We start from the raw sequence: 230,686 nt of genomic DNA on the forward strand, positions 1-230,686 counted from the left end.
AACTGGGGCTGGTCGCACGCGAACTGCCGGCCTCGCTGCAGGAGTACCGGCGCATCGCCGCGCAGTCGCCGCAGCAGGCCTATCGCGAGCACGTCGTCGCCTACAACCGCTGGTGGGCCGACAACCTGCCGTACCTGGACACACCCGAGGACAATCTCGACAAGACCCTGTTCTACCGCTGGTGGCTGCTGCGCTTCAATTTCGTGGATGCCTCGGTACCCGGCAACGACTACCAGTTCCCGGTGGCGATCGAGGGCGTGCTCGGCTACGACAACGCCATCGTGCTCACCACCGGCATGTTCATCGACGACCTCAAGTACCTGCGCGATCCGCTCTACGCGTACGGCTCCTGGCTCGGTGCCGGCGAGACCGCCGGCGGCGGCAAGTACGTGGACAACCCCGGCGCGCCGGAGAACTGGTCCAATTCCTACGCGCAGTACCTCAGTGCAGCGGCCTGGCGCGCCTACCAGGTGCATGGCGGGCCGCCGGCGATCGCCGGGCAACTGGCGCGCTACGCCAGCGACGACGTGGAGGCGCTGCTGCGCGCCTACGACCGCAACGGCAATGGCCTGATCGAGTACGACTGGGCGGCGATGACCGGCAACGACGCCGACGCGGTCTCCTTCGACTGGGCCAAGCACCATGGCGCGCCGCGCATGGACCGCAGCGAGAGCGCGTACGTGTACGCCAATGCGCTCGCCGCCGCGCAGGCCGCACAGCTGGCCGGCGACGCCGCCACCGCGGTGCGCATGCAGGCGTTGGCGGCGAAGATCCGTCGCGCCGTGCTCGAGGTGCTGTGGCAGGACCACAGCGCGCAGGCCGACGGCATGGGCCTGCACGGCGACCTGCTCAAGCAGCGCCAGGCCGACGGACCGCGGCTGCCGGTGGACTGGAAGGAAACCAACAACTACTACCCCTTCAGCGTCGGCCTGATGCCCAGGCACGGCGATGCCGACGACGATCCCAAGTACGTGCGCGCGCTGCGCCTGTTCGCCGACGCCCGGCAGTTCCCGCTGTTTCCGTTCTACACCGCCAACCAGGCCGACCAGCAGGCGCGCGGCGAGGGCGGCAGCAACAATTTCTCGGTGATCAATTCCACCGTGGCGTTCCGTCTGCTCGGCAGCGTGTTGCGCGATTACCCCAGCCCGTACCTGGACGCGTCCAGCTACCGCAAGCTGCTGTACTGGAACGCGTGGGCGCACTACATCGACGGCGACAACCGCTACCCGGATCAGAACGAATTCTGGGCGCAGGGCAGCGCCGCCGATGGCGGCCGCATCGGCTATCGCTCGTGGATCCACCATACCCAGCTCGGCGCCACCAACTTCACCGTGATCGAGGATGCGATGGGCCTGCGGCCGCGCAGCGATGCCCTGATCGAGCTGTATCCGATCGACATCGGCTGGGACCATTTCGCCGCCGACCGCCTGCGCTATCGCAACCGCGACCTGAGCATCGTCTGGGACCGCGACGGCCACCGCTACGGCGGCGCCGCGCCGAAGGGCTATTCGCTGTACCTGGATGGGCGCCTGGCCTTCACCATCGATCGCCTGGCGCACGTGCTGTACGACCCGGCCAGCGGCCGTGTACAGGCCTTGCCGGACGCGGTCAATGCCGATGCAGCATCACTGCGCGTGCTGGCCGCGCACCGGCTGGCGCTGCAGGCGCCGCAACAGGTGCGCTTTACCGACGAGGCGCGGATCGGGGCGGTCCTCGCCGACGCCGGGCTCGACATCGCGCTGCCGCCCGGCGCGCGCAACCTGGCGCAGGGTGCGGCGGTCAGCGCCAGCTACACGACCGATGGGTTTCCGGCCACGGCGGCGGTCGATGGCAGCACCGCCAACGAGCCATTCTGGGGCACGGCCGGTTCGCACGCCGCCAGCGACTGGCTGGAACTGGATCTGCATCGGCCACAGATCCTCGACGACGTGCGCGTGTACTTCTATCGCAGCTCGTCGCCACCGGGCGAACAGCACGGCTTTGCATCGGGCACGCGCGCCGGCTACGCGCCGCCGTGGCTGTACGTGCTGCAGTATCGCGATGGCAACGTCTGGAAGACCGTGCCGGGCCAGGTGCGCGATGCGCCGATCGCGCAGGGCAACCGCAACCGCATCCGCTTCCCGCCGCTGCGCGCGCAGCACTGGCGGGTGCAGGTGACGCATGCCGGCGCGTTGCGCACCGGGATCAAGGAGATCCAGGCCTATGCCAGCGGTGCCGCGGTGCCGGCCGCGCACGGCAACCAGGCGCCGCAGGTCGAGGCCTGGCAGGAAGACGGCAGTGCCGCGGGCGGCGTGGTGCGCCTGGTCGGTCGGGTCGGCGACGACGCGCTGCCGAACGGCACGCTGGCGCTGCACTGGCGTACGCTGCAGGCGCCGCCGGGCGGCGCGGCGCTGTTCGAGCAGCCGCAGGCGGCCACGACCGAGGTGCGCTTCACTGCGCCCGGTGCCTACACCTTGCAACTGCAGGCCGACGATGGCGCCTTGCAGGGGCACGCCGAGATCGCGGTGGTCGCTGCGCCGACGCCGGCCGGGCAGACGCTGCAGGTGCAAGGCGAGGCCACACCGAGCGCGCAGTTCACGGCCGGCCACCACCGTCTGCAGGCGCTCAACGATGGGCTGCTGCCGGCGCCGGACCAGGTGCCGGCCGCCGACCGCCGCTGGGGCAGCTGGGGCCGCGCGCAGCCTGCCTCGGTCTGGGTGCAGTACCAATGGCCGCAAGCGCAGCGGCTGAGCGCGGCGGCGCTGTATTTCTGGGACGACCAACCGCAGGGCGGGGTGGCGTTGCCGCGCGCGTGGACCTTGCAGTACCTCGATGGTACGCAGTGGCACGACATCGCCGTGCGCGGCGGCTATCCGGTGCATGGCGACGGCGCACCGAGCCGGGTGACATTCGCGCCGGTGGTGACCACGGCCTTGCGTGCGGTGCTGCAGACCGCGGCGCAGGGCGAAGGCCACTACGCGGTCGGCCTGGACGAATGGCAGGTATTCGCCGAGCGCGCGGTGGCGACCGAACCGGTGGACGTGCGCATCGCGCCCGGGCAGGTGCCGGCGTTGCCGGATCGCATTGCCGGCACCTTCGCCGACGGCAGCTGGGCCTGGCTGGGGGTGCGCTGGTCGGCACCGGATGCGGCCGCACTGGCCGGGGAAGGCCGCGTGCAGGTGCAGGGCCTGGCCGATGGCGGCGTGCCGGTGAGCGCCAGCGTCTGGGTCCGCGCGACCGCGCCGGGCCAGCTCACCACGGTGCAGGCGCCGCCGCCGCTGCACGTGCACGTCGGGCAGGCGCCGGCGCTGCCGGAGCGGGTTTCCGTGCAGTACAACGACGGCTCGCGCGAGCGCGTGCCGGTGCGCTGGCCGCCGCTGGCGCCGGCTTCCTATGCGACGCCCGGTCGCACGAGCGTGGTCGGGCAGGCGCAGGGCCGCGATGGCACCGGAACGCTGCCGGTGCGGTTGGAACTGGTGATCGAGGCGGAGGCAGCGCCATGAGCGGGCAGCCCGTACGCATTGCAGTCGCTTGGCTGCTTGCGGCATGCGCCGCGTGCATCGGCCTTGCCGCGGCCGCCGCGCCGGCGGTGCCGTGGTCGCGGCAGGTGCATGCGCCTGGCAATCCGATCCTGGCCGATGGCCGCGACTATTCGGCCGATCCCGCGCCGCTGGTCGCCGACGGCAAGCTCTACATCATCGCCGGCCGCGACGATGCTGCGCCGGAGCAAAACGACTTCGTGATCGACCGCTGGCAACTGCTGGTCACCGACGACGTCGGCCGCGGCAACTGGACCCATTACCCGACGCTGCTGCGCCCGCAGCAGGTGTTCGCCTGGGCGGCGCCCGGCCACGCCTATGCCGCGCAGATCGTGCTAGGGCCGGATAAACGCTACTACCTGTATGCGCCGGTGCAGGAGGCGCACTCGCGCAATGCCGATCCGTTCGCGATCGGCGTGGCGGTGGCCGACAGCCCGCTGGGGCCGTGGCGCGACGCGCATCCGCAGGGGCCGATCCTGTCGCAATCGCTGCCGGTGCCCAATGCGATCCAGAACATCGACCCGACCGTGCTGGTCGACGACGACGGCCGCGTGTATCTGTACTGGGGCACCTTCGGCAAGCTGTTCGGCATCGAGCTGGAGCGCGACATGGTCACGCCGAAGGGTCAGGCGGTGGCGGTGACCACGCTGGACGGCTATTTCGAGGCGCCCTGGCTGTTCAAGCGCGGCGATACCTACTACATGGCCTACGCCGGCAACCGCGCCGGGCCCGATTCGGACTGCACGCCGACGCTGTACCACGCCTGCATCGCCTACGGCAGCGCGCCGTCGCCGCTGGGCCCGTGGACCTACCGCGGGGTACTCCTGCCGCCGGTGTCCTCGACCACCTCGCACCCGGGCATCGTCGAATTCAAGGGTCGGTGGTATCTGGTCTACCACACCGCCGATGCGAAGGGCGGCGGGCATTTCCGCCGCAGCGTGGCGATCGACCGATTGCAGTGGGACGACACCCGGCAGCCGGCGCGGATCCTGCCGGTGGTGGCCACGCGGCGGCCGCAGCCGCCGTTGCCGCCGCAGCGCAACGTCGCCCGCTATGCGCAGGCCAGCGCGTCCAACGGCCCGGACATCCCGCACCAGTACTGGATCGCCGCGCTCAACGACGGTCGGGTCAAGCGCAATCCCTTGCCGCCGCAGCTATGGGGTAGCTGGACCGCGCACAACCCGCCGCAGCAGTGGCTGCAATACAGCTGGGCGCAACCGGTGACGCTGCAGCGCAGCCGCATCCTGTTCTGGGCCGATCATCCGCCGGGCGCGGACACCGGCGTGGCGCCGCCGGCGCGCTGGCGGCTGGAATATCGCCGCGATGGGCGCTGGTGGCCGCTGGCGCAGAGCACGCACACGCCTGTTGCCGGCCATTGGCAGACACTGCGCTTCGCGCCGGTGACCACGCGCTGCGTGCGCGCGGTGCTGGATGCTTCCGGCGGTGGCGAGCGCTACGCCGCGTTAGCTGTGCAGGAGTGGGAAATGCTGGCGCCGCAGCCGCAGCGTCTGCCGCAGGCCGGCACCGCCGATGCGCAGCATTGCGATGCACATTGAGGCGAGGCGCGCATGCTGACCGAGCCAACCTCGCAGAGCTTCGCACGCGTTGCAGTTGCAACACCTGCCGCTGACCTCGGCCGGTTGCCGGCCGCATCATGTTCCTGTCGTGACGATCGTTTGATTTTCGGACTCTGTGCGGAATTATCCCGCTTCCATGAAGAGAACCGTCGGGTGCATTGCGTTTTACTGGACTAGTCTGGCGACGCGTCGCCGATGCGCGCGTGGCTGACGCGCCGGATGTTGTCGGGGTTCCGCCGGAAGCGTTCTTGTACCGGCATGCCGTCGGGGTGGCGGCATGCATCCACCACCAGGGCTGTTGCGGCGGATCGCGCGTCGATCGTCCTATCCATCCAATGTCGTCGGACAAGAGGAGTGTAGAGCCGTGAAAATTGCTGCTTCTCGATTCATGCGTATGGTCTCCACGGTGTGCCTGTCGGCCATTCTGGTGCTGGCTGCGCAGCATGCGCATGCGGCGGCTGCGGCCGTCTGCACCGCCGGCCAATGGATCGCCAATCCCGACGACACCGACATGCCGGCGGTCCGCTACGAAACCCAACACTTCGCTTTCCGCTGGAAGGACGGACAAACCGTTTCGCAGGACGACGTGACCTCGGCAGCCAAGGAACTTGAGCTGATCTGGGATGACTACATGGGGCGCGTCGGGTTTCCCGAGCCTTACTGCAATACGGGAAAGAAGTACAAGGTCAGCGTCTACCTGGACCACGACTTCGCCCTGAACGGCGGTACCTCCGCCAGCGGCGGCATGGGCATGTGGATCAATCCGGATCAGTTGGGGTATCACTGGGGCCTGGCGCATGAACTCACCCATGGGTTGCAGGGCAGTACCGGCGGCTTGCGTGACTCGCCTTACGTGGGCTGGATCTGGGAATCCCATGCCAACTGGATGGCGCATCAGTATTTCCACGACGATGTGCAATGCTCGGAAATGCTGGTGAACTACCCGCATCTCTACCTTGGCTCGACGCGCGACCGCTACTGCAACTGGCAGTTCATGGAGTACCTCAAGGATCGCTTCGGCTACGCGATCGTCAACGATCTGTGGAGCAAGGCGCCCAAGGCCGGCGATGCTGGCCAGGCCGATGCCGACCCGTTCACGATCCTCCGCGACAACATGGGCTGGAGCCAGTCGCAGCTCAACGACGTGTTCGGCGACTGGGCCATGCACAACGTGCAGTGGGACTACATCGACCCCGATGGTCGCGACCATGGCGCCGTGATGCGCCAGCAATACGGCAGCAATACCGCGTTCGATCCGGAAAACCCATCCGACGAGACCAATCGCGATCGTGCATTGCGCCTGACCCAACTGGATCCGGTGCAGGGCCAGGCCGGCGGCTACCAGGTACCGTTCGACTGGGCGCCGCAGCGGTGGGGGTACAACCTGGTCCGGCTGGTTCCCGCCCAGGGTGCGGATGCGGTCGTGGTGAGGTTCCATGGCAACGTGCAGCAGACGTCGGCGGTCGACACGTTGCCGGGCCTGGCGAACGATCCGGAGACGCTCGGCGCACCGGACTCGGATTGGCGTTGGGGTCTGGTCGCGATCGATGCGAACGGCAAGCCGCGCTACAGCGCGTTGCAGCGTGGCGCCGATGCCGCGCTGTCGTTCCAGGTGCGCAGCGATGACAGCGACCTGTATCTGGTGGTCATGGGCACGCCGAGCAAGATGCAGAAGATCAAGTGGGATCAGTCCTACTATTCGGTCTACCGCTATCCGTGGCGCGTCACCCTGGAGAACGCCTATCCGTCAGGCCACCAGCCCGGTGCGCCGACGCCGACGCGCGTCGGCAGCCGCCACCCCAACGGCGGTGGCTGGGTCGCGCAGAATGCGTATGTCGCGTCGACGGCCTATGTCGGCCCGCAGGCGCGGGTGCTTGGCGGCAAGGTGCTGGGCGATGCGCGGATCGAGGATCACGCGACGATCTTGGGCGGGCAGGTGCAGGACGGTGCCGTGGTTGGCGGCTTGAGCCTGCTGCAGGACGGGGTGACGGTGAAGGATCGCGCCCAGCTGCAGTCGGTGTTCAAGCCGGCAGGGGCATTCGGTGGGTTCACGCTGTCCGGCGCCGCACAGATGCGTGGCGACGTCGAGCAGCGCGGCGCGTCGGCGAGCAAGGGCGTGTTCTACGGTTACGTGGATGCGGACACGGTGACCAATCCCGACTATGGCGCCGACCTGACCGACGCGGTGCCAGAGGTCACGGCGCGGCCACGCTGATCGACCGGCAATGACTGGCCGGCGGCGTCGCGGCGGATGCCTGTGCATTCGCCGCGACACCGTCGCAGTTTCCTGATGCCTGCATGACGCGACGTGTCGCGTAGGTGGCTCATGAGACGCAGGGCACTGGTGTGTCGGCCGCGTTCGCCTGCGGCGTGCGCAGTGCTTGGTCGCCTGCGGCCGGCCGATGCGGCGATTCGGCAGAAATCCGCATCTGCACGCATCAGTGGGGACAAGACGCGCTGTCACCCGGATGACACAGTGGCCATGGATCCGCTGGTCGTTGCCCTGCGGAGTCGGCGTCCCGACATCTCACACAGGAGCAGTCCATGCCTCGATGCGTTTCTTTCCCGCATGCCGCGTCGCACGCGGGAAGCCGGCCATGAGCGGGCAGGGCATGCATCGGCATGGCGCCGCGTGCGCGCATGTCACCGGGGAGGCGGCCGGCGCCGCACTGGATCCCTCGCGGCGCCGCTTCCTGCAGTGGAGCGCGCTGGCGGTGGCGGCCGGGATGCTGCGGTTCCCGCTCGACGCCGCCGCGTCCACGCCCGGGCGGGTGCAGGCGCTGCCCTTGCAGCAGGTCACGCTGAAGCCGTCGCTGTTCCTGGATTCGCTGCAGACCAACCGTCGCTACCTGCTGGAACTGGAGCCGGACCGTCTGCTGCACAACTTCCTGCAGAACGCCGGCCTGCCGCCGAAGGGCGCGGTCTACGGCGGCTGGGAGGGCGACACCATCGCCGGCCACACGCTGGGCCACTACCTCAGCGCGCTGGCGAAGATGCATGCGCAGACGCGCAATCCCGTGCTGCGCGAGCGCATCGACTACATCGTCGCCGAACTGGCGCGCGCGCAGGCCAAGGACGCGGACGGGTACGTCGGCGGGCTCACCCGCAAGAACGACAAAGGCGCCATCGACAGCGGCAAGGTGGTGTTCGAGGAAGTGCGCCGCGGCGTCATCAAGGGCAGCAAGTTCAATCTCAACGGCAGCTGGTCGCCGCTGTACACGGTGCACAAACTGTTCGCCGGCTTGCTCGACGCGCACGCACTGGCCGGCAACGCACAAGCGCTACAGGTGCTGCTGCCGCTGGCCGGCTATCTGGGCGGCGTGTTCGACGCGCTCGACCATGCGCAGATGCAGACCCTGCTGGACACCGAGTTCGGCGGCCTCAACGAGTCCTACATCGAGCTGGGCGCGCGTACCGGCGATGCGCGCTGGATCGCCATCGGCAAGCGCCTGCGCCACGAGAAGGTGATCGACCCGGCCGCGGCCGGGCGCGACGCGCTGCCGCACATCCACGCCAACACCCAGGTGCCCAAGTTCATCGGCGAGGCGCGCCAGTTCGAGGTCGCCGGCGACGCCGATGCGGCCGCGGCGGCGCGCTTCTTCTGGGAGACGGTGACCGCGCACTACAGCTACGTGATCGGCGGCAACGCCGACCGCGAGTATTTCCAGGAGCCGGACACGATCGCCGCGTTCCTCACCGAGCAGACCTGCGAGCATTGCAACAGCTACAACATGCTCAAGCTGACCCGGCACCTGTACCAGTGGACGCCGCAGGCGCGCTACTTCGACTACTACGAGCGCACGCTGCACAACCACACCATGGCCGCGCAGCATCCGGCCACCGGCATGTTCACCTACATGACGCCGATGATCAGCGGCGGCGAACGCGGTTTCTCCGACAAGTTCGATTCGTTCTGGTGCTGCGTCGGCAGCGGCATGGAAGCGCATGCGCAGTTCGGCGATGCGATCTATTGGCAGGACGCCACGTCGCTGTACGTGAATCTCTACATCCCCTCGCGGCTGGACTGGAGCGAGCGCGACCTGGCGCTGGAACTGGACAGCGGCGTGCCCGACAACGGCAAGGTGCGCCTGCAGGTGCTGCGCGCCGGCGCACGCGCGCCGCGGCGGCTGCTGTTGCGGGTGCCGGCCTGGTGCCAGGGCTGCTACGCCCTGCGCGTCAACGGCAAGCCCGCACGCGCGGCGCTGGCCGACGGCTACCTGACGCTGGAGCGCGACTGGCGCGCCGGCGACGTCATCGACCTGGACCTGGCGACACCGCTGCGGCTGGAGCACGCGGCCGGCGATGCGGACACGGTGGTGGTGATGCGCGGGCCGCTGGCGCTGGCCGCCGACCTGGGCCCGGTGAGCACGCCCTACGACGCGCCGGATCCGGCGCTGGTGGCCGCGGCCGATCCACTGCGCGGCTTCGCCGAGCTGCCGCAGCCCGGCCATTTCCTGGCCAGCAGCACGCAGCCGACTGGCCTGACCTTCGTGCCGTTCTATGCGCAGTACGAGCGGCGCAGCGCGCTGTACTTCAAGCGCATGGGGCCGGCTCAGTGGGCGCAGGAAGCGCAGCGACGGGCGCGCCGCCAGGCCGAGCAGGACAGCCTGCGTGCGACCGCGGTGGACATGATCCAGTTCGGCGATGAAGCCTCCGAGCAGGCCCACCAGTTGCGTAGCGACACGTCCTTCGGCGGCGCCTACCGCCGCCAGCAGTGCCGCGACGTGCGCGGCAAGGGCTTCGTCGAGTTCCGCATGCGCGGTAGCGCGCAGCCGCTGGCGCTGCGCCTGCGCTTCTGGGGCAGCGACAAGGGCCGCTTCAACATCCTGGTCAATGGCAAGCTGGCCGTGGAAGTGGCGGTGGAGCGCGGCCAGGTGATCGATTTCGTCGACCGCGACTACCCGCTGCCGCCCGCCTTGACCCGCGACGCGCAGCCGCTGACCGTGCGCATCGAGCCGCAGCACGGCGACACCGCCGGCCCGCTGTTCGGCGGCTGGCTGATTCCGGTGTGATGCGGCCCGGCACGAACATCGGCATCGCCTCGTGCGACCGATTGCAGCGTGTGCCTGTCGTGGCGGCGTCTGCGCGACACGGCGCCATGCCGCAGCATGGCCGTCGCGCACAGGCGCCGACTCGCACCCGACCATGCATGATTCCGCACGTGAAACCGCGAATCGCGACAAGACGCGGGCATGCATCCACGGCACAGTGTGACCGCGTGATGAAATTCTGATCGCATCGTCGTACCGGCCGTGGCGCCGGCGCGCGCCACCGGAGCGCCGCCGTCGTCGTCGGACGTCATCGCAGTAGCGGGGAGCCGCGCACCGGCCGTGCGCGCAGGACATCGCCATCCCCGCGGTGCGCCAGGCCGTCAAGGCCGGGCGCAGGCATGCCATCGCAGGCGCCGCGCAGGCGCCACCGTCCAGCAGGTCCGTCCGTCGGCATGGCGCCGGCATGGCGTCGTTCGGCCTGCGTTTCTCACTGTCCCGTCTCGTCATCACTCCTGGAGCTCGCCCATGTCGTTTTCGCCGCCACGCCCCTCCTTCCGTCATGCCGCGACGCCGCTGGCGCTGGCGGTCGCCACCGCCTTGTCGCTGGGCAGCGCGGGGACGGCGCAGGCGCAGGAGGCGAGCGCCGACAGCGCTCCCCAGACCCTGGACAGCATCGTGGTCACCGGCTCGCGCCTGCGCCGCGTCGACACCGAGACCGCCAACCCGGTCGTGACCATCAGCCGCGCGCAGATCGAGGCCACCGGCAAGGCCACGCTCGGCGATCTGGTGCAGGAGCTGCCGTCGATCGCCGGCAACGCCACCAATCCGAACACCAACAACGGCGGCGGCACCGGCGCCTCGGTGATCTCGCTGCGCGGCCTCGGCGACAAGCGCACCCTGGTCCTGGTCAACGGCACGCGCCTGGCCAGCAACGACGTCAACGCGATCCCGGCGACCATGATCGAGCGGGTGGAAGTGCTCAGCGACGGCGCCTCGGCGGTGTACGGCTCGGACGCGATCGGCGGCGTGGTCAACTTCATCCTGCGCAAGGGTTTCGACGGCATCGAGGCCAGCGCCGACTTCGGCACCAGCTCGCGCAGCGACGGCAACCGCCGCAACTTCTCGCTGACCGCCGGCAAGACCAGCGAGCGCGGCAGCATCGTCGCCGGCCTGTCCTACCACGACATCGATCCGGTCTCGGCCGGCGAGCGCGCCTATTCCAAGGATGCGCTGTCGCTGATCGACGGCGTCGGGGTGAAGCAGGGCTCCTCGGCCACCCCGACCGGCAGCATCAGCTTCAACGACGGCTCGGCCGCGGCCAAGGCGCTGGCGGCGAGCAACGGCTGTTCGCGGGTCACCTTCAACGGCGGCAGCAGCAGCCCGACCAACGCCAGCCAGTACCACTGCTACGTCGCCTCGACCGATTCCTACAACTACCAGCCCTACAACCTGCTGCAGACTCCGCAGGAACGCACCAACGCCTTCGTGCTCGGCAGCTACCGTTTCAACGACCACCTGGAAGGCTACGTCAACACCTACTTCAGCAAGACCACCTCGTCCTCGATCATCGCGCCGATCCCGATCTTCGCCAACGGCGACAACTTCCTGGTCTCCTCCGCAAGCTACTACAACCCGTTCGGGGTCAACTTCGGCACCGACCGCAGCACCGGCACCTCGTACAACAACTTCAACACGCGCGCCACGGTGCTCGGCAACCGGCAATACCAGTACGACACCTACAATTTCCAGATCAATCCGGGCCTGCGCGGCAGCTTCGGCGACAGTTCCTGGCAGTGGGATGCCAGCCTCAACTACGGCAAGGTCAAGCAGAAGTCGATCAACCAGGGCTTCCTCGACTACGCCGGCTTCAACGCCGCGGTGGGGCCGTCGTTCCTCGCCGCCGACGGCACGGTCAAGTGCGGCAGCGCCGGCGCGGTGATCGCCGGCTGCACCCCGATCGACGTGTTCAACCTCAACGCCGCCAGCAACAAGGCCGCGCTTGAGGCGCTGGTGGTCAACCCGATCGTCACCAACGTCTACACGGTCAAGCAGTTCGAGGCCAATGCCAACGGCGAGCTGTTCGCGCTGCCGGCCGGCACCGTCAGCCTGGCCGCCGGCGTGTCCTACCGCAAGGAAAGCACCAGCACCGCCGCCGATCCGCTGTGGACCGGCGACGAGAACGGCATGTGTGGGGTGCTGGAGTACTGCGCGTCGGTGCTCGGCGGCAGCTTCAGCGTCAAGGAAGCCTATGCCGAAGCGCTGTTCCCGCTGCTGGCGGGGCTGCCCGGCGTGCACTCGCTCAACCTGACCGTGGGCACCCGCTTCTCCGACTACGACACCGTCGGCAGCAAGACCAACAGCAAGGTCTCGCTGGAGTACCGCCCGATCGAGAACCTGTTGCTGCGCGGCACCGCCTCGCAGGTGTTCCGTGCGCCCAACATCAACGAACTGTATGCGGGCGTGGCCGGCGACTCGCCGTCGGTCACCGACCCGTGCAACGGCTACACCGGCGGCCATGCCGCGGCCTGCGCCAACGTGCCCACCGACGGCAGCTACCAGCAGGCCGACAACCAGGTCGGCGCCAAGGCCTCCGGCGCGGCCGTGGCCGGCTACCAGCTCAAGCCGGAGACCGGCATGTCCTACGACTTCGGCGTGGTCTACGACCCGGGTTGGGTCGAGGGCCTGTCGATGAGCGCGGACCTGTGGAAGATCAACCTCAAGGACACCATCACCCAGGTCTCGGCGCAGACGGTGCTCAACCAGTGCTATGCCAACGACGCCAGCGCGTTCTGCGCGCTGATCCACCGCAACGACAACGGCACCGTCAACTACATCGCCGAGCCCACCGTGAACCTGGGCAAGCTGTGGGCCAGCGGCGCGGACTTCAGCCTCAACTACCGCCTGCCCGACACCGCCTGGGGCAGCTTCAGCGCCGGCCTCAACGGCACCTACGTGATCCGTTACGACATCAACCCCGACACCACCGACCCCAGCACCGTCACCATCCACAACGCCGGCAAGTACACCTACGCCTACGGCAACTTCCCGCGCTGGCGCGCGCTGGGCACGCTGAACTGGAACCTGGGCGACTGGAGCGCGTCGTGGCGCGTCCGCTACATCGGCCGCACCGAGATCGGCAGCGCCGACACGCGGCAGAGCCTGTCGGCCGACGCCGATCAGCCGGCCGTGGTCCGCGACATCGGTGCCTACGTCTACCACAGCGTACAGGTGGGCTATCAGGTCAAGCCGTGGAACACGCGCTTCGAAGTGGGCGTGGACAACCTGGCCGACCGCCAGCCGCCGCTGTACTACGCCAACAACGTCACCAACGCCAACACCGACGTGGCCACCTACGATCTGCTTGGCCGCTACTACTGGGCGCGCGCGACGGTGAAGTTCTGAGCCGAATGCTGTTTGCACAGGCGAGCAGGGTGCCGGTGCCGTGGCGGGTGCAGCCCGCCGCGGTGCGATCGGCCGGTGCGCTTCCGCACCGGTGGCGTCGAGCCGTCACGGCGTGCGGATTGCGGGTTGGCTGCCGCATCTGGCGCGGCGCATCGCACGATTGCGCCGCGTACCTGGCGATGACGGAAGGCCACTCGTAGGAACGGCTTCAGCCGCGACAGGCATCACCGGTAACGCCGCGTCGCGGCTGAAGCCGCTCCTACACGACGACGCCATGTCCCGCTGAGCTACGGCAAAGCGGGCTATTAGCGGCGCTCCTCAATCGAGCAGGGCCAGCAGATCCTGATGTAAGGCCTGTGGAATCCGCACGCCTTCGCTGCGGCTGCGTGCCCGCGCCTGGTAGCGGCGTTGCGACGGCAGGCGCGCCCCGGTGGCCTCGTAGGCGGCAAAGAAGGCTTCCGCGCGGGCCAAGTGCGTTGCGCGGTCGGCGCCGAGGAAGCGCGCCGGATCCAGCGCCAGGATCAGTTCGCCGTGGTAGGGCGCCGCGCCGGCACCGGCGTCGTGGGCTAGCGATTCGGCGCTGGTGAGGTCGCCGATCAAGGGGCCGGCGATCAGTTCGATCATTACCGACAGCGCCGAGCCCTTGTGGCCGCCGAAGGTCAGCATCGCGCCGCCGTCGGCGACCGCGGCCGGGTCGGTGGTCGGCGCGCCTGTCGCATCCACGCCCCAGCCTTCGGGAATCGGCTGGCCGGCGCGGCGGCGCAGCTCGATCTCGCCGCGTGCCACCGCGCTGGTGGCGAAATCGAACACGAAGGGCGGCGCGTCCACGCGCGGCCAGCCGAACGCCAACGGATTGGTGCCCAGCAGCGGCGTGCGACCGCCGGCCGGCGTGACCCAGGCATGGCTGGGGTTGCAGATCAGCGTGACCAGACCGGCCTCTGTGAGCCGTTCCACCTCCGGCCATAGCGCGGAGAAGTGCACGCAATGGTTGATCGCCAGCGCCGCCAGGCCATTGCCGCGCGCCTTTTCGATCAACAACGGCAGGCCGCGCTCGAACGCCAGCAACGAGAACCCGCCGCACGCATCGACCCGGACGATGCCGGGCGCATGGTCGTGCACGACCGGCTCGGCGTCGCCCACCACCTTGCCGTTGCGCAGCGTCGCCACGCAGCCCAGCGTCCGGTACAGCCCGTGCGAGGCGCAGCCGTCGCGTTCGCCGGCAACGATGGTGTGGGTGAGGGCGTGCACATGCGCGGGGCTGAAGCCGGCACGGGAGAGGATGCGCTCGATCAGGTTGGTGGCCTGGTCCAGGGACAGGGGGATCGTGTCGCTGGTGTTCATCGAGAAAGGCGGGCGGGGGAGTGCTCTGGATTCTGGCCCGAGCCGTGCTTCGTGAGAACCCTCTGGGTGCCGGGTCGCATTGGGCGGCTGTCCTGACGTGAGATCCGTCGTGGCCAGAGCACGGCAACTGGAAACCCCCCAGCCCGTTGCATGTCTGACGGCGGGCCCAGAAACAACGAAGCCGGCAGGTCGCCGGCTTCGTTCTTGCCACCGTTTGGGCCTGGCAAGGCCTACACCGACAACTCCAACAACAGCTTGTTGAGCCGCCGCACATACGCCGCCGGATCCTTGAGGCTGTCGCCGGCCGCCAGGGCGGCCTGGTCGAACAGTACCTTCGCCAGATCGCCGAAGCGCTCGCCGTCGGCCTCCGCGTCCAGCTTCTCGATCAGCGGGTGCGCCGGGTTGAACTCGAACACTGGCTTGCTCTCCGGCAACTTCTGGCCGCTGGCTTCCAGGATCTGCCGCATCTGCAGGCCCAGGTCGCCCTGGCCGATGGCCAGGATCGCCGGGGAGTCGGTCAGGCGGTGCGAGACGCGCACTTCGGAGACCTCGTCCTTCAGCACGTTCTGGATGCGCTCGACCAGGCCCTGCTTGGCCTTGGCGGCCTCTTCCTTGGCCTGCTTCTCCTCCTCGCTGTCGAGCTTGCCCAGGTCCAGGTCGCCGCGCGCCACGTCGACGAAGGACTTGCCATCGAACTCGGTGAGGTAGCTCATCAGCCACTCGTCGATGCGGTCGGTGAGCAGCAGCACCTCGATGCCCTTCTTGCGGAACACCTCCAGGTGCGGGCTGTCCTTGATCTGCGCGTAGCTCTCGCCGGTCAGGTAGTACAGCTTGTCCTGGCCTTCCTGCATCCGCGCCACGTAGTCGGCCAGCGACACGTTTTGCGTGCCGTCGCTGCCGTGGGTGGAGGCGAAGCGCAGCAGGCCGGCGATCTTCTCGCGGTTGCCGAAGTCCTCGGCCGGGCCTTCCTTCAGCACCTGGCCGAAGTTCTTCCACACGCCCTGGTAACGCTCGGCGTCGTCCTTGGCCAGCTTCTCCAGCATGTCCAGGGCGCGCTTGGTCAGCGCCGACTTCATCGAGTCGATCACCGGGCCGGACTGCAGGATCTCGCGCGAGACATTCAGCGGCAGGTCGCTGGAATCGACGATGCCCTTGATGAAGCGCAGGTACAGCGGCAGGAACTGCTCGGCCTGGTCCATGATGAAGACGCGCTGCACGTACAGCTTGAGTCCGCGCGAGGCGTCGCGCTGGTACAGGTCGAACGGGGCGCGGCCGGGCACGTACAGCAGCGAGGTGTACTCCAGCTTGCCTTCGACCTTGTTGTGGCTCCACGCCACCGGGTTCTCGTGGTCGTGGGCGATGTGCTTGTACAGCTCCTGGTATTCCTCGTCCTTGATCTCGTTGCGCGGGCGCGTCCACAGCGCGCTGGCGCGGTTGACGGTTTCCCACTCGGGTGTTTCCGGCTTGTCCTTGTCCTCGCCGTGGTGTTCCTTGGGCAGTTCGATCGGCAGGGCGATGTGGTCGGAGTACTTGCGCACGATGCCGCGCAGCTTCCAGCCGTCGGCAAAGTCCTTCTCGTCGTCCTTCAGGTGCAGCACGATGCGGGTGCCGCGCTCGGCCTTCTCGACCGTGGCGACCTCGAACTCGCCTTCGCCGCGCGAGGACCAGTGCACGCCTTCGCTGGCCGGCAGCCCGGCGCGGCGGCTGTACACGTCGACCTGGTCGGCGACGATGAAGGCGCTGTAGAAGCCCACGCCGAACTGGCCGATCAGGTGCGAATCCTTCTTCTGGTCGCCGGACAGGTGCTTGAGGAACTCGGAGGTGCCGGACTTGGCGATGGTGCCCAGGTGCGCCACGATCTCCTCGCGGCTCATGCCGATGCCGTTGTCGTCGATGGTGACGGTGCCGGCGTCCTTGTCGAAGCCGATGCGGATGCGCAACTGCGCGTCGCCGTCCAGCAGTTCCGGCTTGACCAGCGCCTCGAAGCGCAGCTTGTCGGCGGCGTCGGAGGCATTGGAGATCAGCTCGCGCAGGAAGATCTCCTTGTTGGAATACAGCGAATGGATCATCAGCTGCAGCAGCTGCTTGACCTCGGTCTGAAAGCCCAGGGTTTCTTTTTGGGTTTCCACGCTCATCGGTAGGTGCTCCATGAAGGATGGGCGGCCGCGCGGAGGAGGGCACGGCTCTGCCGGCCGACATGGTGGCGGCCGCGGCCGGCTTCAAGCACCGGGCCGCGCAGACGCCGGTCGGCGCGCTGGTCTATGATCCGGACCCCGTTCCGCCGCCCGTCGCCGATGCCGTCCTTGCGTTTCATGTCCTGCCTGTCCAGGCCCCTGCGGGGCCGCCGATGAGCCGTCCCGGCGGCGGGCAGGTGCGAATCATCGGCGGGCGCTGGCGCAACACGCGGCTGCCGGTGCCGGACCTGGCCGGGCTGCGCCCGACCTCCGACCGGGTCCGCGAGACCCTGTTCAACTGGCTGCAACCGGTGCTGCCCGGGGCGCGCGTGCTGGACCTGTTCGCCGGCAGCGGCGCGCTGGGGCTGGAAGCGGTGTCGCGCGGCGCGGCCGGCGCAGTGCTGGTCGAACGCGACCCGGGCCAGGTGGTACAGCTGCGCGCCACGGTCACGCGGCTGCAGGCCCAGGACCAGGTGCAGGTGGTGCAGGGCGATGCGTTGCGCTGGCTGGCCGAGGCTACAGCCGATGCCCCGGCCGATATCGCCTTCGTCGACCCGCCGTTTGCCGCCGGGCTGTGGGACGCGGTGTTGCAACGCCTGCCGGCGCGGCTGGCGGCCGACGCCTGGCTGTACCTGGAGTCGCCGGCCGGACAGGGACCGGCGCCGCCCGCGCCCTGGGCGCTGTACCGCGAGGGCGGCAGCCGCGAGGTGCGTGCTGCCCTGTACCGGCGCACCGCTGCTACACTTCCCGGCGACCTTCACGCGGTACCCGACGCATGACCGTGGCCCATAGCCGCATCGCCGTCTATCCCGGCACCTTCGATCCGATCACCAACGGCCATATCGACCTGGTCAACCGTGCGGCGCCGCTGTTCGAGCAGGTGATCGTGGGCGTGGCGCAGAGCCCGTCCAAGGGGCCGACCCTGCCGTTGGACCTGCGCGTGTCGCTGGCCCGCGAGGCGCTGGCCGGGCACCGCAATGTGGAAGTGCTGGGCTTTGACACCTTGCTGGCGCATTTCGTGCGCTCGGTCGGCGGCGGCGTGCTGCTGCGCGGCCTGCGCGCGGTGTCCGATTTCGAATACGAGTTCCAGATGGCGAGCATGAACCGGCATCTGATCCCGGAGGTGGAGACGCTGTTCCTCACCCCGGCCGAGCAACACAGCTTCATTTCGTCCTCGTTGGTGCGCGAGATCGCGCGCCTGGGCGGGGACGTCTCCGGCTTCGTGCCGCCGTCGGTGGTGCAGGCGCTGGTCCAGGCCCGCCAGGCCGCCGCGCAGCGCTGAGCCGTCCACCATTCACTGACGACACAGAGGGAGCCGTTCCATGAACACCACCGCACGCGCGTTGCTGATCGCTTCGCTGGCCCTGGGCTTCACCGCCTGCAAGAAGGAAGAGGCCGCCAAGCCGGCCGCCGACGCGCAGCCCGCGCTGACCGCGCCCGCCAAGGACGACGACGCTGGCTGGAAGAAGTACCTGCAGGAAGTGGCGATCCAGAACATGGGCAACGTCACCAACAGCCCGTTCCTGTACTACCTGCCGCCGGAATCGGATCCGGAGTTCCAGGCCAAGTACGACCGCCAGGTCGAGAGCGCCACCACCGCCATCGGCCGCGGCATCCAGCCGGGCAACATGCTGGCGTTCGGCTCCTCGGCCTCGGCCAAGATGGCCGACCTGATCACCGCGGCCTTCGCCAAGGTCGAGCCGAACACCATGAAGGGCGTGCGCGTGGTCTACATCGGCGCTCCGGCCGACAGCGCCCGCGTCGAAGCCGTGGTCAAGCCCACGGGCGCCGACTACATCTTCGTCGAAGCCAAGTAAGCCCGCAGGGCCGGCGCGCCGATGCGCGCCGGTCCCGCCATGTCGCGCCGCACGGCGCGAACACAGTCTCTCCGCCACAGCGGAGAAGGGCCTGGCCCTCGAGACCAGGCGTGCCATCTTTCGATGCAGCGATGCCAGGCGCCGTGTGTCCGGCGTCGATCGCGGGGCAGACGCGCTCCTTCACGACGAGGCGATGGCGATACAGCGTTCCGCGCCATGGCGCCGCCTTCGCGGGGCCGTCCCGTCCCGATCCGGTAAACTGCCCGGGTCAGTGCCGAAGTGCGCCCCATGTCCCTCAAGATCAACGAGCTCTGCGTCAACTGTGACGTCTGCGAGCCGGCCTGCCCGAACCAGGCCATCGCCATGGGCGAGACGATCTACGTGATCGATCCGGCCCGCTGTACCGAATGCGTCGGCCATTTCGACGAGCCGCAGTGCGTGGTGGTGTGCCCGGTGGAATGCATCGACCCGGACCCGGCCATTCCGGAGACGCACGCGCAATTGCTGGCCAAGCTGCAGCGCCTGCAGCGCGACCACCCCGAGTTGTACCCACAGGAGCCCCCCGCCGCATGAGAAGCCTCGTCCGCCGTGTCCTGCTGCTCGCCCTGGTCCTGACGCCGTCGGCGTGGGCCGAGGCACCGGTCGCCGAAGCGACTGCCACCGCCCCGGCCGCGCATCCGCCCGGTGCCGCGATCGCCAGCGGCCACCGTCTGGCCACCGAGGCCGGCCTGCAGATCCTGCGTGAGGGCGGCAATGCCTTCGACGCCGCAGTGGCGGTGTCCTCGACGCTGTCGGTGGTCGAGCCGATCAGCTCGGGCCTGGGCGGCGGCGGCTTCTTCCTGCTGCACGACGCCAAGACCGGCAAGGACGTGATGCTGGACGCGCGCGAGACCGCGCCGGAATCGGCGACGCCGGCCGCGTTCCTGGATGCCAAGGGCGAGCTGGACCGCGACCGCTCGATCAACGGTCCGTGGTCGGCCGGCATCCCCGGGCTGCCGGCGGCGCTGGTGGAGCTTGCGACCAAGCACGGCCGGCTGCCGCTGCGGCAGTCGCTGGCGCCGGCGATCCGCATCGCCCGCGAAGGCTTCCCGGTGTACGCGCGCATGGCCGAGGGCTACCAGTCGCGGCGCAAGGTGATGGAGCGCTATCCCGGCACGCGCGAGGTCTACCTGCGCAACGGCCGGCCGATCGCCGAGGGCGACGTGTTCAAGCAGCCGGAACTGGCCAACACGCTGGAGTTGCTGGCCGACAAGGGCTTCGACGGCTTCTACCGCGGCGCCACCGCCAAGAAGCTGCTGGCCGGGGTCAAGCAGGCCGGCGGCCGCTGGACCGCGCAGGAACTGGCCGGCTACACGGTCAAGGAACGCACGCCGATCCGCTTCGACTACAAGGGCTGGACGATCACCACCGCGCCGCCGCCGTCCTCCGGCGGCATCGCCCTGGCCAGCATGCTGCAGATCCTGGAAGGCTACGACCTCAAGACCATGGACCCGGTGCACCGCGTGCACCTGACCGTGGAAGCGATGCGCCGCGCCTACCGCGACCGCACCTTCTTCCTGGGCGACCCGGATTTCACCCATGTGCCGCAGCGCATCCTGCTCAGCAAGGACTACGCCGTGGGCCTGCGCTCGACGATCAACCCGGACAAGGCCACGCCCAGCGACCTGCTGTCGGGCCAGCCGACCCCGCTGGAAGACGACGAGACCACGCATTTCTCCATCATCGACGGCGAAGGCAACCGCGTCGGCGCGACCCAGACGGTCAACCTGCTGTACGGCTCCGGGTTGATCCCCAAGGGCACCGGCGTGCTGCTCAACAACGAGATGGACGATTTCGCACTACGTCCGGGCACGCCGAATGCCTTCGGCGTGATGGGCTACGCGGCCAACGCGCCCAAGCCGGGCAAGCGCCCGCTCAGCTCGATGTCGCCGACCTTCATGGAGAACGCGGACAAGGCCATCGTGCTCGGCACCCCGGGCGGCAGCCGCATCATCACCATGGTGCTGCTCGGCATCCTCGGCTACGACGACGGCCTCAGCGCGCAGCAGGTCGCCGCGTTGCCGCGCTACCACCACCAGTGGCTGCCGGACGTGATCGAGGCCGAGACCGGCACCTTCGACGCGGCCACGGCGAAGGGCCTGGAAGCGATGGGGCATGCGCTGAAGCTGCCCGGCGACAGCGCCGAGGACGGCCACGGGTCCAGCCACGTCTGGGGCAACCTGCAGACGGTGGAATGGGACAAGCGCCGTAACGTGCTCAGCGGCGGCAGCGACCCGCGCAACGAGGTCGGCAGCGCCGAAGTGCTACAGACCGCGCCGGCGCGCTGAGCCGCGCGACGCCCGCTTTTGCGAATCCCCACTCCCCAATCCCGAATCCCCGCTCATGAAGCTCTGGTCCATCCAAGGCAACTCGCAGAAACTCGACGGTGGCGCGATGTTCGGCAACGCGCCCAAGGCGATGTGGCAACAGTGGGCCGCGCCCGACGACGGCAACCGCATCGCGCTGGCCTGCCGCGCCTTGCTGGCCAGCCCGCTGGCCGGCAAGACGGTGTTGTTCGAGACCGGCATCGGCGCGTTCTTCCCGCCGACGCTGCGCGAGCGCTACGGCGTGCAGGAGGCGCGGCACGTGCTGCTGGATTCGCTGCAGGAAGCCGGCTTCGCCCACACCGACATCGACGTGGTGGTGCTGAGCCATCTGCACTTCGATCACGCCGGCGGCCTGCTGGCGCCGTACCGCGAAGGCGCCGCGCCGGAGTTGCTGTTCCCCAACGCGCAGTTCCTGGTCGGTGCGGCGCACTGGCAGCGCGCGCTGCACCCGCATCCGCGCGACCGCGCGAGCTTCATCCCGGAACTGCCCGGGCTGCTCGAGGCCAGCGGCCGCCTGGAACTGGTCGAGGGCTCGCATTCGCGCGCCCTCGGCGAGGCGGTGCGATTCCGTTTCAGCGACGGCCACACGCCGGGGCTGATGCTGGCCGAGATCGTCGGCCCCCACTACGGCGAGGACGGCCAGGCGCACGGCGGGGTGGCGTTCTGCGCCGACCTGATCCCGGGCCGGTCGTGGGTGCACGTGCCGATCACCATGGGCTACGACCGCAACGCCGAGCTGCTGATCGACGAGAAGCGTACGTTCCTGGAGGACGCGCTGGCGCGCGACGTGCGCCTGTTCTTCACCCACGACCCGGACTGCGCGCTGGCGCAGGTGCAGCGCGATCCGAAGGGCCGCTTCGTCACCGCGCACGAAGTGCCGGCGCTGCAGGCGCGCGCGCTCGCCGCCTGAGCGCGGCGTTCCGGCGCTACCAGCGCAAGTCGGCGTGCGGGAGCGCGCCGGCAGTGGCGCCGTCCAGCGCCACCGAAAAGCCGATGGTGGTGATGCCGTCGCGGTGCTGCGCGAACACGCGCCCGCCGTGCATGGTCGCCACCGCCTTGACGATCGCCAGGCCCAGGCCGTGGCTTTCGCGGCTGTTGGCGCGGGCAGCGTCGCCGCGGTAGAAGCGGTCGAACAGGCGCTCCAGATGTTCCGGCGCCAGCGCCACGCTGGGATTGGAGAAGGCGATCAACGCCTGCCCGCCGCGCTGCACGATCTCCACCACGATCGGCGCGGTGCCCGCCGAATGCTGGATCGCGTTGTGCAGCAGGTTGGACAGCGCGCGCCGCAGCAGCGACTTCTCGACCTGGGCGACCGCATCGCCGCGCAACTCCACGCGCAAGCCGGCCTCGTCCAGCAGCACGTCGAAAAACTCGACGGTCTTGCCGACTTCCTCGGCCAGCGATGCGTCCTCGCACTGGCGCGCGCGCTGGCCCTGCTCGGCGCGCGCCAGGAACAGCATGTCGGCGACGATCGCGCGCAGCCGCTCCAGTTCCTCCAGGTTCGACTGCAACACCTGGCGCAACTGCTCGGCATCGCGGTGGCGGGTCAGCGCCACCTGGGTCTGGCCGATCAGGCTGGCCAGCGGCGTGCGCAGTTCGTGGGCGACGTCGGCATTGAAGCTTTCCTGCTGCGCGTAGGCGGCGTCGAGTCGATCGAACGCCGCGTTCAACGACGCGCCCAGGTCCTCCAGTTCGCGCGGCAACCGCGGCAGGTCCAGGCGCCGCCGGTCGTGCGGACCGATGCGCTGGGCATCGGCCGACAGCCGTTGCACCGGGCGCAGGCCGAGCTTGGCGGTCCAATAGCCCAACGCGCCGACCAGCGCGGTGCCGGCCAGCGTGACCAGCGCCAGGGCGATGTCGAAGCGGCGCCGGGTCAGCGCGAACGGCGCGCTGTCCATCGCCGCGATCAGTTGCACCGGCGGGCGCACCGGCGTGGCCGGCAGCGTCTGGCCGATGGCCTGCCACGATTGCGGATGCGCATCGGCGATGCCCAGCGCCTGCGGATCGCCGATGCGCACCAGGCCGCTGCGCCCGCGCGTGGCCGCCGCCATGGCCTCGGCGCCACGCCCGTAGCGGAACGCCGGGTCCTCGCTCCACAGCCAGAAGCGCAGGTCCGGTGCGCTGGAGACGCTGGCCAGCCGCGTGCGCGCATGCGCGGCCAGGTCCGGCGAGCGGCTGTTGACCAGCATGTACTGCACCGCGTCCATGCGCGAGCGCAGTTCCTCGCGCTGGTGGCGACGCAACTCGTGTTCCAGCACCTGGTGCAACACCAGCCCGATCAGGGCGAAGCCGAGCAGCGCGGTGGCCGCGAACAGGCCGGCCAGGCGCAGCGCGATCGAGGGCCGCGCCGGCGCGCTCACCCGGCCGCGTCCTCGCGTTCTTCCAGCACGTAGCCCATGCCGCGCACGGTGTGCAGCAGCGGGGCGTCGAACGGCACGTCGATCTTGGCGCGCAGGCGCTTGATCGCCACTTCCACCACGTTGATGTTGCTGTCGAAGTTCATGTCCCAGACCATTTCCGCAATCGCGGTCTTGGACAGGATCTCGCCCTGGTGCCGGGCCAGCGTCGCCAGCAGCGCGAACTCCTTGGCGGTCAGGTCCAGCCGCTGCCGGCCGCGCACGGCCTTGCGGCTGATCATGTCGATCTGCAGGTCGCCCACGCGCAGCAGGGTGCTTTCCTGGGCGCGGCCGCGGCGCGCCAGCACCTGCAGCCGCGCCAGCAGTTCGATGAAGGAGAAGGGCTTGATCAGGTAGTCGTCGGCGCCCTCGCGCAGGCCCTTGACCCGGTCCTCCACGCTGTCGCGCGCGGTGAGCATGATCACCGGCGTGCTCTTCACCGAACGCAGCGAGCGCAGGATGGCGAAGCCGTCCAGGCCCGGCAGCATCGCGTCGAGCACGATCACGTCGAAGTCGTAGTGCAGGGCCAGGTGCTGGCCGTCGATGCCGTCGTAGGCCACGTCGACCGTGCAGCCCTGTTCGCTCAGCCCCTGCTGCAGGTAGTCGGCGGTCTTGCGCTCGTCCTCGACGATCAGCACCTTCATGGCTGCAGCGCCTCCGGCGCGGCGGTGCGTGCGCGGCGTGCCTGGCGCCGCTGCATGTACCAGCCGTGCAGGCGGTCCAGGTACAGGTACACGATCGGCGTGCTGAACAGGGTCAGCAGCTGCGACAGCAGCAGCCCGCCGACCATCGCATAGCCCAGCGGCCGGCGCAGTTCCGAACCGGCACCGTGGCTGAGCATCAGCGGCAGGCCGCCGAGCAGTGCGCACAGGGTGGTCATCATGATCGGCCGGAAGCGCATCAGGCACGCCTCGTAGATCGCATCGCGCGAGGACAGCCCGCGTTCGCGTTCGGCATGCAGGGCGAAGTCCACCATCATGATCCCGTTCTTCTTGACGATGCCGATCAGCAGGATGATGCCGATCATCGCGATCACGCTCAAGTCGTAGCCGCCGGCCATCAGGATCAGCAGCGCGCCGACGCCGGCCGAGGGCAGGGTGGAGAGGATGGTCAGCGGGTGGATGTAGCTCTCGTAGAGCAGGCCGAGCACGATGTAGACCGCGATCAGCGCCGCCAGGATCAAATACGGCTGGGTGCGCAGCGAGGCGCTGAACGCCTGCGCCGTGCCCTGGAAGCTGCCGCTGAGCGTGGCCGGCACCCGCAGCTGCGCCTGCGCCTGCTGGATCGCGTCCACCGCATCGCCCAGCGCCGCGCCCGGCGCCAGGTTGAAGGAGATGGTCACCGCCGGGAACTGGCCCTGGTGGCTCACCGACAGGTAGCCGGTCTTGCCGGTGTCGAGCGTGGCGAAGGTGGACAGTGGCACCTGCTTGCCGTTCAACGGCGAGGTCAGGTACAGCCGCTGGAACAGCGACGGATCGCCCTGCAGCGCCGGCGTCACTTCCAGCACCACGTGGTAGCTGTTGAGCTGGGTGAAGTACTGCGCGACCTGGCGCTGGCCGATGGCATCGTTGATGGTCGCGTCGATCTGCTGCGGGGTGATGCCGAAGCTGGCCGCGCGCTGGCGGTCGATGGTCAGGCTGGCGATCGGCGCGGCGTTCTGCTGGTCGGAGGCGACGTCGGTCAGTTGCGGCAAGGCCCGGAACGCCTTCAGCAGCTTCGGCGCCCAGGTGTTGAGTTCGTCCAGGTTGGCGTCGGTGAGGGTGTACTGGTACTGGGTGCGGGCCATGCGGCCGCCGACGTTGATGTCCTGCCCGGCCTGCATGAACAGGGTGACGCCCTGCACGTGCGCCAGGCGCTTGCGCAGCCGCGCGATCACTTGGTCGGCGCTGGCGGTACGGCCGTCGTCCTTGGGCTTGAGCGCGATCGAGAAGGTGCCGGAGTTGAAGGTGCTGGCGCCGCTCTGCATGCCGAAGGACAGCACGTCCGGATCGCGGCGGATGATGTCGGCCAGTTGCAGCATGCGCGTGCGCATCGCCGCCGAGGACGAATCCTGTGCCGAATCGGCGGTGCCGGAGATGAAGCCGGTGTCCTGCTGCGGGAAGAACCCCTTGGGCATCACCACGAACAGCGCCACGCTGGTGGCCACGGTCAGCAGAAAGCTGGCCAGGGTCAGCCGCGGGTGCCGCAGCACCGTCTCCAGGCCGCGCCGGTACGCCGCCAGCATCGCCTCGAAGCCGCGCTCGAACGCGCGCGCCAGACGCCCCTGCGCCTGCTCGGCGTGCGGCTTGAGCAGGCGCGCGCACAGCATCGGGGTCAGGGTCAGCGACACCAGCAGCGACACCAGGATGGTCAGGCTCACCGTCACCGCGAACTCGCGGAACAGGCGGCCGACGATGCCGCCCATCAGCAGCAGCGGGATGAACACCGCCACCAGCGACACCGAGATCGAGACCAGGGTGAAGCCGATCTCGGCCGCGCCCTGCAGTGCCGCCTGCAGCGGCGCCATGCCGTCCTCGATGTGCCGGTAGATGTTCTCCAGCATCACGATGGCGTCGTCGACCACGAAGCCGACGGCGATGGTCAGGCCCATCAGTGACAGGTTGTCCAGGCTGTAGCCGAGCACGTACATCAGCGCCGCGGTGCCGAGGATCGCCAGCGGCACGGTCAGGCTCGGGATCAGGGTGACCACCGCGCTGCGCAGGAACACGAAGATCACCGCCACCACCAGCACGATCGACAGCAGCAGGGTGAATTCCACGTCGCGGACCGAGGCGCGGATGTTCTGCGTGCGGTCGGCGAGGATCTTGACGCTGACGCTGGGCGGAATCGACGCCATCAGCTTGGGCAGCGCCGCCTTGACCTGTTCCACCGTGTCGATGACGTTGGCGCCGGGCTGCTTGGTGATGGCGATCATGATCGCGCGGCCGTTGACGATGCCGCTGTCGGCTGGCGCGGCGGCGCCGGCGAAGCCCCAGGCGGCGATCTTGGCGTTTTCCGGCCCGTCCACCGCGGTACCGACGTCGCGCACGCGGATCGGCGCGCCGTTGCGCCAGGCCAGCACGGCGTCGTTCCAGGCCTGGCTCTGCAGCAACTGGTCGTTGGTGGAGACGGTGAAGGCCTGGCGCGCGCCGTCGATCGAGCCGGTGGCCGCGTTCACCGTGGTGGTGGCGATCACCGCGCGGATGTCCTCCAGGCTCAGCCCCAGCGCCGCCAGCTTGGCCGGATCCACCTGCACGCGGACCGCCGGCTTCTGCGCGCCGTACAGGTTGACCAGGCCCACGCCGGAGATGCGCGAGATCTGCTGCGCCAGCACGTTGTCGGCGTAGTCGTTGACCTGGGTCAGCGGCAGCACCCGCGACTGCACCGCCAGGATCAGCGCCGGCGATTCGGCCGGATTGATCTTGCGGAAGCTCGGCGCGCTCGGCAGCGCACTCGGCAACTGCCCGGACGCGGCGTTGATCGCGGTCTGCACATCGAGCGCGGCGGCGTCGATGTTGCGGTCCAGGTCGAACTGCAGCGTCACCTGGGTCGAGCCGAGCGCGCTGGTCGAGGTCATCTGGCTCAGGCCCGGGATCAGCGACAACTGCCGCTCCAGCGGCTGCGCCACGTTCGAGGCCATGGTCTGCGGGCTGGCGCCGGGCAGGCTGGCCGAGACCTGGATGGTGGGGAAATCGACCTGCGGCAGCGGCGCCACCGGCAGCAGCGGCCAGGCCACCAGGCCCAGCAACAGCAGCGCCATGGCCAGCAGCGAGGTGCCGATGGGGCGTTTGATGAAGGCGGCCGAGACGCTCACGCGTGCGCTCCCGCCGCGGCGGGCCTGGCGTGCTTGGCCGGCTTGGCTTCCACCACCTTCGCCCCCGGATGCAGCCGGTACTGCCCATCCACCACCACCCGCTGGCCGGCCTGCATGCCCTGGCCGATCACCGTCTCGCCGTTGGCATCGTCCACGACCTGCACCGGCTGGTCGCGCACGCTGCCGTCGCTGCCGACCACGTACACGAACTCGCCGTCCTGGCTGCGCTGCACGGCCGCGCTCGGCACCACCAGCGCGCCGGCGCGCATGCCCAGGGTGATGCGCGCATCCACCGTCTGTCCCGGCCACAGCGTGTGCCCGGGATTGGGGAAGTGCGCCTTCATCGCGATGGTGCCGGTGCTGGTGTCGATCTGGTTGTTGAGCAGGGCCAGCGTGCCGTGCGCCAGCACCTGTCCGCTGCCGTGGTCGACCGCGTCCACGCCCACGCTGGCCGGCGCGGCATGCAGCGCGCGGTTGATCTGCTGGAACGCGCTTTCCGGCAGGGTGAACTGCACCGCGATCGGGTCGATCTGGTTCAGCACCACCAGGCCGCCGGCGTCGCTGGCGTGGACGATGTTGCCTGGATCGACCAGGCGCGCCCCGGCACGGCCGTCGATCGGCGCGCGGATGGTGGTGAAGTCCAGTTGCACCCGCGCGCTGTCGATCGCCGCCTGGTCGCTCTGCAGGGTGGCGCGCAGTTGCGTCACCAGCGCCTTCTGCGTGTCCAGGGTCTGGCGGGTGGTGGCGTTGTCCTGCAGCAGTTGCGTGTAGCGCTGCAGGTCGGCCTGCGCATTGCCCAACTGCGCCTTGTCCTTGGCCAGTTGCGCGGTGGCCGCGGCCAGTTGCGCCTGGTAGGTGCGCGGATCCAGCCGCGCCAGCACCTGCCCGGCCCTGACGTCCTGGCCCTCGCCGAAGCCCACGTCGATCAGCTGCCCGTCGATGCGCGAGTGCACGGTTACGGAAGCGATCGGCAGCACGGTGCCGATCCCGGTCTGGCGGATCGGCACGTCCTTGCGCAGCACCGGCGCGCTGGTCACCGGCACCGGCGGCGTGGCGGCGGCGGGCGCGTGGCGGGGGCGCAGCCATAGCACCAGCAGCAGCGCGACCAGCAACGCGGCGACGACGAACGGCCAGCGTCGCCGCGGCACGGCATGGCGCGCTGGCGGATCAGCGGGGCGGGTGGGAGCGGCGATGGACATGGGTTACTCCGGGACGACAGGAGCCGGCGTGGCGCCCGGCGAGGCGCCGCGCACGGCGGGGAGACGGGCGCTGTCCCAGTCGCCGCCCAGCGCGACCAGCAGCGCGACCTGGGCACCGAACTGGCGCGATTGCACCTGCAGCAGGGTGCGTTGCGCGTCCAGCGCGTTGGCCTGGGCGGTGATCACCGCGCTGTACAGCGTGGTGCCGGCGCGGTACTGGTCCATCAGCACGCGTTCGGCCTGCTGCGCGGCATCTGCAGCGCTGCGCTGTTGCTGCGCCTCGCGCGCCAGTTCGCGCGTGGCGGCCAGTTGGTCCTCCACGCCCTGGAACGCGCTCAACACGGTTTGCCGGTAGCTGGCCGCGGCCGCATCGAAGCTGGCTTGCGCCTGCGCGCGTTGCGCGTGACGGGCGCCGCCGTCGAACAGCGTGCCGGCCAGCGCCGCGCCCACCGCCCAGACCCGGTTCGGCACGCTCAGCAGCGAGGCCAGCCCGGTGCCGTCGTAGCCTCCACTCGCGCTCAGCGACAGGGTCGGGAACCACGCCGCCACGGCCATGCCGATGCCGGCGTTGGCCGCGGCCATGCGCCGTTCGGCGCCGGCGATGTCCGGGCGCCGTTGCAGCAGCACCGAGGGCAGGGCGTCCGGCGTCGGTGGTAGCGCCGGCAGCGGCGCGTCGCTGGCCGCCAGCGAGAACTCGGCGGGGGTATGGCCCAGCAGCACGGCCAGCGCGTGGTCCAGTTGCCGCCGCGACAGCGCCAGATCGGTCGACGCGGCTTCGGCGCTGTGCAGGGTGGCCTCGGCCGCGGCCACATCGGCGGCGCTGGCGACCCCGGCGCGGACCCGCGCCTGGGTCAGCTGCAGCGCATCGCGATAGCCGGCCAGGGTGCGCTGGTACAGCGCCAGGGTCTGGTCGTCGAAGCGCAGCTGCAGGTAATCCGCCACGACCGCGGCCTGGAGCGACAGCCGCGCCTGCGCCAGGTCGGCGGCGCTTGCCTGGGCGCTGTCGCCGGCCTGTTCGACGCTGCGTCGGATCCGGCCCCAGAAGTCCGGTTCCCAACTGGCGCTCAGTCCCAGCGTATCGGTGGTGCGCAGGCCGGGTTTGGGAGTCGCCGTGCGTTCGCGCGTGGTCGCGGCCTGCACGCCCAGCGTCGGCGCTTCGGCCGCACGCGCGCTGCCGACCAGCGCCTGCGCCTGCCGATAGCGTGCTTCGGCCTGGCGCAGGGTCTGGTTGGCGCGATCGGCCTGCTCGACCAAGGCATTCAGCTGCGGATCGCCATAGCGGGTCCACCACGCCACCGCCGGGTCGGCCGCAGCCGGTGCGGCGGGCGCCCAGTGGCCGTCGGCCTCGGCGAACGGCTGCTGTGCGCCCGCCGGCGGTGCCGGGCGCACGTAGTCCGGGCCGGCCATGCAGCCGCCGAGCAGCAGCACACTCAGCAGCGGTGCGAGCGGCGCCAGGCGGCGGGAAACGGGCGGTGGGGGCAGGGCGGTCACGGGGTCGGTGCCGGCAGCGGGAACAGGTCTTCACCGTAGGCGCCGCATGGCGACCCCACGCTGACGCCTCGCTGACGGCGCTGTCAGGAACGCCGCATGCGGCCGTCCCGCGCCGCGTCCTGGGCCGCCCCCGGCGCGTCCGCAACGTGGCGCTTGCAGCCGTCATCATGGCCCGCCAGTATCGGCGCATGAAGCTGCCCCATGCCCTGTCCTGCCTGTTCCTCGCCTGCCTGCTGCTGGGCGGCTGCACCTCGCATGCCGACACCGCCATGCCATCGCCGATCCGCCTGAACCAGGTCGGCTTCCTGCCTGCCGCGAGCAAGCTGGCGGTGGTGCCGGACGGCCACGGCGACGCGTTCTCGATCGCGCGCGCCGACAGCGACGAGGTGGTGCTGCGCGGCACCCTCGGCGCCGCCGCGGCGTGGCCGCCGGCGCAGCAGACCGTGCGCATCGCCGATTTCTCCGCGCTGCGCACGCCGGGCCGCTATCGCCTGCAGGTCGACGGCCTGCCGCCGTCGGACAGCTTCGCCATCGGCGAGGACGCCTACAACGCGCTGTCGCGCGCCGCGCTCAAGGCCTACTACTACAACCGCGCCAGCACCGCGCTGGACGGCGACTACGCCGGCCGCCACGCGCGCGCCGCCGGCCATCCCGACGACCACGTGCTGGTGCATGCCTCGGCGGCGTCGCCGGAGCGCCCGGCCGGCACCGTGATCGCCGCGCCCAAGGGCTGGTACGACGCCGGCGACTACAACAAGTACGTGGTCAGTTCCGGCATCACCGTCTACACCCTGCTGGCCGCCTACGAGCAGTTCCCCGCCTACTTCGCCAAGCATCCCGAAGGCATTCCGAACAGCGGCGGCGACGTGCCGGACATACTGCGCGAGGTCGACTGGAACCTGCAGTGGCTGCTGGCGATGCAGGACCCGCACGACGGTGGCGTGTACCACAAGCTGACCAACCTGGACTTCGCCGGCATGCAGATGCCGGACCAGGCGCGCGCGCCGCGCTACGTGGTGCAGAAGAGCACCGCGGCCACGCTCGACTTCGCCGCGGTGATGGCCCAGGCCAGCCGCATCTACGCACCGTACGACGCGCAGTTCGGCGGCATCTCCACGCGCATGCTGGAAGCCTCGCGGCGCGCCTGGGCCTGGGCGCAGGCGCATCCGGACGTGGCCTACAAGCAACCGGCCGACGTGCATACCGGCGCCTACGAGGACACCCAGTTCGACGACGAGTTCGCCTGGGCCGCGACCGAGCTGTACCTGGCCACCGCCGACGACGCGTTCTACGAGGCGGCGATGGCGCGCAAGGTGCCGGCCAGCGTGCCCGACTGGCGTCAGGTCGGCGGGCTGGCGTGGATGTCGCTGGCGCAGCACCGCGCGCGGCTGACCCCGCGCGCCGACCAGGCGCGCATCGCCGAAGAGATCGAGGGCCTGGCCGATCATCTGGTGCAGGTGTGGCAGGGCTCGGCCTGGCGGGTGACGATGCGCGAGGCCGACTTCCACTGGGGCAGCAACGCCACGGCGATGAACCAGGCGATGATGCTGCTGCAGGCCTACCAGCTGCAGCACAAGCCCGAATACCTGCAGGCCGCGCAGTCGCAGCTGGACTACGTGCTCGGCCGCAACCCGCTGGGCATGTCCTTCGTCACCGGCATCGGCGTGCGCTCGCCGATGCACATCCACCATCGCATCTCCATCGCCGACGGCGTGGCCACGCCGGTGCCGGGATGGCTGGTCGGCGGCCCGCAGCCGGGGCAGCAGGACGCCGATGCGTGCAAGCACGCCTACACATCGACATTGCCGGCGCTGTCCTACCTGGACAAGGAGTGCAGCTACGCCACCAACGAAGTGGCGATCAACTGGAATGCGCCGCTGGTATACGTGAGCGCCGCGCTGCAGGTGCTGCAGCGCTGATCCGCGGCCGCGGCGCGATGGCGGCGCCGCTTAGGGCGTGTCACCCATTCCCGAGTATGCCGCGCGCCTGCCAGGCCCAACCCGAAGGGCCGCGGTTGCGCGCGCCCGCTGCTGCGTCATCGCTCGGGCGTGGACGCACGTCCACTTCCTCGTTCTTCCTTGCCACAGGCACGCGCAACCGCGGCGCGGCATGCTCGGGGATTGATGACACGCCCTAGCCCAGGCGGGTGCCGAAGATGCGGTCGCCGGCGTCGCCCAGGCCCGGCAGGATGTAGCCCTTCTCGTTGAGATGGTCGTCGATGGCGGCGGTGTACACCTCCACGTCCGGATGCGCCGCTTCCAGCGCCTGCAGGCCTTCCGGCGCGGCGACCAGGAAGATGCCCTTGATCCGCCGCGCGCCGGCGCGCTTGAGCATGTCCACGGTGGCGATGAGGGTGCCGCCGGTGGCCAGCATCGGGTCCAGGATCAGCGCATCGCGCTCCTCCAGGCGGCCGGTGAGGCGTTCGAAGTAGGGCACCGGTTGCAGCGTTTCCTCGTCGCGCTGCAGGCCGACCACACTGACCCGCGCCGCGGGAATCAGCGCCAGCACGCCGGGCAGCATGCCCAGCCCGGCGCGCAGGATCGGCACCAGGGTGATCTTGGCGCCGGCGATGCGCTGCACCTGGGTCGGGCCGGCCCAGCCGGCCATGGTGTGGGTCTCGGTCTCCAGATTGGCGGTGGCCTCGTAGCCGAGCAGGGTGCCCAGTTCGGTGACCAGCTCGCGGAAGCCCTTGGTGCTCAGCGCCGCGTCGCGCAACAGGCCGATCTTGTGCTGTACCAGCGGGTGGCGGACTTCGACGATCTTCATGGGCGCGCTCGCAAGGGGGAGGCGCACAGTGTGCCGCAGCCGGCTCCGACGCCGCCAGGTGTCGGCGCCGTGCTGCTGGCGGCCGCGCTCAGTCGGGCGTCATCCCGATCGTGTGCAGCCAGGTGTCCACCAGCGCCGGCCAGCGGGTGATCGCGAACTTGGTCGGGCGCAGTCCGAACGCGTGTCCGCCGTCGGGATACAGATGCATTTCCACCGGCACCCCGGCGTCCTTCAGGGCGATGTAGTAGACCAGCGCCTGGTTGATGCCATCGACGTGATCGTCCTGCGCCTGCAGCAGGAAGGTCGGCGGGGTGTGCTTGCTGACCGGCACGTCCGGATTGAGTTCGAACTTGTCGTCGTCGATCCACAGGTGCCCCGGATACAGCGCCACGGCGAAATCCGGCCGGCAGCTCTGGGCATCCGCGGCGTCGACGGCGGGATACAGCCGTCGCTCGAAATGCGTGCTGATCGCCGCCACCAGGTGGCCGCCCGCCGAGAAGCCCAGCACACCGATCTTGTGCGGATCGATCTGCCACTGCGCGGCGTGTTGCCGCACCAGGCCGACGGTGCGCTGGGCGTCCTGCAGCGCCATCGGCGATTTCGGATAGGGGCCCGATTGCGGCTGCTGCCGATCGCCCGGCACGCGGTACTTCAACAGCACGCAGGTGATGCCGCGCGCGGTGAGCCAGTCGCACACCTCGGTCCCTTCGAGGTCCATCGCCAGCACCCAGTAGCCGCCACCGGGGAACACCACCACCGCCGCACCGGTGTTGTGCCCCCTGGGGGGATACACGGTCATCGTCTGCTGGGAGACCCGCTCCACGGACAACCAGGGGCGGCCGCCGACCGCGGGCCGCGTGGTCGTCGTCTCGGGACCGGACAGCGCCACTGCATCGGGTGGCTCGCCTGGCCAGATCGGTACCTGGGTGTGCCCCGGCGTCGGTTGCCAGGTGGCAGCCGACGCGTGCGGTGCCACGACAGCGGCCAGTGCGGCGAAGACCAGGGCGAGCGGGCGCATGCGCATTCCTTGTGAGCGACGGCTTGCGCCGGGGCGCTCAGCATAGTTGCAGCGGTGCGTCTTCGTGCCGCCATCGGCAGTGGCGTCGGAGGTCGGGGCGCGGCCGATCAGCCGACCAGGTCCGGCCATTGCGAACGGGAGCACCGCGGCAGGTGTCGCGATCATCCGGCAAGGGACGGCTAACGACGGACAGTAAAAAAGCGCGCGACCTCAGCCGCGGTCGTCGCGGGTCCACAGGCCGCCGTGTTCGGCCTTCACCGGAAACTTCGGTACCGGACCGTAGGCCGGCGCGCACAGGGCGCGGCCATCGCGCACGTCGAAGCGGGCGCCATGCAGCACGCACTCGATGCTGCCGGCGGCGGGGTCGAAGGTGCCCGGCGACAGTTCGTAGTCCTCATGGCTGCAGCGGTCTTCCAGCGCATAGAACTGGCCATCGAAGTTGAACACCACGATCGGCGTGTCGGTCACTTCGTCCCACACCGTCTTCATTTCGCCCGGCAGCAGTTCGCCATCGGCGCAGACGAAGGTCCAGGTCTCGCTCATGCGGCACCGCCCAGCGGTTTTTCCAGGACCTCGAAGCGCAGGTCGTCGCGGCGGGGCTGGCCGAAGCGCGCATCGCCGTAGGGAAACGGCTTCTTGATCCCGGTGCGGCGGTAGCCGCGGCGCTCGTAGAAGGCGATGAGTTCCTCGCGCAGGTCGATCACCGTCATCCGCATCAGCGGCAACCGCCATTCCTGCCAGGCGATGCGCTCGGCCTCGGCCAACACGGTCTTGCCCAGGCCGCTGCCCTGCGCCTGCGGCTGCACCGAGAACATGCCGAAATAGCCGGCGCCGTCGTCGTCGGCGACGTGCGCACAGGCGATCAGCTCGCCGTCGCGCTCGGCCAGCAGCACCAGGCTGCGCGGGCGCAGGATGTCGGCGCGCAGCACCTCGCGATCGATGCGGTTGCCGTCGAGCAGGTCGGCTTCGGTGGTCCAGCCGACGCGGCTGCTGTCGCCCCGATAGGCCGAGGTGACCAGGGCGGCGATGGCGTCGAGATCGTCGACGGTGGCTGTGCGGAAGGTGAGGGTGTGCATGGGGCGATTATGCCGGAGGCGGGGATTCGGGAGTGGGGAGTGGGGATTCGTCAAAGCGGCGCTTTTACCAATCCCCAATCCCGAATGCCCAATCCCGGCGCTTCAGCCCAACAGCTTGCGCACTTTCAGTAGCGCCGCCACGAACCGCTCGATTTCCTCGTGCGTGTTGTAGAACGCCAGCGAGGCGCGGCAGGTGGCGGCGACGCCGTAGAACTGCAGCAGCGGATGTGCGCAGTGCTGGCCGGAACGCACCGCCATGCCTTCCAGGTCGAGCAGGGTGGCCAGGTCGTGGGCGTGGGCGCCCTCGATCAGGAACGAGACCACCGCGGCCTTGCCCGGCGCGGTGCCGAACAGGCGCAGGCCATCGATCCGCTGCAACTCCTCGGTGAGATGCGTGAGCAATTCGGTCTCGCGCGCTTCCACGTGCTGCAGCCCGAGTGTCTGCAGATAGTCCACCGCCGCGCCGAGGCCGACGAAGCCGGCGATGTTGGGGGTGCCGGCCTCGAACTTGTGCGGCGGGTCGTTGAACACGGTGCCGTCGAAGCTGACTTCCTTGATCATCTCGCCGCCGGCCAGGAACGGCGGCATCGCCTGCAGATGCTCGCGCCGCGCCCACAGCGCGCCGGTGCCGGTCGGGCCACACATCTTGTGGCCGGTGATGGCGTAGAAGTCGCAGCCGATCGCGGCCACGTCCAGTGGCCGATGCGGCGCGGCCTGTGAGCCGTCGATGACGCTGACGATGTCGCGCTTGCGCGCTTCGCGGCAGATCTCGCGCACCGGGTTGACCGTGCCCAGCACGTTGGAGACATGCGCAAGGGCCAGCAGCTTGACGTCGGGGGTCATCGCCGCGCGCAGCGCGTCCAGGTCGAGCGCACCATCGGCGGTGATCTCGGCGACCTTGACCTTGGCACCGGTACGCTCCGCGACGAGTTGCCAGGGCACGATGTTGGCGTGGTGCTCCATGCGCGACACCAGGATGGTGTCGCCGGCACGCAGTCGCGGCAGCGCCCACGAGTACGCCACCAGGTTCAGCGCGAAAGTGGCGCCGCTGCACAGCACCAGTTCGTCGGCGCGCACGTTGAGGAAGCGGGCGAGCCGGGTTCGCGCACCTTCGTAGGCCTCGGTGGCCTCGCTGCCGAGCGCGTGCACCGCGCGGCTGACGTTGGCGTTGTGGCGGCGGTAGAAGGCGTCGGTCGCTGCGATCACCTGCAGCGGCTTCTGCCCGGTGTTGGCGTTGTCGAAGTACACCAGCGGCTTGCCGTGCACTTCCCGCATCAGCAGCGGAAAGTCGCGGCGGACCGCGTCCCAGTCCGGCGCCTGCGGCGTGGCGGTGTGCGCGGCGGGCCCGTTCATGCCACGCCTGCGGCGCTGAGCGCCCGCTCCAGCCGCGCCAACAGGAACTCGCCCAGCGCCGGGTCCAGCACGCGCAGCGGCTCGCGGCAGAACGCGGCGGTCAGCAGTTGCTGTGCGCGTTCCTGCGGCAGCCCGCGCGAGCGCAGGTAGAACAGCGCATTGGTATCGAGCTGGCCGACGGTGGCGCCGTGCGCGGCCTTGACCTCGTCGGCATCGATCACCAGCACCGGCTGGGTATCGATCTCGGCATCGGCGGAGAGCAGCAGGTTCTTGTTCGACAGCGCCGCGTCGGTGCCATCGGCGCCGTGGCGGATCTGGATGCCGCCATGGAACGCCACGCGGCTGCGCCCGGTGGCGACACCGCGCCACAGCAGTTCGCAGGCGGTGTCACGGGCGATGTGCTCGATGCCCAGGCGGGTATCGAGCTGGCGCCGGCCGTTGCCGAGCAGCACGCCGTTGGCGACCAGCCGGGCGTTGTCGCCCTCCAGGCGCACGTTGAGTTCGTGCCGGGCCAGCGCGCCGCCCAGTTCCAGGTCCACGCGCCGGTACTGCGCATCGCGCGCCAGCACCGCATCGGTGCGCAGCAGCGCGGTGACGCCGGCCGCCTCGTCCTGTACGCGCGCGTGGCTCAGCTGCGCGCCGGCGGCCAGGTGCACGTGCGCCAGACTGTTGCTCAGGTGCGCGGCATCGCCGGCGTGCAGATGATGCTCGACCAGCGCCAGTGCGGCGTCCTGGCGCAGTTCGATCAGGTGCCGATGGTGCCAGGCCAGGTCGGCCTCGGCGGCGGTGGAGACGAACACCAAGTGCAGCGGTTGTTCCACGCGCACGCCGGCGTCCACCCGCAGCACGCAGCCTTCGTCGGCGAGGGCAGCGTTGAGCTGCGCGAACACCTCGTCGCTACGTTCGAAGCGGCGGCCGAGGAAGCGCATCGCATCGTCGCCGCTGCGCAGGATCGTCGACAGGCGCTGCAATTCCACCCCGGCCGGCAGGCCGGTCAGGTCCGACAGCGCGTCGCTGGCGCGACCGTTGACGAACACCAGGCGCGGCGCCGGGATGCCGTCGAGCAGCGCGGCGTCCACCGCCGGTGCGGTCTGCGGCGCGGGGGCGAAGCTGCGCCGTTCCAGCGCGCGCAGCGAGGTGTACTTCCAGGCTTCGCTACGCGTGCCGGGCAGGCCGTCGCGCAGCGCTTGCTCCAATGGCACGCGGCGCGCGCCATCGCCGTGGAATGCGGCGGCCAGCGAGTCGAGCAGGGCGCTCATTGCACTGCCGCCTCGGGCGCCACGCGCTCGTTCAACCAGGCATAGCCGTGCGCTTCCAGCTCCAGCGCCAGTTCCGGGCCGCCGGTCTGCACGATGCGGCCGTCGGCCAGCACATGCACCACGTCCGGCTTGATGTAGTCGAGCAGGCGCTGGTAGTGGGTGATCACCACGAACGCGCGCTCGGGCGAACGCAGCGCGTTGACGCCTTCGGCCACGGTCTTGAGCGCATCGATGTCCAGGCCGCTGTCGGTCTCGTCGAGGATCGCCAGCTTCGGCTCCAGCACCGCCAGCTGGAAGATCTCGTTGCGCTTCTTCTCGCCGCCGGAGAAGCCCTCGTTGACGCCGCGATGCAGCAGTTCGTCCTTCAGGTGCAGCACCGCCAGCTTCTGCCGGACCAGCTTGAGGAATTGCATCGAATCCAGCTCGGCCTCGCCGCGCGCCTTGCGCTGCGCATTGAGCGCGGCGCGCAGGAAGTAGGTGTTGTTCACGCCGGGGATTTCCACCGGGTACTGGAAGGCCAGGAACAGGCCGGCGGCGGCGCGCTCCTCCGGTTCCAGTTCGAGCAGGTCGGCGCCGTCGAAGCGCACGCTGCCGTCGGTCACGGCGTAGCCGTCGCGGCCGGCCAGCACATTGCCCAGGGTGGACTTGCCGGCACCGTTGGGGCCCATGATGGCGTGCACTTCGCCGGGCTTCACCTGCAGCGACAGGCCCTTGAGGATGTCCTTGCCGGCGACGGAGGCGTGGAGGTTTTCTATGGTGAGCATGGGGTAGTCCATCAGAATTCTTGATTAGCCCATCTCCCACCGGGAGAGGGGTTGGGGTGAGGGTGCGGTGCGAAGCGCCTGGTGGAATCAGGTGCACGAGGCTGCGCCCGTACCCTCATCCGGCGCTTTGCGCCACCTTCCCCCGAAAAGGGGGCCGAGGTCCCGAGGGGAGAAGGGAAGGGCGCTAGCCCACTGAGCCTTCCAGCGACACTTCCAGCAGCTTCTTGGCTTCCACCGCGAACTCCATCGGCAGTTCGCGGAACACCTGCTTGCAGAAGCCGTCGACGATCATCGACACCGCGTTCTCCTGATCGATGCCGCGCGCGCGGCAATAGAACAGCTGGTCGTCGCTGATCTTGGAGGTGGTGGCCTCGTGCTCGACGGTCGCGGTCGGGTGCTTGACCTCGATGTACGGGAAGGTGTGCGCGCCGCACTGCTTGCCGATCAGCAGCGAGTCGCACTGGGTGTAGTTGCGCGCGCCTTCGGCGCTGCGCTCCACCTTGACCAGGCCGCGATAGGTGTTCTGCCCGCGGCCGGCGCTGATGCCCTTGCTGACGATCTTGCTCTTGGTGCGCTTGCCGACGTGGATCATCTTGGTGCCGGTGTCGGCCTGCTGGCGGTGATGGGTCAGCGCCACCGAGTGGAACTCGCCCACCGAGTCGTCGCCCAGCAGCACGCACGAGGGGTACTTCCAAGTGATCGCCGAGCCGGTCTCGACCTGGGTCCAGGTGATCTTGCTGCGCGCGCCGCGGCACTCGCCGCGCTTGGTCACGAAGTTGTAGATGCCGCCGCGGCCTTCCTCGTCGCCCGGGTACCAGTTCTGCACGGTGGAGTACTTGATCTCCGCGTCTTCCAGCGCCACCAGTTCGACCACCGCCGCGTGCAGCTGGTTCTCGTCGCGCATCGGCGCGGTGCAGCCTTCCAGATAGGACACGTAGGCCTTGTCCTCGCACACGATCAGGGTGCGCTCGAACTGGCCGGTGTGGCCGGCGTTGATGCGGAAATAGGTGCTCAGTTCCATCGGGCAGCGCACGCCCTTGGGGATGAACACGAAGCTGCCGTCGGAGAACACCGCCGAGTTGAGCGCAGCGAAGAAGTTGTCGCCTACCGGCACCACGCTGCCCAGATACTGCTTGACCAGCTCCGGATGTTCCTTGATCGCCTCGGACATCGAGCAGAAAATCACGCCCTTCTCGGCCAGTTCCTTGCGGAAGGTGGTGCCGACCGAAACCGAGTCGAACACCGCGTCCACCGCCACGCCGGCCAGCTTGGCGCGCTCGTGCAGCGGCACGCCGAGCTTGTCGTAGGTGTCCAGCAGCTCCTTCGGCACCTCGTCCAGCGAGGCGTACTTCGGGCCCTTGGGCGCGGAGTAGTAGCTCAGCGCCTGGAAGTCGATCGGCGCGATGTCCAGCTTGGCCCAGTGCGGCATCGGCATCTTCAGCCAGTGCCGGTAGGCGGCCAGGCGCCATTCGGTCATCCATTCCGGCTCGTCCTTCTTCACGGACAGGGCGCGCACGACGTCCTCGTTCAGGCCGGGCAGGAACGAATCGGATTCGATGTCGGTGACGAAGCCGGCGTCGTAGCGACGTCCCAGCCGTTCCAGGATTTCAGCGTTTTCGGTGGCCATGGGGCTGCCTACAGGTCAGGTGGTCGCGAACCGCACGGCGATGGGACGCCGTTTCGGATCGCCGGAGGGGGGGAGGGGGTGGAGCATCTGCGCCAGGGTCACGCCGCGCAGCGCATCGGCGACCACGTCGTTGATCAGTCGCCAGTTGGAGCGCACGCCACAGGTCTGGGCGATGCTGCACTGGCTGCCGTGGTGGCTGCATTCGGTGATCGCCAGCGGGCCTTCCATCGCCTCGACGATCTGGATCAGGGTGATGGCATCGGCCGGCCGCGCCAGCCGGTAGCCGCCACGCACGCCGCGCAGGCCTTCGACCAGGCCGGCCTGGGCCAGCGGCTTGAGCAGCTTGCTGACCGTCGGCGGCTCCAGCCCGGCCTGTTCGGCCAGTTCGGTGGCGCTCAGCACTTCGTTCGGACGCGCGGCGAGCACGGTCAGCACGACGGTGGCGTAATCGGTGAGCTTGGTGACGCGGAGCATGGCGACACAGTGGTTTTTCAATGCGGACCGAAATTGTACTCTTTTGCGCCGCGGGGTCCAACCGCGCCATTCATCTTTTATTTCGATCGCCGCGATCGGGGATTGCGCCGGCCGCGGTCGCTGCGCCGGACGGCGCGGGCTTGGGATCGCGGGCGATGTGCGCCAGAATCTAGGCTTTCCTGTCCGGATCGCCGCATGCCCCGCAAGATCGCCGCCCGCAAGTCCCGCATCCATGGCAACGGCGTGTTCGCCGTGCTGCCGCTCAAGAAAGGCGAGCGGGTCATCGAGTACAAGGGCCGCCGCCGCACCCACGCCGAGGTCGACCGCGACGAGGCCGGCGATGTCGAGACCGGGCACACCTTCCTGTTCACCCTCAGCGACGACTACGTGATCGACGCCAACTACGAGGGCAACGACGCGCGCTGGATCAACCACAGCTGCGCGCCGAACTGCGAAGCGGTGATCGTCGAGGCCGAGGGCGAGGACCGTCGCAAGGACAAGGTGGTGATCGAGGCGCTGCGCGACATCAAGCCCGGCGAGGAGCTTACCTACAACTACGGCATCACCCTGGGCGAGCGGCACACGCCGCGGTTGAAGAAGATCTGGGAATGCCGTTGCGGCGCCAAGAACTGCACCGGCACCATGCTGCAGCCCAAACGCTAGGGCGTGTCATCCATCCCCGAGCATGCCGCGCCGCGGTTGCGCGCGCCTGTGGCCGCGTCATCGCTCGGGCGTGGACGGACGTCCACTTCCTCACTCTTCCTTGCCACAGGCGCGCGCAATCGCGGCCCTTCGGGTTGGGCCTGGCAGGCGCGCTGCCGGCGCCGCGCGGCTTGACCTGACGGCCAGTCAGGCGCTGCGCCACGCAACGCCGGCCGCGCGCCTGCCAGACCCAACGCGGCATACTCGGGAATGGGTGACACGCCCTAGCGTGCAGGCCGTGCACGCCGCGCCGACACGCGGTTCACGGCCCTGCCACCGACGCGTTTCTACGGTGGGACTCCCCCTACTCGAGGAGTGACCCCATGAGCGCAATGCCTTCCCTTGCCGGCAAGCAGGTGGCTGTCCTGGCCACCGACGGTTTCGAACAGTCGGAACTGCAGGAACCCAAGCGCCTGCTCGAATCCTGGGGCGCGCAGGTGCACGTGATCGCACCGGGCGACGCCGGCAGCATCCGCGGCTGGAACAAAAAGGACTGGGGCGACAGCGTGCCAGTGGACAAGCGTCTGCAGCAGGCCCAGGCCGGCGACTACGACGCGCTGGTGCTGCCGGGCGGGGTGATCAATCCGGACAGTCTGCGCACGGAGCCGACCGCGATCGCCTTCATCCAGTCCTTCGCCAGCGCCGGCAAGCCGGTGGCGGCGATCTGCCATGGTCCCTGGCTGCTGGCCGAAAGCGGGCTGGTGCGCGATCGCCAGGTGACTTCGTGGCCGTCGTTGAAGACCGACCTGTCCAATGCCGGAGGACGTTGGGAGGATCAGGAAGTGGTGGTGGACGGCAATCTGATCACCAGCCGCAAGCCGGACGATATCCCGGCGTTCGCGCAGGCGGTGGCCAAGGCGCTGGGCTGAGTCGGCTGCGATTCGCCTGCGCCGCCGCGACGTCGGCGCAGGCGAAAGACGACAGGGCAAAAGTAGAAACGGCGGCCTCGGCCGCCGTTTCTCTGTGCGCGTCGCCTAGTGACGGCGGATGCCGCACGCTGGCTGGCGCATGGGTTACTGCGCCGGGAGCATGCCCGCCGGCACCAGCTTGCCGATGTCCTGGTTGAAACGCACCACCAGGGTGCCGTTCTCCACGCCGGCCGACTGGATCTGCACGTCGCCCAGCATCGCGGTCAGACGCGGATCCAGCTTGTAGATCGGCTCCTTGCGCGCATAGTCCTCCAGCCAGGCATTGAGCAGCTCGCGGGTATTGGCGTCGAGCTTGCCGCCATTGGCGGCCGGGCGGAAATCGTCGATGGTCGGGGATTGCAGGTGGAAGCTCTGGCTCTGCTGGTCGTAGCGCAGGGCGCTGGTCAGCAGCACCTGGCCCAGTGGCGTCGCCGCACCGCCGCCGGTGGCCATGCTCAGGTCGAACTGCATCTTCAGGCGATCGCCCGGCGGCAGGCTCAGCTTCGGGTCGCGCACGGTCATCTTGATCAGCCCGCCCAGCGCCTTGTGCGTCTGCGGGAAGCTGCCGTCGAGGTAGTGCTGCACGTCGGCGGCGCCGACGCTGACCTGATGGCCCTGGATCGTCGGCTCGGCCTGGACCTGGGCGGCAGTGGCAAGCAGCAGCAACGCTGCGGTGCGCAGGGTGAGCTGGCGGAAGGTCATCGAGCGGGCCTTGGCAACGAAGAGGGTTTCACCATAACCGTGGGCGGTGAATGCGCGATTAGCGGAATCGCTGCATTCCCCGCCCCGATACTTACGCGGCAGGCGCAGGCGCCAGCCGGGCCAGCAGGGCGTCCAGCGCCGGCTGCAACGGCGCCAGCAGTGCGCGCGCCTCACTGTCGCTGCGCTCGCCCAGGCTGCGCAGCAATTGCGCGCCGACGATCAGTGCGGCCCGTTCGTCGCCGCGCAGTCCGGGTTGGCGCTGTGCTGCTTCGAGCAGGCGCATCCAGTCCTGCCGGCAGCGCGCCTCCAGTTCGATGGTGCAGCGGCCCTGGCAGGGCAGGCCGTCGTCCTGGATCGGGGTGACGGTGACGCGGTAGCGTTGGGAGGCGGTCATGGCAGTGGCGCACGCGGGGTGTGCGTCCAAGATAGGCGCGGCCGGCCGCCGCCACGAGCCTGCTGCCCGCGACGCTCTGTTCCAGTGCTTCCGTTCAGGGTGCGGCGCGCAGCAACGGCAATGGGTCGTAGGCGCCGCCCTCGGCATAGATGCCGTAATGCAGATGTGGCGGGGTGCCGCGCGCGTTGCCGCTGTCGCCGACCGCGCCGAGCAGGTCGCCGGGCTGTACCAGGTCGCCGACCTGCAGCCCCGGCACCCATGTTTCCAGGTGTGCGTAGTAATGCCGCTGCCGGGCCGGGCCCAGCACCCAGACCTGGCGGCCGCCGAGGCCGCGGTCGGCGATGGCGACGACGATGCCGCGTGTCGCCGACACCACCGGCGTGCCGCGCTTGGCGAAGATGTCCACGCCGGCATGCTGGCGGTCGCGCCCGCGTGGCGCACCGAAGGTGGCGGCGACGCGCCGCGGATCCACGCCTTCGACCGGCATGTGCAGCGCCGTCGGCGCCGGTGCCCGCGCCAACTCCCAGCCGACGCGCAGGCGCTGCGCCCACGGATGCTGCCAGGCCCAGGCCGCGGTCACCGCCAGCCCGGCCAGCAGCGCCAGGCGCAGCAGCCCGCGACGCAGGCGCTGCGCTGGCGACGGCGTGGGCGCGGCGGCCACTCGCTCAGTCCGCGTGCAGGGAGGCCGCCTGTTCCTGCAGGCGCTGCTTCAGGGCGTCGTCGATGCCGAGTTGCCGTGCCAGTTCGTCCAGGTAACTGCGCTCCATGAAGCCCTGTTCGTCGGCGGCCAGGAGGCTGGCCAGGTACATTTCCGCGGCCATCTCGGGACTGGTCGATGCGCGCGCCACCTCGGCCGGATCCAGCGGCTTTTCCAGTTCCGCATGCAGCCATTGCTGCACGTCGGCGTCGTTGCCGTGGAGGCGGGCGAACTCGCCTTCGATCAGGCTGCGTTCGTGCTCGTCCAGATGACCATCGGCCTTGGCCGCGCCGACCAGTGCGCGCAGCACCGCCTGGCTGTGCTGCTCCACTTCCAGCGGCGGCAGGCGGTCCAGCGTCTGCGGTTCGGGTGCGGCGGCACCGAGTTGCTGGCGGCGGTAGTCGCCATAGGCGCGATAGGCCATCAGCCCCAGCGCGGCCAGGCCGCCGTAGGTTGCCAGCTTGCGCGTGGTGCGGTGCTTGCCGAGCAACAGGCCCAGCGCGCCGCCGCTGAGGGCTCCCTTGCCGAAGTCGGCGTTGAGCAGGCCGCCCAGGCCGCCGGCGGTCTGCGCCGGTGCGGCGGGAGCGGACGTGCCGGTCTTGCCCATGGCCTGGCCGGCGGCGCCCTGCGCCGATTGCAGCAGTTGGTCGAGAAAGCCCTGTAGTTTCATGCAGGTGATCCTGTCGAAGGGAATCACCGGTATAGCGGCCGCCGCCTTAGCGGGCCGTCAACCCGGTTGCGCAGGCGGCCCCAAAAAAAACGAGACGGCCGGGGCCGTCTCGTCGGTGTGCTTGCCTGGATCAGGCGACGCTGCTCAGAGCGCGGCGTCCTTGAGCTTCTTCAGCGGGCGCACCTTGAGCTTGGTGGTGGCCGGCTTGGCAGCGAACCACTGCTCTTCCTTGGTGAACGGGTTGATGCCCTTGCGCTTCGGCTTGGCCGGCACGCTGACGGCGGTGATCTTCAGCAGGCCCGGCAGAGTGAACGAGCCAGCGCCCTTCTTGCTGACCGAACCGGCCACGGCGTGCTCCAGCGAGGCCATCACGGCGCGCACGTCCTTGGCGATCACGCCGCTGGTCTCGGCGATGTGCGCCACGAGCGCGGACTTGCTCAGCACGTCCTTGATCGGCTTGGGAGCGGCCGGCTTGGCGGCAGCCTTGGTCGCTACCTTCTTCACTGCCTTCTTCGGGGCAGCCTTTTTTGCGGTCTTTGCCATGATGTCCTGATTCCGTATTTGGTGGTTTGGGTCGCGCCGACCCCGTCGGCATGGCGAAATGTAGGGCATGTGCTACGCCGCGCCAATAGGCCGGAAGCAAAAAAGCGCGAATATCCGCCGCAACCACGGCCTTTTTTGCTGGCGGCCGGCGCCGGCGCCGGCAAATCCGCGGGATGCCGCAGGTCTTTTGCCGCTGCGCGCGCGGCGAACGCGCCGGCCACACAGCAGCACACGTGCGTAACGCCGCCTGTCCTAAGGTCCGCGCTCCACTCACCGACAGGAGCCTCGCATGGGCATTTCGCGTCACGCCACCGCGCATTGGGAAGGCGATCTCAAGACCGGCCAGGGCCGGTTGAACACGCCGCAGAGCGGCCTGCTGGAAAACACCCGCTATGCGTTCAACAGCCGTTTCGGCGACGAGAAGGGCACCAACCCCGAGGAATTGATCGCCGCCGCGCATGCAGGCTGCTTCACCATGGCGCTGTCGGCCAAGCTGACCGAAGCCGGCTTCCCGCCGACGGCGCTGGACACCCGCGCTGATGTCGACCTGTCGATGGAAGGCGGTCCGCAGTTGTCGCAGATCCGCCTGAAGGTCAAGGCCGTGGTGCCGAACATCGAGGCCGCGCGCTTCCGCGAACTGGCCGACGACGCCAAGCAGAACTGCCCGGTGTCCAAGGCGTTGAGCGCGGTGCCGATCAGCCTGGAAGCCGAACTGGGCTGAACCTTGCGCGGCCCGGTGGCATGCCGGGCCGCGCGTGGGTGCAGCGCACCCGCGGCGCCGCCGCAGCGCAGTCCAGCGTGGGTCTCGCACCGGCCCGCATGGTTTGATTGCCCGATAGCTGTCGCGCCACTAAATGTGCGCGCCACAGCCGTCCCTATTCAGTCTGGTTTCACCGCCTCGGATCGAGCATGCAATCGCGCGATCCACGCGCTTGGAACCATCGCCATGAACAAGCTCTCGACCCGTCTGTTGACCGCTGCGCTCGCTGTCGGCGTCATCGGCTCCGCCGCCGCGCAGGACTACGGTTACACCCGTTACGACGACTACCGCGACCGCGGCTACGCGTCCGGCACCTACGAATATGCGCGCGTGGTACGCGCCGATCCGATCATGGTGCAGGTCAACGGCCCGCGCGAGACCACCGAGCGCTGTTACGACCGTCCGGCTTCGGGCAGCTACGCCAGCGACTACGGCTACCGCGGCACCGACGGCGGCCGCACTGCCTCGTCGGTGGTCGGCGGCATCGCAGGCGCCGTGCTGGGCAGCCGCGTGGGCGGCGGCAGCGGTCGCTTCGTCGGCACCGCGGTCGGCACCATGCTTGGCAGCCTGGCCGGTCGCTCGATCTACGACACCAACACCCGCGCCTATGGCGGCGGCTACGGTGGCGGCGTGGTCCGCGAATGCGACCCGGTGTCGTATCGGACCGAACGCTACGACCGCGTCGACGGCTACGACGTGACCTACGAGTACGGCGGTCGCTACTACCACACCCGCACCGCCTCGCCTCCGGGCGACCGCATCCGCGTCCGCGTCGACGTATTGCCCGACTGACCTGCAGGGCGCCTCCTTCGAGGCGCCCTTTCTTTTTGCACGTTCGTTCGCGCCCGCGGCGCAGAACAGCAGACGCAGGCGATCAGGGCCAGTCGATGCGGCCTTCGATCACCGTCTGCACCTGGCCGCCCGACCACACCTCGCCAGCCTCGTCCACGCGCAGGGTCAGCAGCGCATCGTGGCCGACTTCGCGGCCCTGGCTGGCGACGTAGCGGCCGCCGTGGCCGGGCAGGGCCTTGCTGTGATCCAGCCATGCCGCCAGCACCGCGTTGGCCGCGCCGGAGGCGGCGTCCTCGAAGCGCCGGCCATTGCCGACGAACGCGCGCACGGCCAGCGCGTAAGCCGGTTCGCTGGCCCGCGCGTAGGCGAACACGCCCATGCTGGCGGTGCTTTCGGCCAGGGCGGCGATCGCGTCCCAGTCCGGTGCCAGCGCACGCAGCGTGGCTTCGTCGGCCACTTCGACCAGCCACCAGCAGCGGCCGCCGTCCATGCGGACCGGCGGCAGCGCGCCGAGCGTCCAGCCGCGCAGCGCCGACTGCAGGCGCGGATCCGCGGCATCGGCGATCTCGGCCACTTGCGCGCGCGGCGTGCGGATGGCAATGCTGCGCACTCCGGCATCCACATCGACCCGCAACGGCAGCAGGCCGGCGATGCCGTCCTGGGTCAGCACGCCATCGCGCGGCGTGGCGATGCCCGCTTCCAGCGCGACATGCGCGGTGCCGACGCTGGGGTGGCCGGCGAACGGCACCTCCTTCTGCGGGCTGAACATGCGCAGGCCGTAGCTCGCGTCCGACCGCGTCGGCGCGAACACGAAGGTGGTTTCCGGCAGGCGCGTCCAGCGCGCGATGGCCTGCATCGTGGCGGCGTCCAAGCCATCGGCATCGAGCACCACGGCCAACGGATTGCCGTTGCCGGCGTGGGCGGAGAAGACATCGACCTGGAAGAAACGGCGTGCGGCCATGGCGGGAAACTCCGGACTGCGGTGGGGGAGGCCGGAGCTTACCAAGCGATCTTGTCAGCGATCACCGCGTGCGCCAGTCCGCCGATCCACACCTCCTCACCGTCGACCAGCAGCTCGACGTGGCCGTCGCGCCCGAGTTCGCGTCCCTGGCTGGCGACGTAGCGCCGAGCGGATTGCCCAGTCCCGGGCTGGCGGAAAAGACGTCCAGTTGCAGGTGGCAACACTCGCTCATCGGCGCTCGGTTGGCAGTAGAATCGGGGGTTGCGCCCGCGCATGCCGGCGTTTTCCCCACATTCCAGACACCCCCACTCCATGTCAGCTTCCTCTCCTGCCGATCGTTGGATCGTCCTCAAGTTCGGCGGCACTTCGGTGTCGCGTCGTCATCGCTGGGACACGATTGGACGGCTGGCGAAAAAACGCGCGGACGAGACCGGCGCGCGGGTGCTGGTGGTGGTGTCGGCCTTGTCCGGGGTCACCAACGAACTGACCGCGATCGCCGACGGCAGCGCCGACAGCGCGCAACGCGTCGCCGCGCTGGAGCAGCGCCACCGCGAGTTCCTGGGCGAACTGGAGCTGGATGCCGAGGCGGTGCTGGGCGAACGCCTGGCGGCGTTGCGCGGCCTGCTCGCCGATCCGCGCGCGGCCGAGCGCACGCTGGACTGGCAGGCCGAGGTGCTGGGGCAGGGCGAACTGCTGTCCTCGACCCTGGGCGCGGCCTATCTGCGCGCCAACGGCCTGGACATGGGCTGGATGGATGCGCGGCAATGGCTGGACGCGCTGCCGCCGCAGCCGAACCAGAGCGCCTGGTCGCGGCGCCTGTCGGTGTCGTGCCAGTGGCAGTCCGATCCGCAGTGGCGCGCGCGCTTCGTCGCCCAGCCCACACGCATGCTGATCACCCAGGGCTTCATCGCCCGACACGAGGACGGCGGCACCGCCATCCTCGGCCGCGGTGGCTCGGATACCTCGGCGGCGTACTTCGGCGCGCTGCTCGGCGCCAGTCGGGTGGAGATCTGGACCGACGTGCCGGGCATGTTCAGCGCCAATCCGCGCGAGGTGCCGGATGCGCGCCTGCTGACCCGCCTGGACTACTACGAGGCGCAGGAAATCGCCACCACCGGCGCCAAGGTGCTGCACCCGCGCTCGATCAAGCCGTGCCGCGACGGCGGCGTGCCGATGGCGATCCTGGACACCGAGCGCCCGGAGCTGCCCGGCACCAGCATCGACGGCAACGCCCGCACCGTGCCCGGGGTCAAGGCGATCAGCCGCCGCAACGGCATCGTGCTGGTGTCGATGGAAGGCATCGGCATGTGGCAGCAGGTCGGCTTCCTGGCCGATGTGTTCACGCTGTTCAAGAAGCACGGGTTGTCGGTGGACCTGATCGGCTCGGCCGAGACCAACGTCACCGTGTCGCTGGACCCGAGCGAGAACCTGGTCAACACCGACGTGCTGGCGGCGCTGTCGGCCGACCTGGCGGAGATCTGCCGGGTCAAGATCATCGTGCCGTGCGCGGCGATCACCCTGGTCGGGCGCGGCATGCGCTCGCTGCTGCACAAGCTCTCGGACGTGTGGGCCACGTTCGGCAAGGAGCGCGTGCACATGATCTCGCAGTCGTCCAACGACCTGAACCTGACCTTCGTCATCGACGAGACCGATGCCGACGGGCTGCTGCCGATCCTGCACGCCGAGCTGATCGACAGCGGCGCGATGCCGGTGGAAGAGACCGAGGTGTTCGGCCCGCGCTGGCGCGAGATCGCCGGCACGGTGCGGCCGCGGCCGGTGCCGTGGTGGCAGGGCGAGCGCGCGCATCTGCTGCGCCTGGCCGAGGCCGGCACGCCGCGCTACATCTATCACCTGCCGACCCTGCGCGAACGCGCGCGCGCGCTCAAGGCGATCGCGGCGGTGGATCAGCGCTACTACGCGATCAAGGCCAATGCGCATCCGGCGATCCTGCAGACCCTGGTCGAGGAGGGCTTCGGCCTGGAGTGCGTGTCGCACGGCGAACTGCGCCGGGTGTTCGAGAGCGTGCCGGAGCTGTCGCCGCGCCGCGTGCTGTTCACCCCCAGCTTCGCGCCCCGGGCCGAGTACGAAGCCGCGTTCGCGCTGGGCGTGACCGTGACCGTGGACAACGTCGAGGCGCTGCAGCGCTGGCCGGAGCTGTTCCGCGGCCGCAGCCTGTGGCTGCGCATCGACCTGGGGCACGGCGACGGCCACCACGAGAAGGTCAACACCGGCGGCAAGGCTTCCAAGTTCGGCCTGTCGGCGACCCGCGTCGACGAGTTCGTCGAGGCCGCGCGCGCGCTGGACATCCGCATCGTCGGCCTGCACGCGCACCTGGGCAGCGGCGTGGAGACGGCGCAGCACTGGCGGCGCATGTGCGATGAACTGGCCGGCTTCGCCCGGCGCATCGGCAGTGTCGAGGTCATCGACATCGGCGGCGGCCTGCCGATCCCGTACAGCGCCGACGACGAACCGTTCGACCTGGACACCTTCGCGCAGGGCCTGGCCGAGGCCAAGGCGGTGCATCCGGCATTCCGCCTGGCGATCGAGCCGGGCCGCTACCTGGTCGCCGAATGCGGCGTGCTGCTGGCCCGCGCCACCCAGGTGATCGAGAAGGACGGCATCCGCCGGGTCGGCCTGGATGCCGGCATGAACACGCTGATCCGCCCGGCGCTGTACGACGCCTGGCACGACGTGGCGAACCTGAGCCGGTTCGAGCAGCCGGCCGAGACCGTGTTCGACGTGGTCGGGCCGATCTGCGAATCCAGCGACGTGTTCGGCAAGCGCCGGCGCCTGCCGGCAGGCACAGCCCCCGACGATGTGATGCTGATCGCCGACGCCGGCGCCTATGGCTACAGCATGGCCAGCACCTACAACCAGCGCGAGTTGCCCCGCGAGGAGGCGATCGATGGGCGCGCGGACTGAGTTCGTCGCGGGCAGCGCCGCGGCCGGTGCGGTGGCGATGGCGGCGGCCACCGCGCTGGACCAGTCCGGCACGTCGCTGCCGTGGACCGACAGCCTCAAGTGGGCGTTGCCGGCGCTGGCCGCGGCGGCGGCTGGCGCGTGGCTGGCATTGCGCTGGACGCGCCGCGTGCCCGTTGCCAGCGCCGGCGCGCTGGCCGTGCGCACCTTGCTGCTGGCCGTGTTGGCCTACCTGCCGGCGCTGGCGCTGTATGTGCTGGTGGCCGTCCTGGCCTCCGCCGCGTCGGTGCCGGCCGGACAGCATTGGCAACTGCTGCTGATGGCCTTCGTGTTCGGCTGCCTGCCGCTGCTGTGGGCGGCCTTGCCGTTTTCGATGATCGAATTTCTTCTGTGTCGCCGCTATCTGCGGCACACCCGTGTGCTTGCAGGACGTCCATGACCGCTTTCGACAAACAGCAGATCGCCACCTTCCGCTTCGTGCGCTGCGGCTTCGATGCCGACAGCGGCGTGGCGCGCCTGGTCTATGCGTTCGACGACGGCCCGGAGCTGGTGGAGACCATCACCGTGCCCGGCGCGCCGTTCGCGCTCGACCCGGCGCGCGCGCAGGCGGCGCAGCGCGCCCTGCGCCTGCTGCACCTGATCGCCGGCGTCAGCTACTACAAGGCGGCGGTGCCGCCGCGCATCGTCATCGACGATTACGCCATCGATGCCGAGACCGCCGCGCTGCTGGACAGCGTGTACCTGCATGGCCTGGGCGAGTTCGCCTATCGCAACGGCCTAGACCTGCGCGGACGCATCCGCTTCCCGGCCGGGGAGGCCGGTGCCGCCGAAGCGGCGGCGCTGGGGCTGCGCGACCAGGCCCTGGTGGCGATCGGCGGCGGCAAGGATTCGCTGGTCAGCATCGAGGCCCTGCGCGCGGCTGGCGTGGCGCAGACGGTGACCTGGATCGGCGGATCGCAGTTGATCCGCGCCTGCGCCGAGCGCACCGGGCTGCCGACCTTGAACATCGGCCGCACGCTCGCGCCTGAACTGTTCGAGCTGAACCGGCAGGGCGCGTGGAACGGGCATATCCCGGTGACCGCGGTGAACTCGGCGATCCTGGTGTTCGCCGCGGTGCTGCACGATGCCGGCCAGGTGGTGTTCTCCAACGAACATTCGGCCAGCTACGGCAGCCAGATCGCCGGCACCGGCGAGGTCAATCACCAGTGGTCCAAGGGCTGGGCCTTCGAGCAGGCGTTCGGTACCCAGGTGCAGCGCTACGTGGCCGCGGATCTGCGCTACTACTCGCTGCTGCGCCCGCTGTCGGAGCTGGCGGTGGCGCGGCAGTTCGCCAAGACCGACCACTACGACGCGCATTTCTCCAGCTGCAACCGCAATTTCCACATCCTCGGCGAGCGTCCGGCGCACCGCTGGTGCGGGGTCTGTCCGAAGTGCCACTTCGTGTTTCTGGCGCTGGCGCCGTTCATGCCCAAGACGCGGCTGGTGCGGATCTTCGGCCGCAACCTGCTCGACGATGCCGGCCAGGCCGGTGGCTTCGATGCGCTGCTGGAGTTCCAGGACCACAAGCCGTTCGAGTGCGTGGGCGAGGGCCGCGAGTCGCGGGCGGCGATGGCGGCGCTGGCGGCGCGTGCGGAATGGAAGGAGGACGCGCTGGTGGCGCGCTTCATCCACGAGATCCAGCCGCAGCTCGACCCCGTCGACCTGCGCGTGGAGCCGCTGCTGGAACTGGACACGCAGCACCGCATCCCGGCCGACCTGTGGGAACGCGTGCGTGCGAATTTCGCAGCTTGAGTCGCAGCGCGTCGCGCTGTGGGGTTGGGGCCGCGAAGGCCGTGCGGCCTACCGCGCGCTGCGCGATAGCCGGGACCCGGGACCCGGGACCCGGAACGCGGCGTCCACGCCGCTGACCCTGTTCTGCACGTCGGCCGAAGCCGAGGAGGTCGCAATGCTTGGCGATCCTGCGCTGCGGGTGGAGACCGAGGCCAGCGCCGAGCGCCTGGCCGCGTTCGATGTCGTGATCAAGTCGCCCGGGATCAGTCCGTACCGGCCCGAGGCGCAGGCCGCGGCGGCGCGCGGCACGCGTTTCGTCGGCGGCACCGCGCTGTGGTTCGCCGAACACGCCGGCGCGGACGGCGTGGTGCCCGGCAGCGTCTGCGTCACCGGCACCAAGGGCAAGAGCACCACCACCGCGCTGCTGGCGCACCTGCTGCGTGCCGGCGGCCATCGCACCGGCCTGGTCGGCAACATCGGCGTGCCGCTGCTGGAAGTGCTGGCGCCGATGCCGGCGCCGCAATACTGGGCGATCGAACTGTCCAGCTACCAGACCGGCGATGTCGCCCGCAGCGGCGCGCGACCGCAGCTGGCGCTGGTGCTGAACCTGTTTCCCGAGCACCTGGACTGGCATGGCAGCCAGGCGCGCTACATCGCCGACAAGCTCGAACTGGTCACCCATGCGCGGCCGCGCATCGCCCTGCTCAATGCCGCCGATCCGCAGCTGGCGGCCCTGCAATTGCCCGACAGTGAGGTGCGCTGGTTCAACCGCGAGGACGGCTGGCACATGCGCGACGAGGTGGTCTACCGCGGCGACACTGCGGTGTACGACAGCGCGCAGGCGCCGCTGCCGGGCCGGCACAACCGCGGCAACCTGTGTGCGGTGCTGGCGGCGATCGAGGCGCTGGGGCTGGATGCGGCGGCGCTGGCGCCGGCGGCCGATCGCTTCCGACCGCTGCCGAACCGGCTGCAGACCCTGGGCACGCGCGGCGGCGTGACCTATGTGAACGACTCGATCAGCACCACGCCGCACGCCAGCCTCGCGGCGCTGGAGTGCTTCCGCGGGCGGCGCATCGCGCTGCTGGTCGGCGGCCACGACCGCGGCCTGGACTGGCAGGACTTCGCCGAGCAGATGCGCCACGGCGCACCGCTGGAGATCGTCACCATGGGCGCCAATGGCCCGCGCATCCATGCGCTGCTGGCGCCGCTGGCCGCCGAGGCCGGCTTCGGCCTGCATGCCGCGGCCGACCTGGCGGAGGCGGTGGCGCTGGCGCGCGCGGCGCTGGGCGAGCAGGGCGGCGTGGTGCTGCTGTCGCCCGGTGCGCCCAGCTTCGGCGCCTATCGCGACTACGTGGCCCGCGGCCGCCATTTCGCCGCGCTGGCCGGGTTCGACCCGGACGCGATCAGCGCCATTCCGGGGCTGGGCATCGCCTGAGCCGCGTCGCGTGGGCGCACACATCGCGCTGGCGGCGCCTTGCGTACACTCCCGCGCTGGTTCCCACGGGAGAAGGGCGATGCGCACACGTTCGATGATGCGGTGGACCGGTCTGCTCGGCCTGGCCTTGGCGCTGCCGTTGCAGGCCTGGGCGGCGATGCAGGCCAAGCCGGTGGAGTGGCAGGTCGGCAAGGACAGTTTCAGCGGCGTGCTGGTCTACGACGATGCCGACCACGACAAGCGCCCCGGCCTGGTGATGGTGCCGAACTGGCGCGGCGTGAACGACTCCGCGGTGGAAAAGGCCAAGCACCTGGCCGGCGACGACTACGTGGTGCTGGTGGCCGACGTCTACGGCAAGGGCAGGCGACCGGCCAACGATACCGAGGCCGGACAGTTCGCCGGCGCGTTGAAGAAGGATCCGGCCACGCTGCGCGCGCGGGCGTTGGCGGCGGTGGCGGTGCTGAAGGCGCAGGCCGGCAAGGCGCCGCTGGATCCGACCCGGATCGGCGCGGTCGGCTTCTGCTTTGGTGGGACCACGGTGCTGGAACTGGTCCGTGCGGGGGCGCCGCTGGCCGGCATCGTGAGTCTGCACGGTGGCCTGGCGACCGCGGCCCCGGCGGCCGCAGGCAGTGCCAAGGCGCCGGTGCTGGTGCTCAACGGCGCCGACGACAAGAGCGTGAGCCGCGACGATATTGTCGCCTTCGAGCAGGAGATGAACCGCGCCGGCGCCGACTGGCAGTTCGTCAACTTCAGCGGTGCCGTGCATTGCTTCGCCGAAGCCGACGCCAACAGCCCGCCGGGCTGCCAGTACAACCCGCGCGCAGCCAAGCGCGCCTACCGGATGCTCGAGGATTTCTTCGAGGAGCGCTTTGGGCGGGATTAGGGAGGTGCCTCGCGCTGCGCGCTTGGCGGGATTGGGGATTGGCAAAAGCGGTGGATCGCGCTTTGCCAATTCCGCTGCGTAACCAGACCTAAAGCGTGTGCGCTGCTGACTTTGCAGCGTGAGCCGGTAACGTGCCAGGCCTCAGCCAACCGGCTTTAACGAATCCCCATTCCCGATTCCCCAGTCTCTCCGGCGCGCACAGCGCGCCGGGATTTGGGAGGTGCCTCGCGCTGCGCGCTTGGCGGGATTGGGGATTGGCAAAAGCGGTCCGTCGGCGCCGCCTAACTGACCGGTTGGTGTGGCAAGCCTCGCAGCGCTTCAGGCGTCAGCCAAGCCGCCGTTGCGAATCCCCAATCCCGACTCCCCATTCCCAATCCGGCGCGCCCAGCGCGCCGGATCAATGCTTCCGCGAGACCGCGTAGCGGGCCAGACCGCGCAGCGCGGCCACGGCCTCGTTCTCCGGCAGACCGTCCAGGGCGCGCTCGGCGGCGGCGGCGTAGTCGGCCGCGCGGCGGCGGCTGTAGTCGATGCCGCCGCTGGCCTCGATCGCCGCCAGCACCTCGGGCATCGCGCTGGCGTCGCCTTGTTCGACGATCTGGCGCAGGCGCGCGCGAGTGGCGTCGTCCGCGTGCGCCATCGCGTGGATCAGCGGCAGCGTGGCCTTGCCCTCGGCCAGGTCGTCGCCCAGGTTCTTGCCCAGGTCGGCCGCATCGGCGGTGTAGTCGAGCACGTCGTCGGCGATCTGGAACGCATAGCCCAGTTGCATGCCGTAGTCGTACAGGCGCTCCTGCACCGCCTCGCTGGCGCCGGAGGCCAGCGCGCCCAGGCGGGTGCCGGCGGCGAACAGCACCGCGGTCTTGCGCTCGATCACGCGCAGGTACGCGGCTTCGTCGGTGTCGGGGTTGTGCACGTGCAGCAGCTGCAGCACCTCGCCCTCGGCGATGCGGTTGGTGGTGTCAGCCAGCAGGCGCATCACCGCCATGCTGTCCAGCTCCACCATCAGCTGGAAACTGCGCGAATACAGGAAGTCGCCGACCAGCACGCTGGGCGCGTTGCCCCACAGCGCGTTGGCGGTGCTGCGGCCGCGGCGCAGGTCCGACTCGTCGACCACGTCGTCGTGCAGCAGGGTCGAGGTGTGGATGAATTCGATGATCGCCGCCAACTGGTGCTGCATCGGCCCGCCGGCGCCGCAGGCGCGGCCGGCCAGCACCACCAGCATCGGCCGCAGGCGCTTGCCGCCGGCGGAGACGATGTGGTCGGCGATCTGGTTGATCAGCACGACGTCCGAGGCCAGGCGGCGGCGGATCAGGGCGTCCACCTCGGCCATGTCCGGCGCGGCGAGCATCTGGATCTGGGGCAGGCCCAGGGCGGTGCTGGGGGATTCGGCGATGCTCATGCGGACAGGACTGGAAACGTGCGCAAAGTATAGGCTGCGCGGCCACATCCGTCCCGTCGTGAGGCGGGGACAGGGCCGGAGGGCTTGCCGTGCCTGGGTCCGGAGCGCCCTGCGGGCATCGCCCCGGCAGGATTCCGACAGGCCGATGCGGCGTTTTCCGGCATGCCCGCGGGCGCCTGGCGCAGGCCGGCCCATCCCGGCGATGTTAGGATTGCTCCCCGAAATCTTCTTTACCGCTCTGCGTGCCCCCGGCCGCGGAGACCCCAGACGGAAGCAGCTCATGGCCCGCGGCATCAACAAAGTCATCCTCGTCGGCAACCTCGGCAACGATCCCGACACCAAGTACACCCAGGCCGGCATGGCCATCACCCGGATCAGCCTGGCCACCACCAGCGTGCGCAAGGACAAGGACGGCAACCAGCAGGAACGCACCGAGTGGCATCGCGTGGTGTTTTTCGGAAAGCTCGGTGAGATCGCCGGCGAGTACCTGCGCAAGGGCAGTTCGGTCTACGTCGAAGGCTCGATCCGCTACGACAAGTACACCGGCCAGGACGGCGTGGAGAAGTACTCCACCGACATCGTCGCCGACGAGATGCAGATGCTCGGCGGCCGCGGCGAGGGCGGTGGTGGCGGCATGGGCGGCGGCGACCGTCCGCAGCGCTCGGCGCCGCCGCGCCAGGAGCGCTCCGGCATGGGCGGCGGTGGCGGTGGTGGCGGGCAGGATTACGCGCCGCGCCGGCAGCAGCCGGCCCCGCAGCAGTCCGCGCCGATGGACGACTTCGCGGACGACGATATCCCGTTCTGATTTTTCGTAGTTCCTGCGGTGCAAATCGACCCCGGTAAGCCAGTGCGCTTACCGGGGTTTTTCTTTTATGCGGGTGTTTCCCTCGCTGACGGCATGACATCTGTCTTCTGTCTGTAGCGGACGTACACGATAGGCGAGGGGCACCGGGGTGCGCGAAAGCTCGCGTACCGATGCGGCCTTTGCGCCCCGCGAATCCGAAGTCGTGCCTGCCGAAGGGCGGCTCGTACTGGAATGCCGCGTACATCGCGTCGGCGGGCTGGCATCGCGATGCCGACGTCGGGCGGGCGGTGCGGACGTGAATTGCGTTCGAAGACGATGAGGGCGATCTGTTCGCTGCGGCAGCCGGCAGTGTCGATCGCAAATCCCGTTTCGACCGTGTCGTGATCGGGCAAGTTGGTGCGCAAGATCTCGATTCACGCGTCTTCGGTTGCACTGCCATGCGCGCCAATGTGATCGATTGGCTGACAGGCGAGCCGAAGCTTCAGCGCGCCGCGCGAATTCCATCACGTTGATGCGGCCATCGGCGCCACAGGCGTTGTGCCCTGCAGCATGGGTCGTCGTGCAGTGCGTCTTGCAAAACAGCGATTCCCTCCTCTATGGTGCAATCGATTGAATCGCGGCGATTCATCAGCGTTTGACACCGGTTGGGAGGCCGGAAGGTGGATGTCTATCCATTCGAACGGACCGGCGCCGGCCTCGGGGTTCACGCGGCGAGACGCGCTGCGCATGGCGGTCGCCGGGAGCCTTGGCCTTGGGGCGGCGGGCATGCTGCCGGCACGTGCGGCTGCCACGCCGCTCAAGGGCAACCTGAAGCAGTCCGTCGCCCGCTGGACGTTTCCGCAGCTGTCGACCGCACAGCTATGCCAGGTGGTGAAGGGCATGGGGTTCGCCGCCATCGATCTGGTGGGCCCGGCGGATTGGCCCACGCTGAAGGCGCATGGCGTGTACAGCGCGATGTGCAACGGTGCGGAACTCGGCCTGGACAAGGGCTTTGCCGGCAGCCAGTTCCACGATGAGCTGGTCGAGCGCTACACGCGGCACATCGACCTGGTGGCCGATGCCGGCTATCGCAACCTCATCTGTTTTTCCGGCAACCGCAATGGCATGGATCCGCAGGACGGCATGGCCCACGCCGAAGTCGGACTCAAGCGCATCCTCGGCCATGCCGAGAAGCGCGGCGTCGTGCTGGTGATGGAGCTGCTGAACTCCAAGGTCGATCACCCCGACTACCTGTGCGACCACTCTGCCTGGGGTGTCGAGCTGTGCCGGCGGATCGGCTCGGACCATTTCGGCCTGCTGTACGACATCTACCACATGCAGATCATGGAGGGCGACATCATCGCCACCATCGGCAAGCATCACGCGTGCTTCAAGCATTACCACACCGCCGGCGTACCGGGCCGGCACGAGATCGGGGACGCTCAGGAGCTCCACTATCCCGCCATCTGTCGCGCGATTCGCGATACCGGTTTCGATGGCTATCTGGCGCAGGAATTCGTTCCTACGGCGCCGGATCCCGTCGGCTCGCTGCGCGAGGCGATCCGCCTCTGCGACGTCTGAAACGCTATCCACCCAGGTGAAGTAGAACCCATGGCAGACAATCATTACGACGCCATCGTCGTTGGCTCGGGAATCAGTGGCGGTTGGGCGGCGAAGGAGCTGACCGAGAAGGGGCTCAAGGTCCTGATGCTGGAACGCGGCCGCAATATCGAGCACGTCAAGGACTACGTCAACGCGATGAAGGAGGCGTGGGATTTCCCGCACCGCAACCGCCCGACCCAGGCGATGAAGGCCGCTTATCCGGTGCTCATGCGCGACTACGCCCTGGTCGAGAACCTGCAGGGCATGTGGGCCAACGAACAGGAATCGCCCTACACCGAGATCAAGCGATTCGACTGGTTCCGTGGCTATCACGTGGGCGGTCGCTCGCTGATGTGGGGACGGCAGAGCTATCGCCTGTCGGACCTGGATTTCGAGGCGAACCTCAAGGACGGCATCGCCACCGATTGGCCGATCCGTTACGCCGACATTGCGCCGTGGTACGACCACGTGGAGAAGTTCGCCGGCATCGCCGGCACGCGCGAGGGACTGGACGTGTTGCCGGACGGCGAGTTCCTGCCGCCGATCCCGTTGAACATCGTCGAGAAGGACGTTGCCACGCGGATCAAGAAGGCCTTTGGCGGCACCAGGCACCTGATCCACTCGCGCACCGCGAACATCACCCAGCCCAAGGTCGAGCAGGGCCGGGTCAACTGCCAGTATCGCAACAAGTGCATCCTGGGCTGTCCCTTCGGCGCCTATTTCTCGACCCAGGCGGCAACGCTGCCGGCGGCGATGAAGACGGGCAACCTGACCTTGCGGCCGTTCTCGATCGTCAAGGAGGTGCTCTACGACAAGGACCGCAAGCGTGCGCGCGGCGTGGAGATCATCGACGCCGAGAGCGGGCAGACCTACCAGTACACGGCCAATGTCATCTTCCTCAACGCGTCCTCCTTCAATTCGACCTGGCTGCTGATGAACTCGGCCACCGACGTCTGGGACGGCGGCCTGGGGTCCTCGTCCGGCGAACTCGGGCACAACGTGATGGACCATCATTTCGGCGCCGGCGCCTCCGGCCGGGTCGAAGGCTACGACGACAAGTACTACTTCGGCCGTCGTCCCTGCGGCTTCTACATCCCCCGGTTCCGTAACGTCGCCGGAGACAAGCGCGGCTACCTGCGCGGCTTCGGCTACCAGGGCGGCGCCAGCCGCACCGGCTGGTCGCGCGAGATCGCCGAGCTGAACATCGGCGCCGATCTGAAGGAGGCGCTGACCGTGCCGGGCGACTGGCGCATCGGCATGACCGGCTTCGGCGAAATGCTGCCGCACCACGACAACGCGATTCGCCTGGACCCGCAACGCAAGGACAAATGGGGGCTGCCGGTGCTGGCGATGGACGTTGCCATGCGCGAGAACGAAAAGGCCATGCGCAAGGACATGGCCGCCGACGCCGCCGAGATGCTGGAGGCGGCCGGCGTCAAGGAGGTGAAGATGCACGATGCCGACTATGCGCCGGGCAAGGGCATCCACGAGATGGGCACCGCGCGCATGGGCCGGGACCGCAAGAACTCCGTGCTGAACCAGTACAACCAGGTGTGGGACGCGCCGAACGTCTACGTGACCGACGGCGCCTGCATGACTTCCAGTGCTTGCGTGAATCCCTCGCTGACCTACATGGCGCTGACCGCGCGTGCCGCCGATCATGCCGTGCGCGAACTGAAAGCGGGGAACCTGTGATGGAACGTCGCGAACTGCTGAAGATGATCTTCGCCGCCACGGGCGCGGCCATGGTCGGCCTGCCCGCGCTCGCCTCTGCACAGGCGCCGGCCGCCGGGGCGAAGGACCTGTTTTCCGCCGTCGATATCGGCATGCTGGACGAGATCGCCGAGACCATCCTGCCGCGGACCAAGACGCCGGGGGCCAAGGACGCCGGCGCCGGCGCGTTCATGGCGAAATTCGTCACCGACTGCTACACCCCCCGGCAGCAGTCGACGTTCCGCGCCGGCCTGGCCGAGATCGACAAACGTGCCGGCGGTCGATTCGTGTCGCTCACGCCACAGGCCCGTACCGAGTTGCTGCGCGCCCTGGATGCGGAAGCCAGGACACACGTCGTCGACGTGACCGACATCGGCACCGCCGAAGTGGCGGACGCGATGCCGCATCCCTTCACGATGCTCAAGCAGCTGACCATCTTCGGCTTCTTCACCTCCAAGGTCGGCGCGACCGAAGTGCTGCGCTACGTCGCCGTGCCGGGCCGCTTCGAAGAGGTGACCTATGTTCCCGGCACGCCGGCCTGGGCAACCAGCTGATGGAACGCCTCGCTTCGCCATTCCTTCCTTTCCTGGAAACACGATGACCAGACCCTTGCTGATGGCGGCCTGCCTGCTGGCCGCGGCGCCTGCGTTCGCGCAGGCCGACGGCGACCCCGCACGCGATCCGACCAAGACCGAAGTGTGGAAGCCGGTGCCCGCGGTCGTGGCCACGCCCCCGGGCAGCGCGCCCTCGGATGCGATCGTGCTGTTCGACGGCAAGGATCTGTCGGCCTGGGAGTCGGAGCAGGGCGGACGCGCGCCCTGGCTCGTCGCCGACGGCGCGATGACCGTGGTGCCGGGCAGCAAGGGCATCCGCACCAAACAGCGCTTCTGCGACATCCAGTTGCACGTCGAGTGGCGCACGCCCACCGCGACCCGCGGATTCGAAGGCCAGCAGCGGGGCAACAGCGGCATCTTCCTGCAGGAACGGTACGAGTTGCAGGTGCTCGACAGCTACAACAACCCCACCTATGCCAACGGCCAGGCCGGTGCGATCTACAAGCAGGCCATTCCGCTGGTGAATGCCTCGCGTGCGCCGGGCCAGTGGCAGGCGTACGACATCATCTGGAAGGCGCCCCGCTTCTCGCAGGGCGGCGGACTCACGTCGCCCGCCCGCATCACCGTCCTGCACAACGGCGTCCTGGTGCAGGACGACACCGTGCTGTCGGGCAAGACCGAGTACATCGGCGCGCCGTCGTACGCGCCGCATGCATGCGCGCCGCTCCTCCTGCAGGAGCACGACTCCAAGGTCAGCTACCGCAACATCTGGGTGCGCGAGCTGTAGCGCCGGCGCGCCGTCGGCGCCGGTCGCCTATTGCGCCAGGAAGCTGGCGAGGTCGTCGACTTCCTGTTGGGACAGCTGCGAAAAGGGGGGCATCAAGCCGCCGCCCTTGCGGATCTTCTCCTTGATCTGCGCAGGCTGCAGGCGCTTGCCCACGTCGGTCAGTGCGGGGAACGTGGGCGGGACGCCTGCGCGATTGGCGCCGTGGCATGCCGTGCAGTGGGTAGCGTAGAGCTGCGCGCCGGCCGTCGGGTCGTCCTTGGACCATGCCGTGGGCGCAAGCGTCGTCCCCAGCAGCACCACGGCCATCGTCAGGATCGTTTTCAAGCGGGCCTCCTTTGTGGACTAGCGCGGCGTGGCGGCGGGCAGGTGTTCGCGCAGGTACGCCGCCCCGGTCTTGACGACGGTGGCCGGATCGCGCGGTTGGTCGTGCTCGATGATGTACCACTGCACGCCGCTCGCCGCCGCGGCAGGCAGGATCGCGCTCCAGTCCAGCACGCCCTGGCCGACGGCGGCGAAGCCCCCTTCGTCTTCGGCCTGGCCTTTCGGTGCATTGTCCTTGGCGTGGACCGCGAACATGCGGCCCTTGAACTTGCCCAGCATCGTCGCCGGGTCGTAGCCCGCGCGCGCGACCCAGGCCAGGTCCAGCTCGGTCTGCAGATCGGGGCCGGCCGCGGCGAACAGCAGTTCCAGGCCGGTCTTGCCATCGAAGTCGACCAGTTCGAAGTCGTGGTTGTGATAGGCCAGGCGCATGCCCTTGGCGCGCGCCTTTTTCGCGATCTGGCCCAGTTCCTTGCCCAATGCCGTCCAGCCTGCGGCATCGGTGGGCCGATCCTTCTGGTCCAGGTAAGGCACCACCAGCGTCGTGTTGCCGATCGACCGGTTGAAGGCCACCGCGCCGTCCAGGTCCTTGCGCAGATCGGCCAGTTGCACGTGCGAGGAGATCGCCTTAATCGCATACTTGTCCAGCAACTGCTTGAGTTCCACCGCGCTGACGTTCTGCGTACCGACCGTTTCCACCGCGCCCACGCCCGCGTCATGGACGATCTTCAACTGTTGGTCGAGCGAGCCGGCGTTGCGCAGCGTGTACATCTGCACCGCGATGGGTTTCTGCGGGCCGGCGGCGTCGCGTGCGAAGGCGGGCAGGGCAGCCAGGAGCAGCAGTGCGAGGGTTGCGGTTCTGCGTGTCGGTGTGTTCATCAGGAAGTCCTCCCGGGAATCAATCGATGGATGTCCAGCCGCGTGTCCTGGCCGATGTGATGACGCGATCGACGATCAGCGCCGAACGCAGCCCGTCGTCGAAGGTGGGCAGGCCTTCCGGCCGCTCGCCGTCGATGGCGCGGTAGGTGTCGGCGACGAACGCCTCGAAGCAATCGCCGTAGCCCTGCGCGTGCCCGGCCGGCAGCGTCGCCAGCCGGCGTTGTTCGGCGCTGCCGGCGCCCGGCCCGCGCACGAACACTTCCTCGCGCTGGTCCGGCCGGCCGATCCACAGCCGTTCGGCGTCCTCCTGGTCGAACGCCACGCTGGCCCTGGCGCCATCGATCTCGAACCAGAGGCGATTGCGGCGTCCCGCCGAGACCTGGCTGACCGTCAACGAGGCCAGCGTGCCCGCGCCGGTTCGGAGCATCGCCATGGCCACGTCTTCGCTGGAGACCGCCTGCATCGCGCCGCCCGCCGCCGGCGTGGTGAAGCTCTGCCCGGTGTTGGTGCCGCGCTCGGCGATCACGGTCGCGAACGCCGCGCTGACCTCGGCGAAGCGCTCGCCGCTGACCCATTCCACCAGGTCGCACCAGTGCGAGCCGATGTCGGCGAACACCCGCGACGCGCCGCCCAGCGTCGGGTCCACGCGCCAGTTGTTGCTGGCCGGGTCCAGCAGCCAGTCCTGCAGGTAGCTGCCGTGGATCAGGCGCAGCGGCCCCAGTTCGCCCTGGGCGATGCGGGCGCGCGCCTCGCGGATCACCGGGTGGTAGCGGTAGACGAAGGGCACCGTGGCGACCAGTCCGGTCGAGCGGGCCAAGGCCGCCAACGCCCGGGCGTCGTCCAGCGTCGTGGCCAGCGGCTTCTCGCAGATCACGTGCTTGCCGGCGTCCAGCGCCGCCTGCGCCATGGCACGGTGCAGATGGTTGGGCGTGCAGACGTGCACGACCTGCACCTGCGGATCGGCGACCACCTCCTCGAGATCGCGATAGGCGCGCGGGACGTCCCATGACTGCGCCACGTCGCGCGCGCGCTGCGGGGAGGAGGCGGCGACGCCGCGGACCGCGGCACCGGCAAGCAGGGCCGCGCGACGGTGCACGGCGCCGATCATGCCGGTGCCGACGATGGCGATTCCAAGCTTGGGCATCGGGGGGGTCCTCAAGGCGCGGAAGGTGCGGCCGCGACGGCGGGCCGGTCGCGGAACAGCAGCAGGAAGGCGATCAGCACGAGCAGCGCGACACCGGCCGGGAACAGCCAGATCCGCTGCCAGTCCGGGCCTGCCGCGGTGGTGTAGTGCTCCACCACCGCGCCGGACAGGAACGTACCGATCAGCATGCCCACCCCGTAGGTGGCCAGGGTGATGAAGCCCTGCGCACTGCTGCGCGCGGCGGGGCCGGCATGCGCATCGGTGTAGATCTGGCCGGTGACGAAGAAGAAGTCGTAGCAGATGCCGTGCAGCACGATGCCGATCACCAGCAGGGAAAAGCCGCCGCCCGCATCGCCGAAGGCGAACATCGCGTAGCGCACCACCCACGCCGCCATGCCCACCGCGAGCATCGTCTTGACGCCCAGCCGCACGAACAGGAACGGCATGGCCAGCATCAGCAGGACTTCGGACACCTGGCCCAGCGATTGCAGGCCGGCCGCACCGCGCACGCCCAGATCGTTGAGGTAGGGGTTGGTGAAGTTGTAGTAGAACGCCAGCGGAATGCAGATGGCGATGGACGCCAGGAAGAACACCAGATAGGAGCGCGACTTGAGCAGCCGCAGCGCGTCCAGCCCCAGGATCTGCCCCAGCCCTGCATCGCGCTGTTGCGCCAGTGGCGGAGTGTGCGGCAGGGTGAAGGCATACAGGCCCAAGGCCAGCGACGCCATCGCCGCCATCCGGAACGTCAGCTCGAGCTGATGCGCCTGTTCCCAGCCCAGCCAGCCGATCAGCACGCCGGCCACGATCCAGCCGACGCTGCCGGCGACCCGCACCGGCGGAAACTGCTTTTCAGGCGATTGCATGTGCCGCATCGCCACGCTGTTGGCCAGTGCCAGCGTCGGCATGAACAGCAGCATGTAGCCCATGACGCAGGCGAAGAACACGCTGAAGGTCGTCGCCGTGGACGCCAGCCACATGAGCACCGCACCGGCGAGGTGCAGCAGTGCGAGGATGCGCTGCGCCGCGAAGTAGCGATCGGCGATCAGGCCGACCAGGAACGGGGCGACGATGGCGCCGATGGACTGGCTGAGGAACGCCGTCGCCACCTGGCTCGCGCTGGCCTGCAGGGGGCCTTGCACCAGGTACGTGCCCAGGGTCACGAACCATGCCCCCCAGATGAAGAACTGCAGAAACATCATCGCGCCCAAGCGCGACATGGTGTGCGTCATGGCGTCCCCTCCCAGGGCGGCAATGGCTCAGGTTCCCAGCATGCGCCGCAGCGAGTCCGGATCGGCGCCGCTGCCGGCGAAGTCGTCGAAGGCGCGTTCGGTCACGCGGATGATGTGCTCGCGAATGAACGCGGCACCCTCCCGTGCCCCATCTTCCGGGTGCTTCAGGCAGCACTCCCACTCCAGCACCGCCCAGCCCGGGAAGTCGTATTGGGCGAACTTGGAGAAGATCGCCTTGAAATCGATCTGGCCATCCCCGAGCGAACGGAACCGCCCCGGACGCTCGATCCAGTCCTGGTAACCGCCGTACACGCCGCTGCGCGCGCTGGCGCGATACTCCGCGTCCTTGACGTGGAAGATGCCGATGCGCGCGTGGTAGCGATCGATGAACCCCAGGTAGTCCATCTGCTGCAGCAGCAGGTGGCTGGGGTCGTACAGGATCTTGGCGCGGGGGTGGTGGTCGACCATGTCGAGGAAGCGCTCGAAGGTCGCGCCGTCGTGCAGGTCCTCGCCCGGGTGGATCTCGAAGCACAGGTCCACGCCACAGGCGTCGAAGGCATCCAGGAGGGGGCGCCAGCGCCGACCGAGTTCGGCGAAGGCTTCTTCCACCAGCCCGGGCGGGCGTTGCGGCCAGGGATAGAAGTAAGGCCAGGCCAGCGCGCCGGAGAACGTGGCATGCGCGGTCAGCCCCAGGCGCTGGCTGGCCTTGGCGGCCAGACGCAGCTGCTCCACCGCCCAGGCCTGGCGGGCGGCGGGGTTGCCGCGCTTGTCCGGGGGTGCGAAGCCGTCGAACAGGCTGTCGTAGGCGGGGTGGACGGCGACCAGCTGTCCCTGCAGGTGGGTGGACAGCTCGGTGATCTGCAGGCCGTGCCCGGCCAGCATGCCGGCGAGGTCGTCGCAGTACGCCTGGCTGTGCGCGGCCTGGGCCAGATCGAACAGGTGGGGCGCGCTGGTGGGGACTTGTAGGCCAGAATAGCCCAGGCCCGCGGCCCATTCGGCCAGCGTGTCCAAGCGATTGAAGGGAGGTGTGTCGGCGATGAACTGTGCCAAGAACAGCGCTGGACCCTTGAGCGTCTTCAACGTGATTCGCCCTCATGCAATCGATTGAATCATCCTAGCATGGGCCTCCCGCAAGACCCGTTGTGCACTGCACAGCAGCAACAAGAGCTCAGTTCATGGCGACCACCATCTACGACATCGCAAAGCACGTCGGCGTCACCGCGGGCACGGTGTCGCGGGCGCTCTCCCGGCCGGAAAAAGTCCTGCCCGCCACGCGCGCGCGCATCGAGCAGGCCGCCGCCGCGCTGGGCTATGTCCCCAACACGGTGGCACGGACGCTCAAGACCCAGCGCAGCGGCAAGCTCCTGGTCACCGTCCCGGACATCGCCAATCCCTTCTTCGCCCAGATCCTGCAGGGCGCGGAGGACGCCGCGCAGGCGGTCGGCTACGCCGTGCTGCTGGGCGATACCCAGCACCAGCCCGACCGCGAGGAGCGCTACGCGCAGATGCTCCCACGCAACGAGGCGGACGGCCTGATCGTGCTGGGACATCGCCTGCCGCCGACGGCGCGTGAGATCGTCAAGCAGCAGGGCGCCGCCGCGCCAGTGGTCAACGGCTGCGAGTTCGACCCGGCGCTGGGGATTCCGAGCGTCCATATCGACAACGCCGCCGCCGCACGCGCGGTGATGGAACACCTGTATGGACTGGGGCACGCGCGGATCGCCGTGGTGGGTGGCCCGCCCGATAATCCCCTGCATCAGCAGCGACTGGAAGGGGTCCGCGCTTCCGCCAAGGCACGCGGCCGTCTGCGCAACCTGACCGTCGTGCCGGGCGACTTCTCCGTCGAATCCGGCCATGCGGCGGCGATGGCGCTATTGGGCCGTACACCCGCGCCGACCGCGATCTTCTGTTTCAGCGATCAGATGGCACTGGGTGCCCTGGCGGCCTGCCGCGACCTGGGTATCCGCGTGCCGGACGACCTGTCCATCGTCGGCTTCGACGACCTGGCCTCGTCCAGTTACCTCACGCCGCCATTGACGACCATCCGGCAGCCCATGCGCGAAATCGGCGTCCGCGCGGTCAACCTGCTGCTCGCGATCATCGAAAAGGTGGACGTGCCGTTGCAGCAGACGCTGGATTTCAGCTTGATGGTGCGCGGGTCGACCGGTGCGCCGAGGGGGTAAATGACGGCGGGGATATGGGGCGATGCGCTTGATCGGTGCGCGCCGCCATTTCCGTGGCAGATGAGGGCATGGGGCTTCAGGCTGCATGCCCTTTTGGGTTTCCAGCCCCGAGGTTGCCGGAGGTCGGCGCCCAGGTTCCGGTACGCCATCGGACAAGCGCCTGGATTAAACTTCACGCGAACGTCACGCCAACAGGAACAGGGGAACAGGGAATGAAAAGGGGACTGCGCGCAGTCGCGTTGTTGTGTCTGCTGGGAGCGGGGAATGCATGGGCGCAGGTGGATCTGGCGCCTTATCTCAAGAAGGAACAGGTTGGCGAGTTGAAGCTGTCGCCCACCGGTGAGTATTACGCCGCGACCGTGCCGCTGGCCGACCGCACTGCGCTGGCGGTGATGCGCCGCTCCGACAGCAAGATCGTCGGCAGTTTTTCGATGGACAAGAACAGCCACGTCAACGAATTCGAGTGGGTCAACGACACCCGCGTGGTGTTCAGCATGGCCGAAAAGATAGGGTCGCTGGACGCGCCGAGGGGAACCGGAGAACTGTTTGCGATCAATGCCGATGGCAGTGCCGCCGAATTGCTGGTGGGTCAGCGGGTGACCGGCAACGGTCCCGGCACCTTGATCCAGACCAAGAAGGTCGAGGACGTCATCGCCGACATGGTCGGTCCGCTGCCTGGCGATGACCGCAACGTCATCATCCAGGTCCGCCCGTTCAGCGTCAGCAAGGACCCTTACAGCCGCGCCGAGATCATGGATGTGTACACGGGTCGCCGCCGCACGCTGGCCGGTTCGCCGAAGGTGCGCGGTGCCGAGTTCTACAGCGACGAGCAAGGCAAGGTGCGCTTCGCCTCGGGCGCCGACGCCGACAATGCCAGGAAGCTGTTCTACCGCGATCCGCAGGGCAGCGACTGGAAGTTGATCAACGACGAGAACGTCAGTCAGCACGTAGAGACGCCGCTCGGATTCTCCGAGGATGGGCGGATCGCCTATCTGCAGGTTCAGCAGGCCAAGGGCAGCGACGCGATCGAGTCATGGAATGCGGACAGCGGCGAGCGCAAGGTCGTGGCGCACGATGCGCTGGCCGATCCCTACCGGATCATGTACCGCCACGGCACCCGTGTCCCGGTCGGGGTCGAGGTGCTGGGCGACAAGCCGCGCAGCCTGTTCTTCGACGCGAACTCGCCGGAAGCCAAGACCCAGCGCTCGCTGGAAGCGGCCTTCCCGGGGCAGGCGGTCTACGTCACCTCGAGCACCCGCGATGGCCGGCTCAACCTGGTGCAGGTGCAGTCCGGGCGCAATCCGGGCGAGTTCTATCTGTTCGATACGGTGGCCAAGAAGGCAGAGTTCGTCTTTGCGCGTCGCGCTGCCTTGCAGCCGCCCAAACTGGGCGAGGTGCGGCCGATCGCGCTGCAGGCACGCGATGGCCTGACCTTGCACGGCTTCGTGACGCTGCCCACGTCGGCCGCCACGGGCAAGGTGCCGATGGTGGTGATGCCGCATGGTGGCCCCTTCGGGATCTTCAACAACGGCCTGTTCGACGAGGATGCCCAGCTCCTGGCCAGTGCCGGCTATGCGGTGTTGCAGGTCAATTATCGCGGTTCCGGCAACTACGGCCGCTCGTTCAAGCAGGCGGGCGCCGGCCAGTGGGGTGGCAAGATGCAGGACGACGTCACCGATGCCACGCGCTGGGCGATCGCCCAGGGCATCGCTGATCCGCAGCGCATCTGCATGTTCGGCGCCAGCTATGGTGCCTACGCGTCGTTGATGGGGGTCGCCAAGGAGCCGTCGCTGTACCGCTGTGCGGCCGGCTATGTCGGTGTCTACGACCTGCCGCTGATGTACGCGAAGGGCGATATCCAGCAACGCGACGCGGGCCAGACCTATTTGCGGGAGTGGTTGGGGCCGAGCAGCGAACTGGCTGCGGTCTCGCCGGTCAACCTGGCCGACAGGATCAAGGTGCCGGTATTTCTGGCGGCTGGCGGCGAGGACGAGCGCGCCCCTATCCTGCACTCCAAGAAGATGGAAGCCGCGCTGAAGAAGGCCGGGGTGCCGGTGGAAACGCTGTATGTCCCGACCGAGGGACATGGCTTCTATACCGAGGAACACCGTCGCGAGTTCTACACTCGGCTGCTGGCGTTTCTGAGCAAGTCGCTGGGCGGCGCGCAGGCGGCGCCGGCAGCGACGAAACCGTAAGTGGTTTTCGCCTGGCGATACGTGTGAGGCGCATGCGCCACAGCTGTGCGGCATCAGTGCGGTCCGGTGCTTCCGGGCCGCACTGATGACGGTTGGGCTCCATAGTTCAGCGTGACCAACTGGCACTTCGGGGTCTTGCCGAATTGGTCACCTGCTTCCATGGCTGGTCGATCTTGCTGCTCTGGCCGTCCGGCGCCTCGATCGTAGGCTGAGAACGCGACGTCCGCGCCTGCCGCATGGGATTGTCAGGCAAACTGCCGGACGAAGCGCTCCAGCCAAAGGAACGAGATCAACGGCGCCGTCAGCGGACGTGCGCGCGTCGCCACCAATTCGTCCAGAAGTTGCAGTACGGCGTCGCGGTTGACCAGGCCCAAGTCGGCAAGGGCGCATTCGCTCAGCTGCATGGCGATCGTCTTGGCGTGATGTGCGATCAGCTCAGGCAGGACATGGGCGAACGTTTCCTTGCAATAATCCCGTGGAAATATGTCGCCTACGTTGGCCTGCAAATATCGCCACATCGTTTCTCGATCTTTCCGGCTCTCGAGCGGCAGGCGCCGACAAAAAGCAACCAGATGTGGATCGCTTAGCGGATTGACCGGCCAAAGGCCTCGCCGCAGCAGATGCGGAGCCTGGCACATGCTCGAGGCCAACACCGAGGCAGATAAAGGTCCGGCGGGCGCATCGAATCCATTGAGCGAACGCGATGCATTGAGCGCTCGGGGCGTCAACAATAGGTCCGCGCGCCGCTTGGCTTCTGCGGCCACAATGCCATTGCGGCTGCCGGTGGAGTGTTCCTCGTTCCGATACGTCGGGAACAACTGGTCTCCGCCAATGCCGGTGAAAAGCCGATCGCTCCCCTGCGCTTGAGCACTATCCCACACGCTTTCGAACGCTTCGAGGTAGAACTCGGCAAGGGGATAGTCCGGTCGGCTCGCACTCGGTTGTAGATCGAGCGTCGGCGGGAACGCGTCGATATTGACCGCCGTGTCGCGAAGACCCAGCGTTTCGACAAGCAGGCGGCGACGTTCGACCTGGTTCTGACTGGATCCCGCATCGAGCAAGATTCCCAGGCTAAGGATGTTGTGCTGCGATCGCGTCAGCGCGCATGCAACAGTCGCCGAGTCCATGCCCCCGCTCAACTCGACGGCCACCTGTTTCGACGCGGGTCGAATCGAAACCGCGCGATGCAATAGTTGGCCGAATCGCTTCATGCCGTAGTCGCTCAATGCGTCATCGGAAGGCGCTACGGTTTCTGCAGGCGAGGGGTAGACGTAACGGACCTTGCCCGGCTCCGCGTAAAGCGTGGCGCGTTCCGTCAGCATCAGAACGCCCGAAAACAACTGCCTGGCGGAATAATCCGCGCCGAGTGCGAGACGCCGGCTGGCCATCTCCAAATCAATGGTGGTGGATCGGGAAAAAAAGTCGGCCAGATCGTAGGAGATTTCTACTGCGTCATCGGAGACCCGGCAGTAGACTGGCGCCGATCCGAGCAGGCCGGCGCGCAGCTTCAATCGGCATCCGGCCTGGGCCACTTCGATCATGAGATAATCGAGCGGCCATAGCAAAGCCTCTTTGTAGAGCTGGTCGAATCGATCGGCATCGACCAGAATGCCCGTATCGTCTTTTTTCCATTCGATTTCCGTGCAACGTTCGCGCACCGTGGCGAACCACTGTCCCTGCGTGCGGACTACAACGGTTTCCACAGCGGGGTGATGGTAGGCGACGATCTGGCTTTTCCCGAGGTACAGGGTGTCGTTCTGCCACAGCGGCGATTGCTCGAGGTCGGAAAAGGCAATGGTGGCCTTGATCATGGAGATCGGCTGCCTGAGAGCGGTGTCGTGTGGTGACCGCGTTTTCGAACAAAAGAACGCCGCCTGATGGCGGCGTTCTTCATCGCGACGTATCGATCGAATCGCCGTCGTTTTAGCCGCCCGGCTGCGTGGAGTACCAGCGAGAATCGTCGCCGAGATAGGGCTTCATCTCGCAGACGCCGGGCGCTGCGATATTTTGCATGGGTTCGTCGAGCTGGACAGCGAAAGGATTGGAGAGGGACTCTTGTTTCTCAAGCTTGCCATCTTGGATTTTCATCACAAAACTCCTTTTTTTAGATGTCGTCGTCATGCGGCGACGAACAGAACCTATCACTGCGCCTACGGCAAAACAAGTTTGCCGAATTTCATGGTTTCACATGAAACTTGTTAAATCAGGTGTTTTAATAAAGAAAACTGCCTTTATGTGCTTACTGTGTCGCCCATGTATCGTTAATGGGCGGCAAAGGTCCGTTGCTGTCTCGCGATGTGGCAATTTATGTCCGTTTGTATCATGTGCCGCTGATCGATGTGAAAAGGCGACGCCAGTAACGCGGTAGCGGCCAGACTTATCTGTGCGAACGGTTGGGGCCTGGAAGTGAGCGGGGCCCGGTTGGATTTTTTTTTGGCTCAATGCGACTCGCGGTCTTATCGTCGTAGTCGGCACTGACCACGCCAGATGCGTGCGCGTCGAGATCTGAGCCGGCTGCGTCGCCGCTCAGGCGACGCAGCCGCTCAGCGCACTCCGTGCATCATCCGCCGCAGCAGCGGCGCGGCCAGGAAGGCGAGCACCGCGCAGCCCACGCCGATCCACAGCAGCAGCCAGAACAGATGTGCGTACTTGGCCGCGGCGTCGGCGACGTTGAGGGTCTGGCCGTCCGGCACCTCGATCGCGGCGAGCTTGCCGAATAGCGCCGCCAGCGCTTCGGAGAAGGCGGTGGCCAGGAACCAGGTGCCCATCATCAGGCTGACCACGCGCGGCACCGCGAGCTGGGTCACCGCCGACAGGCCGACCGGCGACAGGCACATTTCGCCGGCCTCCAGCACGAAATAGGCGAGCACCAGCCACCACACGCTCGCCATCTGTCCGGTCGCGCCGACCTGTTGCGCGGCCAGCGCCAGCGGCACGAAGGACAGGCCGGCCAGCAACAGCCCCATTGCCGACTTGGCGGGCTTGGACGGCTCGCGTCCGCGCCGCGCCAGCCACGCCCACAGCGCGGCGAACAGCGGCGCCAGCAGCACCAGGAACAGCGCGCCCAGGTAGGTCAGCGAGCCGGCGGTCTGCGGCAGCACCAGGCAGTCGCGGATCAGGAACAGCAGCATCAGCGCGCTGACCGCGACGAACAGCCGCCGCGGCGCGGACGAGCCGGGGCGGCGGTCGGACAGCGAGGCCGCCAGCACGAAGCCCAGCGGCGCCAGCAGCAGCGAGGCGATCGACCAGGGCAGGGGCGTGCCGCCGCGGATCACCAGCGACGGCACGATGTCCTTGGTCATCAGCCGGTCGGTGAAAGTGACCCACGAGCCGTAGGTCTGCTCGTACAGGGTGAAGTACACCAGCGCCATCGCGATCAGCACCATCAGCGCGATCATCTGCTGGCGCTGCACCGGTGTGCACTGGGTGCCGGTGAACCAGGCGAACCACAGCAGCACCGCGCCGAGCACCAGCAGCATCAGCAGCAGGGCCAGGGAGATTTCCCCGCCCAGGCTGAAGGCGCCGTTGGCCGCGGCCCACATCAAGGCGGCCACCGGCAGCACGCCCAGCACGGCGCACAGGTAGATCGCCCATTCGCGCGGGACGCCGAGCACGCGCTCGCGCAGCAGCGCCGGTTGCGCCGGTTCGGCGTGGCCGTGCAGGTACTTCTGGCCCCACAGGAACATGCCCAGGCCGAGCAGCATGCCGATGCCGGCCGCCCCGAAGCCGTAGCGCCAGCCGTAGGCTTCGCCGAGGAAGCCGCAGACCAGGGAGGCGAACAGGGCGCCGAGGTTGATGCCGGCGTAGAACAGCGAGAAGCCGGCGTCGCGGCGCGGGTCGTCGGCCGGATACAGCTTGCCGACAATGGTGGAGATGTTGGGCTTGAGGAAGCCCACGCCCATGATGATCAGCGCCAGCGACAGGTAGGTCACGCCCAGGGATGCGGTGTCGCGCACCACCTCGCCGTTGATTCGGGTGGCGGCGTGACCCTCGAAGGCCATGCCGATGTGGCCGAGCACCAGCAGCAGGCCGCCGAACACCACCGCCTTGCGCATGCCCAGCCAGCGATCGGCGAGCAGCCCGCCGAGCACGGGCACGCAGTACACCAGGCCGCCGTAGGCGCCGAGCAGGTCGAGTCCCGCGTCGTCGCCGAACAGGTGGTACTTGGTCAGGTACAGCAACAGCAGCGCCTTCATGCCGTAGAAGGAGAAGCGCTCCCACATCTCGGTGAAGAAGCAGACGTACACGCCCTTGGGATGGCCGAGGAAATCGTCGCGCGCGTCGCGCAACGGCAGGGAGGACACGGACACGGCGACTCTCGGCGCAGGAGGCAGGCGGCGGAGTATAGGGGGGCCGGCGCTCGCTCGAATGGCGGTCCGCGGCACGTGCGGTGTCGCGCGAGGTCGGACCCTCACCCCAACCCCTCTCCCGGTGGGAGAGGGGCTGCTGCTGTTCCTTCTCCCGTCGGGAGAAGGTGCCCCGCAGGGGCGGATGAGGGTCAGGCAGGGCAGGCAAGGATTGGTGCGCTGCGCGTTGCCGTACCCTCACCCCAACCCCTCTCCCGGTGGGAGAGGGGCAACCATGTGCCGCTGAGTACTGCTGCTTCTACGAATCCCCAATCCCCAATCCCCAATCCCCAATCCCCAATCCCCAATCCCCAATCCCCAATCCCCAATCCCCAATCCCCAATCCCAGCCTCCCAGGCATGTGCCACAAGCTGGGCACCAGGAAGCTGGACTTGCCCCGCCCCAGACGCTAGCGTGCAAAGCGTTTTTGTCGTTTCAGGGGTAACCATGAACAACGCTGCCGCGCCGCGCCAGCTCACGTTCCGTGCCGTGGTGCTGGCGATCGTGCTGGCCGTGGTGCTGTCCGCCGCCAATGCCTATCTCGGTCTGTTCGCCGGCCTGACCATCGCCACCGCGATTCCGGCGGCAGTGGTGTCGATGGGGGTGCTGCGCCTGCTGGGCGGCGGCTCCATCCTCGAGAACAACATCGTGCAGACCGGCGCCTCGGCCGGTTCCTCGATCGCGGCCGGGGTGATCTTCACCATCCCGGCGCTGGTGATCATGGGCTACTGGCCGGACTTCAAGTACTGGTGGGTGCTCGGCATCGCCGGCATGGGCGGACTGCTCGGGGTGCTGTTCTCGGTGCCGTTGCGGCGTTCGATGATCGTCGAGGATCCGCTGCCGTTCCCGGAAGGCAAGGCCGCCGCGGAAGTGCTCAAGGCCGGCGAGAACCCCGGGCCGGGGCTGAAGATCCTGGGCCTGTCGGCGGCCATCGGCGGGCTGGTCAAGCTCGGTGCGGCCAGCGGCCTGAAGGTGATCCCGGATACCTGGGCGCAGGCCGCGTACATCGGCAGCAGCAAGATGGTCGGCTACGTCGGCACCAACCTGTCGCCGGCGCTGCTGGGCGTGGGCTACATCGTCGGGCTCAACGTCGGCATCGTGGTGCTGTCCGGTTCGATCCTGTCCTGGCATCTGGCCATCCCGCTGTACCAGCAGTTCTTCATGAACTCCGATCCGGCGCTGGCGCAGAGCCTGGCCAATGCGCCGGCGGCCGAGGCCGCGTTCGGGATCTGGGCGGCCAAGGTGCGCTACCTGGGCGTGGGCGCGATGCTGATCGGCGGCGTGTGGACGCTGTTCTCGCTGCGCAAGTCGCTGCTGTCGGGCGTCAAGAGCGGCTTCGCTGCGGCGCGCAAGAGCACCGGTGGCGCCGCGGTGGCCGAGACCGATCGCGACCTGCCGATGAAGTGGATGCTGGTGGCGCTGCTGTTGTGCACGCTGCCGCTGCTGGGCCTGTACCAGGCCATCGTCGGCCAGTGGCACGTCAGCGTGCCGATGACCATCATCATGATCGTCGCCGGCTTCCTGTTCGTCTCGGTGTCCGGCTACCTGGCCGGGCTGATCGGCTCGTCGAACAACCCGGTCTCCGGCATCACCATCTCCACCATCCTGTTCGCCTCGGCGGTGCTGGTGCTGCTGCTCGGGCGCGATTCGCCGATCGGCGCGGTCGCCGCGATCATGATCGGCGCGGTGGTGTGCTGCGCCGCCGCAGTGGGCGGCGACAATCTGCAGGATCTGAAGGCCGGCTACCTGGTCGGCGCCACGCCATGGAAGCAGCAGTTGATGCTGGCGATCGGCGCGTTCTCCTGTGCGCTGATCATGGCGCCGGTGCTGAACCTGCTGGCCCAGGCCTATGGCATCGGCGCGGCCACGCCGCAGCATCCCAACGCGCTGGCGGCGCCGCAGGCCACGCTGATGGCGTCGGTGGCCAAGGGCCTGTTCGGTGGCGAGCTGCCGTGGACCATGATCGGCATCGGCGCCGGCGTCGGCGCGGCGATCATCGCCCTGGACGAGTGGCTGAAGAAGACCGGCAAGCGCTTCCGCGTGCCGGTGCTGGCCGCGGCGATCGGCATCTACCTGCCGCTGGAACTGATGGTGCCGATCTTCCTCGGCGGCCTGCTGACCCATCTGGTCGAGCGCTTCCACAAGATCCGTGCCGACGACGAAGAGGGGCGCGACCGCGTGCACCGTCCGGGCACGCTGTTCGCCGCGGGCCTGATCACCGGCGAGGCGCTGATGGGCATCGCCATCGCGGTGCCGATCGTGGCCTCGGGCCACGCCGACGTGCTGGCGCTGCCGGAAGCGTTCCACCTCAACCAGTGGTACGGCCTGGCGCTGCTGGCCTTCGTCGGCTGGCTGCTGTACCGCACCGGCCGCAAGGGCGAGGCCGCGGCTGCGCCGCGCGCGTAAGCGGCGCAACGGCCTCCCGCAACGCAACATCCGAAGCCCGGCCCCGCGCCGGGCTTCGCTTTTGCGGCCGCATCAGCGCACCGCGCGTGCCGTCCCATCAGCGTCTCGCTGGCTGCCCGCGCCGCGTGCATCGCGTGGACCCAACACCGCATCGCACCAGCCGCGCGCTTGCCGCTGTCCGTCTCACCACCAACGCCAACGCCGGCATCGGCCTCCTGCACGTCACGGGCCAGCGCCTCGCGCTTGCCAATCCCCAATCCCGATTCCCCAATCCCGGCTCTTCCATGACTTCAGTCCTTTGCGCCGCGCCCACCACGGCCCCTACCATCGACGTTTTGCCGTGTTCCGGAGACGCCCGATGACCCTGCGCTACGCCTTGCTGCCCCTGGCCCTGCTGACCGCGCTGCCTGCGCTGGCCGCCACCCGCGGTTTCGATGTCCGCGACATGGTCGCGCTGGACCGGGTGTCCTCGCCGCTGCTGACGCCCGATGGCGGTACGGTGATCTTCGCCAAGCGGCAGATGGACAAGGCGCTGGAGAAGTCCAGCACCAGCCTGTGGCTGCGCGATCTGCGCACCCGCGATGCGGCGCCGCCGAAGCGGCTGACCCCGGAAGGCTGGAATGTCAATTCGCCGGAGCTGTCGGCCGATGGCAAGACCGTGTACTTCCTCAGCGCCAAGTCCGGCCGCCAGCAGCTATACGCGCTGCCGCTGGCCGGCGGCGCGCCGCGCCAGCTCACCGATTTCGCGCTGGACGTGGACAGCTACCACGTCGCCCCGCAGGGCGACCGCGTGGCCTTCAGCGCCGGCGTGTTCCAGGACTGCGGTTCGGACCTGGCCTGCACGCAGAAGCGCCTGGATGCCAAGAAGCAGTCCAAGGCCACCGGCGTGGTGTTCGACCAGTTGTTCGTGCGCCACTGGGACACCTGGAACGACGGCCGCCGCAACAGCCTGTTCGTCGCGCCATTGCCGGCCGGCGCCAAGGCCAAGCCGGTGGCCGGTGCCTCGGCGGTCAGCGTGACCCTGGCCGGCGACATCCCTTCCAAGCCGTTCGGCGGCAGCGAGGACTACACCTGGGCGCCGGACGGGCAGTCGCTGGTCGCCAGTGTGCGCGTGGCCGGCCGCGAAGAGCCGTGGTCGACCAACTTCGACCTGTACCGGCTGGATGCCGCCGGCAAGGCTGCGCCGGTCAACCTGACCGCGGCCAACCCGGCCTGGGACGCCGGCCCGGTGTTCTCCGCCGACGGCAAGACCCTGTACTACCGCGCCATGAAGCGTCCCGGTTTCGAAGCCGACCGCTTCGGCCTGATGGCGATGGACGTGGCCAGCGGCAAGACCCGCGAGATCGCCCCGCAGTGGGACCGTTCCGCCGGCGACATCGTGCTGTCGGCCGACGGCACCACCGTGTACACCACCGCCGACGACATGGGCCAGCACCCGCTGTTCGCGGTCGACGTGGCCAGCGGCAAGGTGCGCACCGTGGCCGCCGACGGCAGCGTCGGCGCGCCGGTGCTGGCCGGCAATACGCTGGCCTTCACCCGCAACAGCCTCAAGAGCGGCGACCAGATCATGGTCGCCGACGCCAACGGCCAGCAGCCGCGCGCCATCACCCCCAGCGCCGGCGAGATGCTGCCGGACGTGAAGTTCGGCGACTACGAGCAGTTCTCGTTCAAGGGCTGGAACAACGACACCGTGCACGGCTACGTGGTCAAGCCGTACAACTACCAGGAAGGCAAGACCTATCCGGTCGCGTTCCTGATCCACGGCGGCCCGCAAGGCAGTTTCGGCAACGGCTGGAGCTATCGCTGGAACCCGCAGACCTACGCGGGGCAGGGCTACGCGGTGGTGATGATCGACTTCCACGGTTCCACCGGCTACGGCCAGGCCTTCACCGATGCGATCAGCCAGCACTGGGGCGACCGCCCGCTGGAAGACCTGCAGAAGGGCTGGGACGCGGCGCAGAAGCAGTACGGCTTCCTCAACGGCGACAAGGCCTGCGCGCTGGGCGCCAGCTACGGCGGCTACATGGTCTACTGGATGGCCGGCAACTGGAACAAGCCATGGAAGTGCCTGGTCGACCACGACGGCGTGTTCGACAACCGCATGATGGGTTACGCCACCGAGGAACTGTGGTTCAGCGAGTGGGAGAACGGCGGCACGCCGTGGCAGAACCCGGCCGGCTACGAGAAGTTCAACCCGATCCTGCACGTGGACAAGTGGAAGGTGCCGATGCTGGTGATCCATGGCCAGCAGGATTTCCGCATCCCGATGGAGCAGGGCCTGGCCGCGTTCGGCGCGCTGCAGCGCAAGGGCATCGAGTCCAAGTTCCTGTACTTCCCGGACGAGAACCACTGGGTGCTGAAGCCGCAGAACAGCCTGTTGTGGCACGACACGGTCAACGGCTGGCTGAAGCAGCATATCGGGCAGTGAGGGGACCTGGGGCTCGGGTTTACCGGGCCCCGTTCTGGGTCATGGCCCAGGTCCCGGGATTGGGGATTGGGGATTGGGGATTGGGGATTGGGGATTGGGGATTGGGGATTCGGGATTCGGGATTCGGGATTTTTCCCTGCGCTCCCAGCGATCCGTTAGCCGTTGTGGGAGGGGCTTCAGCCCCGACGCTTCATTGGTAAAGCGTCGGGGCTGAAGCCCCTCCCACAAAAAGCAGGCTGCTTGCGGCGCTCCCATGCGGCGAACTCAACCTGCTGCTTTCTTTCGATCCCTGTTTTCATCTCCAACCTCCAACCTCCAACCTCCAACCTCCAACCTCCAATCCCCAATCCCCAATCCCCAATCCCCAATCCCTGCCCCATCGCCCGATGCCCTCGACGCCCCTGATCACCAACGACATCGTCATCTTCGGCCTGATCGCCGCCACGCTGGGCGCGGTGTTCTGGACCGCGGCGCGGCCGTCGGGATTCTGGAAGCGCTTCTACGGCATCGTGCCGGCACTGCTGCTGTGCTACCTGATCCCGGGCATCTACAACACCGTCGGGTTGATCGACGGGCAACACAATTCGCTCTACAACCCGGTCGCGCGCGACGTGCTGCTGCCGGCGGCACTGGTGCTGCTCACCCTCACCGTCGACCTCAAGGGCATCCTGCGGCTGGGGCCGAAGCTGGTGGCGATGTACCTGGGCGCGTCCTTCAGCATCATGCTCGGCGCGGTGGTGGCGTTCCAGATCATGAAGTGGCTGCACCCGGTCACCGTGGCCGGCGACACCTGGGCCGGCATGGCGGCGTTGGCCGGCAGCTGGATCGGGGGTGGCGCCAACATGCTGGCGATGCGCGAAGTGTTCCAGGTCGACGCCACCACCTTCGGCCAGTTCGCCGTGGTCGACGTCGGCGTCGGCTACGTGTGGATGGCGCTGCTGATCTTTCTTGCACAGCGTGCGCCGGCCATCGACGCGCGCAGCGGCGCCGACACCCGCGGTATCGACGACCTCAAGCAACGCATCGCGCACTTCCAGGCCCAGCACGAACGCGTGGCCAGCCTCACCGACCTGATGCTGATCGTCGGCGTGGCGTTCGGCGCGGTCGGCCTGGCGCATGCGATCGCCACGCCGGCGGCGGCCTGGTTCGACGCCAACGTCAGCTGGGCCAAGCAGTTCAGCCTCGGCTCCCCGTTCGTGTGGGTGGTGGTGCTGGCGACCACCTTCGGCCTGCTGCTCAGCTTCACCCGCGCGCGCACCCTCGAAGGCGCCGGCGCCTCGCGTATCGGCACGCTGTTGTTGTACTTCCTGATCGCCTGCATCGGCATGCAGATGGACCTGCTGGCGCTGTTCGACCGGCCGTGGATCTTCGCGCTCGGCCTGATCTGGCTGATCGTGCACGTCCTGCTGCTGCTGGCGCTGGGCAAGCTGCTGCGGGTGCCGTTCTTCTACTTCGCGATCGGCTCGCAGAGCAACGTCGGCGGTCCGGCCTCGGCGCCGGTGGTGGCCGCCGCGTTCCATCCGGCGCTGGCGCCGGTCGGCGTGCTGCTGGGCACGATGGGCTACGCCACCGGCACCTATCTGGCCTACGTGGTGGGCATCGTGCTGCGCGCGATGGCCGGCGCCGGCTGAGCCGCGGCGGCGTGACGGTCGGCCGCCGCTTGCTGCGGCGGCGACTGCGGCCGGTGTGAGGTTTCGCCCGCTGGCGCGTATCACCTCGACAACCTTCCCATCGGCACCGTCATGTCGCCCCGCGCCGCCTCCGATTTCACCGACCTGCTGCGCGCGCACCGCGGCATCGTCTACAAGATTGCCGCCAGCTATGGCCTGGGCTACCACGACCGCGAGGATCTGGCCCAGGAGATCGCTGCCGCGCTGTGGCGCGCGTGGCCGTCCTACGATCCGGCGCGGCCGTTTTCCACCTGGATGTACCGCGTCGCGCTGAACGTGGCGATCTCGCACCAGCGGCGCAGCCGCCATCGCGATCGTGAAGTGGCAGCCGAGTACGCACCGGACGCGATGGGGGCGCAGGACGTCGATATCGAAGCGCGCCAGCGCGTGGCGCTGCTGCAGCAGGCGATCCGCCTGTTGTCCCCCGTCAATCGCGCGCTGCTGTTGCTGCAGTTGGACGGATGCAGCCAGCGCGAATGCGCCGAGGTGCTGGGCACGAGCGAGGGCAACGTGGCGACCCGCCTGGGCCGCATCAAGGATCAACTGCGCCGCACCACCGGCGGCAACCGAGGAGACGGCAATGGAACTCGATGAACTCAAGGCGGCCTGGATCGACTATGGCCGGCAACTGGAACGGCAGACGGCGCGGAGCGATGCGCTGCAGCGCGTGCGCGGGCTGCACGGCATCGGCCGGCGCGTGCGGTTGCTCGCCGGCGCGCAGTGGCTGCAGTTGGCGATCGGCCTGTTGTTCAGTCTGTGGGGCGGGGCGGCCTGGACCGACCATTGGGGGAGTTGGCATCTCGTCGCCTACGGCCTCGCCTTGCACGGCTACGGCCTGGCGCTGCTGTTGACCGCGGCCGTGCAGCTGCGGCGCATCGGCGCGATCGACTACGCTGGCCCGATCGCCGACAGCCAGCAGGCGATCGTGCGCTTGCGCCGCACGCGGCTGCGCAGCGATCGCATCCTGTTCGCGTGCGGCGGCGTCATGTGGGTGCCGGCACTGGGCTTGCTGCTGCACACCGCGGGCGTGGATCTGTGGGTGCTGCGCCCGGCGGTGGTGCTGGCGAACCTGCTGGCAGGGCTGGCGATCTCGGTTGCCCTGGTGGTGGCATCGCTGCGCTGGCCGGCCTGGTTCGAGCGCTCTGCGCAGCATCGGCGCCTGGCCGAGATCGAACGCGATCTGCGTGGCCTGGACGAGGAGAGTCCGGACGATGATGGGCGGACACGCCGCGGCGCATGACACGCACGCCGCCGACCTTGCGCAATCGCCTCGCGGGGATGGCGCGTCTTCGGTGCACCTCGAATGACGCGCTTTGCTTTCGCTCGGCGGGACGCGCCATTGCCCGTGTAGGAGCGGCTTCAGCCGCGACAGGCATTCCTGGTCAAGCCTGTCGCGGCTGAAGCCGCTCCTACAGGCAGCGTCCGTAGTTAGTAGAAGCTCCCTTCAGCGGGGGGGGCGCATCCGGCGACGCATGCGTCATCCGGCTCATGCCGGCGAGTGGGGCAGGGCCAGCACCGTGCAGGCAGGGGCCCTTAGTCGGCCGCCGCGGCAGGCGTCTCCGTGGACGCCTGCCGCGATGCGGCCCACTGCTAGCGACTACTGCATCGCCACGCTGCGCTGTCGTTCTTCCTGCTGTTGCGGTGGCGCCTGCAGGTTCTGCTGCTGCAACTGACCGACGTTGGCCTGCGACGACTCGTGGGCCGCGGCCGCGGTCTGCACCTGGCTGCGCAGGTGCGCCGGGTTCTCCGGCTGCCCCTGGACCGCGAACAGGCGGTCGCCGTCGCGGCTTGGCAGGACCTGGTCGATGCGCTGCAGGCCGTCCTGGCCGGCGCGCGCGGCGACGCTGGCGGCGGTGTTGAGGAAGGCCGCGTCGTCGTGCAGGCCGAGCCGCTCGCGCTGCCCGTCCAACTGCACCACCGCGTCGTTGAACAGGCGGCTGCCGGTCGACAGCGTGCCCGATTCCGCCTGACGCTGGCTCTGGTTCTGCGCCAGGTCCTCGGCCTTCATCACCGAGTCGATGCCGTGCAGGTCCAGGCGGTGCTTGAGCATCATGCCGGGAATCAGGCGCTGGCCGAACGACAGCGGGTCCGGTTCCGGCAACTGGATCTGGCGGCCGGCGGCGTCGGGCATCAGCCCACGGGTGAGCAGGTTGTCTTCCTGCAGGTAGGTCAGCAGTTCGTTCTTGACGTGATAGCCGCGGATCAGCCCGTCGGCGGCGTAGGCCTTGGCGGCCTCGGCGTCCAGCCCCTCGCGTTCCAGGGTCTTGTTGTTGACGCCGGCGGCATTGAAGGTCACCGCCGGCACGTCGTTGACCATCGAGGACGCCGCGGCCAGGCCGCCGCCCAGCGAGTGCCCGGAGATCAGCAGGTTCTCGCCGAAGGCCTGCTTGGCCTGGCTGCCGAGCTGGATCGCCGAGGCGTATTGCGCGTCGGAGAAGCCCAGGCCCTGGCCGAGGTTGTGTTTCCAGTCCTTCAGTTCGTCGGTGCCGCAAAACCCCAGCACCACGTTGCCCTGCGGGTTGCGGTAGAACGCGGCATCGAAGCCGCTCTTGGCGTCGTGCTGCAGGCTCGGGTCGATGCCGGCGCGCTGCAGCGCGGCGTCGTCCATGCGTGACCAGCCATCGGGCAGCGCGGCGAAGGTCTCGGCGCCGCCGGCACGGCGCTCGGCCGCGGTGTGGTAGAGGTCCTGCAGCAGCGGCGGCAGTTGCCGGTCCACGGCCTGTGGCTGTTGGCCGCGGACGGCCTCGGAGAACGAGGTGGACGGATCGGACGGGGAAAGATCGCTCTGGTTCATGCGCGGCTCCGTGCGAAGAGGGTGACCGACCGCATCAGCGGGTCGCTTCCAAGGGGATGGCGTGGGCGTTCAGCCAGGCGCGCACGTCGTTGCGGGTCTGCTGCGCGTTGGCGTTGAGCAGGCGCTCGGGCGTGTTGAAGAAGTAGGCCTGGAAGGTCTTGCCCTGCGCGTTGCGCAGGGTCGGATCGACACCGGCCTGCAGCAGCTTGGGCACCCACGGGTTGCCGGCGCTGCTCTGCGCGGCCAGGTGCAGCAACGAGTTGCCGGTGGCGTCGACCCGCTTCGGATCGGCGCCGGCCTTGAGCAGCATCTCGATCTGCGCGTCGCGCTTGCTCTGCACGGCGCGGAACAGCGGCGTCCAGTGCGCGCGCGCGCTCACCGGGTCGACCGGGGCGCCGTGCTGCAGCAGCACTTGCAGGTACTGCGGGTCCTTGGCCATGGCCGCCATGTGCACCACGGTTTCCTGGTCCATGCCCGGCAGCGACGGGTCGGCACCGGCGTCGAGCAGCGCCGCCAGTGCGCGCGGCTGTTCGTTCCAGATGGCCCATTCGAGCAGGGTGACGTTCTGGTCGCCGTGCGCGGACAGATCCGTGCTGGGCGCCAGGGCGGCGATGCGGGCGACATCGCCGCGCGCGATGGCGGCGACGATGTCGGCGAGTGCGGGGTCGCGAAAGGCGACCGAATGATCCTGCAGCGAAGCTGACATGGCGGAATGCTCCTTGGCGCCGGACTGTGCGGCGCAACTGACCGAGAAGAACAGCGAGGTCGCGAGTGCGATCAGGGCGGGGACGGGCGTACGCATGCAAGGCTCCTTTCCTGTTCGCGGTCCTGGATGACGGCGCAGATCCTGGCGCCGCTCCCGATGCTAGCAGCCGATCGCGGCGGTGTTGCGCCAGTTTTGTGACGCTGTCTGCGGATCTCGGGTGGCGTCCCACCAGCTGGATGGTGGTTTAACCGGAAACAAACGTCCGTCAGTCGGGATGCGCCGCGATGTGGTGAGGCGGCGAACAGGCAGGGCATACAGGCAGCGCCGCGTGCGCCTCCTGCATGCACGCGCTGCCGCGGCTGCAGATGCCGCACAGGCGAGGGACATGTGCGCAGCGGCATAATGACGTTTTCCCAAAGGAGCGCGCGATGACGGCGACCCCCTTCGACCTGTTGATCAGCGATTGCGACGGCGTGCTCGTCGACAGCGAAGTGCTGGCCGACCGAGTGATGCTCGACGCGCTGGGCGCCTATGTGCCGCGGGCCGAACTGGAACGCTTTCTCGCCGGCAGCTTCGGCCTCACCGCGCAGGAGATCGTGCAGCGCGTGCAACGGCAGTACGCGCTGACGTTGCCGCCGGGCCTGTATCAGGAGATCCGCGCGCGCTCCGAAGCGCTGATCGCGGCCGAAGTGCAGCCGATCGACGGCGTGCGCGAGGCCTTGCTGGCGTTGCCGCTGCCGCTGGCCGTCGCCTCCAACAGCATGCGCGAGAGCGTGGTCGCCTCGGTGGCGCGTGCCGGCCTGCACGAGCGCGTCGGCGAGCGCATCTTCAGCGCCGACATGGTGGCGCGGCCCAAGCCCGCGCCGGACGTGTATCAGCTGGCGGCGCGCACATTGAACGTGGCGCCGGAGCGCTGCCTGGTGATCGAGGACAGCGCCACCGGCGCCAGTGCCGCGCTGGCCGCGGGCATGACCGTGATCGGCTTCACCGGCGCCGCGCATATTCCTGCCGGGCATGCGGCGACCCTTCGCCAACTCGGCGTGGCCGCGGTGATGGAACACATGCGCGAGCTGCCGCAGACCTATGCGGAACTGGTGCGGGCCGCGGCGGCCTGAAGAGCCGGGATTCGGGAATGGGGATTCGGGAATGGGAGGTTTCCGCGAGTGCCTGGCATCGCGGAATGTCGCTCTGTTCGTAGGAGCGGCTTCAGCCGCGACGCGCTATCGGTAAGGCCTCGCGGCTGAAGCCGCTCCTACAACAGCGCCGCGGCGATGCCTGTCGCCAGGCATTGCCGCGTCAGAACGAGAGCCGCCGTGTGATCCGGTCGAATCGCCAAACGCCGTCAGGCGTCCCACCAATCCCCAATCCCGACTCCCTAATCCCAGCCCCTCAACAACAGCGGAATCCGCTCTTGCCGCCATACCTTGCCTCCTGGCGCTCGCGGAAGAAGGTCTTGTAGTCCATCGGCTCGCGGTCCGGGTGCTTCTCGAGCATGTGCCGCACGTAGTTGTCGTAGTCGGGGATGCCGCAGCACAGCCGCGCGGTCTGCACCAGGCGCCGCCACAGCCGGCGGTGCGCCTGGTACTGGCCGACCGGAACCAGTGCGCCGCTCATTACAGGTCCGCCATCTGGTGCGGCTGCAAGGCCACGTACGGGGTTTCCCTGTCGCTGCGCTGCGGGGTGCGGCGGGCGGCGAGGATGGTCTTCACCGCGTAGATCAGCACGGAGAACACCACGAACAGGAACAGGGCGGTCAGCCCGGTGTTGACGTAGGCGTTGGTCACGATCTGCTGCATCTGCGCCACCGTCTTGGCCGGCGCGGTGATCGTGCCGCTGGCGATCGCGTCCTGGAACTTGTGCGCCTGCGCCAGGAAGCCCTGCGCTGGGTTCGGGTCGAAGATCTTGATCAGCCCCGCGTAGGTGGTGCAGATCAGCAGCCACAGCGCCGGCACGATGGTGACCCAGGCGTAGCGGTCACGCTTCAGCTTGAACAGCACCACGGTGCCAAGCATCAGCGCGATGCCGGCGAGCATCTGGTTGGAGATGCCGAACAGCGGCCAGAGCGTGCGGATGCCGCCGTACGGATCCTTGACCCCGGTGTAGAGCAGATAGCCCCACAGCGCCACACAGCCGCCGGTGGCGACGATGTTGGCGGCCCACGATTCGGTCCGCTTCAGCGCCGGCACGAAATTGCCCAGCAGGTCCTGCAGCATGAAGCGCCCGGCGCGGGTGCCGGCATCGACCGCGGTGAGGATGAACAGCGCCTCGAACAGGATCGCGAAGTGGTACCAGAACGCCATCATGTCCTCGCCCGGCAGCAGTTGGTGCAAGATCTGCGCGATACCGACCGCCAGGGTCGGGGCGCCGCCGGCGCGGGCCAGGATGGTGGTCTCGCCGATGTCGCGGGCGGTGGCTTCGAGCACCTCGGGGGTGATCGCAAATCCCCATTCGCTGACCTTGGCCGCGACCGCGACGACGTCGTTGCCGACCATCGACGCCGGCGCATTCATCGCGAAGTACACGCCCGGCTCGATGATCGAGGCGGCGACCAGCGCCATCACCGCGACGAACGATTCCATCAGCATGCCGCCGTAGCCGATGTAGCGCATATGGCCTTCGTTGGCGAGCAGCTTGGGCGTGGTGCCGGAGGAGATCAGTGCGTGGAAGCCGGACACCGCGCCGCAGGCGATGGTGATGAACAGGAACGGGAAGATGCCGCCAGTCCACACCGGGCCCATGCCGTTGTGTGCGTATTGCGTCAGCGCCGGCATCTTCAGGTCGGGCATGACCACCAGGATGCCGATGGCCAGGGCGATGATGGTGCCGATCTTGAGGAAGGTGGACAGGTAGTCGCGCGGCGCCAGCAGCAGCCACACCGGCAGCACCGAGGCGACGAAGCCGTAGCCGATCAGCATCCAGGTGATCTGCACGTCGGTGAAGGTGAAGGCCGGGCCCCAGGTGGGATCGGCGGCGACCTTGCCGCCGAACCAGATCGCCGCCAGCAGCAGGATCAGGCCGACGATCGAGATCTCGCCGATCTTGCCGGGGCGGATGTAGCGCATGTACACGCCCATCAGGATCGCGATGGGCATGGTCGCGATCACCGTGAACATGCCCCATGGGCTTTCCGCCAGCGCCTTGACCACCACCATCGCCAGCACCGCCAGGATGATGATCATGATCAGGAAGGCGCCGAACAGGGCGATGGTGCCGGGGACCTGGCCCATCTCCTCGCGCACCAGGTCGCCGAGCGAACGCCCATTGCGGCGGCTGGAGAGGAACAGCACCACGAAGTCCTGCACCGCGCCGGCGAACACCACGCCGACCACCAGCCACAGCAGCCCGGGCAGGTAGCCCATCTGCGCGGCGAGTACCGGCCCGACCAGCGGTCCGGCGCCGGCGATGGCGGCGAAGTGGTGGCCGAACAAGACGTGCTTGTTGGTCGGCACGTAGTCCAGGCCGTCGTTGTTGAGTACCGCGGGCGTGGCCCGGGTGGGGTCGAGCTGCATCACCTTGTTGGCGATGAACAGGCTGTAGAAGCGGTAGGCGATCAGGTAGATCGAGACCGCGGCCACCACGATCCACAGCGCATTGATGTGTTCGCCGCGGCGCAGGGCGATGGTGCCCAGGCAGAACGCCGCCAGGATGGCGAGTGCGGCCCAGGCCAGCTTGGAAAACCCTTTCATGCAGAACGCTCCCCCAGAGATTGCCGCAAGGGTCGCCCCGATGGCCTGGGGGGTCAATGGCGGGGGCGGTCAGGGGCCTAGTACTTTGGTCGTAGACAGCCCTTGTGACGCGATTGGAGAGAGTGAGGGTTCGCGCGTCGCAACGCTTCAGCCCCTCTCCCCCCGGGAGAGGGGTTGGGGTGAGGGTACGGAGCGAAGCCCTCGCGAAACCAGTTCGCGCCATGGGGCAGTGCACGAGGCTGCGCCCGCACCCTCATCCGCCCCTGCGGGGCACCTTCTCCCGGAGGGAGAAGGGATTCATGGCTGCGACGGCACAAGGGGCGCGGCTGCTTGCGCCCCTCTCCCCTCGGGAGAGTGGTTGGGGTGAGGGTAGGTGCGAAGCCCGCGCGAACTCAGCTTGCACCATGGGGCGGTGCGCGAGGTTGCGCCCGCACCCTCATCCGCCCCTGCGGGGGCACCTTCTCCCGGCGGGAGAAGGGATTCATGGCTGCGACGGCACAAGGGGCGCGGCTGCTTGCGCCCCTCTCCCCTCGGGAGAGGGGTTGGGGTGAGGGTAGGGGCGAAGCCCGCGCGAACTCAGCTTGCACCATGGGGCGGTGCGCGAGGTTGCGCCCGGACCCTCATCCGCCCCTGCGGGGCACCTTCTCCCGGCGGGAGAAGGGATTCATGGCCGCGACGGCACAAGGGGCGCGGCCGCTTGCGCCCCTCTCCCCTCGGGAGAGGGGTTGGGGTGAGGGTAGGGGCAAAGCCCGCGCGAACTCAGTCTGCACCATGGGGCAGTGCGCGAGGTTGCGCCCGGACCCGTATCCGCCCCTGCGGGGCACCTTCTCCCGGAGGGAGAAGGGAGTTCATGGTCTCGACAGGACAAGGGAGCGGCCCCACCACACCGGATGGAACGATGGGTTGCGCCGGTCGCGGTTGGGCGCGGTGGCGGCGGCACCCATGGTGGGGATCTCATCAGGAGATCGTCCACCATGACCGCGTCCACCACCGTCGCCCCCGCGCGCATCCTGCGCGCCATCCGCGGCCACGCCACCGCCGACGGCGATGGGGTCAAGCTGACCCGCGTCATCGGCGGCGCTGCGTTGCCCGAGCTGGATCCGTTCCTGCTGCTCGACGAGTTCGGCACCGACCGGGCCGAGGACTGCGTCGGCGGCTTCCCCAGCCATCCGCACCGCGGCTTCGAGACCGTCACCTACATGCTCGACGGACGCATGCGGCACAAGGACAACCACGGCAACGAGGGTCTGCTGACCCCAGGCAGCGTGCAGTGGATGACTGCCGGCCGCGGCCTGGTGCATTCGGAGATGCCGGAGCAGGAGGAAGGGCGCATGCGCGGCTTCCAGCTATGGGTGAACCTGCCGGCGCGCGACAAGATGAGCGCGCCGCGCTATCAGGAGTTCGCGCCCGAACGCATTCCGGTGGCGCAGCCGGCGCCGGGGGTGACGGTCAAGGTGATCGCCGGCCAGGTCGGCGAGGTGCACGGCCCGATCGCGCAGCCGGCCACCGATCCGCTGTATCTGGACATTGCGCTGCACGCAGGCGCGTCCTGGGCGTTCGAACTGCCGTCCGGGCACAACGCCTTCGCCTACATGTTCGAGGGCGAGGCGGCGCTGGGCGAGGGCGAAGCGGCGCGCGTGCTGCCGGCGCAGACGCTGGCCGTGCTCGGCGGCGGCGACCTGCTGCAGCTGCAGGCCGGCGCGCAGGGCGCGCGGCTGATCCTCGTCGCTGGCCGGCCGTTGCGCGAGCCGGTCGCGCGGCATGGGCCGTTCGTGATGAACACGCGCCAGGAGCTGATGCAGGCCTTCGTGGATTTCCAGGAAGGGCGTTTCTGAGGGCGTGGTTCGCACCGTTTCTGGTGCGAGGTTTGTTTCCTCGTAGGAGCGGCTTCAGCCGCGACAGGGCACTGCCGGCAGCAAGGCCCTGTCGCGGCTGAAGCCGCTCCTACGCCATGTCGCAGCCCATCGCGAAGCGCGCCGGCTTCAGCGCTCCAGCGCCAGGCTCGACTGACGCATGTCCAGGCCCCGCACCAGCGACTGCAGGGTCTGCAGTTCCTGGGTGTCGGCGGCGTCGATCCAGACCTGGGCGAACTGGCCCTTCTTCAGCTCCGCGATCGCGATCCGGCGCGAGGCCAGGCCCGGCAGCTCCGCTCCGCCGAGGTCCGGCCGGTACCAGTACACCTGCTCACCGGCGATGGCGCCCTTTTCCTCGCGCAGCGTGCGCTGCAGCGGAATGTTCGGGTCGCGTGCGGTGAGCATCATGCCCAGCACCTGACGTCCCTCGGCGTCGCTGGCGCGGCAGACGATGAATCCCTTGTCGCTGCGCTCGCTCCACTGCAGCTTGCTCTGCGGCGGCAGCGGTGGGCAGTTCTGTGCCTGCTGCGCGGTGGCGGCAGCGGCGGGCAGCGCCGCCGCAGCGGTCAGCAGTGCCTTGCGCAAGAGTGTCTTCATTCGCGATGTTCCCCATACGCCGCGATGCGACGCGTTCGATCCATACGCACGCCTGTGGCGTCGTCTGCGGGAGCGCCCCATCCTGTGCGGGATCCCGGCAGTGCATCTCCCGACGCAGTGCGTGTCCCGTGTGCGGCCACGCGCACGCGGCCGCGGTTGCACCATAGCCCAGCGCCGCGCAGCTGACAATTGGGATGGGAATTCCGGAATATCCGCACGCGCGGTACGGCGTGGCGGCACCTGCCCGGCTGCGCCGACCGGGCGGTTCCGGCGCGAATGGCAGGGGCTGACGAGGGCAGTTGGCGCACTCGCGGGCGGCGCCAAAGCCCGGATGCGCGCCTGCTGCGGCTCAGCGGCGGGGTTCGGGCAGCGGAATGAATTCCTGGTCGTCGCCGGGGATCGTGCCGAAGCGGCCCTCGCGCCAGTCCTGCTTGGCCTGCTCGATGCGTTCCACCGAACTGGACACGAAGTTCCACCACAGGTGGCGCGGGCCATCCAGCGGTTCGCCGCCCATCAGCATCGCCTTGAGCGGGGTCTTGGCGCGCAGCCGCCCGCGCGCGCCGGGCTCGGGCAGGACCAGGTGGCGCGCGGGGATGTCCACGCCGTCCAGTTGCGCCTCGCCCTCCAGGATGTACAGCGAGCGCTCGGCATGCCGGTTATCCAGGGCGATTTCCGCGTCTGCGTCCAGATCCAGGGCCACGTTGAGGGTGTCGGCGAACACCGTCACCGGCGACTCCTCGCCGTAGGCGCGGCCGGCGATCACCCGCAGCCACGCGCCGTCGCGGCGCTGCTGCGGCAGGCTGGCGGCCGGGTGGTGGTAGAACGCCGGTGCGGTCTCTTCCGCCGATTTCGGCAGCGCCACCCAGGTCTGCATGCCGTGCAGCGGATGCGCGTGCTCGCGTAGCGTGGTTGGCGTGCGTTCGGAATGGGAGATGCCGCGGCCGGCGGTCATCCAGTTGACGTCGCCGGCGCGGATCACCTGATCGGAGCCGAGCGAATCGCGGTGGCCGATCTCGCCGGACCACAGGAAGGTGACCGTGGCCAGGCCGATGTGCGGGTGCGGGCGCACGTCCACGCCATGGCCCGGCTCGAACACCGCCGGCCCCATGTGGTCGATGAACACGAAGGGGCCGACGCTACGCGCCTGCACGCTGGGGACGGCACGACGCACTTCGAAGCCGCCGATATCGTGGACGCGGGGGGCGATGAGGGTGGGCATGCGGATGCTCGCGGTCGCAAAAACGGAAGCGAAGCTTCGCATGCGCGGACGCTCGCGTTGCGGCGCCACGGCAAGACGGACTGTCCCGGATGCGCTCATGCGCGGCGCCGATCCCCGACGTGCGCGCGCTATGTCGCGCGGTTATGCCGGCGTCCCGGAATCGCATAGTGCGAATTGCGCGCACTTCTTGTCTGCGACGCAGCGGTGGGCCTGTGAATAATCGGCGCGCGTCGTGGCCGTTCGCACGGGCGAACTCATAGCACATGGCGCTGCATCGATCCCTCTTCCCCCGAAGGAGCACCCACATGAAGCATGTCGCATCGCATATCCGCTGTCGCCGCGCCGTCTGGTCGCGCCTTGGCCTGCTGCTGCTCGCAGGCGCGGCGTTCGCGGCGCAGGCGCAAGGCGTGCCGAACATGAACGTGCCCACCGAGATCATCAACGATCTGTGGGGCGCGAAGGCCTTGTTGGTCACCGGTGGACAAGGTGCCGGCTGCTATCCGGTCGCCAACGGCCATCGCGTCGCCGGCCCGACCCTGCGGACCAATATCCGCTACACGGCGATCGGCATGGCGACCGCCGATTGCGCCGTCGGTAGCGGCATCGCCAGCGTCAATCTGCAGTTCCTCGCGCGGCCGCGCCCGGCAGGCATGTACATCCAGATCGTCGACAACGGCATCGTTATCAGCAATCGATGATCGATGTGGCCGCCGGCCACGGCGCCCGATTCAGAACAGCGACGGCGTGTCGGCGGCCGGCACCACCACCACCTCGCCGCGGCGCGAGGCCAGCCGGTCGGCCAGTCGGGTCGGTTCCGGCAGGCGGTAGCCGCGCAGATAGCGCTGGGTCCATTGCAGCGCGCTGTCCACCGCCACGCGGTGGCCGGGCGAGACGATCAGCGGATTGCAGCGCAGCTTGCTGCGCAGCGCCCAACCGACCACTTCGCCGCGATGCACGATGGGGCTGTGGTCGCCGGCCTGCGTGCCGGGTTCCTCGAAGCGGCCGGCCAGCAGCGTCTTGGCCACGCCGATGCTGGGCAGCCCGGTGACCACGCCGAAGTGCGCGGCAATGCCGAGCCGACGTGGATGGGCGATGCCCTGGCCATCGACGAATACCAGGTCCGGCCGCTGCCGCAGCAACGCCAATGCGGCCAGCAGCGCGGGTAGCTCGCGGAAGCTGAGCAGGCCCGGCACGTAGGCCATCGAGGTGGGCACGCGCGCGATCTCGGCCTGGTGCGGCTGCAGGGTCTGCGCATCGAGCAGCACCGCGGCCGCACGGGTGACCTGGCCGTCGTCCTCGAAGCCGACGTCGAAGCCGGCCAGCCACCGCGGCAGATCGGGCACGTCGTCCTGCAGGCTGACCTGACGCGCCAGCGTCGCCTGCAGCGCGCGCGCCTGCACGATGCTGCCGTCCCAATCGCCGAACACGGAGTGCGAAGAGGTTTCCATGCGCCGATGATCGCGCCGCGTTCGTGGCTGGGGTGTGGAGAGGCGGGGATTGGGGATTCGGGATTGGGGATTCGTAACAGCATGAGCTCCGGCACGTCGTGCGGCCCGGCGTGGCCTGGTCGCCAGCGACCGACGGGAACCGGCTCTGGCGATTCCCCAATCCCGAATCCCCAATCCCCGCCACCGGCTACAATCCAGGGCCGCACGACCCACGCATCCCCCAACGGAGACCGTCGCAGTGACCCGCAAACTCGTACTGTTGCGCCATGGCCAGAGCCAGTGGAACCTGGATAACCGCTTCACCGGCTGGGTCGATGTGGACCTGACCGAGCAGGGCCGCCAGGAAGCGGCCGCCGCCGGCCGGCTGATGCGCGAAGAGGGGCTGCAGTTCGACGTCGCCCACACCTCGGTGCTCAAGCGTGCCATCCACACCTTGCAGGGCGCGCTGAAGGAGCTGGACCAGGACTGGCTGCCGGTGCACAAGAGCTGGCGCCTCAACGAGCGCCACTACGGCGGCCTGCAGGGCCTGGACAAGGCCGAGACCGCGGCCAAGCACGGCGAGGACCAGGTCAAGATCTGGCGCCGCTCCTACGACATCCCGCCGCCGCCGATGGACGCCGAGGATCCGGGCCATCCGCTGCACGACCGTCGCTACGCCACCCTGGACCGCAATGCGCTGCCGGCCACCGAGTCGCTGGCGACCACGCTCGAGCGCGTGCTGCCGTACTGGCACGACGCCATCGCGCCGCAGCTCAAGGCCGGGCAGACCGTGCTGGTCACCGCCCATGGCAACTCGCTGCGCGCGCTGTACAAGTACTTGAACGACGTGTCGCGCGAGGAGATCCTCGAGCTCAACATCCCCACCGGCATCCCGCTGCTGTTCGAACTGGACGACAGCCTGCAGGTGCAGTCCTACCGCTACCTGGGCGATCCGGAAGCGGCGAAGAAGGCGGCCGAAGCGGTGGCCAACCAGGGCAAGGCGAAGTAAGCGCCACGATCGGCACGCGGCCGGAAGGAGCAAGCGATGGGTGGATTCAGCATCTGGCACTGGCTCGTGCTGTTGGTCATGCTCGGTGTCCCACTGCTGATCGGCGTGGTGGTGTGGCTGGCGATCCGTGCCCAGCGGCGCCGGCCGGCGGCCGCGGCGCCACCGCCGTTGCCGCCCGCCGCTTCGGTCGAACAGCGCTTGCGTGCGCTGGAGCAACTGAAAGCGCAGGGCCTGATCGACGCGGCGGAGTACGCACGCCGGCGCGAGCAGATCCTGTTCGCGTTGTGAGTGCATGGCGCCGCGGCAAGCGGCGCGTCTTCGCGGTCTGACCAGGCACGGCGCAGTGCGCGTGCTCGCAACGCGCGGCGTGTCGCATGCGGCGTGCGTTGCTGCATCCGCGTGACCACGTGGTGACGCCGGGACGTGCTACCAGACGCAACTGGTGAGCAGCAGGTCGGGCTGTACCTCCACCCAGTGCAGGCGATGCCGTTGTCCGACCGGCAAGGCCGGCGCCAGCGGCGTGGCGATGCGCGTGTCCAGGCTGCCACTGGCCGGATCGCAGCCTTCGATGCGCAAGGCGTCGAAGTCGAACAAGCGGCCGACGGTCGCCGCGGCGGCCTTGTAGAAACTTTCCTTCGCCGAGAAGCCCAGGGTCAGCGCATACGGCCAGTCGCGGACACGGGCGAGACCGGCTAGCGCGGCGCAGTCGCTGGCATCCAGGGCCAGGCTGCGGATCGCTTCGAGCTGGTCCGCGGCCACCACGCGTTCGACGTCCAGGCCGATGCCCTGTGCCCCGGCGGATACCGGCATGGCGATGGCGACCGCCAGGCCGTCGGTATGCGAGAGGCTGCCGAGAAAGCCGGTGGGCCAGACCGGTGCGCGGTCGACACCGATCGGCAGATCGGCTGCCGTGCTGCCGGCGGCCCGCAGCGCGGCGAGCGCCGCGCGCCGTCCGGCCAGGTACTCGGCCTGGCGCTTGCGCACGCTGCGTGCGATCGACGCCGGCTGCTGCAGGCCGTGGCGCTGGAAATCCGCGCTGTCGAAGGCATCGACCTCGAACGCCAGCAGCCAGGCATCCGGCACGGCGATGCGATGCGCGCCGAGGGCAAGGCGGGCGAACGGCGGTGCGACGGGAGCCAGGGCATCCATGACCCTAGCTTAGAGCGTGCGCTGGCCGTTGCGGGCGTGCGAAGCGGCCCACGGGGCGCGGCAGGCAGGCGTCGCGTCGGTGACCTGCTTCCGCCACGATTGAACTAGATGCAGCTTGCCCGGTAGGAGCGGCTTCAGCCGCGGCGGGCGTTACCGGGAAACGCCCCGTCGCGGCTGAAGCCGCTCCTACAGGATAGGTCCCGCAGCGTTGCCTTCAACCGTCGCCGACGTCCACCCACACCCGCATTTCGCCCTCGCCGCGATTGGCCCAGGCGAAGTAGGGCACGAAGGTCAGGGTCTGCGGCCGCCGCGTCGGTGGCGGCGCATCGTAGCGGTACAGCGGCGCGGCTGCGGCGTCGACGTCGCCGTGCAGGCGTTCGCCACTGGCTTGCAGCAGCACCTGGCCGGCCAGTGCGCCGGTGCCGGGCACCGTCTGCAGTGTGGCGCTGGACGGCAGGCGCAGCTGATGCAGGTCGGCGCCGTTGTCGGCCTGCTCCAGGCAGTACACCAGCGGTCCGCGTTGCACGGCGACCTTGCCGGCCAGGTGCCGCACGCGCGGGTGCCCGCTGACCCGCATCGGCGGCATCGGCAGGCGCAGTTGCAGGGTGTCGCCGGATTGCCAGCGCCGGCGCAGCACGCAGTAGCCATGCTGGCGATGCACGTCGATCGCCACCGGTTCGCCGTTGAGCTGCAGGTGCGGCGCCTGGCACCAGTCGGGCAGGCGCAGGGCCAGCGCCGCGTCCACCGGTGCGCTGCAGTCCACGTCGAAGGCGATCGTGTCCTGCCACGGATACTCGCCGCGCTGACGCAGGGTCAGGGTCTGCCCACCGACCTCGAACAGCGCATCGCTGCCGACGTAGAGGTTCACGTAGAGCGTGTCGTCGCGGCGGGTGTACAGGTAGTGGCCGAGCGAGGTCAGCACGCGGGCGATGTTGGGCGGGCAGCAGGCGCAGCCGAACCAGCGCTGGCGCACCGGCTTGACGTGGTCGAAGGTGTGGTTGCCGTGCACCGTGAGCGGGTGCACTTCCAGCGGATTGACGTAGAAGAAGTGGCGGCCGTCCAGCGCCATGCCACCCAGCACCGTGTTGTACAGCGCCCGCTCCATCACGTCGGCGTAGCGGCCGTCCGGCGCCAGCTGCAGCATGCGGTTGGCGAACATCATCAGCCCGATCGAGGCGCAGCTCTCGTTGTAGGCGGTGTCGTTGGGCAGGTCGTAGTCGACGCTGAAGGCTTCGCCGTAGCTCTGCGCGCCGATCGCGCCGGTCAGGTACATCTGCCGCTGCGTGGCGTTGTCCCACAGCCGCTCGCAGGCCGCGCGCAGGGTGGCGTCGCCGCTGTGCCGGGCCAGGTGCGCCACGCCCGCGTACAGGTACACGAAGCGCACCGCATGGCCGACCGCGGTGTCCTGCAGCGCCACCGGCAGGTGCGCCTGGCTGTAGGCCTTGTCCTGGATCATCCAGGCCGGGCCGTGCCCGCCCCAGAAGAAGGTCTGGCCGCGCTTGGCGTATTCTTCATCGTAGTAGTGCGGCGTGGTGCCGCGCTGTTCGACGAAATAGCGCGCCAGCGCCAGGTAGCGGGCTTCGCTTGTCGCTTCGTACAGGCGCATCAGCGCCAGTTCGATCTCCGGATGCCCGGGGTAGCCGTGCAACTGCGTCGGGCCGGGTCCGAACGTGGCGTCGATGTGATCGGCGAGCCGGCACACGATGTCGAGCAGGGCACGCTTGCCGGTGGCCTGGTAATAGGCCACACCAGCCTCGATCATGTGCCCGGCGCAGTACAGCTCGTGGCACTCGGCCAGATTGCTCCAGCGTTCCTGCGGCGCCTTCACGGTGAAGTAGGTATTGAGGTAGCCGTCGGCCTGCTGCGCGGCGCCGATCAGTTCGATGGTGGCGTCGGCATCGCGCTCCAGCGCCGGATCGGGATGCTGCGCCAGCAGGTAGGCCACCGCTTCCAGCCATTTGGCCACGTCGCTGTCCTGGAACACCATGCCGTAGAACGCGCCGTCGCTGCGGCCGGCGGCGATGCGGAAGTTCTCGATGGCATGGCTGGGTTCGGCATCGGCGACGTTGTCGTTGAGCGCGTCCCACTGGTAGGGCAGCACCACCTCCTGCACCAGGCGCTGGTAGCGCTGCCAGAACGGGTCGGCGATGCGCAGGTGGGCGAGCGGCAGTTCCGGGGACGGCACGGGCGAATGCGGCATGGAGCGGAGATCCTGAAGGGTGGGGGAAGGTCAGTGCACCGGGCGCGCGGCCAGATCGGCGGCGATGTTTGCCAGCAGCGGCCGGCGCAGCCGGCAGCGCAGGATCACCGCGGCCAGCAACAGGTGCAGGCCGGCGGGGATCAGGGTTTCCAAGAGGGTGATGGCCTGCAGCGAGGCCGGGCTCTGCTGCGCGGCGCCGGCGCGGTAGCCGGCGTAGACGAACAGCGCGCTGATCACCACCGCGCTCGAGGCCCAGGCCAGCTTGATGCAGAACAGGTTGAAGGCGAAGTTGATGCCGGACGAGCGCACCCGGTTCTTCCAGGCGCCGTAGTCGTCGGCGAAGGCCATCAGCGAGAAATGCAGCGGCAGCGCGAAGCCCAGCACCAGGCAGTGCACGAAGATCACTCCCAGCCACAGCGTCTGCTGCGCCGGCCCGGTGGGCAGCCACCATTGCGCCACGCCGAACGCGGCCAGCGCCAGGTTGGTGTGCAGGTACAGCGCCAGCGGGTCGAAGCGGCGGCACAGCGCGTTGACCACGATCGCGCCGAGCACCGTGGCCAGCGCCACCATCGCGAAGAACAGCGAGGCATAGCCGCTGCTGCCGCCGAGCACGTAGGTGATGAAGTACAGATAGGCGCCGCCGCGGATGTTGTACACGTTGATCAGCAGGAACGACATCAGCAGCACCAGCCGCAGCTGGTCGTTGCGCAGCAGGCCGCGCAGGTGCGCGCCGATGCCGGCACCGCCGAGCAGGCTGACCGGCACGCGCTCGCGCACGGCGAAGAAGCAGCCCAGGAACATCGCCACCGCCAGCGCCGCCAACAGGCCGACGCCGAGCTGGTAGCCGCGCGCGGCGTCGCCGTTGCCCAGCTCCCGCACCAGCCACGGCAATCCCACCGACACCAGGAAGCCGGCGATGCCGCACAGCACGAAGCGCCAGGATTGCGCCGAGACCACGTCGCGGTGGTCGCCGGTCATGCTGTTGATGAGCGCGCAGTAGGGCACGTTAATCGCGGTGTAGCACAGCGACAGCAGGAAGTAGCTGGCGAAGGCGTAGGCGATCTTGGCGCCGGCGCTCAGTTGCGGCGCGCTGAAGGTCAGCACGCAGGCGACGCCGATCGGTACCGCGATCCACAGTTGCCAGGCGCGGAAGCGGCCCCAGCGGCTGCGGGTGCGGTCGGCGATCAGGCCCATCACCGGATCGGACACGGCATCGGCCACGCGCAGCACGGTGAACAGGGTGCCGACCAGCGCCGGGGTCAGGCCGAACACGTCGGTGTAGAAGAAGGTGAGGAAGTTGGCGATCAGGCAGGTGACGACGGTGCCGCCGGCATCGCCGAGGCCGTAGCCGAACTTCTCCAGGCGCGACAGGCGCGGTGCAGTCGTGGCCGGTGCGGCGTCTGCGGCATTGGGGCCGATTGCGGTCGCGGTCAACGGGGCGGCTCCTGGCGCGCCCGGTCCGGCGCCAGCGCAAAGTGGCATGGCGGCGCAAACGCGACAAGAGTCTATGCGGTATAAAATCGGCACGATTCCGACCATGGCCGCCGGGCCGCCAATGAGCGGTGCCAGCCATTTAATTGCTGCAGTGCAGCGTCGCGCAGGCGAGGGGAGACGTTTCCGACATGCTCGAGTTCGCCGTCGCCTATCCGATCCGGGTCCAGAACGGAGGCCTGTTCATTTCTCGTGGCGTGGGCGCGCATCCGGCGCGGGTGATCCAGTCCTATGAGTTGATCTTCGTCGAGCGCGGCATCCTTTCCCTGCGCGAACAGGACAACGACTTCCATGTCGGCCCCGGCGAGACGCTGCTGCTGTGGCCGGGCCGCGCGCATACCGGCCTGGGCCAGTTCCCGGACGACCTGCGCTTTTACTGGGTGCATTTCGAACTGGAGCCGAGCCTGCCGCAGGCGGACAACGCGGTGGCGCTGTCGATGCCGCAGCGCACCGCGATCCGCGATCCGGAGCGCTTCGTCGGGCTGTTTCGCTGGTTCCTGGCCGAGCAGGAGGAGCGGCGCACGCTGCCGATGCTGGAGCCGATCGTACTGTCGATGCTGCAATGCGTGGCCGGCGCCTGGCCGGATCCGCACGCGTCCGAGCGCGCCGGGGTGGCGCTGGCGTACCGCGCCAGGCAGCTGATCGGCACGCAGTTCCACACCGCGCTCACCGCCTCGTCGCTGGCGGCGCAACTGCACTGCAATCCGGATTACCTGGGCCGCATCTACCGGCGCAGCTTCGGCACCACGTTGACCGAGGCGATCCACCGCCAACGCATCGCCTTCGCCGAGAAGCTGCTGCTGGTCAACACCTGCGCGGTGGACGACGTGGCGCAGCGCGCCGGCTTCAGCGACAGCGGTTACTTCCGCCGCGTGTTCCGCCAGCGCCTGGGCATGACGCCCAGTGCGTATCGGCGGCTGTATTGCAAGGAGCACATCAATTCGGGCTGAGGTTCTTGCGGGTGCGGTGTGCGTGCCGCATGTCGCGCACCGCTTTGCAGGTGCGCGCGCGTCGGTTGGCTGCCGTGGCGATGCGCAGCCTGCCTGCGTCGTAGGAGCGGCTTCAGCCGCGACGGGCTTTCCATGGGAAGGCTCCGTCGCGGCTGAAGCCGCTCCTACAGTAAACGAGGCTTTTGGTTGCTAGCTCAGGGCTCTCATGGGAACGCGCCGTCGCGGCTGAAGCCGCTCCTACGGTAGGGCGGTGCGGCGGCTGGCCGCGCTAGCTCAGTTGCTGGCCGATCTCGCGCGCCATCGCGTTCAGCGGCAGGATCTTCTCCGCGCCGCCGCGTTTGATCGCTTCCTTGGGCATGCCGAACACCACGCTGCTCTGTTCGTCCTGGGCCACGGTGCGTGCGCCGGCCTGGCGCATCTCCAGCAGGCCGACCGCGCCGTCGTCGCCCATGCCGGTCATGATGATGCCCAGTGCGTTGCCGCCGGCGGCGCGCGCGGCGGAGCGGAACAGCACGTCCACCGACGGCCGGTGCCGGTTCACCGGCGGCCCGTCCAGCACTTCGACGAAGTACTGCGCGCCGCTGCGACGCAGCAGCATGTGCTTGCCGCCTGGCGCGATCAGCGCGCGTCCCGGCACCACGCGGTCGTTGTTGGCCGCTTCCTTCACCGAGATCTGGCACAGCGTGTCCAGGCGCGCGGCGAAGGCGGCGGTGAACTTCTCCGGCATGTGCTGGACGATGACGATGCCGGGGCTGACCCGCGGCAGCGCGGTCAGCACTTCCTCCAGCGCCTGGGTGCCACCGGTGGAGGTGCCGATCGCCACCACCCGTTCGGTGGTCTGCGACAGCGCGCGGCCGCCCTGCGCCGGCAGGATGACATCGGCGGTGTGCTTGATCTCCGGCTCCGCCGGCGGCTGTGCCTGACGCACCGCAAGGCGCTTGACGTTGGCGCGCGCGGCGCTCTTCACCGTGGCGATCATCTCCTCGGCCGAGTCGGTGAGGAACTGCTTGAGGCCGAGCTTGGGCTTGGTCACCACCGCCACCGCACCGGCCCCCAGCGCGTCCATGGTCACCCGCGCGCCCTTCTCGGTGAGCGTGGAGCAGATCACCACCGGGGTGGGCCGCTCGCTCATGATCTTGCGCAGGAAGGTGATGCCGTCCATCTTCGGCATCTCCACGTCCAGCACGATCACGTCCGGCCACTGATGGCGCATCTTGTCCATCGCCAGCAGCGGGTCGGCCGCGGAGGCGATGACCTCGATGCCGGGCGCGTCGTTGAGCACGGCGACCAGCACCTGGCGGACCACCGCCGAATCGTCGATCACCATGGCCTTGATCGTGGTGGTCATGCGCGGTTCCCTCCTGGGACGTCGTGGTTCATGGTTTGCGGTACACCGACGGCGCGATCTGCACCACGTCGCTGTTGACGTCGTTGAGGCTCTCGGAGTGGCCGATGCAGAAGATGCCGCCGCGCTTGAGCGCACCGAGCACCCGCGTCACCACCTCGCGCTTGGTCTGGCCGTTGAAGTAGATCATCACGTTGCGCAGGAATACCACGTCGAACTGGCCCAGGTTGGGGAGTGAGGCATTGAGGTTGGCGTGCAGGAAGCGCACGCGGTCGCGGATCTTGCGGTCGATCAGCAGGCTGCCTTCGTATTCGCCGCGGCCCTTCAGGCAGTAGCGCTTGAGCATGGCCGGCGGCATGTGCTCGATGCGCAGCAGCGGGTAGTGGCCGGTGCGCGCCTTGTCCAGCACGCGGGTGCTGATGTCGGTGCCGACCACCTCGTAGGGGCGGCCCTGCAGGGTGTCGTCCAGCACCATGGCCATGCTGTAGGCCTCCTCGCCGGTGGAGCTGGCCGCGCTCCAGCAACGGAACGGCATGCTGCCGGTGTGCGCGGCGGCGACGCTGCGCAGCAGATCGAAGTGCTTGGGCTCGCGGAAGAAATAGGTTTCGTTGGTGGTCAGCAGGTCGATCGCGGTCTGCACCTCGCCGCTGCCCTCGCGGCTTTCCAGCAGCTTGAGGTACTGGGTGTAGGTCTGCAGCGAATGCGCCTTCAGGCGCTTGCCCAGGCGTCCGCACAGCATGGCCTTCTTGGCCGGCGAGATGGTGATGCCGGCGGCGTCGAAGATGAAACGCTGGAACCGGCCGAATTCCTGCTCGGTGATGGTGTCGTGGCTGGTCATGGTCTTGCCGGTCAGTGGGTGGAGGCGGAAGCGGGGGCGTTGGTGTTGCCGATGGGGCCGGGCTCCTGCAGCAGGCGCTGGTGCTCCAGCAGCCAGGCATGCAGCGCGCCGCCCCCCAGCGGGCGCGCCAGCAGATAGCCCTGGCCGAAGTCGCAGCCCAGCTCCTGCAGCAGGTTCCAGTCCTCCACCGTTTCGATGCCCTCGGCGACGGTATGCAGCCCCAGCCGTTGGGCCATGCCCAGCGCCGATTCGAGGACCGTGCGCAGGTTGCGGCTGCGGTGCGCGTCGTGGACGAAGATGCGGTCGATCTTCAATTCGGTGAAGGGAATGCGGGTGAGTTGCTGCAGCGAGGAGAAGCCGGTGCCGTAGTCGTCCAGCGACAGGCCGAAGCCTTGCAGCCGCAGCCGCGCCAGCATGCCCAGCGCGCTGCCGCAGACCAGCGAGCTTTCGGTGATTTCCAGCACAAGGTCGGAGGGGGCCAGGCTGTGCTTGCGCAACAGCCCGAGCAGTTCGTCGAGCAGGTTCGGGTCCTGCAGCATGCTCGGCGACAGGTTCAGCGCCAGGGTCAGTTGAAAGCCGTCCTGTTTCCAGGCGGCCAGCCGCGCCATCGCCTGATCGGCGACGCAGGCGGTGAGGTCATGGATCAGGCCCTCGCGTTCGGCCACGGCGATGAAGCGGTCCGGCGGGATCGGCCCGATACTGGGATGGCGCCAGCGCGCCAGCGCTTCCACTCCGCCGACGCGGCCGCTGCGCATGTCCACTTTTGGCTGGTAGGCCACCTCGATCTCGCCGCGCTGCAGCGCCTCGCGCAGCATCTCCGCCATGGTCGCCTCGCCGGGCGCCTCGGCCTCGTGCCGCGGTGCTGCCGGTGCCAGTGGCGCGTGCGCGCGCACCGCCGCGGCCAACTGCTCGGCGCGCAATGGCTTTTCCAGCCCCGCCAGCACCTGCAGCCCGTTGCTGCGGCCGACCTGCAGCACCGAATCGATCAACGCCGCGCCGCGCTGCGAGGCGACCACGATCGGCACGCGCATGCCGCAGCGGGACAGCGCCTCGAGCAATTGCACGCCGTCCATGCCGGGCATTTCCAGGTCCACGATCAACAGGCCCAGCGGCGTTCCCTGGGTGATCCGCGCCAGCGCGGCATGGCCGTCTGCCGCGCCTTCCACCGTGGCCGCCCCCATCCGCATGCACAGCGCCAGCGCGTGTTCGCGCTGGACCTGGCTGTCGTCGACCACCAGGACCGTGCCGAAGTGGTGCAGGGCGGCGATGTCGGCGGCCGTAGGCATGCGGAGTCCGGGGAGGGGGAAGGGCAGGGCGCTGTACGGCGAAGGCCGATCAGGCGGCGATGCCTTCTTCCAGATGGGCGTCGAGGGTGGCCATGCTGGCGAACTCCTGGGGCGCCAGCACTGCGTCGGCGGCGAGCAGGATCACGAAGCGCTCGCCGACCTTGCCCATGCCGTGGATGAAATCGCGGCGGATGCCGGTGCCGAACGCCGGCGGCGGCGCGATGTCGGCGGTGGCGATCTCCAGCACCTCGCTGACCGCGTCCACCAGCAGGCCGAGCACCTGGCGCTCTTCGCCGGCGGCCACCTCGATGATGACGATGCAGGTGCGCTTGCTGATCTCGCTGGGCGCGCGGCCGAAGCGTTGCTGCAGGTCCACCACCGGCACCACCGCGCCGCGCAGGTTGATCACCCCGCGCAGTGCGGGCGGCATCATCGGCACGTCGGTCGGCGTGCGGTACTCGATGATCTCCTTGATGCCGAGGATGCCGACGCCGAACATTTCCTTGCCGAGCAGGAAGGTCAGGAATTGGTCCGTCGCCAGGTCGCTGGCGTCGGAGGAGGAGAGCGAAGCGGGAGCGTTCATGGCCATGTCTCAGAAGGTTTCGAAGTGGGCTTCGTCGAGCGAGTCGGCCAGGACAAGTTGGCCGTTGGCGACGCGGGCGATCGGCTTGGCACCGGCGTGCGCGCTGCGGCCGCGGCCGGCGCCAGGACGGCGCGCCGCGGTCCTGACCGGCGGAGTGCCGTGCACCTTGAAGAAGCTCATCAGCTGCTGCAGTTGCTCGGCCTGCGCGCTCATCTCCTCGGCCGTGGCGGCCAATTCCTCGGAGTTGGACGCGGCCTGCTGCGTGGTCTGGTTGAGCTGGCCGACCGCGGCATTGATCTGGCCGACGCCGGAGGTCTGTTCCTCGGAGGCGGCGGTGATCTCCTGCACCAGGTCGGAGGTACGCTTGATCGACGGCACCATCTCGTCCAGCAGCTTGCCGGCGTTCTCGGCCAGTTCCACGCTGGAGCTGGCGACGTCGCCGATCTCCTGCGCCGCGATCTGGCTGCGTTCGGCCAACTTGCGCACTTCCGCGGCCACCACGGCGAAGCCCTTGCCGTGCTCGCCGGCGCGGGCGGCTTCGATCGCCGCGTTCAGCGCCAGCAGGTTGGTCTGGTAGGCGATGTCGTCGATGATGCCGATCTTCTGTGCGATCTGCTTCATCGCCTGCACGGTCGCGCGCACCGATTCACCGCCGTCCAGCGCCTGGCTGGAGGCCTTGCTGGCCATGCCGTCGGTGATCTTGGCGTTTTCGGTGTTCTGCGAGATCGACGCGGTCATCTGCTCCAGCGAGGCGCTGGTCTCTTCCACGCCGGCGGCCTGTTCGCTGGCCGCCTGGCTCAGCGACTGCGCGGTGGCGCTGACCTCTTCCGACGCGCTGGCCAGCGATTCGGCATTGCCGTTGACCTCGCTGACCACCTGCGACAGGCGCGCGATGGTGTCGTTGATGTAGTTCTTCATTTCGGCGTAGGCACCGTCGTAGTGCTTGTCGATGCTCTGGGTCAGGTCGCCGTCGGCCAGGCCGCCCATCACCCGCACCACGTCCTGGATGCTGCCGCCGGTGGTGGCCGCCAGCTCGTTCAGGCCCTGGCCCATCTCACGCTGGAACCCGGCTAGGCCGTCCAGCGCGATGCGCTCGGAGAAGTCGCCGCGGTTGGCCGCCGCGACCACGCGGCGCTGGCCGTCGATCACCAGCTTCAGGCGGTCGACCATGGTGCGCATCGCATACAGCGCGCTGCCGGTGTCGTTGGCGCGCACTGCCACCTCCAGGTTGAGGTCGCCCTGCGCCACCTTGTTGGCGATCTCGGCCACGTAGGCCGGCTCGCCGCCCAGCAGGCGGGTGAGGAGGCGCACGATGACCACCGCGACCACCGCGCCCAGCAGCAACGCCACCACGATGGTGGCGATGATCAGCGAGCGGGCCGACGCGTACAGTTCGTCGCCGCGGTCGCTGGCATCCTGGCCGCCCTTGACGTTCAGGTCCACCAGCTTGTCGATCGCCTCGGCGGTGCTGCGGAAGATCTGCCGCTGCTCACCGTTCAGCACCGTCATCGCCTCCTGGGACTTGCCCTGCGCGGTGAGCGCCAGCACCTGCTTGTGCAGTTCGCTGTAGCGGTCGAAGTTCTTGGCGAAATCCGTGTACAGCGCCTGCTCTTCGGGCGAGGAGATCAGCGGGATGTAGGTCTTCCTGTTGTTCTCGAACGCCTCGAGGGTCTTGATCATGCGCGTGTCGTAGTCCTGCATCTCGGCCGGGCTGGTGGCGACGACCCGCTGCAGCTCGAGCAGGCGCAGCTTGTTGAAGTTCGCGCTCATTTCCTCGACGTTGCGCACGCTGGGCATCCAGTTGGTGGCCAGCTCGGTGGAAGAGCTATTGATCCGGGCCATCTGCAGCGTGGCGAAAATGCCGGTCCCCAGCAACAGCAGCAACACCAGGCCGAAGCCGATGCCGATGCGCGTGCCGATTTTCATGTGCGTGAACATCGTATTCCCCTGGATGTGATGTTGTGGAAGTTGGAGATCAGAACGTGTCGAAGTGGGCTTCGTCCGGCGCCGGCACCAGCGCCAGGCCGACGTCACCGAACCCACGCTTGCGCGCCGGCGCCCGGCGCGACGGATTGCCGGAAACAGCGGCCGGGCGCCGTGGCGCCACGACTTCCTTGGTGCGGAAGAAACTCATCAACTGCTGCAACTGCTCGGCCTGGCCGCTCATTTCCTCGGCGGTGGCGGCCAGTTCCTCGGAGTTGGCCGCGGCCTGCTGGGTGGTCTGGTTGAGCTGGCCGACCGCGGCGTTGATCTGGCCGACGCCGGAGGTCTGTTCCTCGGAGGCGGCGGTGATCTCCTGCACCAGGTCGGAGGTGCGGCGGATCGAGGGCACCATCTGGTCCAGCAGCTTGCCGGCATTCTCGGCCAGCTCCACGCTGGACTCGGCGACCTGGCCGATCTCCTGCGCCGCCACCTGGCTGCGTTCGGCCAGCTTGCGCACTTCCGCGGCGACCACGGCGAAACCCTTGCCGTGCTCGCCGGCACGCGCGGCCTCGATCGCCGCGTTCAGCGCCAGCAGGTTGGTCTGGTAGGCGATGTCGTCGATGATGCCGATCTTCTGCGCGATCTGCTTCATCGCGGTCACCGTCGAGCGCACCGCGTCGCCGCCTTCGTTGGCTTCGCGGGCGGCCTTGGCGGCCATGCTGTCGGTGACCTTGGCGTTCTCGGTGTTCTGCGCGATGGAGGCGGTCATCTGCTCCAGCGAGGCGCTGGTCTCTTCCACGCCGGCGGCCTGCTCGCTGGCCGCCTGGCTCAGCGACTGCGCGGTGGCGCTCACCTGCTCGGAGGCACTGGCCAGGGCGTCGGCGTTGATGTTGACCTCGCTGACCACCTGCGCCAGGCGCGCGACGGTGGCATTGACGCTGTCGCACAGTTCCTTCAACTGGCCCTGGCCCTGCACGTCCGCCACGCGGGTCAGGTCGCCGGCTTCGATCGCCTTGAGCACGGCGCCGGCCTCGTTCAGCGGACCGATCACCGTGTCCAGGGTCAGGTTGACGCCGTCGACGATGCGACGGAAGTCGCCTTGGTGCAGGCTGCCATCGGCACGCACGTCCAGGCGTCCGGCCGCGGCCGCGTCGACGAGCAGGCTGGTGTCGCGGATCAGCGCGCGCAGGTTGGCACGCACCTGTTCGACGGTGTCGCTGATGAACACCTTCTTGCCCGGGAAGGTTTCCAGCGGCGCGTCGAAATTGCCGCGACCGAATTCGGCGATGCAGGTCATCGCCTTCTTCTTGGTGGCGATGTGGTCGCCGACCATGCGGTTGATGCCATCGGCCATGCTGCGGAAGTCGCCTTCGAAGCGGTGGCTCTCGATCACCACGTCGATGTCGCCGGCATCGTGCTGCGCGGACATGTGCTTCATCTGCGCGATCAGCCCCTGCATGTTGCGACGCACCTGCTCGACGATCTCGTTGATGAAGATCTTCTTGCCCGGGAACGTCTCCAGCGGCGCATCGAAGTTGCCGCGGCCGAACTCGGCCACGCAGCCCAGCGCCTTCTTCTTGGTAGCGATGTGGTCGCCGACCATGCGGTTGATGCCCTCGGCGATGATCCTGAACTCGCCGTCGAAGCGGTGGCTCTCGATCACCACGTCGATGTCGCCGGCGTCGTGCTCGCGCGACATGCGCACGATCTCGTCGTTGATCTGGCGCACGCCGGTCTGCACCTGGCGCAGCGCCAGCAAGATCTCGCAGGCCTGATCGTTGCGTAAGGTCGGCATCACCACCTCGAAATTGCCGTTGGCAAAACGCGCCAGGGTAGTGGTGGCGATGCGCAGCGAGCGGGTAATGGCATGGACGATATAGGCCAGCACCGCAGCGGCGAGCACCGTGGCGCCGATGCTCAGCGCCAGGGTCTGGCCGGCGGGCAGGCCGAGGGCGAACCCGCACGCGGCGGCGGCCAAGGGCAGCGCGACGGCGATGGCCGAACCGGTCCATAGCTTGGAGGACAGCGAAAGGGAGTTGGACATGCCGAAGTACCTTGTGCGGAGTGAAGATGCATCGGCCTGCCGGCCGGTGCGGAGAGGGTCAGAACGAGACGAACGCGGCTTCTTCCAAACGTGCGGCCTGGGCCGTGGCAGCGGGGCCGCCGAAGCTGCGCGAGCGGGGCGCGCGCTGCATCGGCGTCGGCAGACGTCGCGGTTGCGAGGCCTGCGCCGCAGTGGTGGTGGCGCCGGTGGTGAAGAAACTCATGAGCGTTTGCAACTGTTCGGCCTGGCTACTCATTTCTTCGGCCGTGGCGGCCAATTCTTCAGCGTTGGCAGCAGATTGCTGTGTTGTCTGGCTGAGCTGAACCACCGCGGCGTTGATCTGGCCCACGCCGGTGCTCTGTTCCTCGGAGGCGGCGGTGATTTCCTGCACCAGGTCGGAGGTGCGACGGATCGACGGCTCCATCTCGCCGAGCAGGCGCCCGGTGGTCTCGGCCAGGTTCACGCTGGTGCCGGCGACCTGGCCGATCTCTTGCGCCGCCACTTGGCTGCGTTCGGCCAGCTTGCGCACTTCCGCGGCGACCACGGCGAAGCCCTTGCCGTGTTCGCCGGCACGCGCCGCTTCGATCGCCGCGTTCAGCGCCAGCAGGTTGGTCTGGTAGGCGATGTCGTCGATGATGCTGATCTTGCGTGCGATCTCCTTCATCGCGGAGACGGTGGCACGCACCGCCTCGCCGCTCTCGGCGGCCTCGCGCGAAGCCTTGCTGGCCATGCCGTCGGTGATCTTGGCGTTTTCCGCGTTCTGCGCGATCGAACCGGTCATCTGCTCCAGCGAGGCGCTGGTCTCCTCCACGCCGGCGGCCTGTTCGCTGGCCGCCTGACTCAGCGACTGCGCGGTCGCCGACAGTTCCTCGGCGGCGCTGGCCAGGGTGACGGCGTTGCCGTTGACCTCGTTGACGATGCCGGTGAGCTTGTCGATGGTGGCGTTGACATAGCGCTGCATGTCGGCGAAGGCGCCCTCGTAGTGGCCCTGCACCTGGCGGCTGAGATCGCCCTCGGCCATCGCGCCCATCACCTTGATCACGTCGCCGACGCTGCGCAGATTGCCGCGGGTCTGCTCGATGATCTCGTTGATGAACGCCTTCTTGCCGGGCAGTTGCGGCATCGGCGCGTCGAAGTTGCCGCGGCCGAACTCGGCGACCACGCCCAGCGCCTGCTTCTTGACCGCGATGTGCGCGGCGACCATGCGGTTGATGGCCTTGCCGATGGCGCAGAACTGTCCGTCCAGGTGCGCGCAGTCGATCTGCACGTCGATCTCGCCCCGGTCGTGCTCCTCGGACATGCGCGCGATCTCGCCGATCAGGCGCTTGAAGTTGCCGCGCACCTGCTCGAGGGTCTCGTTGATGAAGGCCTTCTTGCCGGGCAGCTGCGGCATGCCGGCGTCGAAATTGCCGCGGCCGAACTCGGCGACCACGCTCAACGCCTGTTTCTTCACCGCGATGTGGCTGCCGACCATGCCGTTGATGCCGTCGGCCATGCTGCGGAAGTCGCCCTGGAAGTGCGCGCTGTTGATGCTGGCGTCGATCTCGCCGGCTTCGTGCTGCTCGGAGACGCGGCGCATCTCGGCGATCAGGCCGAGCATGTTGCGCCGCACCTGCTCGATGGTGTCGTTGATGTAGGCCTTCTTGCCCGGGAACGCGGCCAGCGGGGCGGCGAAGTTGCCGCGGCCGAACTCGCCCACGCAGTCGATCGCCTGCTTGCACACACCGATGTGGGCACCGACCAGTTGGTTGATGTCGCCGGCCAGGGCTCGGTAGGCGCCGCTGGCCTGCACCGCATCCAGCATCACGTCGCAATCGCCGGCGGCATGCGCACTGGTCATGTGCGCGACGTCGGCCTGCAGCTGCCGCAGCGGCCGCTGCGCGGCGAGCAGCGCCTGGCCGATCTCGCTGCCGCCAGCCGTTGCGTCAACGCGGTCCAGTTCGCCCTGCGCCAGCGCCTGCAGGCCGGTGCGGGCCAGCTCCAGTTCGCGCTGCGCGGCGGCGGCTGCGTGCTGTGCCGCGCGTACGCTGCGGCCCAGCACCGCGGCGGCGACCAGCGTGGCCACGGCGATCAGGGTCCATGCAAGGGCGCCGCTCAGCGGCAGTGCCACCGCTGCGACGGCCGCGGCGGCGGGCAGGACGACGGCGGCAACGGCGGCCGTCGGTAGTGTGATAAGGCGCGTCCGGTTCTGGGACATGACTGCGATTCCTGAAAGAGGGTACGGCAGAGGGATGATGGCGGGCATGGCGGCGGCTCAGGCCGCCAGCGATTCGGCGCCGGGTTGCAACTGACCGAGCAGCGACGGCACGTCCAGGATCAGCGCGACCCCGCCGCTGCCGAGGATGCTGGAGCCGCTGATGCCCTTGACCTGGGCGAAGACCTTGGAGAGCGGCTTGATCACGGTCTGCCACTCGCCGAGCAGGGTGTCGACCACCAGGCCGAAACGCTGCGCGCCCTGGCGGATCACCACGATGCTCTCGCGCGCCGGGGGCGCGCCGGCGATGGCGAACAGCGAACGCAGGCGCACGTAGGGCAGTACGTTGCCGCGCAGGTCGATGTACTCGCTCTGGTAGTTCGGCGCGAACTCCACGCATTCCTCGACCACGTCCAGCGGCACCACGAACACCGACTTGCCGACCCCGACCTGGAAGCCGTTGATGATTGCCAGGGTCAGCGGCAGCCGCACCGAGATGGTGGTGCCGACGTCCTGCTGGCTGCTGATGTCCACGCTGCCGCGCAGCGCGGCGATATTGCGCTTGACCACGTCCATGCCGACGCCGCGGCCGGACAGGTTGGTGACCTTTTCGGCGGTGGAGAAGCCCGGTTCGAAGATCAGTGCGAACACTTCGCGGTCGGAGAGCAGGCGGCCGGGTTCGATCAGGCCGCGTTCCAGCGCCTTGGCCAGGATCCGGTCGCGGTTGAGGCCGCCGCCGTCGTCGCTGATCTGGATGACGATGCTGCCGGAATCGTGGAAGGCGTTGAGCCGCACCGTGCCGCGCACCGGCTTGCCGCGCGCCTGGCGCACCTCGGCCGGTTCGATGCCGTGGTCCATGGCGTTGCGCACCAGGTGGGTCAGCGGATCGGCGATCTTCTCCACCACCGACTTGTCCAGCTCGGTGTCCTCGCCGTTGACCACCAGCACGATGTCCTTGCCCAGTTCGCGGGCGACGTCGTGGACCACGCGGTGGAAGCGGCTGAAGGTGCCGCCGATCTTGACCATGCGCAGTTGCAGCGCGCTTTCGCGCACTTCCTCGACCAGCCCGGCGAGGATCGAGGTGGATTCCAGCAACTGCGCATCGCCGGTGCGCTGCGCGTTGGCGCCGGTGCTGGCGACGGCGATGATCAATTCGCCGACCAGGTCGATCATGCGGTCGAGCTTGTCGGCGTCGACGCGGATCGAGCCGCCTTCGCCGCGTGCGCCCGCGGCCTTGGCCGTGCCGGCGCTGGCAGCGGTGGGCGCTGCCGCGGCCGGCGCGCCGGCCATGGCCGCTGCGGCCGCAACTGGCGCCTCCACCAGGGCGCTGGCGCTCTCGAATCCGGCGAAATCGTCGGCGCTGGCCTGGCTGCCGGCTTCGGCCACCAGCAGCGGCAGATCCAGGTTGGCGGCATCGCCGTTCGGCTCCACCGCCAGCACCTGCAGGTCGCAGTCGTCGCGCACGAATTCGAAGATGTCCTCGATCGCGGCCTGCTGCGCGTCGCTGCGCAACAGGATGTCGAAGCCCAGGTAGCAGGCCTCCGGATCCAGCTCCGGCAGCGCCGGCACGCGCTCGTGGTGGGTGCGCACCGCTTCCAGCGTGCCCAGGCTGCGCAGGCAGCGGATCAGGTGCAGCGGCGAATTGCCGAAGCGCAGCGCATCGGCGAACAGCTGCAGCGAGATCCGCCAGTAGCCGGTATGCGCGGGCGCGGCCGGCACTGCCGGCGTTGCCGTGGCAGCGCCGGTCGTGGCGGCCGGCGCAGCGGCAGGTTGCAGGTAGGTCTGCAGCCGTTCCAGCAGCGGCGCGCCCTCGGCGGCCAGCGTGGCTTCGTCGGCCTCGGCGCCGGCGGCGGCTTCCACCAGCGCGCGGATGTGGTCGCAGCAGGCCAGCATCAATTGGATCAAGTCCGAATCCAGCGCGACGGCGTGCTCGCGCACCAGGTCCAGCACGCTCTCCACCACATGGGTGAAGCCGACCAGCTGCGCCAGGTCGAACAGGCCGCCGGAGCCCTTGATGGTGTGGGCGCCCCGGAAGATCGCGTTGACCGCGTCGGGACCGGCTTCGCCGCGCTCGGCTTCCAGCAGATTGCGTTCCATGTCCTCGAGCAGGTCGCGGCTCTCGGCGATGAAGGTCTGCAGCAATTGATCCATGTTCATGTCGTGCTGCCGATTAGTGAAGAGTGTCGTCGCCGACGCGCTCGAACGCGTCGCCCAGGCCGAGCAGGTCCAGCGCGTCGCTGACCGCCTTGCTGCAGCCCTCCAGCTGCAAGGGTCGCCCCAGGGCGCGCAGCGCGGCCTGGGTGGCCAGCAGCAACTGCACGCCGGTAGCGTCGATGTCGGCCACCGCCTGCAACTGCAGGCGCAGGCCGCCGGGATGCTCCAGCGCGGGCAGCAGCAGCGGCTTCAGTTCGGCCGCGCGGCGGATGGTCATGTCGCCGTCCACGCTCAACTGCAGCGGCGAATCCTGTTCATCGGGGGGCGTCGAACGCATGGCGGGTCTCCGGCAGTAGGGCGAATGGAAAGCCGGCGGCACGCCGTGAAGGGCATGTGTAGGCTTCGGTACCAGCGATATCGGCGCGGTCAGGAAATATTTAGGTTGAGTGACGCATTTGTCTCGCATGCCGGACACGGGCCTGAGTGGTTCAGATCCGTGCCAGGACGCGCATCCCATAACCGTGCCGATTGGGGCAGGTTCCCAAGTCGTTGCACGTGCCGTGCCAATCGCGGCAGCGTGTGAAGGCGTCAAAAAGCTGCGCGACACGCAGGCGCAACGGCCGTCTTCACATGAAGACCGGTTGCGTGGGGTGGTCAGCGAGGGTAGGCGCGCGCCTTACGCCAACGTGTGTGGCGGCGGCTTGTCAGGACGGGATGAGTGGGCGACCGTGTGGCTGAGCCCACGGTCGCGTGCGCGCAGACGCGGGCAGGATCGCCCGCGTCGCTCAGCGTGGCGACAGCGCGGTCAGCAGGCCGCGCGCGGCGTTGAAGCGATCGACCGCTTCCGGCAGCGGCAGCTTGAGCTTCAGCTTGTCCGGGCCATCCATCGCGTACAGCTTGGGCTGCTTCTGGATCATCTGGATGATGGTCATCGGATCCACGTTGGGCTTGGCCTCGAACACCAGGCGCCCGCCGTGTTCGCCCAGTTCCAGCTTGCGGATGCCCAGCGCGTTGGCCTGCAGCTTCAGCTCGGCGATCGCGAACAGGTGCTTCACCGGATCCGGCAGCAGGCCGAAGCGGTCGATCATCTCCACCTGCAGTTCGCGCAGGCCGTCGCTGTCGCGGGCGCTGGAAATGCGCTTGTACAAGGTGAGGCGGGTGTGTACGTCGGGCAGGTAGTCGTCGGGGATCAGCGCAGGCACATGCAGTTCCACCTCGGCACCGCGCGCTTCCTCGCCGGCGTCCAGGTCCGGCAGCTTGCCCTGGCGGATGCTGCGCACCGCGCGTTCCAGCAGTTCGGTGTACAGGCTGAAGCCGACCTCGGCCATCTGCCCACTCTGGTCCTCGCCGAGCAGTTCGCCGGCACCGCGGATCTCCAGGTCGTGCGTGGCCAGGGTGAAGCCGGCACCCAGTTCGTCCATCGAGGCGATGGCGTCCAGGCGCTTCTGCGCATCGGGAGTGATGCTGCGCCGGTCCGGCACCAGCAGATAGGCATAGGCGCGGTGATGCGAACGGCCGACGCGGCCGCGTAACTGGTGCAACTGCGCCAGCCCGAAGCGGTCGGCGCGGTTGATGACGATGGTGTTGGCGTTGGGGATGTCGATGCCCGATTCGATGATCGTGGTCGACAGCAGCACGTTGAAGCGCTGCTTCTGGAAATCCAGCATCACCTTTTCCAGCTCGCGCTCGGGCATCTGCCCGTGGGCGATGCCGATGCGCGCCTCCGGCACCAGCTCGCTCAGTTCGCGCTGCATGCGGCCGATGCTCTCCACGTCGTTGTGCAGGAAGTACAGCTGGCCGCCGCGCGCCAGTTCGCGCTGGAAGGCTTCGCGCAGCAGCGCGTTGTCCCACTGGGTGACGAAGGTCTGCACCGCCAGCCGGTTCGGCGGCGGGGTGGCGATGATCGACAGGTCGCGCAGGCCGGCCATGGCCATGTTCAAGGTGCGCGGGATCGGCGTGGCGGTCAGGGTCAGCAGGTGCACATTGGCGCGCAGCGCCTTCAGCGCTTCCTTCTGACGCACGCCGAAGCGCTGCTCCTCGTCGACGATGACCAGACCCAGGTCCTTGAACTTCACGTCCGGCTGCAGCAGACGATGGGTGCCGACGATCACGTCGATACTGCCGGCGGCGACCTTCTCCAGTTCGGCCTTGATCTCCTTGCTGCTCTTGAAGCGCGACAGCACCTCGACCCTGAGCGGGTAATCGGCGAAGCGGTCGCGGAAGTTGCGGTAGTGCTGTTCGGCCAGCAGCGTCGTCGGCACCAGCACCGCCACCTGCTTGCCGGCGCTGGCCGCAGCGAAGGCCGCGCGCACCGCGACCTCGGTCTTGCCGAAGCCGACGTCGCCGCAGACCACACGGTCCATCGGCTGGCTGCTGGCCAGGTCGCGCAGGGTGGCGTCGATCGCGGCCAACTGGTCGGGGGTTTCCTCGAACGGGAAGCCGGCGGCGAACGGCTCGTACATCGCGCGGTCCACCTGCAGCGCCAGCCCGGCACGGGCCTGGCGGCGCGCCTGGATCTCCAGAAGTTCGGCTGCGACGTCGCGCACCTTCTCGGCGGCCTTGCGCTTGGCCTTGGTCCACTGCTCGCCGCCCAGCGAGTGCAGCGGCGCAGTCTCGGCCGAGGCGCCGGAGTAGCGGCTGATCAGGTGCAACTGCGTGACCGGCACGTACAGGCGGTCGCCCTTGGCGTATTCGATTTCCAGGAACTCGCCGGGCATGCCGCCGGCATCGAGCACGATCAGCCCGCGGTAGCGGCCGACGCCATGATCCTCGTGCACGATCGGCGCGCCCTCGGACAGCTCGCCCAGGTCACGGATGATCGCTTCCGGCTCGCGCCCCACGCGCCGGCTGCGCCGCGGCTGGCTGGCGCGTTCGGGAAACAACTGGCGCTCGGTCAGCACCGCGATGCGCGGCGCCTCCAGCGCGAAGCCGTCGTCCAGCGGCGCCACCGCAATGGCGAAACGTGCAGCATCAAGCCCCTCTCCCTCCGGGAGAGGGGTTGGGGTGAGGGTACGACCGCTAGTGGAGTTCGTCTGCGCAGCCGTGAACGTTGCCGAAGAACCCGCCTTCTTCGTTCCCGACCGCGCGCGCGCCGTACCCTCATCCGGCGCTTCGCGCCCCCTTCTCCCAGTGGGAGAAGGGAGGAATGCCGAGAAGTTCGGCAGCACCTCGGGCTTCAACTCCGCGGCGGCCAACACTTCCAGCAGCGCCTCGCGGCGGCCGGGCGAATCGGCGGCGATCAGCACCCGGCCCGGGTAGTGGTCGAGGAAACTCTTCAGCGCCGCACCCGGCGCAGCGTCCTTGGCCGCCACCGGCAGCGGCGGCAGCGGCTGGTCGCCCAGCGCCTGCGCCTCGTCGATGCGCGGATGGTCGGCGGCCCACACGTCGATGCGCGGCAACCCGTTGAGGCGTTCGCGCAACACGTCGGGTGCCTGGTACAGCTCTTCCGGCGCCAGCAGCGGGCGCTCCACGTCGTGGCGGCGTTGCTCGTAGCGGGCCTGGGTCTGCGCCCAGAACGCATCGGCGGCGGCACCCACGCCCGGCGCGATCAGCGGCAGCACGTGCTCGCCCAGATAATCGAACAGGGTAGCGGTGGTCTCGCGCGCGCTGCTGCCGCGGCTGTCCTGGAAGAACAGCGGCAGGTAGTACTCGATGCCCGACGGCGCCAGGCCGGCCTTCAGATCCTGGTACAGCGCACTGCGCCGGGTGTCGACGTCGAAGCGCTCGCGCAGTGCGGTCAGCACCCGCTCCACGCTGACGTCGTCCATCGGCACCTCGCGTCCGGGCAGCATGTGCACCGCCTGCACATGGTCCAGCGAGCGCTGCGATTCCGGATCGAAGGCGCGGATCGAGTCGATGTCCTCGTCCAGCAGTTCGATGCGCAGCGGCGCCTCGGTGCCCATCGGGTACACGTCGAGCAGGCCGCCGCGCACGGCGAAATCGCCCGGGTCCATCACCTGCGGCACGTTGCGGTAGCCGGCACTTTCCAGCCGGCGCTTCTCCGCATCCAGGTCCAGGCGCTGGCCCACGCGCAGGTCGAAACTGCCGCCGACGATGTAGCGCAGTGGCGCCACTCGCTGCATCAGCGTCTGCACCGGCACCACCACGATGCCCTGGGTCAATGTCGGCAGCCGGTGCAGCGCCGCCAGGCGCTGGCTGACGATGTCCGGGTGCGGACTGAACTGGTCGTAGGGCAGGGTTTCCCAATCCGGGAACGGCACCACCGGCAGGCCGTGATCGTCGCCGATCAGGCTGTGCAGGTCGGCTTCGAGCTGATGCGCGCTCTGGTTGTCGCGGGCGACCACCAGCAACGGACCGCGATGCGCGGCCGCGGCGCAGGCGATGTGCCAAGCCAATGCGGTGGAGGACGCGGGAGCGCGCCAGTGCGCGCGGAGCTGGCCGGATCTGGGCAGCGGCGGAACGGGGAAGGGAAGGGGCGGCATGGACCGTGGAGTTTAGCAAAGCCGGGTGCCGCAACCGGCGCGGTGCGACCCGGCAAACGCCGCGCGCCGGCTGGCCGCGCGGGAAGGAAGGGAGCGGGGAAGATCGGTGCGCGTCGGGCTCAGTTGCCCAGTTCCAGCACCACCCGCACCAGATCCGGATTGTCCGGATGCGGCATGCGCTGGAAGCCCAGTGACTCGGCCAGTTGCAGCATCGGCACGTTGCGTTCGAGCACGTCGCCGTAGAGCCGGTCCAGGTACTTGCGGCGCGCCCACTTGACCAGCTTGCGCATCAACTGCCGGCCCAGGCCCTGGCCGGAGACGAAGCTGCTGACCAGGATGGCGTACTGCGCTTCGCGGGTGCCGGGGTTGATCGCCGCGCGCGCCACCGCGCCGACCACGGCCTCGCCCGGCGGCAACGGCTCGGCCGCGACCAGGATCAGTTCCGATTTCGGATTGGGGTGGGTGAGCCGTTGCGCCATTTCCTCGGTCAACTCCTGCATCGAATGCAGGAAGCGTTCGCGGATCTCGGTTGGCCCGAGCAGGCCGAAGGCGCCCTGCAGCGGCGCGCTGTCTTCCGGCCGGATCGGCCGGATCAACAATTCGCGCCCACTGGGCAGGGTGAAGGTTTCATGCCACGGAGGCATGCGGTTGCGGGTAGCCATGGCCGTATGATCCTCGACGAAGCCTGGATTCTCGCATTAGCCGACACCCGCGCCCGTGAACGCAGCGTCCTGCGCGTGTGCGGTTGCGGTGGCCTTGCTACAGTGGCGCTTCGTCCAAGGGAATGCACGACGATGAAGACTTCGCATGCCGTCGCCGTGTCGGCGGCGATCGGGCTGGGACTGGCTGTGCTGCTGGTGTTGCTGCTGCTGGGTGGCGGCTGGTGGGCGCTGCGCGCGCAGCGCAGCCACACGCCGACGACCGCCACCGCCGCCTCTGCCTCTGCCGCCCCCGCCGATGCGGAGCAGCTGGCGGCACAGGCGTTGGCCCCGTACCGGGCGCGCCTGCAGGCCACGCGTCGGCCGATGCTGCAACTGCAATTGCAGCCGATGGCGCAGGACGATCGCCTGGCCAGCAAGGTCGGCGGGCGCCCCTACTGGACCGGCGACAAGCCCTATCCGCACGCGGCCGATGGCCAGCCGCTGGCGCTGCTGGCGCAGATCGATCTGGCGCGCGTGCCGCCGCTGCCCGGCTACCCACGCCAGGGCATGCTGCAGTTCTTCATCGGCGGCGACGATTTCTATGGCGCCAACTTCGGCGACGCGCGCAGCGACCTGGACGCGCTGAGCGTGCAACGCAATTTCCGCGTGGTGTACTGGCCGCGGTTGCAAGCCTCGGCGCGGCAGGTGCAGGTGCCGTTGCCGGCCGCCGACACGCTGCCGTTCGATCCGGCGCGGCCGCGGGCGATGCAGTTCGACGCGGGTGAGGACACCATCGGCAGCAGCGATGTGCGGTTCGAGCAGGTGCTGGGAACGCCGCTGGAGGAGATTGCCGCTGCGTACGCCAGCCGCCACGCGGTGGCGCAGGATGCGGTGGACGATGCGCTGTTCGATGCGCTGAGCCGGGGCGGACACAAGCTCGGTGGCTACCCGGAGTTCACCCAGGAAGACCCGCGCACGCCGCAGGACCGGCAGGTCCTGCTGCTGCAGTTGGACAGCGACGAGGAGATGATGTGGGGCGACACCGGCGTCGCCAATTTCTTCATCGATCCGGACGACCTGCGGCGCGGCGATTTCAGCCGTGTGGCTTATCACTGGGATTGCTTTTGAGCGCGCACGTGCGCCATGCGCGCGAGGTACTGCGCGCCGTCGCCGTGTCCCGGCACTTCACGTCTCGCGCTTGAGCCACTCCAGGCGCGTGCTGGCGCCGGCTTCGCCCAGATGCGCCTTCAGCGGCGGCAGCGCCTGCGCCAGCGCCTGCTCGAACTGCCAGGGCGGATTGAGCAGCAACATGCCGCTGCCGTTGAGCCGCAGCGGCGAATCGTCCGGCCTCACCTGCAGTTCGGCGACCAGTGCCGACGCCACCGGCAAGGCCGCGGCCTTGCGGAAGAACGGCTGCAGGCTGCGGCGCTGCTTGATCGGGTACCACACCGCGCACACCGCCTGCGGCCAGCGGCTCAGGGTCTCGCGCAGCGCGGCCACGATCAGCGGGTACTCGGCGTCCTGCGCCTCGTAGGGCGGGTCGATCAGCACCAGTCCGCGGCCAATCCTGGCGGCCCCGGACTTCGGCGGCAGGAACGCCTTGATCGCCGCATAGCCGTCGCCGGCATGCACCTGCACGCGGCGGTCGTGGGCGAACAGCGCCTTGAGTTCGGCGGCTTCCTCGGGCTGCAGTTCGCAGGCGGCCAAGCGGTCCTGCGCACGCAGCGCCTGCGCCACCAGCAGCGGCGAGCCGGGGTAGGCGACCAGGGCGCCGACCGGATTGTCGGCCTGCACCGCGCGCAGATAGCGCTCCACCACCTCGGGCAGGGTCGGCTGGCCCATCAGCCGCAGCACGCCGGCCACCGCCTCGCCGGTCTTGCGCGCCTCGTTGGCGGCGAACAGATAGCGGCCGCGCCCGGCGTGGGTATCGAGCACGAAGAACGGGCTGTCCTTGCGCTTGAACGCATCGAGCAGCGCCAGCAGCACGACGTGCTTGAGGACATCGGCATGGTTGCCGGCATGGAAGGCGTGGCGGTAATTCATCCGCGCAGTGTACGGGGCGCCACGCCAGCCGGCCACGTCCTGCCATTGCCGCGGCGGCGCGACCCGCTGGGACCGAGGCAGGGCGATCGGCGGTGCGCGCGGGGCGGGCCAGCCGGGGGCGTTGGACGAGCATTGCCAGTGCAAGGCGTGGCGACGGTCCCACTGCGTATCGCGCATCACACGGAGCATCCCCCATGCGCAAGCCCCTTCTTCCCACGCTCGCCGTCCTCGCCCTCGCAACGCTGGCCAGTGGCCAGGCCGCGGCCCAGTACACCGGTCCCAGCAGCGTGCAGGCGACCACGGTGAAGCAACTGCTCGACCACGGCAAGGACGACCAGCATGTGGTGCTGCGCGGGCGCATCGTTTCCCATGACGGCGGCGACCGCTACACCTTCCGCGACGCCAGCGGCAGCATGAAGGTGGAGATCGACGCGCATCGGCTGCCGGCCGGGCGCCCGTTCGACGACAAGGCCGAGGTCGAACTGCTGGGCGAGGTCGACAAGGACCTGCGTTCCATCGAGGTCGACGTCGACGAAGTGCGCTTCCTGCGCTGATCCGGCGCGGCCGGCGTGCCGTGCCCGCTGCGCGGCGCGCCCGGCTGCGGCTATGCTGCACGGCATGTCCACGCCTGCCGCTGCCACGCCCGCCGCCTGTGTCCTCGTGGTCGAGGACGAATCCGCCATCGCCGACACCGTGCTGTACGCGCTGCGCAGCGAGGGCTACCAGGTACGCCACTGCCAACTCGGGCGCGAGGCGCTGGTGCAGCTCCGCGAGGGCGGGATCGACGTGGTGGTGCTGGACGTCGGCCTGCCGGACCTGAGCGGGTTCGAGGTGTGCCGCACGCTGCGCGGCTTCAGCCAGGTGCCGGTGCTGTTCCTGACCGCGCGCAACGAGGAGATCGACCGCGTGCTCGGCCTGGAACTGGGGGCCGACGACTACATGGCCAAGCCGTTCTCGCCGCGCGAGCTGGTCGCGCGGGTGCGGGCGCGGCTGCGGCGTCCGGCGGTGGTGGTCGGCGATGCCGACGCTGGCTGGCAGCAGCACGGCGATTTCGCCATCGACCGCGACGGCCGCCGCATCCGCTGGCGCGCCGCGGTGCTGGACCTGACCCGCTACGAATACGCGCTGCTGGCGGCGCTGCTGCAGCGGCCCGGCGCCATTCTCAGCCGCGCGCAACTGATGGACCGCGGCTGGGACAGCACCGCCGACAGCGCCGACCGCACCGTCGACACCCACATCAAGACCCTGCGCGCCAAGCTGCGCGCAGCCGGCGCCAGCCACGACCCGATCCGCACCCACCGCGGCCTCGGCTACGCGCTGGAGGCCTGAGGTGCGGCTGGGGCTGAAGCTGTTCCTGGGCTTCTTCCTGATCGTCGGCGTGGCCGCGTTCTTCGTGATGCGGGTGTTCGTCAACGAGGTCAAGCCAGGCGTGCGCCAGGCCATGGAATCGACCCTGGTGGACGCGGCCAACGTGCTGGCGCAGATGGCCGCGCAGGATCTGAAGGATGGGCGGATCGCCAGCGGCCGTTTCGCCCGCGATCTGGCCGCTGCGCAACGGCGCGATCCGCGGGCAATGGTCTGGCGCTTCCCCAAGCACAGCGTCGACTACCGCGTCACCCTCACCGATGCGGCGGGCATCGTGGTGTTCGATTCGCGCGGGCAGGACATCGGCCGCGACAACTCGCGCTGGAACGACGTGTACCGCACCCTACGCGGCGAGTACGGCGCCCGCTCCAGTCCCGAGGCCGACGGCGACCCCAACCACACGGTGATGCACGTGGCCGCGCCGGTCTACGATCCGGCCGATCCGCGGCGGCTGATCGGCGTGCTGACCCTGTCCCAGCCCAATCGCAGCATCGAGCCGTTCATCGTCGCCAGCCAGCGCAGCATCCTGTTGCGCGGCGCCTGGCTGATCGGCATCTCCGCGCTGATCGGGATCCTGATGACCTGGGGCCTGCTGCGCGGGATCGGCCGGCTCAACCGCTACGCGCAGGCGGTCAGCGCCGGTGCCCCGGTACCGCCGCCGCCGCCGCGCCGCGACGAAATCGGCGATCTCGGCCGGGCGCTGGAGACCATGCGTCGCAAGCTGGAGGGCAAGCAGTACGTCGAGCAGTACGTGCAGTCGCTGACCCACGAGATGAAAAGCCCGCTGGCGGCGATCCGCGGCGCTGCGGAACTGCTGCAGGAGCCGCTGCCGGAACCGGAACGGCAGCGTTTCGTGCGCAACATCGCCGATCAGCAGCAGCGCCTCACCGAGACCATCGACAAGCTGCTGGCGTTGGCCGAGGTGGAGCAGCACGGCTGGCTGCAGCGGCGCGAGCCGGTGGCGCTGGCGCCGCTGTGCGCCGAACTGGCCGAAGCATTGGCGCCGCAGCTGCAGGCGCGCGGGCTGCGGTTGGAGGTGCAGGCGCTGGACCCGGCCCTGGTGGTGTCGGGCGATCCCTACCTGCTGCGCCAGGCGCTGCACAACCTGCTCGACAACGCCATCGCCTTCTCGCCGGAGGGCGCGGCCATCGTGTTGCGTGCCGAGCGCGGCGCCGATGCGCGCGTGCTGCTGACGGTGGAGGATCGCGGCCCGGGTGTTCCGGACTATGCGCTGGAGCGTGTGTTCGAGCGCTTCTATTCGCTGGCGCGCCCGGCCACCGGCCAGCGCAGCTCCGGTCTGGGCCTGCCGTTTGTGCGTGAGGTGGCGCGCCTGCACGGCGGTGACGCCAGCCTGCGCAACCGCGACGGCGGCGGCGCGGTGGCCTGCCTGGCGCTGCCGCTAGCCTGAGCCGGAGAGCGCTCGTGTAGGAGCGGCTTCAGCCGCGACGGGGGCGTTCCCGGTAGAGCCCTTCGCGGCTGAAGCCGCTCCTACAGTAGGGCAAGCCGCGTCGACAGCATGCCGGTTGCCGATTCCCGATTCCCAATCCCCAATCCCCAATCCCCAATCCCCAATCCCCAATCCCCAATCCTGGCTCCTCCCACTTCACACCCACTTCAAATTCGCCTCAAACCCTGCCCACGCAGCGGCAGCATCCTGGCGCCCTCCCAATCGAGAGGCCGCCATGAAATCCGTGAAACTGCTCCTGCGATTCGCCACCATCGGTGGATTGATCCTGTTGTTGCTGATCCCGCTGCTGATGATTCGCGGCACCGTGCAAGATCGCCAGCACTACCGCGACGAAGCGGTGGAGCGGGTGTCGCAGAGCAAGGCCGGCGAACAGCGCCTGCTCGGCCCGCTGCGGGTGATCCCATGGACCCAGGAGCGCGACGTGATGGTCCTCGATGCCGACGGCAAACGCGTGAGCCAGCGCCAGACCGAGACCGGCTACGTGCTGCAGGCGCCACGGCGGCTGCAGGTCGAAGGCGAGCTGAAGCCCTCGCAGCGCCACATCGGCCTGTTCAAGGTGCAGGTCTACAGCTGGCACGCGCGGCTCAAGGCCGAGTTCGACGATCTCGATTACGCCGCCGCCGACCGTCGCCGCTATGGCACGCCGTATCTGGCGATCGGCCTGCAGGACGTGCGCGGCCTGGTCGGCACGCCGAACCTGCGCGCCGACGGCCGCGCATTGTCGCTGCAGCCGGGCTCGGAGGGGCTGGCCAATATCTCCAAGGGCGTGCACGCGGTGCTTCCCGCGCTGACCGATCCGCAGCAGGGGCGGCTCACCAATCTGCACGACGTGCAGATGGAGTTCGTGCTCGACGGCACCCAGGCGCTGTCCATCGTGCCGGTCGGCGACGACAACCAGATCGCGCTGAACTCGCCGTGGCCGCATCCGTTGTTCGGCGGCCGCTTCCTGCCCAACGAACGCCGCATCGGCGCGCAGGGCTTCCAGGCGAACTGGGCGCTGTCGTCGCTGGCCACCGGCGCGCAGGCGCAGCTGGCCTCCGGCGGACAGGACCTCGATGCGTTGCGCGTGGACCTGGTCGACCCGGTGGACGTGTACACCCAGGCCGAGCGCGCCAGCAAATATGGCCTGCTGTTCGTGGTGCTGACCTTCGTGGCCTTCGGCCTGTTCGAGCTGATCAAGCGCCTGCCGATCCACCCGCTGCAGTACCTGCTGGTCGGCCTGGCGCTGGCGATCTTCTTCCTGCTGCTGCTCAGCCTGTCCGAGCACATTCCGTTCTGGCAGGCGTATCTGGTGTCGGCAGTGGCCTGTATCGGGCTGCAGTTCTTCTACCTGTCCGGGGTGTTGCGCAGCCGCCTGCGCGCGGCCGGCTTCGCCACCATGCTTACCGTGTTGTATGGCGCGCTGTACGGCCTGCTGGCCTCGGAGGACAACGCCTTGCTGATGGGCTCGCTGCTGCTGTTCGGCATCCTCGGCGCGATCATGTGGATCACCCGCCGGATCGACTGGTACGAACTCGGCGCGTCGCTGCGCTGAGCCGTCGGAAGGAGAACCGACATGGTCGCGCACCGTCATCTGCATCGTCGCCTGCAGGCGCTGTTGCCTGCAGCGCTGGAGACCCATGGCCTGCATCACGGCAACCTGCCGGCGAGCCTGGCGCGCAGCGCGCAGGCAGCACTGGTCACCGCTGCCGACCGTGGCGGCGCCCTGTGGTTGCGCCTGAGCGAACGCAGCCGCGCCGCCCTGGCCGGCGACGCGGCGACGTTCCTGGCCAGCGCATTGCAGGCGCGTGCGGCCTTGCCGGGCGACGCTGCGCCGTGGTGCTACTGCCCCTGGCGTGCGGTACGCCGCGATCCGGCCTGTGTCGCGAACGCGGAAGAGGTCCCCCATGCGTCCCCGTCGGCCTTCGTCACCTGGGAAGCGCAGGGCCGCGCGCGCTTGCTGCTGCTGCCGGCGCAGGCCGCACTGCTGTGCCGGTGGTGGCGCTGAGGTAGGCCACCGCGTCGATGGCCGCGACGGTGGGGCCGGATGGCCATCGGTCATCGACGACAGGAGCACAGGTGGTGGCAGGACGTCGCCACCGTTCACAGGACAGGGCAGGACGCCCACGCAGGGAAGCGGCAAGGACGCACGCAAGGGCATCGCCCAGGCAGGCAGCGCAAGCAAGCGCTTGCATCACGGGACGGGCAGGACGCCCATGCAGGGAAGCGGCAAGGACGCATGTGCAAGGGCATCGCCAGGCAGGCAGCGCCAGGGAAACGCTTGCGGTAGAGTGCACGGATGCACTCTTCGCTCTCCATTCAGCGCCTGCGCGGCGCCGGGATCGTGCCGTTCCTGGACGCGGTCGCGCAGCTGCGCATCGCGGTGTTCCGCGATTGGCCGTACCTCTACGACGGCGACCTGGACTACGAACGCGACTACCTGGCCGCCTATGCCGCTTCGCCGGACAGCGTGTTCGTACTGGCGCGCGACGGCGAGCAGGTAGTCGGCGCGTCCACCGGGCTGCCGCTGGTCGACGACACCGAGGCGTTCGCCGCGGCCTTCGCCGGCAGCGGCATCGCCCCGGCCGAGGTGTTCTATTTCGGCGAGTCGGTGTTGTTGCCGCAGTACCGCGGCCGCGGGATCGGGCATGCCTTCTTCGACCAGCGCGAGGCGCATGCGCGCGCGCTCGGTCGCTTCCGCCTGACCGCGTTCTGTTCGGTGGAGCGCGCGCCCGACGACCCGCGGCGGCCGCCGGACTACCACGGCAACGACGCGTTCTGGCGCAAGCGCGGCTACCAGCCGCAGCCGGCGCTGCGCATGCACCTGCCGTGGAACGAGGTCGACCGCGGGCAAACGCCGCATACCCTGGGTTTCTGGAGCCGCGCGCTGGAGCCTGCCGCATGAAAGTCGCCGTCGCCAAGTATCCGATCGGCGCGCCCGCCGATTTCGCTGCCTTCGCCGACAAGCAGGCGGCGTTGCTCGGCGAGGCCGCACAGGCCGGCGCGCAACTGGCGGTGCTGCCCGAGTACCTGTCGCTGGAACTGGCCGCGACCTTCGGCCCGGCCGTGTCCGCGCGGCTGCCGGCCTCGCTCGCCGCGATCCAGGCGCTGCATGCGCCGTACCTGGCGTTGTTCGCCGACCTGGCGCGGCGCCATCGCCTGCACGTGGTCGCCGGCAGCTTCCTGCTCGATGTCGGTCAGGGGCGCTATCGCAATCGCGCGTACTGGTTCACCCCCGATGGCGGCCATGGCTGGCAGGACAAGCTGCAGCTGACCGGCTTCGAAAAGGCCACCGGCCTGATCGATGGCGGCGCGGCGCTGAAGGTGTTCGAGGCCGACGGCGTGCGCGCCGGCGTGGCGGTCTGCTACGACAGCGAGTTCCCGCTGCCGGTCCGCGCCCAGTACGAGGCCGGCGCCCGCCTGCTGGTGGTGCCCAGTTGCACCGACACCGAAGCCGGCGCCACCCGCGTGCGCGTGGGCTGCCTGGCGCGGGCGCTGGAGAACCGCATCTTCGTTGCCCAGTCGGTGACCGCCGGCGTCGCCGAGTGGAGCCCGGCGCTGGACGTGAACACCGGCGAGGCGACGCTGTATGCGCCGATGGACGCCGGCTTCCCCGCCGACGGCATCGTCGCGCAGACCCGCGGCGAGCAGGTCTGGGCGATCGCCGAGCTGGATTTCGCCGCCTTCGAAGCCAGCCGCGCCCACGCCCAGGTGGCCAACGACCGCGACTGGCGCGGCCAGCTGTCTCCGGCGGTGGTGCGAGCGGAATTGAGCCGCTTCGCGTAGGGAAAGATCTTTTGTCGTCGGCAGTCCACTCAGGCACGCCAGGCCCTGTCCCTGGGCAGTAATGCTGCTTGCACCAATCCCGAATCCCCAATCCCCAATCCCCAATCCCCAATCCTGCGGCGCCAGGCAGGCGCCGCCCCAGCAAGGTAAAATCGCCCGATTCCCGTCGTTTCGAGCGTTCCATGGCCTGCCGCACCCGTTTCGCCCCCAGTCCCACCGGTTACCTGCACATCGGCGGCGCGCGCACTGCGCTGTACTGCTGGCTGGAGGCGCGCCATCGCGGTGGCGAATTCGTGCTGCGGATCGAGGACACCGACCGCGAGCGCAGCACCCAGGCGGCGATCGACGCGATCCTGGAGGCGATGGAGTGGCTGGGCCTGGACTACGACGAAGGCCCGATCTACCAGACCCGGCGCCTGGAGCGTTACCGCGAAGTTGCCGAGCAGTTGTTGGCGCAGGGCCAGGCCTACTACGCCTACGAGACCCGCGAGGAACTGGACGCCATGCGCGAGGCGGCGATGGCGCGGCAGGAAAAGCCGCGCTACAACGGCGCCGCGCGCGAACTGAACCTGCCGTACCGCGACGATCCCAACCGGGTGATCCGCTTCAAGAACCCGACCGAGGGCGTGGTGGCGTTCGACGACCTGATCAAGGGCCGCATCGAGATCGCCAACAGCGAGCTGGACGACATGGTGATCTTCCGTCCCGACGGCTACCCCACCTACAACTTCGCGGTGGTGGTGGACGACTGGGACATGGGCATCACCGAGGTGATCCGCGGCGACGACCACATCAACAACACCCCGCGGCAGATCAACATCTACCAGGCGCTGGGCGCGCCGGTGCCGAAGTTCGCGCATATGCCGATGATCCTCGACGAGCAGGGCGCCAAGCTGTCCAAGCGCACCGGCGCGGCCGACGTGATGCAGTACAAGGACGCCGGCTACCTGCCGCATGCGCTGATCAACTACCTGGCGCGGCTGGGTTGGTCGCACGGCGACCAGGAGCTGTTCGGGCGCCAGGAGCTGATCGACCTGTTCGACGTCAAGGACGTCAACTCCAAGGCCGCGCGCCTGGACATGGCCAAGCTCGGCTGGGTCAACCAACACTATCTCAAGAGCGACGACCCGGCGACGATCGCGCCGCAGCTGGAATTCCAGTTGCGCAAGCTCGGCATCGACCCGGCCGCCGGCCCGGCCGCGGCCGAGGTGGTGGTGGCGCTGCGCGAGCGCGTGCAGACCCTGAAGGAAATGGCCGAGAAGGCCGAGGTCTGGTATCGCCCGCTGACCCGCTACGACGAGGCGGCGGTGGCCAAGCATTTCAAGCCGGGCGCCGAACTGGCGCTGGGCAAGGCCCGGGAACTGCTGGCCGCGCTGCCGCAGTGGAGCCTGGACGGCGTCGCCGCCGCCCTGCACGACACCGCCGCCGCCCTGGAGATCGGCATGGGCAAGGTGGCGCAGCCGCTGCGCGTGGCCATCACCGGCACCCAGGTCAGCCCGGATATCTCGCAGACCGTCTACCTGGCCGGTCGCGACGAGGCCTTGAAACGCATCGACGCCGCGCTCATCAAGATCCCAGCGGGAAGCTGATTCCCGGGAGACCGTCATGTCCAGCAAGAAGACCGCCTGCACCGAGCCGCACCATCACGTCCACGACGCTGCCGACTTCGTCAAGGTGGTGGAGCGGGTGAGCCGCGAGCGCGGTCTGCGCCTGACCCCGATCCGCGCCAACGTCCTGCGGCTGATCGCCGAGGCCGGGCGCCCGGTCAAGGCCTACGACCTGCTGGAATGGGTGCGCGAAGGCAAAGGTGTGGGCGCCGACGCCCCGCCCACCGTGTACCGCGCGCTGGACTTCCTGATGGCCAATGGCTTCGTGCACAAGCTCGAGTCGGTCAACGCCTTCGTCGCCTGCCACCACCCGAGCAGCGCCCAGCACTCGGTGCCGTTCCTAATCTGCGACCGCTGCCATAGCGCGGTGGAGTTGGAAGATCGTGACGTGGTCAGCCAACTGGAGCAGCGCGCCAAGGCGCTGGGCTTCCAGCCGCAGGCGCAGACGTTGGAAGTGCACGGTCTTTGCGCGAAGTGCGCGGTCGCGGGCGACGCCCCTCGCGCAGCGCGCGCGACCTGAGGTTTTGCGCCTTGCTTGATCGCTCTGTGCTGTGATCGAGGTGTTGTCGGGCTTCGCCCGTACCCTCATCCGCCCCCTTCGGGGGCACCTTCTCCCGAAGGGAGAAGGAATTCAAAAGCCCCTCTCCCACTGGGAGAGGGGTTGGGGTGAGGGTCCGGCGAGCACGTGGAGCAGCGATGCCGGCCGACTGAAACCGACCAACGGCCGTTTTCGGACATCCGTCGAGCCGGCGACGACGTCCTCAACACCTCATGGCGCGCGCGGCGCCGGCGCCTTCGCGCCCCACAGCGCATAGAACAGCACGTACAGCTCGCAGGCCGCGGTGAGCAGGAAGGCATGCTGCAGGCCGACGTGGTCGGCGAGCCAGCCCTGCACCACCACCAGCGCGCCGCCGGCGATGGCCATGATCAGCAGGCCGGAACCCTCCTCGGTGAGCGGCCCCAGGCCCTTGATGCCGAGGGTGAAGATGGTCGGGAACATGATCGAATGGAACAGGCCCACCGCGATCAGCGACCACATCGCGACGTGGCCGGTGCTGAACACGGTCAGCAGCATCACCGCGAATGCGCCGATCGAGAACAACGCCAGCACGGTTTCCGGTGCGACGCGGCGCATCAGCGCGCTGCCGGCGAAGCGCCCGACCATCATCCCGCCCCACAGCAGAAACAGGTAATGCGAGGCCTGTTCGTGGCTGAGGTTGCCGATCTGCGGTTGCGACACGAAATTGATGAACAGGTTGGAGACGCCGATCTCGGCGATCAGATAGATGAAGATGGCGGGGATGCCGAGCATCAGATTGCGGTGCCGCCAAAGCGAATGGCTGGCACGCTGCTGGCGTGTGGCGCGCCGGGTGTCCTGGCCGAGCGCCGGTAGCTTGAAGCGGGCGATGACCACGGCCAGCGCCACGAGTGCGGCGGCGACGATGAGATAGGGCAGTTGCACCGACTGCGCGTCGGCCAGGCGTTCGGCCTGGGTCAGCAGCAGCGCATCGCCCTTGGCGGTGCCGGAGGTGGAGCGGCCCAGAATCAGATAGCCGCCGAACAGCGGCGCCAGGGTGGTGCCGACCGAGTTGAACGCCTGCACCAGGTTGAGCCGCGCCGAGGCGGTGTCCGGGCTGCCGATCACCGCGACGTACGGATTGGCCGCGACCTGCAGCAGGGTGATGCCGCTGGCGATCACGAACAGCGAGCCGAGGGTGATGCCATAGGAGACCAGGCGCGCGGCCGCGATCATGCCCAGCGCGCCGAGCGCCATGATGCTCAGTCCGGTCACCAGCGCGCGTTGGTAGCCGATTCGCTCGATCAGCTTCGCCGCCGGCAGCGAGGCGAAGAAGTAGGCGATGAACCAGACCGACTCGATCAGCGTGGCCTGGGTATAGCTCAGCGCGAACACGCTGCGCAGATGCGGCAGCAAGGTGTTGTTGATGACGGTGATGAAGCCCCACATGAAGAACAGCGAGGCGAGCAGCGACAGTGCGGCGCGATGGGGCGGCGCGTGCCCGGCGCGCGGCGAGGAAGATGAGAGCGGGGCCGTCGGCCCGATCGGTCCTGCCATGTTGTGGGTACCTCTGCGCGATTGCGGTGTCGTCGGCGGCAGGCGTTCCCGTCACGTGATCGGGGATGCCGGCGCTGCGGCGAGGATAGGCGGCCATCGCGGCGGCAGACCAATGAATTAAATCGCGGCGACCATACGCGCATTGCAATGCTGCACTGCAGGGATTGCGTGATCGGAAATCGGCCTGGGCTGGGTTCGCAGCGCGCGTGCGGACCCTGGAAGTGTTGTATTGGGGGGCGTCCAGTGCGGGGGCTGCGTCAGGCCGGCGCCCCGTGCGCTGTGCACCGGTTGTGTGCGGTGCCCGACCCGGGGCTGGCCGCCGCCCGCGCTTGCGGCCGGCGTTGTCGCTGCTGCGCCGCGGGCAGTGCGGTGTCGGACGGCCGCGTTCCGCGTCAGCGGCGCCGTTCCGGTCCTGCAGTCGCAGCGTGGTGGCCTGATCGCCGGGCCAGGTACGCTGTCTCGCTCAGTCCCGTGGCGCGGCGCGCCCGCCCTCGCGCACCTGTTCCCAGTCCAGGCCGAACCGCGCCAGGTACTTGCGCAGGCGGTCGGCGTCGTTGGTGCTGGCGCGTTGCGTGCGCGAGACCGCGAACAGTTCGCGCCCGGCCTGCGACAGCGACTTGGCGGTGGCGCAGACCCGCGCCACGTCTTCCAGTTGCACGCGGTCGAAGCGGTCCAGCGCCGCGTGTCTACGCGTGGCGCCGCCGGTTGTTGGATGCAGGACCATAATGGCGCGGCGCGGGCGCAGTCCCGCGCGGTCCGGCGGTGTGCCGGGTTCCTGGCGCAGGATCAGGCGCAATGGAGGATGCACATGGACAAGAACGTGCGCGTGCTGTGCTGGTTGTTCTCATCGACGCTGTTGCCGATCGCGCCGGCGCTGGCCGATCCCCCCACCGAACTCATGCAACCGCTGCCCGCGTCGCTGATCTTCAACGACGACAAAGGCAAGATCCTCGGGACGTCCGGGCCGCAGCAGCCCACCGCGTATGCCCTGGCGCAATGGGGCGCCAATCCCAACAGTTCGGATACCTTGCAGCCGGTCGTCGGCGGTTCGGCGCAGGGCTGGCAAGCCGAGAGTGTGCGTGCGCGGGTGAAGTACTACCCGGTGTACGCCGGTCACGCCAACGCTTACGAACTGGCGCAGGCCGACAACAAGTGCGCCGGCTCGGATCCTGGTAATCCGAATCCATACGATGGCGAGAAGGACTTGTTCCTGGTGACTGCCGATCCGAGGTTCTGGGGCAGTAACGCCCTGCTGGGCTTCACGCCCAGTGCGCCGCTGTCCAGCCTCGGCGCCATCCGTGTACGCGTCGGGTTGAGCAGGACCTACGAGGACGATGTCCGCTGTGGCGGCACAGCGCCCAGCGGCACCGGCTATGCCTTCAGTTTCATCCTCGGCAATACGCAGGGGCAGACCCTGTTCTATCAGATCGACCTGGGCCATACCGGTGCAACCCCGTCGCAGGATCCGTCCACGCCGTGGTGCCCGCACGGGTACGAAGACACGCAGAGTCTGGACTTCTGCCTGGACGACGACATCCGCAACATGGGCGGGCAGTGGAATCTCGCCGGCACGGCGACCTCCAACGACGTCGATTTCCTGCCCAGGCTGCTGCAGGTCATCGGCAAGGGGCACACCAAACCGGTGCGCGACAAGCAGGGCAATGCCATCGACCTGGACCGCGATCCGAGCCACTGGACGCTGACCTCGGTGTACATGGGCCATGTCACCCAGGGCAAGACCATCAGCACCACGATCTGGTACGACCCCAGCGTCAGGACCTGGCCGGGCGGCACCTTCTGCAGTGCGGCGGGCACGCTGACCCAGTACACCTGCAACATGAGCGCGCAGGATGCGACCCAGCTCGGAGCGGGATGGGTTGCGGTCGGCAATGCCTGCTATCACCGCAATGCGGGTACGGCCTGCCCGTAGTGACGTGTCGTTGCGGTGTGCGGTCATGCGGCAGGGGAGGCGCACGCTGCAGCGCTCTCCGGCCACGGTGGGCGGTGTTTCCCGCCCGGCCGGTCAACGAAGGCCTGGCGGCGCAGGGCGCGACCGTCTTCTGCATGCGACCGCCCAGCATGGCTGGGCGGCGCGCATGTACCTCACAATGCGCGGTTGAAGCCCTGCACGATGTCCATGGAGACCTCGCGCATGCCTGGCGCTCCCTGGAGTTGCCTGGACGCCGCCATCGCGGCGTCGGCCGAGCCGTAGTCGATCATGGCGCTGCCATCGACGTCCGAGGCATACACCAGGCTGCCGCCGCTGCGGCGCGCCAGTGCCCGGGCCACGTCCGGCGTGGTGCCGAACAGCTTGAGCTTGCCGGTGACCACCACCGGCTGACCGCTGCGTTCGTCGATCGCGGCGCGCAGCGCGGTCGCGTCCGCAGCGCGGGACTGGGCAGCCGCTGCGGTGCCGGCGTGGCCGTTGCCGCCGAGCACGATGGCGTACGGTCCGATGCGGGCGGCGACGGTGCCGCCGCCATCGGCGGCAGCGACCTGGGCGCGTTGCGTGCCGGCGCCTGCCATCTGCGGTGCTGTCTGCACCGTGGCATCGGGCAGCAGACGATAGGTGCTGCGGCCGATCTGGAAGCGCGCGCCGTTTGCTGCCTGGTGCAGTGCCTGGGCATCGGCGTACTGGGCTGAGGCCGGCGCGGCCACGGTCAGTGCGAGCACGGCGAAAAGAAAGAGCGTATTGGTCTTCATGTCAGTGGCCCACCACGCGGAGTTCGAAGTGCTGCAGTTGTTCCTTGCCATGCGCGTCGAGCATATCGGCGACCTCCAGCGTCCAGGGCCCGGCCGCATCCTCGTCCAGGAAGGCATTGCTGGCGGTCAGCGGGATCGACATGCCCTGGGTGTAGACGTCCTTGTTCAAGGCCGAGAACGGGGTCATCACGTAGCTGCGCGTGCCATGCGGGGAGACCAGCACCACGCGCAGACGGCTGGGATCCTTGTGGGTGCCGTCGAAGTACAGTTGCACCGCCTCGACTTTCATCTGTTGTTTGATGTTGACGGTCAGCCTGGCTGGCGATGCGACACCGCCGATGGTGCTGGCCGCACCGCTGTAGACCTGGTAGTCGGTGTCCTGCAGCGGCGGCAGCGTTGTGAAGTGCGTGGCCGCTTCCACGGCCGCGGCTGCATCCACCAGCCCGAAGCCGTACCAATTGCTGAAGCGATGGCCGGCGGCGTTGGTGATCCAGCCGGGATCGATCACGCTGCCGTTGTAGAGCGCTTTCGGCTGCCCGCTGTCGATCTGCCGCGCGGTCGTGGCCAGGATGTATTTCACGTCGCGCCAGGTCAGTTGCGGATTCACGCCGAGCATCAGCGCCGTCACCCCCGACACCGTCGGCGTGGCTGAGGACGTGCCGTTCATGAGCCCGGTGTAGTTGCACGAAGCGTCGATCGGGGACTTGCTGCCGTCCAACGCGTTCTCCACCGGCACCCCGTCGCGGTTGTACCCGGCGGCGCAGCCGCTGAGATCGGTGGTCACGATCGCCGGGTCGTAGAGGGGGTCGCTGGCGGTCGCCGCCGACCGGGACTGCTGGTAGCGCTTCTGCTGCCCGTATTCGCCGCCGAAGCCGCTGACCCAGACCGCCGAGCCGGGCGATGAGTACGAGCTGCGCACGCCTCGCGCATTCACTGCGCCGACCACGATGGTGGTGATCAGATCGTTCTTCGGATCGACGTTGGCCAGGCTGCAGGCGACGTTGTAGCGCTTGGGCAGATCCGGGCAATGATCGGCCAGAGCGCCTTGCGCGTCCGCGTAGATGAAGCTGTCGAAGTCGTTGCCGGCCGCTTTGACGTAGATGGCGCCCTTGCCGTTGCGCCCGGCGCGCATGAGTTTCTCCCAGGCGTATTGATCTTCGACCGAGACGTTGGGATAAAAATTGGAGACGATGCCCCAGCTGTTGTTGAAGATGTCCAGATTTCTGGCGTCGGCGCCATTGCCCCATGCATAGCGGAGCTTGTCGTCGCTCTGGTCCGACTGGAGGTAGTTGAAGCCGGCCAGCGATGCTTGCGGGGCGACGCCGCGTCCGCCTTTGCCGTTCCAGCCTACCGCGGCGGCGATGCCGGCCACCGCCGTGCCGTGCGCGTCGTCGACGTCGCTCGGCTTGGGGTCGTGCGAACCGTCGAGGAAATTGTGCGAGCCGTTGGGCAGGATGTTGGCGGCAAGGTCTTCGTGGCGGATGTCCAGCCGCCATCGATCACGCCGATCTTGGCGCCTGCACCGCGGATGTGGAGTTCATGCAGGACATCCACATCCAGGTCGACGCCCGCGGTGGGAAGCGTGTCGCCGATGACCGCCTGGCCCTGGTTGTGCAGGTACCACTGATAGCGGAACAGTGGATCGTCGGCGGCGCTTGCGGCGGCCGCGCTATTGCCTGCTGCCATGCCGAGCGCGAGGGCCGACAGCAGGACAGTGACCGGTCGTGTGCAGGGAGATGTCATGTGGCGGATCCAGAGGAGGTGGGGGGACAGTCGATGGCGCTTGCCACGTGCATGCCAGGCATCGCCTGCGCAGTGCCGGTCCCTGCGTTGCCTGCCGGCGTTCGCCATTGGGTCGGTTGCGGTCGGTCGCCAAGCGCGGCGCAAGCTACCCGCATCCGGATTTCCGTCGCAAGCGCAACGCACGCCGCGAAAATGACGTGGTTCGCATGTGTTCCGGTACTGTGCGGATCGCCGCGCGTTGGCGCGGGATTTCAGCCGAAACGCGCTACCGGCGTGGGCAAGGCGTTTACGAATTGCTCCAGCGCATCGACGGCCGCGTGGCCCGGGCAACGGATGGGCCGCCACGGTTGCGCGAGCGGCATGCAGGCACGCTCGCCATCAACTGCGGCGTGGGGCTGGGCTGGTCGAAGACACCGCTACATCGCCCGGAACAACGGCAGATAGCTGCGGCTGACCGGCAACGTCTCCTTGCGGCCGCGCAGGTGGATCTGCGCGGTCTCGTTGTCGCCACGCACTACATGCAGGATCGCGCGGCGGTTGACCACCACCGCGCGGTGCACCTGCTGGAAGTCGTCCGGATCCAGTTGTGCCGCCAGGTCCTTGAGCGGCGTGGCCACGATCGAGGTGCATGCCTGTCCGTCCGGGTCGCGCCAGGCCACGCTGGTGTACTTGCTGTCCGAGCGCAGGTAGTCGATGGCCTCCACCGCGATCAGGCGCACGGTGCCGCCGCTCTGCGCCTGCAACCAGCGCAGCGGGGCGGGGCGCTCTGGCGGGCGCAGCCGCTCCGCCAGGCGCAGCAGGTGCTCGGTGAGGTCGGCCGCCGGTTGCGCGGCCTGCAGGCGCTGTTGCAGCCGTGCGACGGTATCGGCCAGGCGTGCGTCCTGCACCGGCTTGACCAGATAGTCGAGCGCGCCTTCGGCAAAGGCCTGCACCGCGTAGTCGGTGTAGGCGGTGACGAACACCAGGTGCGCGCGCCGGCCGATCTGCTGCGCGGCCTGCACGCCGGACAGACCTGGCATCTGGATGTCGAGCAGGCAGATCTGCGGCGCGTGTTCCTCGAACAGGCGCACCGCCTCGCGGCCGTTGCGTGCCTCGGCGACGATCCGCAACTCGGGCCACAGGCGGGCAAGCTGACGCCGCAAGGCCTCGCGCAGCAGCGGTTCGTCGTCGGCGATCAGCGCGGTGGGCGCGATCATCGGGGCGGTACCGTCATCGGCAGGCTGAGATCGGCGCAGGTGCCGTGCGGCAGGCGTGGACGCAACTGCAGCTGTGCCGTATCGCCGAAGCCAAGCGCGAGGCGGTCGCGCAAGGTGCGCAGGCCGGTACCCAGCCCGCCGCGGCCGTCGTCCTCTCCGGCCCCGCTGTCCTCCACCCGCAGATGACAGCGCTCGCCGCTGCGCCAGGCGCGAATGGCGATGCTGCCGCCTTCCTCGGATGGATCGATGCCATGCTTGACCGCGTTCTCGACCAGGGTCAGCACGGCGAGGGTCGGGCAGCGCACCTCCTGCACCGCGTCCTCGGCGTCGATCGCATAGCGCAGCCGGTCGGGCATGCGCATGTGCATCAGCTCCAGGTAGGCGCGGGCCAGCGCCAGTTCGTCGCCCAGCGTGCTGGTGGCGTCGTGCAGGCGCGGCACCGCGGCGTGCAGGTAGGCGATCAGGCTGCGCATCAGCTCCGCGGCCCGCGGCGAACCGACATCGATCAGCGCCTGCACGTTGGCCAGGGTGTTGAACAGAAAATGCGGGGCGACCTGGCGCTGCAACAGCTGCAGGCGCGCGTCCAGCGCCTCGCGCTCCAGTTCGCTGCGCTCCAGCGCGAACGCCAGCGCCTGATGTCGGGCCAGGGCATCCTTTTGCCGGACCAGGGCGGCCAGGGCCATCCATGGCGCGATCAGCACGCCGACGATGGTGAGCGTGGCGAAGCCGGCCAGCCGATCCGAGTCCTGCCAGAACGGCGGCGCACCGGCTTGAGTGGAGTCCAGGTAGATCAGCAGCGTCGTCGTCGGGATCGCCAGTGCGACGCCGAACACCTGCAGCGCCCAGCGCGCCAGCCAGCGTGGCAGCCGTGGTGGCCAGCGCTCGAACAGCGTGTAAGCGCCCAGTGCGGCCGCGCCCAGCATGAGGCTGCGGACCAGGACGGGCAGGGGACTGTCCCAGCTCAGGCTCATCAGCAGGCCGAGCGCGCCGGCGACCAGGAACACCGGCACGATGCGCGCCCAGGCCAGCAGCGCGGGTGCGCGCGGTGGTGCGGGGAGCGGGGACGGAGGCGACATGGCCGCGAGCATACCGGAGCGCGGGCGTTCGGCGCGGTGGCCGCGCTCAGGCTTGCCGCAGCACCGGCCACCACATCCCCGCGACCGCGGCGAGGGTGCCGACCAGGGTGGCCGCGCTCATCGCAGCAAGCACCACCGCCGCCAGCCACTGCGGGCCGCTGCGGCGGCTGTCGAGCGCACGCAGATACAGTTCCAGGACGGCCAGCGGCAGCAATGCCTGCGCGAACGCCAGCGCGGTCAGCGTCGGCCCGACGAAACGGTCCGGATCGAAACCGACCGGCGCCTGGTTGATGGCCAGCCAGCCCATCAACCCGATCCGGAAGAACCACACGCCGCTGACCGCCAGAAACAGGCGTAGCGCCCAGCGTCGATGCGCCGGCCACTGGCCGCGTCGGGCATGGCGCCAGGCCATGGCCACGCACAGCAGGATCAGCACCGCATTGGCGCTGGTGCCCAGATGCTGTCCCAGATCGCCGGCGACGCCGCCGCGAATCCAGATCATCGCCAGGCCACCGAGACTGAGGGCGACGGCACTGACCAGGTAGACGCGTCCGTTCCAGCGGTGCACGGCCGGGTGCCGGCGTCGCAACGCCGGCAGCAGTTGCGCAGCGCCCCCGAGCACGATCGCCACTGCCAGGCCCAGATGCAGCGCCAGCACCGCATTGAACACGCTGTCGCCGGCGACATGGCCGCGTGCCATGACCTGGTTCCAGCGCTCGGGAGTGCCGGCCAATGCGGTGCGTCCGTAGAAGCCGGCGACGTAGGCGGCGAAGGCGAGCTGACCGCCGATGGCGATGCTCATCCACAGCGCCGCCGCCCCACGCAGGAGTCGCGGCGCCCAGGCTTGCCCGGCGTGCGGCCGCGGCGGTGTCGCCAGGCGGGGTGCAGTGGGAGCGGGGAGGGGCGGTATGGAGGCGATCGAGGTCATGGCGGCGTGCGCGGCGGTGGCGGTGGCGGTGGCACGCAGTGTCGACAGACCATCGCTGCCTTGCCTGGGCGATCGGACCGGTGGCGGCCATGGCGGATGAAGTGCGGCGCACGCCGACCAAACGCGCCGCGACGGATGCCCTGTACGCCGCGTTGCGCAATCCGGGTTGCTATCCTCATGGGCGCTGTCGCGTTACGAGGAAGGCCGTTCGATGCGCACTCCCATCGCTTCTGTCCCGCTCGCGCCCGCCCGGGCGCGTGCACTGTGGCTGCACGCGCAGCGCCTGACCACCCCGGCGCCGTTCGGGTGTGGTGCGGAGGCGGTGCGGCAGGCCACCGCGCACCTGGGCTATGTGCAGATCGACACCATCCACGTGATTGCGCGTAGCCACCACCATGTGCTGTATACGCGCATTCCCGAGTACCGCGAACAGGACCTGGAGCAGGCGCAGTCGCAGGACAAGTCGCTGTTCGAGTACTGGACGCATGCCCTGGCCTACGTGCCGGTCGCCGACTACCGCATGTACGTGGCGCAGATGGCGCGTCGACGCGCACAGGCAGACGCCAGGGGCACGGTGGATGCGCAGGACTACGCGCGCTTGCTGCGGCGCATCCGCAGCGAGGGGCCGTTGTCGATCCGCGACATCGACGATGAGGTGCTGGTCGAGAAGACCCATCCGTGGGGCAGCCGCAAGCCGTCGCGGGCCGCGTTGCAGTACGGTTTCTTCAGCGGCGACCTGGTGGTCAGCCAACGCAGCGGCATGCTCAAGACCTACGAACTGGCCGCGCGGCATTTCGGCTGGCGGCAGCGGCCGCGTCCGGTCAGCGACGCGCAGTACGCACGTTACCTGCTGCAGCGTGCGCTGCGCGCGCAGGCCATCGTCGGCGTGGATTCGGTCTGCTATGGCGAGACCGCCGCCAAACCGGCGGTGCGTGCGTTGATCGCCGCTGAAGTGACGCGCAAGCGCCTGCGCCCGGTGCATCTGCAGGGCCAGGAGAGCGTCGCCTTGTGGGCCGAGCCGGAGGTGCTGGACAGCACGCCGCCGCCGCCGGATCCGACGCGGGCGCACTTGCTGTCGCCGTTCGATCCGCTGGTGATCCAGCGCAAGCGGCTGCAGCAGTTCTTCGGCTACAGCCATCGTTTCGAGGCCTACGTGCCGGCGCCGCAGCGGGTGCTGGGCTACTTCGCGCTGCCGGTGCTGGTCGGTGACCGCATCGTCGCTGCGCTCGACCTGAAGATGGACCGGCGCGCCGGTCGCCTGCTGATCCAGCAATGGACCTGGCTGGAACCGCGGCGGCCAGCGCTGCAGGCGACGATCGACGCGGCCTTGCAGCGCTTCGAACGCTTCCATCTGCCGTAGCGGGCCGTCGTCGCCGCGGGTGTGTGGCGCAAGTTACCGGTATCCGCAGCGCAGCGCCGGCTGTGGCATCGCGCCGCGCATCGCCGATCGCATGGGTGCGGCGGTTGACGCCGACCTTGCGCTGCCGGCGCCGCAAACCCGACACCCACCGAACGACAGCCAGGGTCACCTCGCGACCACAGGCCGCCGCTTAGGCTCGGGCTTCCCCCTTTCGCCTGTGCCGCCGCATGTCCGCTGCTCGACACTGTCTCCATGAAGCCCTCGACGCCTGCCGCCGCCGCACGCCTGCCGTGCTGGCCGTGGCGATGGCCCGCGAAGGCTCCACCTACGCGCATGCCGGGGCGATGGCCTTGTTCGGTCCCGATGGTGCGCAGCAGGGTTGGCTCAGCGGCGGTTGCCTGGAGCCGGAGATCGCGCGGTGTGCCGCGGAGGCCGCCGCCTCCTGCACGCCGGCATGGATGGAGATCGATACGCGCGAGGACGAAGACCTGCTGTCGGGTTCGTCCGCCGGTTGCCGGGGCCGCCTGCACCTGGCCTTGTTGCCGCTGCTCGCCTTGCCCGGTTTCGATGGGCTGGCCCAGGCCTGGCTGCAGGGGCGCGGTGGATTGACCCTGGCGCTGGATGCCGACGGTGGCATCGCCGCCCGCGTGGCCGAGCAGGCGTTGCAATGGCGGTTGCCCTGGCGCACGGTGTCTGCGGCGCCGCCGCGCGTCGGCGAGGTGCATGTGCCGCCACCGCCGAGAGTCAGCGTCTTCGGCGCCGGCCCGGAAACCACGTTGTTGCTGCCCTTGCTGCGTCAGTTGGGCTGGATGACCACCCTGGTCGAGCAGCGGCCGCGCTGGTCTGCGTTGGGAGCGCTGGCCGACTGCGCCCTGGCGTGCACGCCGACACGCGCCCTGGCCGACTGTGCCGGTAGCGATGCGGCGCTGGTGATGCACCACAATTTCGAACTGGATCGCGAAGCGCTGGATGCGCTGGCCGGCAGTGCGATCCCGTTCCTCGGCCTGCTGGGACCGGTGCGGCGGCGCGAGGACCTGTTCCGTTTGCTGAGCCCCACGCAACGCGCGCAGCTGTCGCCGCGCCTGCATTCGCCGATCGGGCTGCGCCTGGGAGGCAGCGGCGCGGAGGCGATCGCGCTCAGTATCGCCGCGCAATTGCAGGCCAGCCGGGCGGCGCCGCCGCGGCTGAGCACGGTCGCGCAGGCGAGCGACAGGCCGCGGCGATCGCATCGCGATGCGCTGGCGGCGGCACCGCGACGGCTGGCCGAGGGCGGCGGGTGATGACACAGGCACATGCGGCGCTGATCCTGGCCGCGGGCGCCAGCCGCCGCCTCGGCCGCCCCAAGCAGATGCTGACCAGCGACGGCGAGCCGCTGCTGCGCAAGGTCGTGCGACTGGCCTTGTCCACGGCGCCGGCGCGCTGCGTGGTGGTGCTGGGCGCGCAGGCCGAGGCGCTGCGTCCGCTGCTGGAGGGATTGCCGGTGGAATGTGTGCACAATCCGGACTGGTCCACCGGCATGGGCGGCAGCCTCGACTGCCTGCGTGCGGCGGTACGCGACGATGCATCGATCACCCATAGCCTGGTGCTCGGCTGCGACCAGCCGGCGCTATCGGCGGCGCATCTGCAGGACCTGCTGGCGGCGGCCGCGCGGGCGGCGTCCGGTTGCGCGGTCAGCGCCTACGCCGGCGTGCGCGGCATGCCGGCGGTGGTGGCCCAGCAGCGCTGGCGCACGCTGCCGTTGGGCGGCGATCAGGGCTTGCGCGCGCTGTTCGCGACGCTGGCCCCGGACAGCCTCGGCTGCATCGTCGCACCTGCACTGGCGTTGGATCTGGACACGCCGGAGGACGTGCAGGCGGCGGTGGCGCGGGGATGGCTGGATCCGTAGCGATTGCCGTGGGGCGGGGCGTTGCGGCAAATCCTGCAGAGCTTGCTACGCGATGGCCGGATTGAAGCGAGCAGAAGTTCCCGTCAGACGGCGGTCGACGTTGGAATGATGTTCTGCCTCGCTCGTCAGGACGGAAAGGGCTTTTCTAATGACGACGAAAGCCTGCTGTAGGAGCGGCTTCAGCCGCGACAGGTATTACCGGTGACGCCTGTCGCGGCTGAAGCCGCTCCTACAAGGGGAGGGACGCGCGGCAAAGTGCATTAATGGAGCGCGGCGCAGCAAGGGCGACTACGCTCAGCCGATCAACTTGTCCGGGGTGATCGGCAAATCGCGGATACGCTTGCCGGTGGCGTGGAACACGGCGTTGGCGATGGCCGCGGGAATGCCGACCATGCCCAGCTCGCCCATGCCCTTGACCCCGAGCGGGTTGACGATCGTGTCGTCCTCTTCGACGAACATGGTCTGGATCTCGTGCACGTCGGCGTTGACCGGCACGTGATAGTCGGCCAGCGAGGCGTTGAGCATGCGCCCGTAGCGATGGTCGATCTCGGTGCCTTCGCTCAGCGCCATGCCGATGCCCATTACCACGCCGCCGATTTCCTGGCTGTGCGAGGTCAGCGGATTCATGATCTTGCCGCAGGCGGTGGCTTCGATGACCCGCGTCACCTGCACCATGCCGGTATCCGGATCGACCTTGACCTCGATGAACTGCGCACCATGCGCGGCGGTCGCGTATTTTTTGCGCTCGGCCGAGGGCTTGGATTCGTGCACCACCTCCAGTTCCTGCAGGCCGTGCTGGCGCATCAGCTTGGCGACCTCCAGGCCGGCCTCGGGCTTGCCGGTCGGCCGCAGCCGGCCATCGACCAGTTCCACTGCATCCACGTCCAGCCCGCTGAACGCAGCCTGCCCATCCTGCCGCGCCAGTTCCAGCAGCTTGCCGCGGATCTCGCGCGCCGCGCCGTGGATCGCGCTGCCGACGCTGGCGGTGGTCCACGAGCCGCCCTGCGCGGGCGCCTTGGGTAGACGCGTGTCGCCGAGTTCGAACTGCACGCGTTTGGCATCGATGCCCAGATACTCGGCGGCGATCAAGGTCATCACCGTGTAGGTGCCGGGGCCGATATCGGCCGTGGCACTCCCGACCCGGGCACTGCCGTCGGCCTTCAGCACGACCCGCGCCAGCGCCGGCATCTGCAGCGCCGCCCAGGTGCCGGTGGCCATGCCCCAGCCGACCAGCAGGCGGCCATCGCGCATGGAGCGTGGTTCGGGCGTGCGCTTGCTCCAGCCGAAGGTCTCGGCGGCGAGCGCGTAGCATTCGCGCAGCGCCTTGCTCGAGAACGGTTTGCCGGTTTCCGGATCGGTCTCGGCGTAGTTGGCCAGGCGCAGTTGCAACGGATCCATCTTCAGCGCATAGGCCAGTTCGTCCATCGCGCACTCGATGCCGAACATCTGGCTGATGGTACCGGGCGCGCGCATCGCCTGCGGCGTCGGCAGGTCGGTCTCTACCACCTCGAAGCGGTCTTCCACGTTGGGACAGGCATACAGCGAGCGTGCATTGCGGAAGTCCGCCTCGTTAAACGCCTCGATGCGCGAGGTGTTGAGCACGTGCCGGTAGCGGATTGCCTGCAGCGTGCCGGCGGCGTCGGCGCCCAGCCCCAGTTCCACGCGGTAGTAGGGGCGGTAGCCATGGCCGCTGAACATCTGCCGCCGGGTGTAGACGATTTTCACCGGCAGGCCGACCGCCTTGGACACCGCCCCGAGCAGGAAGGTGTAGTAGTTCGGGCGCAGGCACGAGCCGAACGCGCCGCCGACGAACAGCGACACCACGTTGACCTTGTCCACCGGAATGCCGAAGTAGCCGGCCAGCTGTTCGCGGTCCTGGTAGACGTTCTGGCTCTTGTTGACCACGGTCAGGGTGTCGCCGATCCAGTAGCCGATGCCGCCGTGCGGCTCCATCGGGTTGTGGTGCTCGACCGGCATCGTGTACGCGGCCTCCAGCTTTACCGGCGCGGCGGCGAACGCTGCGGCCGGGTTGCCGCGCGGCTTCGGCGATTCCTCCGGGGTCGGATCCTGCGCCTGGTCGAGCAACGCGTCGAAATCGGTATGCGCGGTCTCGGCGGCGTAGTCCACCTGGATCAGCCGCGATGCGTGCCGCGCCTGTTCGAAGGTCGTGGCCACCACCACCGCGATCGGCTGCGCGTTGAAATGGATGCGGTCGTCGACCAGGGCGCGGAACGACAGGTCTTCGCCCTTCTTCTTGACCGCATCGGACACCGGCTTGATCGCATTGAGGTGGGTCAGCACCTTGATCACGCCGGGCGCGGCTTCGGCGGCGCGGGTGTCGATGCGCACGATGCGGCCCTTGGCGATGGTGCTGGTGAGGATGTAGCCGTGCACCAGATGCGGGATCTGGAACTCCGCGGCGTAGCGCGCCTTGCCGGTGACCTTGGCGTAGCCGTCGACGCGGCGCATTTCCTTGCCGATGTAGTTCATTGCCGGTTCTCCGGTTGGCCGCTCACGCGGCGTCACTGCCGCTGGCGCGGTGCAGGGCGCGGATCATCGCGTGCGTGCCCATCGGGATCTTGTAGGCGTTGTGCGCCAGCGGCCGCGCCGCGGCCATCTCGGCCTGCGCAGCGGCGGCGAAGGCGGCTTCACCGACATGCTGCCCGACCAGCGAACGTTCGGCGGCGCGCGCGCGCCAGGGTTTGTGCGCCACCCCGCCCATGGCGATGCGCGCTTCGCGGATGCGTCCGTCCGGTTCCAGCGCCAGCGCCGCGGCCACCGACACCAGCGCGAACGCGTAGCTGGCCCGGTCGCGCACCTTCAGGTAGTGGCTGTGCGCGGCGAAGCTCTGCGCCGGCAGCGTGATCGACTCGATCAGTTCGCCGTGCGCCAACTGGTTGTCCAGGTCGGCGCGTGCGTCGGGCAACAAGTGGAACTCGGCGAACGGGATCTCACGATGTGCGCCGGCGGGCGTGCGTACGTGCACCGTCGCGTCCAGCGCGGCCAGCGCCACGCACATGTCCGACGGGTGCACCGCCACGCAGTGTGGGCTGTGGCCGAAGATCGCGTGGGTGCGGTTGAGTCCCTCGCGCGCGCCGCAACCGCTGCCGGGTTCGCGCTTGTTGCAGGGCAGGGCGGTGTCGTAGAAGTAGCCGCAGCGCGTGCGCTGCAGCAGGTTGCCGCCATTGCTGGCCATGTTGCGCAGTTGCATCGTGGCACCGGCCAGGATCGCCTGGCTCAGCAACGGATAGCGTTGGCGCACCAAGGGATGGTTGGCGGTCTGCGTATTGTTGGCGAGCGCGCCCAGACGCAGTCCACCGTCGGCGGTTTCGGCGATCTCGGCCAGGCCCTTGAGCCGGGTCAGGTCGACGATCTCGTCGGCGCCGGTCACCCCTTCCTTCATCAGGTCGAGCAGATTGGTGCCGCCGCCGAGGAACCGCGCGTTCGGATTGGCGGCGACACGGCGCACCGCGTCCTCCGGCGTGGTCGCGCGCTGGTACTTAAACGGCGTCATCGGCCACCTCCTTCGCCATCTTCAGGGCAGTCAGCTCGGACTGGTCGACATAGCGCCATGTCAGCGGCCGCGGCGCGCCGCCGCTGTGCACGTCCTGGATGGCGGCGACGATCTTCGGGTAGGCGCCGCAGCGGCAGATGTTGCCGCTCATGCGCTCGCGCACCTCGGCGTCGCTGAGCTCGGTGACCGGCCGACTGACGTCGGCGCTGACATGGCTGGCGTCGCCGCGCTTGATCTCGTTCAACAGCGCCACGGCCGAGCAGATCTGCCCCGGCGTGCAGTAGCCGCACTGGAACCCGTCGTGCTGCACGAACGCGGCCTGCATCGGATGCAACTGCTCGCCGTCGGCCAGGCCCTCGATGGTGGTGATCTGCGTGTCTTCGGCTTGTGCGGCCAGGGTCAGGCAGGAGAGGCGGCGTTCGCCGTCGACGATCACTGTGCAGGCACCGCACTGGCCGTGGTCGCAGCCCTTCTTGGTGCCGGTCAGCGCCAGATGTTCGCGCAGCGCGTCCAGCAACGTCGTCCGTGGGTCCAACTGCAGCGCGTGGCGCTGACCGTTGACCTCCAGGACCACGGGCAAGGCGTTCTGCGGCGGTGCGGTCTTGGCAACCGGTGCGGCGAACGCGGCGTCGCTGAAGAGGATCTGGCCGCCGGCACTGCTCAGGCCGGCGGCCGAGAGCAGGGCGATGAATTCGCGGCGCGAGAGGCCGTTGATGCCGAGCCGGCGCGCGAGCGCGGCCTCGTCCTCGCTCAGCGGGGTATCGGGCGCGCTGCCGGCGGCGCCGGACGCGGCTTCGGAACGGTGGGGGTCATGCTGCATCGGTCTCTCCTGCCTGGGGACCGCCGCCGTGCGCGCGCAGGCGCAGCATGGAGCGAGTCGACCTGGGTAGCGGCACCGCCATGGTGGCGCCGACGAACGGGCACGCATCCGAACCCGGTCGCCAGCATCGCGGCGATCCCGCGAAGGGATTGCGAAGAGAACGCGAAGGGAGGGTGTCGAGGCAGTGATGCGTTCGGGCCGATCCTCGTGGCCGCAACTGCACGAGTGCGCGTCGAGGGCGCATCTGCAGCAGCGGCGGCCGCCGCGACAGACGACGGATCGCGCCTGTCGCGGCCGATGCGCGCGACGAAACCCTGGCGATTGCAGCGCGTGCGTCTGCAATCGCGCAGGTGCTACCAGCGGTACGCCACCGACAGCTGATACTGGCGACCGGCGATCGGGCGGCCCATGAACACGCCCCCGGTGGCCGCACCAGGTACGCGCACGTTGCCTTCGGTCAGGCCCAGCGTATCGGTCACGTTGCTGCCGCTGGCGGTGAACTCCCAGTGCTCGCCGCTGTGCAGGCTGGCGCCGATGTCGAGCATGTCGTAGGACGGCAGACGCTGGCTGTTGGCCAGGTCGGCGTAGCGTTCGCCGATGTAGGAATAGGTCGCGAACACGCGCAGGTCGCCGAACGGCAGCATCCAGTAGTAGCTCGGGGTCAGCCGGAACTGCCGCTTGGGCTGGCGCATGACCTGGTTGCCGGTGTACTCGCGGTAGTTGCGGTACTTCGCATCCAGCCACACCCCGGTGCCGGCCAGTTCGAAACCGCCGAACGGGCGGATCGCGCCTTCCACCTCCAGGCCATAGGCGCGCGAATCGCCGACCGTGGTGAAGTTGGTGCCGTTGGCCAGGAAGGCCTGGAACGGCGAATTCTTGAAGGTGTTGTAGAACCCGGTCAGGTACAGATCGTAGTTGGTCGCGCCGGACTTCAATCCCAGTTCGTACTGCCTGATGTCCTGCACCTTGGTCTGCCCGTCGCGCAGGTTGTCGAAGCCGGGAAACTTGACCCCGGAATTGACCCGCGCGAAGACGCTGTTGTGCGCGTCGAGCTTGAAGTTCAGACCGGCGGTCCACGACAGCGCGTTGTCGTCCTGGTCGATGCGCCGTGCGCTCGGCAGCGAGATCGAGGTGGCATTGTCGTAGAGCGTGGCCGGGTTGCCGTCCAGGTCCACGGTGGCGGTGTCGTGCACGGTGCCGGTGACGCGCTGGCGCTCGTAGCGCACGCCCAGGTCCAGGCGCAGGCGCTCGTCCAGCTCCCATTCGTCGGCGACGAACACCGCGGCGTTCTCGCCCTGGTAGTGCGCGCGCAGGGCCAGGAAGGCGGTGCTGGTGAAACCGTCACGGGTGGGCTGGCGGCCGTCGTCCAGGGTCACGTCGATGCGCCGCGCGTGGTTCTGCGCGGTCAGCAGCATGGTGTTGCCGAGGTACCAGGTGTCGTTGGAGGTGTACCTGGCGTAGTAGCTGCCCACGGTGAGCGTGTTGCCGGCGAACAGCGTGCGGCTCAGGCGCAGGTCGTTGGTGAAGGAATTCAGGCGCTTGTCCACCGACCACCAGCCGGCTTCCAGCACCTGCTGGTTCTGGTCGACCGCGCCACCGCCATTGGTATAGCGCGCGCTGCCGGGGCTGCCGTAGCCGGCGATGAAGTCGCCCAGCCGCTGCGGCGCGTCGCCGGTGAACAACGCATAGGTCGGCGCGGTGCCGCCCATCACGTTGAAGCGGTCGGCGACGGTCCAGTCGCCCAGCTGCCAGTTCAGCTCGCCACCGAACACGTCGATGTTGACGCCGCGGCCGTCGCCCAGATCGCGCTGGATGGTCTCACCGTTCGGGCCGACCGGCAGGGTGACGTTGCGGAAGTCATTGCTCAGCAGCGTGCCGCGCTGCGCGTCGAGGCCGGGAAAGCTGGACAGGTCGTTGCCGTTGTTGCGCGACAGCAACGGGATCGCGGTGTAGAACGCGTTGTTGTCGTCGGTGTGGCGCGCATAGAACGACAGTTCGCCGCTGTCCCAGCGCTTGCTCAGGGTGGCGCTGAACTGGCCGCCCTTGTCGGCGGGGAACTGCGGGTCGCGTACGCCGTCGGTCTCGCGGAAGAAGCCGCCGACGCTGTAGTACCAGCCGTTGCCCATCGGTCCGCTGTCGAACAGATCGATGCGGCGCAGGACGTCGCTGCCGTCGGTGACGCGCACGCTGCCTTCCGGCTCGTCCTGGCCCTTCTTCTGGATGAAATTCACCGTGATGCCGGCTTGACCATTGGAGAAGATCGGGCTGGGACCGCCGCGCAGCACCTCCATGCGTTCGATGGTGTCGTCGGTACGGAACAGCGTGGAGTTCTCCAGGAACGACAGGGTCGGCGGTGGGAACAGCGGTGCGCCATCGAGCTGGAAGGTGACGAACGGCGCATCGCCTTCGGAGGGCATGCCGCGCACGAAGATGTTGGCACCGGTGCCGCCGCCGCTGGGCTCGGCCCACACGCCGGGCACGATCTTCAGCAGGTCGGCGCTGCTCTGTGGCACCGCTTGCTGGATCTGTTCGGGCGTGGCGGTGGTGATCGAGAAGCTGGCGTCGCGCTTGCGCAGGCCCTTGAAGCGCGCGGTGCCGCTGACCACGACGGTATCCAAGGTGGTGGCGTCGGGTTGCGCTGCAGGCGCAGCGGGCGCGTCGGCGGCCTGTGCCTGCGCGGGTGGTGCGAGCAGGGCGGCGGCGACGGACAGGGGCAGCAGATGGCGAAGCGGTGCAAGTTGCATGAAGAATCTCTCCTTTCTTCATCCGGAACAGTCGGCCGGCAGGCGGCGCGCACGTACAGTGCGCGGCCGCGGCGCATCGGCCGGTACGGCGCGAGACAGGGGTAACGCGCGGCGCTCTTTGTAACGCCGTCGGGCGGTCTGACCGTTGTGCAGCGCGGTACATGCCTCGTTTGCGTGACAGGTTGCCCAGCCAGGCCGCCATTGCACTGCCACGCACGGCGTGCGGTGCGCAGTGCGGCGTTGCTTCGTTTGGTCAGGCGTGGCTGCGCATGAGGAACGCAGCCGCGACAGAGGCGGTTCCTGGATGCCTGTCGCGGCCGATGGCCTAAAAACGGCACAAAGCGGGCTGCTGCGCGAGTACATCTGCGATAGCGCCCATCGCCATTGCCATCGCCGCCACGCCCCCAGTTGCTATCGTGGCGCGCATGGTTTCCAAGAGTGTCCTGCAATGAAGAACTGGCTGTTCCTGCTGGTGGCGATCCTGGCCGAGGTGGTCGCGACCTCGGCCTTGAAGGCCAGCGAGGGCTTCACCCGGCTGTGGCCGACGCTGCTGGCGCTGTGCGGCTATGGCATCGCTTTCTATCTGCTGTCGCTGACCCTGCGCAGCGTGCCGGTAGGCGTGGCCTATGCGCTCTGGTCGGGCATCGGCATCGTGTTGATCTCGCTGCTGGCGTGGTGGCGGTTCGGCCAGGCGCTGGATCCGCCGGCGATCGTCGGCATGGCGCTGATCGTCGCCGGCGTGGTGGTGATCAACGTGTTCTCGCGCAGTGCGCCGCATTAGCCCAAAAAAAGAGGCCGCCCGAAGGCGGCCTCGTCACGTTGCGGCGAACGTGCCGATCAGAAGAACAGGCGTACGCCGAACGAGGCGCTGCGGCCGGGCAGCATGACGTCGTCCTTGAGGAACGAGGTGTGCACGCGCGCGTCCTGGTTGGTCAGGTTGTTGCCGTCCAGGAACACTTCCCAGGCGGTGCTGCCGGTATCGACGTGATACGCCAGGTGTGCATCGACCAGGGTGTAGCCGGCGGTCGGGGTCTCGTTGACCGCCACCTTGTCCTGCTTCTGGTAGCGGGTGGCGCCCAGCGCGGCGCGCCAGTGGCTGGCGTCCCAGCGCAGCTGCGCGCCATAGCGCGCCGGCGCGATGCGCGGCAGGTTGCCGCCGTCCTTCAGCCGCGCACGCACGGTGTCGCCGAACACGCGCAGGTCCCAGGCGCCGCTGTCGTTGTTGGCCAGGTGGAAGGTGGCCTCGCCCTCGAAGCCGTGGAAGATCGCATCGGCCTGGGTCCACTGGCGGATCGGCAGGAAGTCGTTGTCCTCCTCGTGGTACCACTGGCCGCCGGTGTCGACGATGTAGATGAAGTCGTCGTAGCGGTTGTAGTAACCGGCCACCTTGGCGTCGACCCAGTCGTTCTTGAAGATCAGGCCCAGCTCGGCCTGGTTGGCCTTTTCGGTCTTCAGATCGGGGTTGCCGATCTCGTAGGCGAGGGTGGCGATGTGCGGGCCGTTGGCGAACAGCTCTTCCTCGGCCGGGGCTCGCTCGGCGTGGTCGAGGTTGGCGGTCAGGCGCCACTGTTCGTTGAAGCGGAAACCGCCGCTCAGCGACAGGCTCTTCGGAGTGAAGTCGCGGTCCACGCCGGTGTCGGTCTCGTACTTGGTCTTGTCCACGCGCGCGCCGAGCTCGGCCTGCACGCGGTCCCAGCTGTTGCGCGCGAGTGCGAACACGCCGATGGCGCGGGTGTCGGTCTTCGGCACGAAGGCTTCTTCGCCGACCGCCTGGAAGGTCGAATCGCTGCCCTGCACGCCGACCGCGGTCTGCCAGCCGCCGCCCAGGCCGAAGGAGGCCTCCACGCGGCCTTCGTTGGCGCGCTTGTCGAACTTGGTGCCCACTTCCGCGCCTTCGAACTCGGTGTGGGTGTAGGCGGTGTGGCCGAAGCTGTAGCGCAGCGCGCTGCCGTCGCCCCACGGGTCGTTCAGCGCGCCCTTGAGCTCGAAGCGGTCCTGGTGCAGCTGCAGCGACACGCCGCGCTCGCCGGCAGTCGGATCGCCGGGTTCGCCCGGGTTGCCGTAGTTGTCGCGGAAGCGCGAGACCGACACGCCGACGAAGCCCCAGTCGCCGGCCAGCGAACTGCCGATCGAGCCGACCTTGGACTTGACGAACGAATTGAGCTGCGGGCCCTGCGGCGTGTCGTAGTCCTTCAGATTCCGATACACGCCGTCGGCATGGATCGACAGGCCGCTGCCGTTGCCGGCATCGACCCGGAACATGTCGGTGTTGCCGCTCTTGTCGCCGCCTTCCCAGCGCGCCTCGGCACGGCCGTGCACGCCGTCGACCGGGGTCTCGGCGATGCGCCCGTCGACCACGTTGACCACGCCGCCGATGGCGCCGGAGCCGTACAGCAGGGTCGATGGGCCTTTCAGCACTTCGATCTGGTCGGCCAGGAACGGTTCCACCGCCGGCGAATGGTCCTGGCTGACCGTGGACACGTCCTGCGAGGACAGGCCGTCGTTGAGCACCGCCACGCGCGGGCCGTCGAGGCCGCGGATGATCGGCCGGCCCACGCCGGGGCCGAAGTTGGAGCTTTGCACGCCCGGCAGGCTGGCCACGGTCTCGCCGATGCTGGCGCCGCGGTTCTCGTCCAGGCGCTCGCCGGCCAGCACGTCCACCGGCTGGCTCAGTGCGCCGGCGGCATCGCGCAGCGGGCTGGCGGTGACCACCACCTGGTCCATGTCCTTCACGTGCCGGTCCTGCGTGTGGCCTGCGCCGTGGCGGCTGTCGCTGGCCGGCGGCGTGGCATCGGCGGCGGTCGTCGTGGTGGTCGGGTCGGCGGCCAGGGCCAGCGACGGGCTCAACAGGCCAAGCAGGGCCAGGGACAGGGCGGAACGGCGGAGCAGGGCGGGGCGGGAAGAGGGCATGGGCATTCCATTCGGAGGGATGTTCGTGGCGACGTGCGCGCGACCGGCGCCGCGCAATCGCGGCGGACAGTCCAGGAAGGGGCGCGGGACGCGCTGGTCGCCGGCGGCCGAATGTTATATTATTCCGTAACACTTTCAACCGTGCCGACCGTCATGTCCTCACCGTTCGATCTGCGCGCCGCGCTCGACCGCCTCGGCGCCACCGGTTCGCTGCTGTGCGCGGTGCATTGCGCGGTGCTGCCGCTGGCGCTGGCGGTGCTGCCGTCGCTGGGCCTGTCGATGTGGCTGGGCGACGGCGTGGAGCGCACGCTGGTGCTGTTCGTGACGTGCCTCGGCCTGTTCAGCCTGGTGCTCGGCTATCGCCGCCATCGCGTGTGGCAGGCGCTGGGATTGCTGCTGCTGGGCCTGCTGTCGCTGTGGGCCGGGTTGCTGGTGCCGGCGTTGCACCACGCGGTGGCGCCGCATGCGGCGATCATGACCTTCGGCGGCACCCTGGTCGGGCTGGCCCACCTGCTCAACCTGCGCCTGAACCACGGCCACGTGCACGACGCAAGCTGCGCCCACTGAGCGCACGTGGTAGTCTTGCCGCCCTTGCGCGAGGGCGCTGACCGCGTTGGCCTCGCCAAACCCCGTGCAGCTCGCGGGGGTTTTCGCAAACACATTCAGGAGTCGATGAGCATGGGTAAGGGTGACCGCAAGACCGCCAAGGGCAAGCGCTACAACGCCAGCTACGGCAATTCGCGCTCGCACAGCGTGAGCAAGGTGGCCGTGGGCGCTGCCGCGCCGGCCGCGAAGAAGTCGGTGGTCAAGGCGCCGGCGGTGAAGAAGGCCGTGGCCAAGAAGACGGTCGCCAAGGCCGGCTGAGCCAGCCACCGGTTGACGAAGAACGCGGCGCTTGCGCCGCGTTTTTTTATGCCTGGCGTGCATGCCTGGCAGTGCCGTGATGCGGGGGTGGACGGCTTGCAGTGGAGCAGGGCGGAGCGAAACGTCATCCCGATCGCGCTGCCGCTCAGGACACGCGGCCGCTCCGGGCGAGCCGCCGCGCAGGACCAACCGCCGCTCAGTGCGGACGTGGCGCGGTGGGGCCGTCGTCGCGGTCGTCGTGGTCGCTGCCGGCCAGATCGGCGGCCAGCGAGATCGGCGCTTCCTCTTCGGCAGGCGGCGTGGGTGCCGGCGGCGGCGCCACCAGCAACAGCTCGGCCAGGCCGCGATAGATCGGCGTGCGGCAGACCAGCGCCGAGGCGCCGCGGGCGATCAGCACCGTCGCCAGGATCGGCAGCAGCATGTCGCTGCTGTCGGTGAGTTCCAGCGAGATCACCGCCGAGGTCAGCGGCGCCTGGGTCACCCCGGTGAGATAGGCGCACATGCCCAGCAGTACGAAGATGCGCGGGTCCACGCCCGGCATCAGCACGGCCAGGTTGTGGCCGAGCCCGGCGCCGACCGCCAGGGCCGGCGAGAACAGGCCGCCGGGAATGCCGGCGACGTAGGAGACGAGGTTCGCCAGCAGCTTCATCAGGCCGAACTCGTGGCCGACGCTGGCGTGCCCCTGCACCAGGCTGCGCGCCTGCTCGTAGCCGGTACCGAACGCGCCGGTGCCGAAGATCAGGCCCAGCAGCACCAGCGCCAGGCCGCACAGTGCGGCCAGCAGGACCGGCTGGCGCCGGCGCAGCTCGCCCAGCCAGCGCGGCTTGCCGGCGACGGTCAGCAGCACCATGCGCGCGAAAGCGCCGCCGAGCAGGCCGGCGACCACGCCGCACAGCAGGATCGCCAGCCACGCCTTGCCCAGCGGCAGGCCGGCGGTGGCGACGCGGCCGAAGTAGGTGTAGTCGCCGAGCAGGCCCAGCGAGATCACGCCGCCGACGATCACCGCGGTCAGCAGGGTGCCGGAAAAGTGGTGCTCGAAGCGCCCGCTCAGTTCCTCGATGGCGAACACCACGCCCGCCAGCGGCGTGTTGAACGCGGCGGCGATGCCGGCGGCGCCGCCGGCCAGCAGGAAATGGCTGGCCTGGCGCGCATCGCGGAAGCCGAACCAGCGCCCGAACACGTACATCAGGCTGGCGCCGACGTGGACGGTCGGGCCTTCGCGGCCGATCGAGGCGCCGCCGAACAAGGCCATGGTGGTCAGCATCAGCTTGCCCACGGACACGCGCAGCGACAGGTTGGCCTGGCGGAAGCCGTCGTCGGGGCGTTCCAGCGCGGCGATCACCTGCGGAATGCCGCTGCCGCGGGTAGGGCGCAGCGCGCCGTTGGTGAGCCAGGCGAGCAGGGCGAAGACGCTCGGGGTCAGCAGCAACGCCCACCACGGCGAATGCCCGATGATGCGCTGGAACACGTGGAAGGCGGCGTCGCTGGCCTTGGCGAAGACGATGGAGACCAGCGCCACCGCTACCGCGCCGCCCCACAGCACGGCGCGCTGTTTCCAGCTCTCTTGCGAGATCAGTTGGCGCAGACGCGGCGGTTGCGCGGAGTCGGGCGAGTGCATGCGGCCATTGTCGCACGCGTCGCCCCGTGCGGGCGCCCTAGCGCAGCGCCGGCAGCAGCGCCTGCGGATCGCCGTCGTTGGGCGCGGCGGGGATGCCGAGCAGGCGGGTCAGCAAGGGATAGACGTCGACGTTGTCGATCGGCGCCAGGGTGACGCCCTGGCGGAAGGCCGGGCCGCGGGCGACGAACACCGCACGCATCGACGGCAGCGCCGGGTCGTAGCCGTGCGAGCCGCGCAGGCTGCGCGGCTTCTCGGCGATGCGCGCACGCGGCAGCGCATCCCAGCCCTCGTGCATCTGGCACACGATCGGCGGGATGCGCGGGTTGCTGCCGTAGTGCCAGCGCGCCGGCAGTTCGCCCTTGCGCCAGCAGTCGTACTGCGGGTGCGCGCCGAGCAGCCGCGCTTCCACCGCCGCCTGCTGGCCCGGGCGCGGGGCGATGCCTACCGACTGCCCGTAGCTGATCACCGTGACCTGTTGCGGCGGGACCATCTCCTCGACCGCCAGCACCTGCTTGGGCGGCACCGCGGCCATGCCATGGTCGGACACCAGCACCAGGTTGATGCGGTCCAGTTCGCCGCGCTGCGCCAGGCCGTCGAGCAGATGCCCGATCGCCGCATCGATGCTGGCGATGGCCTGCGCGTATTCCCGCGACTCCGGGCCATGGTCGTGGCCGGCTTCGTCCACCTGTTCGAAGTACAGCGTCAGCAACTGCGGACGCGGTGCGCCGGTATCGTCGAGCCAGCCCAGCACCTGATCGACCCGTGCGTTCGGCGGCATGTCGGCGTCGAAGGCCTGGCGACGGCTGGGGCGCACGCCCTGGATGGCCGCCTCGCTGCCCGGCCAGGCCCAGGTCGCGGCGTGCAGGCCGGCTTTCTCGACGCCGACCCAGATCGGCTCGCCTCCCCACCAGCGGCCGTCGCCGACCGCGGCGCGATCGCTGATCTGGAACGTGCCCAGCAGCGGGTCCTGCATGCTGTTGTGGACGATGCCGTGGTGGTCCGGACGCAGGCCGGTGGCGATGGTGTAGTGGTTGGGGAAGGTCAGCGACGGATAGGAGGGCGTCATCCATTGCGCGCGCACGCCGTCGTGGACCATGCGGCCCAGGTTCGGGGTGATGCCGCGATCGAGCATGTCCGCACGCAGGCCGTCGATCGAGATCAACAGCACCGGCGTGGGCAGCGTCGCCGGTGCGGCGGCGCTGGGTGCGGCGGCCGCGGCGGTCGCGTGCGACGGCGTGGAAGGGGTGGAGGCGCAGGCACCGAGCAACAGGGTGGCGCAGACGAGCGTGGAACGCAGGGCGGAGGACATCATCGCGGCATCATAAAGCGCGCACGGTGACGTGGCGAAGACAGGACAAGCTGCGCGCGCATCGGCATCGGCGCCACACGCGACGCGCGACGCGCGACGCCGCAGCGTTCGCTGCGCTCAGCCGAACAGCGACGCCATCGTGTCGGATGTCGTGCCGCTGCCGTCGCGCCGTTCCAGCGCCAGCAGCGCGGCCTTGGTCGGCAGCCCGCCGCCGAAGCCGGTGAGCGCGCCGTTGGCGCCGATCACCCGATGGCAGGGCAGCACGATCGGCAGCGGGTTGCGGCCGTTGGCGGCGCCGACCGCGCGCACCGCACGCGGCTGACCGAGATGCTGCGCCAGTTGCGCGTAACTCCAGGTCGCGCCGAACGGGATCTCGGCCAACGCCAGCCACACGCGGCGCTGGAAGTCCGTGCCGTGGGGGGCCAGCGGCAGGTCGAAGCGTTCGCGCTCGCCGGCGAAATAGGCCAGCAATTGCTCGCGTGCTTCGCGCACCGGCGCCGGATCGTGGATCCAGTCGGCACGGCCGCGGGCGTCGTAGCGATTTTCCGGGAACAGGATGTGGCGCACGCCATCGTTGCCGACGGCGACGGTGAGGAGGCCGATCGGCGTGTCGAAGCGGTCGTAGTACAGCGGGGACGCGGTCATGCGCGGGTCTCCTCGGGAGGATCGTTGGCCAGGTGCCACAGGTGCAGCACCGCGTAGGCGCGCCAGGGCCGCCAGGCCTGCGCGCGCGCCTCGCTGGCGCGTTCGCTCAGGCGTGCGCCGTCCGCGCCGAGCATGCGTTGCAGGACCAGGTCGCCGGCGGGGAAGGCATCGGGCTGGCCGAGCGCGCGCAGCGCGATGTACTGCGCGGTCCAGGCGCCGATGCCCGGCAAGGTGACGGCGTGGGCGACGAAATCGTCCAGGCGCTGGCCGGCGCGGAAGGACAAGCGGCCGTCCAGCACCGCCTGCGCCAGCGCGCGGATCGTCGCCGCACGCGAGCGCGGCAGGCCGATCGCTTCCAGCGGCGCGTCGCGCAGCGCCTGCGGCGTCGGGAAGGCGCGATCCAGCCCCGGCGGCTGGCCGGGCCGCGCGGCGCCATGCCGATCGACCAGGCGCGCGGCCAGGGTCGCCGCGCCGGCCACGCTGACCTGCTGGCCGAGCACCGCGCGCACCGCCACTTCGAACCCGTCCCAGCCGCCCGGCACGCGCAGCCCGGGACGCCGGGCGATGGCGCGCGCCAGCAGCGGATCGTCGCCGAGCGTGGCATGTACCGCGCGCAGGTCGGCATCCAGGTCGAACACGCGGCGTACCCGGCGCACGATATCGGGAATGGCGCGCGGATCGGCCGCAGCGATGTGCAGGCGCAGTTCGTGGCGCTGCGGATCGGCCTCGACGCGGATGCGGGTGGAAGCCTCGCACGGGCCCAGCACGCGCTCGTAGCTGGCCTCGCCGATGCGCTCGATGCCGGGGATCGCACGTTTGCGCAGGAACGCCAGCATCGCCGGGAAGTCCAGCGGCGGCCGATAGCCCAGGCGCAGCACCAGATCGCCCCCAGGGCTCTCGGCGCGCTGCTTGCGGATCGCCGAGGGCGGCATGCCGCAGCCGTCCAGGAAGGCGGCATTGAAGCGGCGCAGGCTGTTGAAACCGGCCGCCAGCGCCACCTGGGTGACCGGCAAGGCGGTCTCGGTGAGCAGTTGCTTGGCCAGCAACAGGCGCCGGGTGGCGTGCACCGCCGCCGGGGTGGCGCCGAGCTGGGCCACGAACAGGCGCTGCAGCTGGCGCGCGCTGATGCCTAGTTCGGCGGCCAGCGCGGCGACGCTGGCGTCCTGCAGCGCACCCTCGGCGATCAGCGCCAGCGCACGTCGCACGACCTCTTCGCCCAGGTGCTGCTGCGCCTCCGGCGACAGTTCGGGGCGGCAGCGCAGGCACGGCCGGTAGCCGGCCGCCGCCGCGGCCGCGGCGCTGGGGTAGTAGCGTACGTTGCTGCGCTTGGGCGGCGGCGCCGGGCACACCGGCCGGCAGTAGATGCCGGTGCTGCGCACGGCGGTGAAGAACACCCCGTCGAAGCGCGCGTCGCGCGACTGGCGGGCGCGGTCGTAGAGGGTGTGGTCGGTGGCGGCGAGGGCAGGCATGGCGCCAGTCTAGTCGGCTCGGGCGCGGCGCACTGGCCGTTTTCGGACAGCAATGCCGCCGTTGTCGCGTGGCCGCGGTGCCCGCGGTTTAGGCGCAGTTGGGGAGGTTCCGCGCGGCGGCACTAGACTAGGTCCACAGGTGCCTGGCGCCTGTGTTTTTCGTGTTCCCCATGGATCCTCCGCTTGGCCGTTCCGTTCAGACTCTGCTGGTTGTCGCTGTGTTGCCTGGGCCTGTTGGCGTGCGGGCAGCAGCCTGCGTCGGCGCCGCGGACGGTTGCCGACAGCCCGTCCGCCGACGGCGAGCACATGGTCTCGATCGGCACGCCGCCGGCACCGCCGCCGCATGCGGTCGCGCCCAAGCGCGACCCGTTGGCCTGGGACGAGGCCACCCTGGAGAACGGCGAGGCCTTCATCAGCTGCGACACCGACTATGCCGCCGAGGCCGGCGACGGCCAGCCGCTGGCCGGGCTGGATCGGCCCGCTGTCGAAGCGGCGCTGGCGCCGTGCCGCGAGCGCGGGCTGATGCGGGTGCGCTATGTCGGCAAGATCAATGCCGGCTTCGCCGAAATGGTGCGGCGCCTGGCCGAAGTGGCCAAACAGACCGGCATCGGCAAGCGCGTGCTCGACCTGGATTCCAGTGGCGGCCAGGTCGAGGCGGCGATCCGTGCCGGCGATGCGATCGGCGAGTCCGGCTGGACCGTGTGGGTGCGCGAAGGCTCGGTCTGCCACAGCGCCTGCGTGTTCGTGCTGGCCGCCGGCGACAACCGGCTGATCTCGGGCAACGTCGGCATCCACCGGATGATGCGGATCAGTTCCACCGCGACCTCGCGCGCCGAGCTCAACCGCGAGTTGCAGGAGGTCTATGGCAACGTCAAGGACTACCTGGAGCGCAACGGCGTGGCGGTGGCGGTGGCCGATCTGATGATGACCGTGCCCAACCGCAGCCTGCGTCTGCTCACCAGCGACGAACTCAAGCAGTACGGGCTCGACGGCACCAACGCGGTGCAGGACGACCTGGAGCGGATCAAGCAACTGCGCAAGTGCGGCGACGATTTCGTGCGGCGCAAGGATGCGTTCCTGGTCGCCTTCGACCAGGAGTGCAAGACCAGGAAGGATGTGGATCTGGAAAGCCTGACCGCCTGTGGCCAGGCGCTGAAGCAGCGCTTCGGATTCCCGGACCAGGCCTGTCCGGCCGAAAGCCCGCTGTCGGAGATCGACGTGGCGACGCTGCCGCTGGCCTCGCCCGGCGCCTGAACGGAGATTGCGGTGCGTGCCGGTCATTCACGTGGCGGGCATGGACGCGGGGCTAGCGTCGCCGCATCCCAACCCGGAGCACGCGCATGGCCGCCGGAACCCGCTTGATGCTGCGGCTGTACCTGCCCCCGGCCTTGCTGGCGCTGGGCGGTTTCGTGATCGCCGAAGTGCTGCTGCACGTCGCCAATGGCCTGCATGCGCCCTGGCTGGCGCGCACCGGCTCGCTGCTGAGCCTGTTCGGCTTGCTTGCGGCGACCGCCTGGGCGCTGTGGGCCAGTTGGCGCGCCTGGCACCGGCAGCGCTACGCCGTTCCGGCGGCGGTGGCGCCTGGCGAGGAGACGCCATAGGCGCCGCTGCGCGGGGCCGCCATGGCGGCGTAGACTGCGGCCCTCGCCACCGCCGCTGCCGAGCGATCTCCTTGCCCACGTCCGTTGCATTTCGCCTGCCTGTCGTCCTGCTGGCCCTGATGGCCGGCGCCACCTTTGCGCAAACCGCGGCGCCAGTGCCGTCGGCTGCGCCCGTGCCGCCCGCCGCTCCGCCAGCAACGCCCGCTGCCGCGCCCGCGGCTGCACCGAAACCGGCGCCGCGCCACGCCGGCGCCGCTGTGCCTGCCCCCGGGCCGCTGGCCAAGCAGGATGCGCAGATGGCGCAGGCCGGGCTGCGCGCCGCGCAGCTGGTCGATGCCGGGCGCGCTGGCGAGCTGTGGGACGGCGCCTCGGCGGTAGCGAAGAAGGCGGTGACGCGTGCTGTGTTCGTGCGCGAGATCGACGCTGCGCGTGCGCGGCTGGGCGCGCTGATCGGCCGCGGCGTCGCCAGCGTGGCGCGCGTGCAGTACGCCGCCGGCTCGCAGGTGCCGCCGGGCACCTACGTCAACGTCAGCTTCCCCAGCCGCTTCGCCAACGCGCCGCAGCCGGTGCGCGAGCTGGTGTCGTTGCGGCTGGACGAGGACAAGACCTGGCGTCTGGTCGGCTATCACGTGGCCATGCCCGATTGAGCGGCATGCTGCGCGCCGTCTTCCTTTCCTCCGAGGCTCCGATGCCCATCGAAATCCGCATGCTGGCCTGGGCGATCCTGCTCGGGATCGCGCAACTGCTGCTCGCCTCCGCCTTCGTCACCGCGCAGCGCGGGCTGAAGTGGAACGCCGGCGCGCGCGATGCGCCGCAACCGCCGCCGGCCGGCGTGGCCGGGCGCCTGGACCGCGCGCTGCGCAACTTCCTGGAGACCTTCCCGTTCTTCGCCGCCGCGGCGGTGGCGGTGGCGGCGCTGGGCAAGGGCGATGCGCACACCGCGCTGTCGGCGCAGATTTACCTGTGGGCGCGGGTGGCCTACGTGCCGCTGTACGCGGCCGGCGTGCCGTACGTGCGCAGCCTGGTGTGGGTGGTGTCGCTGTGGGCGATCCTGCAACTGGTGTGGGCGTTGCTCTGAGCGGCGCGGGCTGCGACCGATCGTCGCAGCGCTGATCCAGATCAAGGACGCGCTGCGCGACGGTCGTATCCTGGCCGGGTCCGATCACGGAGTCGTCGCATGCAAGTGGATATCGCCATCGTCGGGGCCGGCCCTGCCGGCCTGTGCTTCGCCCGCTCGCTGGCCGGCAGCGGCCTGTCGCTGGCGCTGATCGAGCCGCAGCCGCGCGCGGCGCTGGCCGAGGCCGCCTTCGATGGCCGCGAAATCGCCCTGACCCATGCTTCGCGGGCATTGCTGGAACAGTTGGGCCTGTGGGCGCGGATCGACCCGCAGGCGATTGCGCCGCTGCGCGATGCGCGGGTGATGAACGGCTCCTCGCCGTTCGCGCTGACCTTCGCCGCGGGCGAGGGCGGCCATGGCGATCTCGGCTGGCTGGTGCCCAACCACCTGATCCGCCGCGCCGCGTTCGCCGCGGTGCAGGACCAGCCCGGCCTGACCCTGCTCGATGGGGTCTCGGTGCAGGCGCTGCGCCGCGACGCGCGCCAGGCGCAATTGCAGCTTTCCGACGGGCGCAGCGTGGCCGCGCGCCTGGTGGTGGCGGCCGACAGCCGCTTCTCCAGCACCCGGCGCATGAGCGGGATCGGCGCGCAGCTGCGCGATTTCGGCCGCACCATGCTGGTGTGTCGCGTGCGCCACGAGCGCCCGCACCATCAGACCGCCTGGGAGTGGTTCGGCTACGGCCGCACCATGGCGCTGCTGCCGATGCACGGCAACGAGGCCTCGGCGGTGCTGACCCTGCCGCCGGAGCGCGCGCAGGCGCTGCTGCAGATGGACGAGGCGGCGCTGGGAGCGGAAATCGGCGCCTGCTTCGAGCACCGCCTGGGCGACATGACGCCGCTGGTGCGGCCGCAGGCCTATCCGCTGGTGGCGGTGTACGCGCAGCGCTTCGTGGCCGAGCGCTATGCCTTGATCGGCGACGCCGCGGTGGGCATGCATCCGGTGACCGCGCATGGGTTCAACTTCGGCCTGCACAGCCAGGCGCGGCTGGCGCGCGCGCTGCACGCGGCGGTGGCGCGTGGCGACGACATCGCCGCGCCCGCGCTGCTGACCGGCTACCAGCGCGGGCACCGCCTGGCCACGCGGCCGCTGTACGAGGCGACCAATGCGATCGCCGCGCTGTACACCGATGACCGCCTGCCGGCGCGTGCCCTGCGTAGTGCCGCGCTGCGCGTGGCCGACCGGGTCGCGCCGTTCAAGCGCGCGATCGCCGCGCACCTGACCCAGCGCGTGGCGGCCATGGCGCGTTGAGTTCAGGCATGCGGCGAGAGAGGAGGGACGCGTCGGCGCAGGCGGTGCGGCGTGCGGCGTGGCGTTGTCGCCGGGCCTCGGGTCACGGCTGAGCCTGTTGTGCGCTTTCTCGTAGGAGCGGCTTCAGCCGCGACAGGCTTTATCAGGAAAGCCCGGTCGCGGCTGAAGCCGCTCCTACGGGGGATTACAAAAAGCCTGCTGCAGTGGGCGGAAGACAAGCATCCTGGGTCAGCGACCTCAGGTTGAACGTCGTTGCGCCGCACCGGCGGCGAGTTGGGCGAGGGCGCTCTGCAGGTCGCCGCTGCGCTGCGCCGCTTCGATCGGCGCGATGGCCCAGGCGCAGCCGGCGTGGCGCAGGTGCTGGCGCCAGTCGCCAGTCCATGCCTCCAGTTCGTCCAGCGCCAGGGAGATGGAACCGCCGCGCTCAGCGTGGCCGCCGCGGATGGACTGCCCCAGGCGGAACGGCTGCGCTGCGTCGGGGTCGAGCTGCACGATGTACACGTCGTGGTGCGGATCTTCCGCGGACGGCGCGATGTTGCGGATGCCGAGCGTGATCAGCATCGTTTGGCGATCCGCGCTGTCCGGCGCCGCCGGCCGGCGCATGGCAGGCCGGGTTCGCCGATGGCGGTCATACCTTGCCGAGCACCTGCACCTGCACGTCGCCCAGTTGTACCACCTGGCCCGCGCGCACCTTGCAGGCCTTGCGCAGTTCGACCTCGCCATCCACGCGCACCTGGCCTTCGCTGATCACGGCCTTGGCCGCGCCGCCGCTGTCGCACAGGCCGGTCAGTTTCAACAGGTGCTTGAGTTCCACGTAGTCGCTTTCTAGCTGGAGATCGATGGTCTGCATTGGGGGTTGCTCGGAAATCGGCGCCCATTGTCGGTCATTCGCGGGCAAAACGCCCAGTGTTTCGGTCGGCTGGGTGTCATGGCGGTCGTACGCGGGTGGCCAGCGCGTCCTGGAATCGCGCGCGAAAACGGTACGTGGGATAGTGCGCGTGCGGCCACGCTGAACGGCGACCTTCACCCGCTTTCGACATGCGGCCCGTCACGGGGCACAATAGGGCTTCTTTGCGCCTGCCGGTTCTCTGCGGCGCCTCCGGAGTCTCCCATGTCCCAAGATACCCCCGCGCCGCTGCTGTTCGCAGATCTCGGCCTCTCCCCTGCTGTGATGAAGGCGGTCGCCGACGTCGGCTACGAGTCGCCCTCGCCGATCCAGGCCGCCACCATCCCGGCGCTGCTGACCGGCCGCGACCTGCTCGGCCAGGCCCAGACCGGCACCGGCAAGACCGCCGCGTTCGCGCTGCCCATCCTGTCGCGGCTGGATTTCGCCCAGCGCAAGCCGCAGGCGCTGGTGCTGGCGCCCACGCGCGAACTGGCGATCCAGGTGGCCGAGGCGTTCCACCGCTACGCCGCGGCGATCCCCGGCTTCCAGGTGCTGCCGGTGTACGGCGGCCAGCCCTACGTGCAGCAGCTGTCGGCGCTCAAGCGCGGCGTGCACGTGGTGGTGGGCACCCCCGGGCGCGTCATCGACCATCTCGACCGCGGCACCCTGGACCTGTCCGAACTGAGAACGCTGGTGCTGGACGAAGCCGACGAGATGCTGCGCATGGGCTTCATCGACGATGTCGAGGCGGTGCTGAAGAAGCTGCCCGACTCGCGCCAGGTGGCGCTGTTCTCGGCGACCATGCCGCCGGCGATCAAGCGCATCGCGCAGACCTATCTGAACGACCCGGCCGAGGTGATCATCGCCTCCAAGACCACCACCTCGGCCAATATCCGCCAGCGCTACTGGGCGGTGAGCGGGCTGCACAAGCTCGACGCGCTGACCCGGATCCTGGAAGTCGAGCCGTTCGACGCGATGATCATCTTCGCGCGCACCAAGGCCGGCACCGACGAACTGGCGCAGAAGCTGCAGGCGCGCGGGCTGGCCGCGGCGGCGATCAACGGCGATATCCAGCAGGCGCAGCGCGAGCGGGTGATCCAGCAGCTCAAGGACGGCAAGCTCGACGTCCTGGTCGCCACTGACGTGGCCGCGCGCGGCCTGGACGTGGAGCGGATCAGCCACGTGCTGAACTACGACATCCCCTACGACACCGAAAGCTACGTGCACCGCATCGGCCGCACCGGCCGTGCCGGGCGCAGCGGCGAGGCGATCCTGTTCGTCAGCCCGCGCGAGCGCGGCATGCTGCGCGCGATCGAGCGTGCCACCCGGCAGCCGATCGAGGAAATGCAGCTGCCCAGCGTCGACGCGGTCAACGACCAGCGCGTGACCCGCTTCATGGAGAAGATCAGCGAGACCATCGCCAGCGGTGGCATCGACATGTACCGCGATCTGCTGCAGAAGTTCGAGGCCGAGAAGAACGTACCGATGGTGGAAGTGGCCGCGGCGCTGGCGCGCCTGCTGCAGGGCGATACGCCGCTGCTGCTGGCCCCGGATCGTCCGCGTGCCCCGCAAGGCGAACGCTTCGAGCGCCGCGAACGCCCCGAGCGCACCGAGCGCACCGAGCGCCCGGAACGTCCCCGTTTCGAGCCGAAGTTCGAGCGCGAGCCGCGTGCGCCGCGCCGCGACGACGGCGAGCGTCCGGCGCGTCCGGCCCCGGCTGCGCGCGGCGAGGATTTCGACTACCACCGCGATGTCGGCAGCTTCGAGGCGCCGCGCCGCGACAAGGCGCCGAAAGCGCCGCGCGGCGCGCCGGAAGTGGGCATGGAGACCTACCGCATCGAGGTCGGCCACCAACACGGCGTCAAGCCGGCCAACATCGTCGGCGCGATCGCCAACGAAGCCGGGCTGGAGAGCAAGTACATCGGCCGCATCGACATCCATGACGATCATTCGGTCCTGGACCTGCCGGCGGACATGCCGCGCGAGTTGCTGACGCACCTGAAGAAGGTTTGGGTGTCCGGCCAGCAGCTTCAGATGCGCAAGCTCGAGGGCGACGATGCCGGCAGCGCGCCGTTCAAGCCGAAGTTCGCCCGTACCGGCAAGCCCGGCGGCAAGCCCAATGCCGCCGGCCCGCGCCCGGCCGGCCGCTTCGCCGCCGACCGCCCGCCGCGCAAGGGGCCGCCGAAGCGCTGAGGCGCGGGGATTGGGGAGTCGGGATTGGGGATTCGTTGTAGCGTTCCCTGATCCTGATGTCGCCCGTGCCGTCGGGCAGGTCGCGTCCCTGCCGTGACGTGGGCATGCGCGCCGCAGCCCGGTCGCGTCCGCCCACCGCCTGCCGCCTTGCACTGCCTGGCTCCCCGTAGCGTCGCCGTACACGATCGCCCGCTTTAGCGAATCCCTAATTCCCAATCCCGAATCCCCGCCCCATGCCAGTCCGCCTCAACAAGCACATCGCCGAGACCGGTTTTTGCTCGCGCCGCGAGGCCGATCGGCTGATCGCCGCGCGCCGGGTCACCGTCAACGGCATGCCGGGCGGTGTCGGTTCGGTGGTGGGCGAGGGCGATGAGGTCAAGGTCGACGGGCAGCCGCTGCGTGCGCGCGCCAAGGCCAAGAGCGGGCGCCGCCACGTCTACATCGCGCTGAACAAGCCGGTCGGGGTGACCTGCACCACCGAGAGCGCGGTCAAGGGCAACATCGTCGACTTCGTTGGGCACGAGCAGCGTATCTTCCCGATCGGGCGCCTGGACAAGGAGTCCGAGGGGCTGATCCTGATGACCAGCAACGGCGATATCGTCAACGAGATCCTGCGCGCGGAGAACCGCCACCAGAAGGAATATCTGGTGGCGGTGAACAAGCCGGTCACCGACGAATTCCTGCGCGGCATGGCGCGTGGCGTGCGCGTGCACGACCAGATGACGCTGCCGTGCCGCACCGCGCGGATCGCCAAGTTCGGGTTCCGCATCGTGCTGGAGCAGGGGCTCAACCGGCAGATCCGGTTGATGGCCGCGGCCTTCGACTACCGCGTCACCCAGTTGCGCCGCGTGCGCATCGACAACATCAAGATCGGCGCGCTGAAGCCGGGCCAGTGGCGCAATCTCTCCGAGCAGGAACTGCGCGGCCTGCTGCCGCAGCGCCAGGAGTGGTAACGGCGTCTCAGTGTCGGCCGTCGGCCGCCGCCGCGCGGCCAAACTGTACAGGCGGCGCGCCTGCCAGGACTGGCGTCCGCCGCGGATATGGCCATACTGCGCAACGCGCACCATTGCCGCTGCCAGGTACCCCGTGATCAAGCCCCGCAAGCCCGACAACGAAGCCGCGCGCCTGCAGGCGCTGCATGCGTTGCAGATCCTCGATACCGAACCGGAAGCGTCCTACGACGATCTGGTCGACATCGCGGCCAAGCTGTGCGACACGCCCTCTGCGCTGATCTCGCTGGTGGACGACGAGCGCCAATGGTTGAAGGCGCAGCGCAACGTGCGCCTGTTGAGCACCGCGCGCGACGAGTCCTTCTGCGGCCATACCATCCTGACCCCGGAGCAGGTGATGGTGGTCGCCGACGCCACCGCCGATGCGCGCTTCCAGCACAATCCGCTGGTCACCGAGGGCGGCGTGCGGTTCTATGCGGGCGCGCCGCTGCTGACCCGTGACGGCCTGCCGGTCGGCACCGTGTGCGTGCTCGACAACCGTCCGCGGACCCTGCAGCCGGAACAACTGGCGGCGCTGCAGGCGTTGTCGCGGCAGGTGATGCAGTTGATTGAGCTGCGCCGCAGCAGCCATGCGCTGGCGCTGCAGCTGCGCGAACGCGCCTGGTACGAGCAGCAGTTGCTGCAGTACCAGCACTCGCTGGAATCGCTCAACGCCGAACTGCTGGAGCAGGCGCGCACCGATCCGCTGACCGGTCTGCTCAACCGTCGTGCCTTCGCCACCGCCCTGATGACCCATGCCGAGGCGGCGCAACGGGGCGCCGCGCCGCTCAGCGTGGCGATCCTGGACCTGGATTACTTCAAGAGCGTCAACGACCTGCACGGCCACGACAAGGGCGACGAGGTGTTGCTGGCGCTGGCCGACATGCTGCGCACGCGGATGTCGCCGGACAGCGTGGTCGCGCGCTACGGCGGCGAGGAGTTCGCGCTGCTGCTGCCGGGCCTGGACGCGGCGCAGGCGGTGCGCACCTGCGAGCGCCTGCGCCAGGACACCAGCCTGCTGCAGCTCGGCGTGCCGCTCACCGCCAGCATCGGCGTGGCGACGTTGCAGGGCCGCGAGAGCGCCGAGGACCTGCTCAAGCGTGCCGACCAGGCCCTGTACGAGGCCAAGCGCGCCGGCCGCGATTGCGTGTCGCTGGCGGCGTAGGCGCGCTATTTCATCCCCGGACGACCCCTGGGCTCTCCTTCTCCCACCGGGACGACGGCCCCTTTTTTCGGGGGGAGGTGCCCCGCGGGCCGGACGAGCGTAGGCGAGCAGCCTCGCGTACTCACAGTCCGCTTCGCGCCGTACCCTCACCCCAACCCCTCTCCCGGGGGGAGAGGGGCTAGGAATGTCGAGCATGCCACGCCCTTCGCGTTGGCCTGCTGTCATGCCGCAAATGTGCAGGACGGGGCCAATCCCGAATCCCCAATCCCCAATCCCGGAGTGAGCGCGCCAGCGCTCACTCGACCACGTTCTTCGCCTCGCAGGTCGCCAGCAGTTCCGGGTGCTGCACCGGGCGCGTGCGCGTCAGCAGCGGATGCAGGAACACCGCGCCCAGGATCACCGCCACGCCGAGGTAGAACAGCCCGGTGAGCTGGCGCTGCTCGTCCAGCAGCACGATCGCGAACACGATCGCGTAGACCGGTTCCAGGTTGGTGACCAGCTGCACCGCATAGGCGCTGAGCCGACGCAGCGCGACCAGGGCCAGGGCGAACGGCAACAGCGTGCACAGCAGCGCCAGCGCGAGCAGCAGCGCGGTGTCGTGCAGACTGGGCAGCACCAGCAAGGGCCCGCTCAGGGCCGGCAGCACGAACGGCAGCAACGGCGCCAGCGCGGTGAGGGTGAGGGTGCCGGCGCCCAGTTCCAGCGCGGTCACGGTCAGCGGATCGGCGTGGTCGACCAGGCGCTTGTTGAGCGAGCCGAAGGCCGCCACCAGCAGCGCCGATACCGCACCGACCGCCACGCCGGCGCGCATCCCGTGCGGCACGCCGCCGACCACCAGGGCCACGCCCGGCAGCACCGCCAGGCCGAAGGCCAGTTCGCTGGGGCGGAACGGCCGCTTCGCCACCCACGGTTCGATCACCGCGGTGAACACCGGTGCCAGCGCGATGCAGGTCGCCGCCACCGAGGCATTGGCCAGCTTGATCGCGCCGTAGAAGGTCAGCCAGTGCAGGCCGACCAGGGCGCCGACCACGGCGTAGCCCAGCGCCAGTTTCGGGGTCAGTGCGGCCAGGCCGCGCCACACCCGCGGCAGCAGGGCCAGCGCGGCCACCACCATCAGCATCCGCCACCACACCAGCGGCAACGCGGGCAGGGTGATCAGCTTGCCGAGAATCGCGGTGATTCCCCACAGCAGGACGCAGAAATGGATTTGCAGCTGGGCTTTGGTGGTGGGGTGCATCGGCATCCGCATATTGTCGCGCAAAGCGCGGCGCGACGGTCGCAGATCGGGGCGCGGATCAGGCGTTCGCTGCGGACGGCGACGCGGTCCGCGCCATCCTGCGCGCATAGGCGGCGGTGAGCGGCGGCACCAGCAGCGCCGTCACCACCACCGAGGTCGCCACCAGCGCGGTCGCGGCCGGCGCGGTGGCCTGGAACTGCGGCGCTACTGCCGCCACCAATGCCGGCGTGGCCACCGCGGCGCCGGCGGTGCTGGAGGCGGCGAGGCCGGCGCTGCCGTTACCGCCGGCCAGCCAGCGATCGGCCAGCAGCAGCGGGATCCCGGTCGCCACGATCACCAGCAGGCCGAGCGCGACCCCGGCCACGCCGGCGTGGGCGACCATGCGCAGGTCCAGGGTATTGCCCAGGGCGAAGGCGAAGAACGGGATCAGCGCCGGCACCGCCCGTGCGAACAGGGCGCGCAGCGCCGGGTCCAGATTGCCGAGCACGAAACCAGCCAGCAGCGGCAGCACCGCGCCGAGCAGCAGCCGCGGTTCGAAACTGGCGACGCCGGCAGTGCCGAGGATCAGCATGGTCACCAGTGGCCCGGATTCCAGCGACATCAGCGCCATCGCGCCGGCCTCGCCGCGGCCGCCGTACTGCTGCATGAGCGCGGCGAACAGGCCGGCATTGGTCATGTCCATCGCCGCGACCAGCGCCAGCACCGACATGCCGCTCCACACGCCAGCGACGATGCCGCCCGGCGGCAGCAGGCGCGCGGCGATCACCGCGGTCAGCCACGCCACCGCGATCTTGGTCAGCACCAGCACGCCGGAGGCGCGCAGCACGCGGCCGCCGCTGCGCAGCCGGATCGAGGCGCCCAGGCAGAAGCACCACACCGCCAGGATCGGCACCAGCCCGCCGATCAGGCCTTGGGTGAACGAGCCGAACCAGGCGCCGGCCTGCGGCCACAGGGTGTGGCAGAGGGCGCCCAGCAGCAGCGGCGCCAGCATCATGCCGCCGGGAAGACGTTCGAGCGTGCGCTTGATCCGCATCGATGGGCTCCGCGTGTGGAGGCGCGGCCGGAGCCGCGGCCCGGCGATGGCACCGGACCGGCGCTGTTGTACCGCAGTGCGGCGACTGCCAGGTGTCGCCGGGTGTGCGCGGTCGATGCCCGGTTCAGCCGTCGTGCGACCGCGGCGTCGGCGGTCGCGCTTGCGCTGTGCCGCACGTCGCGTGCGTGCGGCACAGCGCGTCACGCCTGTGCGGCGGACCCGAGGATCTTCAGCAGGGCCATCGCCGCTGCGGGATTGCGTTCCTTGGCGGCGCTGATGAAGTAGACGAAGACCTCGCGCGGCGTGGTCTTGGCCACGGTCGTGTCGGCGTGCGGCAGCGCCTGCGGATCCTCGCCGCGGCGCCAGGCCTGCGCGTGCGCGGCCCAGGCCTGAAGCTCCTTGGGCGGGTAGCCATGGGCGACGTCGGCGCGGCTGCGCATCAGCCGTGCATAGACGAAGTCGGTGCCCAGGTCGGCGAAGGAGGGGAACTCGGGCGAATCGGTGAACACCGTGGCCACGCCGTGCCGGCGGGTCAGCTGCAGCAGTTCCGGGACGACGCAGGCCGGGTCGCGCACTTCCAGCACATGGCGCAGCCGGCGTCCGCCGGCCTTGCGCGGCAGCAGGTCCAGGAACGCGGCCAGGTCCTCCAGGTCCAGGCGATGGCCGTGCTCGAACTGCCACAGCAGCGGGCCGAGGCGGTCGCCGAGACTGGCGATGCCGCCGACGAAATCCTCGATCTGCGTGCCGGCGCCGGCCAGCCGCCGCAGCGCGGTGATGCGCTTGGGCGCCTTGGCCGAGAACAGGAAACCCGGCGGCGTCTCGTCGCGCCAGCGCGCATAGGTGTCCGGCTTCTGCGCGCCGTAGTAGGTGCCGTTGATCTCGATGCTGGTGACGTGGCGGCTGGCGTATTCCAGCTCGCGGCGCTGCACCAGGCCCTGCGGATAGAACATGCCGCCGCGCCACGGCGCGTAGGTCCAGCCGCCGATGCCGACGCGGATGCCGTCCGTCGCGGCCGGGGCGGAGTCGAAAAGATCGTTCATGCGGGTGCGCGTGCGGAGGGGGAAGACCCGATTGTGCCGCAGCGCGGCGGCGTCGCACCGTCTGCGGCGCGGCCACGCCGCGTCGCGCGGCCCTGCAGCGCGGCACTGCCGCCTGCGCACGCGCTGGCCTACACTCGGCGGCGACGCCCGCGTGGCTGGGCCTGCGCCGCAGCCCGCGCCGGCCGGTCCCTTTACCCTTGGTTCTTTCAGGAGCGACGCAGTTGAAGAGCATCTCGATGGGCTGCGGCCTGTTGTTGGCGGTGAGCGCCACCGTGCAGGCGCAGGCGCCGGCCCCCACGCCGAGTCCCGCGCCGGCCCCGGCCCCGCCCGCGTTGCCGCCGGCCTTGCAGGATCTCGATGCGCAGGTGGAGCGCGTGCGCAAGCAGTTCGACGTGCCGGGCATCGCCATCGCCATCGTCAAGGACGGGAAGGTGGTGCTTGAGCGCGGCTACGGCGTGCGCGAACTCGGCAAGCCGGAGCCGGTGGATGCGCAGACCCTGTTCGCGATCGCCTCCAATACCAAGGCCTTCACCTCCGCGGCGCTGTCGATCCTGGCCGACGAAGGCAAGCTCAAGCTCGAGGACCGGGTGGTGGATCACCTGCCGTGGTTCCAGATGTCCGATGCCTATGTCACCCGCGAGATGCGCGTGCGCGACCTGCTCAGCCATCGCAGCGGCCTGAGCCTCGGTGCCGGCGACCTGTTGTTCTGGCCGGCCACCAGCTACAGCAACGAAGAAGTGGTGCGGCGCCTGGCGCACGTGCCGCTGAAGGGCGGTTTCCGCGACCGCTACGCCTACGACAACATCCTGTATGCCGTAGCCCAGAAGCTGATCGAACAGGTGTCCGGGCAGAGCTACGCCGAGTTCGTGCGCCAGCGCATCTTCGTGCCGGTGGGCATGACCGGCGCGCGCATCAACAGCGATCACCTGCAGCCCGGCGATGCAGCCGCGGTCGGCCACGCCAAGTTCGATTTCCGCGAGTTGCGCACGGTGGCGCCGCTGACCTGGTCCAACAATTCCGGCGCCGGCGGCATCTACGCCAACGTGCACGACATGGCCAAGTGGATGCAGGTGCAGCTCGACGGCGGGCGCCTGCCGTCGGCCGATGGTCAGACGCGGCAGCTGTTCAGCGCCCAGCGCCAGCAGGAGATGTGGCAGATGATCACGCCGATCGCGGTGTCCGAGCCGAGCGTGCCGGAACTGCTGCCGGCCAAGCCGAACTTCGCCGGCTACGGCGAGGGCTGGAGCCTGAGCGATTATCGCGGCGCCAAGCTGGTCTGGCACACCGGCGGCTGGCCGGGCATGGTCTCGCGGCTGACCCTGGTGCCGGAGCGCAAGCTGGGCGTGATCGTGCTGACCAATCAGGAGGTCGGCGCCGCCTTCAACGCCATCACCCTGCGGGTGCTGGACGCTTACCTGGGCGCGCCGGCGACCGACTGGACCGCCGCCTATGCCAAGGCCGTGGCCAAGGCCGACGCCAGCGCCGACGAGGACTGGGCCAAGCACGTGGCTGCGCGCGACGCCAAGTCCACGCCGTCGCTGCCGCTGTCCGGCTACGCCGGCACCTACCGCGACCCCTGGTATGGCGACGTGGTGGTGCGTCAGCAGGGCAAGCGCCTGGAACTGCAGTTCAGCAAGACCGCGCAACTGGTCGGCACCCTGGAGCACTGGCAGCACGACACCTTCATCGTGCGCTGGCGCGACCGCTCGCTCAACGCCGACGCCTTCGTCAATTTCGCGCTGACGCCCGACGGCAAGGTGCGCGAGGCACGCATGCAGGCGATCTCGCCGCTGACCGATTTCAGCTTCGATTTCCAGGATCTGGTGCTGACGCCGGAGTGAGGCCGGGATTCGGGAGTGGGGATTCGGGATTCGTAGGAGCGGCTTCAGCCGCCACCAGGCGTTATCGGTAACGCCTGGTCGCGGTTGAAGCCGCTCCTACAACAGAAAGCGATAGGCGCCATGCGGGCGGGAGGCCGCTCTTGCGAATCCCCAATCCCGACTCCCCAATCTCGGCTTCACCTCGAATCCCCAATCCCCATTCCCAGCGTCACGGGACGTGACGCCAGATACGCTACCCTGACGCCCCTTTTTAGCGTGGCGTCGCGATGTTCCGCTGGTTCGAGTCCCTGATCGAGGTCTTCCCGAAGGTCGAGACCCAGATGCCGCCGCGCGGGGTGGTGCGCTTCTATCTGCACTACCTGCGCCCGTTGTGGCCGCTGCTGCTGGCCACGGTGGTGGCGGGGTTGCTGCTGGCGCTGGTGGAAGTGGCGATGTTCGATTTCCTCGGCCGCATCGTCGACATGGTCGCCGAGCAGCCGGGGCCGGATTTCTTCCAGCGCCACGCCGGCGAACTGCTGTGGATGGCGCTGATCGTGCTGGTGGCGCGGCCGTTCTTCGTCGGCCTGCACAACCTGCTGGTGAACCAGGCGATCGTGCCCGGCCTGAGCAACCGCGCGCGCTGGCTGATGCACAACTACGTGGTGCGGCAGAGCCTGGGCTTCTTCCAGAACGACTTCGCTGGGCGCATCGCCAACCGGGTGATGCAGACCGGGACCTCGCTGCGCGAGTCGGCGGTGCAGATGGTCGATGCGCTGTGGTACATCCTGGTCTACACGACCAGCGCGCTGTGGCTGTTCGCCCAGGCCGACCCGTGGCTGATGGTGCCGCTGATCGCGTGGCTGCTGGTCTACGTGGGGTTGATGGTCTACTTCGTGCCGCGGATGAAACAGCGCGCCTGGATCGCCTCGGACGCGCGCTCCAAGGCGATGGGGCGCATCGTCGACGGCTACACCAACATCGCCACGCTCAAGTTGTTCTCGCATGCCGGGCGCGAGCAGGGCTATGTGCGCGAGGCGATCGACGAACTGGCGGTCAAGCATCGCCGGCAGACCCGCATGACCACGGCGATGGATACCGCCATCGCCATCGCCAACGGCTTCCTGATCGTCGGGACCTCCGGCCTGGCGCTGTGGCTGTGGAACCGCGGCCAGATCAGCGTGGGCGCGATCACCGTGGCCACCGGCCTGGTGATCCGCATCCACAACATGTCCGGCTGGATCATGTGGACGGTCAACGGCCTGTTCGAAGACATCGGCGCGGTGCAGGACGGCATGGAGACCATCGCGCAGCCGGCGCAGGTGCAGGATCGCGCCGACGCGGTGCCGCTGCGCGTGCAGCGTGGCGCGGTGCACTTCGAGCACATCCACTTCCACTACGGCAAGCGCGGCGGGGTCATCGCCGGGCTCGACCTGCAGGTGCGCGCGGGTGAGAAGATCGGCCTGGTCGGGCCGTCCGGCGCCGGCAAGTCGACCCTGGTCAACGTGCTGCTGCGGCTGTACGACCTGGAGCAGGGCCGCATCCTGATCGACGGGCAGGACATCGCCGGCGTCACCCAGGAAAGCCTGCGTCAGCAGATCGGCCTGGTCACCCAGGACACCTCGCTGCTGCATCGCTCGATCCGCGACAACCTGCTGTACGGCCGCCCCGACGCCAGCGAGGCGCAGTTGCACGCGGCGGTGGCGAAGGCGCGCGCCGCCGAGTTCATCGAGCAGTTGGTGGACGGCGAAGGCCTGCGCGGCTACGACGCGCAGGTCGGCGAGCGCGGGGTCAAGCTGTCCGGCGGCCAGCGCCAGCGCATCGCCATCGCGCGCGTGCTGCTCAAGGACGCGCCGATCCTGATCCTGGACGAGGCCACCTCGGCGCTGGATTCGGAAGTGGAAGCGGCGATCCAGGACAGCCTGGACGAGCTGATGGCCGGCAAGACGGTGATCGCGATCGCCCACCGGCTCTCCACCATCGCGCGGATGGACCGGCTGGTGGTGATGGACCGCGGCGTCATCGTCGAGACCGGCACACATGCCGAACTGGTCGCCCGTGGCGGCCTGTACGCGCGGCTGTGGGCGCGCCAGACGGGCGGCTTCGTCGCGGCGGAATAGGATTTCGCTGGACCTCGCCGCGCCAGGCGGTCGCGGCGCAACGACGCAGCGGGGCAGGGCGGCGGCACTGACGGCGGTCGCCGGGACGCCGTGCTCCGCTCGGAGGCGGCGCCGGCTGCCCGGCAATGCGACAATGCGCGGCTTACCGATAGTCGCCAGACCATGTCCCGATTGCAGTTCGAGCTCCATACCACCGACGGCGCCGCGCGCCGCGGCCGCCTGACCTTCCCGCGCGGAACGGTCGAGACTCCCGCGTTCATGCCGGTGGGCACCTACGGCTCGGTCAAGGGCGTGCTGCCCGAGCAGATCAAGGCGCTGGGCGCGCAGATCATCCTCGGCAACACCTTCCACCTGTACCTGCGCCCGGGCCTGGACGTGATCGGCGATCACGGCGGCCTGCACGGCTTCGCCCGCTGGGACGGGCCGATCCTGACCGATTCCGGCGGCTTCCAGGTGTTTTCGCTGGCGCACCGGCGCAAGATCAGCGAGCAGGGCGTCACCTTCGCCTCGCCGACCGACGGCGCCAAGGTGTTCCTGGGGCCGGAGGAGAGCATGCAGATCCAGCGGGTGCTCGATTCGGACATCGTGATGATCTTCGACGAGTGCACCCCGTATCCGGCCACCGAGGATGTGGCACGGCGTTCGATGGAGTTGAGCCTGCGCTGGGCGCAGCGCTCGCGCGACGCGCACGACGCACTGGGCAACGACGCGGCCCTGTTCGGCATCGTCCAGGGCGGCGTGCATGCGGACCTGCGCACGCGTTCGATCGAGGGATTGCAGGCGATCGGCTTCGACGGCTACGCGATCGGCGGGCTGGCGGTGGGCGAACCGGAGCACGAGCGCAACGCCATGCTCGAGCACCTGCATCCGCGGCTGCCGGGCGACCGCCCGCGCTACCTGATGGGCGTGGGACGCCCGGAGGACCTGGTCGAGGGCGTGGCCCGCGGTGTGGACATGTTTGACTGCGTGATGCCGACCCGCAATGCGCGCAACGGCCACTATTTCACCTCCTTCGGCACGGTGCGCATCCGCAATGCCCGCTACGAGCGCGACCTCGATCCGATCGAGCCGGGCTGCGGCTGCCACGCCTGCAGCGGTGGCTACACCCGCGCCTACCTGCGCCACCTGGACCGCTGCAACGAGATGCTGGCGCCGATGCTGGGCACCCTGCACAACCTCTGGTACTACCAGAAGCTGATGGCCGACATGCGCGCCGCGATCGCGGCGGGAACCTTTGCCCAGTTCCGGCGGTCCTTCTATGCGGCGCGCGGCGTGGAAGCAACCCCACTCCCAACGGAGCAGGGATAAGCCCCTCTCCCCCCGGGAGAGGGGTTGGGGTGAGGGTACGGGCGCAGCCTCGTGGCAGTCGGGACAGGAGTTGGGGGGGGGGGGCGGGCGAAGCCTCGTGCCGTTTGGGAGGGGTTGGGGTTAGGTCCGGCCGCAGCCTCGTGCAGTCGAACTGACACGTGGCTTCGCCCGCACCCTCATCCGCCGCTACGCGGCACCTTCCCCCGAGAAGGGGGCCATGGTCCCGCAGGGAGAAGGGAAGGGCGCCGCGGCGGTTCCGGAGGGTGAAGGAAGATCGTGGCATAATCGGCGGCTGCTTGCTGCCGCAAGGCAAACCAGCGGTCCGTGCCCCAGGGCGGCGGGCTGCCCAAACCATAGGACGTACCCGATGAATCCGCTCGATTTCCTGATTCCCGTCGCCCAGGCGCAGACCGCCGGCGGCACCGCCCCGGCCGGTGGCGGCCTGCAGATGTTCCTGCTGCCCATCATCCTGATCGCGGTGATGTATTTCGTGATGATCCGGCCGCAGATGAAGCGCCAGAAGGAACACAAGTCGATGCTGGACAAGCTCGGCCGTGGCGACGAGGTCATCACCTCCGGCGGCGTGGCTGGCGTGGTCACCGACATCGGCGACAACTTCATCACCATCGAAGTGGCCGACAACGTGCGCATCCGCGTGCAGAAGGGCGCCGTCGGCAATGTCCTGCCGAAGGGCACGCTGAAGTCCGCCTGATCCATTTCTCCTACTGCTAGGCGCGACGCCGGCGTGGCGTCGTGCGGGGTCCCGCAATGCTCGAGTTTCCGCGCTGGAAGTATGTCCTCATCCTGATCGTGCTGGCGTTGAGCGCTTTGTACGCGCTGCCCAACGTGTACCAGAAGGATCCGTCGGTCCAGATCACCGCCAGCCGCGGCGGCAAGATCGACGACGCCCTGCGCGAGCGGGTGCTCGCCGACCTGAAGACGGCCGGGATCACCCCGAAGCTGGTCGACAAGGAAGGCGATAGCCTGATGGTGCGCCTGCCGAACCTGCAGGCGCAGACCCGTGCCAACGACGTCCTGCGCCAGCAGGTGGGCGAGAACTACACGGTGGCGCTGAACCTGGCCTCGACCGTGCCGGACTGGCTGTCGCGGCTGGGCGGCAAGCCGATGGTGCTGGGCCTGGACCTGGTCGGCGGCGTGCACTTCGCCCTGCAGGTGGACCAGAAGGCGGCGCTGGAAAAGCGCCTGGACGCCTTCGCCGAGGACATCCGTACCACGTTGCGCGATGGCCGTCTGGCCTACCGTTCGGTCGAACGCCGTCCGGACAACAGCATCCAGGTCAGCCTGGGCGAGGGCGTGGACGCCAGCGCCGCGCGCGCCGCCATCGCCAAGGCGCAGCCGACCCTGAGCTACGCGGTGTCCGGGCAGACCATCACGGTCACCGTGCCGGAGGCGGAGCTGAAGCAGATCGCCGCCGGCGCCATCGAGCAGAACCTGACCACCCTGCGTAACCGCGTCAACCAGTTGGGCGTGGCCGAGCCGATCATCCAGCGTCAGGGCGACGACCGCATCGTGGTCGAGTTGCCGGGCGTGCAGGACACCGCCGAGGCCAAGCGCATGATCGGCGCCACCGCCACGCTGGAGTTCCGCGGCGTGGTCGACGGCAATGCCGAGGACGCGGTGCGCAGCGGCAACATCCCGCCCGACGCCAAGGTCTTCCGCCTGCGCGACAGCGGCGCCCCGGTGCTGCTGAGCAAGCGCGTGCTGGTGTCCGGCGACCAGATGGTCAACGCCACCGTCAGCACCGACCAGAACGGCATGCCGGCCGTGGCGGTGACGCTCAACAACGCCGCCGGCCAGCGCATGTTCGACTACACCAGCGCCAATACCGGCAAGCTGATGTCGGTGGTCTACATCGAGCGCATCCCCACCGTGACCATGGTCGACGGCAAGGAAGTGCGCAGCGTGCGCGTCAACGAGGAGGCGCTGGCGCCGACCCGTATCGCCGGCGTGTTCGGCAAGAACTTCCAGACCACCGGCCTGGAGAAGACCGAGGCGGAGAACCTGGCCAAGCTGCTGCGCGCCGGTTCGCTGGCCGCGCCGATGGACTTCGTCGAGGAATACGTGATCGGCCCGAGCCTGGGTGCGGAGAACGTAGAGCGCGGCGTCACCGCGGTGGTCTACGCCTTCCTGTTCACCCTGGTGTTCTTCAGCGTGTACTACCGCATGTTCGGCCTGATCACCTCGGTCGCGCTGCTGATGAACCTGCTGATCGTGGTCTCGGTGATGTCGCTGTTCGGCGCCACCATGACCTTGCCCGGCTTCGCCGGCCTGGCGCTGTCGGTGGGCCTGTCGGTGGACGCCAACGTGCTGATCAACGAGCGTATCCGCGAAGAGCTGCGCCTGGGCGTGCCGCCCAAGTCGGCGATCGCGGCCGGCTACGAGAAGGCCGGCGGCACCATCCTCGACGCCAACCTCACCGGCCTGATCGTCGGCGTGGCGCTGTACGCGTTCGGTACCGGCCCGCTGAAGGGCTTCGCGCTGACCATGATCATCGGCATCTTCGCCTCGATGTTCACCGCGATCACCGTGTCGCGCGCGCTGGCGGTGCTGATCTACGGCCGTCGCAAGAAGATCAAGTCCGTGGCCATCTGAGCCACGCACGCCACCTTCCGCACGTCCCCGCGCCGGCAGGCGCGGGGTCCAAAAAAACGCAGAGCGGTCTCCAATGAAAATCTTCCCGCTTCACCTGATCCCCAACGACACCAAGATCGACTTCATGCGCTGGCGGCACCCGACCCTGGTGCTGATGCTGGTGCTGGCGCTGGCCTCGTTCGCGGTGATCTTCGCCAAGGGCTTCAACTACGCGCTGGAGTTCACCGGCGGCGCGCTGGTGCAGACCAGCTTCCAGAAGCCGATCGACGTGGACCAGGTGCGCGAGCAGTTGGCCAAGGCCGGCTTCGAGAACGCGCAGGTGCAGAACGTCGGTAGCGGCAACGAGGTGGTGATCCGCCTGCAGCCGCAGGGCGAGCACAACAACGAGGACATCACCAAGAACCTCGCCGAGCAGGTGCGCAAGGCGGTGAGCACGCCGCAGAATCCGGCCACGGTCAAGCCGGGCGAGTTCGTCGGCCCGCAGGTCGGCAAGGACCTGGCGCTGAACGGCGTCTACGCCACCGTGTTCATGCTGGTCGGCTTCCTGATCTACATCGCCTTCCGCTTCGAGTGGAAGTTCGCGGTGGTGGCCAGCGTGACCGCGCTGTTCGATCTGCTGGTGACGGTGGCCTACGTGTCGGTCACCGGCCGCGAGTTCGACCTCACCGTGCTGGCCGGCCTGTTGTCGGTGATGGGCTTTGCGATCAACGACATCATCGTGGTGTTCGACCGCGTGCGCGAGAACTTCCGCAGCCTGCGCGTGGAGCCGATCGAAGTGCTGAACCGTTCGATCAACCAGACCCTGTCGCGTACGGTGATCACCGCGGTGATGTTCTTCCTGTCGGCGCTGGCGCTGTACCTGTACGGCGGCGAGTCGATGGAAGGCCTGGCGCTGACCCACATGATCGGCGCGGTGGTGGTGGTGGTGTCCTCGGTGATCGTGGCGGTGCCGCTGCTGTCGATCGGGCCGTTCCAGGTCACCAAGCAGGACCTGCTGCCGAAGTCGAAGGACGTCGAGGCGCTGGCGCGTAGGCCCTGAGGGGCTGGGATTGGGGATTCGGGAGTCGGGAATCGTAAAAGCGTGATTCCTGGTCCTGAAACACCCGCTCCTGCGAACAGAAAAGCCGCGCGGATGCGCGGCTTTTTCTTTGTGCGGACGCTTGGAGATTCGAGTGGGGGCGGCGCCGCATCCGCTTTGTCGTAGGAGCGGCTTCAGCCGCGACGCCTTACCGGTAAGGCGTCACGGCTGAAGCCGCTCCTACAGGTAGGTCGGTCGGGTTGCAGCGCCTGCCAGTGTCGCGGGATGGGCCGTCGACGACGGCGCCATCCCTTCGCGGCGTCCCTGCCGCGCGGCGGGTCCGGACTAGGCCGCGTTGGCGGTGGCGCGGGCGACCAGGTGCGCCACCATCGGGTAGGTCTCGCTGCGCACCTGGAACTGGCCGACGATCTCCACCAGGTCGCCGGCCTGCTGTTCCATCGCACGCGCCGCGGCGGTGGCTTCCTCGACCAGGGCGGCGTTCTGCTGGGTGGTCTCGTCCATCTGGGTGACGGTGTGGTTGACCTGTTCGATGCCGGCCGACTGTTCCTGCGAGGCCGCGGCGATCTCGCCCATGATGTCGGTGACGCGCTGCACCGAGGCCACGATGTCCTGCATCGTCGTGCCGGCCTGGGCGACCAGTGCCGAACCCGCGCTCACGCGCTCGACCGAGTCGTCGATCAGCGTCTTGATCTCCTTGGCCGCGCTGGCCGAACGCTGGGCGAGGGTGCGGACCTCGCTGGCGACCACGGCAAACCCGCGGCCCTGTTCGCCGGCGCGCGCGGCTTCGACCGCGGCGTTCAAGGCCAGGATGTTGGTCTGGAAGGCGATGCCGTCGATGACGCCGATGATGTCGGCGATCTTCTTGGAGGCCGCTTCGATGCCGTCCATGGTGGTGACGACCTGGCCGACCACCGTGCCGCCCTGCGAGGCCACCGAGGCGGCGCCGGCCGCCAGTTGGTTGGCCTGGCGCGCATGCTCGGCGTTCTGCTTCACCGTGGCGGTCAGTTCCTCCATCGAGGCGGCGGTTTCCTCCAGGCTCGCGGCCTGCTGCTCGGTCCGGCGCGACAGGTCGTCGTTGCCGCTGGCGATCTCGCCCGCGGCGGTGTCGATGCTGGCCGCGGCCTGCTGGATGCGGCCGACCATGTCGGTCAACTGCGCGACGGTGGCGTTGGCGTCGTCGCGCATCCGCGCGAACACGCCGTGGAAATCGCCCTGCATGGTCTGGGTCAGGTCGCCGGCGGCGATCGCGCGCAACAGCTGCGACAGCGCCGCGAGGTTGGTCTCGGTGCCGGTCATCATCGTGTTGAGATTGGCGACCATGCCGCGGAAGGCATGCTGGAAGCGCTGCTCCTCGCCGCGGCGGGAGAAGTCGCCCTGCGCGGCGGCGCGCACCAGCAGGTCGATCTCGTGGTTGATCGCGCCGAGGTTGCGCTTCACCTTGGCCATGGTGTCGGTCAGGATCGCCATCTCGCCCGGGAACTGTTCCAGATCGCGGCTGAGGTCGCCTTCGGCATACTCGCCCATCAACGTGATCAGCCGCTGCTTGACCGAAATATGGCTGTGCACCAACGCGTTGGTGTCGCGCACCATGCGCCCGTAGTCGCCGGGGAAGCGCGCCTCGTCCATGCGGAAGCTGATCTGGCCGGCGGCATGCTGCCGGGCCATCTCGGTCTGCGCCTGGATCACCGTGCGCAGTTCCTCCTGCATCTGCCGCATGTCGTTGAGCAGCGACGGCGCCTGTGTGCGCAGGCGCACGTCCTGCGACAGGTCGCCGCTGGCGATACGGCGCACCACGTCGGCCGCGTAGGCCGGCTCGCCGCCGAGCTGGCGCATCAGGCTGTTGCGGACCAGCAGGCCGAGCAGGATCGCGGCGACGATGCCGATCAGCATGCCGCCGATGCTGGTCCACTCGCCGGACTGCGCGCGTGCCTCGCTCTCGGCCTTGCGCACCTGCAGCAGCGCGCGTTCGGCGTCCTCGTACTGGCCGATCGTGTCGCGCAATCCGTCCATCTGCTGCTTGCCGACGGTTCGGAATGTGTCCAACTGGGCGTCGTCGCTGTCGGCGGCGGTGGCGCGCATGTGGTCCAGTGCCTTGCGCTTGGTCGCCATGAACTGCGCGTAGTCCTGCATCAGGGTTTGCAGGCGCGCTTGCTGTGCCGCATTGTCCGCGGTCAGCTGCTTGGATTCCTGCCACTGCGCGCGGAACTCGCGCTCGCCGAGTTCGAACGGCTCCAGATAGGACTTGTCGCGGGTCAGGGCGAAGCCGCGTGCGCCGCTCTCGATGTTGAGCAGGCTCACCAGCATGCGGTCGCCGAGGGTGATGACCTTGTTGGTATGGGCATCCAGCGCAGCGGCGCTGGTGAACTTGCGAAAACCGATCAGGCTGGTGATGCCGACCAGCAATAACATGGCGATCACGCCGCAGAAGCCGATTGCCAGGCGTTTGGTGACGGTGAGATGATGGAAGGACACGCGAGATCTCCGAAAGATGCGAGAGAGCGGGCGCCACCGGCTCCATTGCCGCAGGGACGGCAACGCAGGCGCGGATCAGCGGGGGAAGTTCGGGCAAAAGCCCGCATCTTTATCGGCCGCGTTCTAGGGATCTTTAGGGCTGTGTTCGCCGGTCGCATCGGGCGCATCGCACAGGCCATGGCAGCTGCACGCAGCGCCTCGTGTCGCCGTTTTCTACGCAAACCGCGATCAAGCACAGGTGAAGCGCGCGACGTGCAATGCGTGAGCGTGGCGTGAGGCGCAGACGCTGTGCCGCGTAACGAGCGCAAGCGGAAATCCTGGAAGTCCCATGTCCTCTCGCGATGCGAAAGCGGTGCGTGCAAGGCCCTCGCTGAGAGGCGTGAGCGCGCGGTGCGCGAATGCCGGGCACAAAAAAAGCCGCGCAAGTGCGCGGCTTTTTTTGTGCTGGAGTGTCGGCGCCGGCCAGTCGCCGGACGCGCCCGCTCAGAACTTCGCGTCGAACTCGCCGGCGTAGCCGGTGTTGACGATCAGCTTCTGCAGCGCATCGCCGACCTTGAGGTTGCCGGCGACCACCTGGAACTGCTGTGGGCCGCGGTCGTCGATGCGGCCCAGGGTGCCGCCCTTGAAGTCGGTGACGCGGCCGCCGGCCTCGCGCACCAGCAGCACGCCGGCCGCGATGTCCCAGGCCTTCACCCCCGCTTCGAAGTAGGCGTCGCTGCGGCCGCAGGCGACATAGGCCAGGTCCAGCGCCGCCGAGCCGGTGCGGCGGATGTCCTCGGCCTGCACCAGCAACGCGTCCACGCACTTGAGCTGGGCGCTGGCGTGCTTGCGCTCGCGCGGCGCGAAGCCCGTGTGGACCATGGCGCCGTTGAGTTCTTTGCGCTCGCTGACACGGATGCGGCGGTCGTTGAGCACGGCGCCGTTGCCGCGGCTGGCGGTGAACAATTCGTTGCGCAGCGGATCGAAGATCACCGCGTCGATCGGCTCGCCGTTCTCGACCAGGGCGATCGACACGCAGTAGTGCGGGAAGCCGCGCAGGTAGTTGCTGGTGCCGTCGAGCGGATCGATCACCCACATGTAGCGCCCACCGCCCTGCACGCCGCCTTCCTCGCCCATCACGCCGTAGTCGGGGTAGGCGCGGCGCAGCTCCTTGACGATCACTTTCTCCGCATCGGCATCGACTTCGCTGGCGTAGTCCATGCGGTCCTTCTGCACCACGTTCAGTGCTTCCAGGCGGTTGATGTGGCGCAACAGGACGTTGCCGGCGAGGCGGGCAGCCTTGACCATGACGGTGACGGCGGGTTTTTGCATGGCAACGGCTCCCGAGAAGGCGGAGGTGGGTCTGGAGGAGGAAAAGAGCAGTCCGGCGTCAAGGCCGGCCGCACAGTTTACCATCTACGCCCCCGTTCGCTTCGCCTGCCGTGCCGCCATGACCGATTCTCTCCGTATCCGCTTCGTCCTGGTCGGAACCCAGCATCCCGGCAACATCGGTGCGGCGGCGCGCGCGATGAAGACCATGGGGCTGTCGCGGCTGGTACTGGTAGCGCCGGAATGCGAGCTGGATACCGAGGCGTACCGGCGTTCTGCCGGTGCCGAGGACCTGCTGCAGCAGGCGCCGGTGCTGCCCGCGCTGGCCGACGCGGTGGCCGACTGCCGGCTGGTGCTGGGCTGCACCGCGCGCAGCCGCCGCGTGTCGCTGGAGGAACTGCTGCCGGCCGATGCCGCGCAGCGCCTGACCGCCACCAGCGCCGAGCCTGCGGAAGTGGCGCTGGTGTTCGGCCGTGAGCGCACCGGCCTGACCAACGAGGAACTGCAGCTGTGCCACGCGGCGGTGCACATTCCCTCCGATCCGGCGTTCAGTTCGCTCAATCTGGCCGCGGCGGTGCAGGTGCTGGCCTACGAGGTGCGCCTGGCGCAGCTGCGCAGTGCCGCCCCTGCGCCCGCGCCGGCGCCGGGCTTTCGCGAGGCGCCGGCCAGCCACGCCCAGGTGGAAGGGCTGTTCGGGCAGTTGGCCGAGACCCTGGACGACATCGACTTCCACAAGGGACGCGCCCCGGATTCGGCGATGCGCAAGCTGCGCCGGCTGTTCCTGCGCACCGAGCTGACCGAGCAGGAAGTGCGCCTGTTGCGCGGCGTGCTGTCCGATGCGCAGCGCATGGCGCGGCTCGCCGGACAGGCGGGAAACTGAGGCCGGACAAGGCGCGAAGGCATCCTTCGCGGCGCGCGCGGTGACGCGCGCGTTGGGGGCGAACAGCATGCGCGGCTGGCGCCATTCTGTGACGCTGTCACCGGCATGCGCTTTCGGCTAGGCTTTGCAAGGTCTACTTGGGGATCGTGGTTTGTCCAGTTCGCGTTGGCGGGTGGTCGTGGTGTGGCTGGCGCTGGCGATCTGCTGGCCCGCGTCCGTGCACGCGCGGCCCTCGGTCTTGGTGCTGGGGCGCATCAGCGACAATCCCAAGGCCCATTACGAGCAACTCAAGCCTCTGCTGGACTACGTGGTGCCGCGCATGCGCGAAGTCGGCATCACCTCCGGGCAGATCCTGATGGCCCGCGACAGCCAGCAGATGAGCAGTTACCTGCGCCGTGGCCGGATCGACTGGGTCACCGAGACCGCCGCCACCGCGATGGCGCTGGAACAGCGCGGCGGCGCCAAGCCGCTGCTGCTGACCGAGCGCAACGGCGTGCGCCAGTACCACACGGTGTTCTTCGTGCGCCGCGACGGGCCGGTGCACGACCTGGCGGATCTGCAGGGGCGGACCCTGGCGCTGCAAAGCCCGCTGTCCACCAGCGCCTACATGGTGCCGATGATGACGCTGTTCGAGCACGGCCTGCATCCGGAGATCCTGCTGTCCAGCAAGGACCAGCCCTCGGCGGAGACGGTCGGCTACGTGTTCGCGCGCTCGGAACTCAACATCGCCGCCTTCGTGCACAAGCACCTGGTGGATGCCGGGGCGTTCAGCAATCTCGACTGGGACGACGAGCGCCGCATCCCGCCGGCATTCCGCCGCGACTTCCGGGTGATCTACCGCAGCGAGCCGTATCCGCGTGCGATCGAAATGGTCCGCAGCGACCTGCCGACCGAGGTGGAGACGCGCTTGCGCGAGGTCCTGCTGCACGCCGCCGACGATCCGCAGGGACGCGCGGCGCTGCGCCAGTTCTTCGGTACCTCCGGCTTCTACCCGATCGATCCGGCCTCGCAGAAGCGCCTGGACACCCTGCGCGCCGGCGTGGCGCGGGTGAGGGCAGAAGTGGAATGAAGACCATGCGTTTCGGGTTGCAGGCCAGGTTCCTGCTGGCCATGGGCGTGGCTGCGCTGTTGGTGATGGCGATCCTGGCCCTGCTGCTGGAGCGCCAGGCGGCGATGCAGCGCGAGGTGCGCACGCTCAGCGGCAATGCGATCCACAGCCTGTTCGACAGCAGCATGCGCACCCGCGGCGAGTCGCTGGCGCGGCAACTGGCCGACTCGCTGGCCAACCCGGTGTACTACTCCGACCTGGATGCGATCGGCACGCAGGTGCGCGGGGCGCTGGGCTATGTGGCAGTGGCCTATGTGCTGGTCTACGACGCCGATGGGCGGCTGATCCACGACGGCAGCGAGGACCTGCTCGGCTATGGCCAGCGCATGCGCGGGACGATGGCCGACGCCGCGATCCGCTCCCGCGGCCTGCTGGCGCAGGAGTCGCCGGAGTTCCTCGACGTGTCGATGCCGATCATGATCGGCGACCAGCGGGTGGGTGGGGTGCGCGTGGGCATGTCCTGGGCGCGGGCGCAGGAGTACGAGCGCAAGGCCGGGCAGAACCTCGACCAGCGCCTGGGCGCGCTGGGCAAGCGCCATCTCGGCTGGCTGCTGCTGTTGCTGGCCGCGCTGGGCCTGACCGCGGCGATGGTGACGGTCTACGTGCAGCGCACCCTGGTGGCGCCGCTGCGCTGGATGGCCGCGGCCGCGCGCCAGATCGAGGCCGGCAACTACGCGGTGGAACGCCGCGACAGCGGCCGTCACGACGAGGTCAGCGAATTGCTGCGCGCGTTCGGGCGCATGAGTGAGGCGATCGCCCGGCACGACCGCGACGTGCGCCACATGGCCTACACCGATGCGTTGACCGGGCTGACCAACCGGCTCGCGTTCCGCGAGGCGCTGGACCATCGCATGCTGTCGGCACGGGCCTCGCAGCGCCGGCTGGCGCTGCTGTTCGCCGACATCGACGATTTCAAGCGGATCAACGACACCCTGGGCCACGAGGCCGGCGACGAAGCGCTGCTGCAGTTCGCGCGGCGCATCCAGCTGGCGGTGGAGCAGTTGGGCGGCGACGACGCGCTGCTGGCGCGCTTCGGCGGCGACGAGTTCGTGATCCTGGTGGAGGACCCGCAGGCGGCGAAAGTCGCCACGGCGCTGGCGCAGCGGCTGGTGCAGGAACTGCGCGAGCCGCTGCGGATCCAGGGCCGCGAGGTGTTCATGGGCACCTCGATCGGCATCACCGTCTACCCCGGCGATGCCGAGGACGCGTCGGCGCTGCTGAAGAACGGCGACATCGCCATGTACCAAGCCAAGCTGGCCGGCAAGAACTGCCACCGCTTCTACAGCCGTGCCATGGACTATGCGGTGGAGCGGCGCGTGCACATGGAGCACGAACTGCGCGGCGCCTGGGAACGCGACGAACTGAAGCTGGCCTATCAGCCGATCTTCCGCACCCAGGACCGGCGCATGGTCGGCGTGGAAGTGCTGTTGCGCTGGCAGCATCCGGCGATGGGCACGATCTCGCCGACGGTGTTCATCGACGTGGCCGAGCAGAGCGGGCTGATCGAGAGCATCGGCCCCAAGGTGCTGCGTGCGGCCTGCAGCGAGGCCACCCAGTGGCGGCGCGCCGACGGCAGCCGCGACCTGTTCGTCTCGGTCAACGTCTCGCCGCGGCAGTTGCGCAGCGGCGACCTGCCGGAAGTGGTGGCCGACTGCCTGCGCGAGTCCGGGCTGCCGGCGGCGCAACTGCACCTGGAGCTGACCGAGACCGCGGTGATCGGCGACGAACTGCAGGCGGCGAGCATGTTGGCGCGGTTGCACCGCACCGGGGTCAAGGTCTGGCTGGACGACTTCGGCACCGGCTTCTCCGGCCTGAGCCACCTGCGCCAGGTGCCGGTGGACGGGGTCAAGATCGACAAGAGTTTCGTCGCCGACCTGCAGCGCGACCCGGACGATCTGGCGTTGACCACGGCGATCATCGCGATGGCGCATTCGCTGGACATCACCGTGGTCGCCGAAGGCATCAAGCAGGAGACCCAGTTCGAACTGCTGCGCGAGCGCGGCTGCGAACTGGGGCAGGGTTTCTGGCTCAGCCGTCCGCTCAGCGCGGAGGAATTCCGCCAGTTGCTGGCCAACGAGGACGCGCCGCCCGCCGGTGCCTGAGCGCGGGCGCAGTATCGCTGCTAGCCCGGCGCTCTGCCTGCGGCGATCGCCGCCAGACGGGTCAGGGCGTCAGCGCGCGCTTGCCGCTGTCGCCGGGGATCTCGCGTACCAGCTTGGGCACCAGGTAGCCGGACAGCCGCGCGGCCAGCGCCTGGTGCAGAGCCAGGGCGCGGGCATCGTCCACTTCGAAATGGGCCACGCCCTGCACCCGGTCCAGCTGGTGCAGGTAGTAGGGCAGCACGCCCGCGGCGAAGCTGCGCTCGCTCAGCGCGGCCAGCGCCTCGACGCTGTCGTTGACCCCGCGCAGCAGCACCGCCTGGTTGAGCAGGTGCGCGCCGGCATCGCGCAGGCGCGCCAGCGCGGCATCGACGCCGGCATCGAACTCGTTGGCGTGGTTGGCGTGGATCACGAACGCCAGCGGCCACGGCAGCGCGCGCAGCCAGGCCAGCAACGGCGCATCGACGCGCTCGGGCAGCACCACCGGCAGGCGGCTGTGGATGCGCAGGCGCTTGAGCTGCGGCAGCGTCGCCAGCGCCTCGGTGAGTTCGACCAGTTTGGGTGTGGCCAGCGACAACGGATCGCCGCCGGACAGGATCACTTCCTCGATGCTGGGGTCGGCGGCGATCGCCGCCACCGCCGTGCGCCAGCCGTCGCGCGCCGCGGTCTCGTCGGCATAGGGGAAATGCCGACGGAAGCAGTAGCGGCAGTGCACCGCGCAACTGCCGGTGGCCACCAACAGGGCACGGCCGCGGTATTTGTGGATCACCCCGTCGGCCTTCTTGGCCGCGGCGTCGCCGACCGCATCCAGGGCGAAGCCGGCAACCAGGCGTTGCTCGTCGTCGATCGGCAGCACCTGGCGCAGCAGCGGGTCGTGCGGATCGCCCGGGCGCATGCGCGCGACGAAGCTGCGCGGCACGCGCAGCGCGAACTGCGTCGCAGCCTGTTCGGAGACGCCCATTGCCTGCGGGTCCAGCCCGAGCAATGCCAGCAGTTCGTGCGGATCGCGCACGGCGTCGCGCCAGGCCTGCTGCCAGCGCGGCGGCGCGGCGGGCAGGGGCGGGGACGGCTGCATCGGGCGGGGGGCTGCGGTTATCATAGGCGGTCATCACACGAGCGCCCGCCGTTGCGGCGGGGCTTCCATTCTATCCGGCCGGCCGCCGAACGCGGCGGGTTTGCCTTACCCGAGGAGTTTCAGATGGCCAGCTACGGCATGAACGACGTCAAGAACGGGATGAAGATCCTGGTCAACAGCGAGCCTGCGATCATCACCGATACCGAATACGTCAAGCCCGGCAAGGGCCAGGCGTTCACCCGCGTCAAGTACCGCTTCATCAAGTCCGGGCGCGTGGTCGAAATGACCATGAAGGCGACCGACAGCGTGGAGGCGGCCGACGTGGTCGATACCGACATGCAGTACCTGTACAGCGACGGCGAGTACTGGCACTTCATGCAGCAGGAAACCTTCGAGCAGGTGCAGGCCGACAAGGCCGGCGTCGGCGACGCCGCCAAGTGGATCAAGGGCGAGGAGGATTGCGTGGTGACGCTGTGGAACGGCACGCCGATCCAGGTCACCCCGCCGAACTTCGTCGAACTGAAGATCGTGGAGACCGACCCGGGCGTGCGCGGCGACACCTCCGGCGGCGGCGGCAAGCCGGCCACCCTGGAGACCGGCGCGGTGGTGCGCGTGCCGCTGTTCGTCGGCCAGGAAGAAGTGATCCGCGTCGATACGCGTTCGGGCGAATACGTCTCGCGCGTCAAGTAATACGTCGGCACGCCCGCGGCCGCAGCCGGCCGTGGGCGTGCGCACGCGCTGGCTGCGGCGGCCAGGCAGCGCCATGCGCCGGATCGCCGCGCGGCGGTGATGGACCACCTCGCTCCCAGGACACCCCGTGACGACCAGCCACGCCGATAGCGCCGACAGCAAGTACCCGCACGACCGTGTCGTGTTCTTCAGCGATGCGGTCTTCGCGATCGCCATCACCTTGCTGGCGGTGGAAATCAAGGTGCCAGGACACGCCGAGGTCGCGGCCGCCGGTGGCATCCTCGCCGCGCTGCACCGGATGCTGCCGCTGTTCATCGGCTTCGCGGTGAGCTTCCTGGTCACTGCGCTGTTCTGGAAGTCGCACCTGCAGCTGTGCCGGCACATCCGCCAGTTCGACGACCGGCTGATCTGGCTCAACGTGCTGCAACTGCTGCTGATCGGCCTGTTGCCGTTCTCCACCGCGCTGTATTCGGACTATTTCGGCAACCACGAGGCGTTCGCGGTGTACTGCGCGCACCTGGCCGCGATCGGCCTGGCCGGCTACTGGCTGCATGCCTATGCGGTGCGCAAGGAAGGCCTGGCGCAGCGGCTGGGTCCGCTGCAGACGCAGGCGATGAAGCTGCGCGCGGCGGTCTCGCCGGTGGTGTTCGCGTTGTGCATCCCCGTGGGCATGGTGGCACCCTGGCTGGGCCGCTTCGGCTTCCTGGCGATCTTCCTGCTGCAGTGGGTGGTGATGCGCGTGTACCAGCGGCGCATCCTCCAGGCGCAGCTGGCGCCGGCACCCGTACCGTGATCCTTCCCTTTCCAGAGCATCTGCGATGACCTCCATTCCCGAATCCTGCGACCTGCTGATCGAAGCCGGCTACGTGGTCCCGATCGAGCCGCATGCGGTGGTGCTGGAAGACCACGCGGTGGCGGTGCGCGGCAGCGAGATCGTGGCGGTGCTGCCGATCGCCGAGGCGCGCACGCGCTTCGCCGCCACGCGCACCGTCTCGCGCCCGGACGCGGCCCTGCTGCCGGGCCTGGTCAACGCGCACACCCACAACCCGATGACCCTGCTGCGCGGCATCGCCGACGACCTGCCGCTGATGGTGTGGCTGCAGCAGCACATCTGGCCGGTGGAGACCGCGGTGATCGGGCCGGAGTTCGTCGCCGACGGCACCGCGCTGGCGATCGCCGAGATGCTGCGCGGCGGCACCACCTGCGCCAACGAGAACTACTTCTTCGCCGACGTGCAGGCCGCGGTGTACAAGCAACACGGTTTCCGCGCGCGGGTCGGCACGGTGATCATCGATTTTCCGACCGCCTGGGCCAAGACCTCCGACGAATACTTCGCCCGCGCCTGCGAGGTGCACGACCAGTGGCGCGACGATCCGCTGGTCGGCATCGCCTTCGCTCCGCATGCGCCGTACACGGTCAACGACGCCAACTTCGAGCGGGTGCGGATGCTGTCCGACCAGCTCGAGGTGCCGGTGCACCTGCACACCCACGAGACCGCGCAGGAGATCGCCGACTCGCTCAAGCAATACGGGCAGCGCCCGCTGGCGCGGCTGGACCGTTTGGGCCTGGTCAACGACCGCCTGATCGCGGTGCACATGACCCAGCTCACCGACGCCGAGATCCACCTGTGCGCGGAGCGCGGGGTCAGCGTGGTGCATTGTCCCGAATCCAACCTCAAGCTCGCCTCCGGGTTCTGTCCGGCCTGCGCGCTGCAGCGAGCGGGCGTGAACCTGGCGATCGGCACCGACGGCTGCGCCAGCAACAACGACCTGGACATGTTCAGCGAGAACCGCACCGCGGCGATCCTGGCCAAGGCCGTGGCCAACGACGCCACCGCGCTGGATGCGGCCAGCACGCTGCGCGCGGCCACCCTGGGCGGCGCGCGCGCGCTGGGCTTCGGCGAGAAGATCGGCTCGATCGAGCCGGGCAAGCAGGCCGACCTGATCTGCGTGGACCTGTCGGCGCTGGAGACCCAGCCGCTGCACAACGTGCTGTCGCAACTGGTGTACGCCACCGGCCGGCAGCAGGTCAGCGACGTGTGGATCGCCGGCCAGCCCAAGCTGAGCCAGCGCGTGCTGGTGGACATGGACGTCGACGCCCTGGTCGCCAATGCGCGGCAGTGGCGCGAACGTATCCGCAGCGTCCACGCCTGATCCGCTATGTTCGCCGTGCCGCACCGCGCGCGCGGCCCCAACGAGAGTTCGCCATGACCGCTTCCGCCGCCAACGCCTCCGCCAATTTCGATCAGGCCGAACTGGACAAGTTCGGCGCCCTGGCCACCCGCTGGTGGGATGCCGACGGCCCGCAGAAGCCGCTGCACGCACTCAATCCGGTGCGCCTGCGCTACGTCGCCGAGCGCCTGCCGCTGCGCGGCGCAGCGGTGCTGGACGTGGGCTGCGGCGGCGGCCTGCTCAGCGAGGCGCTGGCCAAGGAGGGCGCGCAGGTCACCGCCATCGATCTGTCGCCGGAGCTGATCAAGGTCGCACGGCTGCACCAGTTCGAATCCGGGGTCGAGGTCGATTACCGCGTGCAGTCGGTCGAGGACCTGGCGGCCGCGCAGCCGGCCAGCTTCGATGCGATCACCTGCATGGAAATGCTCGAGCACGTGCCCGATCCGGCGGCGATCGTGCGCGCCTGCGCGACCCTGCTCAAGCCCGGCGGACAGCTGTTCCTGTCCACCCTCAACCGCACCCCGGCCGCGTTCGCGCTGGCCATCGTCGGTGCCGAGTACGTGGCGCGGCTGCTGCCCACCGGCACCCACCGCTACCAGGATTTCATCAAGCCGGCGGAACTGGCGGCCTGGTTGCGCCAGGCCGAGCTGCAGCTGCGCGACGTCAGCGGCCTGGCCTACGAGCCGTGGCGCAACCGCGCGCGGCTGTCCTCGCGCACCGAGGTCAATTACCTGGCGTGTGCGGGGAAGCCGTGATTCGGGAGTCGGGATTGGGGATTGGTAACGGCGGGTGCGTGTGGGCGTGAAGTCCGCGGCGGGCGATACCCGGGCGCGCTTTCCGCAGGTGGTGCTGTTCGATCTGGATGGCACGCTGCTGGACAGTGCGCCGGATCTGTTGGCCGCGGCCAATGCGGTACTGGCCGAGCACGGCCGTGCAGCGTTGACCCTGGCGCAGTTGCGGCCGGTGGTGTCCAAGGGCTCGCGGGCGATGCTCGGGGTCGCCTTCCCGGATCTGCCCGCCGCGCAGCGCGATGCGCTGATCCCGGCATTCCTGCGCCATTACGAGGCGCTGATCGGCCGCCATTCGCAGCCGTTCGACGGCATCGCCGGGTTGCTGCAGCGGCTGGAGGCTGCGGGCAGCGTGTGGGGCATCGTCACCAACAAGCCCGAGGCGCTGGCACGGTTGATCCTGCCGCAACTGCAGTGGGAGCAGCGCTGCGCGGTGCTGATCGGCGGCGACACGCTGCCCGAGCGCAAGCCGCATCCGCTGCCGCTGCAGGTCGCCGCGCAGCGCCTTGGCGTGGCGCCGCACGAGGTGGTCTACGTCGGCGACGACGAACGCGACATCCTTGCCGCACGCGCCGCCGGCATGGCCTCGGTCGCGGTGCTGTGGGGCTACCGGCTGGACGAGGACGATCCGCTGGCCTGGCGCGCCGATGCGATGGTCGCCACGCCCGCCGAGCTGTACGCCGCCGCGGCCTGGCCGGTCAGCGCAACCGCTCCCTGACGCCGGTGCCGTCGCTGCGTTGGCGACGCCGCCGCGCAGCGGCAGCGACCGTCGTGGCGCCGCCTGTACGCCGGCACCGCTCGGCATCCACCGGTCGTGCACGTAAACTGCGCGTTCTGCGCGACAACCGCGCTCACTCCCCGTTGCGCGATGCCTTCGCTGCGCGCGCCTGACTCCGGATTCACCGATCGCATGAGCAGTTCGTCCGCCCTGGATGCCTTCCTCGACAAATGGCGCCGCCGCTGGCCGGAATGGGCCGTGGCCGAGGCCTTCGTGCCGGCGTCGCAGCGCGCCCGCACCGTGGCCTGGTTCGCCCTGCTGCAGGAGTTCGACGACATCCTCAACATCGCCGGCGATCCGCTGCCGGCCGACGCCAAGCTGGCCTGGTGGGGCGAGGAACTGCGCAGTTGGGCCGGGCAGCGTTCGCGGCATCCGCTGGGACGGGTGCTGGAGCCGGTGGCCGCGCCGTGGACGCAACTGGCCGAGGCCTTGCCGAGCCTGCCGCAGTCGCGCGCGGCCGCGGCCGACACCGCGCACGCACTGGAGCGGCTGGAGCCGTTCGCGCAGGCGGTGGTCGCGGTCGAGCGCGCGCTGTTCGAGGCCCCGGTCGAGGGCGCCGCGGTGCCGGTCGCGCTGCAGGTGCTGGCGCAGCGCCTGGTCGAGGCCGGCGCCGCCACCGCGCCGCTGGCGCTACGCGGCGGCGATGAGGCGCAGCAGCGCCAGCGCTGGGCGCAGGCGTTGCTGAAGCCATGGCCGCGCCGCGTGCGCGGGCCGCGCGCGCGACGCATCCTGTCGGCGCTGGCGCGTGCGCGGACGGCGCAGCAGGCAACCGCCACGCCCAAGCCGCCGGGACAGATGGCGACGCTGTGGCGCGCCTGGTGGGCCGGGCTGGGCTAAGCCCGGCCCACACCACGTCGCCTTGCCTCAGGGGGCGCTGCCGGCGCCGCTGTTGGCGTATTCGTAGAAGCGGTTGGCCGAGGTGCTGCAACTGCTGCTGCAGTACGGCCGGCCGATGGTCGAGGCGTTCCACGGCGCGCTCTTGCGGATGTGCCCGCCCAGCACCGAATCGCGGATCACCACTTTGCCGTTGGGCGAGGTGCCGTCGACGTAGTTGGCCAGGCTGCCCACGCTCTCGTCCCAGGCCCGACCCAGCCACACCGTGCCGCTGCCGGGAGTGCCGACCGCATCGAAGGTGCTGCCGATGGCCAGGAAGCCGTAGCTGCTGCCCGGGCGGGTGCTGGGCGCGAAGATCACGCCGCCGTCGGTGGCGCCGCGGCGGGCCGCGGTGTAGCGGATGGTGCTGCCGGCGAACACCGCCACGCCCGAGCCGAAGATGAAGTCGGTATCGCCCTCGATGGTGCCGCCCTTGAGGTACGCGCGGATCACCGTGTTGGCGCTGCCCGCACTGACCAGCAGGGTGTCCTGATTGCCGGTCAGCACCACGTTCTCCAGCACCGCCTTGTCGCCGCGCAACGCCAGCGCCACCGCCGACTGGTTGCTGCCGCTGTAGGTACCCTCGACGTAGCTGTTGACGATCGCCAGGTTGCGCGCCTGGAACTGCGCGGCGCGCACGGTGACGGTGCCGCTGTCGGAGGTGCCGATGGTGCTGCTGGCGGCGTTGCTGGCGCAGGGGTGGGTGGCGCTGCCGGTGGGCTTCGGCGTGGGATTGGCGTTGCCGAAACGGATCGTGGTGCTGGCCGGGCTGCCGCCCAGCCCGAACAGGGTGAGCGGCGGCGCCGCGGCCGGGACGCAGACCACTTCGGTGTACGTGCCCGGTGCCATGCTGATGTAGCGGCGCATGCTGCCGCCGGCGGCGACCGCAGCGTCCACCGCGGCCTGCACGGTGCGGTAGCGGGTGCTGCCGTCGGCCGCCACGGCGTAGTCGGCCTTCAGCAGCGCGACCCCGGCGCTCGGATCCCAGTTGTCGGTGACCAGGGCGCCGATCGGGCCGGCCTGGGCCAGGTGGCGGGCGACGGTCTGGCTGGCCGCCTCGCTGCTGGTCAGTTGCGGGCGCGACGTGGTCCCGGTCAGGGCCGGCGCATCGGTGACGACCCCGGCCGCCAGGGCCAGGGTGGAGGAAAGCAGCAACCAGCGCGATACGGTCATTGGAAGCCTCCGCTCAAGGATAAGGGGCCGCGGCGACGCTTAAAATGATACCGGTGTCATCCGGTCGCCTGATCCGGCGTCGTCAGCGGACCGGCGATGGTAGGGGCGTTCGCGCGTCGATGCCGGCCGATGTCGCAGCCAGAGGCCGGTTGTGTCGTCTCCATCACGATCACTGATCCGCAGCACGTGCGGAGCGCCGGTTGGTGTGGGCGTGGAGGGCGATTCCCAGGGCAAAACGCGACGGCTGCCGGCGTTCCAGACCTTTCGGCGGGAGACTGCCGCCGCACTGCGGCATGGATCTGCGCGCCGTGTGCCGACCCCACGTTGTGGTGTGACGGGGTCGTGAATTTGGATACGAACGGCGTCGCGGCTTGCGTTACGCTCGACGCCGATCCCACTTGGAACCCGTCGATTGAAGCGCCTGTGCCGTTGGTGCTGCCTGTTGCTGTGCCTGGGGATGGTCGGGTCGGCGCTGGGGCAGGAACTGTTGTTGCAACGGCTGGCCGCCGACCCTCCGGCGCCGGAGGTGGTGGCGGGGCGCCACGATGCCGCGTTCGCCGATGCCGGCCATGGCGCGACCCTGTACGAGCGCAGCAAGCAGCCCACCTGGTGGCGCATCCGCGCCGATCGCGCGATCGGCAGCGCGGGCCAACCGCAGCTGGTGCTGCAGTCGCCGTACCTGACCCGGGTCGAGGCCTGGGTGCCGGGACGCACCGCGCCGACCCGGCACGCGATCTACGGTGCCGACGCCGACCTGCGCTACTCGACCCGCGCCCTGGTGATCGCCTTGCCGCAGGGACTGCCGCGCGGCGCCTCGATCTGGCTGCGGGTGCATGCGCCGGCGGCGATGCCGATGCCGGTGGGCATCGTGCCGCTGGCGCAGGTGCAGCGCGAGGACCTGCACTACGTCGGCTGGCGCGCCTTCATCCTCGGCTCGACCGCGGTGCTGGCGATCCTGGCGATCGCGTTGTGGGCGCGCCTGCGCGAACCGATCTACGGGTACTTCACCGCCAACGTGATGTGCGTGCTGCTGTACCTGCTCGGCCTCGGCGGCGAGGCGCGCGCGGTGCCCGGCCTGGCCAGCGTGTTCGCGTCCTCGCCGACGCCGATGCGCATCGTCGCCGCGCTCGGCGGCTTCTTCATCATCACCTTCCAGCGCCGGCAACTGGAGATGCACCGGCAACTGCCGCGGCTGGACCGGGTGCTGCGGCTGTGCGCGCTGTTCCTGCTCGGCATCGCCATGGCCTGCCTGGTGTCGGATTCGGTGGTGCTGAGTCTGCTGGGCAATGTCGGGCTGATCGTCGGCGCGGCCCTGCTGCTGCCGTGCTGCCTGCTGCTGGCCCTGCGCGGGCAACGCTACGCCTGGCCGCTGCTGGCCTCGTGGACGCCGCTGTGGATGCTGTGCGTGCTGCGCTGCCTGGAACTGACCGGTTGGCTGCACCTGGATCTGGCTGCGCCGCTGCTGGCGCACGGCATCAGCCTGGCGCTGGCGATCTCCTGCCTGCTGGTCACCTTCGGCCTGGCCGAGCAGATGCTGGAGCTGCGTCGCGATCGCGACCGCGTCAGCCGCATGGCGACGGTGGACGAACTCACCGGCATGCTCACCCGCGCCGCGCTGCAGCAGCGCCTGGCCGAGGCGCTGCAGGACGCCGCGCGCAGCGAGCGGCCGTTGGCGCTGGCCTACATCGACATCGACCACTTCAAGCGCATCAACGACATCCACGGCCACGCCGGCGGCGACGCCTGCCTGCGCTGGGTCGCCGCGTGCGCGCGTGCGCGCCTGCGCAGCACCGACACGCTCGGCCGCCAGGGCGGCGACGAGATGCTGCTGTTGATGCCCGGCGCCACGCTGGAGGCCGCGCGGCGCGTGGCCGAGGACATCCGCCAGCACGTCGCCGCGCAGCCGCTGCCGCGCGAAGGCCAGGCGCTGTCATGCACGCTGAGCGTCGGCGTGGCGCAATGGCAGCACGGCGAGAGCGTCGCGGCGCTGCTGCAGCGCGCCGATGCCGCGCTGTACGCCAGCAAGGCCGCCGGCCGCAACCGCGTCAGCGTGTCCCCCACCCACCGCGTTACCCACCAGGAGCCCCAGCCATGACTGCCCAGCCCGCTTTGCCCGCGTTCGCTCCCGATCAGTTGCAGGTCGGCGACATCCTGTTGCAACTGGGCTGCGGCCCGGTGTCCGAACTGATCGCCTGGTGCGGCGACAGCATCTACAGCCATGCCGCGATCGTCGCCGACCAGGGCGATCTGATCGAGGCGGCGGCCAGCGGCGTGCGCCGCTATCCGCTGTCGCAGCGACTGACCGACACCACCAACTACCTCATCATCGACGCCTACCGGCCACTCAGCTACGCCTGCCTGGCGCTGGACGACGCCGACCGCGCCAGCGTGCTGGCCAAGGCGCAATCGCTGCTGGGCGTCCCGTATCCGCTGGACAGCCTGGCGACGCTGGGCGTGCTGGTCGCCATCCGCGGCAAGTGGCCGCAGCACTGGCTGGCGCGGATCGTGGTGCGCGAGGCGCTGGACCACCTGGTCCGCGACAACCCCTCGCACATGGTGTGCAGCGAGGTGGTGTACCGCGCGCTGGCCGAATGCGACGCGACACCGCCGGGCCGGCTGGCACCGCAGATCGTGCTCAGCGGGCCCACCCACATGCCGTTCCCGGACCTGGACTGGAAGGCGCTATGGGAGGAAGTGTGGCAACTGCTGCATCCGCACCGGCAGCAGGTCCTGGGCGACGTGGCGCAGCGCCTGGCGGCGGTGGAGGGCGCACCGGCCAGCCTGGCCGCCTCGGCGCTGACCACGGTCACGGACGAGGATCTGCTGAACGGTGCCAACGCGGTCCGCGCCGGGCTGGGCCTGCCGCCGCTGCCGCCGGTCACCGACCAGGCGGAAGACAACGGCAGTCTGTTGCGGGAAGCCGGCGAAGAGGCCCCGGGAACGCCGTTGCCGCATCCCAATCCCAAGCTGGTGATGCCGCTGGACCTGGCCAACAGCCCATCGCATGTCGTGCTGGGGCGCCTGCTGCCGACGGCCACGCCGGTGTAACGGGAAGGCTACGCGCCAGCGCATTGCACGAGTCTGCGCCCGACCCCTCATCCGCCTCTGCGGTGCACCCTCTCCCCGCAATAAGAGAGCTGTGGTCCCGAGGGGAGGGCAGAAGGAAAGGACCGGCAGCAAGCCCCTCTCCCACCGGGAGAGGGGTTGGGGTGAGGGTACGGCCTCGCGCGACACCGCCCGTCCGCGCGCGGTGATTCGAGTGAGCGCCGGCGCGCCTCTCCGCTGCCGCTTGCGTTCCTGCGCCGAGACCCGCCGCCCAGCCGCTGCGCGACGCGGATGCCGCGCAGCGTTCCGATGTGGGAGCGACTTCAGGACGACATCCCTAGCAACGCGTCGCGGCTCGGCACGATATATCGTCGCGATTGCAGGAGCGGCTTCAGCCGCGACGGGCGTTACCGGGAATGCCCGTCGCGGCTGAAGCCGCTCCTACAAAATGAACATGCCGCTGTACGTCACTGCACCTGATGAACGCTCCGCCGCGCACCAGTGAACCTGATACATCAGAGCAGGCGCTGCGCCCCCGCCAGCCGCTCGCGTTCGAGGGCGGCATCGGCGTGGGCCGATGCCGCACTGCAAAGGAGTGCCACGGCCAGGACGCCGGACAGGGGGAGGCGAGGGGATTCGGCGTGGCTGGCCGTGGCACGCGAGGTCATGTCGGTCTCCTTGCTGTGGGGAGACTCGATGCTGCGCAGGCGCACGGATGGCCGCCGCCATCAATGAGGACGTGGTTTACACCGCATTGATGGTCAGGAGGCGATGTGCTAGCTGCACGCTCCTGGATGTTGGGCAAGGGCACCCTGAGACGGCATGCATTCGCGGGCCGTGATGTGCCGCACTGGAGGGTCTAAGTCTCTGACCTGCCGGCGAATGCCTTGGGGCGCTGGGCGGGAGCGGAGCCGGATGGTAATGCGTTCTACGGATCAATCGTTATCACTTGAATAACGAATGTGTTGCCCACGCCAACCGCCCTCGATGGCGCCTGACAGCGAGGGAAGAAGGACGCTGGAATGCTGGATCTGTGTCGTTTGACACGGGCTTCGGCGACAAGAAAAATAAATGGAACTGCCCTTCAGGAACAACATTCAAGGAGGACCAAACGATGAGACAAAAGTGGCTTTTCGTCGCAGCCTGCGCAATGGCGCTGTCCAGTACTGTCCAGGCCCAGGATGCCAAACCGTCGGACCAGTTGGAGGTCATCTCCCGAAGCTACGCAAAGGACAATCACGTGGCTGAGGCGGAAGCCTCCCGGCGCCTGGAGCTCAGGCAGGTGCTTGCCCGGCCGGAGATCGAGGCTTTCAAAGCGGACTATGCAGACCGTCTCGATACATCCTACTGGGACGATAGCCGTGACGGATTCAAACTCGTCCTGCGTCTCAAGCAGGGGCCGGTGCCCGCTATCCGTGAGTTGTCCACCGCGCACGGAACCATCCCGGTGGAATTCACACTGGTGTCCGGCAAGACGCTGGACGAGATCAGCGCCATCCTGGCGGCGAACCAAGCACGCCTGCAGGAGCAGGTGCCCGGCCTGCAAGGCACGGGTATCGATGAAGTGCATGCCGCGATCGTGCTTTACGTCTTCGTCCCTGCGGAGGAACACGCTGCCTACGAAGCGGAGAACGCAGCGCTGAGTCGTCAGCTCGGCGTGCCCGTCAGGTTCAAGTTCCTGCCTGGCCCCATGGAATCCGAGCCACAAGAGTCGCCCGAGCCATCGTCCAGCTCAACGCTGCCCACACAGAGTGCGCCAATGGCAACGACCCAGGCACCCTATGTGCGCGGCGGCTCGCAGATCCTCAATCTGGACAACGAGCACCAGTGCACTGGCGGCTTCATCGTGCGGAACAAGGACAACACCAAGTGGGGCCTGGTCACCGCGGCGCACTGTGGCAAGAACCTCATGTACGGCAACTGGTCGGATGCGGCGAGCGGCGCGCAGGTCACTGCGAAGCTGACGTACGAGGACCAGCTATTCGATGCGACACACGACCTGGCATGGCATTCCTTCCCGGTCCTGGGCTACCGCCCGCTCGGAGAAGTCTTCGCGAGCGACACCTGTTCCAGTTGCGGCGTGGTGATCCTCTCCACCGCAGCCGCCGTACCCGGGGATCGGGTGTGCCACAGGGGCTTGCTGACCGGTTGGACATGCGGCGTCGTGTCGAGCAGCACGGCGAGCTTTGGCAGCAAGGAGTGCAACGGACAGGTCTGTGACCCCCGGGCCTACAAGGTGGTCGTAGGGGACGACCTGGCGTGTTTCGGTGGTGACAGTGGCGGGCCGGTCCACTATGGAAACATTGCCTACGGCATCGTCAAGAGCGCTTCCTATGCCGGCGTCGAACCGGGCCGGTGCGCCATGCTGGTTTTCAGTCCGATTGGCAAGATCGTGGACTTGGGCCTGCGGCTGTACTGATCCAATCACCCGGCACCCTTGCCGGCGTAACCACTATCGCAGCGCGCGCGGATCAAATTGGTCCAGCCGGCATATCAGACAGCTGCAGGAGCCGCCGTAGCGGCGAGCCGGTCCTCTTGATCGAGCAGGCGTTACGCCCCCGCCGGCTGCTCGCGTTTGAGGGCCGTGTCGGCATGGTCCGATGCGGCACGGCAAAGGAGAACCACGGCGGGGGGGGGGCGCGGCTGGCCGTGGCACGCTAGGGCATGCCGGGTCTCCTTGCGATGGGCGGACTCGATGCCGCGCAGGCGGATGGGCGGGTGCCGCGATCAATGGGGGCAGGGGCCGCCCCACGCATTGATGGCGCGGTATCGATGTCTCCGCGCCTGGCTTCTGGATGCTGCGTGCGGAAACCACGGCCGGGGCTGGAAACGCGGCTAGCTGGAGATCGGTACCGCCTGTCACCAGCTCGGGCACGCTGAGGTAGTATCCGGTTCGACCTCGTCAACGTCACACAGACGTCTGATCGTCGCATGTCGCCTTCACGGGTGTGGATTTGAACAGCAATAAGAGATCTGAGCGCACGCGCAGCAAGTGCTGAGCGTGCTCCTATTCTTTTGCCGGAGATCCCCATGCGCTGCATCATCTATACCCGCAAGTCGGCGGACGAGACCGACCCTCAACTCAGTTCACTACAGGTCCAGCGCGACCTTTGCGCTGCTTACATCACAAGCCAGGCCTACGAGGGTTGGCAGTTGCTCCCCGAACATTACGACGACGGCGGCTACTCGGGGGCCACGCTCAAGCGACCTGCGCTGCAGGCGCTGCTCACCCAGGTGCAACAGGGCGCAGTGGACATGATCGTGCTCTACAAGATCGACCGCCTGTCGCGTTCCCTTCGCGACTTTCTCAATCTCATCTCCTTATTCGAGTCCTATAACGTCACATTCGTGTCGGTGACTCAGTCGCTGAATACTGCGACAAGCATCGGGAAGCTTCTGCTCAACGTGCTTCTGTCATTCGCCCAATTCGAGCGCGACATGACCTCGGAACGCCTACGCGATTGGTTCGCAGGTGCCCGGCAGCGAGGGCTTTGGAAGAGTGCGCGACGGCCCTTCGGTTATACGGTCCAGAAGGGATACCTGGATATCCTGGAGACCGAGGCGGAGGCCGTCCGCTACGCGCACCGGCGGTATCCCGCCATCGGCTCTGTGAAGCTGCTCGCTGACGAAATGCACCGCAAGGGGTTTCGCAATCAGTACGGCGGTCCGCTCAAAAAGTCTGCACTGACGAGGGTGCTGCGTAATCACCTCTACTGCGGCGACCTTGTCCACCTTCGCGATGGCGGGAGCGGCCTGTGCGAGGCCGGAGGAGCGGGCCGCGCTCGACGACGCGTGGCGAACATTGTGCCTGCCAGGCATGCACGAGCGGTTCGTGGTTTGAGCAGCTTTCGATAGATGGCGGGGAATTGGGCATTCTCTGCCGCACCGTACCCCTGAAGAGGAGATTGCAGAGATGACAGGTGAGGAAAAGTCGAAGGGCGGCGCGAAGGAGGGGCTGCCCCATCTCAGCCTGGTGGAAAAGGCGTGGGATGCTCAGTGGGTGATGCGGTTCGTGTGCATTGTGCTTTTCGTCGATGCGGCGCTGGTTTTCAAGGGTGGGAAAGGGATGCTTCAGTGGTCGACATCGGCCGACATGCTCTGGAAGGACCTCGGCTTTCTCGTAGTGTCGGCAGCGACCTTTGGTCTCTTGGTCAGCTTCGTGCTGCCGCTGCTGGGTGCTGGGGTGCGTTGGTTCGTCTTCCTCTTTCCCGGGGTCGGCGTCGATTCGTCAGACCGGCGTTCGGAACCGTATGGCGAAGTGTCCGTCACGAAGCTCCTTGATCTGGCGTTGGAACGGGAGAGCGATTTCCTGCTGCGTATGTACGATGACGAGTGGCGGAGATGGAAAGACAGGCTCTCCGAGGATGGACGCGTGGGCGACCTCGTTTTCGCGACGTTGGTCATGGCTGTTGCCGACTTCGCGCTCGCGTTCACGCATACAGGCGGTCGGTCCCTTGTTCTGGACTTGATCTTCCAGCTTGGGGACGCAGGAATCCTTCTTGCTGCCGTGCTGCTTTGGGCCGCATGTTGGATGCTCTACAAGACCTGGTTCGCGCCGTTGCCCTTTCTCAGGGTGTATTACCCGCCGCTTTATCGCGAGTTGCGGGAGAAGGAGCTTCGGCGCAAAGATGAATAACAGATGCTCGAAATGGCGATGACCGCGCGCGACCAGCTCGGTAAAAGAACCCCTTAGCCGGGCCGGCGGCGCATAGCCGACGCTTTGCCAGACTGGAGCGCGCAGCTAAGCAACTGTCTATCTCAAGCACCGAACGCGCTTGTACAGTGGCGCCCACACGCCACGGACCGGTTGGAATGGCCGCGGGGAAAGACATCGCCAAAGGCGCTCTGCTCAGCTTTGGCTACTGTGCCTCTTTCCTGCTGGCGTCGCGCTGCTCGATGGATCAGTGGTATCTGCCGGCGGGGTTGCGCGCCGCGACCTTGCTGTTCCTGCCGTATCGCCTGTGGCCCTATCTGCTCGCCGGTGATGCGGCCGCGCTGCTGGTGATCCGCGTGCCGATGATCGAGCGCGGCGCGAGCCCGGTTTGGGCGTACACCAGTCCCTTCCTGCTGATGCCATGCGTGGCACTGGCCGTGCACGCCGCGCGGCGCCAGCTACCGCGGCTCGTGGACCAGGAGTACCTGCTGCTGCCGCTGGCCTTGATCCTCGCGCTGTGGAGCACGTTGTGCAACTTGGCATTGAATGCCCTGTTCAAAGGCTACACGGCGCTGACGCCGCTGGAGGCGCTTACGCGTTACTGGCTGGGCGACTACCTGGGCATGCTGATGTCCACGCTGCCAGCTCTGCTGTGGCTGCGCCGGGAGGAGCCGGCCACAGCCCGGCCGCGGCTGCCGAGGGATGGCCTGCTCGGGTCGGCAGCCGTGGTGGCGCTGTTCCTGATCTCCAGCATGGCGCAGGACCGCCTGTCGCACCAGATCCTGATGTCGCTGATGGTCGTTCCCTCGGTGGTGCTCACGCTGCTGCACGGCTGGCGCGGCGCTGCTGTCGGCGTCGTGCTCGCCAACGTGGCGATCGGGATCATGCTGCCGGATTCCATGACGCTGGCGTCCTACCACGCCGAGGCATTCCGTGTGCAGCTCGCGCTCGCGGCGGCGGCCACGGGCCTGTTCGTTTTCGGGTCGCGCCTGTCCGCTGCCTTCGAGCACGCCCGCCACTTCCGCCACCAGCGTCAGGAAGCCTGGCAGGTCGCGCAGGCGAGCTACATGCAGGCGGAACGCACGCTGCGCCGCCGGGTGGTCGAGTACAGCGACCTGGCCGTCCACATCAACAAGCTGCGCACGGACATCGTGGCCCATCTCCGCTCGCGGGGACAGCATGCCGCGGCAATGGAGATGACGCGCACGAGCGTGATCCAGCCCAGTTGCTCGACGAGTACGTCACCGCTCTGTACCCACTGGGCATCGAGACGCATGGCCTGTACGCCACTCTGCGTTCGGTCTCGATGAGCAATCTCTGCGATACCGAGTTCGAGTGCCGCTTGCATGGCGATCCCATGCAGCTCTCACTCGGGCTGCAGCTTGTCGCGTACCGATGCGTCCTCAGCGTTGTCGAAACCCTGCCGCCAGCGAAGCGCTATCTCATCAAGGGCAGGGTGTGGCGAGCTGGAAGGCGCCATGGCATCGTGCTCTGCGTAGTCGCCGACGCCTCTCCGCTGGATCGGCGCCGTACAGTGGCGCACGATGCCGACTGGGAGCTCGCGGCCCGGCTCAAAGTGCATGGCGGTACCTGCCGGCGCCGCCATGCGTACTGCCTCAGCTTTCTCGTTTCGGAGTCGGTGGGCGAAGGGCTCAGTCTGCGGCGCTGATCTGCCTGGCGTTGCCGCCGCTGCCGGGCACCACGCGTACGACGAAGCCCGAGGTCTGGTACACCACCGCACCCGCGGTGCTGGCTCCCTTCGCCGGCAAGGTTACGCGTGCCACGTCCGCCCCCATCGGCAGCACCCACAGCGTGTCGTTGACTCTGCCCACTGCGGCGTACCGTGCCCGCGACATCGTTGATCTGCAGGTACGTCACGCCGTCGCGCTCGAACTCATAGATGCGCCAGGCCGGGTCCAATGCTAGGTTCCTTGCCTTCGGCAAAGCCTCGCCCAGGCCGGCGGCCGCAGGCGCCCCGTGACCACCATCCGGGGCAGCACGCCTGCGCCACATGGGCGCCAGCCAGCAGAACGCCCGCCAGCGCGATACGGGCCAGCACGCTCGTCTTCATCATCTCCATGATTCGTCCTTGTCCCCTTCGGGGAGCTATCGCCTGCAATTCAGGCCGATCCAAGGTACGTGGTCCGATGACGTGAGCGGTCGACAAGTCCGGGGCAGAGTCGAGGAACGTTGGTTCAGCTTGCTGATCCCGAGCGATGACCCATACCGTGTCCAGCAACGCGCGGTCGGGAGGCAGCTCCGCCTGTGGCGCAGATTGAGGATGCGGCCCCCCCAGGCCTCGTCAAAAAGCCTTCTGCAATACGGGTCAAGGCGGAGAGCCGCGCGCGAGTGCGATAGGGCAGAGCTTCCCGCGCTAGCTCGACCAGCGCCGCCCTGGCTATCGCGGGATCAAGATCGGGCACTCACTCTGAAATAGGCCTTTCTTGGGGAAGAAGATGACCCCCCGTTTCCCCTCCATCACCAGATCGATATCTGCCAATTGATATCGGAGATCAAAGAAGACCAGATAGTCAGTGCTCCTGTCCTCGCCGAATCCTAAGAATCTGGGTTTAATGGAGATTCGTCCTTCCCGTGATTGATGCGAACCAAAGTAGAATTCAGACAGATGGTCCTCAATAGGTCCGATCCTCTTGAGTTTGACGGCCTTGCCATCGCGCAGAGCATATGCCTCCAGGCTGGCCGCCCTTGGCAAATTCCAGGGCATGAGGGATTCATCGAGCTTGAAGGGCGCGCCCTCGTTCACTGCGCGGATTGTGAGCTCATCCTTGGAATCGCAGGCGACCGAGGCGTCGAGTTGCAAGACGTTCTTCGACAAAGCCTGTCCCTGGATCGCCATCAAAAGCAGTGAGGGCAGGATCAACTTAGTCACTGTATCCATAGGTGCCGTTCTTGATGGAGGGGATGGCGATGTTGGTGATCTGCTTAATTCGTCGAATGATTGCAGCCTTGCACTTCGCATCACATTGCGAATTCTTGGCAGTGAGTTTGCCCCGCAGGCAGTCCAATTCTGCGGCATGCGCATAGAACTCGGAAATATCAAGCTCGCTATACTTCTGACCTGGCGCGGGAGTGCTGGGAAAGGTGACCGCTTTGGGCGGTGCGCTTATGCCCATCCACTGAAGCGGTCCTCGCTGGCAAAGATTGGGATTGGAGCGATTGGCGTCTGCCACGTGCGACATCTCGTGCGCGGCAACGCAATCGGCAACCTCGGAGCACTGGCGATAGTCGTCCGGCCATTGGCTGTAGTTGTAGTAGGGCTTAACAATACCATCTACACAATAGATGCTTCCAGCAGGGCGGCGATTCTCGGGTGGTACGTCGATCAAATACGCGGCTAATCCGCTTGGATCCACCGCTACAGCCGGCGAGAGACCTGCGTACGCAAACGTGTTCGGACCGCCAGCCAGTCCGATCGGATCGCTTTGCACATATCGGCCGGTAACAGAGTCATAATCCCGAAAGTAGTTTTGGTTGAGGCCGCTCTGCGCGTCATAGCGCTGGCCGGGAAAGCGCATATTGAACACGAACGCAGTACCGTCCTTGTCCGGGTCCTGATCCGGAGCCGTGGCGCCGAATGCCTCCCCCTTCAAGTCCCATCGCCAGATCGCCACGTCGCGCACCGGATCGATCACGGCACGCGGCGTGCCCAAATGGTCTGGCTCGACGTATCGCAACGCGGTCTTGACCAGTACGCCCACCGGCATGTCGTCCAACCAGATCGCCTGTTGCACCACCGCTCCGTTGTTGTCGTAGTCGCCCAGCCAATGGCCGGTCTCGTCATAAACCGTGTAGGTGCTGGTCTTTGCGAACCGTCTGACCTGCTCGCCGCGGCCGTTGTAGCTGTAGGTCATGGCGACGCTGCCGGAGCGTTTCGCCTGGCTCATGCGGCCCATGTCGTCATAGATGAACTCCCTTGACGTTCCGCCAATCGCCGTCGTGTTGCCGGCTGCGTCGTAGCTGCGTGTGGTGGTGCCGACGCTGCTCAGACGGTGGTTGTCACTTGAGTAGGTGTAGATCTGCGTGGCGGTGTTGACCTTGGCTCCGACGCGGTTGCCCGTGGCGTCGTAGCTGTAGCCGTCGATCACCGTGCCGGTCGGACCATCCTTGAATGCGGTCAGCCGACCGAGCGCGTCATAGTCCAAGCTGACAACCGGCGCCGTATTGCCCGGAGCGGTGAGAGCGCTGAGGTTGCCGGCCGGGTCGAACGCGAAGCCCACCGCCAATCCATCGCTGCGGGTGTCGTTGACTGCCAGCGGACGGTAGTCTTGATCGAGAACTCGCTGCATCGGACGGCCGTTACCGTAGGTCCACCCGGCCACCGGACCGAATGGATAGTAGGTGGCCTGCTTCAGCACCACTTGCCGCGAGCCGCTTTGGGTGGTCACACCAATCTCGGTGGTCTGGCCCTGGGCGTTGCGTACATAGTCCACTACTGTTCCGTCTGGGTAGGTCAGCCGGCTGAGCTGACCCGCTTTGGTGTACGCGTATCGCAGCACGAATACCTTGCCATTCGTTGACTGAACCTTGCGCACGAGATCGCCGAACCGGTCGTAGCAGTAGTCGGTGCTGCCGCTGCCGTCCTGCATCCTGGTGAGGCGACCGATGCCATACGTCTCGCCACTGGCGCAGGTGGTTTGGGTGACGTCGTAGGTGTACCGGATATTGAGACTCGTTGTTGGGTAGGCGACCTGGGTCAATCGGTTCAACGCGTCGTAGCTATAGCTCGTCCTGACGTTCCGCGCGTCCGTCTGGGTCGATCGGTTGCCGGCAGTATCGTAGGTGTAGGTTGTGGTGCTCGTGTCCGGGCTGGTCACCGCGGTCATGTCGCCCAGGCCGTTGTAGACGTAGCTGGTGTCCAGGCCTTTGGGGTCGGTGACGTTCGTGATGTTGTCCAGTGCGTCGTAGCTGAACTTGGTTTCGGCGGCGATCCCACCCACGTCCTGCAGCGTCCGGGTGAGCCGGTTGAGTCCGTCGTAATCATTCTGCGTCTTGTGCCCCAGCGCGTCGGTGACAGTCGTGGCGTTGTCGTTGGCGTCGTAGCCAAAGTCGGTCGGATTGCCCTGCGCCGTGGCCTGCGTGGCGAGTTGACCGAACTGGTTGTAAACGCGCGAGAGTGTGCGTTTGAGCGCCCCCGATGCATCCTTGGTGTCCTCCTTGACCCGGTTCCCAGCGCTGTCCAGCGTGTAGTGGATCGTGTTGCCGGCGTTGTCGGCAATATCCGTCAAGCGGTGCGCAGCGTCGTAGGCAAATCGCGTGAGAGTTCCGTCCGGTTGTGCCACCTGTTTGACCAAGCCGTTCGGCCAGTAGTCGACCAGGGTAATGCGATCGTCGCTCTCCGTACTGTCGTCAGCGCCCCGCACCTTGGTGGCGGTGAGCCATCCCCGAGGATGGAAGGTGAAGTCGGTGACCCGACCGTTGGCGTCCTTGACCGTCAACACGCGGCCGGCACCGTCGTAGGCAAGATACTCGGTGACCTGGCCGAGGGCGTTGGTGGCCTTCCACAGGTCGCCTTTGCGGTAGCGGCATTGCGCCGGCGAGGTCTCGCAGCCGCTCGCGTTGGCGGAATAGTAGGAGAAGGTTGCCACCACCTGCTGCGAATCCTTGTCCTTCCGAACGGAAAGAAGAGCGCCCACGTAAGGGCAGTTCCCGGACTCGTAGTTGGCTTGGGTGCAACGTTCGTAGCGAACCTGACGCACCCCAGTGGGCGGAATCGCCTGGCTGCCACAGTTGTAGCCGCTGGCTGCGGAAACGGATGGATCCATGCGGCACTCGGCCGCCACCCTTCCGGAAATGTCGTAGGAGCGCTTGGACAACAGGCTGGTTCGATACTTCCCGCCATCCAGCATCGAGGTTTGTCCGCCGATTTTCCGGCCGACTTCATCCCGGAAAATGCTCACATCACGTCTCTTTCCCGACGTGAGATCGCCGATATACTCCCTGGAGTTCGTCAGGAGACCGTTGTTGTAGAAATACTCGGTCTGGTTCCCATTGCGATCCGTTGTGGACGCCAGATTGTCACGGGTGTCGAAATTTCGCACAGATGTACCACGTGCGTCCGTCATCGAGGTGATTCGGCGGCTGAGTCCGGGGCCAATCACGTACTTCTGTGTTTCCATGCCATCCACTGCGACCTCGATGTTGTAGTCATCGGCGTACTTCAGCGATGTAACTTCGACTTGCGCCCCTTTCCCATCGAGCAGCGCGCTGGATGCCACTCTTCCGCGGTTGTCGTACGAGAACTTGGCGTAGTCTGAGCCAGTTTCATCTTTGATACCGGTCAGCAGGGAATCCTCCTGATAGGAGTAGGTCTTGGTGAATCCCGCAACGGTCGTACCCGTCAAATCGCCATTTGTATAGGTGTACTCCACGGAGTTGCCGTCGGGAAGGTAGATGTGGGCCAGCAGGTCGCCGGAGTAGCCGAAGAGCAGCTCTCTACCGGTGTCGTCCATGGCCGACAGCAGTTTGGTCGTGCTTTCGTCGTAAGTGAAGCGAATATTGCCGCGTGCGTCCGAGCCGCTCTTCAGAGAAACGAGCCGCCCCCTGTAGTCAAATATGCGGACGTCGCCATACTCATCGAATACCTTCCAGCCCGCCCCGAAGTTGTTGGGGTCCCTCTGTATCACTCGGCCGCTCACTGAACCCGTCGCCGTTGTGCTGGACGACGATGGGAATGTGAACAGCTCGATGTATCCGTATTCGTTCAGGTAGCGTAGCTTGTCAGCGCCACTCGTGCTGATCGACTCCTGAAACGTGTGGGACCAGCCACGCGCCATGTATGGCGCCGACAGCTGCCGCAGCGAGTGGTAAGAGCGCACGAATTTCCTGCCGGCGAATGTGAAATCGGGCTCGAAACGGGCCTTGTCGCCGGTCGATGGGTAGCATGGATTGGCATTGGCTGCGCAGGTGGATACCTGCATAAGGTGGGCAGCGATGATCGTCCAGCGGTCGTCGTTTTTAGGTCGGCAGTACCGCTTGTCCGCCCAGCGTGCTAATAAATCAGCCTTTTCGTAAGATCCAATCTCGTAACCCGATTCGCAGATGAGATCCTGCTTCTTAAACAGTGGAATGCTCCCGGCCTGGCTTTGCCCATTTGCGCACGTTCTTTTGAATTCGAGCTGCCTGGTACTCTGGTTGGCCGCGTCGCCGTAGTAGAAAACTGTCGCCGACTCCCGCGTTTGAGCTACGTTGAAATCGCCGAATGGCTCTGAGTAACTGCCTGTGACATTGAATGGTCCTGTCGAACAGTTCGTTTCCGCGTCATGCTTGGATAGTTCCTGTTCCAGCGACTTGACCACCGTCTGCTCGTCGCCACACCAGCCGGACTCACATGGGTGATTTTCTGTGAACAGCCCGTGGGCATACAGAATGGTTTGCGGTATCGCAGATCGATCCGGGGCTGAATACTGCAGCATCAAAACCCCATCGGGATCCACGTAAGAACTCCGATATTCCATGTATTGAAACTTTGGATCAGACCCGTCCGAGTGCATGGCATTTTCTGCCTCTTTCAGGGACTGGTACCCCCAATTGCCTTTATACCAATAGGACCATGGCTTATCCTGCGCCTTGGTATCGAAGCAAAAAAGCATGCCGAGAAAGGCAGCCGCGCTGCAAAGAAAAAGAGTTGTAATCCTTGACATCTCTGGCCCCTGTAGATGATTCAATTTCGATAAGATCGATAAGGGCCTGAATAAAACTCTGGCCCTTCAAGATGCACTAAAAAACTGGCTCTCCGGAATCTACTCGCTGCCATAGGCAGTCGACTGCCAAGCGCGGCCTCCACGGATAAGCGCTGCGCCGCCTCCATCCTGAGTGATAGTGGGGGATTTGTTGCAGCGGTAATTGGCCAAACCGAAGCCCGCATTGCCGGCAATCGTCCGGCTGCGAGCGGCGCCGTGCAGAGCGTGGGCGTGATCAATTTGTGCCTGCCGGGGTGAAGGTTCGCCAATCCATGCTGGAGGCGATGCCGACAAGTAGAGAATCCCCCATTCATGCAATTCGACCTCCCTGTCGATTCCCGTTTTTCCTTCGGGTGTTCGAATGCGTCTACGCGGCATCCTTCCGGCGGTGCTCCCCCACGCGTGAGCGATTGGAGCGCGCGCCGACTCTATCGATGTTTCCGTCGCAAAGTGTTAAGAACATCCCACTGCCAGCGTCCCCGCTGATGGTCAGAAATGACGTTACCGGACGTGCGGTGGCTCCATAAGGGCCGGCGGGACGAGCTTCGCTGCACCATACGGCTTGCGAGAGGTAGATTCCCCGGGTGCACAATGGGTTACTCGAACCCTCCCACAGCGGGGGAGTACGTCCGCTCAGGTACGGGGGCGTAAAAAAGCGGCTCCCGAAGGAGCCGCTGAGAGTTGCTAGACGTTCAAGCCACCAACTGCCGCGCGAGCGCGACTTCCACGGAGTCCCCGTCCTGGTTCAGCACCTCGAGCCCGCTCTCCGGGATGTCTCCCGAAGTGCTCTGCGCCACCATGATCTTCTTTGCCATGAGCTGCAGGCACGCCATCTGCGATGACGCCGCATAGCCCAGAAAGATCACGCGGATGTCCTGCTTCTGGCCGATGCGCCAGGACCGGCGCGCGGCCTGCTGCAGCGAGTACACGTTGTATCCGGACTGCATGAACACGATCGTCGGAAAGTCCAGCAGATCGAGCCCGGTCTTCACCAACTCCGGGTTGGTGATGAGGACATCGATGCCCCGATCCACCTGCTCGGCGATCCAGTCCTCGCGGCGGCTGGCGTCCACGTTCGCGCGCAGCACCGCGACTTTGAAGCCTTCCAGTTCGAGTATTCGCTTCAGCCGCGAAGTCGTGTCGCGCTTGCCCGTGTACGTCGTGTAGACCAGCGTCTTCCGGCCCAGGGCTTTCTCCTGCCGGCAGATGTCGATCAGCTCCCGCTCCTTGGGCATGACCTCCATGTCGTGGAACTGGGACGGAACAAACGCGAGGGTGGCGCGCGTGCGGGGATGCACCACGTTCTCCGCGCGAAAGCACGTGTCCGGCCAGGCCAGCAGCGCGTTGAGGACCACACCCAGCAGGGTGGTGTCGCGGCGGGCCAGTGCCTGCCGCAACTCGGTGGTCAGCCGCACGGACAGCGCCGCATAGGCGGCGGCCTGTGCCGGTGCCATCGGCACCTCCCGGAGCTCCTCCTCGTACGGCGGGAGCGCATCGCTGCCGATGTCGCGCAGCTTGAGGAAGAGCGTGAACGGCACGACGCAGCGCAGCACGCCCTTCGGGCCGAAGCCGGGTGCCTTGACCGTCCGCACGCTGACCTTGTTGCCCTTCGCGGTCTTGTGCGCGGTGCCCGCGCTCTCGGAGTAGATGTCCTTCAACACCCCGTGGTCGCGCATAAACGCCATCGCCGCGGAGGTCATGCTGCCGTTCTTGGAGGGGCGGTAGCCGTCTTCGATCATCCGCCCGGGCAGGGCGCGGAACAGCAGGTAGAACAGGTCGTCGCCGTAGCCGCCCATCAGCGTGCCGGTGAGCTCCAGCGACTTGCGGCACTTCGACGCGAGTACGCCCATGGCCTGGCCCTGGGCGCTGCCTCCGTTCTTGTACTCGTGCGCCTCGTCAGCGATGAGCAGATCGAACGTGCCGTTCGGCAGGTAGCGTTTGACGAACTCGCTGGGCTGGTAGCCGCCCTCGCCGAAGCCGAACTCCATGTTGGCCATCGCCCGCTCCATGCGCGCGGCCTGGCGGTCGGAGAACACCAGCTCTCCGTCGCCATCCATCAGGTTGATGAATTCATGGATGTTGTCGCCCAGCATCGAGGCCAGGAAGCCGTCGCCGAACTTGCGCATCAGCTTCTGGGCCGTGACCTCGCCGATGGTGGGAATGCGCTTGAGTGCCTTCAGCACGGCCGAGGACTGGTCGCTGCCAGAGAGAGTGCGGGGACGCATCAGCGTCCACAGCGGGGTGGCGCAGTGGCTGCACTTCCTGCGGTACTCCTCCGCCTGCAGCGCGACCGGGCTGACCGGTTCGCCATCGAGGTCGGTGATGACCGTGCCGCAGTCCGGACAGGCGGCTACCTGGCCGTCGCGCATGCGCCGCTCGACGAAGATGGGCTTCCAGTGGAAGCCCATCCGCATCCTCACCCGGCCCAGGACGAAGAACTCCTGGCCGGTGGGCTGCGCGCCCAGTTGCTCGCGCAGCTTGATGAGCTTGACCAGCGTATCCGGGCCGTTGAGCACCCAGACCTTGGCACCCGCCACGGTTTCGAGGATTTCGCGGCGCCACTTGTAGACCAGGTGCGGCGGCGACAGGACGAGCGTGCGGCGGTAGCCTTCGGCGTGCAGCACGGCCGCGGTGGCGATACCCACCGTGGTCTTGCCGCAGCCCATCTCGCCGTTGACGAACGCGGCGCGCTCGCCGCGGTCGATCAACAGCTCGGCGGCCGCATGGACGACTTCCGCCTGGGCGGGGAAGAGGCGGCGCTTCAGGCCCGCAATGACGCGTTCGCGGTGCGCCCTTGGCTGGCCGGCATAGACCGGCGGATTGGCGCGGTTGAGGGATTCGAGCAGTTCGTCGCCGAATTCGGTGACGAACTCCGTGAGGCTCAGCGCCTCAAGGCTGTTTCGTGCGCTCCAACACCAGCAATGGGTCGATGCGCACATCGAACCAATTCATCCCCCAATGCAGATGCGGCCCGGTCGCACGACCCGTGGCGCCGACGGCGCCGATGACCTGGCCCTGGGCGATGCGGTCGCCGACTTTCACGTCGATCCGCGACAGGTGCAGGAAGTTGGAGCTGACGCCGTAGCCGTGATCCAGCAGCACGGTGCCGCCGGTCAGGTACAGGTCGGGAGCAGCGAAGGTGACGACGCCGGCCGCCGGGGCCTTGACCGGAGTGCCGGTGGGCACGGCGATGTCCATGCCGGAATGCCCGGCGCCAGGCTGGCCGTTGTAGACCCGGGCATTGCCGAAACGGCCGCTGATGCGGCCCTGTACCGGCCAGATGAAGGGCGCGGCGAAATCGGTGCGCGGGTCGTCGCGGTCGCGCGCGGCGGTGACCTGGGCCTGTTCGCGCTTGATCCGCTCGGCGATCGCCGGCGGCGGATTCACCGTCTTCGGCGGCACCCCGTTGACCTGTTCCAGCGGCCAGTCGCGCGGCGTCACCGCAATCTCGACGGTTTCGCTGCCGCCGTCCGGGCGCTGCACGGCGATGCGCAGCGGACCGCGCTCGTCGCGGCCGATGCCGAACACCACGCTGCCGTAGTCGCTGACACGCAGGGTGCGTCCGGCGTACTGCACGCGGCTGCCGGGCGCCACCTTGCCGATCACCAGTGCGCCCTGCGAGGCGCTGCGCGGGAACACGCTGCGCGCCTCGGCGCCGGCCGCGGCCGGCGTCTGCGCGTGCAGCGCCGGGGCGAGCGGTGCGGTCAGCAGGACCAGCGCCAGTGCGGCGCCGGACACCAGGGCGACGCGCATCAGCGGTCGAACGCCAGGCGCTGCCCGTTGGGGCTGCCGACCAGGCGGGTCCCGTCCCAGGCCAGCACGCCGTTGACCCAGGTCGCGGCGATCTTGGAGCGGAAGCTGCGGCCTTCGAACGGCGACCAGCCGCACTTGGACAGCACGTCCTCGCGGCGCACGGTGAACGCGGTGTCGTCGATCAGCACCAGGTCGGCGTGGTAACCCTCGCGCAGGAAGCCGCGTTCGTGCACGTCGAACAGCAGCGCCGGCGCATGCGCGAACTTGTGCACCACCTGGGCCACGCTGAGCCGGCCCTCGTGGACCAGTTCCAGCGCCGCGACCAGTGCGTACTGCACCAGCGGCAGGCCGGACGGGGCCTGCGCATACGGCTTGCTCTTCTCTTCCCAGGTGTGCGGCGCGTGGTCGGTGGCGAGCACGTCGATCACGTCCTCGGCGATCGCGCGGATCAGCGCCTCGCGGTCGCTGGCGTCCTTGATCGCCGGGTTGCACTTGATCAGGTTGCCGAGCGTGGCGTAGTCGGCGCGGTCGAAGCGCAGGAAGTGGATGCAGGTCTCGGCGGTGATGCGCTTGCTCTGGATCGGGCCGGGCGCGAACAGCGCCAACTCGTCGGCGGTGGAGATGTGCAGCACGTGCAGGCGGGTGCCGTGCTTCTTCGCCAGCGACACCGCCAACTGCGAGGATTTCAGGCAGGCCTCGCGCGAGCGGATGTCCGGGTGCATGCCCGGGGTCAGCGCCTCGCCGTACTTTTCCTTGAACGCGGCCAGGGTCGCGTCGATGGTCGGGGTGTCTTCGCAGTGGGTGATGATCGGCGTCGGCGCGTCGCGGAAGATCGCGTCCAGGGTCTGCGGGTTGTCGACCAGCATGTTGCCGGTGGAGGCGCCCATGAACACCTTGATGCCGGGCGCGGTCTTCGGGTCCAGGGTCTGGATCGCGGCCAGGTTGTCGTTGCTGGCGCCCAGGTAGAAGCCATAGTTGCCCCAGGCGCGGCCGTGCGCGGCGTCGTACTTGGCCTGCAGCGCGGCGGCGTCGAGCGTGGGCGGGTTGGTGTTGGGCATGTCCATGAAGCTGGTCAGGCCACCGGCCACCGCCGCCGCCGATTCGGTGGCGATGTCGCCCTTGTGGGTCAGGCCGGGTTCGCGGAAGTGCACCTGGTCGTCGATCATGCCGGGCAGCAGCCAGCGCCCGGCGGCGTCGACCACGGTCTCGCCCTCGCGCGCGGCCAGTTGCGGGGCGATCGCGGCGATGCGGCCGTCGGCGATGCGCAGGTCGCCCTGGGTTTCGCGGCCTTCGTTGACCAGGCGCGCGTTGACGATCAGTGTGGAAGCGGACATCAGTGTTTTCCTTGGCAGCGGCAGGGTGGCGGTGCCGTGGGGTCGGGCACCGGGTCGAACCCGCCAGGATGGAAGGGATGGCAGCGGCCGACGCGACGGGCGGCCATCCAGCCACCGCGCAATGCGCCGAAACGGGCGATGGCGGTCACCGCGTACGCCGAGCAGCTGGGCACGAAACGGCAGCGCGGCCCCAGCAGCGGGCTGATGAAGCGCTGGTACAGGCGCAGCAAGGCGATGAGAGCGCGGGCGATCACGCCACCATGATATGCCACTGTGCTCGACTAGGCCGGTCGCTCGGCGTATACGCCGCGTTGTTGCCGCGGGGGGTAGGGTAGGCTATAAAGGCCCGCTTTCCCGGGCCCCGGGAAGACCAAGGAAGAGCGTTCGTGGCTGCTAAAAAACCTGCAAAGAAGGCCGTCCAGGCCGCCAAGAAGCCCGCCAAGCCCGTCGCCAAGAAAGCGCCGGTGTCCGCCGCCAGCAAACCGCCGAAGAAAGCCGCGCCCGCGAAGTCGGCGGCCAAGGCTGCGCCGGCCAAGCCGGCCAGCAAGGTCGTGGCCAAGAAGCCGGCGGCCAAGCCGGTGGCTGCGGCATCGGCCAAGTCCGCTCCTGCCAAGGCCCCCGTCAAGAAGGCCGCGGTCAAGAAGGCGCCTGCCAAGCCGGTCGCACCGGCGAAGGCGGCCGCCAAGCCTGCGCCCGCCGCCAAGCCGGCAGCGAAGACGTCGGCCGCCAAGCCCGTCGCCAGGGTGACCAAGGCCGCGGCCGCTCCCGCCAAATCCAAACCGGCCACCGCCTCCGTCGCACCCGCGGTGGCCACCTCCGTACCGAAGTCGGCGTCCAAGCCGGCTGCGGCCAAGCCTGTCCCGGTCAAGCCCGCCGTGCCTGCCGCAGCACCGGCTCCCAAGCCCGTTGCCGCCAAGTCCGTCGCGCCGTCGACCCCGCCACAAAAGAATCCCGTGTCCGTTTCGAAATCCTCCGCGAAAACCCCTACCAAGTCCGAATCCACCCCGAAGGCGCCGGTCGCCAAGCCCACCGGCAAGGTCGCCGTGGCCGTGACCGCCAAGTCCAATACGCCGGCCAAGCCGGCCAAGTACAAGGTGGTCGATTACAAGACCGACGAGGCCACCGGCCGTCCGATCCTGCCCAAGGGCTACAAGCCGGCGGCGGACGAGGAGTACATGAGCGCGCTGCAGCAGGAGTACTTCCGCCAGCGCCTGCTCACCTGGCGTGCCGACCTGGTCGAGGAATCCAAGCAGACCATCGAGAACCTGCGCGACGAAGTCCGCGACATCGGCGACGAGGCCGAGCGCGCGACCCGCGAGACCGAGAACTCGCTGGAACTGCGTACCCGCGACCGCTACCGCAAGCTGATCGGCAAGATCGACAGCACGCTCAAGCGTCTGGACGCCGGCGACTACGGCTACTGCGTGGACACCGGCGAAGAGATCGGCCTGGAGCGCCTGGAAGCGCGCCTGACCGCCGAGCGCACCATCGACGCGCAGGAGCGTTGGGAGCACCTGCAGAAGCAGCAGGGCGACTGAGTCCTCGCCGTCTTCATGCGTCAAGGCAAGGCCCCGCTCGCGCGGGGCTTTGCGTTTTACGGCACCGCCGGTCCAGGCGTTGCACGCCCCGGCTCGTGCCGCATGCCCCAGACGCGATGCCGCCGCGGGAAGCCGGCGCTTGCAGGGTCGGCGCGCGATGCTCGGCCCTGGGCCAATCCTGCTGCCGGGGCCACCTGCGGCTGCGTGGATGCTGCGTCGAGGCGGCCATACCTCAGCATGAGCGGCGGCGCCCTTCAGCGCACCCCGTTGACCAGCCCGCTTTGCGTGTCCTTGCTCAGTTGCAAGCCGGGCAGGGCGAAGCTGTCCAGGTCCTGCTTGGTGGCTGCGATGTCCAGCCCGACGAGGACCGAGGTGTCCGGATCGACCTCCAGGCCCAGCGGCATCGCCGCGAACTGCACGTAGTCGCGGCTGGCGTTCCAATGCGGCTGGCCGCCGATCGCCTGCAGCACGCGATCGACGTGCGTGCCGACCGGCTGGCCGAGCAGATCGAACGGCAATGGCACGCCGGGGGTGGCGGAGACGATCACGTTGACGACCCGGTCGTGGCGAAAGCGCACCGCCAGCTGGCTGTAGGCGAGGGCGGCGGCTGGCCGCGGTTGCTGCGCCAACTGCGCATCGAATCCGCGCGGATACAGATACACCACACTGAGCGTGTCCGGATGCGCCGTATCGCGGCGGGTGATGTCCGGCTGGCCCAGCGCGGCCAGGACCTGTTGCCTGCGCATGCCGAGCGCGACCGGGCCGAGACGTGTGCATGAGGGGGGCAGGGTGGCGGCGCTGCTGGTGCCTGCAAAAACCTGATGCAGCGCGTGCGTGCAGGCCGCCGCATCGCTGCCGGCGGCATGGGCCCGCGAGAAGGCTAGACCGAGAGCGAGCAGGCCGCACAGCGAAAGAAACCGGGGTGCCATGAGCAATCTCCGTAACGGGTCATGTGTGGCGAGGACGGGAGCGCTCCCGTCCCGGCCACAGGGTGAGTTGGTTGCCGTGCCAGCCTTCGCGGTGCCCGTAGGCGGTGATGAACGCGTCGCGCTGGTCGCTGCTCAATGAGCCCCATTGAGCGGACGGGTTCAGGCCCGAATGGGTGGTGATGGTGGCGATCATCACGGAGATTGCATTCTCGCCACCGCGTGCTGCGCCGGCGTCGTAGGCACCTACACGGCGGTTACATCCGTCGCGTCGTCGTTGCTCCCTCGCTGGAGCACACCAAGGTCAGTTCCTGGCGACGTACCGTCCAATGCGACGGCGAGTCGATCGTCCCGGTCGCACGGACGTGATAGGCGGGACAGTCCGCATCTTCCTCCGGGTTGTTCTTGATGTCGCAGTTGCCTTCGATCAGGAAGGACTTGGCGCCATCGGCGCCGGTGCGTGCAAATTTCAGTGCAGGGCAGTCCCCGAATAGCCTCGATAGCACGATGTCGTTCTTCAGCACATAGGCGATCGCCTGTTCGCCGCCTGCGGGGGAAGGGGCTTGCTTCGCCTGCAAGGATCCTGGCACGGCAATGGCGAACGCCAAGGCCATGCCGATACTCGGTAACCAGAAGGACTTCATGCGCAGAGCTCCGATAGGCGGTTGTGTGTCGGGCTGGCGGCGTCGGCCCGGGAGAGGATGGGAGGGAGTACCTGCAGCGACATCACAACGGCGGCGATGTCGAGTGCGACGCAGGTCCAGGCCTGGGTCGAAAACGGAGTTGCCAGTCGCACCGTCCCCAGCCGCCTGGCTACGGGCGTCCACTGCCTCGTCCCGGGAAAGCGAACGCTCCATTCGGTTGATTCCATCCGTGTTTCATATGGGCCTGCGTTCGACGCGCACCATTTCGAAAAGTGGTTTGAGCTTTATCGCTGAAGATAATCTCCAGTGCTTCTTTCGTCTTCCTTTCCTTTTTGTTTTCTGTCTTTTCTGCAAAGTGCGCTCTCATGGTGGCGATGAAAAGCGCCGATCCAGACTGGAGCCGTTGTGGCTTTCGCTCAAGTTGCGGCTTTTTTCGGTGCCTTTAAATGTGCCTGTCATGGCGGTGTCGCATAATGAAGTGCGTGGTATGTCGCCATGTCACCTCTGACAACCCATGTCGTTGCTTGAAAATTGTTTCCATGTCGTATCCAGGGTTGGATCGAGAACGGAGTGCCGCCCTTGAGCCGCAATGCCGAATTGGCCGGCCTAGACATGCGCAGACGTCGTCGTTGGCGTTTGCCCATCTTGATCGCCTTGTTATTGCTGGCGGTCATTGCGCTGGGGCCGCGGGTCAGTGTGGCCCTGCCGCAGGTGGCGGCGCCGGCGGTACCGCAGGATCCGCTGGCGCTGCAGGCCTGGATCGACGCGCGTGAGCGCGCCACGCCCGGGGTGCGGGCGGACAACCAGGCGCGCATCGTCTGGGCCGATCCGACGCATCCGGGGCGACGCGCCTGCGCCATGGTCTATCTGCATGGCTTCACCGCAAGCCAGGGCGAGGGCGCACCCACGCATGTGCGGCTGGCACGCAGCTTCGGCTGCAATCTGTATCTGCCGCGCCTGCCCGGGCACGGGCTGGTCGCGGCCGATGCGCTGCGCGGCGTCGATGCCGGACGCTTGCTCGCCGGCGCCGCCGAGGCGCTGGCGGTGACCCGGGTATTGGGCGACCGCGTGGTGGTGATCGGCAATTCGATGGGCGGTGCGTTGGCGCTGCAGGCGGTGGCGGCGAATCCACGTCAGGTGCAGGCGCTGGTGTTGTGGTCGCCGCTGGTGCGCGAGTACGGCGATCAGTTGCAGCCGATGCTGTGGCCGTGGGGCGCGCAGTTGCTGGCGTGGACGCACAACGGCGGCGATCCGATCCTGCGCTATCCGGTCGACAGCGCCTACTGGGCCGATGCCACCCACCTGGACGGCTATCGCGCGCTGGCCGCGCTGACCCGCGGCGGCATGCAGCCGGCGACCTATGCGCGGATCCATGTGCCGGTGTTCCTCGGCTACTACTACCGCGATCCGCAGCACCAGGACCGCACGGTATCGGTGGCGGCACTGCAGGCGATGTTCAAGGAGCTGGGGACACCACCGGCCTTGCGCCAGGCGGTGGATTTTCCCGGGGCGGACAACCACGTGCTGGCCTCGCCGATCCGCTCGCGTGCGGTGCCGGCGGTGTTCGCCGCCACCTGCCGGTTCCTGGCGGGGCGGGGCGGTCTGCCGCAGCCGGCCGGCGTGCCGGATTGCGCGCATGCCTGGGCCGACGACGAGGCGCAGGCGCATGCCGTGGCGGCCGCGCACTGAGCGCGGTCGTTGCAGCGAGCCGAAAGAGGTTGGGCGGAGTGCAGGCAGCAATACCGCCGTGCGCGAAGCGCGGTGGGGCGGGGCCGTCACTGCGCGCACTCGGCGACGACGTAGGTACGCCGTCCGCAGAGCCTATTGCAGGTCGCGCAGATCCAGATTGCGCAGTTTGGGCGCCTTCCAACTGGTAACGCCGACCACGCCCAGGGTCACGCAGCCGCCCAGGACCACCGCCGGCACCAGCCCGATCAGCCGCGCCATCACGCCGTCGTAGAACGCGCCCAGTTCGTTTGACGAGCCGATGAAGATGCCATTGATCGAAGACACGCGGCCGCGCATCGCGTCCGGCGTGGCCAGCTGCAGGATGGTCGAGCGCACGATCACCGAGACGCCGTCGCACATGCCGTAGGCCAGCAGGATCGCCGCCGACAGCCAGAAATGGCGCGACAGGCCGAAGGCGATGGTGCACAGGCCGAAGCCGGCCACTGCCAGCAGCAGTACGCGTCCGGCATTGCGCTGCAGCGGGTGCCGCGCCAGCCACACGCCCACCAGGATCGAGCCCAGTGCCGGTGCGCCGCGCAGGATGCCCAGGCCCTCGGGGCCGTAGTGCAGGATGTCGTGGATGAAGGCCGGCAGCATCGAGACCGCGCCGCCGAGCAGCACCGAGAACATGTCCAGGGCCATCGCGCCGAGCATGATCTGGTTGGAGAACACGAACTGCGCGCCTTCGGCGATGCTGCGGAAGATCGGTGCGCGCGGGCCTTCGTGCACCGGCTCGGCGACGCGCAGCAGCCACAGCGCGGCCAGCGCCGCGGTGGAGGCGCCGATGGCGGTGCCGTAGGCCAGGCTCTTGCCGCCCCAGCCGACCAGCAGGCCGCCCAACGCCGGGCCGATCACCATGCCGGCCTGGAACGCGACGCTGCCGACGCTGGCGCCGCGCGCATAGGCCTCGCGGGGCAGGACGCGGGCGAACAGGGCGTTGTACACGGGCGACAGGAACGCGCGCGCGGCGCCGGTCAGCGCGATCGCCGCATAGATCGGCCACACCCCCTGCGCGGACAGCCAGCCGCGGCTCACCGCCAGCAGCACCGCGGCGGTGGCGATCAGGCCGACGCTGGCGAGCATGCCGAGGTAGCGTCGCGGCAGGTGGTCGACCAGGTAGCCGGCGAACGGGGCGATGCAGAAGAACGGCAGGATCTCGGCCAGCCCGATCAGGCCCAGCGAGAACGGATCGCGGGTGATCTCGTAGATGTGCCAGCCGACCGTGACCGCGACGATCTGGTAGGACAGCATCGCCAGGATGCGGTAGGCCAGCACCAGGGCGAAGCCAGGGTGCGCCAGCAGCGTGCGCAGGGTCTGCGGGGTGGGCAGGGGCGCGCTCATGCCTGCTGGGCGCGTGCGGTGTCCTGGATGAAGGCCAGCAGCGCGGCCAGGCCGTTGCTGCGGGTCGGCGACAGATGCTTGCCCAGGCCGATGGCGGCGACGAAGTCCGGCGCGGTGGCGAGGATGTCCGCGGCGCTGCGCCCGGAGTAGACCCGCAGTGCCAGGTAGATCAGCCCGGAGACGATCGCCGAGTCGCTGATCGCATGGAACACCAGGCGCTCGGCATTGCCCTCGGGCACGATCCACACCATCGACTGGCAGCCATGCAGGCGATGCTCCTCGGTCTTCCAGTGCTCGGGGAAGGCGGGCAGCTTGCGGCCCAGGTCGATCAGGTACTGGTAGCGCTCGGACCAGTCGCCGAAGAAGCCGAATTCCTCGGCGATGGCGGCCTGGGCCTCGGCGGGTGTGGGTTCGAGCGGGAAGTCGGTGTCGGTCATCAGCAATCCAGAATCAAGCGATGTAAAGCCCCTCTCCCTCCGGGAGAGGGGTTGGGGTGAGGGTAGGGGCGCAGCCTCGTGCATTGTCTATGCGAGTCGCTTCGCGCCGTACCCTCATCCGCCCCTTCGGGGCACCTTGTAAGCCCCTCTCCCTCCGGGAGAGGGGTTGGGGTGAGGGTAGGGGCGCAGCCTCGTGCATTGTCTGTGCGAGTCGCTTCGCGCCGTACCCTCATCCGGCGCTGCGCGCCACCTTCTCCCGGAGGGAGAAGGGAATAGCCGTGTTCCCTTTTTTTACAAGGGCGCGGTTACCCACGCTTCCAGCGTACGCCCTGGGGCGTGTCCTCCAGGACAATGCCGGCGTCGGCCAGTTCCTGGCGGATGGCGTCGGCGCGGGCGAAGTCGCGGGCTTTCTTGGCGTCGCTGCGTGCGTCGATCAGCGCCTGGATGCGGGCGTCGTCGTCGCTGCCGGCACCCTGGAACCAGACCTGCGGATCCTGCTGCAGCAGGCCCAGCGCCAGGCCGGCGCCGAGCAGGCGGCTCTTGGCCTGGCGCAGCGTGTCCGCACGTTGCGCGGCATCGGCGGGGTCGGGGCCGCCGGCCGGCGCCGCATCGCGCAGCGCCTGCCGCGCCTGTGTCGCCAGGCTCGACAGCACCGACAGCGCCAGCGGCGTATTGAGGTCGTCGTCGAGGGCCTGCTCGATCTCGGCCGGAATGACCGCCTCGGCGTCGATGGCCTGCAGGTCGCGCAGCGTCCCGTACAGGCCGTCGAGCCGGGCGACCTGGGCCTGGATCAGGGCGTCCGACCAGTCCAGCGGCTGCCGGTAGTGCGCGCTCAGCAGTGCGCAGCGCAGCGCTTCGGGCCGATGCCGGGCGATCAGGTCGTGCACCGTCTCGATGTTGCCCAGCGACTTGCTCATCTTGGCGCCGCTGAAGGTCAGCATGCCGTTGTGCAGCCAGACGCGGGCGAAGGTGGCGCCGCCGTGGGCGCATTCGCTCTGCGCGATCTCGTTCTCGTGGTGCGGGAACTGCAGGTCGACGCCGCCGGCATGGATGTCGATGGTCTCGCCCAGGTGCGCGGCGGCCATCGCCGAGCATTCGATGTGCCAGCCGGGGCGGCCGCGGCCCCACGGCGAGTCCCAGCCCGGCAGGTCGTCGCTGGAGGGCTTCCACAGCACGAAGTCGCCCGGGTCGCGCTTGTACGGCGCCACCTCGACACGGGCGCCGGCCAGCATCTCCTCCGGGTCGCGCCGCGACAGCTTGCCGTAGTCGGCGAAGCTGGCCACCGCGAACAGCACGTGGCCCTCGGCGGCATAGGCATGGCCGCCGGCGATCAGCCGCTCGATCATCGCCACGATGTGCGGGATGTGCGCGGTCGCCGCCGGCTCGATGTCCGGCGGGGTCACCCCCAGCGCGGCCATGTCCTGCCGGTAGATGGCGGCGAAGCGATCGGTGATGGTGGAGATCGGCACGCCCTGCGCCTGCGCGGCGGCGTTGATCTTGTCGTCCACGTCGGTGATGTTGCGCGCGTAGCGCAGCTTGCCGTAGCGGCGCCGCAGCAGCGCCGCCAGCACGTCGAACACCACCGGGCCGCGGGCATTGCCGATATGCGCGAAGTTGTAGACGGTGGGGCCGCAGACGTAGAGCGTCGGGCCGGCCACCGGATCGAGCGGTTCGAAGGCGTCGACCCGGCGGGTCAGGTTGTTGTGCAGGCGCAGGCTCATCGGCATCGGCGGTGGGGAAACCGCTCGATTCTACCGGCAGCGGCCCCGAGGCGGGCCATCCGCCCCCGAGCGCACCGGGCGGCAGGTGTGCGTGCCGATGGCAAGGAAACCGGAAGAAGCGGCCGTCCGTGCACGCGTGCGCGATGACGCGGCCATGGCGCTCGCCACCGGCGCTCCTGGTTGGACTGGCAGCCGCAGCCTGGCACCACGCGGCATGAGCTGACGACCGCTCAGGTGTTGCACCACGCCATGCCGGCCGCGCGCCTGCCAAGCCCGGCGCGGCGGACTCGGGGATGGGTGGCATGCCCTCGACGAGGTCGGCGCACGGCCGTCGGCTTGCGTTCAGCCCGACGCAAGCCGCCATGCCTACACTCAGAGGTCTGCCCTTGCGAAGCCTGCTGCCGATGCGTCCGATCCCGTTGTTGCCGCTGGTCGGCATCCTTGCCTGCGCCGTCGCGCCGGCCTGGGCGCAGGACTCCGAGGCGCGCAACCGGGTGGTGGTGATCGAGAACGTCAAGCTGGACTACGCCCAGGTGCTGAACGTGGAGCCGGTCTACCAGACCCTGCGCGCCACCCGTACCGAGCAGCAATGCGATCCGGCCCCCACGCCGGCCCCGGCGGCGCCGGCGCCCAAGCCGGCCGAGGACGACAGCCGCTTGAACCGGCTGATGGATTCGGTGAAGGACATCTTCAGCCGCCGCCACGAGGAGCCGGCACAGCAGGCGGCCGCGCCGGCTGCGGCACCGGCGGGCGGGCGCAACTGCCGGATGGTCGAAGTCGGCCGCGAGTTCCGCCGGCCCATCGCCTACGACGTGGACTATGTCTACAAGGGCACCAAGTACCGCTCGCGGCTGCCCGAGGATCCGGGCAACCGCCTGCGCATCCGCGTCTCGGTGGCGCCGTACGTGCCCGACGCGGTCGTTGTGCCGCCGCGCTGAGCGCCGCGCGCGCTTGCGCCTGTGGCGTGCGCGTGCGAGGATGCGCGCCGATGAAAGCGAACCTGCCCCAGCACGATCTCAGCGCCGCACGCATGGCCTCGGGCATGACGTCGCGCGCGCGTCGACCGGAATCCCACATTCTCGCTGGGTAACCGGAGCGTCGTGCCGTTCGTTCTGAAAACCCAGCCCGAGGCTGGGTTTTTTCGTTTTCATCGGCCGGAAAAGTTTCACCCGTAAAGAACCAGACTGTAGAACCTCCCGCGCGTCCCGCGTCCCCACCGCTGCAAAGGATCGATCGATGTCTCTGAAGCACTTCTTGAACACCCAGGACTGGAGCCGCGCCGAACTGGACGCGCTGCTGACCCAGGCGGCGCTGTTCAAGCGTAACCGCCTCGGCAGCGAGCTGAAGGGCAAGTCGATCGCACTGGTGTTCTTCAATCCGTCCATGCGTACCCGCACCAGCTTCGAGCTGGGCGCGTTCCAGCTGGGTGGCCACGCGGTGGTGCTGCAGCCGGGCAAGGACGCATGGCCGATCGAGTTCGACCTGGGCACGGTGATGGACGGCGACACCGAAGAGCACATCGCCGAGGTGGCGCGGGTGCTGGGCCGGTACGTCGACCTGATCGGCGTGCGCGCGTTCCCGAAGTTCGTCGACTGGGCCAAGGACCGCGAAGATCTGGCGTTGAAGAGCTTCGCCAAGTACTCGCCGGTGCCGGTGATCAACATGGAGACCATCACCCATCCGTGCCAGGAGCTGGCGCACGCGCTGGCGCTGCAGGAACACTTCGGTACCCGCGACCTGCGCGGCAAGAAGTACGTGCTGACCTGGACCTACCATCCCAAGCCGCTGAACACCGCGGTGGCCAATTCCGCGCTGACCATCGCCACCCGCCTGGGCATGGACGTGACCCTGCTGTGCCCGACCCCGGACTACGTGCTCGACGAGCGCTACATGGGCTGGGCCGCGCAGAACGTGGAAGAGAGCGGCGGTTCGCTGACCGTCAGCCACGACATCGACAGCGCCTACGCCGGCGCCGACGTGGTCTACGCCAAGAGCTGGGGCGCGCTGCCGTTCTTCGGCAACTGGGGCCCGGAGAAACCGATCCGCGACCAGTACCAGCACTTCATCGTCGACGAGCGCAAGATGGCCCTGACCAACAACGGCGTGTTCTCGCACTGCCTGCCGCTGCGCCGCAACGTCAAGGCCACCGACGCGGTGATGGATTCGCCCAACTGCATCGCCATCGACGAGGCCGAGAACCGCCTGCATGTGCAGAAGGCGATCATGGCGGCGCTGGCCGGCCAGGGCCGCCGGGATTCGTGATTCGGGATTGGGGAGTCGCAACGGCGACTCCCTTCCTGCTCTTAATTTAGTCAACCGCAGAGAGACGCCCCCATGTCGCAGCACCCCGCTTCCACCAATCCCGACTCCCCAATCCCGACTCCCGGCACCAAGGACATCGTCCTCGCCTTTTCCGGCGGCCTCGACACCAGCTTCTGCATTCCCTACCTGCAGGCCAAGGGCTATGCGGTGCACACCGTGTTCGCCGACACCGGTGGCGTGGACGCCGAGGAGCGCGACTTCATCGAGAAGCGCGCCGCGGAGCTGGGCGCGGCCAGCCACGTCACCGTCGATGGCGGCCCGGCGATCTGGGCAGGCTTCGTCAAGCCGTTCGTGTGGGCTGGCGAGGGCTACCAGGGCCAGTATCCGCTACTGGTGTCGGACCGCTACCTGATCGTCGATGCCGCGCTCAAGCGCGCCGAGGAGCTGGGCACCAAGGTCATTGCCCACGGCTGTACCGGCATGGGCAACGACCAGGTGCGCTTCGACCTGGCGGTCAAGGCGCTGGGCGACTACGAGATCGTCGCGCCGATCCGCGAAATCCAGAAGGAACACACCCAGACCCGCGCCTACGAGCAGAAGTACCTGGAAGAGCGCGGCTTCGGCGTGCGTGCCAAGCAGCAGGCCTACACCATCAACGAGAACCTGCTCGGCCTGACCATGTCCGGCGGCGAGATCGATCGCTGGGAAGCGCCGGGCGAGGGCGCCCGCGGCTGGTGCGCGCCGCGCAGCGCGTGGCCGACCGAGCCGCTGACGGTGAAGCTGAAGTTCGTGCAGGGCGAGGCGGTCGAACTCGACGGCAAGGCGCTGCCGGGCGAACAGATCCTGGCCAAGCTCAACAAGCTGTTCGCGCCCTACGGCGTGGGCCGCGGCGTGTACACCGGCGACACCGTGATCGGCCTGAAGGGCCGCATCGTGTTCGAGGCGCCGGGCCTGGTGGCGCTGCTGGCCGCGCACCGCGCGCTGGAGGACGCGGTGCTGACCAAGCAGCAGAACCGCTTCAAGCCGGACGTGGCGCGCAAGTGGGTGGAGCTGGTCTACGAGGGCTTCTACCACGACCCGCTGAAGACCGACCTGGAAGCCTTCCTGAATTCGTCGCAGGCGATGGTCAACGGCGAAGTGACGCTGGAGACCCGCGGCGGCCGTGTCGACGCGGTGGCGGTGAAGTCGCCACACCTGCTCAACGCCAAGGGCGCGACCTACGCGCAGTCGGCGGACTGGGGCGTGGCCGAGGCCGAGGGCTTCATCAAGCTGTTCGGGATGAGCTCCACGCTGTACGCCCAGGTCAATCGCTGACGCTTTGAAAAGCCCCTCTCCCTCCGGGAGAGGGGTTGGGGTGAGGGTACGGGCGAAGCCTCGCAATCGTCGGCTGCGCGTTGCGCCTGTCCCTTTACCTCGCTGGCGCGATTCGCTTTACCAGGCTTCGCCCGTACCCTCATCCGCCCCCTTCGGGGGCACCTTCTCCCGGTGGGAGAAGGGGGCCACTGCGATGGAACCCATGCACGCACTACGCATCAGCACCGACAAGCAGGAACTGGATCTGCCGCTGATCCATCGCTTCCTCAGCGAGCAGGCCTATTGGTGCCTGGGCATCCCGCTGAACACGGTGCAGCGGGCGATCGCCGGTTCGTTGTGCTTCGGCGGCTATGTCGAGGGTGCAGGGCAGGTGGCGTTCGCCCGAGCGATCACCGACGGGGCGACGTTTGCCTATCTGGCCGACGTGTTCGTGCTCGACGCCTACCGTGGCCGCGGCTACGGCAAGCAACTGGTCGCCGCGATCATGGCCCACCCGCAGTTGCAGGGCCTGCGCCGCTTCATGCTCGCCACCTCCGATGCGCATGCGCTCTACGCCCAATACGGCTTCGCCGCGCCGGCGCGGCCGCAGTCGTTGATGGAAATCGCCTATCCCGACCTCTACCGCACCAGCACCACGGCGGACTGACCCACCATGACCGATCTGCTCACCTCCACGCTCGATCACCTGCAGGCGCTGGTGTCCTTCGACACCCGCAATCCGCCGCGGGCGATCGGCACCGATGGCATCTTCGACTACCTGCGCGCGCAGCTGCCCGGCTTCGCGGTGGAGGTGATCGACCACGGCGCCGGTGCGGTCAGCCTGTACGCGGTGCGCGGCACGCCCAGGTACCTGTTCAACGTGCATCTGGACACGGTGCCGGATTCGCCGCACTGGAGCGCCGATCCGCACGTGATGCGGCGCCTGGACGACCGCGTGGTCGGATTGGGCGTGTGCGACATCAAGGGCGCGGCGGCGGCGCTGCTGGCCGCGGCCAATGCCGGCGACGGCGATGCCGCGTTTCTGTTCTCCAGCGACGAGGAAGCCAACGACCCGCGCTGCATCGCCGCGTTCCTGGCCCGTGGCATCGCCTACGAGGCGGTGCTGGTGGCGGAGCCGACCATGAGCGAGGCGGTGCTGGCGCATCGTGGCATCAGTTCGGTGCTGATGCGCTTCGCCGGCCGCGCCGGCCATGCCTCGGGCAAGCAGGACGCCGCAGCCAGCGCGCTGCATCAGGCGATGCGCTGGGGCGGCCGTGCGCTGGACCATGTGGAGTCGCTGGCGCACGCGCGTTTCGGCGGGTTGACCGGGCTGCGCTTCAACATCGGCCGGGTCGAGGGCGGGATCAAGGCCAACATGATCGCGCCGGCGGCGGAACTGCGCTTCGGTTTCCGGCCGCTGCCGTCGATGGACGTGGACGCCTTGCTGGCGACCTTCGCCGGTTTCGCCGAGCCGGCCGCGGCGCACTTCGAAGAGACGTTCCGTGGCCCCAGCCTGCCGTCGGGCGCGGCTTCTGACTGGAATGGCGCCCGCGCCGAGGACAAGCGCCTGGCCGCGCGCGACGTCGCCGATGCGCTGGAGTTGCCGATCGGCAACGCGGTGGACTTCTGGACCGAGGCCTCGCTGTTCTCCGCCGGCGGCTACACCGCGCTGGTCTACGGCCCGGGCGACATCGCCCAGGCGCATACCGCCGACGAGTTCGTGACGCTGGAGCAACTGCAGCGCTACGCCGACTCGGTGCACCGCATCATCAACGGCGCGCGCTGAGCCGCGCGCCTTTCCCACGTCGCCCGGACCGATCCCGCGATCGCGTCCACCCTGGACTCCTTCGGACACCGCCCCACGCCATGCACGCCAACCGCCAAACCCGCCAGACCATCGTGCGCCTGCTCTCGAGCATGGCCAGCGCGAAGGAGATCAGCCAGTACCTCAAGCGCTTCTCGCAACTGGACGCCAAGCGCTTCGCCGTGGTCAAGGTCGGTGGCGCGGTGCTGCGCGACGACCTGGAGGCGCTGACCTCCTCGCTGTCGTTCCTGCAGGAAGTGGGCTTGACCCCGATCGTGTTGCACGGCGCCGGCCCGCAGCTGGACGCGGAGCTGTCCGCCGCCGGCATCGACAAGCAGACCGTCAACGGCCTGCGGGTGACCTCGCCGGAAGCGCTGGCGATCGTGCGCCGGGTGTTCCAGGCCTCCAACCTCAAGCTGGTCGAGGCGCTGCAGCAGAACGGCGCGCGCGCCACTTCGATCACCGGCGGCGTGTTCGAGGCGCAGTACCTGGATCGCGACACCTACGGGCTGGTCGGCGAAGTCACCGCGGTGAACCTGGCGCCGATCGAGGCCAGCCTGCAGGCCGGCTCCATCCCGGTCATCACCAGCCTGGGCGAGACCCCCAGCGGGCAGATCCTCAACATCAACGCCGATTTCGCCGCCAACGAATTGGTGCAGGAGCTGCAGCCGTACAAGATCATCTTCCTCACCGGCACCGGCGGCCTGCTCGACGAGCGCGGCACGGTGATCGATTCGATCAACCTGTCCACCGAGTACGACCACCTGATCGCGCAGCCGTGGATCCATGGCGGCATGAAGGTGAAGATCGAGCAGATCAAGGATCTGCTGGACCGGCTGCCGCTGGAGTCGTCGGTGTCGATCACGCGCCCGGCCGACCTGGCCAAGGAACTGTTCACCCACAAGGGCTCGGGCACCCTGGTGCGGCGTGGCGAGAAGGTGCTGCGCGCCACGACGTGGAGCGAGCTGGACCTGCCGCGGCTGAAGACCCTGATCGAATCCAGCTTCGGCCGCACCCTGGTGCCGGACTATTTCGACACCACCAAGCTGCTGCGCGCCTACGTCAGCGAGAACTACCGCACTGCGGTGATCCTGACCGACGAGGGTGGCTACACCTACCTGGACAAGTTCGCGGTGCTCGACGACGCGCAGGGCGAGGGCCTGGGCCGTGCGGTGTGGAACGTGATGCGCGAGGAAACGCCGCAGCTGTTCTGGCGTTCGCGCCACAACAACCAGGTCAACATCTTCTACTACGCCGAGTCCGACGGCTGCTTCAAGCAGGAGAAGTGGAAGGTGTTCTGGTACGGGCTGGACACCTTCGAGCAGATCCAGCACTGCGTGGCGCATTGCGCGACGCGCACGCCGACCCTGCAGGGTTGAGCGGCCCCTTCGTCTAGGACTTACCCCATGTCCGGCATCGATCCCGTGCTTCCCGAATCCTGGCGCCACGTGCCGACGCTGCGCGGGCGCCACGTCAGCCTGGAGCCGCTGCAGGCGGCGCATGTCGAGGGCCTGCGCGCCGCGCTGCGCGGCAGTGGCCTGGACGCGCTGTGGTACACCAACGTGCCGGCGCCGGAACGCGTGGACGCCTATGTCGCCGCCGCGTTGGAGGTGCAGGCATTGGGTCGGGTGCTGCCGTTCGTGGTGCGCGATGCGCAGGGCGAGATCGTGGGCAGCACGCGCTTCTACGGCCTGGATCCGCAGGTGCCGACCCTGTCGATCGGCTACACCTGGTACGCGCCGCGAGTGCAGCGCAGCGGCCTGAACACCGAGGCCAAGCTGCTGCTGCTTGGCCACGCCTTCGACACGCTCGGCTGCCTCAGCGTGGTGTTCGAGACCAGCTGGTTCAATCACGCCTCGCGCACCGCGATCGCGCGGCTGGGGGCCAAGCAGGACGGCGTGCTGCGCAACCACAAGCGCCACGCCGACGGCACCCCGCGCGACACCGTCATCTTCTCCATCATCGATACGGAATGGGCCGGGGTGAAACGCCACCTGCAGTTCCGCCTGGATTCGCACGCATGAGCACTCCCATCTATTCCATCGGCATCGTCGGCGCCCGCGGCCACACCGGCGCCGAGTTGATCCGCCTGATCGCCGCGCATCCGCAACTGCGCCTGGCCTTCCTGTCCTCGCGCGAGCTGGACGGGCAGCGCGTCGATGCGCACCACGACACCTACCAGGGCGAACTGCGCTACGAGAACCTCGATCCCGAGGCGGTGGCGGCCAAGCGCGCCGACGTGGTGGTGCTGGCGCTGCCCAACGGCAAGGCCGCGCCCTACGTGGCGGCGTTGGACGCGGCGGTCGCCGCCGGCGCGGCCGATCCCATCGTGGTCGATCTGTCCGCCGACTACCGCTTCGACCCGGCCTGGTACTACGGCCTGCCGGAACTGACCCGCGCGCGCTACGCCGGGCAGCGCCGCATCAGCAACCCGGGCTGCTACGCCACCGCGATGCAGCTGGCGATCGCGCCGCTGCGCGAGCAGCTCGCCGGGCCGCCGCAGTGCTTCGGCGTGTCGGGCTATTCCGGCGCCGGTACCACGCCGTCGGACAAGAACAATCCGGCGCTGCTGCACGACAACCTGATGCCGTACGCGCTGACCGACCACATGCACGAGCGCGAGGTGTCCGCACAGTTGGGCGTGCCGGTGGAGTTCATGCCGCACGTGGCGCCGCATTTCCGCGGCATCACCATGACCGTGAACCTGTGGCTGCAGCATCCGCTGAAGCTGGAGGCCATGCAGCGGCTGTATCGTGCCCGCTATGCCGATGAGCCGCTGATCGAGGTGATCGACGAGGCGCCCTGGGTGAGCCGCATCGCCGGCCGCCACGGCGTGCAGCTCGGCGGCTTCACCCTGGCCCCGGGCAACAAGCGCCTGGTGCTGGTGGCGACCTTGGACAACCTGCTCAAGGGCGCGGCGACGCAGGCGATGCAGAACCTCAACCTGGCGCTGGGCGTGGACGAGTTGACGTCGATCCCGCCGATACACACGCCGGAGTAGGACACCCACAATCAGCGCCGCATCCCCAACGGACGCAGCGCGCCGCTTTCCGAATCCCAATTCCCCAATCCCCATTCCCGGCTTCCCAATGACCAATCTGCTTTGGCAAAAACCCGGCGTCGCCGTCGACACGCAGATCCAGGCGTTCCTGGCCGGCGACGACGTGCTGCTGGACCGCGAGTTCTTCCTGCACGACATCGCCGCCAGCGGCGCGCACGCCGAGGGCCTGCAGCGCATCGGCATTCTCTCGGCCGACGAACTGGCCGGGCTGCAGCGCGAACTGGCGGTGCTGGCCGAGGATTTCCGCAGTGGTGCGTTCGTGCTGGATGCGCGCTTCGAGGACGGCCACTCGGCGATCGAGGCCCGGCTGACCGAGCGCCTGGGCGATGCCGGGCGCAAGATCCACACCGGACGCAGCCGCAACGACCAGATCCTGGTCGCCACCCGGCTGTGGCTGAAGGACAAGCTGGCGCGGCTGGCGCAGCTCGGCGCGGAGATCGCCAAGGTGGCGCTTGACCGCGCGCAGGCCGAGCGCGACCTGCCGGTGCCCGGCTACACCCATATCCAGCGCGCGGTGGTGTCCTCGGCCGGCATGTGGTGGGCGGGCTGGGCCGAGGCCTTCATCGACGATGCGCTGCGTGCCCGCGACACCCTGCGCCTGGTCGACTGCAATCCGCTGGGCACCGCCGCCGGCTATGGCGTCAACCTGCCGCTGGACCGCGCCCACACCACCGCTGCGCTGGGCTTCGCGCGCCTGCAGGTCAGCCCGATCTATGCGCAGCTCTCGCGTGGCAAGTTCGAGATGGCCGCGCTGGAAGCGCTGGGCAGTGCGACCCTGGACCTGCGCCGCCTGGCCTGGGATCTGTCGTTGTTCA

General features: G+C 68.7%; 186 protein-coding genes and 5 pseudogenes (2 of these 191 cut by a window edge). 96 read left to right on the forward strand and 95 right to left on the reverse strand.

What is annotated here, in order from left to right; genetic code table 11:
- The 5 genes from FHR66_RS05410 to FHR66_RS05430 all read left to right on the forward strand — a co-directional run.
- Window positions 1–3,482: the 3' portion of an Ig-like domain-containing protein gene (locus FHR66_RS05410; protein ID WP_456361743.1), read on the forward strand. Its footprint begins 868 nt before the window's first position; the window shows 3,482 of its 4,350 coding nt (coding positions 869–4,350); its start codon lies beyond the left edge, outside the window; its stop codon occupies window positions 3,480–3,482.
- Window positions 3,479–5,074: a family 43 glycosylhydrolase gene (locus FHR66_RS05415; RefSeq protein WP_160970229.1), complete on the forward strand. Its 1,596-nt coding sequence runs from the start codon at window positions 3,479–3,481 to the stop codon at window positions 5,072–5,074. Before FHR66_RS05410 ends, FHR66_RS05415 begins: the two co-directional genes overlap by 4 nt.
- A gap of 409 nt (window positions 5,075–5,483) precedes the next feature.
- Window positions 5,484–7,310 carry an Svx/AvrXca family virulence/avirulence protein gene (locus FHR66_RS05420; protein ID WP_160970258.1) on the forward strand — a complete coding sequence of 609 codons (1,827 nt, stop codon included), beginning with the start codon at window positions 5,484–5,486 and terminating at the stop codon, window positions 7,308–7,310.
- A 382-nt stretch (window positions 7,311–7,692) separates the two neighbouring features.
- The gene (locus FHR66_RS05425) at window positions 7,693–10,107 is read left to right on the forward strand and encodes a glycoside hydrolase family 127 protein (protein WP_160970231.1); all 2,415 of its coding nucleotides are present in this window, start codon (window positions 7,693–7,695) and stop codon (window positions 10,105–10,107) included.
- A gap of 504 nt (window positions 10,108–10,611) precedes the next feature.
- The gene (locus FHR66_RS05430) at window positions 10,612–13,488 is read left to right on the forward strand and encodes a TonB-dependent receptor (RefSeq protein WP_167087562.1); all 2,877 of its coding nucleotides are present in this window, start codon (window positions 10,612–10,614) and stop codon (window positions 13,486–13,488) included.
- Between the two features lie 318 nt (window positions 13,489–13,806).
- On the opposite strand, the gene FHR66_RS05435 is transcribed toward FHR66_RS05430, so the two are convergent.
- The 3 genes from FHR66_RS05435 to FHR66_RS05445 form a co-directional block, all read right to left on the reverse strand.
- Window positions 13,807–14,829 (reverse strand): Ldh family oxidoreductase, encoded by a 1,023-nt coding sequence (locus FHR66_RS05435; RefSeq protein WP_160970235.1) that lies wholly within the window; start codon window positions 14,827–14,829, stop codon window positions 13,807–13,809.
- Between the two features lie 230 nt (window positions 14,830–15,059).
- The gene (gene htpG, locus FHR66_RS05440) at window positions 15,060–16,964 is read right to left on the reverse strand and encodes a molecular chaperone HtpG (protein WP_160970237.1); all 1,905 of its coding nucleotides are present in this window, start codon (window positions 16,962–16,964) and stop codon (window positions 15,060–15,062) included.
- Window positions 16,961–17,143 (reverse strand): hypothetical protein, encoded by a 183-nt coding sequence (locus FHR66_RS05445; RefSeq protein WP_160970239.1) that lies wholly within the window; start codon window positions 17,141–17,143, stop codon window positions 16,961–16,963. The genes htpG and FHR66_RS05445 overlap by 4 nt, the downstream gene beginning before the upstream one ends.
- A 33-nt stretch (window positions 17,144–17,176) precedes the next feature.
- On the opposite strand from FHR66_RS05445, the gene rsmD reads away from it, so the two are divergent.
- From rsmD to FHR66_RS05475, 6 genes are all read left to right on the forward strand, one after another.
- A complete protein-coding gene (gene rsmD / locus FHR66_RS05450) occupies window positions 17,177–17,782 on the forward strand; it encodes a 16S rRNA (guanine(966)-N(2))-methyltransferase RsmD (RefSeq protein ID WP_160970241.1) in 606 nt (201 codons plus the stop codon).
- Complete coding sequence (gene coaD / locus FHR66_RS05455; RefSeq protein WP_010342036.1) at window positions 17,779–18,285, forward strand: pantetheine-phosphate adenylyltransferase; 507 nt, start codon at window positions 17,779–17,781, stop codon at window positions 18,283–18,285. The genes rsmD and coaD overlap by 4 nt, the downstream gene beginning before the upstream one ends.
- Window positions 18,286–18,325: 40 nt before the next feature.
- Complete coding sequence (locus FHR66_RS05460) at window positions 18,326–18,820, forward strand: hypothetical protein (RefSeq protein ID WP_160970243.1); 495 nt, start codon at window positions 18,326–18,328, stop codon at window positions 18,818–18,820.
- A 288-nt stretch (window positions 18,821–19,108) separates the two neighbouring features.
- The gene (locus FHR66_RS05465) at window positions 19,109–19,393 is read left to right on the forward strand and encodes a YfhL family 4Fe-4S dicluster ferredoxin (RefSeq protein WP_017908325.1); all 285 of its coding nucleotides are present in this window, start codon (window positions 19,109–19,111) and stop codon (window positions 19,391–19,393) included.
- Window positions 19,390–21,147 carry a gamma-glutamyltransferase gene (ggt, locus tag FHR66_RS05470; RefSeq protein WP_160970245.1) on the forward strand — a complete coding sequence of 586 codons (1,758 nt, stop codon included), beginning with the start codon at window positions 19,390–19,392 and terminating at the stop codon, window positions 21,145–21,147. Before FHR66_RS05465 ends, ggt begins: the two co-directional genes overlap by 4 nt.
- Before the next feature lie 55 nt (window positions 21,148–21,202).
- The gene (locus FHR66_RS05475) at window positions 21,203–22,096 is read left to right on the forward strand and encodes an MBL fold metallo-hydrolase (protein ID WP_167087564.1); all 894 of its coding nucleotides are present in this window, start codon (window positions 21,203–21,205) and stop codon (window positions 22,094–22,096) included.
- A 16-nt stretch (window positions 22,097–22,112) separates the two neighbouring features.
- Here FHR66_RS05475 and FHR66_RS05480 read toward each other — a convergent pair whose 3' ends face one another.
- From FHR66_RS05480 to FHR66_RS05500, 5 genes are read right to left on the reverse strand one after another with little or no spacing between them, the layout of a single operon-like run.
- Window positions 22,113–23,546 carry a heavy metal sensor histidine kinase gene (locus FHR66_RS05480; protein ID WP_160970249.1) on the reverse strand — a complete coding sequence of 478 codons (1,434 nt, stop codon included), beginning with the start codon at window positions 23,544–23,546 and terminating at the stop codon, window positions 22,113–22,115.
- Window positions 23,543–24,226 (reverse strand): heavy metal response regulator transcription factor, encoded by a 684-nt coding sequence (locus FHR66_RS05485; RefSeq protein WP_160970251.1) that lies wholly within the window; start codon window positions 24,224–24,226, stop codon window positions 23,543–23,545. The genes FHR66_RS05480 and FHR66_RS05485 overlap by 4 nt, the downstream gene beginning before the upstream one ends.
- Window positions 24,223–27,375 carry an efflux RND transporter permease subunit gene (locus FHR66_RS05490; protein WP_160970252.1) on the reverse strand — a complete coding sequence of 1,051 codons (3,153 nt, stop codon included), beginning with the start codon at window positions 27,373–27,375 and terminating at the stop codon, window positions 24,223–24,225. The genes FHR66_RS05485 and FHR66_RS05490 overlap by 4 nt, the downstream gene beginning before the upstream one ends.
- A complete protein-coding gene (locus FHR66_RS05495; RefSeq protein WP_160970254.1) occupies window positions 27,372–28,574 on the reverse strand; it encodes an efflux RND transporter periplasmic adaptor subunit in 1,203 nt (400 codons plus the stop codon). The genes FHR66_RS05490 and FHR66_RS05495 overlap by 4 nt, the downstream gene beginning before the upstream one ends.
- Before the next feature lie 3 nt (window positions 28,575–28,577).
- Window positions 28,578–30,065 (reverse strand): efflux transporter outer membrane subunit, encoded by a 1,488-nt coding sequence (locus FHR66_RS05500; protein WP_208417131.1) that lies wholly within the window; start codon window positions 30,063–30,065, stop codon window positions 28,578–28,580.
- 188 nt (window positions 30,066–30,253) lie between these two features.
- Here FHR66_RS05500 and FHR66_RS05505 point away from each other — a divergent pair, with 188 nt between their 5' ends.
- A complete protein-coding gene (locus FHR66_RS05505) occupies window positions 30,254–31,984 on the forward strand; it encodes a glycoside hydrolase family 9 protein (RefSeq protein ID WP_343160691.1) in 1,731 nt (576 codons plus the stop codon).
- Between the two features lie 214 nt (window positions 31,985–32,198).
- Here the strand turns inward: FHR66_RS05505 and upp are convergent, their stop codons facing one another.
- From upp to FHR66_RS05550, 9 genes are all read right to left on the reverse strand, one after another.
- Window positions 32,199–32,831 carry a uracil phosphoribosyltransferase gene (gene upp, locus FHR66_RS05510; RefSeq protein ID WP_160970012.1) on the reverse strand — a complete coding sequence of 211 codons (633 nt, stop codon included), beginning with the start codon at window positions 32,829–32,831 and terminating at the stop codon, window positions 32,199–32,201.
- Window positions 32,832–32,919: 88 nt separating this feature from the next.
- Complete coding sequence (locus FHR66_RS05515) at window positions 32,920–33,849, reverse strand: alpha/beta hydrolase (RefSeq protein ID WP_167087566.1); 930 nt, start codon at window positions 33,847–33,849, stop codon at window positions 32,920–32,922.
- 210 nt (window positions 33,850–34,059) lie between these two features.
- Window positions 34,060–34,392, reverse strand: a complete 333-nt coding sequence (locus tag FHR66_RS05520; protein ID WP_167087568.1) for a non-heme iron oxygenase ferredoxin subunit — start codon at window positions 34,390–34,392, stop codon at window positions 34,060–34,062.
- Window positions 34,389–34,925 carry a GNAT family N-acetyltransferase gene (locus FHR66_RS05525; protein WP_160970018.1) on the reverse strand — a complete coding sequence of 179 codons (537 nt, stop codon included), beginning with the start codon at window positions 34,923–34,925 and terminating at the stop codon, window positions 34,389–34,391. The genes FHR66_RS05520 and FHR66_RS05525 overlap by 4 nt, the downstream gene beginning before the upstream one ends.
- Before the next feature lie 102 nt (window positions 34,926–35,027).
- Complete coding sequence (locus tag FHR66_RS05530) at window positions 35,028–36,278, reverse strand: cysteine desulfurase (RefSeq protein WP_160970020.1); 1,251 nt, start codon at window positions 36,276–36,278, stop codon at window positions 35,028–35,030.
- On the reverse strand, window positions 36,275–37,537 hold the full coding sequence (gene sufD / locus FHR66_RS05535) for a Fe-S cluster assembly protein SufD (protein ID WP_160970022.1): 1,263 nt from the start codon (window positions 37,535–37,537) through the stop codon (window positions 36,275–36,277). Before sufD ends, FHR66_RS05530 begins: the two co-directional genes overlap by 4 nt.
- Entirely contained in the window at window positions 37,534–38,301 is a 768-nt protein-coding gene (gene sufC, locus FHR66_RS05540; protein WP_160970024.1) for a Fe-S cluster assembly ATPase SufC, read from the reverse strand. Before sufC ends, sufD begins: the two co-directional genes overlap by 4 nt.
- A gap of 184 nt (window positions 38,302–38,485) precedes the next feature.
- A complete protein-coding gene (gene sufB, locus FHR66_RS05545; RefSeq protein ID WP_160970026.1) occupies window positions 38,486–39,928 on the reverse strand; it encodes a Fe-S cluster assembly protein SufB in 1,443 nt (480 codons plus the stop codon).
- 15 nt (window positions 39,929–39,943) lie between these two features.
- Window positions 39,944–40,402 carry an SUF system Fe-S cluster assembly regulator gene (locus FHR66_RS05550; protein WP_017913833.1) on the reverse strand — a complete coding sequence of 153 codons (459 nt, stop codon included), beginning with the start codon at window positions 40,400–40,402 and terminating at the stop codon, window positions 39,944–39,946.
- A 195-nt stretch (window positions 40,403–40,597) separates the two neighbouring features.
- Here FHR66_RS05550 and FHR66_RS05555 point away from each other — a divergent pair, with 195 nt between their 5' ends.
- Together FHR66_RS05555 and FHR66_RS05560 are read left to right on the forward strand one after the other, a co-directional pair.
- The gene (locus tag FHR66_RS05555; protein ID WP_160970028.1) at window positions 40,598–41,065 is read left to right on the forward strand and encodes an SET domain-containing protein; all 468 of its coding nucleotides are present in this window, start codon (window positions 40,598–40,600) and stop codon (window positions 41,063–41,065) included.
- Window positions 41,066–41,427: 362 nt separating this feature from the next.
- Entirely contained in the window at window positions 41,428–41,973 is a 546-nt protein-coding gene (locus tag FHR66_RS05560; protein WP_160970030.1) for a type 1 glutamine amidotransferase domain-containing protein, read from the forward strand.
- Between the two features lie 144 nt (window positions 41,974–42,117).
- Here the strand turns inward: FHR66_RS05560 and FHR66_RS05565 are convergent, their stop codons facing one another.
- The 5 genes from FHR66_RS05565 to FHR66_RS05585 form a co-directional block, all read right to left on the reverse strand.
- On the reverse strand, window positions 42,118–42,714 hold the full coding sequence (locus FHR66_RS05565) for a DUF1439 domain-containing protein (protein WP_160970032.1): 597 nt from the start codon (window positions 42,712–42,714) through the stop codon (window positions 42,118–42,120).
- 91 nt (window positions 42,715–42,805) lie between these two features.
- Window positions 42,806–43,108, reverse strand: a complete 303-nt coding sequence (locus FHR66_RS05570) for a DUF3861 family protein (RefSeq protein ID WP_160970034.1) — start codon at window positions 43,106–43,108, stop codon at window positions 42,806–42,808.
- A gap of 94 nt (window positions 43,109–43,202) precedes the next feature.
- Window positions 43,203–43,769 (reverse strand): peptidoglycan DD-metalloendopeptidase family protein, encoded by a 567-nt coding sequence (locus FHR66_RS05575; RefSeq protein ID WP_160970036.1) that lies wholly within the window; start codon window positions 43,767–43,769, stop codon window positions 43,203–43,205.
- 4 nt (window positions 43,770–43,773) lie between these two features.
- A complete protein-coding gene (locus FHR66_RS05580; protein ID WP_160970038.1) occupies window positions 43,774–44,475 on the reverse strand; it encodes a tellurite resistance TerB family protein in 702 nt (233 codons plus the stop codon).
- 144 nt (window positions 44,476–44,619) lie between these two features.
- Window positions 44,620–45,018, reverse strand: coding sequence for an HU family DNA-binding protein (locus tag FHR66_RS05585; RefSeq protein WP_026143706.1), 399 nt, complete (start codon window positions 45,016–45,018; stop codon window positions 44,620–44,622).
- A gap of 289 nt (window positions 45,019–45,307) precedes the next feature.
- On the opposite strand from FHR66_RS05585, the gene FHR66_RS05590 reads away from it, so the two are divergent.
- Together FHR66_RS05590 and FHR66_RS05595 are read left to right on the forward strand one after the other, a co-directional pair.
- A complete protein-coding gene (locus FHR66_RS05590) occupies window positions 45,308–45,739 on the forward strand; it encodes an OsmC family protein (protein ID WP_160962704.1) in 432 nt (143 codons plus the stop codon).
- Window positions 45,740–45,964: 225 nt separating this feature from the next.
- A complete protein-coding gene (locus FHR66_RS05595; RefSeq protein WP_160970040.1) occupies window positions 45,965–46,570 on the forward strand; it encodes a glycine zipper 2TM domain-containing protein in 606 nt (201 codons plus the stop codon).
- A gap of 82 nt (window positions 46,571–46,652) precedes the next feature.
- Here FHR66_RS05595 and FHR66_RS05600 read toward each other — a convergent pair whose 3' ends face one another.
- Window positions 46,653–47,531 (reverse strand): PhzF family phenazine biosynthesis protein, encoded by an 879-nt coding sequence (locus tag FHR66_RS05600; protein ID WP_160970042.1) that lies wholly within the window; start codon window positions 47,529–47,531, stop codon window positions 46,653–46,655.
- 38 nt (window positions 47,532–47,569) lie between these two features.
- Window positions 47,570–47,725: pseudogene (locus tag FHR66_RS05605) on the reverse strand (PhzF family phenazine biosynthesis protein); the annotation flags it as partial.
- A gap of 118 nt (window positions 47,726–47,843) precedes the next feature.
- Here FHR66_RS05605 and FHR66_RS05610 point away from each other — a divergent pair.
- From FHR66_RS05610 to FHR66_RS05630, 5 genes are all read left to right on the forward strand, one after another.
- On the forward strand, window positions 47,844–50,453 hold the full coding sequence (locus tag FHR66_RS05610; RefSeq protein WP_160970044.1) for a bifunctional aspartate kinase/diaminopimelate decarboxylase: 2,610 nt from the start codon (window positions 47,844–47,846) through the stop codon (window positions 50,451–50,453).
- Window positions 50,437–50,889 carry a hypothetical protein gene (locus FHR66_RS05615; RefSeq protein ID WP_160970046.1) on the forward strand — a complete coding sequence of 151 codons (453 nt, stop codon included), beginning with the start codon at window positions 50,437–50,439 and terminating at the stop codon, window positions 50,887–50,889. The genes FHR66_RS05610 and FHR66_RS05615 overlap by 17 nt, the downstream gene beginning before the upstream one ends.
- On the forward strand, window positions 50,886–52,241 hold the full coding sequence (murL, locus tag FHR66_RS05620; RefSeq protein WP_160970048.1) for a UDP-N-acetyl-alpha-D-muramoyl-L-alanyl-L-glutamate epimerase: 1,356 nt from the start codon (window positions 50,886–50,888) through the stop codon (window positions 52,239–52,241). The genes FHR66_RS05615 and murL overlap by 4 nt, the downstream gene beginning before the upstream one ends.
- Window positions 52,222–53,655 (forward strand): UDP-N-acetylmuramoyl-L-alanine--D-glutamate ligase, encoded by a 1,434-nt coding sequence (gene murD / locus FHR66_RS05625; protein ID WP_160970050.1) that lies wholly within the window; start codon window positions 52,222–52,224, stop codon window positions 53,653–53,655. The genes murL and murD overlap by 20 nt, the downstream gene beginning before the upstream one ends.
- Window positions 53,656–53,734: 79 nt before the next feature.
- On the forward strand, window positions 53,735–54,538 hold the full coding sequence (locus tag FHR66_RS05630) for a dienelactone hydrolase family protein (protein ID WP_160970052.1): 804 nt from the start codon (window positions 53,735–53,737) through the stop codon (window positions 54,536–54,538).
- A gap of 397 nt (window positions 54,539–54,935) precedes the next feature.
- Here FHR66_RS05630 and FHR66_RS05635 read toward each other — a convergent pair whose 3' ends face one another.
- Entirely contained in the window at window positions 54,936–55,934 is a 999-nt protein-coding gene (locus tag FHR66_RS05635) for a polyprenyl synthetase family protein (protein ID WP_160970054.1), read from the reverse strand.
- Between the two features lie 280 nt (window positions 55,935–56,214).
- On the opposite strand from FHR66_RS05635, the gene FHR66_RS05640 reads away from it, so the two are divergent.
- The 5 genes from FHR66_RS05640 to FHR66_RS05660 all read left to right on the forward strand — a co-directional run bounded on the left by FHR66_RS05640 (window position 56,215) and on the right by FHR66_RS05660 (window position 61,374).
- Window positions 56,215–56,739 (forward strand): single-stranded DNA-binding protein, encoded by a 525-nt coding sequence (locus tag FHR66_RS05640; protein ID WP_160970056.1) that lies wholly within the window; start codon window positions 56,215–56,217, stop codon window positions 56,737–56,739.
- Window positions 56,740–57,402: 663 nt separating this feature from the next.
- Window positions 57,403–58,299, forward strand: coding sequence for a hydroxypyruvate isomerase family protein (locus FHR66_RS05645; RefSeq protein ID WP_160970058.1), 897 nt, complete (start codon window positions 57,403–57,405; stop codon window positions 58,297–58,299).
- A 30-nt stretch (window positions 58,300–58,329) separates the two neighbouring features.
- Window positions 58,330–60,015, forward strand: coding sequence for a GMC oxidoreductase (locus FHR66_RS05650; RefSeq protein ID WP_160970060.1), 1,686 nt, complete (start codon window positions 58,330–58,332; stop codon window positions 60,013–60,015).
- Window positions 60,015–60,587 (forward strand): gluconate 2-dehydrogenase subunit 3 family protein, encoded by a 573-nt coding sequence (locus tag FHR66_RS05655; protein WP_160970061.1) that lies wholly within the window; start codon window positions 60,015–60,017, stop codon window positions 60,585–60,587. The genes FHR66_RS05650 and FHR66_RS05655 overlap by 1 nt, the downstream gene beginning before the upstream one ends.
- Before the next feature lie 43 nt (window positions 60,588–60,630).
- Window positions 60,631–61,374 (forward strand): 3-keto-disaccharide hydrolase, encoded by a 744-nt coding sequence (locus FHR66_RS05660; RefSeq protein ID WP_202394946.1) that lies wholly within the window; start codon window positions 60,631–60,633, stop codon window positions 61,372–61,374.
- A 27-nt stretch (window positions 61,375–61,401) separates the two neighbouring features.
- Here the strand turns inward: FHR66_RS05660 and FHR66_RS05665 are convergent, their stop codons facing one another.
- The 5 genes from FHR66_RS05665 to FHR66_RS05685 are packed head-to-tail and all read right to left on the reverse strand — an operon-like array spanning window position 61,402 to window position 66,024.
- A complete protein-coding gene (locus tag FHR66_RS05665) occupies window positions 61,402–61,698 on the reverse strand; it encodes a c-type cytochrome (RefSeq protein WP_237475439.1) in 297 nt (98 codons plus the stop codon).
- 18 nt (window positions 61,699–61,716) lie between these two features.
- Window positions 61,717–62,571: a sugar phosphate isomerase/epimerase family protein gene (locus FHR66_RS05670; RefSeq protein ID WP_160970063.1), complete on the reverse strand. Its 855-nt coding sequence runs from the start codon at window positions 62,569–62,571 to the stop codon at window positions 61,717–61,719.
- A 19-nt stretch (window positions 62,572–62,590) separates the two neighbouring features.
- The gene (locus FHR66_RS05675; RefSeq protein WP_160970065.1) at window positions 62,591–63,715 is read right to left on the reverse strand and encodes a Gfo/Idh/MocA family protein; all 1,125 of its coding nucleotides are present in this window, start codon (window positions 63,713–63,715) and stop codon (window positions 62,591–62,593) included.
- Window positions 63,716–63,726: 11 nt separating this feature from the next.
- Window positions 63,727–64,944, reverse strand: a complete 1,218-nt coding sequence (locus FHR66_RS05680; protein WP_160970067.1) for a nucleoside permease — start codon at window positions 64,942–64,944, stop codon at window positions 63,727–63,729.
- A gap of 27 nt (window positions 64,945–64,971) precedes the next feature.
- Window positions 64,972–66,024: a sugar phosphate isomerase/epimerase family protein gene (locus FHR66_RS05685; RefSeq protein ID WP_167087570.1), complete on the reverse strand. Its 1,053-nt coding sequence runs from the start codon at window positions 66,022–66,024 to the stop codon at window positions 64,972–64,974.
- Window positions 66,025–66,119: 95 nt separating this feature from the next.
- On the opposite strand from FHR66_RS05685, the gene FHR66_RS05690 reads away from it, so the two are divergent.
- Both FHR66_RS05690 and FHR66_RS05695 read left to right on the forward strand, forming a co-directional pair.
- A complete protein-coding gene (locus FHR66_RS05690; protein WP_160970071.1) occupies window positions 66,120–67,127 on the forward strand; it encodes a LacI family DNA-binding transcriptional regulator in 1,008 nt (335 codons plus the stop codon).
- Window positions 67,128–67,339: 212 nt separating this feature from the next.
- Window positions 67,340–69,322, forward strand: coding sequence for an alpha/beta hydrolase family protein (locus FHR66_RS05695; protein WP_202394949.1), 1,983 nt, complete (start codon window positions 67,340–67,342; stop codon window positions 69,320–69,322).
- Window positions 69,323–69,567: 245 nt separating this feature from the next.
- Here FHR66_RS05695 and FHR66_RS05700 read toward each other — a convergent pair whose 3' ends face one another.
- The 3 genes from FHR66_RS05700 to FHR66_RS05710 all read right to left on the reverse strand — a co-directional run bounded on the left by FHR66_RS05700 (window position 69,568) and on the right by FHR66_RS05710 (window position 73,632).
- Window positions 69,568–71,133, reverse strand: coding sequence for an asparagine synthase-related protein (locus FHR66_RS05700; protein WP_160970073.1), 1,566 nt, complete (start codon window positions 71,131–71,133; stop codon window positions 69,568–69,570).
- A gap of 112 nt (window positions 71,134–71,245) precedes the next feature.
- Window positions 71,246–71,410, reverse strand: a complete 165-nt coding sequence (locus FHR66_RS05705; RefSeq protein WP_160970075.1) for a hypothetical protein — start codon at window positions 71,408–71,410, stop codon at window positions 71,246–71,248.
- 455 nt (window positions 71,411–71,865) lie between these two features.
- Entirely contained in the window at window positions 71,866–73,632 is a 1,767-nt protein-coding gene (locus FHR66_RS05710; RefSeq protein ID WP_160970077.1) for an oligopeptide:H+ symporter, read from the reverse strand.
- 483 nt (window positions 73,633–74,115) lie between these two features.
- Between FHR66_RS05710 and FHR66_RS05715 the strand changes: the two genes are divergently transcribed.
- From FHR66_RS05715 to FHR66_RS05735, 5 genes are all read left to right on the forward strand, one after another.
- Entirely contained in the window at window positions 74,116–76,074 is a 1,959-nt protein-coding gene (locus tag FHR66_RS05715; RefSeq protein ID WP_167087572.1) for an OPT family oligopeptide transporter, read from the forward strand.
- A gap of 358 nt (window positions 76,075–76,432) precedes the next feature.
- On the forward strand, window positions 76,433–78,502 hold the full coding sequence (locus FHR66_RS05720) for a S9 family peptidase (RefSeq protein ID WP_160971077.1): 2,070 nt from the start codon (window positions 76,433–76,435) through the stop codon (window positions 78,500–78,502).
- 386 nt (window positions 78,503–78,888) lie between these two features.
- Window positions 78,889–80,133 carry a DUF819 family protein gene (locus FHR66_RS05725; protein WP_160970154.1) on the forward strand — a complete coding sequence of 415 codons (1,245 nt, stop codon included), beginning with the start codon at window positions 78,889–78,891 and terminating at the stop codon, window positions 80,131–80,133.
- A gap of 111 nt (window positions 80,134–80,244) precedes the next feature.
- A complete protein-coding gene (locus FHR66_RS05730; RefSeq protein WP_160970152.1) occupies window positions 80,245–80,766 on the forward strand; it encodes an RNA polymerase sigma factor in 522 nt (173 codons plus the stop codon).
- On the forward strand, window positions 80,753–81,412 hold the full coding sequence (locus FHR66_RS05735; RefSeq protein WP_160970150.1) for a hypothetical protein: 660 nt from the start codon (window positions 80,753–80,755) through the stop codon (window positions 81,410–81,412). The genes FHR66_RS05730 and FHR66_RS05735 overlap by 14 nt, the downstream gene beginning before the upstream one ends.
- 357 nt (window positions 81,413–81,769) lie before the next feature.
- Here FHR66_RS05735 and FHR66_RS05740 read toward each other — a convergent pair whose 3' ends face one another.
- Window positions 81,770–82,966 carry an XVIPCD domain-containing protein gene (locus FHR66_RS05740; RefSeq protein ID WP_160970148.1) on the reverse strand — a complete coding sequence of 399 codons (1,197 nt, stop codon included), beginning with the start codon at window positions 82,964–82,966 and terminating at the stop codon, window positions 81,770–81,772.
- Between the two features lie 34 nt (window positions 82,967–83,000).
- The gene (locus FHR66_RS05745; protein ID WP_160970146.1) at window positions 83,001–83,768 is read right to left on the reverse strand and encodes an ankyrin repeat domain-containing protein; all 768 of its coding nucleotides are present in this window, start codon (window positions 83,766–83,768) and stop codon (window positions 83,001–83,003) included.
- A gap of 332 nt (window positions 83,769–84,100) precedes the next feature.
- Between FHR66_RS05745 and FHR66_RS05750 the strand changes: the two genes are divergently transcribed.
- A complete protein-coding gene (locus FHR66_RS05750) occupies window positions 84,101–84,787 on the forward strand; it encodes an HAD-IA family hydrolase (protein ID WP_160970144.1) in 687 nt (228 codons plus the stop codon).
- A gap of 274 nt (window positions 84,788–85,061) precedes the next feature.
- Here the strand turns inward: FHR66_RS05750 and FHR66_RS05755 are convergent, their stop codons facing one another.
- Window positions 85,062–85,286 (reverse strand): YbdD/YjiX family protein, encoded by a 225-nt coding sequence (locus FHR66_RS05755; RefSeq protein ID WP_160970142.1) that lies wholly within the window; start codon window positions 85,284–85,286, stop codon window positions 85,062–85,064.
- Window positions 85,286–87,358: a carbon starvation CstA family protein gene (locus FHR66_RS05760; RefSeq protein WP_167087574.1), complete on the reverse strand. Its 2,073-nt coding sequence runs from the start codon at window positions 87,356–87,358 to the stop codon at window positions 85,286–85,288. Before FHR66_RS05760 ends, FHR66_RS05755 begins: the two co-directional genes overlap by 1 nt.
- 974 nt (window positions 87,359–88,332) lie before the next feature.
- Between FHR66_RS05760 and FHR66_RS05765 the strand changes: the two genes are divergently transcribed.
- Entirely contained in the window at window positions 88,333–89,193 is an 861-nt protein-coding gene (locus FHR66_RS05765) for a pirin family protein (RefSeq protein ID WP_160970138.1), read from the forward strand.
- Between the two features lie 147 nt (window positions 89,194–89,340).
- Here the strand turns inward: FHR66_RS05765 and FHR66_RS05770 are convergent, their stop codons facing one another.
- Both FHR66_RS05770 and FHR66_RS05775 read right to left on the reverse strand, forming a co-directional pair.
- Complete coding sequence (locus tag FHR66_RS05770) at window positions 89,341–89,808, reverse strand: hypothetical protein (protein WP_160970136.1); 468 nt, start codon at window positions 89,806–89,808, stop codon at window positions 89,341–89,343.
- Window positions 89,809–90,157: 349 nt separating this feature from the next.
- The gene (locus tag FHR66_RS05775; RefSeq protein WP_160970133.1) at window positions 90,158–91,027 is read right to left on the reverse strand and encodes a pirin family protein; all 870 of its coding nucleotides are present in this window, start codon (window positions 91,025–91,027) and stop codon (window positions 90,158–90,160) included.
- 305 nt (window positions 91,028–91,332) lie between these two features.
- Here FHR66_RS05775 and FHR66_RS05780 point away from each other — a divergent pair, with 305 nt between their 5' ends.
- Window positions 91,333–91,725: a hypothetical protein gene (locus tag FHR66_RS05780; RefSeq protein WP_160970131.1), complete on the forward strand. Its 393-nt coding sequence runs from the start codon at window positions 91,333–91,335 to the stop codon at window positions 91,723–91,725.
- Window positions 91,726–91,755: 30 nt separating this feature from the next.
- Here FHR66_RS05780 and nfi read toward each other — a convergent pair whose 3' ends face one another.
- Window positions 91,756–92,475, reverse strand: a complete 720-nt coding sequence (gene nfi, locus FHR66_RS05785; RefSeq protein ID WP_160970129.1) for a deoxyribonuclease V — start codon at window positions 92,473–92,475, stop codon at window positions 91,756–91,758.
- A 238-nt stretch (window positions 92,476–92,713) separates the two neighbouring features.
- On the opposite strand from nfi, the gene gpmA reads away from it, so the two are divergent.
- Together gpmA and FHR66_RS05795 are read left to right on the forward strand one after the other, a co-directional pair.
- Window positions 92,714–93,463: a 2,3-diphosphoglycerate-dependent phosphoglycerate mutase gene (gene gpmA, locus FHR66_RS05790; RefSeq protein WP_150410911.1), complete on the forward strand. Its 750-nt coding sequence runs from the start codon at window positions 92,714–92,716 to the stop codon at window positions 93,461–93,463.
- 36 nt (window positions 93,464–93,499) lie between these two features.
- A complete protein-coding gene (locus FHR66_RS05795) occupies window positions 93,500–93,751 on the forward strand; it encodes an SHOCT domain-containing protein (protein WP_160970127.1) in 252 nt (83 codons plus the stop codon).
- A 138-nt stretch (window positions 93,752–93,889) separates the two neighbouring features.
- Here the strand turns inward: FHR66_RS05795 and FHR66_RS05800 are convergent, their stop codons facing one another.
- From FHR66_RS05800 to FHR66_RS05810, 3 genes are all read right to left on the reverse strand, one after another.
- A complete protein-coding gene (locus FHR66_RS05800; RefSeq protein ID WP_160970125.1) occupies window positions 93,890–94,612 on the reverse strand; it encodes a 4'-phosphopantetheinyl transferase family protein in 723 nt (240 codons plus the stop codon).
- Window positions 94,613–94,826: 214 nt separating this feature from the next.
- Window positions 94,827–96,812, reverse strand: coding sequence for a glycoside hydrolase family 127 protein (locus FHR66_RS05805; RefSeq protein WP_160970123.1), 1,986 nt, complete (start codon window positions 96,810–96,812; stop codon window positions 94,827–94,829).
- A gap of 30 nt (window positions 96,813–96,842) precedes the next feature.
- Window positions 96,843–98,246, reverse strand: a complete 1,404-nt coding sequence (locus tag FHR66_RS05810) for an MFS transporter (RefSeq protein ID WP_160970121.1) — start codon at window positions 98,244–98,246, stop codon at window positions 96,843–96,845.
- A 188-nt stretch (window positions 98,247–98,434) separates the two neighbouring features.
- Between FHR66_RS05810 and FHR66_RS05815 the strand changes: the two genes are divergently transcribed.
- Window positions 98,435–99,253 (forward strand): helix-turn-helix transcriptional regulator, encoded by an 819-nt coding sequence (locus FHR66_RS05815; protein ID WP_160970119.1) that lies wholly within the window; start codon window positions 98,435–98,437, stop codon window positions 99,251–99,253.
- 268 nt (window positions 99,254–99,521) lie between these two features.
- Here the strand turns inward: FHR66_RS05815 and FHR66_RS05820 are convergent, their stop codons facing one another.
- The 12 genes and pseudogenes from FHR66_RS05820 to FHR66_RS05870 form a co-directional block, all read right to left on the reverse strand.
- Window positions 99,522–100,601 carry a protein-glutamate methylesterase/protein-glutamine glutaminase gene (locus FHR66_RS05820; RefSeq protein ID WP_160970117.1) on the reverse strand — a complete coding sequence of 360 codons (1,080 nt, stop codon included), beginning with the start codon at window positions 100,599–100,601 and terminating at the stop codon, window positions 99,522–99,524.
- Between the two features lie 28 nt (window positions 100,602–100,629).
- A complete protein-coding gene (locus tag FHR66_RS05825; protein ID WP_160970115.1) occupies window positions 100,630–101,436 on the reverse strand; it encodes a CheR family methyltransferase in 807 nt (268 codons plus the stop codon).
- 11 nt (window positions 101,437–101,447) lie between these two features.
- Window positions 101,448–102,722, reverse strand: coding sequence for an EAL domain-containing response regulator (locus tag FHR66_RS05830; protein WP_167087576.1), 1,275 nt, complete (start codon window positions 102,720–102,722; stop codon window positions 101,448–101,450).
- A gap of 49 nt (window positions 102,723–102,771) precedes the next feature.
- Window positions 102,772–103,305 carry a chemotaxis protein CheW gene (locus FHR66_RS05835; protein ID WP_202394951.1) on the reverse strand — a complete coding sequence of 178 codons (534 nt, stop codon included), beginning with the start codon at window positions 103,303–103,305 and terminating at the stop codon, window positions 102,772–102,774.
- Between the two features lie 9 nt (window positions 103,306–103,314).
- Window positions 103,315–104,433: pseudogene (locus tag FHR66_RS21005) on the reverse strand (methyl-accepting chemotaxis protein); the annotation flags it as partial.
- 270 nt (window positions 104,434–104,703) lie between these two features.
- Window positions 104,704–105,243, reverse strand: a pseudogene (locus tag FHR66_RS21010) (MCP four helix bundle domain-containing protein); the annotation flags it as partial.
- 37 nt (window positions 105,244–105,280) lie between these two features.
- Entirely contained in the window at window positions 105,281–107,272 is a 1,992-nt protein-coding gene (locus FHR66_RS05845) for a methyl-accepting chemotaxis protein (RefSeq protein WP_160970107.1), read from the reverse strand.
- A 58-nt stretch (window positions 107,273–107,330) separates the two neighbouring features.
- Entirely contained in the window at window positions 107,331–109,469 is a 2,139-nt protein-coding gene (locus tag FHR66_RS05850; RefSeq protein WP_160970105.1) for a methyl-accepting chemotaxis protein, read from the reverse strand.
- Between the two features lie 57 nt (window positions 109,470–109,526).
- A complete protein-coding gene (locus tag FHR66_RS05855) occupies window positions 109,527–111,623 on the reverse strand; it encodes a chemotaxis protein CheA (protein ID WP_160970103.1) in 2,097 nt (698 codons plus the stop codon).
- Window positions 111,624–111,636: 13 nt separating this feature from the next.
- Window positions 111,637–111,957 (reverse strand): STAS domain-containing protein, encoded by a 321-nt coding sequence (locus FHR66_RS05860; protein WP_160970101.1) that lies wholly within the window; start codon window positions 111,955–111,957, stop codon window positions 111,637–111,639.
- A 448-nt stretch (window positions 111,958–112,405) separates the two neighbouring features.
- A complete protein-coding gene (gene mfd, locus FHR66_RS05865) occupies window positions 112,406–116,062 on the reverse strand; it encodes a transcription-repair coupling factor (protein ID WP_167087578.1) in 3,657 nt (1,218 codons plus the stop codon).
- 119 nt (window positions 116,063–116,181) lie between these two features.
- Window positions 116,182–116,724: a GNAT family N-acetyltransferase gene (locus FHR66_RS05870; protein ID WP_160970097.1), complete on the reverse strand. Its 543-nt coding sequence runs from the start codon at window positions 116,722–116,724 to the stop codon at window positions 116,182–116,184.
- A 132-nt stretch (window positions 116,725–116,856) separates the two neighbouring features.
- Between FHR66_RS05870 and FHR66_RS05875 the strand changes: the two genes are divergently transcribed.
- A complete protein-coding gene (locus FHR66_RS05875) occupies window positions 116,857–117,831 on the forward strand; it encodes a YwqG family protein (protein WP_160970095.1) in 975 nt (324 codons plus the stop codon).
- 57 nt (window positions 117,832–117,888) lie between these two features.
- On the opposite strand, the gene FHR66_RS05880 is transcribed toward FHR66_RS05875, so the two are convergent.
- Window positions 117,889–118,746: a 23S rRNA (adenine(2030)-N(6))-methyltransferase RlmJ gene (locus FHR66_RS05880; protein ID WP_160970093.1), complete on the reverse strand. Its 858-nt coding sequence runs from the start codon at window positions 118,744–118,746 to the stop codon at window positions 117,889–117,891.
- Window positions 118,747–118,940: 194 nt separating this feature from the next.
- Here FHR66_RS05880 and FHR66_RS05885 point away from each other — a divergent pair, with 194 nt between their 5' ends.
- The 9 genes from FHR66_RS05885 (at window position 118,941) to FHR66_RS05925 (ending at window position 127,471) form a co-directional block, all read left to right on the forward strand.
- Window positions 118,941–119,300 (forward strand): YgiW/YdeI family stress tolerance OB fold protein, encoded by a 360-nt coding sequence (locus tag FHR66_RS05885; protein ID WP_160970091.1) that lies wholly within the window; start codon window positions 118,941–118,943, stop codon window positions 119,298–119,300.
- Window positions 119,301–119,352: 52 nt separating this feature from the next.
- Complete coding sequence (gene creB, locus FHR66_RS05890; RefSeq protein ID WP_160970089.1) at window positions 119,353–120,075, forward strand: two-component system response regulator CreB; 723 nt, start codon at window positions 119,353–119,355, stop codon at window positions 120,073–120,075.
- A gap of 1 nt (window position 120,076) precedes the next feature.
- Window positions 120,077–121,519 carry a two-component system sensor histidine kinase CreC gene (gene creC / locus FHR66_RS05895; protein ID WP_160970087.1) on the forward strand — a complete coding sequence of 481 codons (1,443 nt, stop codon included), beginning with the start codon at window positions 120,077–120,079 and terminating at the stop codon, window positions 121,517–121,519.
- A gap of 274 nt (window positions 121,520–121,793) precedes the next feature.
- Entirely contained in the window at window positions 121,794–123,113 is a 1,320-nt protein-coding gene (creD, locus tag FHR66_RS05900; protein ID WP_160969632.1) for a cell envelope integrity protein CreD, read from the forward strand.
- Window positions 123,114–123,134: 21 nt separating this feature from the next.
- Entirely contained in the window at window positions 123,135–123,566 is a 432-nt protein-coding gene (locus FHR66_RS05905; protein WP_160969634.1) for a hypothetical protein, read from the forward strand.
- 291 nt (window positions 123,567–123,857) lie between these two features.
- Window positions 123,858–124,463 (forward strand): GNAT family N-acetyltransferase, encoded by a 606-nt coding sequence (locus tag FHR66_RS05910; protein WP_160969636.1) that lies wholly within the window; start codon window positions 123,858–123,860, stop codon window positions 124,461–124,463.
- Complete coding sequence (locus tag FHR66_RS05915) at window positions 124,460–125,344, forward strand: carbon-nitrogen hydrolase family protein (RefSeq protein ID WP_167087580.1); 885 nt, start codon at window positions 124,460–124,462, stop codon at window positions 125,342–125,344. The genes FHR66_RS05910 and FHR66_RS05915 overlap by 4 nt, the downstream gene beginning before the upstream one ends.
- Before the next feature lie 182 nt (window positions 125,345–125,526).
- Window positions 125,527–126,933, forward strand: coding sequence for a glutamate--tRNA ligase (gene gltX / locus FHR66_RS05920; protein ID WP_160969640.1), 1,407 nt, complete (start codon window positions 125,527–125,529; stop codon window positions 126,931–126,933).
- 16 nt (window positions 126,934–126,949) lie between these two features.
- The gene (locus tag FHR66_RS05925) at window positions 126,950–127,471 is read left to right on the forward strand and encodes a transcriptional repressor (protein ID WP_160969642.1); all 522 of its coding nucleotides are present in this window, start codon (window positions 126,950–126,952) and stop codon (window positions 127,469–127,471) included.
- 249 nt (window positions 127,472–127,720) lie between these two features.
- On the opposite strand, the gene FHR66_RS05930 is transcribed toward FHR66_RS05925, so the two are convergent.
- Together FHR66_RS05930 and FHR66_RS05935 are read right to left on the reverse strand one after the other, a co-directional pair.
- Window positions 127,721–129,025, reverse strand: a complete 1,305-nt coding sequence (locus FHR66_RS05930; RefSeq protein ID WP_160969644.1) for a sugar MFS transporter — start codon at window positions 129,023–129,025, stop codon at window positions 127,721–127,723.
- A gap of 463 nt (window positions 129,026–129,488) precedes the next feature.
- Window positions 129,489–129,749 (reverse strand): hypothetical protein, encoded by a 261-nt coding sequence (locus tag FHR66_RS05935; protein WP_208417132.1) that lies wholly within the window; start codon window positions 129,747–129,749, stop codon window positions 129,489–129,491.
- Window positions 129,750–129,833: 84 nt separating this feature from the next.
- On the opposite strand from FHR66_RS05935, the gene FHR66_RS05940 reads away from it, so the two are divergent.
- The gene (locus tag FHR66_RS05940) at window positions 129,834–130,955 is read left to right on the forward strand and encodes a hypothetical protein (RefSeq protein ID WP_160969646.1); all 1,122 of its coding nucleotides are present in this window, start codon (window positions 129,834–129,836) and stop codon (window positions 130,953–130,955) included.
- A gap of 173 nt (window positions 130,956–131,128) precedes the next feature.
- On the opposite strand, the gene FHR66_RS05945 is transcribed toward FHR66_RS05940, so the two are convergent.
- The 5 genes and pseudogenes from FHR66_RS05945 to FHR66_RS05965 all read right to left on the reverse strand — a co-directional run bounded on the left by FHR66_RS05945 (window position 131,129) and on the right by FHR66_RS05965 (window position 136,545).
- A complete protein-coding gene (locus FHR66_RS05945; RefSeq protein WP_160969648.1) occupies window positions 131,129–131,728 on the reverse strand; it encodes a hypothetical protein in 600 nt (199 codons plus the stop codon).
- A 1-nt stretch (window position 131,729) separates the two neighbouring features.
- A pseudogene (locus tag FHR66_RS05950) lies at window positions 131,730–133,471 on the reverse strand (S8 family serine peptidase).
- A gap of 416 nt (window positions 133,472–133,887) precedes the next feature.
- On the reverse strand, window positions 133,888–134,667 hold the full coding sequence (locus FHR66_RS05955) for a LytR/AlgR family response regulator transcription factor (protein WP_160969650.1): 780 nt from the start codon (window positions 134,665–134,667) through the stop codon (window positions 133,888–133,890).
- Window positions 134,664–135,743, reverse strand: a complete 1,080-nt coding sequence (locus FHR66_RS05960; RefSeq protein WP_160969652.1) for a sensor histidine kinase — start codon at window positions 135,741–135,743, stop codon at window positions 134,664–134,666. The genes FHR66_RS05955 and FHR66_RS05960 overlap by 4 nt, the downstream gene beginning before the upstream one ends.
- A 46-nt stretch (window positions 135,744–135,789) precedes the next feature.
- Complete coding sequence (locus tag FHR66_RS05965; protein WP_237475425.1) at window positions 135,790–136,545, reverse strand: DUF2306 domain-containing protein; 756 nt, start codon at window positions 136,543–136,545, stop codon at window positions 135,790–135,792.
- Window positions 136,546–136,882: 337 nt separating this feature from the next.
- Here FHR66_RS05965 and FHR66_RS05970 point away from each other — a divergent pair, with 337 nt between their 5' ends.
- From FHR66_RS05970 to FHR66_RS05980, 3 genes are all read left to right on the forward strand, one after another.
- Entirely contained in the window at window positions 136,883–138,031 is a 1,149-nt protein-coding gene (locus tag FHR66_RS05970) for a winged helix-turn-helix domain-containing protein (protein ID WP_160969655.1), read from the forward strand.
- Window positions 138,032–138,258: 227 nt separating this feature from the next.
- A complete protein-coding gene (locus FHR66_RS05975; protein WP_160969656.1) occupies window positions 138,259–139,311 on the forward strand; it encodes an XdhC family protein in 1,053 nt (350 codons plus the stop codon).
- Window positions 139,311–139,916: a nucleotidyltransferase family protein gene (locus tag FHR66_RS05980; RefSeq protein WP_160969657.1), complete on the forward strand. Its 606-nt coding sequence runs from the start codon at window positions 139,311–139,313 to the stop codon at window positions 139,914–139,916. The genes FHR66_RS05975 and FHR66_RS05980 overlap by 1 nt, the downstream gene beginning before the upstream one ends.
- 294 nt (window positions 139,917–140,210) lie before the next feature.
- Here the strand turns inward: FHR66_RS05980 and FHR66_RS05985 are convergent, their stop codons facing one another.
- The 4 genes from FHR66_RS05985 to FHR66_RS06000 all read right to left on the reverse strand — a co-directional run bounded on the left by FHR66_RS05985 (window position 140,211) and on the right by FHR66_RS06000 (window position 146,994).
- Complete coding sequence (locus FHR66_RS05985) at window positions 140,211–142,406, reverse strand: xanthine dehydrogenase family protein molybdopterin-binding subunit (protein ID WP_160969658.1); 2,196 nt, start codon at window positions 142,404–142,406, stop codon at window positions 140,211–140,213.
- A gap of 22 nt (window positions 142,407–142,428) precedes the next feature.
- Complete coding sequence (locus FHR66_RS05990; protein ID WP_160969659.1) at window positions 142,429–143,430, reverse strand: FAD binding domain-containing protein; 1,002 nt, start codon at window positions 143,428–143,430, stop codon at window positions 142,429–142,431.
- On the reverse strand, window positions 143,417–144,250 hold the full coding sequence (locus tag FHR66_RS05995) for a 2Fe-2S iron-sulfur cluster-binding protein (protein ID WP_160969660.1): 834 nt from the start codon (window positions 144,248–144,250) through the stop codon (window positions 143,417–143,419). Before FHR66_RS05995 ends, FHR66_RS05990 begins: the two co-directional genes overlap by 14 nt.
- 353 nt (window positions 144,251–144,603) lie before the next feature.
- A complete protein-coding gene (locus FHR66_RS06000) occupies window positions 144,604–146,994 on the reverse strand; it encodes a TonB-dependent receptor (protein WP_160969661.1) in 2,391 nt (796 codons plus the stop codon).
- A gap of 448 nt (window positions 146,995–147,442) precedes the next feature.
- Between FHR66_RS06000 and FHR66_RS06005 the strand changes: the two genes are divergently transcribed.
- A complete protein-coding gene (locus FHR66_RS06005; RefSeq protein ID WP_010343489.1) occupies window positions 147,443–147,775 on the forward strand; it encodes a DMT family transporter in 333 nt (110 codons plus the stop codon).
- Window positions 147,776–147,831: 56 nt separating this feature from the next.
- On the opposite strand, the gene FHR66_RS06010 is transcribed toward FHR66_RS06005, so the two are convergent.
- Entirely contained in the window at window positions 147,832–149,904 is a 2,073-nt protein-coding gene (locus FHR66_RS06010) for a TonB-dependent receptor (protein WP_160969662.1), read from the reverse strand.
- 153 nt (window positions 149,905–150,057) lie between these two features.
- Between FHR66_RS06010 and FHR66_RS06015 the strand changes: the two genes are divergently transcribed.
- Both FHR66_RS06015 and FHR66_RS06020 read left to right on the forward strand, forming a co-directional pair.
- Window positions 150,058–150,471 carry a MerC domain-containing protein gene (locus FHR66_RS06015; RefSeq protein WP_160969663.1) on the forward strand — a complete coding sequence of 138 codons (414 nt, stop codon included), beginning with the start codon at window positions 150,058–150,060 and terminating at the stop codon, window positions 150,469–150,471.
- Window positions 150,472–150,582: 111 nt separating this feature from the next.
- Window positions 150,583–150,768, forward strand: coding sequence for a 30S ribosomal protein THX (locus tag FHR66_RS06020; RefSeq protein WP_010343492.1), 186 nt, complete (start codon window positions 150,583–150,585; stop codon window positions 150,766–150,768).
- A 196-nt stretch (window positions 150,769–150,964) separates the two neighbouring features.
- Here the strand turns inward: FHR66_RS06020 and FHR66_RS06025 are convergent, their stop codons facing one another.
- From FHR66_RS06025 to FHR66_RS06040, 4 genes are all read right to left on the reverse strand, one after another.
- A complete protein-coding gene (locus tag FHR66_RS06025; protein ID WP_160969665.1) occupies window positions 150,965–152,386 on the reverse strand; it encodes a chloride channel protein in 1,422 nt (473 codons plus the stop codon).
- Between the two features lie 37 nt (window positions 152,387–152,423).
- A complete protein-coding gene (locus FHR66_RS06030; protein WP_160969667.1) occupies window positions 152,424–153,698 on the reverse strand; it encodes an alkaline phosphatase family protein in 1,275 nt (424 codons plus the stop codon).
- A gap of 114 nt (window positions 153,699–153,812) precedes the next feature.
- The gene (locus FHR66_RS06035) at window positions 153,813–154,340 is read right to left on the reverse strand and encodes a methylated-DNA--[protein]-cysteine S-methyltransferase (RefSeq protein ID WP_160969669.1); all 528 of its coding nucleotides are present in this window, start codon (window positions 154,338–154,340) and stop codon (window positions 153,813–153,815) included.
- Complete coding sequence (locus tag FHR66_RS06040; RefSeq protein WP_160969671.1) at window positions 154,337–155,809, reverse strand: DNA-3-methyladenine glycosylase 2 family protein; 1,473 nt, start codon at window positions 155,807–155,809, stop codon at window positions 154,337–154,339. Before FHR66_RS06040 ends, FHR66_RS06035 begins: the two co-directional genes overlap by 4 nt.
- A 210-nt stretch (window positions 155,810–156,019) precedes the next feature.
- Here FHR66_RS06040 and FHR66_RS06045 point away from each other — a divergent pair, with 210 nt between their 5' ends.
- The 5 genes from FHR66_RS06045 (at window position 156,020) to ubiM (ending at window position 159,775) form a co-directional block, all read left to right on the forward strand.
- The gene (locus tag FHR66_RS06045) at window positions 156,020–157,063 is read left to right on the forward strand and encodes a hypothetical protein (RefSeq protein ID WP_160969697.1); all 1,044 of its coding nucleotides are present in this window, start codon (window positions 156,020–156,022) and stop codon (window positions 157,061–157,063) included.
- An 86-nt stretch (window positions 157,064–157,149) separates the two neighbouring features.
- The gene (locus FHR66_RS06050; protein ID WP_160969673.1) at window positions 157,150–157,410 is read left to right on the forward strand and encodes a hypothetical protein; all 261 of its coding nucleotides are present in this window, start codon (window positions 157,150–157,152) and stop codon (window positions 157,408–157,410) included.
- Between the two features lie 119 nt (window positions 157,411–157,529).
- Window positions 157,530–158,057, forward strand: coding sequence for a DUF4019 domain-containing protein (locus tag FHR66_RS06055; RefSeq protein ID WP_160969699.1), 528 nt, complete (start codon window positions 157,530–157,532; stop codon window positions 158,055–158,057).
- A gap of 41 nt (window positions 158,058–158,098) precedes the next feature.
- Window positions 158,099–158,488, forward strand: coding sequence for an MAPEG family protein (locus FHR66_RS06060; RefSeq protein WP_184448628.1), 390 nt, complete (start codon window positions 158,099–158,101; stop codon window positions 158,486–158,488).
- Window positions 158,489–158,587: 99 nt separating this feature from the next.
- A complete protein-coding gene (gene ubiM / locus FHR66_RS06065; RefSeq protein WP_160969677.1) occupies window positions 158,588–159,775 on the forward strand; it encodes a 5-demethoxyubiquinol-8 5-hydroxylase UbiM in 1,188 nt (395 codons plus the stop codon).
- A gap of 237 nt (window positions 159,776–160,012) precedes the next feature.
- Here the strand turns inward: ubiM and FHR66_RS06070 are convergent, their stop codons facing one another.
- Window positions 160,013–160,336 carry a hypothetical protein gene (locus FHR66_RS06070; RefSeq protein ID WP_160969679.1) on the reverse strand — a complete coding sequence of 108 codons (324 nt, stop codon included), beginning with the start codon at window positions 160,334–160,336 and terminating at the stop codon, window positions 160,013–160,015.
- Window positions 160,337–160,403: 67 nt separating this feature from the next.
- On the reverse strand, window positions 160,404–160,625 hold the full coding sequence (locus tag FHR66_RS06075; protein ID WP_160961478.1) for an RNA-binding S4 domain-containing protein: 222 nt from the start codon (window positions 160,623–160,625) through the stop codon (window positions 160,404–160,406).
- A 261-nt stretch (window positions 160,626–160,886) separates the two neighbouring features.
- Here FHR66_RS06075 and FHR66_RS06080 point away from each other — a divergent pair, with 261 nt between their 5' ends.
- The 3 genes from FHR66_RS06080 (at window position 160,887) to FHR66_RS06090 (ending at window position 165,008) form a co-directional block, all read left to right on the forward strand.
- Window positions 160,887–162,854, forward strand: a complete 1,968-nt coding sequence (locus tag FHR66_RS06080) for a DEAD/DEAH box helicase (RefSeq protein WP_160969681.1) — start codon at window positions 160,887–160,889, stop codon at window positions 162,852–162,854.
- A 233-nt stretch (window positions 162,855–163,087) separates the two neighbouring features.
- The gene (locus FHR66_RS06085) at window positions 163,088–163,807 is read left to right on the forward strand and encodes a pseudouridine synthase (RefSeq protein WP_160969683.1); all 720 of its coding nucleotides are present in this window, start codon (window positions 163,088–163,090) and stop codon (window positions 163,805–163,807) included.
- Between the two features lie 133 nt (window positions 163,808–163,940).
- Window positions 163,941–165,008, forward strand: coding sequence for a GGDEF domain-containing protein (locus tag FHR66_RS06090; RefSeq protein ID WP_160969685.1), 1,068 nt, complete (start codon window positions 163,941–163,943; stop codon window positions 165,006–165,008).
- A gap of 295 nt (window positions 165,009–165,303) precedes the next feature.
- Here FHR66_RS06090 and FHR66_RS06095 read toward each other — a convergent pair whose 3' ends face one another.
- The 3 genes from FHR66_RS06095 to FHR66_RS06105 form a co-directional block, all read right to left on the reverse strand.
- Window positions 165,304–166,251 (reverse strand): DMT family transporter, encoded by a 948-nt coding sequence (locus FHR66_RS06095; protein WP_017916225.1) that lies wholly within the window; start codon window positions 166,249–166,251, stop codon window positions 165,304–165,306.
- A 52-nt stretch (window positions 166,252–166,303) separates the two neighbouring features.
- Window positions 166,304–167,278, reverse strand: a complete 975-nt coding sequence (locus FHR66_RS06100; RefSeq protein WP_160969687.1) for a 2-keto-3-deoxygluconate permease — start codon at window positions 167,276–167,278, stop codon at window positions 166,304–166,306.
- A 200-nt stretch (window positions 167,279–167,478) separates the two neighbouring features.
- The gene (locus FHR66_RS06105) at window positions 167,479–168,318 is read right to left on the reverse strand and encodes a DUF72 domain-containing protein (protein ID WP_160969689.1); all 840 of its coding nucleotides are present in this window, start codon (window positions 168,316–168,318) and stop codon (window positions 167,479–167,481) included.
- 221 nt (window positions 168,319–168,539) lie between these two features.
- Here FHR66_RS06105 and FHR66_RS06110 point away from each other — a divergent pair, with 221 nt between their 5' ends.
- From FHR66_RS06110 to secF, 6 genes are all read left to right on the forward strand, one after another.
- Window positions 168,540–170,159 carry a serine hydrolase gene (locus FHR66_RS06110; protein WP_160969691.1) on the forward strand — a complete coding sequence of 540 codons (1,620 nt, stop codon included), beginning with the start codon at window positions 168,540–168,542 and terminating at the stop codon, window positions 170,157–170,159.
- Between the two features lie 266 nt (window positions 170,160–170,425).
- Window positions 170,426–172,255: an ABC transporter ATP-binding protein gene (locus FHR66_RS06115; RefSeq protein ID WP_160969693.1), complete on the forward strand. Its 1,830-nt coding sequence runs from the start codon at window positions 170,426–170,428 to the stop codon at window positions 172,253–172,255.
- A 162-nt stretch (window positions 172,256–172,417) separates the two neighbouring features.
- Window positions 172,418–173,563, forward strand: a complete 1,146-nt coding sequence (gene tgt, locus FHR66_RS06120; RefSeq protein ID WP_160969695.1) for a tRNA guanosine(34) transglycosylase Tgt — start codon at window positions 172,418–172,420, stop codon at window positions 173,561–173,563.
- A gap of 367 nt (window positions 173,564–173,930) precedes the next feature.
- Window positions 173,931–174,275, forward strand: coding sequence for a preprotein translocase subunit YajC (yajC, locus tag FHR66_RS06125; RefSeq protein ID WP_010343515.1), 345 nt, complete (start codon window positions 173,931–173,933; stop codon window positions 174,273–174,275).
- 56 nt (window positions 174,276–174,331) lie between these two features.
- A complete protein-coding gene (gene secD, locus FHR66_RS06130; protein ID WP_160971009.1) occupies window positions 174,332–176,176 on the forward strand; it encodes a protein translocase subunit SecD in 1,845 nt (614 codons plus the stop codon).
- Window positions 176,177–176,249: 73 nt separating this feature from the next.
- Window positions 176,250–177,215: a protein translocase subunit SecF gene (secF, locus tag FHR66_RS06135; protein WP_160971007.1), complete on the forward strand. Its 966-nt coding sequence runs from the start codon at window positions 176,250–176,252 to the stop codon at window positions 177,213–177,215.
- Window positions 177,216–177,539: 324 nt separating this feature from the next.
- On the opposite strand, the gene FHR66_RS06140 is transcribed toward secF, so the two are convergent.
- Window positions 177,540–179,687, reverse strand: coding sequence for a methyl-accepting chemotaxis protein (locus tag FHR66_RS06140; RefSeq protein ID WP_160971005.1), 2,148 nt, complete (start codon window positions 179,685–179,687; stop codon window positions 177,540–177,542).
- Window positions 179,688–180,170: 483 nt separating this feature from the next.
- Window positions 180,171–180,998: an inositol monophosphatase family protein gene (locus FHR66_RS06145; protein ID WP_160971003.1), complete on the reverse strand. Its 828-nt coding sequence runs from the start codon at window positions 180,996–180,998 to the stop codon at window positions 180,171–180,173.
- 118 nt (window positions 180,999–181,116) lie between these two features.
- Between FHR66_RS06145 and FHR66_RS06150 the strand changes: the two genes are divergently transcribed.
- From FHR66_RS06150 to FHR66_RS06160, 3 genes are all read left to right on the forward strand, one after another.
- Window positions 181,117–181,875: an RNA methyltransferase gene (locus tag FHR66_RS06150; protein WP_160971001.1), complete on the forward strand. Its 759-nt coding sequence runs from the start codon at window positions 181,117–181,119 to the stop codon at window positions 181,873–181,875.
- 151 nt (window positions 181,876–182,026) lie between these two features.
- Window positions 182,027–182,944, forward strand: a complete 918-nt coding sequence (locus tag FHR66_RS06155; RefSeq protein ID WP_202395008.1) for a phosphate/phosphite/phosphonate ABC transporter substrate-binding protein — start codon at window positions 182,027–182,029, stop codon at window positions 182,942–182,944.
- Complete coding sequence (locus FHR66_RS06160) at window positions 182,941–185,085, forward strand: EAL domain-containing protein (RefSeq protein ID WP_167087582.1); 2,145 nt, start codon at window positions 182,941–182,943, stop codon at window positions 185,083–185,085. Before FHR66_RS06155 ends, FHR66_RS06160 begins: the two co-directional genes overlap by 4 nt.
- Window positions 185,086–185,146: 61 nt before the next feature.
- Here the strand turns inward: FHR66_RS06160 and epmB are convergent, their stop codons facing one another.
- The gene (gene epmB / locus FHR66_RS06165; protein ID WP_167087584.1) at window positions 185,147–186,181 is read right to left on the reverse strand and encodes an EF-P beta-lysylation protein EpmB; all 1,035 of its coding nucleotides are present in this window, start codon (window positions 186,179–186,181) and stop codon (window positions 185,147–185,149) included.
- Window positions 186,182–186,280: 99 nt separating this feature from the next.
- On the opposite strand from epmB, the gene efp reads away from it, so the two are divergent.
- The 6 genes from efp (at window position 186,281) to FHR66_RS06195 (ending at window position 191,421) form a co-directional block, all read left to right on the forward strand.
- Entirely contained in the window at window positions 186,281–186,847 is a 567-nt protein-coding gene (gene efp / locus FHR66_RS06170) for an elongation factor P (protein WP_010343528.1), read from the forward strand.
- A gap of 127 nt (window positions 186,848–186,974) precedes the next feature.
- Window positions 186,975–187,640 carry a TMEM175 family protein gene (locus FHR66_RS06175; protein ID WP_160970304.1) on the forward strand — a complete coding sequence of 222 codons (666 nt, stop codon included), beginning with the start codon at window positions 186,975–186,977 and terminating at the stop codon, window positions 187,638–187,640.
- A gap of 25 nt (window positions 187,641–187,665) precedes the next feature.
- Complete coding sequence (locus tag FHR66_RS06180) at window positions 187,666–189,000, forward strand: TRZ/ATZ family hydrolase (RefSeq protein ID WP_160970306.1); 1,335 nt, start codon at window positions 187,666–187,668, stop codon at window positions 188,998–189,000.
- Window positions 189,001–189,053: 53 nt separating this feature from the next.
- Window positions 189,054–189,773 carry a bifunctional 2-polyprenyl-6-hydroxyphenol methylase/3-demethylubiquinol 3-O-methyltransferase UbiG gene (ubiG, locus tag FHR66_RS06185; protein WP_160970307.1) on the forward strand — a complete coding sequence of 240 codons (720 nt, stop codon included), beginning with the start codon at window positions 189,054–189,056 and terminating at the stop codon, window positions 189,771–189,773.
- Between the two features lie 46 nt (window positions 189,774–189,819).
- On the forward strand, window positions 189,820–190,524 hold the full coding sequence (locus FHR66_RS06190; RefSeq protein ID WP_343160695.1) for a phosphoglycolate phosphatase: 705 nt from the start codon (window positions 189,820–189,822) through the stop codon (window positions 190,522–190,524).
- A 192-nt stretch (window positions 190,525–190,716) separates the two neighbouring features.
- Window positions 190,717–191,421, forward strand: coding sequence for an isoprenoid biosynthesis enzyme family protein (locus tag FHR66_RS06195; RefSeq protein WP_160970309.1), 705 nt, complete (start codon window positions 190,717–190,719; stop codon window positions 191,419–191,421).
- 27 nt (window positions 191,422–191,448) lie between these two features.
- Here FHR66_RS06195 and FHR66_RS06200 read toward each other — a convergent pair whose 3' ends face one another.
- Window positions 191,449–192,630, reverse strand: a complete 1,182-nt coding sequence (locus FHR66_RS06200) for a putative acyl-CoA thioester hydrolase (protein WP_160970310.1) — start codon at window positions 192,628–192,630, stop codon at window positions 191,449–191,451.
- Window positions 192,631–193,042: 412 nt separating this feature from the next.
- Between FHR66_RS06200 and FHR66_RS06205 the strand changes: the two genes are divergently transcribed.
- Both FHR66_RS06205 and FHR66_RS06210 read left to right on the forward strand, forming a co-directional pair.
- On the forward strand, window positions 193,043–194,725 hold the full coding sequence (locus tag FHR66_RS06205; protein WP_160970311.1) for a sensor domain-containing diguanylate cyclase: 1,683 nt from the start codon (window positions 193,043–193,045) through the stop codon (window positions 194,723–194,725).
- Window positions 194,722–195,678 (forward strand): C40 family peptidase, encoded by a 957-nt coding sequence (locus FHR66_RS06210; protein WP_237475449.1) that lies wholly within the window; start codon window positions 194,722–194,724, stop codon window positions 195,676–195,678. Before FHR66_RS06205 ends, FHR66_RS06210 begins: the two co-directional genes overlap by 4 nt.
- Before the next feature lie 512 nt (window positions 195,679–196,190).
- Here FHR66_RS06210 and FHR66_RS06215 read toward each other — a convergent pair.
- Entirely contained in the window at window positions 196,191–196,343 is a 153-nt protein-coding gene (locus FHR66_RS06215; RefSeq protein WP_167087258.1) for a hypothetical protein, read from the reverse strand.
- 365 nt (window positions 196,344–196,708) lie between these two features.
- Here FHR66_RS06215 and FHR66_RS06220 point away from each other — a divergent pair, with 365 nt between their 5' ends.
- From FHR66_RS06220 to FHR66_RS06235, 4 genes and pseudogenes are all read left to right on the forward strand, one after another.
- Entirely contained in the window at window positions 196,709–198,094 is a 1,386-nt protein-coding gene (locus FHR66_RS06220; RefSeq protein WP_343160696.1) for a S1 family peptidase, read from the forward strand.
- A gap of 611 nt (window positions 198,095–198,705) precedes the next feature.
- The gene (locus FHR66_RS20870) at window positions 198,706–199,530 is read left to right on the forward strand and encodes a recombinase family protein (protein ID WP_202394968.1); all 825 of its coding nucleotides are present in this window, start codon (window positions 198,706–198,708) and stop codon (window positions 199,528–199,530) included.
- Between the two features lie 58 nt (window positions 199,531–199,588).
- Window positions 199,589–200,311: a hypothetical protein gene (locus tag FHR66_RS06230; protein WP_160970312.1), complete on the forward strand. Its 723-nt coding sequence runs from the start codon at window positions 199,589–199,591 to the stop codon at window positions 200,309–200,311.
- 176 nt (window positions 200,312–200,487) lie between these two features.
- Window positions 200,488–201,998 (forward strand): annotated as a pseudogene (locus FHR66_RS06235) (MASE1 domain-containing protein).
- Here the strand turns inward: FHR66_RS06235 and FHR66_RS21015 are convergent.
- The 7 genes from FHR66_RS21015 to yidD all read right to left on the reverse strand — a co-directional run bounded on the left by FHR66_RS21015 (window position 201,982) and on the right by yidD (window position 213,388).
- Window positions 201,982–202,185, reverse strand: a complete 204-nt coding sequence (locus FHR66_RS21015) for a hypothetical protein (protein ID WP_343160697.1) — start codon at window positions 202,183–202,185, stop codon at window positions 201,982–201,984. The pseudogene FHR66_RS06235 and the gene FHR66_RS21015 sit on opposite strands and share 17 nt — an antisense overlap.
- Window positions 202,186–202,727: 542 nt before the next feature.
- The gene (locus FHR66_RS06245; protein WP_160970313.1) at window positions 202,728–203,219 is read right to left on the reverse strand and encodes a hypothetical protein; all 492 of its coding nucleotides are present in this window, start codon (window positions 203,217–203,219) and stop codon (window positions 202,728–202,730) included.
- A complete protein-coding gene (locus FHR66_RS21020) occupies window positions 203,212–207,990 on the reverse strand; it encodes an RHS repeat-associated core domain-containing protein (RefSeq protein WP_456361729.1) in 4,779 nt (1,592 codons plus the stop codon). Before FHR66_RS21020 ends, FHR66_RS06245 begins: the two co-directional genes overlap by 8 nt.
- A 731-nt stretch (window positions 207,991–208,721) precedes the next feature.
- Window positions 208,722–210,968 carry a helicase-related protein gene (locus FHR66_RS06255; protein ID WP_160970314.1) on the reverse strand — a complete coding sequence of 749 codons (2,247 nt, stop codon included), beginning with the start codon at window positions 210,966–210,968 and terminating at the stop codon, window positions 208,722–208,724.
- The gene (locus tag FHR66_RS06260) at window positions 210,919–211,782 is read right to left on the reverse strand and encodes a M23 family metallopeptidase (RefSeq protein ID WP_160970316.1); all 864 of its coding nucleotides are present in this window, start codon (window positions 211,780–211,782) and stop codon (window positions 210,919–210,921) included. The genes FHR66_RS06255 and FHR66_RS06260 overlap by 50 nt, the downstream gene beginning before the upstream one ends.
- Window positions 211,782–213,116 carry a dihydroorotase gene (locus FHR66_RS06265; RefSeq protein ID WP_160970318.1) on the reverse strand — a complete coding sequence of 445 codons (1,335 nt, stop codon included), beginning with the start codon at window positions 213,114–213,116 and terminating at the stop codon, window positions 211,782–211,784. Before FHR66_RS06265 ends, FHR66_RS06260 begins: the two co-directional genes overlap by 1 nt.
- The gene (gene yidD, locus FHR66_RS06270; RefSeq protein WP_106407029.1) at window positions 213,116–213,388 is read right to left on the reverse strand and encodes a membrane protein insertion efficiency factor YidD; all 273 of its coding nucleotides are present in this window, start codon (window positions 213,386–213,388) and stop codon (window positions 213,116–213,118) included. Before yidD ends, FHR66_RS06265 begins: the two co-directional genes overlap by 1 nt.
- Window positions 213,389–213,502: 114 nt before the next feature.
- Between yidD and dksA the strand changes: the two genes are divergently transcribed.
- A complete protein-coding gene (gene dksA / locus FHR66_RS06275) occupies window positions 213,503–214,654 on the forward strand; it encodes an RNA polymerase-binding protein DksA (protein WP_160970320.1) in 1,152 nt (383 codons plus the stop codon).
- Window positions 214,655–214,908: 254 nt separating this feature from the next.
- On the opposite strand, the gene bamE is transcribed toward dksA, so the two are convergent.
- From bamE to FHR66_RS06290, 3 genes are all read right to left on the reverse strand, one after another.
- Window positions 214,909–215,583: an outer membrane protein assembly factor BamE domain-containing protein gene (bamE, locus tag FHR66_RS06280; RefSeq protein ID WP_160970322.1), complete on the reverse strand. Its 675-nt coding sequence runs from the start codon at window positions 215,581–215,583 to the stop codon at window positions 214,909–214,911.
- Between the two features lie 19 nt (window positions 215,584–215,602).
- Window positions 215,603–215,776, reverse strand: a complete 174-nt coding sequence (locus FHR66_RS06285; protein ID WP_456361730.1) for a hypothetical protein — start codon at window positions 215,774–215,776, stop codon at window positions 215,603–215,605.
- Window positions 215,777–215,837: 61 nt separating this feature from the next.
- Window positions 215,838–216,224, reverse strand: coding sequence for a hypothetical protein (locus tag FHR66_RS06290; RefSeq protein ID WP_167087586.1), 387 nt, complete (start codon window positions 216,222–216,224; stop codon window positions 215,838–215,840).
- Between the two features lie 612 nt (window positions 216,225–216,836).
- On the opposite strand from FHR66_RS06290, the gene FHR66_RS06295 reads away from it, so the two are divergent.
- The gene (locus tag FHR66_RS06295) at window positions 216,837–217,913 is read left to right on the forward strand and encodes an alpha/beta hydrolase (RefSeq protein WP_167087588.1); all 1,077 of its coding nucleotides are present in this window, start codon (window positions 216,837–216,839) and stop codon (window positions 217,911–217,913) included.
- A 132-nt stretch (window positions 217,914–218,045) separates the two neighbouring features.
- Here the strand turns inward: FHR66_RS06295 and FHR66_RS06300 are convergent, their stop codons facing one another.
- The 3 genes from FHR66_RS06300 to cysS all read right to left on the reverse strand — a co-directional run bounded on the left by FHR66_RS06300 (window position 218,046) and on the right by cysS (window position 221,451).
- Complete coding sequence (locus FHR66_RS06300) at window positions 218,046–219,293, reverse strand: MFS transporter (protein ID WP_167087590.1); 1,248 nt, start codon at window positions 219,291–219,293, stop codon at window positions 218,046–218,048.
- A complete protein-coding gene (locus FHR66_RS06305; RefSeq protein WP_160970330.1) occupies window positions 219,290–219,730 on the reverse strand; it encodes a SufE family protein in 441 nt (146 codons plus the stop codon). Before FHR66_RS06305 ends, FHR66_RS06300 begins: the two co-directional genes overlap by 4 nt.
- A 305-nt stretch (window positions 219,731–220,035) precedes the next feature.
- On the reverse strand, window positions 220,036–221,451 hold the full coding sequence (cysS, locus tag FHR66_RS06310; RefSeq protein WP_160965189.1) for a cysteine--tRNA ligase: 1,416 nt from the start codon (window positions 221,449–221,451) through the stop codon (window positions 220,036–220,038).
- 404 nt (window positions 221,452–221,855) lie between these two features.
- Between cysS and FHR66_RS06315 the strand changes: the two genes are divergently transcribed.
- The 9 genes from FHR66_RS06315 to argH form a co-directional block, all read left to right on the forward strand.
- On the forward strand, window positions 221,856–222,389 hold the full coding sequence (locus tag FHR66_RS06315) for a hypothetical protein (protein ID WP_160965187.1): 534 nt from the start codon (window positions 221,856–221,858) through the stop codon (window positions 222,387–222,389).
- 298 nt (window positions 222,390–222,687) lie between these two features.
- Window positions 222,688–223,713 (forward strand): N-acetylornithine carbamoyltransferase, encoded by a 1,026-nt coding sequence (locus FHR66_RS06320; RefSeq protein WP_160965185.1) that lies wholly within the window; start codon window positions 222,688–222,690, stop codon window positions 223,711–223,713.
- Between the two features lie 72 nt (window positions 223,714–223,785).
- The gene (locus tag FHR66_RS06325) at window positions 223,786–225,027 is read left to right on the forward strand and encodes an argininosuccinate synthase (RefSeq protein WP_160965183.1); all 1,242 of its coding nucleotides are present in this window, start codon (window positions 223,786–223,788) and stop codon (window positions 225,025–225,027) included.
- 193 nt (window positions 225,028–225,220) lie between these two features.
- Window positions 225,221–225,673, forward strand: a complete 453-nt coding sequence (locus tag FHR66_RS06330; protein WP_160965181.1) for a GNAT family N-acetyltransferase — start codon at window positions 225,221–225,223, stop codon at window positions 225,671–225,673.
- Between the two features lie 6 nt (window positions 225,674–225,679).
- Complete coding sequence (locus FHR66_RS06335; RefSeq protein WP_160965179.1) at window positions 225,680–226,792, forward strand: acetylornithine deacetylase; 1,113 nt, start codon at window positions 225,680–225,682, stop codon at window positions 226,790–226,792.
- An 80-nt stretch (window positions 226,793–226,872) separates the two neighbouring features.
- Window positions 226,873–228,189 (forward strand): acetylglutamate kinase, encoded by a 1,317-nt coding sequence (locus FHR66_RS06340; protein ID WP_160965177.1) that lies wholly within the window; start codon window positions 226,873–226,875, stop codon window positions 228,187–228,189.
- Window positions 228,190–228,216: 27 nt separating this feature from the next.
- Window positions 228,217–228,834 carry a GNAT family N-acetyltransferase gene (locus tag FHR66_RS06345; protein WP_160965175.1) on the forward strand — a complete coding sequence of 206 codons (618 nt, stop codon included), beginning with the start codon at window positions 228,217–228,219 and terminating at the stop codon, window positions 228,832–228,834.
- The gene (gene argC / locus FHR66_RS06350; protein WP_160965173.1) at window positions 228,831–229,811 is read left to right on the forward strand and encodes an N-acetyl-gamma-glutamyl-phosphate reductase; all 981 of its coding nucleotides are present in this window, start codon (window positions 228,831–228,833) and stop codon (window positions 229,809–229,811) included. The genes FHR66_RS06345 and argC overlap by 4 nt, the downstream gene beginning before the upstream one ends.
- An 88-nt stretch (window positions 229,812–229,899) precedes the next feature.
- Window positions 229,900–230,686 carry the 5' portion of an argininosuccinate lyase gene (gene argH, locus FHR66_RS06355; protein ID WP_160965171.1) on the forward strand. Its footprint extends 509 nt past the window's final position, so the window shows 787 of its 1,296 coding nt (coding positions 1–787); the start codon lies at window positions 229,900–229,902; its stop codon lies beyond the right edge, outside the window.

The organism is Xanthomonas sp. F4, from assembly GCF_011761895.1.

Bases quoted from the DNA above. Each gene is read 5' to 3' on its own strand.
- FHR66_RS05415 (WP_160970229.1), top strand. From the start codon at position 3,479: ATGAGCGGGCAGCCCGTACGCATTGCAGTCGCTTGGCTGCTTGCGGCA.
- FHR66_RS05420 (WP_160970258.1), top strand. From the start codon at position 5,484: ATGCGTATGGTCTCCACGGTGTGCCTGTCGGCCATTCTGGTGCTGGCT.
- FHR66_RS05425 (WP_160970231.1), top strand. From the start codon at position 7,693: ATGAGCGGGCAGGGCATGCATCGGCATGGCGCCGCGTGCGCGCATGTC.
- FHR66_RS05430 (WP_167087562.1), top strand. From the start codon at position 10,612: ATGTCGTTTTCGCCGCCACGCCCCTCCTTCCGTCATGCCGCGACGCCG.
- FHR66_RS05435 (WP_160970235.1), bottom strand. From the start codon at position 14,829: ATGAACACCAGCGACACGATCCCCCTGTCCCTGGACCAGGCCACCAAC.
- htpG (WP_160970237.1), bottom strand. From the start codon at position 16,964: ATGAGCGTGGAAACCCAAAAAGAAACCCTGGGCTTTCAGACCGAGGTC.
- FHR66_RS05445 (WP_160970239.1), bottom strand. From the start codon at position 17,143: ATGAAACGCAAGGACGGCATCGGCGACGGGCGGCGGAACGGGGTCCGG.
- rsmD (WP_160970241.1), top strand. From the start codon at position 17,177: ATGAGCCGTCCCGGCGGCGGGCAGGTGCGAATCATCGGCGGGCGCTGG.
- coaD (WP_010342036.1), top strand. From the start codon at position 17,779: ATGACCGTGGCCCATAGCCGCATCGCCGTCTATCCCGGCACCTTCGAT.
- FHR66_RS05460 (WP_160970243.1), top strand. From the start codon at position 18,326: ATGAACACCACCGCACGCGCGTTGCTGATCGCTTCGCTGGCCCTGGGC.
- FHR66_RS05465 (WP_017908325.1), top strand. From the start codon at position 19,109: ATGTCCCTCAAGATCAACGAGCTCTGCGTCAACTGTGACGTCTGCGAG.
- ggt (WP_160970245.1), top strand. From the start codon at position 19,390: ATGAGAAGCCTCGTCCGCCGTGTCCTGCTGCTCGCCCTGGTCCTGACG.
- FHR66_RS05475 (WP_167087564.1), top strand. From the start codon at position 21,203: ATGAAGCTCTGGTCCATCCAAGGCAACTCGCAGAAACTCGACGGTGGC.
- FHR66_RS05485 (WP_160970251.1), bottom strand. From the start codon at position 24,226: ATGAAGGTGCTGATCGTCGAGGACGAGCGCAAGACCGCCGACTACCTG.
- FHR66_RS05495 (WP_160970254.1), bottom strand. From the start codon at position 28,574: ATGTCCATCGCCGCTCCCACCCGCCCCGCTGATCCGCCAGCGCGCCAT.
- FHR66_RS05505 (WP_343160691.1), top strand. From the start codon at position 30,254: ATGAAGCTGCCCCATGCCCTGTCCTGCCTGTTCCTCGCCTGCCTGCTG.
- upp (WP_160970012.1), bottom strand. From the start codon at position 32,831: ATGAAGATCGTCGAAGTCCGCCACCCGCTGGTACAGCACAAGATCGGC.
- FHR66_RS05515 (WP_167087566.1), bottom strand. From the start codon at position 33,849: ATGCGCCCGCTCGCCCTGGTCTTCGCCGCACTGGCCGCTGTCGTGGCA.
- FHR66_RS05520 (WP_167087568.1), bottom strand. From the start codon at position 34,392: ATGAGCGAGACCTGGACCTTCGTCTGCGCCGATGGCGAACTGCTGCCG.
- FHR66_RS05525 (WP_160970018.1), bottom strand. From the start codon at position 34,925: ATGCACACCCTCACCTTCCGCACAGCCACCGTCGACGATCTCGACGCC.
- FHR66_RS05530 (WP_160970020.1), bottom strand. From the start codon at position 36,278: ATGAACGGGCCCGCCGCGCACACCGCCACGCCGCAGGCGCCGGACTGG.
- sufD (WP_160970022.1), bottom strand. From the start codon at position 37,537: ATGAGCGCCCTGCTCGACTCGCTGGCCGCCGCATTCCACGGCGATGGC.
- sufC (WP_160970024.1), bottom strand. From the start codon at position 38,301: ATGCTCACCATAGAAAACCTCCACGCCTCCGTCGCCGGCAAGGACATC.
- sufB (WP_160970026.1), bottom strand. From the start codon at position 39,928: ATGGCCACCGAAAACGCTGAAATCCTGGAACGGCTGGGACGTCGCTAC.
- FHR66_RS05550 (WP_017913833.1), bottom strand. From the start codon at position 40,402: ATGCTCCGCGTCACCAAGCTCACCGATTACGCCACCGTCGTGCTGACC.
- FHR66_RS05555 (WP_160970028.1), top strand. From the start codon at position 40,598: ATGCCCCGCAAGATCGCCGCCCGCAAGTCCCGCATCCATGGCAACGGC.
- FHR66_RS05560 (WP_160970030.1), top strand. From the start codon at position 41,428: ATGAGCGCAATGCCTTCCCTTGCCGGCAAGCAGGTGGCTGTCCTGGCC.
- FHR66_RS05565 (WP_160970032.1), bottom strand. From the start codon at position 42,714: ATGACCTTCCGCCAGCTCACCCTGCGCACCGCAGCGTTGCTGCTGCTT.
- FHR66_RS05570 (WP_160970034.1), bottom strand. From the start codon at position 43,108: ATGACCGCCTCCCAACGCTACCGCGTCACCGTCACCCCGATCCAGGAC.
- FHR66_RS05580 (WP_160970038.1), bottom strand. From the start codon at position 44,475: ATGAAACTACAGGGCTTTCTCGACCAACTGCTGCAATCGGCGCAGGGC.
- FHR66_RS05585 (WP_026143706.1), bottom strand. From the start codon at position 45,018: ATGGCAAAGACCGCAAAAAAGGCTGCCCCGAAGAAGGCAGTGAAGAAG.
- FHR66_RS05590 (WP_160962704.1), top strand. From the start codon at position 45,308: ATGGGCATTTCGCGTCACGCCACCGCGCATTGGGAAGGCGATCTCAAG.
- FHR66_RS05595 (WP_160970040.1), top strand. From the start codon at position 45,965: ATGAACAAGCTCTCGACCCGTCTGTTGACCGCTGCGCTCGCTGTCGGC.
- FHR66_RS05600 (WP_160970042.1), bottom strand. From the start codon at position 47,531: ATGGCCGCACGCCGTTTCTTCCAGGTCGATGTCTTCTCCGCCCACGCC.
- FHR66_RS05610 (WP_160970044.1), top strand. From the start codon at position 47,844: ATGTCAGCTTCCTCTCCTGCCGATCGTTGGATCGTCCTCAAGTTCGGC.
- FHR66_RS05615 (WP_160970046.1), top strand. From the start codon at position 50,437: ATGGGCGCGCGGACTGAGTTCGTCGCGGGCAGCGCCGCGGCCGGTGCG.
- murL (WP_160970048.1), top strand. From the start codon at position 50,886: ATGACCGCTTTCGACAAACAGCAGATCGCCACCTTCCGCTTCGTGCGC.
- FHR66_RS05630 (WP_160970052.1), top strand. From the start codon at position 53,735: ATGCGCACACGTTCGATGATGCGGTGGACCGGTCTGCTCGGCCTGGCC.
- FHR66_RS05635 (WP_160970054.1), bottom strand. From the start codon at position 55,934: ATGAGCATCGCCGAATCCCCCAGCACCGCCCTGGGCCTGCCCCAGATC.
- FHR66_RS05640 (WP_160970056.1), top strand. From the start codon at position 56,215: ATGGCCCGCGGCATCAACAAAGTCATCCTCGTCGGCAACCTCGGCAAC.
- FHR66_RS05645 (WP_160970058.1), top strand. From the start codon at position 57,403: ATGTCTATCCATTCGAACGGACCGGCGCCGGCCTCGGGGTTCACGCGG.
- FHR66_RS05650 (WP_160970060.1), top strand. From the start codon at position 58,330: ATGGCAGACAATCATTACGACGCCATCGTCGTTGGCTCGGGAATCAGT.
- FHR66_RS05655 (WP_160970061.1), top strand. From the start codon at position 60,015: ATGGAACGTCGCGAACTGCTGAAGATGATCTTCGCCGCCACGGGCGCG.
- FHR66_RS05660 (WP_202394946.1), top strand. From the start codon at position 60,631: ATGACCAGACCCTTGCTGATGGCGGCCTGCCTGCTGGCCGCGGCGCCT.
- FHR66_RS05670 (WP_160970063.1), bottom strand. From the start codon at position 62,571: ATGAACACACCGACACGCAGAACCGCAACCCTCGCACTGCTGCTCCTG.
- FHR66_RS05675 (WP_160970065.1), bottom strand. From the start codon at position 63,715: ATGCCCAAGCTTGGAATCGCCATCGTCGGCACCGGCATGATCGGCGCC.
- FHR66_RS05680 (WP_160970067.1), bottom strand. From the start codon at position 64,944: ATGACGCACACCATGTCGCGCTTGGGCGCGATGATGTTTCTGCAGTTC.
- FHR66_RS05690 (WP_160970071.1), top strand. From the start codon at position 66,120: ATGGCGACCACCATCTACGACATCGCAAAGCACGTCGGCGTCACCGCG.
- FHR66_RS05695 (WP_202394949.1), top strand. From the start codon at position 67,340: ATGAAAAGGGGACTGCGCGCAGTCGCGTTGTTGTGTCTGCTGGGAGCG.
- FHR66_RS05700 (WP_160970073.1), bottom strand. From the start codon at position 71,133: ATGATCAAGGCCACCATTGCCTTTTCCGACCTCGAGCAATCGCCGCTG.
- FHR66_RS05705 (WP_160970075.1), bottom strand. From the start codon at position 71,410: ATGAAAATCCAAGATGGCAAGCTTGAGAAACAAGAGTCCCTCTCCAAT.
- FHR66_RS05715 (WP_167087572.1), top strand. From the start codon at position 74,116: ATGAACAACGCTGCCGCGCCGCGCCAGCTCACGTTCCGTGCCGTGGTG.
- FHR66_RS05720 (WP_160971077.1), top strand. From the start codon at position 76,433: ATGACCCTGCGCTACGCCTTGCTGCCCCTGGCCCTGCTGACCGCGCTG.
- FHR66_RS05725 (WP_160970154.1), top strand. From the start codon at position 78,889: ATGCCCTCGACGCCCCTGATCACCAACGACATCGTCATCTTCGGCCTG.
- FHR66_RS05730 (WP_160970152.1), top strand. From the start codon at position 80,245: ATGTCGCCCCGCGCCGCCTCCGATTTCACCGACCTGCTGCGCGCGCAC.
- FHR66_RS05735 (WP_160970150.1), top strand. From the start codon at position 80,753: ATGGAACTCGATGAACTCAAGGCGGCCTGGATCGACTATGGCCGGCAA.
- FHR66_RS05740 (WP_160970148.1), bottom strand. From the start codon at position 82,966: ATGAACCAGAGCGATCTTTCCCCGTCCGATCCGTCCACCTCGTTCTCC.
- FHR66_RS05745 (WP_160970146.1), bottom strand. From the start codon at position 83,768: ATGCGTACGCCCGTCCCCGCCCTGATCGCACTCGCGACCTCGCTGTTC.
- FHR66_RS05750 (WP_160970144.1), top strand. From the start codon at position 84,101: ATGACGGCGACCCCCTTCGACCTGTTGATCAGCGATTGCGACGGCGTG.
- FHR66_RS05755 (WP_160970142.1), bottom strand. From the start codon at position 85,286: ATGAGCGGCGCACTGGTTCCGGTCGGCCAGTACCAGGCGCACCGCCGG.
- FHR66_RS05760 (WP_167087574.1), bottom strand. From the start codon at position 87,358: ATGAAAGGGTTTTCCAAGCTGGCCTGGGCCGCACTCGCCATCCTGGCG.
- FHR66_RS05765 (WP_160970138.1), top strand. From the start codon at position 88,333: ATGACCGCGTCCACCACCGTCGCCCCCGCGCGCATCCTGCGCGCCATC.
- FHR66_RS05770 (WP_160970136.1), bottom strand. From the start codon at position 89,808: ATGAAGACACTCTTGCGCAAGGCACTGCTGACCGCTGCGGCGGCGCTG.
- FHR66_RS05775 (WP_160970133.1), bottom strand. From the start codon at position 91,027: ATGCCCACCCTCATCGCCCCCCGCGTCCACGATATCGGCGGCTTCGAA.
- FHR66_RS05780 (WP_160970131.1), top strand. From the start codon at position 91,333: ATGAAGCATGTCGCATCGCATATCCGCTGTCGCCGCGCCGTCTGGTCG.
- nfi (WP_160970129.1), bottom strand. From the start codon at position 92,475: ATGGAAACCTCTTCGCACTCCGTGTTCGGCGATTGGGACGGCAGCATC.
- FHR66_RS05795 (WP_160970127.1), top strand. From the start codon at position 93,500: ATGGGTGGATTCAGCATCTGGCACTGGCTCGTGCTGTTGGTCATGCTC.
- FHR66_RS05800 (WP_160970125.1), bottom strand. From the start codon at position 94,612: ATGGATGCCCTGGCTCCCGTCGCACCGCCGTTCGCCCGCCTTGCCCTC.
- FHR66_RS05805 (WP_160970123.1), bottom strand. From the start codon at position 96,812: ATGCCGCATTCGCCCGTGCCGTCCCCGGAACTGCCGCTCGCCCACCTG.
- FHR66_RS05815 (WP_160970119.1), top strand. From the start codon at position 98,435: ATGCTCGAGTTCGCCGTCGCCTATCCGATCCGGGTCCAGAACGGAGGC.
- FHR66_RS05820 (WP_160970117.1), bottom strand. From the start codon at position 100,601: ATGACCACCACGATCAAGGCCATGGTGATCGACGATTCGGCGGTGGTC.
- FHR66_RS05825 (WP_160970115.1), bottom strand. From the start codon at position 101,436: ATGACCAGCCACGACACCATCACCGAGCAGGAATTCGGCCGGTTCCAG.
- FHR66_RS05830 (WP_167087576.1), bottom strand. From the start codon at position 102,722: ATGCCTACGGCCGCCGACATCGCCGCCCTGCACCACTTCGGCACGGTC.
- FHR66_RS05835 (WP_202394951.1), bottom strand. From the start codon at position 103,305: ATGAACGCTCCCGCTTCGCTCTCCTCCTCCGACGCCAGCGACCTGGCG.
- FHR66_RS05845 (WP_160970107.1), bottom strand. From the start codon at position 107,272: ATGTCCAACTCCCTTTCGCTGTCCTCCAAGCTATGGACCGGTTCGGCC.
- FHR66_RS05850 (WP_160970105.1), bottom strand. From the start codon at position 109,469: ATGTCCCAGAACCGGACGCGCCTTATCACACTACCGACGGCCGCCGTT.
- FHR66_RS05855 (WP_160970103.1), bottom strand. From the start codon at position 111,623: ATGAACATGGATCAATTGCTGCAGACCTTCATCGCCGAGAGCCGCGAC.
- FHR66_RS05860 (WP_160970101.1), bottom strand. From the start codon at position 111,957: ATGCGTTCGACGCCCCCCGATGAACAGGATTCGCCGCTGCAGTTGAGC.
- mfd (WP_167087578.1), bottom strand. From the start codon at position 116,062: ATGCCGCCCCTTCCCTTCCCCGTTCCGCCGCTGCCCAGATCCGGCCAG.
- FHR66_RS05870 (WP_160970097.1), bottom strand. From the start codon at position 116,724: ATGGCTACCCGCAACCGCATGCCTCCGTGGCATGAAACCTTCACCCTG.
- FHR66_RS05875 (WP_160970095.1), top strand. From the start codon at position 116,857: ATGAAGACTTCGCATGCCGTCGCCGTGTCGGCGGCGATCGGGCTGGGA.
- FHR66_RS05880 (WP_160970093.1), bottom strand. From the start codon at position 118,746: ATGAATTACCGCCACGCCTTCCATGCCGGCAACCATGCCGATGTCCTC.
- FHR66_RS05885 (WP_160970091.1), top strand. From the start codon at position 118,941: ATGCGCAAGCCCCTTCTTCCCACGCTCGCCGTCCTCGCCCTCGCAACG.
- creB (WP_160970089.1), top strand. From the start codon at position 119,353: ATGCTGCACGGCATGTCCACGCCTGCCGCTGCCACGCCCGCCGCCTGT.
- creD (WP_160969632.1), top strand. From the start codon at position 121,794: ATGAAATCCGTGAAACTGCTCCTGCGATTCGCCACCATCGGTGGATTG.
- FHR66_RS05905 (WP_160969634.1), top strand. From the start codon at position 123,135: ATGGTCGCGCACCGTCATCTGCATCGTCGCCTGCAGGCGCTGTTGCCT.
- FHR66_RS05910 (WP_160969636.1), top strand. From the start codon at position 123,858: ATGCACTCTTCGCTCTCCATTCAGCGCCTGCGCGGCGCCGGGATCGTG.
- FHR66_RS05915 (WP_167087580.1), top strand. From the start codon at position 124,460: ATGAAAGTCGCCGTCGCCAAGTATCCGATCGGCGCGCCCGCCGATTTC.
- gltX (WP_160969640.1), top strand. From the start codon at position 125,527: ATGGCCTGCCGCACCCGTTTCGCCCCCAGTCCCACCGGTTACCTGCAC.
- FHR66_RS05925 (WP_160969642.1), top strand. From the start codon at position 126,950: ATGTCCAGCAAGAAGACCGCCTGCACCGAGCCGCACCATCACGTCCAC.
- FHR66_RS05930 (WP_160969644.1), bottom strand. From the start codon at position 129,025: ATGGCAGGACCGATCGGGCCGACGGCCCCGCTCTCATCTTCCTCGCCG.
- FHR66_RS05935 (WP_208417132.1), bottom strand. From the start codon at position 129,749: ATGGTCCTGCATCCAACAACCGGCGGCGCCACGCGTAGACACGCGGCG.
- FHR66_RS05940 (WP_160969646.1), top strand. From the start codon at position 129,834: ATGGACAAGAACGTGCGCGTGCTGTGCTGGTTGTTCTCATCGACGCTG.
- FHR66_RS05945 (WP_160969648.1), bottom strand. From the start codon at position 131,728: ATGAAGACCAATACGCTCTTTCTTTTCGCCGTGCTCGCACTGACCGTG.
- FHR66_RS05955 (WP_160969650.1), bottom strand. From the start codon at position 134,667: ATGATCGCGCCCACCGCGCTGATCGCCGACGACGAACCGCTGCTGCGC.
- FHR66_RS05960 (WP_160969652.1), bottom strand. From the start codon at position 135,743: ATGTCGCCTCCGTCCCCGCTCCCCGCACCACCGCGCGCACCCGCGCTG.
- FHR66_RS05965 (WP_237475425.1), bottom strand. From the start codon at position 136,545: ATGAGCATCGCCATCGGCGGTCAGCTCGCCTTCGCCGCCTACGTCGCC.
- FHR66_RS05970 (WP_160969655.1), top strand. From the start codon at position 136,883: ATGCGCACTCCCATCGCTTCTGTCCCGCTCGCGCCCGCCCGGGCGCGT.
- FHR66_RS05975 (WP_160969656.1), top strand. From the start codon at position 138,259: ATGTCCGCTGCTCGACACTGTCTCCATGAAGCCCTCGACGCCTGCCGC.
- FHR66_RS05980 (WP_160969657.1), top strand. From the start codon at position 139,311: ATGACACAGGCACATGCGGCGCTGATCCTGGCCGCGGGCGCCAGCCGC.
- FHR66_RS05985 (WP_160969658.1), bottom strand. From the start codon at position 142,406: ATGAACTACATCGGCAAGGAAATGCGCCGCGTCGACGGCTACGCCAAG.
- FHR66_RS05990 (WP_160969659.1), bottom strand. From the start codon at position 143,430: ATGACGCCGTTTAAGTACCAGCGCGCGACCACGCCGGAGGACGCGGTG.
- FHR66_RS05995 (WP_160969660.1), bottom strand. From the start codon at position 144,250: ATGCAGCATGACCCCCACCGTTCCGAAGCCGCGTCCGGCGCCGCCGGC.
- FHR66_RS06000 (WP_160969661.1), bottom strand. From the start codon at position 146,994: ATGCAACTTGCACCGCTTCGCCATCTGCTGCCCCTGTCCGTCGCCGCC.
- FHR66_RS06005 (WP_010343489.1), top strand. From the start codon at position 147,443: ATGAAGAACTGGCTGTTCCTGCTGGTGGCGATCCTGGCCGAGGTGGTC.
- FHR66_RS06010 (WP_160969662.1), bottom strand. From the start codon at position 149,904: ATGCCCTCTTCCCGCCCCGCCCTGCTCCGCCGTTCCGCCCTGTCCCTG.
- FHR66_RS06015 (WP_160969663.1), top strand. From the start codon at position 150,058: ATGTCCTCACCGTTCGATCTGCGCGCCGCGCTCGACCGCCTCGGCGCC.
- FHR66_RS06020 (WP_010343492.1), top strand. From the start codon at position 150,583: ATGGGTAAGGGTGACCGCAAGACCGCCAAGGGCAAGCGCTACAACGCC.
- FHR66_RS06025 (WP_160969665.1), bottom strand. From the start codon at position 152,386: ATGCACTCGCCCGACTCCGCGCAACCGCCGCGTCTGCGCCAACTGATC.
- FHR66_RS06030 (WP_160969667.1), bottom strand. From the start codon at position 153,698: ATGATGTCCTCCGCCCTGCGTTCCACGCTCGTCTGCGCCACCCTGTTG.
- FHR66_RS06035 (WP_160969669.1), bottom strand. From the start codon at position 154,340: ATGACCGCGTCCCCGCTGTACTACGACCGCTTCGACACGCCGATCGGC.
- FHR66_RS06040 (WP_160969671.1), bottom strand. From the start codon at position 155,809: ATGCCTGCCCTCGCCGCCACCGACCACACCCTCTACGACCGCGCCCGC.
- FHR66_RS06050 (WP_160969673.1), top strand. From the start codon at position 157,150: ATGGCCGCCGGAACCCGCTTGATGCTGCGGCTGTACCTGCCCCCGGCC.
- FHR66_RS06055 (WP_160969699.1), top strand. From the start codon at position 157,530: ATGGCCGGCGCCACCTTTGCGCAAACCGCGGCGCCAGTGCCGTCGGCT.
- FHR66_RS06060 (WP_184448628.1), top strand. From the start codon at position 158,099: ATGCCCATCGAAATCCGCATGCTGGCCTGGGCGATCCTGCTCGGGATC.
- ubiM (WP_160969677.1), top strand. From the start codon at position 158,588: ATGCAAGTGGATATCGCCATCGTCGGGGCCGGCCCTGCCGGCCTGTGC.
- FHR66_RS06070 (WP_160969679.1), bottom strand. From the start codon at position 160,336: ATGCTGATCACGCTCGGCATCCGCAACATCGCGCCGTCCGCGGAAGAT.
- FHR66_RS06075 (WP_160961478.1), bottom strand. From the start codon at position 160,625: ATGCAGACCATCGATCTCCAGCTAGAAAGCGACTACGTGGAACTCAAG.
- FHR66_RS06080 (WP_160969681.1), top strand. From the start codon at position 160,887: ATGTCCCAAGATACCCCCGCGCCGCTGCTGTTCGCAGATCTCGGCCTC.
- FHR66_RS06085 (WP_160969683.1), top strand. From the start codon at position 163,088: ATGCCAGTCCGCCTCAACAAGCACATCGCCGAGACCGGTTTTTGCTCG.
- FHR66_RS06095 (WP_017916225.1), bottom strand. From the start codon at position 166,251: ATGCCGATGCACCCCACCACCAAAGCCCAGCTGCAAATCCATTTCTGC.
- FHR66_RS06100 (WP_160969687.1), bottom strand. From the start codon at position 167,278: ATGCGGATCAAGCGCACGCTCGAACGTCTTCCCGGCGGCATGATGCTG.
- FHR66_RS06105 (WP_160969689.1), bottom strand. From the start codon at position 168,318: ATGAACGATCTTTTCGACTCCGCCCCGGCCGCGACGGACGGCATCCGC.
- FHR66_RS06115 (WP_160969693.1), top strand. From the start codon at position 170,426: ATGTTCCGCTGGTTCGAGTCCCTGATCGAGGTCTTCCCGAAGGTCGAG.
- tgt (WP_160969695.1), top strand. From the start codon at position 172,418: ATGTCCCGATTGCAGTTCGAGCTCCATACCACCGACGGCGCCGCGCGC.
- yajC (WP_010343515.1), top strand. From the start codon at position 173,931: ATGAATCCGCTCGATTTCCTGATTCCCGTCGCCCAGGCGCAGACCGCC.
- secD (WP_160971009.1), top strand. From the start codon at position 174,332: ATGCTCGAGTTTCCGCGCTGGAAGTATGTCCTCATCCTGATCGTGCTG.
- secF (WP_160971007.1), top strand. From the start codon at position 176,250: ATGAAAATCTTCCCGCTTCACCTGATCCCCAACGACACCAAGATCGAC.
- FHR66_RS06145 (WP_160971003.1), bottom strand. From the start codon at position 180,998: ATGCAAAAACCCGCCGTCACCGTCATGGTCAAGGCTGCCCGCCTCGCC.
- FHR66_RS06150 (WP_160971001.1), top strand. From the start codon at position 181,117: ATGACCGATTCTCTCCGTATCCGCTTCGTCCTGGTCGGAACCCAGCAT.
- FHR66_RS06160 (WP_167087582.1), top strand. From the start codon at position 182,941: ATGAAGACCATGCGTTTCGGGTTGCAGGCCAGGTTCCTGCTGGCCATG.
- epmB (WP_167087584.1), bottom strand. From the start codon at position 186,181: ATGATAACCGCAGCCCCCCGCCCGATGCAGCCGTCCCCGCCCCTGCCC.
- efp (WP_010343528.1), top strand. From the start codon at position 186,281: ATGGCCAGCTACGGCATGAACGACGTCAAGAACGGGATGAAGATCCTG.
- FHR66_RS06180 (WP_160970306.1), top strand. From the start codon at position 187,666: ATGACCTCCATTCCCGAATCCTGCGACCTGCTGATCGAAGCCGGCTAC.
- ubiG (WP_160970307.1), top strand. From the start codon at position 189,054: ATGACCGCTTCCGCCGCCAACGCCTCCGCCAATTTCGATCAGGCCGAA.
- FHR66_RS06195 (WP_160970309.1), top strand. From the start codon at position 190,717: ATGAGCAGTTCGTCCGCCCTGGATGCCTTCCTCGACAAATGGCGCCGC.
- FHR66_RS06200 (WP_160970310.1), bottom strand. From the start codon at position 192,630: ATGACCGTATCGCGCTGGTTGCTGCTTTCCTCCACCCTGGCCCTGGCG.
- FHR66_RS06210 (WP_237475449.1), top strand. From the start codon at position 194,722: ATGACTGCCCAGCCCGCTTTGCCCGCGTTCGCTCCCGATCAGTTGCAG.
- FHR66_RS06215 (WP_167087258.1), bottom strand. From the start codon at position 196,343: ATGACCTCGCGTGCCACGGCCAGCCACGCCGAATCCCCTCGCCTCCCC.
- FHR66_RS20870 (WP_202394968.1), top strand. From the start codon at position 198,706: ATGCGCTGCATCATCTATACCCGCAAGTCGGCGGACGAGACCGACCCT.
- FHR66_RS06230 (WP_160970312.1), top strand. From the start codon at position 199,589: ATGACAGGTGAGGAAAAGTCGAAGGGCGGCGCGAAGGAGGGGCTGCCC.
- FHR66_RS21015 (WP_343160697.1), bottom strand. From the start codon at position 202,185: ATGTCGCGGGCACGGTACGCCGCAGTGGGCAGAGTCAACGACACGCTG.
- FHR66_RS21020 (WP_456361729.1), bottom strand. From the start codon at position 207,990: ATGTCAAGGATTACAACTCTTTTTCTTTGCAGCGCGGCTGCCTTTCTC.
- FHR66_RS06255 (WP_160970314.1), bottom strand. From the start codon at position 210,968: ATGTGCGCATCGACCCATTGCTGGTGTTGGAGCGCACGAAACAGCCTT.
- FHR66_RS06260 (WP_160970316.1), bottom strand. From the start codon at position 211,782: ATGCGCGTCGCCCTGGTGTCCGGCGCCGCACTGGCGCTGGTCCTGCTG.
- FHR66_RS06265 (WP_160970318.1), bottom strand. From the start codon at position 213,116: ATGTCCGCTTCCACACTGATCGTCAACGCGCGCCTGGTCAACGAAGGC.
- bamE (WP_160970322.1), bottom strand. From the start codon at position 215,583: ATGGCACCCCGGTTTCTTTCGCTGTGCGGCCTGCTCGCTCTCGGTCTA.
- FHR66_RS06285 (WP_456361730.1), bottom strand. From the start codon at position 215,776: ATGATCGCCACCATCACCACCCATTCGGGCCTGAACCCGTCCGCTCAA.
- FHR66_RS06290 (WP_167087586.1), bottom strand. From the start codon at position 216,224: ATGAAGTCCTTCTGGTTACCGAGTATCGGCATGGCCTTGGCGTTCGCC.
- FHR66_RS06295 (WP_167087588.1), top strand. From the start codon at position 216,837: ATGCGCAGACGTCGTCGTTGGCGTTTGCCCATCTTGATCGCCTTGTTA.
- FHR66_RS06300 (WP_167087590.1), bottom strand. From the start codon at position 219,293: ATGAGCGCGCCCCTGCCCACCCCGCAGACCCTGCGCACGCTGCTGGCG.
- FHR66_RS06305 (WP_160970330.1), bottom strand. From the start codon at position 219,730: ATGACCGACACCGACTTCCCGCTCGAACCCACACCCGCCGAGGCCCAG.
- cysS (WP_160965189.1), bottom strand. From the start codon at position 221,451: ATGAGCCTGCGCCTGCACAACAACCTGACCCGCCGGGTCGACGCCTTC.
- FHR66_RS06315 (WP_160965187.1), top strand. From the start codon at position 221,856: ATGCGTCCGATCCCGTTGTTGCCGCTGGTCGGCATCCTTGCCTGCGCC.
- FHR66_RS06320 (WP_160965185.1), top strand. From the start codon at position 222,688: ATGTCTCTGAAGCACTTCTTGAACACCCAGGACTGGAGCCGCGCCGAA.
- FHR66_RS06325 (WP_160965183.1), top strand. From the start codon at position 223,786: ATGTCGCAGCACCCCGCTTCCACCAATCCCGACTCCCCAATCCCGACT.
- FHR66_RS06330 (WP_160965181.1), top strand. From the start codon at position 225,221: ATGGAACCCATGCACGCACTACGCATCAGCACCGACAAGCAGGAACTG.
- FHR66_RS06335 (WP_160965179.1), top strand. From the start codon at position 225,680: ATGACCGATCTGCTCACCTCCACGCTCGATCACCTGCAGGCGCTGGTG.
- FHR66_RS06340 (WP_160965177.1), top strand. From the start codon at position 226,873: ATGCACGCCAACCGCCAAACCCGCCAGACCATCGTGCGCCTGCTCTCG.
- FHR66_RS06345 (WP_160965175.1), top strand. From the start codon at position 228,217: ATGTCCGGCATCGATCCCGTGCTTCCCGAATCCTGGCGCCACGTGCCG.
- argC (WP_160965173.1), top strand. From the start codon at position 228,831: ATGAGCACTCCCATCTATTCCATCGGCATCGTCGGCGCCCGCGGCCAC.